The following is a 225,665-nucleotide window of genomic DNA, read 5'->3' as shown; positions in this document are numbered from 1 at the left end:
ACCTCGACCTCGCCGAGCGCGTCTTCATCAACCAGAACTGCACGTTCCTGGACTACGCCGGCATCCGGCTCGGCGAGCGCGTGATGGTCGGACCGAAGGTCACGTTCATCACCAGCGGCCACCCGGTCGATCCCGAGGAACGGCGGCTGTACCTCACCGGCGCACCCATCGACGTGGCGGAGAACGTGTGGATCGGTGCCGGTGCCACCATCCTGCCCGGCGTCAGCATCGGCCGTGATGCCGTGATCGCCGCCGGCGCGGTCGTGGCCGACGACGTTCCGCCGGCGAGCCTGGTGACCGGTGGAAAGGCGACCGTGCACCGGCGGTGGTGACGGACCTCGTCGTGGCGGAGGGCCGGGCGGGCGCATAGGGTCGCCGGCATGTCTGTACGTCTTCGTATGCGTGAAGCACTGCCCGTCGCCATGCGCGCCCGCGACAAGGCCGCCGTGAGCGCCCTGCGCTCGACGCTCGCCGCGCTGGACAACGCCGAGGCCGTCCCCCTGACCGAGGACCAGCTCCGTGGCACCGCCCTTGAAGCCTCGCCGGCAGGTGTCGGTGCCACCGAGGCCGTACGGCAGGAGCTGAGCGAGCACACCGTGGTGGAGGTCGTCCGCGCCGAGGCCGCCGAGCGCCTGGAGGCCGCCGAGCAGTTGACCGCGCCCGCCCACGCCGACCGGGCCGCCCGACTCCGCGCGGAGGCCGACGTGCTGCTCCGTTTCCTCGACGGTCCCGAAACCGCGTAGGGCACCCTCCCGAACCCCCGCGGCCATAGGATCTTGCGCGTTCAGGGGGAACCGAGGGGGAACCGGTATGAAGCCGCTCGACGCGTCGATCCCGACCAAGGCCGGGCCGTACCAGCTGCTCACCGAGTTGGGCAGCGGCGGCATGGGCCGCGTGTTCCTGGGCGCCGCCCCCGACGGCCGCCTCGCCGCGGTGAAGCAGGTGCACCGGCGGTTCGCTGCCGAGGACGGCTTCCGCAGCCGCTTCCGGCGCGAGGTCACCGCCTCCCGCAAGGTCTCGGGCGCCTACACGGCCGCCGTCATGGACGCCGACGCGGACGCCGAGCTGCCGTGGCTCGCCTCGGTGTTCGTTCCCGGCCCCTCGCTCGGCGCGGCCGTGGAGGCCACCGGGCCGCTGCCCACCGAGACCGTACGCCGACTGGCGGTGGGCCTGGTGACGGCGCTTGAGGAGATCCACCGCATGGGCCTCATCCACCGCGACCTCAAACCGGAGAACGTCCTGCTCGCCGAGGACGGCGTCCGCGTCATCGACTTCGGCATCGCCCGCGCCGCCGAGCCTGAAGCGGCGACCGCACTGACCCAGACCGGCTGGGTGATCGGCTCGCCCCCGTTCATGTCGCCCGAGCAGGCCGAGACCAAGGGCCTCACCACGGCGAGCGACGTGTTCTCGCTCGGCTCGGTCCTCGCCTTCGCCGCGACCGGCCGCGCTCCGTTCGCCGCCGACTCGACCCTCATGACTCTTTTCAACGTGGTCCACGCCAAGCCCGACCTCGGCGGAGTACCGAAGGACCTGCGCGGAATCGTCGCCCGCTGCCTCGCCAAGGACCCGTCGGACCGCCCAACCCTGGCCGACCTCAGGAAACTGCTCGGTCCGGTCTCCCCCGCGACCCGGCCCTGGCCGCCCGCCGTCCACGAGCTGATCGCCGAGCAGAAGGGCCGGCTGGAAGCCCTGTTGGGCGGGGACGACGTCGTCGAGGACCCTGCGCCCACCCCGCCGCCCCCACAGGACCCCGAGCCCGACCCGCAGGCCGCGACCGTCACGGCGACCACGGCGGACCCCCCTCCCGCCCGCGCACCCCGCAGGCGTGGCAGGCTCGTGGCCCTGGTGGCAGCGGTCACGGTTCTGGCGGGCGCGGGAGTCGGCACGTACCTCGCGCTCCAGGAGGACGACAGCAAGGGCGGCGCGGCGAAGAGTCCGGCGGACAAGTACACGAAGCTGCCGACCTGCGCGGAGGCGGCCCCGAAACTCCCCCTGCCGCCCCGGCGAGCGGACCAAGACAGCAGCGTCGAGAACAGCCCCCAATACGTGACCCGCTGCTCCTGGTACGCCAAGAAGACGGACCTGCACGCGGGGGACATGCCGGACGCGATCGTCCGCTGGACCCTGGTACGGACGACCAGCGCGGACGGGAACGGTACGGAGCACCAGGACGAGACCTTCGACCAGGAGACGGCCACAGAGGCGGAGAACCTCGACTTCGGCGACGAGGCCTCTTGGGACACAGGCCGCTGGGAAGACTGGAACTGCTCCCTGAACGTGCGCGACGGCAACCTCGTCGTCTGGGTCATGCTGACCGGCGACCGGCACCCGAACTCCACCTGCGAGGCCGAGGCCGTGGGGGTCGCCGGGGCCGCCCTGTCAGCGATGCCCGAGTGACGACCCCTTGACCCCGTCGACGAACGCGGCCCAGGCGGCGGCGGGGAAGAGGAGAGCGGGGCCGGTGGGGTTCTTGTTGTCCCGGACGGGGACGCGGGCGGGACGGGCGGCGTCGCTGACTTCGAGGCACTCACCGCTGCTGCCGCCACTGTAGGAGGACTTCCGCCAGGAGGGCAGGACCGAGGCGTCAGGGATGCTGGTCGGTGCGTGCTGCATGCTCGTACTCCTCCGCGACGGACCTGATCAGAGCCAGCGACTCGCTATGGGAGAGCGCGTCACCCAGGGCATGATCGTAGACCTCCTGACACTCCCGGACCACGGACGGAGTCTCCCAAACACGGCCGGACTTGAGGCCCTCGACGTAGGCGATCGGCGGAAGGTCCGAGAACCACATGAGGGAGACGAAGCCCTCCAACATCGCATGCGCGCCCACTGTGAACGGGAGGACGTGCACACGGATACGGCGGCTCTCCCCCAGTCTCACGATGTGACGCAGCTGTTCGCACATCACTGCCGGACCGCCGATGTGTTGCCTCAGCACGGCCTCATCCATGAGCACCCACACCACCGGGGAGTCGAAATTCTCCAGAATGTGGGCCCGCTCCAGCCTTGTGACAAGGAGCTTGTCACGTGCGACGTCACTCTTCGGCGGGTGTCCCGAACCAAGTACTGCCCGCGCGTACGCCTCTGTCTGGAGAAGCCCCGGCACCAGCTTCGGGGCGTACTCCCGGATCACGATGGCCTGGCCCTCGAACTCCAGCGCCTCCTCGAAGTGCTCCGCCACCTTCTTGCCGTCCAGCATCGGCAGGAACCGTTCGAAGAAGTCGTCCCCCGTGTTCAGCACCTGGTCCAAGCGCCGCGCGTCCGCCACGTCCGGACGGCGGCGGCCCGCTTCCATGTGCGCCAAGTGGGTGCGCGAGATGATGGTCAGTTCGCTCAGGCGCTCCTGGGTGAGCCCCGCCGATTCTCTTCGGCGTTTCAGCTCTTCACCGTATTTTCTACGGGACTCCGGGTTGTCCTCGATCGCCACCGCCAACTCCCCGATGTGCTGGTTGCGTTGTCACATGCGAACCCCTGTCGAGCGTAACGTGATCCACGCCACTGTGTGACCGGAACAACACACAGAGCGAAAGGGCTCGCACGTAATGCAAACCCCCCACGGTCCCGGCGCCTTCGTCGCCCACACCGGAACCGATGTCTACGGCCCCGGAAAGGTCATCGGCGTGGACGGCGTCCACCGGCGCGTGCGGTTCGTGCACTTCGTGGCCACGATCCGCGCCTGCGACCTCCGGCCCGCCACGCCCCGCGAGACGCGGGAGATCCAGGACTGGCTGCGCACGAAGCAGCAGCGGTACGGCGGCGAGTGGTGATGCGGCTGCGCGTCTCGCGCGACGGCGGCCGCACCTGGTCCGCCACCAGGACGTACACGCCCCGGAGAGGAGACGTGCCGGTCGAATCGGTTCTGCGCTTTCCGCCCTGCCGGTGTGACCGCTGCGTCGTCACATCGAGTGATCAGACGACCACGGAGCTTGCGGTACGGTGAGCACAAAAGCGGCCCCCGAGCTGGTTGCAGCCAGCACCGAGGGCCTTCACTTCGAGTGCTTAGAGGAGCACCCGGAATGCTTCGTCATGCTAACGCGCCCACTCGGCGCTTCAGTCAGATCCCCCACGAGATCCTTCGTCACCCCGATCTCAATTCCGACGCCGTACGGCTTCTGTGCTGGCAGCTCTCCCTCCCCGACGGCGTCAACGAGCCGCTCTCCAGAACCGCCGAACGGGCGGGCATCCGCAAGGTCGCGTTTCTGCGCGCCAAGGGGCAGTTGAAGGCCGCCGGCTATCTGCACGAGTGGCGCGAGCAGGGCGCGGGAGGGCGGTGGGCCACCCGGCAGCTCGTCTCCAACGTCCCGCTGAGCCCGGCCGAGGCGTCAGCGGTGCGCTCCGGCTCTCCGACGGACACCCGTCCGGCCGCCGGTGAGCCGACCGGTCGGGCCGTCGGTCGTCATCCAGAAGGAACATCCGGGGAGAACACCTCCACCCCTCCCCCGCCCGAGGCGGCGGAGGTGCCCGCGGCTCCCGACGCCCGGCGCCTCGTCGACGACCTGCCCGCCCTCGACCCCAGGCTGCGCGTTCCCCGCGCCATGCTCCCCGAGTTGACGGGCCTCACCGCCCGCTGGCTGGAGGCGGGGCACATGGCCGACGCCGTACGGGACGCCATCTCCCGCTGCCTGCCGGGCAGGGGCAGTCCCATCCACCGCCCCGGCGGGCTCCTGCGGTACATCCTGCGCGAGGTGCCGCCGGTCGCCCCGCCTCCACCGCCGCCGAGGGTCACGGGCCTCCGCGAGTGCGAGAGCGGGCTTCACGTACAGCCGTACCTGTTCCGGCCGTTGGCCGACGAGGACCATTGCGGAGGCTGCCGTCAGCCTTCCGCGGCCTCCTCCGTCTCCCCCACCACCACCGCACAGACCGGCCCTTCCCTGGCCCGCGCGGCCCTCCGACGGCGCCTGTAGGGCGTACACGTGGGCGACTTCCTGCCTACTCGCCGGCCCACCATTTGCGGGGTGCACCCGTCTCGAAGTGCAGTCCGTCGTGGCCGCGAGGCAGCTCGCAGAAGAAGTTGCCCTGAAGGAAGAGGTCCCAGCTGTCCGGTCCGGGCTCCTTGCAGCGAGGCGTGGGCTCCGCGGCCGCGGCCGCTGCCGATTCGGGATTCTGATCGTCGGTCATACACACATTCTCTCGCGCAGTCGGTATCGGTGCGACAATCACCCCTCCCTACCCGGGAGTTGTCTGTACAACTCTCGGTCGCCGTTCCCCGGTCGGACGTCGAGAGTTCACTCCCGAGTGCTGCGATACACGCGCCATGTGCCCGACGAACAGCGCTTGATCGAGGAGGCTCGAGTGAATCTCGTAGTCAACGGAGACGCGGAGAGCGGGCCCGGCGGGTCCGCCGACCCGGTCACCGGTGTGACCGGCTGGGACGTGCGGGAAGGAGCGCCCGCGCTCATCGCGTACAGCCTGGGCAACGGCTACCCGGGGCCCGCGGACCCCGGGCCCGCCGCCCGTGGCACGCGGTTCTTCTCCGGCGGCAACAGCCCCCGCACCGCTCTGGTCCAGGACATCGCCCTGCCGAGGACGGGCGCCACGGGGTGGCGGCACATCGACGCCGGGCGGGTGCGGTACACGCTCGCCGGCTGGCTGGGCGGCTACGCCACGCAGGAGGACGGCGCGCGGCTCTCCGTGGAGTTCCGGAACGCCCAGGGGACCCCGGTCGCCCTGTCCGTGCTCGGCCCCGTGACGGCCGCCGAGCGGCTGTCCCGTACCGCGCTCCTGCAGCGCACGGCGACCGCGCAGGTGCCGCGTACCGCGCGCTCCGCGCGTGTGCTGCTCGTCTTCACCCGCAGCGGCGGCGGGACGTCCAACGACGGTTACGCCGACTCGATATCGCTCACGCTGCACGCCACGGAGGGACGCAAGTGACCAGGCTCAACCGACGCGATCTGCTCAAGGCCGCCGGAGCCGCCGGTGCCCTGAACATCGCCTGGCCGCTGGCCGCCGGGCTCTCGCCCGCGCAGGCCCTCGAAGCCGCCCAGGCGCTCGGCGCCGACTACGACCCGGCGCCGTTCACCCTCGGCGTCGCGTCCGGCGACCCGCAGCCGGACAGCGTCCTGCTGTGGACCCGGCTCGCCCCCGAGCCGCTGGCCGCCGAGCAGAAGCTGTCCGAGATCGTCGAGGTCCAGTGGGTCGTCGCCACCGACGCCCAGCTGAAGCGCGTCGTCGCGGAGGGCACCGTGCCCGCCTCCGCCACGCTCGGCCACAGCGTGCACGTCCCGGTCTCCGGGCTGCGCCCCGACACCCGCTACTGGTACGCCTTCAAGGCGCTCGGCAAGCGGAGCCGGATCGGCCGTACGAAGACCGCGCCCGTCGGCCGCGTCTCGTCCGTCCGGTTCGCCGCCGCCAACTGCCAGGCGTTCCACGACGGCTTCTACGCGGCCCACCGGGGCATCGCCCGCGAGAACGTCGACTTCGTCGTCCACCTCGGCGACTACATCTACGAGCACGGTCAGGTCGGCGGAGTCCCGGCCGACCACGTCCGCGACCACGAGGGCCCCGGGATCTTCACGGTCGCCGACTACCGCCGTCGCCACGCGCTCTACAAGGGCGACGCCTCCCTGCGCGAGGCGCACGCCGCGCACCCGTGGTTCCTGACGTGGGACGACCACGAGGTCGTCAACGACTACTCCGGTACGGGCGGGGGCGCGGCGTTCATGCAGCGCCGCGCGGCCGCGTACCAGGCCTGGTACGAGAACATGCCGCACCGCGACGGCGGCGCCGGGAGCGCCACCGCGCTGCCCGACCCCGAGATCCACCGGGTGCGCCGCTGGGGCGACCTGCTGGAGCTGACCGTCCTCGACCTGCGCTCGTACCGCTCGGCGCAGAACCTCGCGGACGGCACGATCCTGGGCGCCGGGCAGAAGGGGTGGCTGAAGCGGAACATCGAGCAGGCTCCGGACACCTGGCACGTCTGGGCGAACTCGATCATGCTCAGCCAGCTGCGGAGCCGTCCCGGCGGCTCGTACATGTTCACCGACCAGTGGGACGGTTTCCGCACCGAGCGCAAGGAGATCCTCGGCCATGTGCACAGCACCGGCATGGAGGACCTGGTCGTCATCACGGGCGACTGGCACTCGGCGTTCGTCGACGACATCCGGCCGGACTTCGACGACGTCTCGTCGCCGGTCATCGGTACGGAGTTCACGGCGCACTCGGTGACCTCGGGGGCGTACTCGGCGAGCTGGAACGCCACGAACGGTCCGGTCATGGGCGCGGGCAACCCGCACCTGAAGTACTTCGAGGGCAACCGCTACGGCTACGACGTCTACGAAGTCACGCCGGAGCGTTTCAGCGCCCACATGCGGGTGATCGACGACCGCCGTGACCCGGCCTCGCCCGTCTCCACGCTGACGACGTTCCATGTGGACCGCGGGAAGGCGGGCTCGTACGAGGACCCGGCGACGAAGAACTCGCCGGCGCAGTACCGCAGGGACTGACACAGCGGGAACGCCCGTCCCGCCGGTCGTGACCGGTGGGACGGGCGTCCGTGTGCGCTTCTCGCGCTGTCGCTCTGTGGGTCACGGGGCGGTGATCAGCCCTGGCCCGTCAGGTCGATGGTCTTGGTCCGCTCGGCCGTCGTCTTGCCCATCAGCGCGTCGCGCATGACGAACGCGACGTCGTCGGCGGAGACCTGGTGCTTCTTGCCGTCGGCCTTGGTGATCATGATGCCGTCGAAGACGCCGTCGAGGAGCCGGTCGATCGCCTTCTTGTCGTAGACCTCCACCAGGCGGCCGTTGACGGCCTTCATGGAGAGGATCTGCGGCAGCGACCGCGCCGGTCCGAACTTGATCTCCTTCGGGCCCGCCTTGATCAGGATCACGTCGGACATGGCGGGCTTGGCGAACTCGCGCATGGCCCGGTCCAGCTCCGCCTTGGTGATCGTGGGCTGGCGGGTGACGACCGGGAGCTCGACGGGCTTCGACTGGCCCGTCTCCACCTGGGCGCGGAAGGCGTCCTTGACGAAGATCATCGATCGGCCGACGTCCAGGCCCTTGCCCGGCTTGCCCTCCACGGCGGTGACCTTGCCCGGGGAGAACCTGATCGTGCCCTCGGTGGCCGAGCCGGAGGCACCGGCCACGTCGGTCAGGGCGACGGCCAGCTTCTCCTCGTCGACCGGCAGCTTCGGCTCGGCGACGCGCTCACCGCCGAAGAGGGAACCGATCACGGAGACGGGGTTGTAGTCGCTGCCCGCGGCGGCGCGGACGGTCTCCTGGCTGTCCAGGGAGAGGCCGGCCTTGTCCGGGGCGAGCTCGACGTTCTTGCCGCCGACGTTGAGCTTGAGCGGGGCGTGGGCGCGCTTGCCGAGGGCGGCCTCCAGCTTGTTGACCGCCTCCTCCTTCGTACCGCCGCCGATGTCGACGCCGAGGACGGTCGTGCCCTTGGGGACGTCGGAGTGGTTGAGGAGGAGCCCGGCGCCGTAGGCGACACCGGCCAGGCCGAAGACGCCGACACCGAGGAGGACGAGCTTGGAGCGGCCCTTCTTCGCCGGGGCGGAGCGGCCGCCCGAGGAGGACGACGAGGGCGCGGGGGCGGGGCGGGGCTCGGTCGGGGCCGGGGCGCCGCCGACGAACTCCGGGGCGGAGAAGCCGCGGTCCGGGAGTCGGGGCGTGAGGTCGGGGCCCGACGGGACGACCGGGATGCCGCTGGTGAGAGTGTCCCCGGAGACATGGCCGGCGGGGCCGGGGGGCGGGGTGACCGGGCCGGGCTTCTGCGGCGTCAGGACGGCGGTGTCGTCGGACATCCGCGGGCCGCCCGGGAAGGGGTCGCCGCCCATCGGAGCGCCGCCCAGCGGGCCGCCGTCGAGCGGACCCGCTCCCATCGGGCTGCCGCCGATCGGGCTGCTGCCCGTGACGGGGCCCGAGGTCGGGCCGGTCGGCGCCTGCGGGCCGCCCTGGGCGTAGGGCGCGCCACCGGGGCCGTACGCGGCCTCGTCCTGGGGCGGGGTCGTGAGGAACATCGGCGTACCGGACGCGGGCGTGGCCGAGATCGAGGCGCCGCCGACGCGCGGGATGCCACCGGTCGCGGGACCGGCGAAACCGGAGCCGCGGTTCGGGCCGGTGCCCGGGGCCGGAGGCCGTGTACCCGCGGGAGGCGTACGCCCCGGACCGGACGCACTGGGGCCGGGCGTGCGGGAGCCGGGAGCGCCGGAGCCGGAGCCCCGCTCCGACCGGTCGGCCGGTCCCGACTTCCCGGCAGGAGCGGCCGGGGGCGTCGGAGCGGCGGGCGCGGCGGGAGCCGCGGGCGCCGCCTTGCGCGGGGCGAACCAGTCGCTGGTCTTCTCCTCCGCATGGGGCGCCTCGGCCTGGGCGGGAGCGGGCGCGGGCGCGGGTGCGGGCGCGGGTGCCGGGGCAGGGGCTGCCGGCGCGGGGGCCGGTGCCTTCTCGGCGGCCGGAGCGCTCGCGGTCTCCCGGGACGCGTCCCCGACCGGCTTGCGGACCACCACGGGCGGGATCGGCCGCGAACCCGGGATGTTGATCCGGATCCGCGTGGTCAGCGTGGTCTCGGTCTTCGGCTCTTCCGGCAGCGGAGAGGCGGAAGGCGCGCCGGCGGCACCGGCCGTCTCGTCGGATCCGTCCTGCGTGGGGTGGAGCGACGGATACTGACGGGATCCGTACGGCGGTGTACCCGACGGGTACGCGGCTCCACCGCGCCCCTGGGCGCCGGAGGACGAACTGTCAGTCTCTCGACCAGTTTCACGACTCAAAGCAGGTTCTCCCGGTTGGCTCCACCGCCCGCTCTTGCTGGTGCTCGTGTACCCGGGCGGCTCGGCGGCGCGCACCACCATACTGGCCGACGCCGAATCGCACCCGACGGCAGGGGATCCAGTACAGGGCATTCCGGCCGAAGTCGGGGCACTCCTTCACCGAAGCTCCCCCCAAGTCACCCTGTTCACGGGGTCGGTCGGGGAAGCCGCGCCACCGTGGCACACATCACAGCGACCGCCATGCCTCCGAGAAGATAGATCATCTCCGAGGCTCCGCCGCCGAAGACCCCGTCGCCCTCCGGGCGTCCGACGCTGAGCAGCACCACGGCGACGAGCCAGCCGACGGCGGGGGCCACGATGCCGAGCTGGGTGCCGGTGGCTCGCAGCCCGCCGTAGAAGGCTCCGGCGGTGGCGAGCAGGGCGAGGAGCAACCCGCCGGGGAACCAGGCCGGTTGGGCGATGGAGCCGGCGATGCCGACGAGTGCTCCGAGGACGAGGAACACGACGTACCAGACGATCCGGATGTTCACGCGTCCTCACCCACGCCCGCGAAGAGGTCGGTCTCGCGCACGCCCGCCGGTGCGCCCGGCGTACCCCGCACCAACTGGTAGTACTCCGTGGTGAGGATCGGCTGCCCCAGGTCGTTGGAGAGCGCGAAGAAGGGTCCTTCGACGGCGATTTGGGTGGCGTGGGCCCGCATCGCGGCGGTTTTCCGGGCCGTCCATGCGGTGTCGCCGTCGATCTCGGCGGTGATGAGGCTGTCGTCGACGACACCCGGTACGTCGTCGATGTCCGCGATGCCGGGGAAGCCGGCGCCCTCGGCGTGGAGCCGGGCGAAGGCGGCCTCGGCGACCGGGCGCGGAACCCGGTTCCAGTAGACCTTCGCGATCGCGTGGGCAGGCCCGAGGTCCGGGCGGTAGGCGGCGTCCGCGGCCAGCTCGGCGGCGCGCATGGCGACGCGGTGGGCCTGGATGTGGTCGGGGTGGCCGTAGCCGCCGTCGGGGTCGTAGGTGACGAGAACCTGCGGGCGGGTCTCGCGGACGATCTCGACGAGGTAGGGGGCGGCGGTGTCGACGTCCGTGTTCCAGAAGGCGTTCGCGCGCCGGTTCTGCTCGACGCCCATCATTCCGGAGTCGCGGAAGCGGCCGGGGCCGCCGAGGAAGCGGTGGTCGGTGACGCCCAGCTCCTTCATCGCGTCGGCGAGCTCGCCGACGCGATGGGCTCCGAGCCGGTCCTCCCGGTCGGGTGCGAGGTGGGCGAGCTCGGGCGGGATGACCTCGCCCTCCTCGCCGAGTGTGCAGGTCACAAGCGTGACCTGGGCACCCTCGGCCGCATACCTGGCCATGGTGGCGCCGTTGTTGATCGACTCGTCGTCGGGGTGCGCGTGCACCAGGAGCAGACGACGGGCTGGGAGAACCGTCATGGCCCCACCCTACGAGGCGGGGCCATGGACCGGGGCCCCGGCCGTGATCCGCCGGGCGCCCCAGGGCACGCCCGGGCACCCCCGCGCGCGCAGCTCAGAACTTGAGGCCGCCGATCATGCCCGCCACGTTGGTGGTGAGCGTGCTGATGGACGGGGCGATGGACGAGCTCGCCAGGTAGAACCCCAGGAGCGCGCAGACCGCCGCATGTCCAGCCTTCAGCCCGGATTTCCGGATCAGCAGGAAGACGACGATCGCCAGCAGCACCACCGCCGAAATCGAGAGTGCCACGGCGGTTCACCTCCACACTTCTTCGGTCGGATATTCGGACGGTCAGTTCGGCGAGCATGTGCCAGATGTCAGGTGACCCCTACCCACCTAGCGCTACGGATCATAACTATGTGTGGCACCGCATTGATGGTGTACGGAGGCACAGAGGGGGCGCACAGCGCTAGTTTCGGTCGCATGACCTCCACGCAACTGCCGTCGTTCCCGCTCTCGTTCCCGCGTCAGTACGCCCGCACCCAGCGCTTCACCCTGGGCGTTCCTCGTGCGTTCACGGTCTCCCCGGACGGTGAACGCGTCGTGTTCGTGCGCTCGTCGTCCGGAACCGACCGCTCGCACGCGCTGTGGGTGCTCGATCTCACGGGCGAGGCGCGGGAGCGGCCCGCGGCGGATCCGGAGGCGCTGCTCGCGGGCGCGGCCGAGGAGTTGTCGGCGGAGGAGCGGGCTCGGCGGGAGCGGAGCCGAGAGGGTTCGGGCGGGATCGTGGCGTACGCGGTGGACGCGGCCGTGGAGTTGGCGGCGTTCGCGCTCTCGGGCCGGCTGTTCGCGGCGGAGCTGCGGGCGGGGACGGCCGGGGAACTCCGGGTGCCCGGCCCGGTGGTGGACCCGCGTCCGTCGCCCGACGGGCGGCACATCGCCTATGTGGCGGGCGGCGCGCTGCGGGTGACGGGCGCGGACGGGGAGGGCGACCGGGCGCTCGTGGAGCCGGAGGACGCGCACACGACGTACGGGCTCGCGGAGTTCATCGCCGCGGAGGAGATGGGCCGGTACCGGGGCTACTGGTGGTCGCCGGAGTCGGACCGGCTCCTTGTGGCCCGTGCGGACGACCGGTCGGTGCGGCGGTGGTGGATCGCCGATCCGGCGCACCCCGACCGGGAGCCGCAGGTGGTGCCGTATCCGGCGGCGGGAACGGCGAACGCGGAGGTCCGGCTCTACGTGGTGGACCTGGCCGGGGAGCGTACGGAGGTCGCGTGGGATCGCGAGCGGTATCCGTATCTGGCCCGTGTGCACTGGTCGGCGGACGGGGCCCCGCTGCTGCTCGTCCAGGCGCGCGACCAGCGCACCCAGCTGCACCTGGCGGTGGACGTGACGACCGGGGCGACGCGGACCGTCCACGCGGACGAGGACCCGGTGTGGCTGGAGCTGCTGCCGGGGGTGCCGGCGTGGGCTCCGGGCGGGCGGCTGGTGCGGATCGCCGACGAGGGCGGGGCGAGGGTTCTGGCGGTCGGGGACCGGGCGCTCACCGGTGGGTCGCTCCATCTGCGCGCGGTCCTGGACGTCGGGGAGAACGACGTGCTGGTCTCGGCCTCGGCCGGTGAGGAGCGGGCGGAGCCCGAGACCGGGGAGATCCATGTGTACCGGGTCGGCGAGCGGGGGGTGGAGCGGGTCTCGGAGGGCGTCGGGGTGCACTCGGCGGTGCGCTGCGGCGCGGTGACGGTGCTGGTCTCGGCGCGGCCGGACGCGCCGGGGAGCGTGGCGCGGGTGCTGCGGGACGGAGCGCAGGTGGCGGTGATCGCCTCGCATGCGGAGACTCCGGCGCTCACCGCGGGCGTGCGGCTTGTGGAGGGGGGCGCACGGCGGATTCCGTGCGCCGTGCTGCTCCCCTCCGGTTACGCGGAAGGTGACGGGCCGCTCCCCGTACTGATGGACCCGTACGGCGGTCCGCACGGTCAGCGGGTGGTCGCCGCCCACAATCCGCATCTGACGTCGCAGTGGTTCGCCGACCAGGGCTTCGCCGTGGTCGTGGCGGACGGGCGGGGTGCGCCGGGCCGGTCGCCCGGCTGGGAGAAGGCGATCAAGAACGATCTGACGCCGACTCTGGACGACCAGATCGAGGCGCTGCACGCGCTCGCCGAGGACTTCCCGCTCGACCTGGGGCGGGTGGCGATCCGGGGCTGGTCGTACGGCGGCTATCTCGCCGCGCTCGGGGTGCTGCGGCGGCCCGACGTCTTCCACGCGGCGATCGCGGGGGCACCGGTGACGGACTTCCGGCTGTACGACACCCACTACACCGAGCGCTATCTCGGGACGCCGCAGGAGAGTCCGGAGGTGTACGCGGCGAACTCACTGGTCACCGACGACGGTCTGTCGGCGCCCGAGGAGCCGGCGCGGCCGATGATGATCATCCACGGCCTGGCGGACGACAATGTGGTGATGGCCCATACGCTCCGGCTCTCCTCGGCGCTGCTCGCCGCGGGGCGGCCCCATGAGGTGCTGCCGCTGACGGGCGTGACCCATATGACGCCGCAGGAGCAGGTGGCGGAGAACATGCTGCTCCTTCAGGTGGACTTCCTGAAGCGGGCGCTCGGCCTGGACCGGTAGTTCACCAGCCGGGCGGTCGGGGGTGCGGCGGGGCGGGCGGCAGCGCGGCGACCGGCCGGCGGAGTGCGGGGCGGGGTGCGCCGCGCAGGGAGAGCAGGACGAGGAGGGCGGCTCCGGCGAGGAGCGCGTAGGCCGAGGTGGCGAGGGTGAGCCGGCCGTCGTCGTCCAGTGCGGCGAACCGGTCGGCCCACCCGAGCCGTAACGCGACGGCGATCCCGGAGAGCCCCGAGCCCGTCAGGAGGAGCCCGGCGAGCAGTCCGAGAGGGCGGGCGTGCGGGGAGCGGGCGAAGGCCGCGGCGGCGGCCGCGAGGAACAGGGCGGCGAGCGTCAGGTTCAGCCAGGCCGGGGGGACGGCGAGGGCGGGCAGGAGGAGCGAGCGGCCGCCGGTGAACCGGTCGACCGTCGCCTCGACAGGGAGCGAAGTCGCCCAGTACGTCTCCCAGGCGGCCCAGACCAGCCCGGCCACGGCGCAGAGGACCCCGGCGGCGACGGCCGGGCCCGTGCGGGGGCGGGCCGGCAGCTCGCTGTGGTTCTCGGCGGGGCGGCGGCCGGCGACGGCGGTGACGAGGAGCCCGGCGGCGAGGCCGAGCGTGAGGAGCGTCGTGACGAGGGCGTCGACACCGGTCGCCCAGAGGCCGGGGAGCCGCAGCGCGAGCGTGACGGTCGCGGTGGCGGCGAGCGCGGGCGCGGCGAGGGAGGAGCGCAGGGCGGCGACGGCGGTGGCCGCGTACGCGACGAGCAGCAGGGGGTCGACCAGCGAGGTGGCGGCCCGGCGGCGCAACAGGAAGGCGTGCTCCCCGGCCCAGTACCAGGCGAGCCCGGCGGGCGAGCCGAAGGCGGCGAGGTCCCGCAGGAGCCAGACGACGATGACGAGCGCGAGCGCACCGCACAGCGCGGCGCCGGTGAGACGTGCCGGTCGTGTCACTGTCACGAAGCCGATACTCACCGCTACCACGCACCGAAACAAGCGGTTCCGCATATTCGCTCGGCAAGGCGCCCGCCACGGCCACCGAGATCACCGAGGCGAGCCGCGACGGGAGCGGCCGACCGGGGTGCTTGGTGCGTCCCGGCCGGCCTACGGCACCCGCACGGCCGTACGCTGTCGAGCGTGCCGTGTTCGTATATCGGATCCAAGTCGGCCGCGTTGCCCCGGCGTTAACCCTCGTCAGGCCGCTCGTCCTCCGACGGGACCACGTGCTTCTCCTCCGCGAAGTGGCAGGCGGAGTCGTGCTTCGCCGGGGTGTCCGTCAGCCGGAAGACCGCCGGGACAGCCAGCTCGGGGACCTCCAGTGCGCAGCGCTCCTGCGCCTTCCAGCACCGGGTGCGGAAGCGGCAGCCCGACGGGATGTTCGCCGGCGAGGGCACGTCCCCGGTGAGGATGATGCGCTCGCGGTGCTCCCGCGCGCCCGGGTCCGGCACCGGGACCGCGGAGAGCAGCGCCTGCGTGTACGGGTGGGTGGGGTGGTCGTAGATCTGCGCGTCCGTACCGATCTCGACGATCCGGCCGAGGTACATGACGCCGACCCGGTCGGAGATGTGCCGCACGATCGACAGGTCGTGGGCGATGAAGACGTAACTGAGCGAGAACTCGTCCTGGAGCTTCGCCAGAAGGTTCACCACCTGCGCCTGGACGGAGACGTCGAGCGCCGAGACCGGTTCGTCCGCGACGATGATCTCGGGCTGGAGCGCGAGCCCGCGGGCGATGCCGATGCGCTGGCGCTGACCGCCGGAGAACTGGTGCGGATAGCGGTTGATGTACTCGGGGTTGAGCCCGACCACGTCCAGCAGGTCCTGGACCTTGCGCCGCCGGTCCCCCTTCGGGGCTACCTCGGGATGGATCTCGTACGGCTCTCCGATGATGTCGCCGACCGTCATCCGCGGGTTGAGCGAGGTGTACGGGTCCTGGAAGACCATCTGGATGTTGCGGCGGACCGCGCGCAGGGCCTTGGCGGACAGCTTGGTGATGTCGTCGCCCTTGTAGCGGATCGTCCCCGAGGTCGGGCGCTCCAGGTTGACCAGCATCTTGGCCACGGTGGACTTGCCGCAGCCGGACTCGCCGACGATGCCGAGGGTCTCCCCCGCCGTCAGGTCGAAGTCGACGCCGTCGACGGCCTTGACCGCGCCGACGTGCTTCTTGAAGAGGATGCCCTGGGTCAGCGGGTAGTGCTTGTACAGGTCCCGGACCTCGAGGATCGACTCAGCCACGGAGGGCCTCCTGCCAGAAGTGGCACGCGCTGCGGCGTTCCTCCGACACTTCGTACAACGGCGGCTCGTCCGTGCGGCACACGTCCCTGGCGAGGGGGCAGCGCGGGTTGAAGGCGCAACCGGGTGGGATGGCCAGCAGGTTCGGGGGCAGGCCCTTGATCGCGTAGAGCTCCTGGCCCTTCTGGTCCAGGCGCGGGATCGAGTCGAGCAGGCCCCGGGTGTAGGGGTGGGCGGGTGCTTTGTAGATCTCGTGGACGGGGGCCGTCTCGACGATCCGGCCGGCGTACATGACGGCGATCCGGTCGGCGACGTCGGCGACGACGCCGAGGTCGTGGGTGATGAGGATGAGGCCCATGTCGAGCTCGCGCTGGAGCTCGGCGAGGAGGTCCATGACCTGGGCCTGGACGGTGACGTCGAGGGCGGTGGTGGGCTCGTCCGCGATGATCAGGTCGGGTTCGAGGGAGAGCGCCATCGCGATCATGATGCGCTGGCGCATACCGCCGGAGAACTGGTGCGGATACTGCCCCACCCGCTCCTTGGCGGCCGGGATGCGGACCCGGTCCATCAGCTCGACCGCCTTGGCCCGGGAGTCCTTGCGGGACATCCCCTGGTGGACCTGGAACATCTCGCCGAGCTGGTCGCCGACGCTGATGACGGGGTTGAGCGAGGAGAGCGCGTCCTGGAAGATCATCGCCATCTTCGCGCCGCGCACCTTGCGCCGCTCCTCCTCCTTGAGCTTCAGCAGGTCCTGGCCCTGGAAGAGGATCTCGCCGCCGGTGATCCTGCCCGGCGGGATGTCGAGGATGCCCATGACGGCCTGCGCGGTGACGGACTTTCCGGAGCCGGACTCGCCCAGCACGGCCAGGGTCTCGCCCGCGTCGACCGAGTAGCTGACCCCGTTGACCGCCTTCGCCACTCCGTCCCGGGTGTGGAACTCCACGTGCAGATCGCTCACTTCGAGCAGCATGGGCGGCTACCTCAGCTTCGGGTCGAGGGCGTCGCGCACCGCGTCGCCGAGCATGATGAACGCGAGCACGGTGACGGCGAGCGCGCCCGCCGGCCAGAGCAGCATGTGCGGGGCGTTGCGGATGTACTGCGAGGCCGAGGAGATGTCGATGCCCCAGGAGACGGTCGGCGGCTTCAGCCCGACGCCCAGGTAGGACAGGGTCGCCTCGAGCGAGATGTACGTACCGAGGGCGATGGTCGCCACGACGATGACCGGCGCGACGGCGTTGGGCGCGATGTGGCGCAGCAGCATGCGGGAGTTGGAGGCGCCGAGCGCCCGGGCGGCCTGCACGTAGTCGTTCTGTTTGGCGGTGATGACCGAGCCCCGGGCGATGCGGGAGATCTGTGGCCAGCCGAGCAGCACCATGAAGCCGATGACGGGCCAGATCGTGCTGCTGGTGACGACCGACAGCAGGACGAGTCCGCCGAGGACGACGGGGATGGCGAAGAAGACGTCGGTGATCCGGGAGAGGACGGCGTCCGAGCCGCCGCCGAAGAAGCCGGCGATGCCGCCGAGGACGGAGCCGAGGACCGCGACGCCGAGGGTGGCGAGGACGCCGACACTGACGGACGTGCGCGCACCGTAGACCGTACGGGTGTAGACGTCGCAGCCCTGGCCGTTGAAGCCGAAGGGGTGGCCGGGCTGGGAGCCCTCCTGGGCCTTGGACAGGTCGCACTGGAGGGGGTCTCCGCTGGCGATCAGGGAGGGCCAGATGGAGATGATCACCAGGAAGATGATGACCAGGCCGGAGACGATGAAGACCGGGTTGCGGCGCAGGTCGTGCCAGGCGTCGGACCACAGGGAGCGGGGCTTGCCCGCGGGGCCGGTGCCGAGGGGGCCGCCGGGGGTCTTCTCCAGCGACTCGCCCTCTTCCATGGCGAGGTCCGTGGCGCCACCCGCCCCCGTGTGGTCGATGGCGCGGCCGTCGTCGAACGGCTCGGGGTGCTCAGGCATAGCGGATCCTCGGGTCAAGGACGGCGTACAGGAGGTCGACGAGCAGGTTGGCCACCAGGAAGACGAGGACGAGGACGGTCACGAAGCCGACGACGGTCTGGGTGCTCTGGCGGACGATGCCCTGGTAGAGCTGGTAGCCGACGCCATGGATGTTGAAGATCCGCTCGGTGACGATGGCGCCGCCCATCAGCGCGCCGATGTCGGCGCCGATGAAGGTGACCACCGGGATGAGCGAGTTGCGCAGCAGGTGCCGGGAGATGACCCGGCGGCGCGGGAGGCCCTTGGCGACGGCGGTGCGGACGTAGTCGGCGCGCTTGTTCTCGGCGATCGACGTCCGGGTGAGCCGGGTGACGTAGGCGAGCGAGACGGAGGCGAGGACGAGGCCGGGGACGATCAGCTCGTTGAACGGGGCCTCGGGCGAGACGGCGGGCTTGATCCAGCCCCACTCCACGCCCAGCAGCAGCTGGAGCAGCAGGCCGGTGACGAAGGTCGGGATCGAGATCACGACGAGCGTGAGCAGCAGCACGGTGGTGTCGACGGGGCGGCCGCGGCGCAGGCCGGTCAGCACGCCGAGGGTGATGCCGATGACGATCTCGAAGAGGATCGCGACGATGGTGAGCCTGATGGTGACGGGGAAGGCGCTGGCCATCAGCTCGGTCACCGGCTGGCCGTTGAAGGCCGTACCGAAGTCGCCGGTGAAGAGGTTGCCCATGTAGATCAGGTATTGCTGCCACACCGGCTTGTCGAGGCCGAACTCCTTCTCCAGCTGGGCGGCGGTCGCCGGATCGCAGGCGCGGTCGCCGCAGAGGCCGGCGATGGGGTCGCCCATCACGTTCACCATCAGGAAGATCAGCAGGGTGGCGCCGATGAAGACCGGGATCATCTGCAGCAGACGCCGGATCACATAACGACCCATGAGGGGCTCCGGGGGTGTGAGGACGTCGTACGGCCCGGCGCGCGGAGGGACGCGGGGCCGGGCCGTACGCCGACGAACTGCGTCAGTTGACCTTGATCTGGTCGTAGACGGGGACGCTGAAGGGGTTCAGGGTCACGTTGGAGATGCGCTCGGAGTAGCCCGCGCTGCCGTTCTGGTACCAGAGCGGGATCGCGCCCATGTCGTCGCGGAGGACCTCCTCGGCGCTCTGGAAGGTCTCGACGGCCTTGGCGATGTCGGACTCGGCGTTGGCCTGGTCGACGAGCTTGTCGAACTCCGGGTCGGTGTACTTTCCGTCGTTCGACGAGGCGTTGGTGTAGTAGAGCGGCTGCAGGAAGTTCTGGATGAGCGGGTAGTCCATCTGCCAGCCGGCCCGGAACGGGCCCTTCATCTTCTGCGTGCTGACCTGGCTGCGGAAGTCGGCGAAGGTGCCGATGGGGTTGCCGACGCAGGCCCGGTTGTTGCCGAGGGCGTTGTTGATGGAGTTGCAGACGGCGTCCACCCACTCCTTGTGGGAGCCGGTGTCGGCGTTGTACGTGATCGTCATCGTGCCGCCGGGGATGCCACCGCCCTCGGCGACCAGCTTCTTCGCCTCTTCGGCGTTGTACTGGCAGAAGTCGCCGCAGATGTCCTTGAAGCCGCCCTCCTCGCCGAGGACGGGGGAGGTCCAGTCGACGGCCGGGGTGCGGGTCTTCTGGAAGATCTGGTCGGTGATCTGCTGGCGGTTGATCGCCATGGAGAGGCCCTGGCGGAGCTTCTCCTGCCCCGGCTTGTTCCATGCCGCGTCGTAGAACGGGAAGCCGAGGGTCTGGATGATGCCGGCCGGGACGTTGATGTACCGGTCGCCGAGGTCCGCCTCGACGTTCTTGAGCTGGGAGGCGGGAACGTCGTCGACGAGGTCGAGGTTGCCGGCCGTCAGATCGGTGTAGGCGGTGTTGTTGTCGGTGTAGACCTTGAGGGTCACGCCGCCGTTCTGCGCCTTGTCGTCGCCGGGGTAGCCGTCCCAGCGCTGCAGCTCCATCTGCGAGCCCTTGGAGTACGAGCCGACGGTGTACGGACCGTTGCCGACGGGCTTGTCGAGCCAGGCCGCGTGGTCGTCGAAGAAGGACTTGGGCAGCGGGGCGAAGGCGACGTAGCCGAGGGTGTCCGGCCAGGTGGAGAACTTCTGGGTGAGCTTGACCGTGAACGTCTTGGGGTCGACGACCTTGAGACCGGACATGGTCTCCGCGGTCGGCTCGCCCGACTCGGGGTGGACCTGGTCGTAGCCCTCGATCTGGCCGAAGAAGAAGCTGTTCTTCTGATTGTTCTTCAGCGAGGCGCCGTAGTTCCAGGCGTCCACGAAGGACTGGGCGGTGATCTGCTCGCCGTTGGAGAAGGTCCAGCCGTCCTTGAGGGTGATGGTGAAGTTGGTGGAGTCGGTCGTCTCGATGCTCTCGGCGAGCATGTTCTTGGCCTCGCCGGTCTTCGGGTCGTACTGCTTGAGCCCCCGGAAGATCATGGACAGGACCTTGCCGCCCTGGACCTCGTTGGTGTTCCCGGGTTCCAGCGGGTTCTGCGGATCACCCCACGAGGAGCTCACGATGCCGTCGGCGCCACCGCCTCCGCCGTCGCCTCCGCCGCCGCATGCCGTCACCGTAAGGGCGACGGCGGCGGCCAGTGCGGCCCACTTGGCGTGCGTGGCTCCACGCATCAGGTGCCTCCCGAGGATCTCTGGTCACTAGCGAGAGCCCCAATATCACCCGAGTGCGGGCGGTATGCACCTTTACGACACCCGTAAGAACACACGCGTGAGGCGCCCGGCCGAATCGGCCGGGCGCCTCACGCGTGGAACTCGGTCATCCGGCGTGGACGACGTCCTTCTCCTCGGCGAAGTGACACGCCGACTCGTGCGCGGCCGGGGTGTCCTGGCCCTGGAAGCGCTCGGGGATCGCCAGCAGCGGGACCTCCGTGGCGCACTTCTCCTCCGCCTTCCAGCACCGGGTGCGGAAGCGGCAGCCCGACGGCGGGTTGGCCGGCGAGGGGACGTCACCCGTGAGGATGATCCGCTCGCGGCCCTCACGGGCCTCCGGGTCCGGGACCGGGACCGCCGACAGCAGCGCCTGGGTGTAGGGGTGCGTCGGGTGGTCGTAGATCTGCGTGTCCGTACCGATCTCGGCCATCTTGCCGAGGTACATGACGCCGACCCGGTCGGAGATGTGCCGGACGATCGACAGGTCGTGCGCGATGAAGACGTAGGAGAGGTTGAACTCGTCCTGCAGCTTCTCCATCAGGTTGATGACCTGCGCCTGGACGGAGACGTCCAGGGCCGAGACCGGCTCGTCGCAGATGATGATCTCCGGGTTGAGCGCGAGGCCTCGGGCGATGCCGATGCGCTGGCGCTGACCGCCGGAGAACTGGTGCGGGTAGCGGTTGATGTACTCGGGGTTCAGACCGACCACATCGAGCAGCTCCTGCACCTTGCGGCGCCGGTCACCCTTCGGGGCCACCTCGGGGTGGATGTCGAAGGGCTCACCGATGATGTCGCCGACCGTCATGCGCGGGTTCAGCGAGGTGTACGGGTCCTGGAACACCATCTGGATGTTCCGGCGGACGGCCTTCAGGGCGCGGCCGGACAGCCTGGTGATGTCCTGGCCCTTGTAGAAGACCTCGCCCGCGGTCGCCTTCTCCAGGTTCATCAGCAGCTTGGCGACCGTGGACTTGCCACAGCCGGACTCGCCGACGATGCCGAGGGTCTCGCCCTGGTAGAGGTCGAAGGAGACCCCGTCCACGGCCTTGACCGCGCCGACCTGGCGCTTGAACAGGATGCCCTGGGTCAGCGGGAAGTGCTTGACCAGGTTGCGGACCTGCAGGATCGGCTCACCGCGCTCGACCGGCGCCTCGATGGCGGCTACGGCCTCCGCCTCGCTCACGGCGTCGACCTCGTGGACCTCGGTGACGTTCGGAGTCGCGTCCGCGGCCTCGTCCTTCTTGCTGAGCTCAGCCATGGATCGTCTCCTTCCAGAAGTGGCAGGCGCTGCCGCGGCCCGGCAGATCCGTGCCGTCCTGCTCGGTGACCGGCGTGAGGGCCGGAATCTCCGTACGGCAGACGTCGTCCGCCTTGGGGCAGCGCGGGTTGAAGGCGCAGCCCGACGGGATCTTGAGCAGGTTGGGCGGCAGACCCTTGATCGCGTAGAGCTCCTGGCCCTTCTGGTCCAGGCGCGGGATCGAGTCGAGCAGACCCTTGGTGTACGGGTGGGCCGGGCGCTTGTAGATCTCGTGCACCGGCGACTGCTCGACGATCCGGCCCGCGTACATCACGGCGATCTTGTCCGCGACGTCGGCGACGACGCCGAGGTCGTGGGTGATCAGGATCAGACCCATGTTGAGCTCGCGCTGGAGCTCCGCGAGAAGGTCCATCACCTGGGCCTGCACGGTCACGTCGAGCGCCGTGGTGGGCTCGTCCGCGATGATCAGGTCGGGCTCGAGGGCGAGCGCCATGGCGATCATGATGCGCTGGCGCATACCGCCGGAGAACTGGTGCGGGTAGTCGTTGACCCGCGCTGCGGCGGCCGGGATCTTCACCCGGTCCATCAGCTCGATCGCCTTGGCCTTGGCCTCCTTCTTGGAGAGGCCCTGGTGCACCCGGAACATCTCGCCGAGCTGGTAGCCGACGCTGAGCACGGGGTTGAGCGAGGACAGCGCGTCCTGGAAGATCATCGCGATCTTGCTGCCGCGCAGCTTGCGGTGCTCGTCCTCGGACATCTTGAGCATGTCCTGGCCGCGGAAGAGGATCTCTCCCTTGGTCACGTACCCCGGCGGAGTGTCGAGGATGCCCATGATGGCCTGCGCGGTCACGGACTTGCCGGAACCGGACTCGCCGAGGACGGCGAGGGTCTCGCCGGCGTTGACGGAGTACGAGACACCGTTCACGGCCTTGGCGACACCCTCACGGGTGCGGAACTCCACGTGAAGGTCGCGTACGTCGAGCAGCGGACCGTCGTGGGTCGCGCCGTCGCGCGGCGCGGGGACGCTCGCGGTTTTGTCGATGGTGGTCACTGCGTTCGTCCTTACTCTCAGCGCAGCTTCGGGTCGAAGGCGTCACGGACCGCGTCGCCGAGCATGATGAAGGCGAGCACCGTGATGGTGAGCATTCCGGACGGGAACAGCAGCGGGTGCAGCCCCTGGGAGATGCGCTGCTGCGCCTCGGAGATCATCACGCCCCAGGAGATGGCCGGGGGCCTGATGCCGATACCGAGGAAGCTCAGCGTCGCTTCCGCGCCGATGACGACACCGAGGGAGATCGTGGCGACCACGATCACCGGGGTGACGGAGTTCGGCATGACGTGACGGAACATCAGCCGCCAGGTGGAGGCACCCAGCGAACGGGCCGCGGCGACGTAGTCCGCCTGCTTCACCTGCATGACGGCACCGCGCATGACGCGGGCCATGGACATCCAGCCGACGACGGAGAGCGTGATGACCACGGCCATCACACCGGCGTTGCGCATGCCCTTCTCGTCACGGAAGTTGTTCAGGATGACGATCGCGGCGAGCAGCAGCGGCAGTCCGAAGAAGACGTTGGTGACGAACGAGAGGAGGGCGTCCGTCCACTTGCCGAAGAAGCCGCCGAGGACACCGACGAGTCCGCCGATGAGCAGCGAGAAGACCGTCGTCAGCACACCCACGATCACCGAGTTACGGGTGCCGTAGATGGTCTGCGAATAGACGTCGCAGCCCTGGAAGTTGTAGCCGAACCAGGCGTCGCCGCTGGGGCCGGCCATCGAGTTCTTCAGGTCGCAGTCGAGCGGCTCGACGCTGGTGAAGAGGCCCGGGAAGGCGGCGATGGTCAGGATGGCGAAGATGAGGACCGCGGAGATGAGGAACATCGGCCGGCGGATCAGGTCCCGGAACGCGTCCTGGGCGAGACTGCGCGGCTTGTCCTGCTTGGTGGCGGTCGGGCCCGGCGCGACTGTCCCGGCGATGCTCTCGGTGTAGGCCTCTTCGGGCGCCTTGAACGCGTTACTCATAGCGAATCCTCGGGTCAAGCACGGCGTACAGCAGGTCGACGATCAGCGCGGTGATCAGATAGACGAGCACCAGCAGGCTGACGAATCCGACGACCGCCGGTCCGTCCTCCACGTTGAGCGAGCTGAACAGCTGGAAACCCACACCGGGGATGTTGAAGATGCCCTCGGTGACGATGGCGCCGCCCATGAGGGAGCCGAGGTCGGCGCCCAGGTAGGTGACCACGGGGATCAGCGAGTTGCGCAGCACGTGGATGCCGATCACTCGGCTCTTCGGAAGGCCCTTGGCCTTCGCGGTCCTGATGTAGTCGGCGCGGAGGTTCTCCGCGACCGAGGCCCGTGCGAGTCGCGCGATGTACGCGAGCGAGACGGAACCGAGCACCATGCCCGGAAGCAGGTAGCTGATGAATCCGTCGTCGGTGCCGGCGACGGGGAACAGTCCCCATTCCTGTCCGAGGAAGGTCTGGCCGACGTTGCCGAGCACGAAGATCGGGATGGCGATGACGGTCAGGGTGGAGACGAGCACCAGGTTGTCGATGAAGCTGCCGCGGCGCATGCCCGCGAGCACACCGGCGACGACGCCGATGACGAGCTCGAAGACGAAGGCCACACCGGCGACCTTCAGCGTCTCGGGCCAGGCCTCGGCGAGGAGCTCGACGATGGGCCGGCCCTGCGCGATGGACTCACCGAAGTCGCCCTGGAGCAGACCGCTGAAGTAGTACCAGTACCGAACGAGGAATGGCTCGTTCAGGTGGTACTGCTCCATCAGCGTCGCTCTGATGTTGTCAGGTACTGGCTTCTCGCCGTACAGATTCTGGATGGGGTCGCCACCCATCTGCGTGACGAGAAAATAGACGATCAACGTGGTGCCGATGAAGACGGGCACCATCTGAAGGATTCGTCGGATGACGAACCGGCCCATGGGTCCTCCTCGCGAGAAGCGGCGGGGGCCGGTGTTCCGGCCCCCGCCGCCGTTCTCGACTATTCGTTTGGGTCAGATGCCTGAGGCTGTTAGGCCTTGGAGATCTTCGTGACGTCGACCCGGTTGAAGAGGTCCATCTCGACGTTCGCGACCTTCTTGCTGTGCGCGAACACGTTCTTGCCGAAGCGCAGCGGGATCACCGGCATGTCCTGGACGAGGACGTCCTCGGCCTGCTGCCAGAGCTTGATGGCCTCGGCAGGGGTCTTGGCGGCGCGGCCTTCCTCGACCAGCTTGTCGAACTGCTTGTTGCTGTAGCCGTAGTAGTTCGAGGAACCACCGGTGGTGAACAGCGGGCCGAGGTAGTTCTCCATGGACGGGTAGTCCATGATCCAGCCCATGCGGAACATGCCGGAGAACTTCTTCTGCTCGACCTGGGTCAGCAGCTCGGCGAACTGCGGGACGGCCTGGCCGACGCAGTCGACACCCAGGTTCTTCTTGACCTGGTTGCAGGTGGCGTCCACCCACTCCTTGTGACCGCCATCGCCGTTGTAGCCGATGTTGATCTTGTTGCCCTCGATGCCGCCGGCCTTCGCGAGGAGAGCCTTGGCAGCGGCCGGGTCGAACTTGCAGGACTCACCGCAGGTGTTGTCGCGGTAGCCGCCGACGACCGGGGAGACGAAGGAGCGGGCCGGGGACTGCGAGTCGTTGAAGATCACCTTGGTGATCTCCTCGCGGTCGATGGCCATCGAGATCGCCTTGCGGATCTCCGGCTTCGAGTACTTCTTGTCGTACGTCGGGAACGACACGAACTGGAAGGTCGAGGCCGGGGACGACTTGAAGCGGTCACCGAACTGCTTCGGAGCGTTGGCCAGCTCGGAGGTCGGAACCTGCGGGATGACGTCAAGGGCGCCGGCGACGACGTCCTTATACATCGTCTCCTGCTTCTGGTAGATCTTGTACGTCACCGAGTCCACGTTGGGCTTGTTGGTGCCCGTGTAGTCAGGGTTCTTGACGACCTTGATCGCCTTGTTGTGGTCCCACTTGCCCTCGATCTTGAAGGCACCCTGGCCGATCGGAGCCTCTTCGTACGCCTTGATGTTGGCGATCGCGGCGTCCGGCAGCGGGTAGAAGACCGTGTAGCCGAGGACGGTCTTGTAGTCGGCGAAGGGCTTCGCCAGCTTGACCGTGAAGGTGGTGTCGTCCACGACCTTCAGGCCCGACAGCTCCTTGGCGCTCGGCTCGGGGGCCTTCTTCGGGCCCTCCTCGCCGTCCGGGTCCGCCGGGTTGAGGGCGTCGTAGCCGTCAATGGTGGCGAAGAAGTAGTTGCCGTCGGCCGCGTTCGGGCCGTAGGCACCCCAGTTCCAACCCTGGACATAGCTCTTGGCGGTCACCGGGGTGCCGTCGTGGAACTTCTGCCCCGGCTTGATCTTGATGGTCCAGAGCTGGTTGTCCGTCGTCGTGATCGAGTCCGCAGCGTCCTCGACCGGCTGGTTCTTGTCGTCGTAGCTGACGAGCGGACGGAACAGCGCGTCCAGCACCTGCGAGCCCTCGGACTCGGTCGTCGTCTGCGGGACGAGGCGCTTCGGCTCGGAGATGCCGACGCTCACAGCGCCGCCGGCCTTCGCCTTGCCTTCACCCTCCCCACCCTTGTCATTGCTGCCGCCACAGGCGGTTGCTGCCAGGGCCACGACGATCGCGCCCGCTACCCACTTGGCGCTCTTGGCACCGCGCATGGGTTCCTCCTCATGAGTCCACTTGTCACTACAAGGGGGGCACTTCGAGTTCGCCGACACCCCTGACGGCATTGGACTCAAGTGCCCCTAGTGTGCTCGTGAGTCGACACTCCCCACAGTGCGTGACCCATTGACCCGAGCTCAATGGAGCCAACTATTAAGTACGTCCGGGCTGTAAACCACACTTAAGTGGTCTCGTTTTGGCAACATCACTAAGGGCCTTGAGACCGAAATCCGGACAAACTGATCACAGACAGACACCCCCGAAACGGACCGTTAACACACGTTCCGGAGAGCGACGTCCGGAAACCGGACAGCGTGACGAGAAATCAGTTTGACGAGATCGCGCACGAGGTCCCGGAACAGGGAACGGCCCCCGCGGGGATCCCGCGGGGGCCGTTGCCGGTGTTCCGGTGGTGCTGGTGACGCCTGTGCCGGGCGTACTGACGCCTATGCCGGGCGTACGTGGTGAGGCCTGTGCCGGGCGTACGTGGTGACGCCTGTGCCGGGCGTACGTGGACGGCGGGTGCCGGAGACGTACGTGGACGGCGGGTGCCGGCCTGGCGCCCGGGTCAGCCGTTCTTGGCGCGCGACGCGGTGCGACCGCGCTGGTTCTGGTCCAGGACGACCTTGCGGATGCGCACGGCCTCCGGGGTCACCTCGACGCACTCGTCGTCGCGGCAGAACTCCAGAGACTGCTCCAGGGAGAGCTTGCGCGGCGGCACGATCGCCTCGAAGGAGTCGGCGGAGGCGGAGCGCATGTTGGTGAGCTTCTTCTCCTTGGTGATGTTCACGTCCATGTCGTCGGAGCGCGAGTTCTCGCCGACGATCATGCCCTCGTACACCTCGGTGCCGGGGTCGGTGAACAGCACACCGCGCTCCTGGAGGTTGGTCATCGCGAAGGCGGTGACCGCACCCGCGCGGTCGGCGACCAGCGAGCCGTTGTTACGGGTCGTCAGCGTGCCGAACCACGGCTCGTGGCCCTCGTGGATCGAGTGGGCGATGCCCGTACCGCGGGTGTTGGTCAGGAACTCCGTACGGAAGCCGATGAGGCCACGGGACGGAACGACGAACTCCATGCGGACCCAGCCGGAGCCGTGGTTCGACATGTTGTCCATGCGGCCCTTGCGGACGCCCATGAGCTGCGTGACCGCGCCCATGTGCTCCTCGGGCACGTCGACCGTGAGGCGCTCGACGGGCTCGTGGATCTTGCCGTCGACCTCCTTGGTGACGACCTGCGGCTTGCCGATGGTCAGCTCGAAGCCCTCGCGGCGCATCTGCTCGACCAGGATGGCGAGCGCGAGCTCACCACGGCCCTGGACCTCCCAGGCGTCGGGACGCTCGGTGTCGAGGACACGGAGGGAGACGTTACCGATCAGCTCGCGGTCCAGACGGTCCTTGACCTGGCGGGCGGTGACCTTACGGTTCTTGACCGCGGACTTGGCCTCCGCGCCCTTGCCCGTGCCACCGCGGCCGACGAGCGGCGAGGTGTTGGTGCCGATGGTCATCGAGATGGCCGGCTGGTCGACCGTGATCAGCGGCAGCGCGATCGGGTTCTCCGGGTCGGCCAGGGTCTCGCCGATCATGATGTCCGGGATACCGGCGACGGCGCAGATGTCACCGGGGCCGGCGACCTCCGCCGGCTTGCGGGTGAGCGCCTCGGTCATCATCAGCTCGGTGATGCGGACGTTGGAGATCGTGCCGTCCCGCTTGATCCACGCGACCGTCTGGCCCTTGCGCAGCTCGCCCTGCTCGACACGGAGCAGCGCGATACGGCCGAGGAAGTTGTCGGCGTCGAGGTTGGTGACGTGGGCCTGCAGCGGCGCGTCCTCGTCGTACGACGGGGCCGGCACGTGCTCCAGGATCGTGGAGAAGAACGGCTCCAGGTTCTCGCTGTCGGCGGGAACGGTGCCGTTCTCCGGCTTGGTCAGCGAGGCGATGCCGTCACGGCCACAGGCGTAGACGATCGGGAACTCGATCTGGTCCTCGTCCGCGTCCAGGTCGAGGAAGAGGTCGTAGGTCTCGTTGACGACCTCGTCGATCCGGGAGTCCGGGCGGTCCGTCTTGTTGATGCAGAGGATGACGGGCAGGCGCTGCTGGAGGGCCTTGCGGAGCACGAACCGGGTCTGCGGCAGCGGGCCCTCGGAGGCGTCGACGAGCAGAACGACCGCGTCGACCATCGACAGACCACGCTCGACCTCGCCACCGAAGTCGGCGTGACCGGGGGTGTCGATGATGTTGATCGTGATCGGGGCCCCGCCGTCCTTGGGGTGATACTTCACCGCCGTGTTCTTGGCGAGGATCGTGATGCCCTTCTCACGCTCCAGGTCGTTCGAGTCCATCATGCGGTCGTCGAGGTGCTGGTGGGCGGCGAAGGCACCGGCCTGCTTGAGCATGGCGTCGACGATGGTCGTCTTGCCATGGTCGACGTGGGCGACGATGGCGACGTTACGGATGTCGTGGCGCGTGGGCATGGGTGCTTGCGCTTCTCTCGGATCGTGGGATGCGGCGTCAGTTCCTCTTACGCCCGCCGGGCGGACGCGCCACGGCTATGTCCTATGGTACGGGGCCGCCGCGCAAGGGGCTTCCCCGCCCGGATCCGAGAGGGTCTACTGGAGGCTTTGGGATGCCTCGGTGGTGCGGTGCACTGGGGGTGAGGAGAGCACTGAGCGTGCGGAACCGGCCGGGTCAAGGGGCCGGACGTGATCCTGCCCGCCGGGGGAGCCGGCGGGCAAGGAAATTGAGCTGCATCTGAGGTTGTGACCTGCGGTTTCTCCTACTTCTTGGTGGTGCGCTCCCACTTCGTCCGTGGAGCGCGCTCCCCGTTCGTGGTGTCGCGCTCTAGTGCGTGGCGTTGCGCTCCGCGCCCTTGGCGGATCCGGGCTTCTTGAAACCGATGTCCTGGTAGCGCGGGGCAGCGAAGCCCCAGGCGCCCGCGTTCACGAGCTCGGGCTTGGCCGCCACCAGCTGGGGACGCTGATAGAGAGGAATCGATCCGGCAGCGGCCCAGATCCGGGCGTCCGCCTGGCGGACGAGGTCCCGGGCCTCCTTCTCGTCGAGGGTGGCCACCGCCTGGTCGAAGAGCTGGTCGATGCGGTCGGTGCCGACGCGGGAGTAGTTCTGCTCGACCAGGAGGGAGCCGTCCGAGGCCGGCTCCGGCTTGGCGAAGATCGGCCGCGCGTCGGTCGCCGGGAAGGCGGAGGCGGGCCAGGAGTAGAGGGCCAGGTCGTAGTCGCCGGAGGCGATGTGGTCCTTGAAGAAGCTCTCGTCGGCGACCTTGGTGACCTCGGTACGGATGCCGACCTCGTCGAGCATCCGGACGATCTTGTCGCCGACGGTCCGGAGCGACTCCGAGCCCGGGCCCGAGGGCAGGACGAAGCGCAGGTTCAGCGGCTCGCCGTCCTTGCCGAGGGCCTGGGAGGCGGCGGCGGGGACGGCGGGGGCCGCGGTGCCGCGCGGGGCGTAGGCCCCGGGGGCGCCCTGGTCGGACCGGGCCGGGTTCTGCGCCTTGGCCTCGGTGCTGCCGGAGCCGGCTGTGTCGTCGGCGCGGGCGCCGGAGCCGGTGTCGAGCAGTGCGGCCTGACGCAGGAGTGCCTGGGCGGGGGCGAGGACGGTGGTGCCGTTCTCGGGGCCTCCGGCGCCGATCACGGGCTCGCCCGCCTCGACGCGGGGGGCGGTGTCGCCCGGCTTGCCGTCGCCGACGATGTAGAGCCCCTCGTCGGAGGCGGCGTCGGCGGCCTCGGGCTTCCTGGCCTTCTCCGCCTCGTCCTTCTGGGCCGCCTTCTCCGCCTTGTCGGTGCCGGCCTTGTCGGTGCCGGACTTCTCCGCTTCCGCCTTCTTCTCGGCCTCGGCCTTCTCCGCCTCGGCCTTCTTCTCGGCCTCGCTGCCGGCCTTCGTCCCGGCGGGCTTCTTGTTCGCGCCGCCCGGGACCCAGCCGGCGTCCGCGAGGAGCGCCCGCGCCTCGCTGGTGTCCTGGTCGCCGAGCGCGTCGCTGCTGTCCGCGTACGCCGCCTGCCCCGCCAGCGCCAGGTGGCTGCCCGGCGGCCGGGCCGGCAGCCCGAGCGGCTTGAGGACGGCTTCGGCCAGCTCCTGACGGTCGAGTGCGCGGGCCACCGCCCGGCGTACGCGCTCGTCGGCGAGCGGACCGCTCTCGCCGTTCAGGGAGAGCTGGGTGTACGCGGGCTCCAGCGACTTGCGGACCACGAACTTCCCGAGCGCCCGCTGCTCGGCCGCATACCCGTCGATGGCCTGCTGGTTCTTCTCGCGCGCGGCCTGGACGGCCTCCGCCTTCCGGTCGTCGGAGCCGTTCGCCAGCGCCCAGGACTTCAGGGCCGCCGACGGGGTGATCGCGGCGCCGGGGCCGTGCGCGAGCGGCTGCCCGGCACTCTGGCCGGCGCGGGCGTCCCGTACGGCGAGGGCGATGCGGTCCGCGGCCGACCGGTCGATCTCGGCCAGATCGAGCGTGCCGGCGGCCAGCGCGGCGATGCGCTCGGCGCGGGGCACCGCGCGCAGGACGACCTTGTCGAGCTTGGCGGACTGCCCCCACCAGCGGGGATTGCGGACGAGCGTGACGGTGGCGGCCTTGGTGTCGGTCGCCTTGAGCAGGAACGGTCCTGCGGTCGCCTTCAGGGTGGTGCGCGCGTTGTCGTTGAAGGCGCCCGGGGTGCCCATCACCTCCTTCGGGTAGAGGGGGGTGAAGAGGGACTGCCAGTCGGCGTACGGCCGGGCGAAGGTGACCCGTACCTCCAGGTCGTTCTTGCCGCGCTCGATCTTCTCGATCCGCTCGTAGCCGGAGTTGCGGGCGGTCCAGTACGCGGTGTCCCGGCCGTTCAGGGCCCGCCACTGAGCGACGAAGTCGGGGGCGCCGATCTCGCGGCCGTCGCTCCACACCGCCTGCTGGTTGAGCTTGTAGAGGACGACCTGCTTCGGCTCCGTCTCGACCACCTGCGCGGACTCCAGGTAGTCCGCGTTGCGCCGGGGCCGGCCGCGCTCGTCGAGGGTGTAGAGGGCGGGGAGCACGGCTCCGGTGACGCGCGCGGTGGTGCCGTCGGCGTCGGCCTGGAAGGCGTTGAGCGTGGTCGGCATCGCGTCCACGGCCCAGTTCAGCGTGCCACCGTCGGCGACCTTGTCGCGGGCGGCCGGAGCGTGGTCCGGGGCGGCGGCCGAGGCCTCGTCGGCCTCGTCGCCGGAGCTGCATCCGGCGAGGACGGAGATGGCGAGGACCGCGCTGGTGAGGGTGGCGACGGAGCGGAGCGTGCGGGAGCGGGGGCTCCTGGAACATGTCCTCCCGCGAGGGGCGCCGACCTGGGACATGACTTGTACCCCTTCGTCCAGTTTTATGGCATTTAGAGATGATCACACCTATTGCTCATACACTGAAAACGACGGAACGGATCCGGCCATGTCGACACGGCGGCGGGGCGGACAAACCCCACCCGTGCGGCCCAACCGCCGGGCGGCGCGACTCACCGAACGAGCGGAATCCCGTACACATGGCTTCACAAGCGGGATGTGACGCGCGACACTCTCAGGCGCGTGTTCGCCACCCGCCATCGCGGAAGTGAGGGCAACCCATGTCCGTTCAGGATGATTTGGCGGCCGTCAAGCGCTGCCTCGAAGACCTGGTCCGTACGGTCGGACAGCTGGAACGCAGCATCGCGGCGGAGCGGGGCGCCCCCGCGCCACCGGCGCCCGGCCGGCCCGAGAACCTCGTGACGATCCCCGACACGCCGTACGACAGCGCGCTGTGGGGGTCGGACACCGACGACGAGGGCCTGGGAGCACGCGACCGGCACGCCCCCTAGGGGCCGGTGAGCCTCCGGGAGCGGCAGCCGCTGGAGGACCCCCAGGAGACCGACAGTCGGAACGCGCCCGAGGAGACCGACCTTGGCCACAGGAACCGAACCGCCGTCCACCGGAAGGGGGGTGCGCGCCACCGGCGTGCACTCCCCTTCCCGTGCGGCCATCGCCCCGCGCCATCTGCGCACCGACCGCTGGTGGCTGGCGCCGGCCGCCACCGCCGCGGGACTGCTCGCCTTCGTCGCGTACTCCACCTGGCGAGCCTTCGCCAACAGCGACTACTACGCGGCCCCGTACGTCTCACCGTTCTACTCGCCCTGTCTGGCCGAGAACTGCGTGCCCATGAAGGGCGGGCCCAACTGGGAGATCTTCGGCAGCTGGTGGGGCCTCTCCCCCGCCCTGCTGATCCTGATCTTCCCCCTCGGCTTCCGGCTGACCTGCTACTACTACCGCAAGGCGTACTACCGGGGCTTCTGGGCCTCTCCCCCCGCCTGCGCGGTCGCCGAACCGCACCGCACGTACACCGGCGAGACCCGCTTCCCGCTGATCCTGCAGAACATCCACCGGTACTTCTTCTACACCGCGCTGCCGGTCGCCGCGATCCTCACGTACGACACCGTGCTGACCTTCCGGGACTCCTCGTACGCCTGGGGCCACGCGGGCCTGGGGACCGTGATCTTCCTGGTGAACATCGTGCTGATCTGGGCGTACACCCTCTCCTGCCACTCCTGCCGGCACATCGTCGGCGGACGGCTGCGGCACTTCTCCCGGCATCCCGTGCGCTATCGCATGTGGAACCTGGTCGGGAAGCTCAACGCCCGCCACATGCTCCTCGCGTGGACCTCGTTGATCTCCGTCGCGGTCTGCGATCTGTACGTGTACCTGCTCGCCACCGGCACCTTCGACGACCCGAGGATCTTCTGACATGGCTCAAGTCGAGCGGCAGCAGTGGGACGTGGTCGTGGTCGGTGCGGGCGGCGCCGGACTGCGCGCCGCGATCGAGGCGCGCGAGCGGGGCGCGCGGACGGCCGTCATCTGCAAGTCCCTGTTCGGCAAGGCCCATACGGTGATGGCCGAGGGCGGCATCGCCGCCTCCATGGCCAACGCCAACCCGCACGACACCTGGCAGGTCCACTTCCGCGACACCATGCGCGGCGGGAAGTTCCTCAACCAGTGGCGGATGGCGGAGCTGCACGCGCGCGAGGCGCCCGAGCGGGTGTGGGAACTGGAGACCTGGGGCGCCCTCTTCGACCGCACCCCGGACGGCCGGATCTCCCAGCGCAACTTCGGCGGCCACGAGTACCCCCGCCTCGCCCACGTCGGCGACCGGACGGGCCTCGAGCTGATCCGTACGCTCCAGCAGAAGACCGTCGCCCTCCAGCAGGAGGACTTCCGGGAGACCGGGGAGTACGAATCCCGGCTGAAGGTCTTCCAGGAGTGCACGGTCACGCGCGTGCTGCGGGACGAATCGGGGCGGGTGGCGGGGGTCTTCTGCTACGAGCGGGAGACCGGCCGCTTCTTCGTCCTGGAGGCGCCGGCCGTCGTCCTGGCGACCGGCGGGATCGGGAAGTCCTTCAAGGTGACGTCCAACTCGTGGGAGTACACGGGCGACGGGCACGCGCTGGCGCTGCTCGCGGGCGCGCCGCTGGTGAACATGGAGTTCGTGCAGTTCCATCCGACCGGGATGGTCTGGCCGCCGTCGGTGAAGGGGATCCTCGTCACCGAGTCGGTGCGCGGCGACGGCGGTGTCCTGCGCAACTCCGAGGGCAAGCGGTTCATGTTCGACTACGTCCCCGACGTCTTCAAGGAGAAGTACGCGCAGACGGAGGAAGAGGGCGACCGCTGGTACGAGGACCCGGACAACAACCGTCGCCCGCCCGAACTGCTGCCGCGCGACGAGGTGGCGCGGGCCATCAACGCCGAGGTGAAGGCGGGGCGCGGCTCGCCGCACGGCGGGGTCTTCCTCGATGTGTCGACCCGGATGCCGGCCGAGGTGATCAAGCGGCGACTGCCCTCGATGTACCACCAGTTCAAGGAGCTGGCGGACGTCGACATCACGGCGGAGGCGATGGAGGTCGGGCCGACCTGCCACTACGTCATGGGCGGGGTCGCGGTCGACTCCGACACGGCGGCGACGGTAGGCGTACCGGGGCTCTTCGCGGCGGGCGAGGTCGCGGGCGGGATGCACGGCTCCAACCGGCTCGGCGGCAACTCGCTCTCGGACCTGCTGGTCTTCGGGCGGCGGGCGGGGTGGCACGCGGCGGAGTACGCGGTGTCCGCCGGCGCTTCCTCGGTGACCGAGGCGGGGATCGAGGCGGCGGCCGCGGAGGCGCTCGCGCCGTTCGGGGCGGCGGAGGAGCCGTCGGCGGAGAATCCGTACACCCTCCACAAGGAGCTCCAGCAGACCATGAACGACCTCGTCGGCATCATCCGGCGGGAGGGCGAGATGGCCGAGGCCCTGGAGCGGATCGCCGAGCTGCGCACACGGGCGCGGCGGGCCGGGGTCGAGGGGCACCGGCAGTTCAACCCCGGCTGGCACCTGGCGCTCGACCTGCGGAACATGCTGCTCGTCAGCGAGTGCGTGGCCCGGGCCGCGCTGGAGCGGACCGAGAGCCGGGGCGGGCACACCCGGGAGGACTATCCGTCGATGGACCGGGGGTGGCGTCCGGTGAACCTGCTGTGCCACCCGGCGGAGGACGGAGTCGCCCTCGAACGCACCCGTACGGAACCCATTCGTCCGGACCTCCTCGCGCTGTTCGAGAAGGAGGAGCTGGTCAAGTACCTGGCCGAGGAGGAGCTGTACGAGTGAGTACCTATGACGCGCACTTCCGGGTGTGGCGGGGCGACACCGACGGCGGGGACCTGAGGGACTTCACGGTCGAGGTGAACGACGGCGAGGTGGTCCTCGACATCATCCACCGGTTGCAGGCCACACAGGCCCCGGATCTGGCCGTGCGCTGGAACTGCAAGGCGGGCAAGTGCGGTTCGTGCTCGGCCGAGATCAACGGACGGCCGCGGCTGCTGTGCATGACCCGGATGTCGACCTTCGATCGCGCCGAAACCCTCACGATCACGCCGCTGCGGGCCTTCCCCGTCGTCCGCGACCTGGTGACGGATGTGTCCTTCAACTACACGAAGGCGCGGGAGATTCCGGCCTTCGTGCCGCCGGAAGGGGTCGCTCCGGGCGAGTACCGGATGCGGCAGATGGATGTGGAGCGCTCGCAGGAGTTCCGTAAGTGCATCGAGTGCTTCCTGTGCCAGGACACCTGCCATGTGGTCCGGGACCACGAGGAGAACAAGGCCGCGTTCGCCGGGCCGCGCTTCCTCATGCGGGTGGCGGAGCTGGACATGCACCCGCTGGACGCGGCGGCGGAGAGCGGCCTCGACCGGAGGCGGACGGCACAGGACGAGCACGGGCTCGGGTACTGCAACATCACCAAGTGCTGTACCGAGGTGTGTCCGGAGGACATCAAGATCACGGACAACGCCCTGATCCCGCTGAAGGAGCGGGCCGTGGACCGCAAGTACGACCCGCTGGTGTGGCTGGGCAACAAGATCCGGCGGCGGGAGGGGTAGGGCTGTCGCCGCCGGGCCGGGGCAGGCGTCAGTGCCAGCCCTCGCGGTAGGCCGTCCAGTCCCCTTCCTTCGCGGCGAAGTCGACGTAGAGCGCGACACCGAACCGTTCGCGGTCGCGGTCCGTGCGCCCGAGGCCCAGCCGGGTGCCGCGGATCGCTGCCGCGACGGTCTCCGCCGAGTCGTGGTGGCCGAGGTCGTCCTCGTGGAAGAACGGCAGGCCCATGAGCAGGTCGGTGCCCTCGGGCGTGACCTCCAGGGCGAGGCTGGTCTGCTGGGCGACGTACCCGCCGTACAGGCTCTCCAGGGGCATCCATGTGTCGTACGACATGACGGCTATCTGGTCGACCCTGCGGGCGACCTGCCCGAAGAACTCCTGCGACCACCACTTCTCGCTGCCGCTGACCGCGCCGTTCACCGAGTGCAGGGCGGGCAGCGGGTCGATCTGGTGGGCGGCGACGGAGAGCGGGACCTTGCGCGCCTCGGTCAGCTCGCTGAGGTCGTCGAGGAGGGACAGATAGTTCGCGTCGTCCGAGAGCAGGGGCTCCAGGTCGAAGTGGACCCCGTCGAAGCCGGCGTCGAGGATCTGCCGGGCCGAGCCCACCACGGCGGTCCGCGAGGCCGCGTCGTCCAGGCGCAGCCCCGCGGGCCCCTCGGGACCCTCGTTGGCCAGGATGTCGCCCAGCCAGGCGTGCACCCGTATGCCGGGCATCGTCCGGTGGACGCTCTCGATCAGCCACGCGGCCCGGGGGTACCGCGCGGGGGGCAGGGTGCCGTCGTGCTCCAGCGGCCCGGCGTGGACGTAGAGGTCGCGTATCCCCGTCCCCTTGATACGGGCCGCGAATGCGGCGAGGTCGGCATCCTTCTTCCGGCCGTCCACCCAGGCGTGGCCCAGCCAGATCGCGTCCTTGCCGCGGGTCTTCGTCCCTTCCTGGAGATCGCCCGCGTAATTGACGCGCAGCGCGATCGCGCTGCCGGCCAGGGGAAGGACCAGAAGCAGGACGAGGCCGAGGGCGACCCATCGCCCCCGCCGCCACCAGCCGCGTACGCGTCCGTTCACCCGAGCCCCCAAGATCGTCGACGTGTGATCACCACCCTAGAGGCGGCTACTGACAGTGACGCTCGGGGCCGAGGAACGGTTTCGCGCGGTCGTGGGCGAAGAGCCCGGTCGCGAGTGCATAGATCGGGACATAACCTCCCCATGTGACGCGAACAGCCACCCGAGCCCTCCTCGCGGTGCTGGTGGCGGCGTGGTGGCTGACCGTGCCCGCCGTTCACGGCGCCCGCGCCGACGATCCCGTCGTGCTGTCCCGCGAGGGACAGATCACCGACACGGTGGGAGCGCTCGGCGACCGTCGCAGCGCGGTCGTCCAGGCCCTGGACCAGCTCTACGACGACCAGCGCGTCCAGCTCTTCGTCGTGTACGTACGGGACTTCTCCGGGCGCTCGTCCCAGAGCTGGGCCGACGCCACCGCGGAACGCAACGGCCTGGGCGTCGACGACGTCCTGCTCGCGGTGGCCACGCACGACCGGCAGTACGGCTATTCGGCCGACCCGTACTCCCGCTTCACCCAGGCGCAGCTCGACGACGTCGCCCGGACCGCGATCGAGCCGCCGCTCCGGCAGAACGACTGGGCGGGCGCCGCGATCGGTGCGGCGAACGGCTACGACGCGGTCCTCGCCGGACGGCCCGTGCCCACACCGACGATCACCCCGGGCGCCGCCGATCCCGGCGGCACGGTGGACGACGGCACCTCCGGTACGGACCTCGTCCTGCCGGTCGTCCTCGTCGGCGGGGCCGGGGCGGTCGCCGCGTACGCCTGGACCAAACGCCGTCGGCGGCCCGGGGCGGGCGCGGGGGCTGGTGCGGGGGGCGGTGCGGAAGGCGGCGCGGGGGGCGGTGCGACCCCGTCGGGTGGACAGGGCTGGGGCGCTCCGAAGGAGCCCGCGCAGCCGACACTCGCCGTGTTGGACCGGCAGGCCCGGCAGGTCCTGGTCGCCACGGACGACGCCGTCCGGACCAGCGAGGAGGAACTCGGCTTCGCGACGGCCCAGTTCGGCGAGGAGGCGGTCCAGCCCTTCACGGAGGCGATGGCGTTCGCGAAGGAGGAGCTGACGGCCGCGTTCCGGCTGCGGCAGAAGCTGGACGACGCCTTCCCCGAGGACGACGCGACCCGTCGCTCGATGCTCGACGAGATCGTCCGGCGCTGCGACGGGGCCAACGCGCGCCTCGACGCGGAGTCCGAGGACTTCGACCGGCTACGGGCCCTGGAGCGCAACGCCCCGGAGGCCCTGGCCGCCGCCGAGGCCGCGTTCCGCGAGCAGTCCGGGCGCGTCGGCACGGCGGAGGCGGCGCTGACCGCGATGCGGGAGCGGTACGCCGAGTCGGCGGCCTCCCCTGTGGCGAGCGACGTCGAACAGGCCAAGGACCGGCTGGTGTTCGCGACGACCCATGTGCAGCAGGCGCGGCAGGCCGTCGAGGCGGGCGACAACGGCGTCGCGGCCGTCCACATCCGGGCGGCCGAGGGCGCCGTCGACCAGGCGGCCCGGCTGAGCGAGGCCGTCGACCGGCGCGCGAAGGAGCTGGCGGAGGCCGTGGGCAAGCTGACGACCGCCTTCACCGAGACCGAGGCCGACCTCGCCGACGCCCGCGGGCTGCTCCAGGGCACCGCCGAGGGGGTCTCCACCGCCGACCTCCATGGCCGGATCGCCCGTGCGGAGGCGGTCGTCGCCGATGTGCGGCGGACGGTGGAGGCGGGCCGCTACGACCCGTTGGACGCGCTGCGCCGGATCGAGGAGGCCGACACGGCGCTCGACGAGGCGCTGGCGGGCGCACGGGAGCGCGAGTCGGGCACGCGGCGCGCCCGCGCGCTCCTCGACCAGACGCTGCTGACCGCCCGTTCCGCGATCGGGGCGGCCGCCGACTACATCACCACGCATCGCGCGGCCGTCGGCAGCGAGGCCCGGACGCGCCTTGCCGAGGCCCAGCGCCGGCTGGAGGAGGCCACGGCCCTCGCGGAGGCCGACGACCCGCAGACGGGCCTCGCCGAGGCCCAGCAGGCGGGCGCGCTGGCCCGTCGCGCACAGGACCTCGCCGAGCAGGACGTCCGCACGTACGGGAACCCGAACGGCCTGGGCGGTGTAACAGGGGTGGGAGGTGGCGGCGGCGGGCTCGGCGGAGCGGTGCTCGGCGGCATCATCCTCGGCGGTCTGTTCGGCGGAGGAAGGGGAGGCGGGGGTCATGGCGGGGGTTTCGGCGGGGGTCTCGGTGGGGGCGGGTTCGGTGGGGGCGGGTTCGGTGGCGGGCCCGGACGTTTCGGCGGCGGGGGCACGCGCGGCCGGCTGGGCGGCGGCGGCCGCTTCTGATGCTTCACGACTCATCGCGCCCGTCGCGTTCATCGCGGTCGTCGCGTTCACCGGGCTCATCAGGCTCACCGCGCTCGTCGCGTTCATCGCGTTCATCGCGTTCATCGCGTTCAAGGAGAAGGACCATGACGAAGCAGACCATCCTCGGCCGCGTCACCCAGCTGGCGAAGGCCAACATCAACGCGCTGCTGGACCAGGCGGAGGACCCGCAGAAGATGCTGGACCAGCTGATCCGCGACTACAGCAACAACATCACGGAGGCGGAGGAGGCGGTCGCGGCGACGATCGGCAATCTGCGGCTCATGGAGCAGGACCACCAGGAGGACGTGGGCGCGGCGAAGGAGTGGGGCGAGAAGGCGCTGGCCGCGAGCAGAAAGGGCGACGAGCTGAGGGCCGCCGGGCAGACGGCGGACGCGGACCGGTTCGACAATCTGGCGAAGGTCGCGCTGGGGCGCCAGCTCCAGTCGGAGAAGGAGGCCAGGACGGCCGAGCCGACGATCGCCGCGCAGACCGAGGTCGTGGAGAAGCTCAGGAGCGGCCTGGACCAGATGAAGGCCAAGCTGGGCGAGCTCCAGGCGAAGCGCGACGAGCTGGTGGCCCGGGCCACCTCCGCGCAGGCGCAGAACCGGATGATGGACGCCGTGAAGAACATCGACGTGCTGGACCCCACGAGCGAGCTGAGCCGGTTCGAGGACAAGGTCCGGCGCGAGGAGGCGAGGGCGATGGGCAAGCAGGAGCTGGCCGCCTCCTCGCTGGACGCCCAGTTCGAGCAGCTGGACGCGCTCGGCGACAGCGCGGAGATCGAGGCGCGGCTGGCCGCGCTCAAGGGGTAGCGCTCACCCCGCGGGCCCGAGTGCGCTCACGGCCACGGACCGGGGCGCCGGCGCCGGTGCGCCGGGCCCGCGGGGTGGTGCGGCGGTGGTCAGAACATGCTCAGCAGCTGCTCCACGGTCGGCTCCGCGGCTCCGTCGCCGTCCGGCAGGGGCAGTTCGAACCAGACGGTCTTGCCGCGGGGGGTGCGGCGCGAGCCCCAGGCGGCGCTGAGGAGTCCGACCAGCTGCAGTCCGCGGCCGCCCTCGTCGGTGTCCCGGGCACGTCGGCGACGCGGCTGGACGAGCCCGGCGTCCCAGACCTCGCAGACCAGGGTCCGGTCGCGGAGCAGCCGGAGCCGGATCTCGCCCTCGCCGTAGCGCAGGGCGTTGGTGACCAGTTCGCTGACGAGCAGTTCGACGGTGTCGACGAGCGGTTCGAGGTCCCAGGCGGTGAGCTGGGCGCGCGCCAGTTCGCGGGCCCGGCCGACCGAGCGGGGCTCGCGGGGCAGCCGCCAGTCCCCCACCGCGTCGGACGGCAGTCCCTGGATACGGGCCATCAGGAGGGCGATGTCGTCCTCGCCGTGCTCGGTGTCGAGCGTGGTCAGGACCCGGTCGCAGACGTCCTCGAGGGGCAGGGCCGCGTCCGTGAGCGCGGTGCGGAAGGCGGTGAGCCCCTCGTCGAGGGGATGGTCGCGGGACTCGACGAGTCCGTCGGTGTAGAGGGCGAGCAGGGAGTTCTCGGGCAGCTCGACCTCCACTTCCTCGAAGGGCTCCCCGCCGACGCCGAGCGGCATCCCCGGGGGTACGTCGAGCAGCAGGGCCTTCTCGCCGGGTTCGACGAGGACCGGCGGAAGGTGGCCGGCGTTGGCGAAGGTGCAGCGCCGGGTGACGGGGTCGTAGACGGCGTAGACGCAGGTGGCCAGATAGACCTCGGAGAGCTCCGGGCCGCGGGCCTTGTGGGCGCGGGCGCTCTGCTGGGCTCCCGCGGGGGCGCCGAGACCGCGGGCGATCTCGTCGAGGTGGGAGAGGACCTCCGCGGGTTCCAGGTCGAGCTGGGCGAGGGTGCGGACGGCGGTGCGCAGTTCGCCCATCGCCACGGCGGCGCGCAGGCCGCGGCCCATGACGTCGCCGATGACCAGGGCGGTGCGGTGGCCGGGGAGTTCGATGACGTCGAACCAGTCGCCGCCGACCTCGGTGGCCGTGGTGCCGGGGAGATAGCGGCAGGCGATGTCCAGGCCGGCGGCCTCGGGGTCGCCGGGCGGGAGCAGGCTGCGCTGGAGGATCAGGGCCCGCTCGTGCTCGCGGCGGTAGAGGCGGGCGTTGTCGATGCAGACCGCCGCGCGGGCGGCCAGTTCGACGGCGAGTGCCCTGTCCCGCTCCCCGAAGGACTCGCTGCCCTTGGCCCGGGAGAACTGCACGAGACCGACGACGGTGTCGTGGGCGACCATCGGCACCACGAGGGTGGAGTGGACGAGACTGCCATCGCCGCCGGGGACGGTTCTCACCTGTCCGGTGCGGAGGGCTCCGGCGCAGGGCGAGTTGAAGGGGTAACGGTGGACGGAGCCGACCTCGACGGGGTCGGTGCCGCAACAGCCGCCGGCGTCGGCGCCGACGGTTTCGTGGGGGTTTCTGAGCGGGGTGTCGGACACCGCGCTGGCGAAGGCGACCCGGCGCAGTTCGGCGCTGCCCGCGCCGTAGCCGACGTCGTGGGAGCTTCCCCACCGTCCGGGCGGAGCCTCGTCCCCGGTCAGCAGACCCTGGTAGAGGTCGACGGAGGCGAGGTCGCAGAAGCCGGGGACGGCGACGTCGAGCAGCTCACGGGCGGTGGACTCCAGATCCAGGGAGTTGCCGATCCGGGCGCCGGCCTCGTTGAGGAGGGCGAGGTTGCGGCGGGCGCTGGCCGCCTCGCGGGCAGCGTTGTGGCGGCGGGTCACGTCGATGCCCAGGCCGGCGACGCCGACGGGCCGGCCGGAGCCGCTGTGTACGCGGTAGAGGTTGATCGACCAGTGGCGCCGGTCGGTGGAGCCGGGAGGGGCTCCGACGATCTGCAGCTCGGTGACGGCCTCACCGGTCTCCAGGACGCTCTGGAGCGCGGCCGTCATCCGATCGGCCTCGGGTCGCGAGAGATAGTCGTGGACGGTACGGCCCCGGTGGTCGTCGGCCGAGCCGCCGAAGACGGTGGCGAAGCGCTGGTTGGCGCGCTTCACGGTGAGGTCGGTACCGAAGAGCAGAAACCCAAAAGGGGATTGGCCGAAAATCGCCTGCGAAGCGGCAAGGTCGGTCTCGATGTGCCGAAGCGCCCGCACGTCGACGACGATGCAGAGCGCGGCCCGTTCCCCGGTCGTGGTCTGGCTCGGCATGACGTACATCTCGGCGATGCCGTCGCGGTTCTCGCGGCGGTTCTGCCCAGGGATCCGGAAGGGGACGAGGCCCGTCCACTCCCGTCCGTCGAGGATCTCCGCGACCCTGCGACGCCCGCGTTCGCGCAGGTCGGCGGGCATGAAGGCCTCGACGGGATCCTTGCCCATGGCCTCTTCGGCGGGCACGCCGAAGAGGTCGACGGCCCGGCGGCTCCACTGGTCGACGAGCCCGTCGGGCCCTATCGAGAAGGAGGCGACCCTGATGTAGTCATAGATCGAGCCGGGCGGGCTGCTCTGCCACACGAAGCCGCTCGCCGTCTCAGGTATCTCGCTCACGCGACCGTCCCCTCCAGCTCACCGCACCGGACCGGCCATGCCCGCAGTATTCAGCACTACGGCCCCCGACGGCACGACGTTCACGATCACAGGGTGGTCTCGTTCATTTCCGGCCGAGCCCTCAGTGATCGTTGTCCCTCCCCTCTCTTAACCCGGCAGAGCCAGCTCGAACCACACTGTCTTGCCTGTTCTGCCTTTACGGATCCCCCAGCGCCGAGCGGAACAGGCCACGAGCTGGAGACCGCGACCACCCTCGTCGTCGGGGCCGGCGGCGCGTTCGGTGGGCGGATCCGGAAGCGGATCGGAGACCTCCACGAGCAGGGCGGGGCGGTGGGCGTCGCCGTCCGACTCCGGCTGGAGGAAGACGAGCCGGACGCCGATCGGGCCGGAGGCGTAGCGCAGGGAATTGGTCACCAGCTCGCTCACCAGGAGGACCGTGAGGTCACCCACCGTCGGGTCGATCTGCCAGGCCCGGAGGGTGTCTCGTACCGCGTGGCGCGCGGTGCGCACGGCATTGGCCTCCGCCGGGAAGTTCCACTCGACGCAGTCGCCATCGGTGTCGATCACGCCCGATCACTTCCCCAACCCATCACCAGAAGAAAGGCCCACGTCCTATTTCGGGGGATTAATCAGCACATACCCGATATTGGGGGCAAGGTATCGCAGGGGCGGGACCAATGGGAGCGCGGTGGCTCGATCGGCGTAAGGCATCAGCCTCGCGCCCCGTCGGGGGCGACGGGCGGCAGACGGAGCCCGGCCTCGGCGACGGCGGGCCGGTCCTGGTCGAGCCAGTCGACGGAGTCCAGCTCATGGCGGGCCAGCCAGCGCAGCTCGTCGTGGTCCTCCAGCGGGCGGGGTTCACCGGAGAGCAGCCGGGCGGTCCACACCCGGAGAACGTAGCCGGGCTTCAGCGGCCACTCACCCGGGATGCGCTCCCCGGGCTCCGTCTCGACGCCGAGCTCTTCGCGCAACTCCCGGACCAGCGCGGCTTCGGCGCTCTCACCCGGCTCCACCTTGCCGCCGGGGAGCTCCCAACGACCCGCCAGCTCGGCGGGGGCACTGCGGCGCGCGGCCAGCAGACGCCCCCGGTCGTACACGGCTCCGGCGACCACGACCACGTGGTCGGCCACGTGGTCGGCACTGCGATCTGTCATGGGCCGGAGCGTATCCCGCGTGGGGGTACGCCCAGGCCGAAGGCCCTGAGGGAGGTCAGACCGCGGGCTGACCGATCCGCTCCACCCAGTAGAGCTGCTTGTGCCCCCGGTCGTCGAGGCTGTCGGCGACCTTCTGCGCCTCGTCCCTCGTCGCGTACCGCCCGACCCGATAGCGGTTCCCGTTGTCGTCCTGTCGAATGACCAGCCAGGGCAGGACAGGGCCACTGTCGGTCATCGGACATCTCCCTCCGCCGGTCCGGTCGTCTCTAAGGATCTCCCTGAAATGGCAATCCGCATATGCCTGACCTTACGCCTGACCTTTACACAGCGGATATGAGATTTCACAAAGAGGTACGGATCCGGCCGGGAATTGACGAAGGGAGGCCGAAGATCAGGCCCCGGGGACGCGCGTGGGTATGGTCGGCACGGGCATCAGAACCGGACCCGCGTCCGGGTCCCTGCGGCAGACGTCGCCGCACTCGGCGTCGAGCGAGCAGCACAGCGAGCAGATCGGCCCGGATCGGACAGGGCAGTCGGCGATGTCCGGCAGCTCGTACGCCGTCTCGCAGACCGTGCAGAGATGGGTCGCCGTGACGTCCGGGACCCCGGCCACCGCGGCTCCTCCGGCGCTCCCGGCGCTCCCGGCCTGGGCATGTCCCCAGACGGGGTTCGGGCGGGCGAGGTAGTACCTGCCCTTGGTCGCCCAGGCGATCAGCGGGCAGAGGATCAGCGCGAGCCCGGCGGCGATGAAGGTCGAGAAGGCCTGGGCGTAGACACCGAAGAGCCCGAAGAAGGCGAGGATCGAGACGGTCGAGGCGATCACCATGGCGCCGAAGCCGGCCGGATTCACGGCGTAGAGGTACGCGCGCTTGAACTCGATGTACGGCGGGGACCAACCGGCCCGCTTGTTGATGACGAGGTCGGCGGCGACGGCGACGATCCAGGCGATGCCGACGTTGGAGTAGAAGCCGAGCAGCTTGCCCAGAGCCGCGAACATGTTCATCTCCATCAGCGTCAGCGCGATGGCGAGGTTGAGGAAGATGTACCAGACCCGGCCGGGGTGCTTGTGCGTGACGCGGGAGAAGAAGTTCGACCAGGACAGCGAGCCGCTGTAGGCATTGGTCACATTGATCTTGATCTGCGAAACGACGACGAAGACCGCCGCCGCGGGCAGTGCCAGCGAACCCAGCCAGGGCTTGAGCGCCTCGATCTGCGGGGCGATCGGCTCCAGGGCGTGCGTCTTGCCGACGGCCTCCAGGGCGACGAAGGCGAGGAAGGCGCCGCCGATCTGCTTGGCCGCGCCGATGATCACCCAGCCCGGTCCCGCGGCGAGCACGGCGAGGTTCCAGCGCCGCTTGTTGGCCGCCGTCCTGGCCGGCATGAAGCGCAGATAGTCGGCCTGCTCGCCGATCTGGGCGATGAGCGAGAGCGCGACACCCGTACCGAGCCCGAAGCCGATCCAGGAGAAGCCCGACCCCGCGCCCTCCGTACCGCCGAAGGAGCCGAAGGCGCCCCAGGCGTCCGGGGCCTCGAAGGCGAGCACGACGAAGGGCAGCACCATGCCGATGATCCAGATCGGCTGCGTCCACGCCTGCACCTTGGCGAGCGCGCCCATGCCCCGGAAGACGATGGGGATCACGATCAGGGTCGTGACCAGGTAGCCGATCTCCACCGGCAGCCCGAGGGCCTGGTGCATGGCCTGGGCCATGATCGAGCCCTCGAGCGCGAAGAAGATGAAGGTGAAGGAGGCGTAGATGAGGGACGTGAGGGTCGATCCGAAGTAGCCGAAGCCGGCGCCGCGGGTGATCAGGTCCATGTCCAGGCCGTACCTGGCACAGGCCTTGGCGATGGGGATACCGGTGAGGAAGATGATCACCGCGGCGGTCAGGATGGAGGCCAGGCCGCTCGTGAAGCCGAAGGTGAAGACGATCGAGGCGCCGATGGCGAAGTCGGCGAGGTAGGCGATGCCGCCGAGCGCCGTACCCGCCACCGTCGACGGCGACCAGCGCCGGAAGGAATACGGCGCGTAGCGCAGGGAGTAGTCCTCGCGGCTCTCGTCGGCCGCGAGCCTGGCGTAGCTGCGACGGGGCGGTGGGGCGGCCGCCGGGGGCTCGGTGGTGGTGACCGTATCCGTCATGAAAATTCCTGTCGTCCGACCGATTGCGGGTACGGACGAGCAAGGTAGGAGCGGGACATGACAGCCCGTCACGGCGCGGGATTGCCCCTCGGTTACGACTGCCGACCTGCCGTTAACTCCCGGTCACAGGCCCCGGACGCCCCCGTCCGCCTATCGGTCGACCGGCTCTCGGACAGCCCCGGTCACCGCACCGGAAGGTGGTACGCGATGCGGTAGCGGTCGGCCGGGACGACGACGTCGGCCGTCTCCACCGCCCGGCCCGACGCGTAGTACGTCCGCTCGACGACCATCACCACATGGCCGGGGACGCCACCGAGCGCCAGGAGCTCCTCCGCGAGGCCCGGACGGGCGCCGACCTCCTCCACCACGTTGTCCACGACGACGTCGATCGCCGCCATCCGCTCCACGACCCCGCAGCCGCCGAGCGGCCCCTCCTCGGGCAGCATCACGGGCGTCCGGCCCGTGACCGCGAGCGGCTCCCACGAGGTGGAGAGCATCATCGGCTCCCCCGCGTCCCGGTAGACGTACCGCGTGCGCATCACCCGCTCCCCCGGCTCGATGCCGAGTCGCTCGGCCACGGCGGCGCTCGCGTGCTCCTGCTCGCTGCTGGACTCCCACGTGCCGCGCGCCCCGTCCGCCGCCTGCTCCTGCCGGAACGGGTTGGCGCCGGACGGCGGCCGGTATCCGGAGCGGGCGATCCTGCGCGGCACGGGGCGCTCCCGCACATACGTCCCCGAGCCCGAGCGGCCCTCGACGAGCCCCTCGGCCATCAGCACCTTGCGGGCCTCGAGGGCGACGGTGTCCGAGACCCCGTACTCCTCGCGGATGCGCGCCTGCGAGGGGAGTCGGGTATGCGGCGGAAGCGAGCCGTTGGCGATCTTCTCTCGAAGATCGCTCGCCACGCGAAGATAGGCGGGCTGCTCACCGAACGTCACTGGACACTCCCCTCAGGTTGACGGACAGCTACAGACTGACAACCCTCGGTGGCCACCCGCAAGCATGGGCCAAAGTTTCACCCGAAGTGATGACTTGCCTTTACGCCTGCGCTTACCCCGGGTATAGCAGCGGATTCCCTGCCGGAGTCTTGACCTCAATGGTCCAGACCAATACGTTCCTGTGAGCACAGCTCCCTTCCGGCACGCGCACAGGAAACGAGCCTCATGCGTCGTAGAACCCTTTCCCGGCTGGCGACCGCCGCCCTCTCCCTCGGCCTCGTGGCCGGTCTCGCGCCCGCCGCGGGCGCCGACTCCGCCTCACACAGCACCAGCCGTCCGTCGTACAAGCGCGTCGGCTACTTCACCCAATGGGGCGTCTACGGACGCGACTTCCAGGTCAAGGACCTGGAGACCAGCGGTACGGCGGCCAAACTCACCCACATCAACTACGCCTTCGGCAACGTGAGTTCCGACGGCAAGTGCTTCACCGGCAACATGCCCGGAGAGGCCGACGCGTGGGCCGACTACGTGCGCCCGCTCGACGCGGCCGGCTCCGTGGACGGCGTCGCCGACACCGCCGACCAGCCCCTCGCCGGCAACTTCAACCAGCTGCGCGAACTCAAGGCGAAACACCCGGGCCTCAAGGTCCTGATCTCGCTGGGTGGTTGGAGCTGGTCCACCCACTTCTCCGACGCGGCTCGCACCCCCGCGTCCCGCAAGACCTTCGTCTCCTCCTGCATCGACCTCTACATCAAGGGCAACCTGCCCACCGATGGCACCCGTGGCGGCGCGGGAGCCGCCGCGGGTCTCTTCGACGGCATCGACCTCGACTGGGAGTGGCCGGCCTCCGCCGGTGACGTCGACACCGTCTTCCGCCCGGAGGACAAGCAGAACTTCACCGCGCTCGTGCGGGAGTTCCGCAGCCAACTCGACGCGTACGCCAAGTCCGCACAGCGGCACGGCAAGCGCAAGCACTACGAGCTGACCGCCTTCGTCCCGACCGCGCCCGCCAAGATCGACGCGGGCTTCGAAGTACCGAAGATCATGCGGGACTTCGACTTCGTGAACCTCCAGGGGTACGACTTCCACGGCTCCTGGGAGTCGACGACGGCCCAGCAGTCGGCGCTCTCCGCGGCGAAGGGCGACTTCAGCGTCGACCAGACCGTCAACGACTGGCTGCGGCGCGGCGCGCCCGCCCGCAAGCTCGTGGTGGGCATGCCGTTCTACGGCCAGGGCTGGACGGGCGTCACAGGCGGCGGCGACGGCCTCGGACAGCCCGCCACCGGCCCCGCCCCCGGCACCTGGGCGAACGGCTCCGAGGACTACAAGGCCCTGAAGAAGCTCGCGGACTCGGGGGCGTACACCGTGCACCGCGACTGGCGCAACGGCCACGCCTGGCTCTTCGACGGCACGACCCTGTGGACGTACGACGACCCGCAGGTGCTGCGCACCAAGTCGGCGTACGTACGCGCCAAGGGGCTCGGCGGCGCGATGTTCTGGTCGCTGGACGGGGACACCCCCGACGGCGAGCTGATCACCGCCGTGGACCGCGGCCTCGGCCGCCGCTGACCCACGGCCGGCCCGCACGCGCGCGTGAACGGGGCCGGGTCTCCCGAAGGGGCCGGGTCTCCCGAACGGACCAGGTCCCACCAAGGGGCCGGGGCTCCCGAACGGACCAGGTCCCCGAAGGGGCCGGGGCTCCCGGAGGCGGCCCGGCCCCTGTTCACGCGTGCGGCAACCCGTGCCGGGGTCTCGGCGGCCTCAGGCCGAGGTGTCGGACTCCAGCGAGACCGTCAGCTCCAGGGCCCTGCGCGCGTCGGACTCCGCCTCCCAGTACGTCCCGTCGTACGCGCTGTCGTAGTGCTCCCAGAAGACGTCCGCGTCGGCCGCCTTCGCCAGCTTGTCCCACTCCTTCGCGGACGCGTCCAGCTCCTCGACCAGTTCGGCGACGCGAGGCGCGGCGGCCGACGACCAGGTGTGGCTCTTCAGGTCCCGGCTCGCCCCGGTGAGAGTGTCGTGGACCTTCCCGGCCCACTCCTTGTTGCCGGCCAGATCCTCGTCCGCGTCCTCCTCCGGCTCCTCGTTCAACGCGTCGTCGATCGGGTTCATGGCCGTGAGGAAGTGCAGCTGGTGGGCGTCGAGGGTCGTCTTGTCGCTGCGCAGCGAAGCCTTCATCGGCTCACCCCCGTCGACGATGAACGCGCAGGTCACGGCGCGGTCGCCGGCCCGCCAGCTGGCCCGGCTCGGCATGTAGTAGAAGTCGTAGACGTCCTCGGGGAAGGCCCAGGTGTCCAGCGCGTACGCCTTGCCGATGTCCTCGCAGCGCTTCTCCGCGATGCCCTCGACGGAGCTCTCGCCGGGCCACTTGGTGAAGCCGGTGAGCTTGAAACCGCCGGTGACCTCGCCCTCGTGCGGGCGCTCGCAGTCGACGACCTCGACCGCCGCGGTGTCGGCCTCGATCTCGCCGTCGACGTTGTAGCACTCGCCCGTGCGCAGCGAGAACGCGGAGCTCGAACGCGCCGCCTCGTCCATGCCCTTCTGGAAGCCGCGCCACGCCTCGCCGAAGACGCCGGTGACCAGGCCGACGATCATGATGACGCAGCTGAGCGAGGACAGGACGATGCCCGCGATCGCGAGCCCCTTGCCCGTCTGGTTCCTCTTCCTGATCTGCGGGAGGGCGATCAGGCCGAAGATCAGGCCGAGGGGCGGCAGGCAGCAGACCACGCCGGAGACCAGGGACGCGATGGCCAGGCCGTTGGTGGTCGGCCGCGGGGTGGCGTAGTCGACGGGACCCGCGCCACCGGGCCCGTAGGGGCCGTACGGGGCGAAGGGGTTGGCGTTGTACGGCCCCGGAACCACGGGAGCGCCGTGCGGAGCCCCCGGAGCACCCGGAGGGGCCGTTGGGTTCGACGGCTCAGGGGCGGGCCACGCTCTGTGGGGTGGCTGAGAGTCCTGGGGCGGCTGGGAGGGCTCCACGAGTACGGTGCTCCTGTGCGGGCGGATGATACGAACGTGCGATCAGGCGCGCGCATCGTACGTGGTGCAGGGGCGGGGGCGGTACAGGGATGACTTCTGCGGCGATCAGGACACCGGCGGCAATCAGGACACCGGGCGTGTGGGAGGGTCTCGCGCTCAACCCGGCGGCTCCCCCCGACGTCCTCCTGCGCCTCCTCGAACCGTCCTACGCGGCGGCCTGGTCGGCCCTGTGCCGGCACCGCCGCCAACTGCCGGCGGAGGTCGTGGACGCGATCGTCGCGCATCCGCACCCACGCGTGCGGGGCGCGCTGGCGCGGAACCCCCATGCGCCCGGGGAGGTGCGGGGACGGGTCGTCGACGACGAGGTGTGGCTCGTGCGGGCACATCTGGCCGAGGGGCCGGGGCAGGACGTCTGGCCCCGGCACCTGCCCGACCACGTCATCGAGCGGATGTACACGACCTATGACGGCCAGGAACTCCAGGCGCTGGCCTTCTCGCGCCAAGTCCCCTTCCGCTTCCGGCTCGCGGCCGCGACCCACCCCGTCGCCGCGATCCGCGAGTACGGCGCCGGCGTGTGGCACCACCTGTCCGAGGCACGGAGAGCGGCCCTGCTCGCCGACCCCGACCCGGACGTGCGCGCCTCGGCCGAGCGGATGCTGGCCCATGTGACGGCGGAGGACGACGCGGAGGAGATGGAGCGGCGGCTGCGCACCACGCACAGCGGCGGTCACGCCCGCAGTCACGTCCTCGTCAACTGCCGCCTCTCCCGGGCCGTCGTCGACGAGCTGCTCCAGGAACGCGAGGAGGGCGATCTGTGGTGTCTCGCGCACAACTACAGCACCCCGCCGGACGTCGTCGCACATGTGGCCCGCGTCGGCGACGCCAAGAGCCGGCGGGAGGTCGCGCGGCGGGATGACCTCCCGCGCGACCTGGTGGACCTGCTCGCGCGCGATCCCGACCCGGAGGTCCGTACGGCCGTCTCCGTGCGCCCCGAGCTGACCGAGGACGAGCGGGCGGCCATCGACTACGTCGTCGAGCCGCACGAGGTCGTCCAGGTGGGTGCGGACCCGTACGGGGCGCCCCTCTCCCAGGCCCGGTCGGCGCACCCCCTGCTGCGCCGCCGTGTCGCGTACAACCCGGAGCTGCCGGCCGAGCTCGTCGAACTGCTCGCCGCCGACGAGGACCCGGGCGTACGGATCATCCTCGCCCAGCACCACCCCGAGGCCCCCGCCGAGCTGCTCCTGCGCTGCTATCTGGAGTACGAAGGGAGGAACCGCGACCGGCTGCTCGGCCTGCCGCGCTTCCCGGTCGCCGGGCTCGCGGCGCGCTTCGGGACCGCCGAGGACCCTGCCGTACGCCTGCTGGCCACGCTGGACCCGGAGGCGGACCCGGCCCTCGTGGACGCGCTGACGCGGGATCCGGACGCACGCGTGCGTGCCGCGGCGGTCCGCAACCCCGCTCTCCCTCCGCAACGGCTCCTCCAACTCCTCGAGGACGAGGAACTGTCCACGGAGGCGGCCGCGAATCCGAAGCTCCCCAGGGAGACGATGTACGCCCTCCTCGACTCCCCCTGACGCGTCGGACGACGGAGGGGCGGCCGCCGGAACCGGCGACCGCCCCTCGTTCGGTCAGTCAGTCACTCACACGCGTACGCGCTCAGAACTGCAGCGCCCAGGAGTCGATCTTCCCGGTGTCGTAGCGCGCGTTGTCGCTGACCCGCAGCTTCCACGTGCCGTTCGCGACCTCGGAGGAGGCGTTGACCGTGTACGTGGTGTTGATGTTGTCGGAGCTGCCGCCGGTGCCGTACCCCTTCAGCGTGTACGCCGTGCCGTCGGGGGCGATCAGCTGGACCTGAAGGTCACCGATGTAGGTGTGAACGATGTTCACGGGCACCTGGAGGGTGGAGGGAGCGTTGCCCGCCACACCGCTGACGGTGACCGGGGACTCGACGGTCGCGTTGTCGGCGATGGCGTAGTCCGCGGTGTTCTCGAACTTCTTGCCGGGCGGCGGGGTGGTGCCGCCGCCACCGACGAAGAGCAGACGGTTCGGGGAGCCGGAGCCGGGGTTGCCGACCACGTTCGGGGTGGCCGCGCTCGTCAGCGCCGTCGACACCTGGGCCGGGGTGGCCGACGGGTTGTCCGCGAGGTAGACCGCGGCCGCGCCCGCGACGTGCGGGGTCGCCATCGACGTGCCGGAGATGGTGTTGGTGGCGCTGTCGCTGCTGTTCCAGGCCGAGGTGATGGACGAGCCCGGGGCGAAGATGTCCAGCACGCTGCCGTAGTTGGAGAAGCTGGAGCGGGCGTCGGTGTTGGTCGTGGAGCCGACCGTGATGGCCTCGGAGACCCGCGCCGGCGAGTAGTTGGAGGCGTTGGAGTTGTCGTTGCCCGCCGCCACGGCGTACGTGACGCCCGACGCGATCGAGTTGCGCACGGCCGTGTCGAGGGCCGAGTCGATGCCGCCGCCGAGGCTCATGTTGGCGACGGCCGGCTTGACGGCGTTCTGCGTGACCCAGTCGATGCCCGCGACGACCTGCGCGGTCGTGCCCGAGCCCTGGTTGTTGAGGACACGGACGCCGACGATCTTGGCCTTCTTCGCGACACCGTAGGCGGTTCCCGCGACCGTGCCGGCGACGTGCGTGCCGTGGCCGTGGCCGTCCTGGGCGACGTTGTCGTTGTCGATGGCGTCGTAGCCGTTGAAGGCCCGGCCGCCGAAGTCGCTGTGGGAGATCCGTACACCGGTGTCGATGATGTACGCCGTGACGCCCTGGCCCGCGCTGTCCGGGTAGGTGTAGCTCTGGTTCAGCGGGAGGGCCCGCTGGTCGATCCGGTCCAGGCCCCAGGACGGCGGGGAGGGCTGCGTGCCGTCGACCGTGAAGACGCGGTTCTGCACGACCGAGGCGACCGACGGGTCGGCGGCGAGCTTCTTCGCCTGCGCCTCGCTCAGCTCGACGTTGTAGCCGTTCAGCGCCGCCGTGTACGTCTTCTTGATCTTCGCGCCGTGCTTGGCCGCGACCGCCCGGCCCTTCGAGGTCTCCGCCGGGGCGGAGTCCTTCAGGGTGACGATGTAGCTGTCCGCGATCGTCCCCGGGGCACCGGCGTTCTGGATGACGCCTTCGGGGGCGGCCTCGGCCGCGGTGGCCGGGAAGGTGGCGGCGGTGCCGAGAGCCAGGGCGGCGACGGCTATGGCGCTGGCGGCGGCAAGTCTGCGCCGCGAGTCACGCATCACTGACATGTGAGGGATCCTCCTCATTGGTGGTGCGCTGCTGTGGGGGTACGGCAGGGACATGACAAGAAGACGTGAAGTGTCCACGCCGTTTCGCACATCCGGCTGCCGAGCGAAAGATTGACGGATCCATAGGAATCTCACAAGGGTCCTGAGCGCCCCGACACACGTGCGTCACACAGCTGCCATGCTGGCGCTCATGACCGCCTACGTGTGCCCCCGTTGCCGGGTCCGGTCCCCCGCCGACGCCCTCACCTGGTGTTGTCCGCAGTGCCACGGCCCGTGGGACCTCGAGTTCACGAGCGGCCCCGTTTCACTCACGTCCCTTGCGTCACGTGTGAATTCATTGTGGCGTTACGAGGAGGCGCTGCCGCTGGCGACCGGCGCCCCGCGGGTGACGCTCGGGGAGGGGCGTACTCCGCTTGTCCCGCTCACCGACGGAGTCTCGGCCAAACTCGATTTCCTCATGCCGACGTTGTCCTTCAAGGACCGGGGCGCCGTCATGCTCGCGGAACTCGCCCGCCGGCTCTCCCCGCGCCGCGTCCTCGCCGACAGCAGCGGCAACGCGGGCTCGGCGATCGCCGCGTACTGCGCGCGGGCGGGCCTCGACTGCGTCGTGTACGTACCCGAGGGCACGTCCGCCAAGAAGCTGGAGCAGATGCGGGCGCACGGAGCGCATGTGACCGTCGTCCCCGGCGACCGCGAGGCCACGGCACAGGCGGCGCGGGCGGCCGCCGACGAGCCGGACACGTTCTACGCGTCGCACGTGTACAACCCGCACTTCCTGCACGGCACGAAGACGTACGTGTACGAGCTCTGGGAGGACCTGGGCGGCCGGCTGCCGGACACGCTCGTCGTCCCGGTCGGCAACGGCACGCTCCTCCTCGGCGCCGCCCTGGCCGTCGAGGAGCTGTACGGCCACGGTCTCGTCGCCACGCGCCCCGCCCTCGTCGCCGTACAGGCGGAAGCGGTGTCCCCGCTGGCCGCGGCGTTCGCGGCGGGCGCGGACGACCTGCTGGAGCCGGCGGCTGTCCGCCCCACCCTGGCGGAGGGCATCGCGATCCCGAACCCACCCCGGGCGGCCCAGATCCTGCGCGCGGTACGGAAGACGGGCGGCACATTCCTGACGGTGACGGAGGACCAGCTCCTCACCGCCCAGACGGACCTGGCCCGGCGCGGGCTCTTCGTCGAGTCGACGGGCGTGGCGTGCTGGGCGGCGACGCGCGCGACGCCTCCCCGCCCGGGTCTGACGGTGCTTCCGCTGTGCGGGGCGGGGGCGAAGACGGGGCTGGGCCAGCGGGGGTGAGGGCGGGGTCTCACGCGCTTGTCCTCGTGTTTTCCCCGTGCGGGGTCTTCCCCTCCTGACCAGGTACGGTCAAACACGCCACGGACGAGGGATGTGAAGATGCCGACGGAGACGACCGGCCGGACGCCGCAGGACCTTGCGGCCGAACTGGCGAGCATGCGGGCCGTCGACGACTGGCCGTCGGTCTGGTCGGGACCGCCGCAGGGCGGCGTCCCCGGACGTCGAGCGATGGCCCCCAACCACCTCATGAAGGACAGCCAGTGAGCACGAGCCCCGAAGACGGTCCGGTGAACGGCGAGGATGCGGAGTTCTACTTCGCCGACGTCTTCGCCTTCGTCTCCGAGTACCTCTCCCCCACGATCCGCCGCCGGGTGAACGGATCCTCCGCCACCTGGTGCCCCCGATGGTGGGAACACCCCGAGGCCGGGGCGCGGCTCACCGCGCTGTGGCTGGCCTGGGAGCATCTGCGGCACGATCCGGCCCTGGGCATGTCGACGTGGTGGCTGCACCACGCCGATCCGCACCTGCGGGTGCTCATGGACACGGATCTGGGCCCGTTCGCGGCCTGCTCGCCCAAGGTCGGCGGGCACACGGCCTATCCCTTCGACCCGCTGCCTCTGGAGACGTACGACCCCCAGTCGCCGCCCGTGTGAGGCCGCGCTGCGCCTGGTACACCACAGGCGGCCGCCGGGCGCCGGTGCCACACCGCAGCGGCAGCGGCAGCGAAGCCGGGCCTCAGTCCGTCCAGTACGTGTCGTGCTTGAGGAAGAACTCGGTCCGCTCCTCGGCGGTCATCGTGGCCACCGTCCCGACCTTCTCGAAGTACTCCTCACGGGGCGCGCCGGGCGCGAAGAGGATCAGGAACGAGGCGGGATCGTCGGACTCGTTGCGGAAGGCGTGCAGCCCGCCGGTCGGCACGTAGAGGAAGTCGCCCTTCTTCGCGTCGACCCACTGATTGCCGTCGAAGAGCCGCACGGTCCCGTCGAGGATGAAAAAGCTCTCGGAGATCGTCTTGTGAAAGTGCGTGGCGGGCCCGCCGGCCCGCGGGGGCATGTCCATCTGGTAGAGCCCGAACTCACCGCCGGTGGAGGCGGTGGTGGCCAGATAGCGCGTCCGCGTCCCACTGGCGCCGGTGAGTTCGGCGGGGGTGTCTGCGGGGCGGAAGGAGGCGCTGACCTCGCCCTTCTCGCCGTGAAAGCGGTCTGACGGATACGACACGAGGTTCTCCGTTCGTCGTCGTCGGCGGCGTCGTAGGGCAGGCGGGAAGGACCTTAGTCCAGTGCCTCCGTGGTGCCGTCCGGGTGGATGAGCAGACGGATGGCGCCGCCGTACCGGTCGTCGGTGATGGAGGCCGGGGCCGGGGCGCCGAACTGCTGGGCGCGCTGCTGGAGGATCGAGATGACGACCTCCTGGATGTCACCGTACGGCGGCGCCGTGACGGGTACGCCGTCGATCAGGCCGGCGTTGGGCGAGAAGATGCGGACTTCGGCGGCCGGGGGCGTGGGCTGCACGACTCGGGTCCTTTCAGGAGTGCTCGGCGACGTCGTCACCGGCGTACGGAGCGACGGGGGATGCCGTGGGGTCAAGGGTGTACGTGCCACGGGACACGCGCCGGAGCCGTGCGGACTTGACCATGGCGGACAGGATGTTACTGATCGACTTCGCCGACTCCTGGAACACCTCCGGAGGCAGCGCGAGCAGGACGTCGCGGGCGGTGAACGGCCCGGGGAAGGACGCGACGGCCTCGTCCACGGCCCGGCGCAGGCTGGTGGTGCTCGGGATGGCGCGCACCACCGCGACCCCGCTGTCCACGGCGCGCAGACGCGGGGCGGCGGCCGGGGCCACGCTCTCGTACGCCTCTATGCGCACGGCGAGCTCCCGCAGGGCGGCCCGGAGATCGGCGAGGGTGGTGGGCGTGCGGCCCGTGATGTCGTCGTCCGTGCTCCGACCGGTGTCCAGAACCGACATGACCTGCTCGATCCGTGCGATCGAGTCCGAGACCCGCCGCAGCAGAGGCTCGAAGAGGTCCTGGCGCAGGGCGGTGATCGGGTCGCTGGTGGCCAGCTCGACGCTGACCGAGCCGACCAGCCCGGTGTCCACCGGAAGGCTCGGGGCGTCCTCGGCCAGCTCGGCCCGCCAGGCCTCCATGCCGAGTCGCGCCCGCCGGCACGACTCGGTCAGCTCCGGCGCGAGGCCGACGGACGGCGCGTGCGCCAGCATGCCGGCGAGCCGCTCGCAGGCTTCAAGCGCGGGAAGCGTGGCGAGCAGCAGCGGAGTGAGGACGGCCTTCTGCACGGCGAGAACCGGGTCGTCGAGAGGGAAGGTGATCCGTTCACCTGCCGGCGCCGCCATTGATACCTCTGCTACGTGATGTGTCGTCTGGGGTGGGACCACGGACCGCGGTCCCGGCCGGACCGGTGTACGCGGGCGGGGGCGCCGGGGCGTGTGCCCCGGCGCGAACGCGTCCAGTACGGCGCCGAGTTCGGCGTTGAAGTCGGCGGACCGCTGCCTCGGGTCCACCGGAGTCGTCAGGTCCCCTTGCGAGGTGCCGATGCCGAGCCGGCGGCGGATGAGCCGCCGGTCCTGCTCGGTGGTCCCGGCGAGGTACCCGCCCGGATCCGGGCGGAGGACGGAGTCCCGCAGGCACTCCCGCTTGAGCGGGCAGGAGGCGCAGAGCTGCCGGGCCGCGTGGGCCAGCGCCTGGATGCGCCTTCCCTGGATGGGAAGTTCGGCGGAGCTGACGGGCGGATTCTCAAGAAGCGGATGCCGGAAGACGTCCGGCCGGCGGTGGCAGGGCAGCGAAGCGGCGGCCGCGCCTGACGTTGCCGAAATCGGCGCAGCGTGCGTCCTGCGCATGGTTGTGACCATGAAAGTGCCCCCCGTGGCATTTTTTGATACCTGGGGACTCTAGAGCAGTGCAATTGGCGACAGCAAAGCCGTTCTGAACTGTAACCAAGTTGCTCAGAAGTTTTCTGATGTGACATCAGGCTCCCTTGGCGCGTCTTGAGACGCGCCGCGTGGCCCGCCGCGCCACGCGCCGGAGCGCGGCGGCGCCCCCACCCCGGACCATGAGCACGGCGACCACACCCGCGAACCCGAGCGGCACGGCGGCCGGGGGCGCGACCGTCCCCACGCCGGCCGCCGCGAGGAGCACGACGTCGGCGAGCACGACGGTGAGCCCGCGCCGCCCCGGATGGTCCTTGACCATCCACGCGCCGAGCAGCGCCATCCCGGCGATCGCCCAGTACCCGAACACGGCCTGCCCGCTCGCCCAACCGGCCGGAATGCCCCGGGTGATGTCCGCCACGGCCGCGAGGTAACCCGCGAACGCGGCGGTCAGGACCGTCGAACCGACCGCCAGCAAGAACTGGCCGCGCCGGCGCAGCAGGAACGCCAGCAGGCCGAGCACCAGCAGCGCGCAGATCGTGATGAACGAGCTCATGCTGGAGGAGGCGAGGATGAAGAGCGTGTACGCCCCGGCGAGACCGAGGACGAGCCTGGGCAGCAGCCGAACGGCCCAGGCGTCACTCTTCTCCTGCCGGACGAGCCGCCGTACTGCCCCGACGACCGAGTCGGTTCGTGACATGAACGATCCTCCTATCGGGGCAGGCGGTTGCCGTCACCCGGCGGCCGCTGCGGGGGCAGCTGCGGCGGGTTCGGCTGCGTGGGCTGCTGAGCCACGGGCTGCTGCGGCGGCTGAGCCCTCGGCGGCCTGGGCTGCGCGGGCTGAGGCGCCGGCTGAGGCGCCGGCTGCTGCTGCGCAGGCGCCGGGGTCGGGTTGGCAGCCGGGGGCGGAGTGGTGCCCGCCTGACTGACACGGCCGGTATGGCGGCGGGCCTCCTGAGAGGTGGGCGACTGCTCCGAACCGTTCGCCTCGTCCTTGCGCCTCTTGATATTGGCCTCCGCCGACTGGAACGAGTCGTTGTGAATCACCCTGGCCTCGCGAGCAGTCTTGCGCTGCTGTCGCCCGGAGTTGTTCTGCGGGATCCAACCGCCCTTCCGCAGGCGTCCCTTGAGCACAGCGTTGTCCATGCCACGGGCGACGCTTCCGGCGACGCGCCCCGTCCCCTTGGCGGCTGCCTGTCCGACCGACCCGGCCATCGGAACAGCCTTGGCGGCGACGGCACCCGGCATGTCGCCTACGCCGAGCCCATCCTCAGCTCCGGCGATCTTCGGGCTGTACGCGCCTCCGATGAGCTTCTTGAGCATCATCACGACGGCGACGGTGACGAGGAGGAGCATGAGGAGCTGCATGCCCAGAGGGATCCGGGCGGGCAGGATCATCTGGTACAGCACGAGCAGGACGGTCAGGATGACACCGAAGCCCGCCCGTAGCACGAAGCTGTGAATGAACGTCTGCAGCCAGCCCTTCAGCAGCTTCTGCTGGGAGGGGTGGATGCCGAGCGTGGCGACCAGCGGAAGCAGGATGATGAGGATCAGGGTCACGGAGTGCCAGAGCAGCGTGAGGGCGCTGAGCACGATGACCATGACGCCGACGATGAGGGCGGCGATCAGGGAGTAGAAGGCGAGCCCGACTCGGCCGCCGGCGTTGTGGCCGGCCCAGTCTCCGAAGGGGACCGGGTAAATGTTCTGGTCCGGGGGGAGGTCCTTTTCCTTCTTGATCTCGTTCTGCTCACCACCCGCGATGTCCATCCGGATGGGCATCCATTTTTCTCGTTCCTTGTCGATCGCCTTCGGCTTCCCCTTGCCGTCGGGGGGGTAGTCGAAGTTGGTCATGGACTGCGACGCGGCCTGTACGACCCGGAGGTCCTCACAGCGCACACCCAGGCCGTACTCGCATTTGGTGCTGGTGCTGGCCGGTACGCAAGCACCGTTCGAGAGCTTGCCGCCGTCGTTCCGGAAGATGCAGTTCGCACCCTTCTCACCGAACTGCCCCAGGGCCCATGGGCGGAAGGCGAGGGTGTCGTACATCGCGCAACTCGAGGCACGAAGACCTCTGTTGGTCTTCTCGTCCTTGTTCATGTCGCAGGGCGCCTGCATCTCTCCGGACACACCCGCAAGGGCCGCCTCGGCCAGCAACGAGTTGAAGTTCGCGATACCTGCGTCGGCCTGGTCGATGACCTTGTGGTAATTGCTGTTCTGGCCGCCGCCGGCGAGCAGGGCGACAACGGCGATGGTCGTGAGACAGGCCCAACCGACACCGGACCAGACCTCGCGCATCTCCTGTCGCCGCCACTTGGTGAACACCCAGATGCCGGTGAGGAGAATCATCGCGGGCACAGCCGGCCTGAAGACATTGTTCTGCAGCGTCGTCACAGCGGCGTTGCGTCCCTCGTACAGACCCCTGAGAGGACTCGGATTCGACGCCAGTTCCTTGATGGAGATGGCGCCGCGCGAGAGGATCTTCGTTCCGTTGAAGACCATGTTGGCCACGCCGTTGTTGACGAAGTCCATGACCGAGCAGTTGTCGGCGCCGCTGCCGTCCTTACCGGTGGGGACTGCGGCGTCGGGCCGGCTCTTGAAGGTCCCCGTCCAGATCAGCCCCCGCATGCCGTTGATCTCGTAGAACGTGTACCTGTCAGGGCTCTTGGACATCGGAACCGCACCGGTGACCATCCCCCGCGTGTCGTTGATGTCCTCACCGGTCTGGCCCGTCTTCTCCCACTGGTTGACCGCGGGAATGATGGACTCACCGTTCGCGCCCGGGTTGTCACGGCTGTAGTTGTCGTCCCCGGTGATCTTGCAACTCAGGTTGAGGTCCGGGCCGAAGGCCTGCGCCGTGTCCGGGACGGAGAGCGTCAGCGCGACCAGCGCGAGAACCAGGAACAGACCTGCTCTGACGATCCGCCCGGCACCGCGCACCAGGTTGCCCGGCGAGCGGGGAACGATACGGGTTCCGCGTGACATGGCCCTACGGCGCACGGGTATTGGTTTCCTTCCAGGGTCCAAGGTTCCGGGGCAGGGAACGGCTACAGGTCGTAGTTCGTGAGGAAGCAGCCCTTGACCAGACCGTCGTGGATCTCGAAGCCGCTGGGTACTTCCTTACGGTTCTCCGGGTCGCAGGACACCGTGAACAGACCGTTCTGCATCAGGCTCTGTCCGGCGTAGTCACTCTCGGCGGCGACCCCGAAGTTCTGGCCGATCGTGAAGGAAGAGCGCTTCTTGGCCAGCGTTCCTTGGAACTTGGCCATGTCCCCGATGAGCAGCAGCGTGACAGACCGGCCCGATTCGTCCGCGCACACAGCGCGCTCCTGAATGCCCCAGGCGGGGTCGCTGGCCTCCTCCTCCATGTAGCCTGCGTCCTCGCTCTTCCCGAGCTGGTTGCACGCCACACCGCGGTCGACGACGGCCTTCTGGACGTCGGCCATGGTCTCCGCCTTCGGCAGGCCGCCCAGCGGACCGGCGGCGGCATCTCCGCCATCGTCCCCGCAGCCCGTCAGTGTCACGAGCGCGGCAAGCGTGACGGCTCCGGTGGCGAGGGTCTTGGTCAGGCGCATGGGGTTCTCCCTTGGGTTGAAGGTGCCGATGAGGGCTGGACCGCACTCCAGGTACCCGTGACGGCTCGGGCGCGCGCCACGGGGCGTCGGCTACTCGGGCAGGTAGTCCGTGGTGAAGCAGGGCTTGACCAGGGCGTCCTTGGCCGTGAAACCGCTGGGCAGGCTGTCCCGGTCCTCCTGCCTGCACGACAGGTGCGTGAGACCGTTCTGCATCAACTGCGGGCCGGACCCGCCGAGGTTGGTGAGCGCGAAGTTCTCGCCGATCAGGATCCTGCCCACGCTGCCCTTGGCCTTCGCCAAGGCCTCCTGGAACTTGACCATGTCGTCAATCAGCAGAAGAACCATGGTCTCGTCGCAGACACTGCGCTCCTTGATGCTCCAGGCAGGGTCCCTGGATTCCTCAAGCATTCGTACTTCGTTGGACGGTCCAAGCTCCTCACACTGGGCACCCGTCCCGACGATGAACTTCTGGAGTTCGGCCATCGTGCTCGCCCTCGGCAGGCCCGAGTCCGCCGACGAACCGTTGTCGCCACCGCTGACGCCACCGCCGCTGTCGCCACCCCCGCACGCCGTCAGGGTCAGCGCGGCCGTCAGCGCCACGGCTCCGGCAGTGAGGGTCTTGGACAGGCGCATGAGGTTCTCCTTGGGTCGGTTCGGTGGGGCCGGGCAGGTCAGACCGCGGCCGTGGCTTCCGGGGAAGGCGTCGGGTCCAGGTCGTTCGTCTCCTGGAGGAACGTCCAGTCCCAGACGCTCAGCGGAGGGTTCACGCCCTGCCTCGACGGGCGGGTCGTGCCGTTGGTGTCCGTGGCCGCGAGGATCTCCTTGAAGACCAGGTCCACCGCCACCGTCCCCACCCGCTTGTCCGCGTCCCGCTGGAGGCAGACACCGGTCCGCAGCTCCTGGAGAGCGGAGACCACCTTCGCGTCCGACTCCGGGCGGCCCAGCAACGGTGCCACGAGCGACGCTTCCTGCGCGGACTTCTGCTTGAACGCGAACACCGTGTGGATCTGGTTCGCGCCACCGCTGCGCGCCTCGGAGTCCTCGATCTGGACCAGGTCGATCGCCTGCTGGGTGATCAGTACCGTCACCGCCAGATACGAACGGCCCTGCTTGAGCGCCCGCCGCATCAGGTCCCGGCCGCTCTCCGTCGCGGTGACGACGTACGCCTCGTCGACGAACAGCGCCTTCGGACGCAGCCCGATCTCGCCCGTCACCGGGTTCTTCTCGTAACCGACGTCGAGCATCTGGCTGCCCAGCTCCACGACCGCCATCAGCGCCGTCGCCGCGAGCCGCTCGGCCGGGTTCCAGTTGCGCGGGTCGGAGGCCGCCGGCGACTGGAAGCCGCGGAGGGTGATGACCGTACGGCGCTTCCGCATCGCGGACAGCGTCTGCGGCTTCTCCGCGAACGCCAGTCGCGCGTACGGCAGCGTCCGCAGCTCCGTCAGCAGCATCTGCGCCAGCTTCAGGTCCTTCGCCGCCTCGCGGTCGTTCGTCGCGAGCGCGTGCTCGTACGCCCGTACCACCTCGTCGACGACGTTCCACAGCGTCGGCCTCGGCACCTGCGCCTCGGCGTCCCGGGCGCTCAGGCCCTGCTCCGTCGCCTGCCGGATCGCCGAGTTGTACCAGCCGACGACCGTCGCCATCGCCTCGATGACGGGCAGCCGCACCCGCTGGTAGTCCTCGTCGCCCAGGAAGCCCCGCAGCATCGACTCGGCGAGCAGCCGGCCCGACGGCACGTCGCGGGCGATCACCCACGGATCGAGTACGCCCGCCTGGCCCTTGAGAAGGTCGACGACCTCCGTCTCCGCCCAGAACTCCGGGTTCACCGGCTGGAACCGGCTCTCCGGCGTCCCCAGCACCCCCCGCTCCGCGTCCGACGCGAACTCCGGGTCGTTCACCTGCGCTCCGAAGCCCAGGTAGTAGCAGAGCTGAGCGAAGTCCGTCTTGGGGTCGATGACCAGGCAACGGACGCCGGACTCCGACTCCTCGTAGAACTTCTGCAGCGCCAGCGACGACTTTCCACCACCGGACGCGCCGACGATGGCCAGGCCACCGCCGTCGTTACGGGCCGGGCCGACGTGCAGCGAGTAGTGGACCGGCATCTTGCCCGCCCAGCCGACCAGGTTGCCCACCCAGCCGAGCTTCTTGCCGGACCGCTGCTCGGGGTTGTCGCCCAGCTCCGTACCGGCCGTCGGCAACCCGGCACCGAGCTGCTCCACCTCCTGCAGCCGCAGGTACGGCGCGATCGGCAGCTTCGGGGCGTTGCCCGGCAGCTGCGACTGGAGCAGCCGCCACTGCTGGCGCGTCGGACGCAGCAGGGTGACCTTCAGGTCCTGCTTGAACTGCATCTCCAGGATGCGGCGCCGGCGCTCCAGCTCCGCCGGGTCGGACGCAGAGACCGTGAAACGGATCTGCGCCTCCATGCCCGGCATCTTGTGCTCCTCGATGTCGTCGACGAGGTGCTTGGCGCGGGTGACCTGGTTCGCGAGCCTGGTGTCCGGCGAACGGCCCGAGTTGGCCATGTCGTTCATCTCGTCCACGAGGTTGCCGCTGATCTTTCCAGCGCGGTCCTTGAACTTCAGGTACGGGATGAGGGTGAAGCGCATGTCGATCTCGACCGGGAACTCCACGTTCTGCGCCGCGTACCGCGCCCACGCGGTCGACTGGCGGAACCGGGTCTCCGTCGGCCAGTTGGCTGCGACCAGCGTCGTCGTGTAGCTGGTGTGCTGCTCGCCGGTGACCTCGTCGTACTGGTGCAGAACGATGTGCGTCTTGCGGTTCTCGCCGGAGAAGTCGACCACCAGGTCGAACTGGTCCGGGCCCCACGACCGCGAGCCGAGCACCGGCTCGGGCGGCACCGGCAGGTCGCCGTGGAGGGGCTTGCGGATCAGCCAGACCAGTTCCTCGCGGGCCAGCGGCGCACCGCCGAGGCTCTCCAGGCTCTCGTGCACCTCGCGCGCGACCTGCGTCCACTGGGCCAGGAGGGCCGGGGACAGGTACTCGCCGTGGACGCCGGTGGCGCCCGCTGCCAGCTTGTCCGCCGGGCCCGTCAGGGCGCGGGACAGGGCCAGCTCCTCGACCGGGTCGTCCCCGCCGGGCAGCACACCGCTGCCATCACCGGAGCCGCGCTTGAGCGAACCAAGCTTGACGAGCAGGATGTTCCGCTCGCGCATCGCCCCGATGCGCTCCTGGTACTCCGCCTTGCGGAAGTTGTACGCCTTGTAGTTCTCGGTCGGGTCCCAGGCAACGGCGTTGAGCTCCTCGGCCCAGCCCACGGCGGTGATCGGCCGGTACACCTTGCGGTAGTGGCACTCGACGTTACGGTCGCCCCGCGCCAGGTTGAGGAGCGCGCGGGCCGGCGCCTCGGCCATGGCCTGGAGCTCGGTGGCGTTGAGGTACTCGTCGATCGACGTGGGCAGGACGATGCCCGTCCAGACCGAGTCGCCGTGCACGAAGATCATGTCGTCGGCGTACCGGTACGGCAGCCGCATCTCCTCGCGCCGGGCCTGCGCCCGGTCGCCCTGGGAGCGGCCGCGGTTGCCGGAGCCTCCGCCGGAACCGGACTTTCCGTCGCCACCCTGGTTGCCGTTGGCGGTCTTGGCCTTGGAGGAGGAGGCGGCCATGATCATGGCGATCGCGAAGAAGGCGACCGCCCCGCCCAGAAGGATCATCATGAACATGGAGAAGTCATCCTGCGGTCTTGGAGGGGGAGGGAGCGGCGGTGTGAGCCGGGGGTACGGCCGCTGCGGTTGATCCCGCGTGGCCGGCCGGCGCGGCCGATCCCACGGGTTCGCCAGGCGCCTTGGGTGTGGGGGGCACGGCAGGCGCGGGGATCGGGGGTTCCGTACCGCCGTACGACGAACCGTGTCGCGCGGCCTCGTTCAGCGCCCGCTCGTAACTCTGCTGCCAGCGCTGCGAACCCGGCTGCCAGAGGATGACCTGCCAGTGCAGTTCCCCCGGCTCACGGTCGGCGGCCAGCCCCTGGAGCCGCTTCGGCTGCCACCAGTAGTCGGCCCACACCACCAGCTGCTGGCTGAGCGTGAGCGCGGAGGGGAGCGGCCGGCCCCAGACGAAGTACACGCCGACGGGCGGCCCGAAGTACAGCACCGCCGTCAGGATCGACATACCCAGGGCGGGCACGAAGGCGGAGAGGGAGAGCAGCGTCACCATCCACACCACACCGAAGCCGAACGCCGCGCCGAGCGCGGGCAGCAGCAGTCCGGGAAGCGGGATGTTGCCCCAGTTCCAGATGCGCTTGGGCCGGTTGAGCAGATCCGTGTGGTCGTACGCGACCATCGGCTCCGGCTCGCCCGTCACGTCCTGCGCCATCGGTCACTCCCCCTCTCTCTCGACCTCTCTCGACCGCCGTCGACGGCGGCCAGGGCCCGGCTGGGGCCCCTCCGGGCGGGGACGGCTCGGTCCCCCGGCCGGGTGGCTCAGCTACCGCCACCGATCTGGCCACCGAGGCCGATCAGCACACCGGCGAGGCCGGTCGCGCCACCGATGATCAGGGCGGCCAGCGCGATCATGCCGAAGCCCTGGAAGGCCTCGCGCATACCGTCGCCGCGCTTCATGGACATCAGCATCCGGATGCCGAGGATGAGCAGGGCGATCACCGCGACCATCGTTCCTGCGTCGCGCAGGATCTTCTGGATCTGCGTGAACATTTCCGTCATCGAGGTCGCCGCCAGGTACATGAGGTGTCCTTTCGTTCTGCGGAGTGCTGCGGTCCGCTCAAGGGGGTAGTGAGGAGGGAACGGCTGGAGAGGCGGGGAGCGGCAGTGGACCGCTGGTTCCCCGTCAGGGCTTCCGGCCGGCCGGCTTCGTGCTGGGCTTGTTCGCGGGCTTCGTGGCCTGCGGCTTCGCGGGCGGGGTGGCGGCACCGGTGGCGGGCGGCGTGCTGGTCCCGGCCGACGGGGTCGCCTGCCCCGGGGACGGGGAGGCGCTCGGCTCGTCGCCGTCGCCGCTCCCGCCCGCCGGATCGAGGACCGCTCCCCGTACGTCCTTGATGAACCAGCCCTGGGCGGTGTTCACGACGGTCACTCGGTACGAACGCTTCACCTGCGGCGCGGTGGCCTCTCCGGTGGCACCTTCGTCACCGGCCTCGCCCCAGACGACCGTCACCCGGACGCGTACGGACTGCCCGTACTTGTACGTGATCGTGTCGCCGTCCTCCGTACCGGCCGGGGCCAGCGCCTCGACCGTCGTGACCTCGGGCGCGGAGAGCGCCCCCGCGAGGCCGGAGGTGGCGGCGGCGGTGGCGTCGGGGGTCGTGAAGCGGGACATCGCGGTGGAGTCGGAGGCTCCCCAGGCGGTGAAGTAGCCCGGCAGCACCTGCGCCTTGAGCTGGTCCGAGAGCGTGTCGTCGACGATCTCGTCGTCCCGGTCCACCTCGGGAGCGGTGCCGCGGCCTGGCAGCGGCATCTCGCCGATGTCGCCGACGACCCGCAGCCCCGACCCGGCGGCCGGATTCGCCACGAACACGGGGACGGAGACGGTGGTGACCCGCCCGGTCGACAGGGTGACCTGAACGCCCAGGTACCGGCCGTTCTTTCCGTACTCGGGAAGCTCTTCGACGCTGCCGTCCCAGGTGGCGGCCGTGACGCTCTGCTCGCCCTGGCCGTTCCAGCCGCAGTCGCGGTCCACGCCCGACGTCGCGTAACGGGCCAGCTCCTCGCGGCGCTGGTCGGCCGTCTTCGGGTCGTACGTGAGACAGAGCGTCGCGTACTTCTCGGCGAACGTGCCCGCTGCCTGGGTCGGGTACTCGGTGAGCCGGTACCGCTGCACGTCCTTCTTGTCGAGAGAGGCGGTCGGTGCGGAGGAGGAGCTGCCGATCGCGAGCCCGACGACGCCGCACGAGCCGAGGGCGAAGACGCAGGTCGTGATGAGGAGCGTGGCTCGCAGGGCGACGTGGGTTCCACGGCCGGTCGCGGGCAGGCGGCCGCCGGGGCGGGGTACGGCGAACGCCGCACCCGCGGAGGAGGACGAGGCGGACCCGGCGGGCGCGGGCGTTTGACCGGAGACACCGCCGGGGGCGGACGCGGAGGCGGTGGTTCCGACAGGCGCGGAGGCGGCAACGGGTGCGGCGGGCGCAGGGGTTCCACCGCGCTTACGGCTCTCCCGTTCCGCCTTCTTCGCCTCGTACGCGGCCTTCCGCTCGGCCCTGGCCTGCTCGCGGCGGTCCTTCTTGTCCTGCTTCGCACCGTCCGAGAAGGAGTTCCGGCGCGGCGGAAGCGCCGGTACGGCGGCTTCCGCGGGCGGTACGGCGGCCTGCGGGGCGCGTCGCGTCCATGCGGCGGCGACCTGGGCGCGCGCGGCCTCGGACGCCATCGGCGGCTGGGGCGCCGCGGGGGCCGGAGCGGCCTGTGTGTGGGCCGGCGGGTAGCCGTATGGCGCCGGAGCCTGGGGCGGTATCTGCTGCTGGGCCTGGTGGGGCTGCTGCGACTGCTGGCCCTGGTGCGGCTGCTGCGCCTGCTGCGGAGCGGGCGGCTGCTGCCCGGCGGCCATGTGCGGTTGCCCGAACTGGCCCGGCTGCGCGGGCGGTTGGTTCCCGCCGGCACCACCGGCGGGACTGCTGTGGTCCGTCATCGGCTCGGTCTCCCCCCGCGTGTGATCCCCTGATCCCCGGCCGGCCGGATTCGGACGCGGCGGGCCCTGGTGAGGCCAGGTGCGGAGGGCAGTGTGGCAAACGGACCGGACGGGAACACCGCCATTTCCTCGCCGAGGAAAGAGCGAGGAAAGCCGAGGAGGAGCGAGGAAAGCGGACGTGTCACGTGACCGCCTCCTCGGGGCCCCGTGCCCGACGGCTCGGCACAATGCGGGGGTTGTGCCCGCGCGCCGGGCGCGCCGTACCGTCCCCGACCCTGCCAAGGACGAGAGTTGAGCGACCAGACACCCGCAGCACCGGCCGATCCCGCCGTCGCCGCCGCGCCCGCCCCGCCCGTACCCACGTACAACGCCCAGCACGCCTGGATCGACGGCTACGAACCAGGCAACCCCTGGCAGTCACGCCTCTGCTTCCAGACCGAGTTCGGCACCGTCGCGTACCCCCTCACTCCGAACACGATGCCCGAACTCCTCGAGGGCCTGGTGCTGGTGGCCCAGGAGCAGCAGGGCATCACGGGCGACCTCGCCCCCGACGCCCCCGAGACGCCGGACCCGGCCGACTCGCCCCCGACCACCGGCTCAGGCCTCCACGAGGGCCGCGCCGCCCGGCTGACGGGCTGGGCCCTGGTCCACGAGCTCTGGGAACGCGAGGACCCGAAGGCCCGCCTCATCATGGGCGCGGTCGTCGTTGTTCTCCTGCTCCTCGGGATCTTCATCGCCTGACCGGCATCCGGTCGGGCCGGCGTATCGAGCGAGTGGGGAAAGGCCGGGCCCCCGCCCGCATCCGCGAGTGCTGATGGACACGGATCCGGAACCGTTCGCCGCCTGTTCACCGCAGGACGGACACACGGCCCACCCACCTGTCCCTTCCCTCGCTTTCCTCCCCCTCCCCCTCGCTTTCCCCGGCGAGGAAAACAACTGATCGACCGGCCGCCTCTCCCCCTACCGTGTCCCGGCAACCTGACTGAGGGAGGCCCGGGACGGTGGAGTCACCTGCCGACAACAAGCGAACTGCGGCACTCGCCCTGGCGATACTGGGGCTCCTGATGGTCGGCGCCCTCGTCGTGCTGACCCTCTTCGACGGGGACGACGAGTCCCCGGACGCCGGGGAGCCGGCCGTCACGAGCGCGCCCGCGGACGGGAACACCGGGGGATCCGGATCCTCCGACGGCAAGCCCTCTGGCGACGCCGCCGGCGAGGTCAAGCCCATCCTCACCCAGGCCGAGGCCGCCGCGGCGCACCAGCGGATGACCGACTACATGGTCGGCATCAACACCTACGCCCACACCGACGAGAACGCCGCCTGGGCCGAGCCACTGCTCGCGCTGACCAACGGCGACCGGCAGTTGAAGCAGGACACAGCTCTGCCCACGGGCAAGACGTGGGCGACCTGCGTGGCCGCCAAGTGCACCTCGCGCGGTACGGCCACCGTGGTCCGCGACGCGATGGTCGCCGACGATCTCGTACGCGGCGGTGGCAAGTCGGTCTCCAGCCTCGTCGAGGTGAAGGCCTTCCGGAGCGAGAACGGCAAGGAGAGCGGCACGGAGAGCAACTCCTGGCTCGTGACGGTCCGCGAAAGCGGTAGCGGCACGTGGCAGGTGTCCTCCGTCTCCCTTTTCGGGCTGGGCAACGTGGGCGCCTCCGACCAGGCGGGAGGGTAGGCACCGATGGTGGCTCCTGCCGTTCTCGCGGCCGCTGCCAAGGCCGCCAAGGTCGCCAAGGCGGCGAAGGCCGCCAAGGACGCCGCCCAGTCCGCACGCGGGGGCGGCGGACAGGGCCCCGGCGGCGAGAAGAAGAGCAACCTCAAGCTGTGGCTGCTCCTCGGCGGCGGCGGGCTGCTGCCGATCGGCGGCATCGGCTTCGTCATCCTCGTCATGATCGGCGGCCTGATGGGCGCCATGGGCGGCGGTGCCGCGGCCGCGGCCTGCGGTGACTACGGCGAGAACACCGAGGCCGGCAACACCGGTGACGCGGCCGCCACTTCGCCGATCATGCCGGCGGGCAAGGTGTACATGCCCAGCGAGACCGCCCGGAACGAGATACCCCCGAAGATGATCCTCGCCGCCATGCGCGCGGCCGCCCGCTACGACGGGCTCGACTGGACGCTCATCGCCGGACAGATGTACCAGGAGACCAAGTACGGGCAGGACCCGTCGGCGGCGCCCGGAGGCAAGAACAGCGCCGGGTACATGGGCATCCTCCAGTTCGGCACGCCGGCCTGGACCGACTACGGCGCCGACGGCAACGGCGACAACAAGAAGGACCTGTACAACATCGACGACGCGGCCTTCGCCGCCGCCAACTTCCTGCACGCGATGAAGGCGGAGACCAACGCCTGGAACGCGCTGATGCGGTACTCGGGCTCCCGCCCGAGCAACACGATCTACATGCGGGTCGTCCTCACGCAGGCCGCCCGCTACCGGGGCAACCTGACCGGCGACAAGGACCTGATCCAGGACTGGTACGCGCATCTGAAGGCCACCGTCGAGAAGAACCCCACCTTCCCCACGCTCGGCAAGCAGTCGGACATCCCGGAGCCCGTCGGCAACAACGCGAACCCGACCACGGCGCTGAGCATCGCGAGTTCCCCGGCCCGCTCCTGGTCCACGCCGCCGCTGAACGGCGACGGCGGGACGACCACGCAGGCGATGGCCGCCTCGTACCGCCTCCAGGACGCCCAGGGAACGTCCGAGACGGTGCCGCTCTCCCTCGCAGCCCTGCCCCTTGAGCCCGGCGCGCCCTCGTCCGGCAAGGACTGGCAGTGGCCGCTGAAGGAGGGGACGTACAAGGTCGGCACCAAGTACCGCAAGAGCGGCAGCATGTGGAGCCTCGGCTACCACACCGGGCTCGACCTGGAAGCCCGCGTCGGCACGGCCATCTACGCCCCGGCCGACGGCAAGATCGTGAAGACCGGCAGCGGCGGCGCGTACGGCAACGAGACCCTCATCGAGCACGCGAACGGTGTCATCACCCAGTACGCCCACCAGTCCCGGTTCGACGTCAAGGCCGGCGCCCAGGTCAAGCGCGGCGACCAGATCGGCGCCGTCGGCATGACCGGCAACACCAGCGGACCGCACCTGCACTGGGAGGTCCGTGTCCCCGGCGTCGACAACCCGTTCGTCGGCGGCCAGGACAACGGCCCCGGCATGGTCGACCCCGAGGCCTGGCTGGACGGCAAGATCTCCGCCAGCCCCGACTACGGCAGCGTGCCGGGCGGCGACGGCGGCGGGCGGGACGCCGAGTTCGCCGAGTGCGCCAAGGGCGGCGGCGGAGCCCCGGTCGCTCCCGACGGCGCCGGAGTGACAGGCGTCATGCCCGACTCCGACGACCCGGTGGTCCGCGCGGCGCTCGGCTGGGCGCAGCGGGGCATCGGCTTGCCGTACGTGTGGGGCGCGCCGCGCCTCCAGGGCGACAGCCCCGTGTCGTTCGACTGCTCCAGCTTCACGCAGTGGGCGTACTACCAGGCGAGTGGCGGCAAGATCAACATCGGGGCGACGACGTACGTCCAGGAGGACAAGCTCGCCGCGTCCGAGGTCGACCTGTCGAAGTCGCAGCCGGGCGACCTGATCTTCTTCCGGCCCGGCCGCAACGGCTCGGAGCACGTCGGGATCATCTGGGACCCGAAGACGAAGAAGATCCTGCACGCCCCGCGCAAGGACAAGAACGTCGAGTTCAGCACCTGGGACGTACAGGGCAAGATCACCGGCGTGTTCCGGGTGCCGATCCCGGCCGGCACCAACCCGGCCGAGGCGGGCGATCACGCAGATGCATGACGTGAGGAAGGTCTGGAAGAACGATGGCCGCTGAGCAGAAGAAGAAGCCACGCGCCGAGGACGACTGGACGTACGAGATCGTCGGTCTCGTCGCCGTCGTTCTGGTCGTGCTGTGCGGAGCCTGGGGCGCCGCCCACCTCGGCGCGTCCTTCGACGACGCGCCGGCCCCGCCGGGAAACCCCCTCTCCTTCGCCGTGGCCCTCGCACAGGGTGACTACGAGTGGCCGGGCAGCGCGGCGAGCGCCGTCGCCGCCGGCGAGGCGGTGCTGCTCGGCATCCTCGTCCTGTGGGGCTACCGGCTGCGTCAGCGCGCGAAGAGGAAGCCGGACGTCGACACGGCCGCCCAGCACCTGGCGAAGGGCGAGCAGCTCGGCAAGCTCACGATGAAGGGCGCGGCGGCCATCGCCGAGCGCCTCGGCGTGACGAGCCGGGTCCCGGGCGTCTTCATCGGCCGTTCGGTGAAGGGGAAGCAGCCGCTCTTCGGCTCCTTCGAGGACATGCACGTCGACATCTGGGGTCCGCGTACGGGTAAGACCACGCGGCGCGCCATCCCGGCGATCCTCGACGGCCCGGGCGCGGTCCTCGTGACCTCCAACAAGCGGGACATCGTGGACGCCACGCGCGGTCCGCGCCAGGCCCTCGGCCCGGTCTGGGTGTTCGACCCGCAGCAGGTGGCGACGGAGCCGCCGCAATGGTGGTGGAACCCGCTGTCGTACGTCACCGACGTCGCCAAGGCCCGCAAGCTCGCCGACCACTTCGCATCCGGCTCGCGCGACCCGAACGCCTCCACCGACGCGTTCTTCGACCCCGCCGGCCAGGACCTCCTGGCGAACCTCCTCCTTGCGGCGGCCACCGGAAAGGCCTCGATCACCCAGGTCTACACCTGGCTGTCGAACCCCAAGGACGACACCCCGGAGCGCATCCTGCGCGGCGCCGGGCACACCATGCCGGCCGACGCGCTGAACGGCGTGATCACCGCCCCCGACAAGCAGCGCAGCGGCATCTACGGCGTGGCCCAGCAGATGGCGTCGTGCCTGATCAACCCCGAGATCAACAAGTGGGTCACGCCGAACGGCCCGGACGACACGCGCCCGCAGTTCAACCCGCACGAGTTCGTCCGTACCCCGGGCACGCTCTACTCCCTCTCCCGCGAGGGCACGGACTCGGCCGGCCCGCTGGTGACGGCCCTGACGGTGGCGACGGTCGAGGCCGCCGAGGAGTACGCCACCACCCAGCGCGGCGGCCGGCTCCCCCTGCCTCTGGTCGGCGTCCTGGACGAGGCGGCGAACGTCTGCCGCTGGCGGGCCCTGCCCGACCTGTACTCGCACTACGGCTCGCGCGGCATCATCCTCATGACGATCCTCCAGTCCTGGGCGCAGGGCGTCGAGGTGTGGGGCGACCGCGGCATGGAGAAGCTGTGGTCGGCCGCCAACGTCCGCGTGTACGGCGGCGGCGTCTCGGACACCCGCTTCCTGGGCGACCTGTCGGACCTGGCGGGCGAGTACGAGCTGCGCGAGTACTCCACGACCCGTGAATCGGAGCACGGCCACTGGTCGGGCAACCGCACGGTCAACGAGTCGGTCCGCCGCGAACGCGTCCTCCACGTCTCGGACCTGGGCTCGATGCCCCCGGGCCGCGCCCTGGTCCTGGCCTCGGGCACGAAGCCGGTCCTGGTGGAGACGATCCCCTGGTGGGAGGGCCCGTACGCGCAGTCGGTCCAGGCCTCGCTGGCGAAGTTCGACCCGGGCGCGAGGCGCTGACCTGTCATATCGCCTGACCTGAGCGGCGAGGCCGAACGGCCTCGCCGCTCTTCGGCTACTGGGGGGTGTGCGGGGGACTGACCTCGTCAATGTCGGCGAGGATGGCTCGCGCGTTCTTGACATTCATTTCGAGCAGGTCGCGGGCGAACTTGCCCGGGTCGCGTCGGTAAAGAGCCGTGCCCGCCTCAGAGGTGAAGGCATCGGCAGGGACCGCGTCCTGGCCCGGGGGAATGAATTTGAGGACTTCCTCGTACGCCGCGACGCAGTAGGCCACCGCATCACGCAGGTCGCGGTGCTCGGACTCGGGTGTGTTGAGGAGTCGGAGCCCGGTGGACTCTGCAATCCGAAAGGCGACCTCGAGGAATTCCCCAGGGTCGATGATCTGCGACGGTTGAGAACCACCGAACGCAGGCGGGGGCGGCGGAATTTCCTCCGCCATGCGGAAATCGAACCGACGGGTCGTCCCGCACTGGCGGCACGCGCCCTCGTACACGGCCACCATGTCGTCGCCGCGCTGTTCCAGACGGTGACGGCGATCGAAGTCCCCGGAACCGCACGCACAGGGGTGGAGGTCCATGTACAGGTGTGCTTCGAACGATGAGCGCGCTGTCAACATGCCATGATCTTAGGGTCTGTTCGATGAATGCGAAGAGAAGGGTACGGGGGAGCATCACATGAACGGGTCGGCTGATCCCCGCATGCAGGCGGACGTGCTCGCATCGGCCACCGACGCGGACTTTCGCGCCCAGCAGGCAGCACTGACAGCAGCAGCCCACAGCGAATTGAACGGCGTCGCCCGGTCCGTGATGGGAGAGCGGTTCGGGTCGATCCGAATGGGGCGTACCGAACGGGGCAACCGCGAGTTCGCCGTGCTCACCGACTCGCGGGGCAAGGAGGCGACCCTCTGGCTGGACGCCATCCCTATGCCGGCCGGGATGATCGCCAATTCGGTGACGAACACGACGACGGACCAGTACATAGTCCATGTCTCGGACCGGCTGCCTCGCGAGTATCTGACGCGAGTCCTCGCCCATGAGGTAGGGGAACTCATCGCCGTACGTGATCGGTCCGCCCAGGGACTGGCGCCAGTACGCGAGAGCCTCCTGGAGCAAGGGGCCGACGTCCGCGATCGGCACGAGCTGTCGAGCCAGGACCACGGTCGTATCGGTGAACTGAACTGGCTCGCCGACCGTGCCACGGCCGCGGACCGCCCCGAGCACCAGCGGATCCAGGCACGAGCCGAGCTGTCCGCCCTCCTCGACCAGTCCGGGCTCCGCCCTGTTGCGGCCATGGCCGACCAGGAAGCGTTCGCCGCCCAGGACAGGGCTGCCCGACAGCGCTTCTTCCTGTCGAACCCGTCCCTCTCCAACGACGCTCAGCGCCTCATCGGCCAACTCGCGCGCCCCATCGAGCAGCTCCACCCCACCGACGCCGCCGCCCTCCAGGCATCCCGCGACGCCGCTCTCGTCGCCCAGCGCCAGGTCGAGGCGTTCATCGGGCGTCGAGAAGTGACCATGCCCATGCCGGGCTACGACCAGAACGGGATCCCGCTTCCCCGCGAGCAGTTGAAGCCGGCCGCCGAGCAGTGGGCGACCTACCGCGAGCAGGTCAGTGAGCGCACCGTCCAAAGCCTGGCGGCTCAGCTCGCGGCCCAGCACATGCCGTTGCGGAAGGTCGTGATCGGCGGCGGCGCGAGCCTCGCCGGGCGGGATCCCGAGGCCCTGGTCATCGACGCGGTGGGCCGGTGGCACCTGGACCCTGGTGCCGGGATCGTGCAGTCGGCGGATCAGGACCGCGATCTGGCGCAGTGGATGGGCGTCGATCCGTATCAGGCAGCCGAGGAGCCCGGCCAGCGCATCTCGATCCAGGCAGTACGGCTCTGGGAGGACCAACTCGCCACCCAGGGCGATGTGGTGAACGGTCACGCCAGGCTGTGGCTGGCGCCCAATGGCCAGTTGCTCGCCCATGTGCAGCCGCTCGAACAGGGCGGCAAGGAGAGCGCCGGTCCCCTCTGGGTGGCCTGCGACGGCACACCCAGCGTCGCGACCGGCCTGCCACCGGAGGTCGTCCCGGGCGTGGCACGCGGCGCCTCCCGTGTGGAGAGCCGCAGCGAGGCGCTGCGGCTGATCGACGAGCGCCTCCAGGCACTGGAGGGTCAGGGCGTCGAAGGCGCTGCTGATCTGCGCACGAAACTGACCACGGCCGATCGCGCCGGCAAGAACACCCAGACCCTGCTGGAGACCTTGGCGTCCTCACCCCTGCGCGACGAGTTGTCGGCGGGTCTGGAGGGCGGGGCCGCCGCTCGCATGACGAACTGCTTCGGCATCCTCGATGCGACCCAGAAGTGGGAGTCCGCTCGCGAGGCGGCGCCGGGCCGGGTGCTGATGGGGGACGAGGTCGCCGAGAACCGCTTCACGCCGGGAGAAGCCAAGCACTGGATCATCGCCGGCTCGGGCGGAACAGGCGTCGCCAACGCGGAGATCATCCTGCGGGAAGATCTCGATGCGAAGGTCACCATCGTCGGCTCGGCCCCGCCTGCCGCATTGGAGCATCAGGTTCAGTACCCGAAGATGATCGAGGACTACACGAACGGCGAGAACCCCCGTCTGGTGATCCTTCCTGCCGAGGTCGGCGCCATCGAGGCCGTCCAGGACAAGAACGGCCGGACCACCTTCCAGGTGTTGTCCGTGAACGGTGCCACCAAGGAGCAGCGCTTGGTCGAGGGCGACGGCTACGTCGCCAGCCTCGGCCGGACCAACCCCCTCCCGGCCGCCGTGCAGGACCTCGCGAACAACGTGCGGGACAACGGTGGAGAGGTCAGCGGTGACCTGCTCTTCGACAAGGACGACCAGTACATCGGCTACGGCCTGACCTTCCGTACGAAGGACGGCCAGGAGCACCGCGTCGACGTGGACGGAGCCGCGTCCTGGCAGCTTCCGCGCGAGGTCTTCCCGCCGGAGGAGGGCCTCCAGGGGCGACTGAACGAGATGGGCGGCCGCGCGCTGCCCGCCGAGACCGGCAACGCCGCGCCCGGCTTCTCCCCCATCGCCCGGCAGAGCGCGCTCAAGGCGCGCGCTGTGGCTGCGGCAGAGGCCGGTGACGAGAACGCCGTACAGCGAAGGACGGACATCCCGGACCGATGGAAGCGTCCGGGGCCGGCGGCGGAGGCGGAGTCCACGACCAACCCCGCACCCTCGCCGGGGCCCGGACCCGCGCCCACCCTCGCGCCCGCGGGGCCCCAGCGGGAGCCCGCGGCCGAGATCCCGAAACAGCCGGCACCTCCGGCCCCCAAGCCGGCCCCCGGCCGAGGGGCCCCGAACGCGCACCTGTGGCAGATGGGCGTGCCCCAGACCCGCAGGAGCAAAAGCACCGCCCCGACCCAGCCCCAGCAGCTGCCCCCGGACCAGCAACGTCCAGGCCCAAGCCGCGCTCCCGGTCTGGGCGACTGAGGCGCACCGGCCGGTGGCGCTTGTTTCTCGTTGGCCGTGGCGTCGCCATGCTCGCCAACATCGTCACCGCCGCCCTCCGGGCCAAGGCCGAGGGCGGCGGGATCGTCGTCTGGTAGCGCCCCGCACCGCTCGTGCACCGAACGGGAGAGCGCGGAAGGGGCCGGACTCGACAGAGTCCGGCCCCCTCCGACCAGCGGCTTCAGCCGATCAAGGAATCACGCGTCACACGTTGAAGCGGAACTCCACCACGTCGCCGTCCTGCATCACGTACTCCTTGCCCTCCATGCGGGCCTTGCCCGCCGCGCGGGCCTCGGCCACCGAGCCCGTCTCCACGAGGTCGGAGAAGGAGATGACCTCCGCCTTGATGAAGCCCTTCTGGAAGTCCGTGTGGATCACGCCGGCCGCCTCCGGGGCCGTCGCGCCCTTCTTGATCGTCCAGGCGCGGGATTCCTTCGGGCCGGCCGTCAGGTAGGTCTGGAGACCCAGGGTGTCGAAGCCCACGCGGGCCAGGATCGCCAGGCCCGGCTCCTCGGCGCCGACGGACTGGAGGAGCTCCATGGCGTCCTCCTCGTCCAGCTCGGCGAGGTCCTGCTCCAGCTTGGCGTTGAGGAAGATCGCCTCGGCCGGGGCGACCAGCGCGCGCTGCTCGTCCTTGAAGGCGTCGTCCGTCAGCTCGTCCTCGTCGACGTTGAAGACGTAGAGGAACGGCTTCGTCGTGAGCAGGTGCAGGTCGTGCAGGAGCTCCGCCTTGTCCGAGCCCTGCAGGATGCCCTGCGAGAACAGGGTGTCGCCGCGCTCCAGGATCTCCTTGGCCGCCTCGACCGCCGCGACCTTGGGGGCCACGTCCTTCTTGATGCGGGCCTCCTTCGCCAGACGCGGCAGGACCTTCTCGATCGTCTGCAGGTCGGCGAGGATCAGCTCGGTGTTGATCGTCTCGATGTCGTCCTTCGGCGAGACCTTGCCGTCGACGTGTACGACGTTCTCGTCCTTGAAGGCGCGGATGACCTGGCAGATCGCGTCCGACTCACGGATGTTCGCCAGGAACTTGTTGCCCAGGCCCTCGCCCTCGCTCGCGCCGCGGACGATGCCCGCGATGTCCACGAAGTCGACCGTCGCCGGGAGGATCCGCTGCGAGCTGAAGATCTCCGCCAGCTTCGTCAGACGGGCGTCGGGGACACCGACGACGCCGACGTTCGGCTCGATCGTGGCGAACGGGTAGTTGGCCGCCAGGACGTCGTTCTTGGTCAGGGCGTTGAACAGGGTCGACTTGCCGACATTCGGCAGACCGACGATTCCGATCGTGAGCGACACAGTGGCGACTTCCTGGAGTACGGATGGGGGTGCGGTGGGTGGGCCGATCCCCCAGTTTACGGGCGGCGCGAACCGGCCCGCGACGCCGACCTTCGGCCGTTCTCGACGGCAACGTCACCCAAAGGGCGTGTCCTGTGCCGCTCCCCCGGGCCTTCCCGACCTACGTTGGTGTAGTGGAGCAGCAACGGACAAGTCAGCCTCAAGGCCGCCGACGGCCGCAAACGCCTCTCACGCCGCCCGGCGCGCTCGTGGAAGGCGCCGCCGTCTATCGCGTCGCCGCCCGCCCGGGCCGCCCGGGCCGGGGCCGCGTCGAGCGGGCCACCGCGCCCGTACGACGGCCCGCACCGCCTGTACCGCCCGTCGTCCTCGCCCTGCGCCGACTGCCCAACCCGCGGCTGACCGGCCTCGGCGCCGGGCTCTTCGCCTCCGCCACCATGCTGGTGCTCGGCTTCCTCGACTGGCTGATCCTCGACGGCTCACCGCTCGTCTACGGCCTGCTGTTCCTGCCGGTCAGCGCCCTGACCGCGCTCTGGGTCCGTACCGCCGACCTGGTCACCGCCCCGATCAGCGTCCCCATCGCCTTCGCCGTCGGCGTCGTGCCCATCTCGGGCGGCACCGGAGGCTTCGGCGGGCAGGCCATGGCCCTCGTCACCGCCCTCGCCGTGCAGGCCGGGTGGCTGTACGGCGGCACCCTCGTCGCCGGACTGATCACCTGCGTCCGGAAGGTACGCGACATGGGGCGCCGCCAGCGCGCCGCCACGAGGCCCGCCGCCCCTCAGCGGCGGCCCGCCCCGTAGGCGAGCGCCAGGACAACAGGCGAGCCGCCCGACGCCGAGGCGAGCGGCCCGCACCGCAGGCGGAGGCCGCCCGACCCCGAAGGCGAGCCGCCCGACGCCGAGGCGAGCGACCCGCCCCGTAGGCGAGGCCGCCCGACCCCGTAGGCGAACGGCCCGCACCGTAGGCGAGCCGCCCGACCCCGGGCGAGCGGCAGGACCGCGCGGGCGACCCGCGCCCCTACCTCGCCGCCGCCATCGCCGCGCCCACGATCCCCGCGTTGTTCTGCAGCTCCGCCGGCACGATCTCCGCCCTGATGCCCTCGATCAGCGGCAGGAACTTGTCCGCCTTACGGCTCACCCCGCCGCCGATGATGAACAGCTCCGGCGAGAACAGCATCTCCACATGCGCCAGGTACTTCTGCACGCGCCGCGTCGCCCAGTGCTCCCAGCTGAGGTCCTCGTCCTCCTTGGCCTTCGTCGACGCCCGCTTCTCCGCGTCGTGGCCCTTCAGCTCCAGATGGCCCAGCTCCGTGTTCGGGACGAGCCGGCCGTCGACGAAGAGCGCCGAACCGATGCCCGTACCGAGCGTCAGCAGGATCACCGTGCCCTTACGGCCCCGGCCCGCGCCGAAGGTCATCTCGGCGACCCCGGCCGCGTCCGCGTCGTTCAGGACCGTCACCGGGAGCCCGCCGAGCCGGTCGCTCACCAGCTTGCCCGCGTCGACCCCGATCCAGCCCTTGTCGACATTGGCCGCCGTGCGGATCGTCGAGCCGGTGACCACGCCCGGGAAGGTGAGGCCCACCGGGCCCGTCCAGCCGAAGTTCTCCACCACCTCGACGACACATCCCGCCACATCGTCAGGTGTGGCGGGATGCGGGGTCAGTACCTTGTGGCGGGGCTCGACCAGCTCTCCGCGCTCCAGGTCGACGGGAGCGCCCTTGATGCCCGAGCCGCCGATGTCCACTCCGAAGACGTTCATGGCCCCCACGGTAAGGGCTGCGCCCGGCAGTTACTCCTTGGACGCCACCCCTGCCACCCCCGAAGAGGGGACGCCGAGGGGACTACTCCTTGACGAGCTTCGCCGCCTCGGCGCGCAGGTCCTTGTTCCGGAGCTCCTTCGGCAGCGAGAACGTCAGCGACTCGTCGGCCGTCTTGACGATCTCCACGTCCGCGTAGCCACGCTCGGAGAGCCACTCCAGAACCTCCTGGACGAGGACGTCCGGCACCGAGGCGCCCGACGACAGGCCGACCGAGGTGACACCCTCCAGCCAGGCCTCGTCGATCTCGCTCGCGAAGTCGACGAGGTACGCGGCCGGTACGCCGGCCTGCTTGGCGACCTCGACCATACGGATCGAGTTCGAGGAGTTCTTCGAGCCGACGACGATCACCAGCTCGGCCTGGCCGGCGAGCTCCTTGATGGCCAGCTGGCGGTTCTGCGTCGCGTAACAGATGTCGTCGGACGGCGGGGAGATCAGCTGCGGGAACTTCTCCTTCAGCGCGTCCACCGTCTCCATCGTCTCGTCGACCGAGAGCGTGGTCTGGGAGAGCCAGACGACCCTGGACGGGTCGCGGACCTCGACCTTGGCCACGTCCTCCGGGCCGTCGACGAGCTGGATGTGGTCGGGGGCCTCGCCGGAGGTGCCGATGACCTCCTCGTGGCCCTCGTGGCCGATCAGGAGGATGTCGAAGTCCTCGTTGGCGAACCGCACGGCCTCCTTGTGCACCTTTGTGACCAGCGGGCAGGTCGCGTCGATGGTCTTCAGACGGCCCTCACGGGCCTCCTCGTGCACGGTCGGGGCGACACCGTGCGCGGAGAACATCACGATGTTGCCCGGCGGCACCTCGGTCGCCTGGTCGACGAAGACGGCGCCCTTCCGCTCCAGGGTCTGGACGACGTACTTGTTGTGCACGATCTCGTGGCGGACGTAGATCGGCGCGCCGTACTGCTCCAGCGCCTTCTCCACCGCGATCACGGCACGGTCCACGCCCGCGCAGTAGCCGCGGGGAGCGGCGAGCAGGACACGCTTCGGGCGGTTCGTCGTGGTCGCGTTCTCGGGCGTCGACGCGGGCGTAGCAGTCATGCGTCCCATCGTAAGGCCGCGTGATACCACGGCCGGCTACGGCCGCGTCGGTGCGGCGGGTGATCGAGAACGTGGCCGAGACTGGGGCGCATGGCCGAGGAAGCTCAGGTGGCAGCGCACACCGGACTGCGGCGGACCCTGGGGTTCCGCGACCTTGTCGTCTACGGGCTGCTCTTCATCGCGCCCATGGCCCCCGTCGGCGTCTTCGGCACGCTGGACGCGAAGTCGCACGGCGCGGTGGCGCTCGTGTACGTCGTCGCCACGGTCGCGATGGCGTTCACCGCTTTCAGCTACGCGCAGATGGTGCGGGTCGCCCCGTTCGCGGGCTCCGTCTTCACGTACGCGCGCAAGGGCCTGGGCGAGGGGCCGGGGTTCATCGCCGGGTGGATGGCGATGCTCGACTACCTGCTGATCCCGGCCGTGGCCTATCTCTTCGCGGGCATCGCGATGGAGGCGCTGGTCCCGGAGGTGGACCGGTGGGTGTGGACGGCGATCGCGGTGGTCGTCACCACGGCGCTCAACCTGTGGGGGGTGCGGGCGGCGGCGCGGGTCGGCTTCGCGGTGCTCGCCATGGAGATCGTGGTGCTGCTGGTCTTCGTGGTGTCGGCGGTGGTCGTACTCGTACGGGACGGCGCGCGGCGCGACTGGTGGTCGCCGCTGGCCGGTGACGAGACGTTCTCGACGGCTGCCGTCCTGGGCGCGGTGTCGGTGGCCGTGCTCTCGTACCTCGGCTTCGACGCGATCGCCTCGTTCGCGGAGGAGGTGACCGGGGGCTCGGAGAAGGTGGCGCGGGCTGTCCTTTTCTGCCTGGTGCTCGCCGGCGTGCTCTTCGTCGCGCAGACGTATCTGGTGGCGCTCCTGGAACCGCTGTCGTCGGCGGAGCTCGCGGCGGATCCGGCGAAGCAGGGTTCGGCCTTCTACGACGCGGTGGACGTGTCCGTGGGGACGTGGCTGCACGACCTGGTGGCGGTGTCGAAGGCGATCGGCGCGGCGTTCGCCGCGCTGGCGGGGCAGGCGGCGGCGGGCCGGCTGCTCTTCGCCATGGGCCGTGAGCGGCGGCTGCCGCGGCTGCTCGGCCGTACGGACGGGGGCGTGCCGCGGGTGGCTCTGCTGCTGGCGGCGGTGGTGACGATGGTGGCGGCGGTCTGGGCGGCCCAGCGGGACGACGGCCTCGACCACCTGGTGTCGGTGGTCGACATCGGGGCGCTGACGGCGTTCGTGCTGCTGCACGCGAGCGTGGTGGGCTGGTTCGCGGTCCGGCGGATGGAAGGGCCGCCGCACTGGCTGTGGCACGTCGCGATGCCGGTGGTGGGGGCGGCGATCCTGATCGCGGTGATCGTGGAGGCGTCGGCCACGGCCCAGGTGGTCGGCGTGATCTGGCTGGGCGTGGGCCTGGTGGTCCTGGCGGTCCAGGGCACGGCGCGAGGCGAGTCAGCCGGGCGACGGGACGAGTGAGCCGCGAGCGGCAGGAGACTTGAGCGGGGCTTGAGGGGGCCGGGGGGCGTTAGGGGGCAGGGGGGCTTGAGCGCGCCGGGGGCCTCGCAGGCTGCCTGACCGGCGCCCGCGATGTCCGTGGTCGCCACTACGCTCGGCGCATGGCTCTCAACACGTCCGCCGAAGCGCCGCTGCCCGTCGGAGAGGTCTCCCGGCTGATCGGGGGGTGGATCGACCGGCTCGGTGCCGTCTGGGTCGAGGGGCAGATCACGCAGTTGTCGCGGCGGCCCGGTGCCGGGGTCGTGTTCCTGACGCTGCGGGATCCGTCGTACGACATCTCCATCGGCGTGACCTGCTACCGCCAGGTCTTCGACGCCGTCGCCGACATCGTCTCGGAGGGCGCCCGCGTCGTCGTGCACGCCAAGCCCGAGTGGTACGCGCCGCGCGGCCAGCTGTCGCTGCGCGCGGTGGAGATCAAGCCGGTCGGCATCGGTGAGCTCCTGGCCCGCCTGGAGCAGCTCAAGCGGAGCCTCGGCGCCGAGGGCCTCTTCGCGCTCGACCGCAAGAAGCCGCTGCCCTTCCTCCCCCAGCTCGTCGGCCTCGTCGTCGGCCGCGCCTCCGCCGCCGAGCGGGACGTCCTGGAGAACGCGCGGCGCCGCTGGCCCGCCGTCCGCTTCGAGGTGCGGAACGTGGCGGTGCAGGGCGTGAAGGCCGTGCCCCAGGTCGTCCAGGCCGTGAAGGAGCTGGACGCGCACGAAGGGGTGGACGTGATCATCGTGGCCCGGGGCGGCGGCAGCGTCGAGGACCTGCTGCCGTTCTCGGACGAGCAGCTGATCCGTACCGTCGCCGACTGCCGTACGCCGGTGGTCTCGGCGATCGGCCACGAGCCGGACTCGCCTCTGCTCGACCTCGTCGCCGACCTGCGCGCCTCCACGCCGACCGACGCCGCCAAGAAGGTCGTACCGGACGTCGGCGAGGAGCTCGACCGGGTGCAGGGCCTGCGGGACCGGGCCCTGCGGACCGTGCGGGGGCTGCTCGACCGGGAGGAGCGCGGGCTCGCGCACGCGCTCGGGCGGCCCGTCATGGAGCATCCGCAGCGGATGGTGGAGCTGCGCGAGGACGAGCTCGACGCGCTGCTGGCCCGGAGCCGCCGGACGCTCGGGCATCTGCTCGACCGGGCCGACTCGGAGCTCTCGCACACCCGGGCCCGCGTCCGCGCACTGTCACCCGCCGCGACGATGGAGCGCGGGTACGCCGTGCTCCAGAAGGCGGACGGGACGGTCGTGCGGTCGCCGGATGAGGTCGCGGTGGACGAGGAGCTGCGGGCGCGGGTCGCGGCGGGCGAGTTCACGGTGCGGCGCGCTGTCGGACCCGACGCATAGGGTGGTTCCCATGGCAGCCACCACGGAAGAGGCGCTCGGATACGAGCAGGCACGCGACGAGTTGATCGAGGTCGTTCGCCGTCTGGAGACGGGCGGAACGACCCTGGAGGAGTCGCTCGCGCTCTGGGAGCGTGGGGAGGAATTGGCGAAGGTGTGCCGGCGTTGGCTGGAAGGCGCTCGAGCCCGCCTCGACGCCGCGATGTCCGCTCCCGACGACGGCGACGAGGCCGAACCTGCCGAGTCCGGCTGAGGCCCGAAGGAGACCGGGCGGCGACGAGCGTGATGTGAACCGGATCACTATCCGGTTCATTTGGTTGAAAGTTAACCAATCGCCGCCGTACGGTGAGGGCATCGCTTGAACCCCCTTGTCCGGAAGGTACGCAGCATGTCCCTCGCCCTTGACCCCGCCGCCCAGGACCTCCTTTTCCGTGAGGCCCGCACCGCCAACACCTTCACCGACGAGCCGGTGACCGACGAGCAGGTCCAGGCGATCTACGACCTCGTCAAGTACGGGCCGACCGCCTTCAACCAGACCCCGCTGCGTATCACCCTGGTCCGCTCCCCCGAGGCCCGCGAGCGCCTGGTCAAGCACATGGCCGAGGGCAACCAGGCGAAGACCGCCGCCGCCCCGCTGGTCGCGATCCTCTCCGCCGACAACGAGTTCCACGAGGAGCTCCCGGCCCTGCTGCCGCACTTCCCGCAGGCCAAGGACATGTTCTTCGCCGAGCGCCCGGCCCGCGAGAGCGCCGCGCTCCTGAACGCCGCCCTGCAGGCCGCGTACTTCATCGTCGGCGTCCGCGCCGCCGGCCTGGCCGCCGGCCCGATGACCGGTCTGGACTTCGCCGGGCTCCAGAAGGAGTTCCTGGACGCCGACCACACCCCGCTGATGGTCGTCAACATCGGCAAGCCGGGCGAGGACGCCTGGTTCCCGCGCTCCCCGCGCCTCGCCTACGACGAGGTCGTCACCACGGTCTGACCCCCGTCGGCAGCCACGCGAAAGCCCCCGGACTCCTGGAGTCCGGGGGCTTTCGCGTACAGCCACGTCATGTGTCACATGCGCCGCGACGCTCACACCTTCTTCGACTGCAGCGCGCCCGCCATCTCGGCCAGCCGCTCGAACGAGGCCGTCCCCGTCACGACCGTCGTCGCGCCACCGTCCGTGCGGACCAGGGCGTCGTACTTCGGGCCCTCCCAGCGCTGCCAGACCTGACCGGCGACCGTCTGGGTCTTCCCGGAGTCCTTGGCCTTCTGGGTGACGTCGGGAACGTACTTGTCGGGCTCCTCCGTCGACTGGTGGATCGCCACGTACTGCGTGTCCGGGTCGAGGAAGCCCAGCTGCCAGGCATCGTGCTGCTCGCGCTTGTACGAGACCACGGTCGCCTTCCACCCCTCCCCGAGACCCTCGGGGGCCAGCACCGCGTACGGCGCCGCCCGCTGTGCCGTCACCAGCTCGACCCGGTAGTCCTTCGCCTTGACCGGATCCGCGTCCTCGTCGTGCGGGATGAAGAGATACATCACGCCCGCCGCGGCCATGATCACCGCCAGGGACTGGACCATCCCGCGTACCGTCTGCCTGCCTCGCATACCTGCCACGCCCACCATGGTCGCATCATGGTGTTGTGCTCATCCGTGGGCCCCTCTGCTCAATTTGTCGACGTACCGATAGAGTCGCAGCACCCTCTTTATTTCCGGCCGTCGCCGTACAGAAAGGTGCGCTCCGATGACCGAGCACTCCCTGCCGTCCGAGCTGGAGGTCTCTCCCGAGGCCCCCGACCGCAACCTCGCCCTGGAGCTGGTCCGCGTCACGGAGGCCGCCGCCATGGCCGCCGGCCGCTGGGTCGGCCGCGGCGACAAGATCGGTGCGGACGGCGCCGCGGTGAACGCCATGCGGACGCTGATCTCCACCGTCTCGATGAACGGCGTCGTCGTCATCGGCGAGGGCGAGAAGGACGAAGCCCCGATGCTGTTCAACGGCGAGCGGGTCGGCGACGGCACCGGCGCCGAGGTGGACATCGCCGTGGACCCGATCGACGGCACGACGCTCAACGCCAAGGGCATGCCCAACGCGATCGCCGTCCTGGCCGCCGCCGACCGCGGCACCATGTTCGACCCGTCCGCGGTCTTCTACATGGACAAGCTGGTCACCGGCCCCGAGGCCGCCGACTTCGTCGACATCAACGCGCCCGTCTCGGTCAACATCCGCCGCGTCGCCAAGGCCAAGGGCATGGCCCCCGAGGACGTCACCGTCGTCATCCTGGACCGCCCCCGCCACGAGGGCATCGTCAAGGAGATCCGCGAGACCGGCGCCCGGATCAAGTTCATCACCGACGGCGACGTCGCCGGCTCGATCATGGCCGTCCGCGAGGGCACCGGCGTGGACCTGCTCCTCGGCATCGGCGGCACGCCCGAGGGCATCATCTCGGCCTGCGCCATAAAGTGCCTGGGCGGTGTCATCCAGGGCAAGCTGTGGCCCAAGGACGAGGCCGAGCGCCAGAAGGCGATCGACGCCGGGCACGACCTGGACCGGGTGCTCTCCACCAACGACCTGGTCAGCGGCGAGAACGTGTTCTTCGTCGCCACCGGCATCACGGACGGCGAGCTGCTGCGCGGTGTCCGCTACCGCTCGGAGACCGCGACCACGTCCTCGCTGGTGATGCGCTCGAAGTCCGGCACGATCCGCCAGATCGACTCCACGCACCGGCTCTCGAAGCTCCGCGCGTACAGCAAGATCGACTTCGACCGCGCCAAGTAGCAGGGACTGCGGTACGGGAAGGGGCGCCCCCATGTGCGGTGGGGGCGCCCCTTCCTGTACGTACGGCCGACGTCGACGGAGCCGCTCGGCCCCGTCAGCCGGCCGCGGCGATGGGATCGGCGGACGCCGCCTTCTTGAGCTCCACCTCGCGCCGCCTGCGCCGGGCGAGCACGACGCGGCGCTCGGCGGCGGTGAGCCCGCCCCACACTCCGTACGGCTCGGGCTGGAGCAGCGCGTGCTCCCGGCACTCGACCATCACGGGACAGCGGGCACAGACGCGCTTGGCGGCCTCCTCACGGGAGAGCCGCGAGGCGGTCGGCTCCTTGGACGGGGCGAAGAACAGTCCGGCTTCGTCCCGACGGCACACCGCCTCCGTGTGCCAGGGACCGGCCTCGTCCTCCCGAGCGGGGGCACGCTGGGGCGGGACGGCGGCGACCTGGAGGGGCTGATGCGGCAGTTGCAGCACGGTCTACTCCTGACGACGGCTTCGCGAGCGAGAGACGATGCAGCAAGCCCTACCCGCTGTACGCGCGCCTATGCACTGCGTGCCGCCGAGTTCCGGAGTGCGGAATCCCATGGGCGGAATCCGGTCACTCCGTCCCGCCTGGTCAGAGGCGTGGATCAGGACCCGGGGAGCCACGGCCTGGAACCAGGGCCGGGGGTCAGGGCCCGGGGAGCACGGCCTGGAACCAGGGCCGGGGGTCAGGGCCCGGGGATCAGGCCTAGAGCCAGGGGCCGGGAGGCCAGGGGCCCGGGGATCAGGCCGGAGGGCCGGGGGCCCGGGCCCTCAGTGGCCGAGGTGCTTGCGCAGCTTGTCCTGCACGTGGTTCTGCAGGTCCGTGATCCACTTGCCGCGCTTGGGCTTGGCCTCGACGTTGCCGAAGACCGAGAAGCCGTTGATCACGACCACCGGAGCCTGCGGGTCGGCGGCCTCCAGGTTCACGACCTCGAAGTTGCCGAAGATCCCGGTGCCGTTGCCCCGCAGGCTGATGTTCTCCGGGACGCGCACCTCGACGTTGCCGAAGATCGACGTGGCGTTGATCGTGGTCAGCCGCTGGGCGAAGAGCGCCTCGGTCAGGTCGATCTCGATGTTGCCGAAGAGCGCGAACGCGTTGGTCCTGCGGCCCACGCGCCAGCGGCCCTTGCGGGTGGTACTGGAGAAGACAGCGACCAGGCTGTCGGCGGGCCCCGAGGCGTCGTCGGGGCCGTAGGCGTACGACACGTCGGGCTGCTGGCGGGTGCGGTTCCCCGCGGGCAGATCGCGGACGATCGGCTCCAGCTCGCCCACGGTCTTGGCGCGGTAGACGGCGTCGATCCGCTCGGAGTGCTCCTCGGCGTCGATCCGGCCCTCGGCCATGGCGTCCCTGAGGATGTCCGCGATCCGGTCCCGGTCGGCGTCCGACGCGCGCAGGGAATCCCCCGGAGCGGCGGCGGGAGCGGCCGGAGCGGGGGCGGGCTCGGCGGGGGCGACCGGCTTCTGAGGCTGCTTTTCGAGGTCCACGACCCCAGCCTAGCGAAACGCGATAGATCGCGACTAGGGGGCACGACCGGACGCCCCGAACGGGACTTCCCACCCGCCGCGAGTTTCTGGACAGCTGTCCAGCTATCCTGGACACATGTCCATCACTGCGAACGTCGCCGTCGGCCTTGTCGCCGCCCTGCACGCCTACATCCTCGTTCTGGAGATGTTCCTCTGGGAGCGCCGCCCGGGGCGCGAACTCTCCGGCTTCGACGCCCCCATGGCCCGCGCCACCGCGCCCCTGGCCGCCAACCAGGGCCTGTACAACGGCTTCCTCGCGGCCGGTCTTGTCTGGGGCCTGATCGCCGACGACCCCACCGGGTACCGGGTCCAGGTCTTCTTCCTCTCCTGCGTGGTGATCGCCGGCGTGTACGGCGGCCTCACCGCCAACCGCCGGATCCTGTTCGCGCAGGCACTGCCCGGGGCGCTCGCCCTCGCCGCCGTACTGTGGGCGGGATGACCGCCTCAGCCCCCGACCCCAGCGCCACCGACCCCAGCGCCACCGGCTCCCGCGCCACCGGCCCCGCGGACGCGGGCCCCGCCGAGCCCGGCCCCGCCGACCCTCGCGCGGCCGACCCCCGCGCCGCCCGCACGCGCGCGCGGCTGCGCGCCGCGCTGTGGGAGGAGTGCGCCGAGCGCCCCCTCGACGAGGTCGGGGTCGCCGCGCTCGTCCGCCGGGCGGGCGTCGGCCGGGCCACGTTCTACCTGCACTACCCCGACCTCCAGGCCCTCGCCGTCGACGCCTGCGCCGATGTCGTACGGGACGCGGTCGAGGCCCTCCACGCCTGGCGCGGTACGCCCGACCCGGCCGCCCCGCCGCCCGCCCTCGCCGCCTTCTTCGCCGAGGTCGGGCCCCGGGCGCCGCTCTACCGCGGCCTGCTGCGACCGGGCGGCGGCGGGCCACTCGGCGAGCTGCTCCACCGTGAGCTGCGCGCGTACAGCCGGCGCGAGCGGGAACTGGCCGGGGGCCCCGAGCCGGCCCTCGTCGCCTCCGCGGTCGCGGCGGCCTTCGGGGGGCTGCTCGCGGACTGGGTGCACGGCCTGATCGACGCCTCCCCCGAGCAGCTCGCCGACCGCACCTGGCGGCTGCTGATCTCCCTCCACCGCACACCGCTGCCGCACACCCCCTAAGTGAGCCTTACCTCACAGGATCGGTCGCCCGGCCGCGCTCTACGCTGGAGGAGGCGCCGCCAATGGAGGTGGCGCCGCTGTCTGCCGAGTGAGGAATGGCTGCCGTCATGCCAGAGTTTTCGTACTCCGATCTGCTCCCCCTGGGAGAGGACACCACGCCCTACCGCCTGGTGACCGCCGAAGGTGTCTCCACCTTCGAGGCCGACGGCCGTACGTTCCTCAAGGTCGAGCCGGAGGCGCTGCGCACCCTCGCCGCCGAGGCGATCCACGACATCCAGCACTACCTGCGCCCGGCCCACCTCGCCCAGCTGCGGCGGATCATCGACGACCCGGAGGCGTCGAGCAACGACAAGTTCGTCGCGCTCGACCTCCTCAAGAACGCGAACATCGCCGCCGCGGGTGTCCTCCCCATGTGCCAGGACACCGGCACGGCGATCGTCATGGGCAAGCGCGGCCAGAACGTGCTGACCCCCGGACGCGACGAGGAGGCCCTGTCCAAGGGCATCTACGACGCGTACACCAAGCTCAACCTGCGGTACTCGCAGATGGCCCCCGTCACCATGTGGGAGGAGAAGAACACCGGCTCGAACCTGCCCGCGCAGATCGAGCTGTACGCGACCGACGGCGGCGCGTACAAGTTCCTCTTCATGGCCAAGGGCGGCGGCTCGGCCAACAAGTCCTTCCTCTACCAGGAGACGAAGGCCGTGCTCAACGAGGCGAGCATGATGAAGTTCCTGGAGGAGAAGATCCGTTCGCTCGGTACGGCCGCCTGCCCGCCGTACCACCTGGCGATCGTCGTCGGCGGTACCTCCGCCGAGTTCGCGCTGAAGACCGCGAAGTACGCCTCCGCGCACTACCTGGACGAGCTGCCCACCGAGGGCTCGGCCGAGACCGGCCACGGCTTCCGGGACAAGGAGCTGGAGGAGAAGGTCTTCGAGCTCACGCAGAAGATCGGCATCGGCGCGCAGTTCGGCGGAAAGTACTTCTGCCACGACGTCCGTGTCGTCCGGCTGCCGCGCCACGGCGCCTCGCTGCCCGTCGCGATCGCCGTGTCCTGCTCGGCGGACCGCCAGGCCGTCGCCAAGATCACCGCCGAGGGCGTCTTCCTGGAGCAGCTGGAGACCGACCCGGCGCGCTTCCTGCCGGAGACGACGGACGAGCACCTCTCCACGGAGAGCGACGTCGTGAAGATCGACCTCAACCAGCCGATGGACGAGATCCTCGCCGAGCTGACCAAGTACCCGGTCAAGACGCGGCTCTCGCTCACCGGCCCGCTGGTCGTGGCCCGCGACATCGCGCACGCCAAGATCAAGGAGCGGCTCGACGCGGGCGAGGAGATGCCCCAGTACCTGAAGGACCACCCGGTCTACTACGCGGGCCCGGCGAAGACCCCCGAGGGCTACGCCTCCGGCTCCTTCGGCCCGACGACGGCCGGCCGGATGGACTCCTACGTCGAGCAGTTCCAGGCGGCGGGCGGCTCCAAGGTCATGCTGGCCAAGGGCAACCGCTCGAAGCAGGTCACGGACGCGTGCGGCAGCCACGGCGGCTTCTACCTGGGCTCCATCGGCGGCCCGGCGGCGCGCCTCGCGCAGGACTGCATCAAGAAGGTCGAGGTCGTCGAGTACGAGGAGCTCGGCATGGAGGCGGTCTGGAAGATCGAGGTCGAGGACTTCCCGGCGTTCATCGTCGTGGACGACAAGGGCAACGACTTCTTCCAGAACCCGGCCCCGGAGCCGACGTTCACCCACATCCCGGTCCGCGGCCCGGGCCTCGCCTGACCCGTACGCCGGCCGGAGGGGCCCCGACAGGGGCCCTGGGCGCGGGACCGACCGCCTGCGCCCTGGCCATCGTCGGCGGCACCCGGCTGATCGCCCGCCGGCGGGCTCCCCTCTCCCCCCCAGGGCCAACTAGGTCGGTTTCCGACCTAGTCGGCTCCTACGATCCCGGCATCGGACAAGGAGAGGGGAACATCCATGTTGCGAGGTCTCACCACCGTCAGCTTCTGGGCCGACGATCTGGCGGCCGCGAAGGCCTGGTACACGGAACTGCTGGGTCTTGAGCCGTACTTCGAGCGGCCCGGGTACGCGGAGTTCCGCATCGGCGACCACCAGCACGAGCTCGGGCTGATCGACCGCGCCTACGCGCCCGCCGCCTTGGCCACGGACGGGCCGGGCGGCGCGATCGTGTACTGGCACGTGGACGACGTGCGCGCGACGTTCGACCGGCTGCTCTCCCTGGGCGCGAAGGAGTACGAGCCGCTCACGCCCCGCGGGCCGGGATTCGTCACCGCCTCGGTGACCGACCCGTTCGGGAACGTCCTGGGTGTCATGGAGAACCAGCACTACCTGGACGTCCTGGCCGCGCTCCGGTAGCGCCCTGCCGCCGGGGGGAAACCCGGAGGTGGGGGCCGGGGCGGCCCGGATAACCTGCGCGCATGAGACATCCGATACGGGTCGTGGTCCCGGCCCTCGCCGTCCTGGCGGCCGCCGGGGCGCTGACCGGCTGCGGGGCCGACGCGAAGCCCGCCCCCGACGCGGCGCCCGACAAGGCGCCCCACGCCGCCGCGACCACCGCGGCGGCCGGCTCCGGCACGGACGCCGGGGCGGCCAAGGCCGCGGCGTCCGTCGGGGCTCCGGGTACCGCCTGTGCGCTGCCGGTCTCCTTCGGCCTGGCGGCGGACTGGAAGCCGCAGGCCGTCAAGGCCACCGACGACGAGGTCTTCGCCGCCCTCGGCAAGCAGGGCCCCGCGACGATGACCTGCGAGATCGACGCGAAGCCGGCCGGCAACATCGGCTATCTGCGCGTCTGGACCGCGGACAAGGGCCCGGCCCGCGCCGCCCTCGAAGGGTTCGTGAAGGCGGAGGAGAACACCTCCGAGGTCTCCTACAAGGAGACGAAGGCCGGTGCGCTGCCGGCCGTGGAGGTGACGTACACCGTCTACAACAAGCTGATGGAGGAGTCGAAGGAGGAGCGCGCCTTCGCCGTCGCCACCCCGAAGGGGACGGTCATCGTCCACCTCGGCGGACTCGACACCGAGGAGCACCGGGAGATGCTCCCTGCCTACGAGCTGGCCCGCACCACCCTCAAGGCCCTCTAGAGGTCACGGCCCGTGGAGGGCGTGCGTCTCCAGGACCCGACGGGCCTTCCGGGCATGGCCGTGGCCCCCGTCCCGCACCGGACGGGGGCCACGGCGTCGTGGGGACGGTCAGGCGAAGCGCTGGTTCGCCGAGCCGTCGCAGGTCTGGAGCCGCAGCGGCTGCTTCGCCGCCGCCTGCGTCAGGCAGAGCCCGGTCGCGGCCGCGGGCTTGATCGTGGCCCCGTCGCGTACGAACTGCTGGTTGGCGGAGCCCGAGCAGTTCCAGATGACCAGCGCCTCGCCCGCCCGGTAGCGGGCGCCCGGGACGTCCAGGCAGCGGTCCTGGGTCAGCTCCGTGTGGACGGTCCGGCGGGCGGAGTCGTACCACCAGCCCTGGTTGCGGCCGCCGTGGCAGTCCCAGCCGAGGACGGCGGTGCCGTTCCTCGACGTGGCCGCCTCGATGTCCACGCAGTTGCCGGTGGCCTGGTTCCTCAGCGGCCGGTAGACGTCGTCCCAGGCGTACGGGAAGAGGGTCGGCGTCCCGCTGGAGTTGACGTCCGCGCAACTGGCTTCGCGCAGGCCCGAGTTGTAGATCTGCGTGAGGCAGGACGCGAAGGCGCGGTGGCCGCTCGCGTTCGGGTGGAAGGACTGCCGGACCGAGTTCTCGTCCGGGGTGCCGGGCTTGGAGAGGTCGATGTACAGACCGCGGGCCCAGGTGTCCTCCATGCAGACCTCGTGGCCGTGGAAGAGCCGCGAGTTGTCGAGGTAGGTCGCGCCGCTGTTCGCGGCCGCCCTGCGCATGCCGCGCTCGAAGGCGGGGACGGCGGTGTTGCGGCCCCAGACCGTGTCGGAGTCGTAGCCAAGCCCGCCGCAGGCGAGCTTGCCGGGGAAGTTCGGGTTGTCGGGGAAGTCCGGGCCGATGGGGCTCGGGTAGCCCATGACGACGAGCTTGTAGTCGCCGTCGGCATACCCGGCGTCGCGCATCACGGTCCTCAGGTCCCGGACGGTCTGCTCGACCTTGGGCACGAGGGCGTCGACCCGGGCCTGCCAGCCGCCGGCGTACTTCGTCTCGCACGGGCCCTGCAGGGTCAGGTAGCGCGTGACGCAGTCCGTCATCACGGGTCCGAACTGGAGATCGTCGTTGGCTCCGGCGACCAGGACGACCATCTTGATCCGGGTGTTGCGGGCCTTGACGGCCAGGTTGTCGCTCTGGACCAGTTCGTCGGCGTACTGCCTGGAGCCGCCGATCCTGATGTTGCCGCTGTACGCACCGGAGCAGGACACGTTGAAGGTGAGGTCCGCGGGGATCCCGGTGCGGTGGATGGCGGCCTCGGGCGAGCGGTGGCACCAGTTGCTCGGGCCGTTGGTGGGCGGCTCGTACGTACCGACGCCCTCGCCGGAGATCTCGCTGTCACCGAGCGAGATCAGGCCGCTCTTGCGCTGCGTGAGCGGGCGTTCCTCGGGGCTGCCGTAGATCCTGGTCGCCTCGGCTGCCCGGACGGCCTCGAGCTCGGGCGGCAGCGGTACGGCGGCGACGGTACGGGGTGTGCTCGGGGCCGCGCCGGCGGGGGCGGCGGCGGCCGTCGTTCCGAGGGCCGCGACGGCCGCGGCCGTGACCGCGATCGCCCAACGGAGTCTGTACCTGGTGCGCCTCATTGCGCCTCCTGGAAGTGGGGTTACCCACGGTTTTTACTGGCCGGTAAGCGCAATGGGAATAGCCAGAACAAGACAAGTGCTCACCTTTGCATGGAGGTTGACGTCATGAACGACGACACGAGCGAGTACCGGATCGAGCACGACTCGATGGGCGAGGTGCGGGTTCCCGCGCACGCCAAGTGGCGGGCCCAGACCCAGCGGGCCCTGGAGAACTTCCCCGTCTCGGGGCAGCGGCTGGAGCGCGCCCACATCGAGGCCCTGGCCCGGATCAAGGCCGCCGCCGCCAAGGTCAACGCCTCGCTCGGGGTGATCGACCAGGACCGCGCGGACGCCATCGCGGCAGCCGCCGCCGAGGTCGCCGAGGGCCGCTGGGACGAGCACTTCCCGGTGGACGTCTTCCAGACCGGCTCGGGCACCTCCTCCAACATGAACACCAACGAGGTCCTCGCCACGCTCGCCACCGAGCGGCTCCCCGAGGGCCGCGAGGTCCACCCCAACGACCACGTGAACGCCTCGCAGTCGTCCAACGACGTCTTCCCGTCCTCGATCCACATCGCCGCCACGGCCGCTGTGACCCACGACCTCATCCCCGCCCTCGATCATCTGGCCGCCTCGCTGGAGCGGAAATCGGCCGAATTCGCGACGGTCGTGAAGTCCGGCCGGACCCACCTCATGGACGCCACGCCGGTGACCCTCGGCCAGGAGTTCGGTGGCTACGCGGCACAGGTCAGGTACGGGATCGAGCGGCTGCGCGCCTCGCTCCCCCGGCTCGCCGAACTCCCCCTCGGCGGTACGGCGGTGGGCACCGGCATCAACACGCCACCCGGCTTCTCCGCCGCGGTCGTCGCCGAACTCGCCGACACGACCGGCCTGCCCCTCACCGAGGCCCGCGACCACTTCGAGGCGCAGGGCGCCCGGGACGGCCTGGTGGAGACGTCGGGCCAGCTCAGGACCATCGCCGTCGGACTGACGAAGATCTCCAACGATCTGCGCTGGATGGCGAGCGGCCCGCGCACCGGACTGGCCGAGATCAACCTCCCCGACCTCCAGCCCGGCTCGTCGATCATGCCGGGCAAGGTGAATCCGGTCATTCCCGAAGCCGTCCTGATGGTCGCCGCACAGGTGACCGGAAACGACACCACGGTGGCGGTGGCGGGCGCGTCCGGGAACTTCGAGCTCAACGTGATGCTCCCGGTGATGGCCAAGAACCTGCTGGAGTCCGTACGACTTCTGGCCAATGCCGCGCGCCTGCTGGCCGACCGTACCGTCGACGGGATCACCGCCAACGTCGAACGGGCCCGGGAGTACGCCGAGTCCTCGCCGTCCGTCGTCACCCCGCTGAACAGGTACATCGGCTACGAGGAGGCGGCGAAGGTGGTCAAGAGGTCCCTGGCCGAACGGAAGACGATCCGCCAGGTGGTCCTGGAGGGCGGGTACGTCGACCGGGGAGACCTGACGGTCGAACAGCTGGACGAGGCTCTCGACGTGCTGCGTATGACTCATCCGTGACCTGCGTCGCAGCGGCCGAGGGGGTGCGCCCCTAATATCTGCGCATGACAGGATCGGGCGGCTCTCAGCACTGGGCGCCGGGGGATCACATCCTCTGGCGCTACCGCGACAACGCATCCGGCGATGTGCACATCTGCCGGCCCGTGACGGTCGTGCGCGACACCGCCGACCTGCTCGCCGTCTGGATGGCGCCGGGCACCGAGTGCGTCAAGCCGGTACTCGCCGACGGCACGCCCGTCCACCAGGAACCGCTCGCCACCCGCTACACCGCCCCGCGGACCACGGTCCGCTCGCGCTGGTTCGGTACGGGTGTGCTGAAGCTGGCCCGGCCGGGCGACCCCTGGTCGGTCTGGCTGTTCTGGGAGCGCGGCTGGAGCTTCCGCAGCTGGTACGTGAACCTGGAGGAGCCGCGCACCCGGTGGTCCGGCGGCATCGACTCCGTGGACCACTTCCTCGACATCTCCGTCTACCCCGACCGCAGTTGGCTGTGGCGGGACGAGGACGAGTTCGCGCAGGCCCAGCGGGCCGGCCTGATGGACCCGGCGCAGGCCGCGCGGGTCCGTGCGGCGGGCGAAGCCGCCGTCGAGGTGATCCGGGCCTGGGGGACGCCGTTCCGCGACGGGTGGGAGGACTGGCGGCCCGATCCCGGCTGGACCGTGCCCGAACTGCCGTCGGACTGGGATCGCACCCCGGCGCACACCGCACCGTGAGACCCTTGATGCGCCCCCGGGGTGCAAACGTAGGATCGTCCTCCGCACGACGATGATCCACCGAACACGGTGTCAACCACAGAGCACAGCGCAGGACCTGACCGTAAGTCATTCTTGAGGGGGAGAGCAGTGCCGGACGTCTGCCCGGGTGTGCCGACCCCTGTCGTAGCCGCTGCTCGCGGGGCATTCAGATCCACCGCGCGCCAGGGGTTTATCCCCCGTGAAGGCGCGGCATCGGCGAGAAGAGCGAGTGCATCGCACCACCGGCCCGGACGGACGGAATCCCACGCGTGACGGAGCATCCCACCTCCCACGAAGGCCGGCAGCCGCTGGCTGCCCGGCCGCACGAGCGCACCCGCCCCCGGCAGCAAGCGGCCGAGGCGCCGGTGCCGGCGCAGCCCGGCTCGGCAGGTCCCCGGTCCGCCGCCGCAGGCAGACGCCCCGACGGCACGCCGGGCGCCGACCGTGAGCACACCGCGGACGGTTCGGGCGACGGCACCGGCCGCCCCGTGCCCGGACAGGTGGCGCCGCACACGGCGGGCAGCGCCGGAGGCGGCACGCCCGCGCAGACGGCCGCCCCGGCGGCCGCGATGGCCGTGAACGCCACCCCCGCCACCCCGAGCGCCCCGGAATCCCCGGGAACCCCCGGCGCCCCGCCGGCGCAGGACGGGGCCGCGGCCCGGCGCGAGGGCGACCGGCTGCGGTTCGTGGGCGCGGCGACCCGGCGGATCGCGCGCGGGATAGACCTCGACGAGATCGTGCTCGGGCTCTGCCGGGCGACCGTGCCGACGTTCTCCGACGCGATCCTGGTCTATCTGCGCGACCCTCTCCCGGTGGGCGACGAACGGCCGGTCGCGCCGTTCGTGCTGCGGCTGCGCCGCACCGACCGGCTCCGTTTAACGGACGTGGAGGGCGAGGAGCTGACCCTCGTCCCCGACCCGGACCCGACGCCCGCGGCCGAACTCTGCGAGGTGCGCTCCGGTGGGGCCCTGGCCGAGGTGCTGCGCGGGGTGCGGCCGGTCTTCGGCGACTCCGCGGCCGCCCGCGCCGCCCTGTCCGAGCTGCTCGGGCGGGAGCACGTCCTGCCCGGCGGCCACCGCGCGATACTCGCCCCGCTGCGCGGCCGCCGCCGGGTCATCGGCGCCGCCGTCTTCCTGCGCCGTCCCGAACGGCCCGCCTTCGAGCCCAACGACCTGCTCGTCGCGGCCCAGCTCGCCACCCACACCGCGCTCGGTATCGACAAGGCCGTGCTGTACGGCCGTGAGGCGTACATCGCCGACGAGCTCCAGCGCACGATGCTCCCCGACTCGCTGCCGCAGCCGACCGGCGTCCGGCTCGCCTCCCGCTATCTCCCGGCCGCCGAGACGGCCCGGGTGGGCGGCGACTGGTACGACGCGATCCCGCTGCCCGGCAGCCGGGTGGCGCTGGTCGTCGGCGACGTCATGGGCCACTCCATGACCTCCGCGGCGATCATGGGCCAGCTGCGGACCACGGCGCAGACCCTGGCCGGCCTCGACCTGCCGCCCCAGGAGGTCCTGCACCACCTCGACGAGCAGGCCCAGCGGCTCGGCCAGGACCGGATGGCGACCTGCATGTACGCGGTGTACGACCCGGTCTCCCACCGGATCACGATCGCCAACGCGGGGCATCCGCCGCCGATACTGCTCCACCTCGGCGGCCGGGCGGAGGTCCTGCGCGTGCCGCCGGGCGCGCCGATCGGCGTGGGCGGGGTCGACTTCGAGGCGGTCGAGCTGGACGCCCCCGCGGGCGCCACGCTGCTGCTGTACACGGACGGCCTGGTCGAGTCGCGGCTGCGGGACGTGTGGACCGGGATAGAGCAGCTCCGCGAGCGCCTGGCGGCGACCGCCCAGCTGACCGGCCCGGACCACTCGCCGCCGCTCGAGGCCCTCTGCGACGACGTCCTCGACATGCTCGGCCCGGGCGACCGGGACGACGACATCGCGCTGCTCGCGGCCCGCTTCGACGGGATCGCGCCGAGCGATGTGGCGTACTGGTTCCTGGAGCCGGAGGACGCGGCGCCGGGCCGGGCGCGGCGGCTCGCCCGGCGGGCGCTGGCGCGCTGGGACCTGGAGGAGCTCTCGGACTCGGTCGAGCTGCTGATCAGCGAGGTCGTGACGAACGCCGTGCGGTACGCGGAGCGGCCGGTGACCCTGCGGCTGCTCAAGACCGACGTCCTGCGCTGCGAGGTCGGCGACGACTCCCCGCAGCTGCCGCGCCAGCGGCGGGCGCGGGACACGGACGAGGGCGGCCGCGGGCTGTTCCTGGTGAACCGGCTGGCCAGACGGTGGGGGGCGACACGGCTCTCGGGCGGCAAGGTGGTCTGGTTCGAACTGGCCACGCGCACCTGAGCGTTCGGCCGTGGGCGGGCCGGGGCACGCGTGCGGCCCTGAGCGGACCCGCGTGCGGCCCTGAGCGGTCACGCCCGCCTGAGCGTTCCGACGTACGACGAAGGCCGGACCCCTCTCGGGTCCGGCCTTCGTCGTGTCATCGCTCGCTGCGTGCGTCGTCGTTCTCGGTGTCGCCGTCGACCGGCGGTTCGATCGTCGGCGGCACCGGGTCCGTCGTCTGCGTGGGCGGCGGCGGGACCGTGATCGTGTCCGTCGGCTGCGGCGGCGTGGTCGCCGTCGAGGTCGGCGGCGGCGTCGGGTCCGGGGACTGGGTGACGGGCGGCGGGGTCGACGTCGGGGCGTCGCCGGTCCGCGTCGGGGTCGGGTCCGGTTCCACGACGTCACCGGAGCCGTCGGTCTCCAGGTCGAACCGGGCGTCGGAGCCTCCGTCGAGCGCCGCGGTGGTGTAGTCGCCCCAGATCTGGGCGGGGGTACGGCCACCGTTGGCGCGGCCCGGGTTGATCGTGTCGGTGAGGGTGACCTGGTTGCCCTTGGGGTCCTCGCCGAAGAGGCCGACGGCGGTGACCAGTTCGGGGGTGTAGCCGACGAACCAGGCGGAGCGGTTGTTCTCCGAGGTGCCGGTCTTGCCGGCCGCCGCGTAGTCGCCGGCGGCCCGGAAGCCGGAGCCGCTGCGGACGACGCCGGTCATCCCCTTGGTGACGGTGTCGGCGGCCTCGCGGCTGATGACCTGACCGCCGATCGACTTCACCGGGTCGGCCTTGCGGTCCTTGTGCTCGGCGGACTTCACGATCGTCGGGGTGACCTTGACGCCGTGGTTGTTCAGCGTGGCGTAGACGCCGGCCATGTCCCAGGTGGAGGCGCCCATGGTGCCGAGCGACATCGCGGGGGTCTCGCCGAAGTCCGCCCCGTCCTTCATGCCGAGGTCGAGCGCGGTCTTCTTGGTGGGGCCCGGGCCGACGTCGACGATCATCTGCGCGAAGACGGAGTTGATCGAGCTGTTGGTGGCCTTCTGGACGGTGACCGGGCCGTAGCTGCGGTTGTCCTCGTTCTCCGGCTTGAAGGGGATGGAGCTGCCCACGACGGGGCGCTTGCTGGTGCCGTCGTAGATCGTGCCGAGGCCGATCTTCCGGCCGTCCTGGGTCAGGGCGCGGTTGTCGAGGGCGGAGGCGAGGACGATCGGCTTGAACGTCGAGGCGGGCTGGTAGTCGCGGCGGGTGGCGTTCGACGTCCAGTGCTCGGTGGCGCCGATGCCGCCGTACATCGCGACGACCTTGCCGGTCTTCGGGTCGACGGAGGTGGCGCCGGCCTGGACGGTGGCGTCCTTCTTGTCACCCTTGCGGTCGAGCTTCTTCTCGAGCTGCCGCTCGACCGCCTTGACCAGGTCCTTCTGCTTCTGCTCGTCGATGTTGAGCGTGATCGTCCAGCCGCCGGCCTTGATGTCCTCGGCGCTGATGCCCTGCCGCATCAGCTCCTGGTTGGCGGCCTCGACGAGGTAGCCGCGCTGCCCCTCCATGCCGGGGGCGGCCTTCTCCTTGAGCGGTGCGGGGAACTTCAGCGTGGCCCGCTCCGTCGGGTCGAGCCAGCCCTCCTCGACCATGTTGTCGAGGGTGTAGTTCCAGCGCTCCTCGACCAGCTTGCGGCCGGTCGGCGAGGCGGCGGTCCAGTCGTACTGGTTGGGGGCCTGGAGCAGGGAGGCGAGGTAGGCGCCCTGGGCGACGTTCAGCTTGGCGGCGTCGACGCCGTAGTACGACTGGGCGGCGGCCTGGATGCCGTACGCGCTGCGGCCGTAGAAGCTCGTGTTCATGTACCCGGCGAGGATGTCCGACTTCGAACTCTGCTGGTCGACCTTGAGCGCGATCACCATTTCCCTGAGCTTGCGGGTGACCGTCTGGTCCTGGTCCAGGTAGTAGTTCTTCACGTACTGCTGGGTGATGGTCGAACCACCCTGCTTGCCCTTGCCGGAGATCGTGTTGAGGGCGCCGCGGACGGTGCCCTTGATGTCGATGCCGTTGTCCTTGTAGAAGGTCTTGTTCTCGGCGGCGACGAAGGCGTACTGCACCTCGCGCGGGATCTTCTCCAGGCCCACGATCTCGCGGTTGATCTCACCGGTGCGGGCGAGGATCTTGCCGTTCTCGTACTTGTAGACGTTGCTCTGCATGGTCGCCTGGGCGTTGGCCGTCGGCACCGGGACCATCACGTAGATCGTGTAGAACGCGCCCATCAGGAGCAGGCAGCCGACGAAGAACGTGCCCAGGATCTTCTTCCAGGTGAAGAGACGGCGTATGCGCCCGCCCTTCTTCCCCTGGCCCTTGTCCGCTCGGCCCATGTTCTCCGTCGCTCCGCTCGTCGTGGTCTCGGGCAGGTGTCCGCTCCGAATCAGCTCAGCAAGCTAACACCGCCGATGCTGACAAAGTGCACTCGATCCGGTCTTTTCCGGACGTGAGAATCAGCACCTGTCTCGCTGGAACCGACGCTCCTGGGGCACGGATGGTTGTGCGGCGCGGGTCACATCTCGCGTCCCTCCTGGTCAGCGCAGCTATAAACTGTGCGTATACACAGGGTGTAGAGTGACGCCATGTCAATCGGACACACCCTTCTCGGGCTCCTGGAGTCCGGTCCGCGCCACGGCTACGACCTCAAGCGCGCCTTCGACGAGAAGTTCGGCCACGACCGTCCGCTGCACTACGGGCAGGTCTACTCGACGATGTCCCGGCTGCTGAAGAACGGCCTGGTCGAGGTCGACAGCATCGAGGCCGGCGAAGGCCCCGAGCGGAAGCGGTACGCCATCACCGAGGCCGGCGTCACCGACGTCGAGCAGTGGCTGAGCCGGCCCGAGAAGCCGGAGCCGTATCTGCAGTCCACGCTCTACACCAAGGTCGTCCTCGCGCTCCTCACCGGACGCGGCGCCGCCGAACTGCTCGACGTCCAGCGCGCGGAGCACCTTCGGCTGATGCGCGACCTGACCCGGCGCAAGAAGGGCGGCGACCTCGCCGACCAGCTGATCTGCGACCACGCGCTCTTCCACCTCGAAGCCGATCTGCGCTGGCTGGAGCTGACCGCCGCCCGGCTCGACCGCCTCGCCGAGGAGATCCGCCGATGACCGCCACCCCCCTGCTCCGGGCGACCGGCCTGGACAAGGCGTACGGGCCGACCCCGGCGCTCTCCGGCGCCGACTTCGCCATCCGGGCCGGCGAGGTCGTCGCCGTGATGGGCCCCTCGGGCTCCGGGAAGTCCACGCTCCTGCACTGCCTCGCCGGGATCGTCCGGCCCGACGCCGGAACCATCACCTACGACGGGCGCGAGCTGACCGCCCTGTCGGACGGCGAACGCAGCGCCCTGCGCCGCACCGACTTCGGCTTCGTCTTCCAGTTCGGACAACTCGTGCCGGAGCTGACCTGCGTCGAGAACGTCGCCCTTCCGCTGCGTCTGAACGGCGAACGGCGCAGGAGCGCCGAAACCCGCGCCCGGGAGTGGCTGGACCGCCTGGAGGTCGGCGACATCGCCGGCAAGCGGCCCGGCGAGATATCCGGCGGCCAGGGCCAGCGGGTCGCCGTCGCCCGCTCGCTCGTCACCGCGCCCCGGGTCCTCTTCGCCGACGAGCCGACCGGCGCGCTCGACTCCCTCAACGGCGAACGCGTGATGGAGCTGCTCACGGACGCCGCCCGCGACACCGGCGCCGCCGTCGTCCTCGTCACCCACGAGGCCCGCGTCGCCGCCTACTCCGACCGCGAGGTCGTCGTCCGCGACGGCGCCGTGCGCGACACGGAGTGGGCGGTATGAGGCTCCGTACCTGGTCCCGCGATCTGACGCTCGGCGCCCGGTTCGCGGTCACCGGAGGACGGTCCGGCCTGCTCCGCACCCTCCTGACCGCGCTCGGCGTCGGCTTCGGCGTCGCCCTGCTGCTCGCCGCCGCCTCCCTGCCCGGCATGCTCCACCAGCGGGAGGTCCGCGAGGCGACCCGCTCCGTCGACGGCAGCGAGCAGGAGACCGGCCCCCGAGCCGACACGTTCCTCCACCTCGGACAGACCACGACCTACCGCGACCGATCCGTCACCGGGCTCCTTCTGCAACCCGAGGGCACGCAGACCCCTCTCCCGCCCGGCACCTCGAAGCTGCCCCCGACCGGCGAGATGCTCGTCTCGCCCGCGCTCCGCGACCTGCTCGACTCCCCCGAAGGCGCCCTCCTCAAGGAACGGCTCCCCTACAAGGCCGTCGGCACGATCGGCGACGCGGGACTCATCGGCCCGGCCGAACTGCGCTACGTCGCCCACGTCGACTTCCTCACCACCGACAACTACGACGGGCGCGGATCACGCTACGGCTGGTCGGTGCCCGCCGAACCGTTCAACGCATTCCTGATCCTCCTCGTCCTCGTCGCCTCCGTCGTCCTGCTGCTCCCGGTCCTCGTCTTCATCGCGACCGCCGTCCGCTTCGGCGGCGAACAGCGCGACCGGCGGCTCGCGGCGCTCCGCCTCGTCGGCGCGGACACCGCGACGACCCGGCGGATCGCGGCCGGCGAGTCCCTGGCGGGCGCGCTCCTCGGCCTCGCGGTCGGCGTCGGACTCTTCGCCGTGGCCCGGCAGTTCGCCGGTACGGTCACCATCTGGGACGTCAACGCGTTCCCGTCCGACGTCGTACCGATGCCCGCCCTCGCCGCGCTCGTCCTCGTCGTGGTCCCGGTCGCCTCGGTCGTCGTCACCCTCTTCGCCCTGCGCGGCGTGGCGATCGAGCCGCTCGGCGTCGTCCGCTCCGCCGCGCCGCGACGCCGCCGGCTGTGGTGGCGGCTGCTGCTCCTGGCAGCCGGCGTGGCCCTGCTCGTGCCGCTGTTCGGGACGGTGGAGGTGAACCAGACCGCCATCGACACCGTGGGCATCGGAGCCGGCGTCACGCTCGCCCTGATCGGCCTCACCACCCTGCTGCCATGGCTCGTGGAAGCCGGTGTGAAGCGGCTGCACCGGGGGCCGGTGTCCTGGCAACTGGCCGTCCGCAGGCTCCAGCTGAGCAGCGGTACGGCGGCCCGCGCCGTCAGCGGCATCGTCGTCGCGGCCGCCGGCGCGATCGCGCTCCAGATGCTCTTCCAGGCGATGGAGCAGGGGTTCACGCAGGCCACCGGCGAGGACTCCACACGGGCCCAGCTCGTCGCCGAGACCGAGGCGACGACCGGCGACGAGGCCCGGGAGATGATCACCCGCTTCACGCAGACCCCGGGCGTCGGCGGAGTGTCCGGCACGATCACGTCCTACGCGTACCGGCCCGGTGCCCTCGAGGAGGGCGAGGACTTCAGCCCGCTCACCTCGATCAAGGTCGGCGACTGCGCCTCCCTCCGCGAGTTCGCGACGCTGCCCTCCTGCACGGACGGTGACGTCTTCATCGCCCTGGCGCACGGCGCCCAGGGAGGGCCGCCCGACAGCTGGGTCATGGAGACCGCGAAGCCGGGCCGGGCGGTCGCCCTGCGGGACCCGGAGGAGCACAAGGGCACGGTCCCCCAGTGGCGTCTGCCCACCACCACCCGGATCGTGGACTCCCGCCCCGACCCGACGGGCATGTACGAGTTCGGGATCCTCGCCACCCCGTCGTCGATCGACGCGGCCCGGCTCGACGATCCCGCCGCGCTCGCGATGGTCCGGCTCGACCCGGCCGTACCGGACGCCGCCGAGCACGTACGGAACACGGCCGTGGCCCTCGACCCGACCTCGTGGGTGCGCACGCTCAAGAACACCGAGCGGAACGCGCAGTTCGCCAGCGTCCGCACCGGCATCCTCGTGGGCTCCACCCTCACGATGCTCCTGGTGGCGGCCTCGCTCCTGGTGACCACGCTCGAACAGCTCAGGGACCGCAAGCGGCTGCTCTCCTCGCTGGTCGCCTTCGGCACCCGGCGCACCACCCTGAGCTGGTCGGTGCTGTGGCAGACGGCGGTGCCGATCGCGCTCGGCCTCGCCCTCGCCGTGGCGGGCGGACTCGGCCTCGGCGTCGTCCTGCTGAAGATGACGGGGCAACAGGTCCTGGACTGGTGGGTCTTCCTGCCCGTCACCGGGATCGGGATCGCACTGATCGCGGCCGTGACGCTGCTGAGCATGCCGGTGCTGTGGCGCCTGATGCGAGCGGACGGGCTGAGGACCGAATAACCCGTCGAGCGCGTGTACGGCGCATGGGCGCCGGTTCCCGAAACCGGGGGGTTTCAGGAACCGGCGCCGACCACCCGTACCGGAAGACGCCTCATCGCGCCCCGCAGCGCCTCCGCCAGCTCCTCGAACTCCGCCTGCCGGGCCGCGCCCGTGCGCATGGCGAGAGCGACCTGGCGCGAGGGCGCGGGGTCGGTGAAGCAGCCGGTGAACAGGGCCGCGTTGCGCGCCGTCTCGACCCTGACCGCCGTGCGCGGGAGCAGCGTCACCCCCAGCCCGCCCGCCACCAGCTGGACCAGCGTGGAGAGGCCCGCGGCGGTCGTGGTGACCGGCGTCCCCTCCGTACGCCCGGCCTCCCGGCAGATGTCGAGGGCCTGGTCGCGCAGGCAGTGCCCCTCGTCGAGGAGCAGCAGGTTGAGCTCCTTCAGGGCCTCTCGCGGTATGTCGTCCCGGTCGGCCAGCGCGTGGCCGCGCGGGGTGACGAGCACGAAGTCCTCGTCGAAGAGCGGGAGTTCGGTGACGCCGGGCACTCCCAGCGGCACGGCGAGCAGCAGCAGGTCGAGCCGCCCGGCCGCGAGCCCCTCCAGAAGCGAGGAGGTCTGCTCCTCATGGACCTGGAGGTCGAGCTCCGGATACCGCTCATGGACCAGACCCAGCACGGTGGGCAGCAGATACGGCGCGACGGTCGGGATCACCCCCAGCCGCAGCACCCCCGTGAACGGGGCCTGCGCCGCCTCCGCCTCCTCCATCAGCTCCGACACGGCGTCCAGCACACCCCGGGCCCGCACCGCGAGCCGCTCACCCGCTGGCGAGAGCAGCACCTTGCGCGTCGTACGCTCGAGGAGCTGGACACCGAGTGCCTCTTCGAGAGCCGAAACCGCGCCCGAAAGCGCCGGCTGGCTCATACCGATCGCCGCCGCCGCGTCCCGGAAGTGCAGATGCTCCGCGACCGCCGCGAAGGCTCTGAGCTGGGACAGGCTGGGCTGCTTCATACGTCGTGCAGGGATCACTGATAACCACCTTCGATCAACCCGACGCAGTCTAGCTATTTCACTGATCAATGCACTCCGTGCCAGGATGAAGCACGTCCAACCCCTCACGGAAGACCTCAAAAGGGACCTTCCAACTTGCAAGGAGAGCGCGTGCTCACTGTCGGTGACCAGTTCCCCACCTACGACCTGACCGCCTGCGTGTCGCTGGAGAGCGGCAAGGAGTTCGAGCAGATCAACCACAAGTCCTACGAGGGCAAGTGGCGCGTGGTGTTCTTCTGGCCCAAGGACTTCACCTTCGTCTGCCCGACCGAGATCGCCGCCTTCGGCAAGCTGAACGACGAGTTCGCGGACCGCGACGCCCAGATCCTCGGCGCCTCCGGCGACTCGGAGTTCGTGCACCACGCCTGGCGCAAGGACCACGCCGACCTGCGTGACCTGCCCTTCCCGATGCTCGCCGACTCCAAGCACGAGCTGATGCGCGACTGCGGCGTCGAGGGCGAGGACGGCTTCGCCCAGCGCGCCGTCTTCATCGTGGACCCGAACAACGAGATCCAGTTCACCATGGTGACCGCCGGCTCCGTGGGCCGTAACCCCAAGGAGGTCCTGCGGGTCCTGGACGCCCTGCAGACCGACGAGCTGTGCCCGTGCAACTGGACCAAGGGCGAGAACACCCTCGACCCGGTCGCGCTCCTGTCGGGCGAGTGATCCGCCATGGCTCTCGATGAACTCAAGTCCGCCATACCGGACTTCGCCAAGGACCTGAAGCTGAACCTCGGTTCGGTCATCGGCAACAGCGAGCTCCCGCAGCAGCAGCTCTGGGGCACCGTCCTCGCCTGCGCGATCGCCTCGCGCTCGCCGAAGGTCCTCGCGGAGCTGGAGCCGGAGGCCAAGGCCAACCTCAAGCCCGAGGCGTACACGGCGGCCAAGTCCGCCGCCGCGATCATGGCGATGAACAACGTCTTCTACCGGACCCGGCACCTGCTGTCCGACCCGGAGTACGGGACGATGCGCGCCGGTCTGCGGATGAACGTCATCGGCAACCCGGGCGTCGAGAAGGTCGACTTCGAGCTGTGGTCGCTGGCCGTCTCCGCGATCAACGGCTGCGGCCAGTGCCTGGACTCGCACGAGCAGGTCCTGCGCAAGGCCGGTGTCGACCGCGAGACGATCCAGGAGGCGGTCAAGATCGCCTCGGTGATCCAGGCGGTCGGCGTGACGCTGGACGCGGAAGCGCTCATCGCCGAGTAGGGCGAACACGCTCGGCAGGAAGGGCCCCGGGGATTCCCCGGGGCCCTTCCGTCATGTCCTGAGCACCGCCGTCAGGGCTTCTTGAGCGCCGCCATCAGCGTGTTGACGTCCTGGGCGAGCACGGTCTCGATACCGGAGAGGTCGACCTTCTCGGTCTGGACGACCCCCTCGCCCGCGTCCTCGTCCCAGACGACGTTCGCGCTGAGGGAGATCATCAGCTCGACCTGCCCGTCCAGCACGCTCATCTCGGCACCCTCGTCGTCCGGGTGCCGGACGGCGTAGGCGCTCTCCCCCACGCCCTCGATCCGCTCGTAGTCCGACATGGCGGGACTCTCGTGCATCGCCGCGAACTCCGGCCCCGGGTCGGTCACCTTGTGCAGCCGGTACGTGAGGGAGACGCTGTAGCCGGTGTCCGGCGGGCCGAGCGTCACCGAGCAGTGCGCCGTGAGGAGCGCCGCGTGATCCTCCGCCGAGTCCCCGGCGTCCGCGGACTTCGCGCCGAGGACCCCGGTCAGCGCCTTCAGCTCCGCCTTCTCGCAGAGGTTCGCGACGGTGCGGTACCCCCCGAGGTCCGGCCCCTCGTCCCGGCTCCGCTCGTACGCGTAGAGTCCCGCGCCCCACACCGCCGAAGCCACCACCGCGCCGCCGAGCGCCCACAGCCAGGGGCGGCGGGGGCGAGGCGCCCGGGGCTCCGGCGGCTCGGACGGCTCCGGTGTGAGGACCTGGCCGGCCGGGAAGTCGGCCCCGCCCACCAGCTCCGGCTCGGAGATCACGCGTCGCCCCGGTCCTTGGAGCCGGGCGCCGGGGTCGGCGCGACGGCGAACGCGGTCGCGCCGCGCGGCTCCGGGGTACTGAGCAGGGCCTGTTCATGGCTGTACGCGCGCAGGTAGCCGACCACGGTGTTGGTGACGGCGACCAGCGGCACCGCGACCACCGCGCCGCCGATACCGGCGGTCAGTCCGCCGGCCGCGACCGCGAGGACGACGGCGAGCGGATGGACCCGCACCGCGCGGCCCAGGATGAACGGCTGGAGCACATGGCCCTCGATCTGCTGCACGGCCAGCACCACGACGAGGACCATCAGGGCGGTGAACACCCCGTTGGTGACCAGCGCGACCACGACCGCGAGGGCGCCGGAGATGACGGCGCCGACGAGCGGGATGAAGGCGAACAGGAAGATGAAGACGGCGAGCGGGACGGCCATCGGCACGTCGAGGAAGTACAGCCCGAGGCCGATGAAGACCGCGTCGATCAGGGCGACGATCACCGTTCCCCGCACATACGCGGTCAGCGTCCGCCAGGCCCGCGGCCCCGCGCCCGCGACACCGGGACGGGCCTGGGCGGGCACCAGCTTCAGCGTCCACTGCCAGACCTTCTTCCCGTCGTAGAGAAGGAAGAGGGTCGAGAACATCGCGAGCAGTATCCCGGTGATCGCCTCGATGACGACGGTCACGCCCTGGAGCCCCGCGGAGGTGATCTGCTCGGTGTTCGCGCCGATCGTGTCGCTGAGGTTCTTGGCGATGTCGTTGATCTGCTTCTCGGTCACATGGAACGGGCTGTCCAGCAGCCAGCGCTTCAGCTCCTCGATACCGTCCCGGACACGGTCCGAGAGGTTGTCGATGTTGTCCATGACCTGCCAGACCACGAACCAGCCGACAAGCCCCATGATCACGAAGCCGGAGACGGCGGTGACCGCCGTGGCCACCCCGCGCGGCAGACCCATCTTGCGCAGCCGCGCGACGGTCGGTTGGAGCAGGGCGGTGATGAGGAGAGCGGCGACGAAGGCGAGGACGACCAGCTGCACCGAGCTGATCACCTTCATCAGCACCCAGAGGGTGCCGGCGAGCACGAGCAGCCGCCAGCCCGCCTCGGCGGCGACCCGCATGCCCCACGGGATCGCGGCGACCGGGTCCGGACGGGCGGCGACGGCGGGGGCGTAGTCGGGGGGCGCCGGTACGGAGACGGCCGCGGCGCTCCGCTGCGGCGCCCGCCGCTTCCCGGGCCACCGCTCGGCACCCCGGCCGGCCTCGCGCCCGGGTTCGCCGCCGGGTTCGCGACCGGCACCGGACGCGGGTCCGGACGAGGACGCGCCCTTGGCGAACCGGTCACCGCCGGACGCCGACTCGGGTGCTTCCTCCGGGCCGTGGCCCGTGGCCGCTTCGTCGCCACGCTCCGGCCCGTCGCCGTGCCTGCCATCTGCGCCGGAGCCGCCGCCGGGCGTGGCCGCGTCGCCCGCGCCCAGGTCGTGCGCGCGCTCGGCGCGGGCACGGCGCTCGTCCAGGCGTTCGCCCATGCGGCTGAGCTCGTCGCCCAGCCGACTCAGCCATCCTGGCAGTCTCGACATCTCTTCTTCCCTCTTCCCCCGCTCACTCCCCCCGGGAGCACGTGGGCCCGAACCTACACGCATGCAGCCCCCCACCGTAGGACGGTGAGGGGCTCAGCAGGGTTGAGAGCGCCGGTACTAGTACCAGCGGTTGGCCTGCCAGAAGTTCCACGCGCCGCAAGGGCTGTCGTAGCGGTTGTTCATGTAGTTCAGGCCCCACTTGATCTGGGTGGCCGGGTTCGTCTGCCAGTCGGCGCCGGCCGACGACATCTTCGAACCGGGCAGGGCCTGGACGAGACCGTAGGCGCCCGAGGACGGGTTGGTCGCGCGGTAGTTCCAGCCGGACTCGTGGTCCACGATGTTGCTGAAGCACTGGAACTGCGAGGCCGGGATCATCTGGCGAGCGATCGCCTTGACCTCGGAGATGGAGTAGGAGCCCTGGGCCGAGAAGCTCGACGCGTCACGGACGGAAGAACGCTCGGCGCGCTCCGCGGCCTCCTTGCGCTCCTTCTCCGCCTTGTCGGCAGCCTTCTTCTTCGCCTCTGCGTCCTTGGCGGCCTGAACACGGGCCGCTTCCTCCGCGGACTTCTTCATGGCCGAGTCGGCCGCGGCGGCCTGGACGTCCGCCTGCTCCGAGAGCGAGGAGACCTGTACCTGGGCCTGCTCGCCCACGGGAATGTCCGCGAGCAGCGTGGTGTCGGCCGCGGTGGCCTCGAAGTTGTCGCCCGAGGGCTGGGTGTTGCCCGAGGCAACGCCCACGACGGCGCCGACGGTGGTGACCGCAGTGGCCGAAGCCACCGCGAATCCCCGGACCGAGATCCGGCTCACACGGTTTCCTTCCAGCATCGCCCACAGAGGTGACCACGTGGGCGAAATCGTGCCCCTGGCGCTGGTCTCCGAATACTGGGTCACAGAAGACACGGGCCCGTGGTGCTGTGGGCGGCATACGGCGAACGGCTGTTGAGTTGTGTGGTGCAGCACCTCTGGAGGTGCACGTGTGCCGTATGCGGGGCCTGACGGAAGCAAGACTCTGCCGGACGCCGATACCGCAAGGCAATTCTGCGTTGCGTGTGAAAGCTCACACCTCGTAAGTCACAGGAGATTTGGCCGATTCCCCGGACAGCACGACGCCGCCCGGCTAAGCTCCTGCGCTCGGCCGGGCGGCGCCAACTCCCGTACCCGTACGGGATCGTGCGAAACGGGTCAGATCTGAACGTCCTCCAGCATTTCGGTCACCAGGGCGGCGATCTGCGAACGCTCCGAGCGGGTCAGCGTGACATGCGCGAAGAGCGGATGCCCCTTCAGCTTCTCGACCACGGCGACGACTCCGTCGTACCGGCCGACCCGGAGGTTGTCGCGCTGCGCGACGTCATGCGTCAGCACCACCCGCGAATTCGCCCCGATCCGGGACAGAACGGTCAACAGAACGTTCCGCTCCAACGACTGGGCCTCGTCCACGATGACGAACGCGTCATGGAGGGACCGGCCCCGGATGTGCGTGAGCGGCAGGACCTCCAGCATCCCGCGCCCGAGCACCTCCTCGATGACCTCACGGCCCGCCACGGCCGAGAGCGTGTCGAAGACCGCCTGCGCCCAGGGGCTCATCTTCTCGGCCTCGCTGCCCGGCAGATAGCCGAGCTCCTGGCCGCCGACCGCGTACAGCGGACGGAACACCATCACCTTCTGGTGCTGCCGGCGCTCCAGGACCGCTTCCAGACCCGCGCACAGGGCGAGCGCCGACTTGCCCGTACCGGCCCGGCCGCCCATCGAGATGATGCCGACGTCCGGGTCGAGGAGCAGATCCAGCGCGATCCGCTGCTCGGCGCTGCGGCCACGGATACCGAAGGCCTCCCGGTCGCCGCGCACCAGCCGGACGTTGCCCTCCGCCGTGATCCGGCCGAGCGCCTTGCCCCGCTCGGACTGCAGGACCAGGCCCGTGTGCACCGGAAGCTCGGCGGCCTCCGGCACGTACAGCGTCTCCTGGTCGTAGAGGATGTCCACCTGATCGGCCGAAAGGGCCAGTTCGGACATTCCGGTCCAGCCGGAGTCCGTGATGGCGAGCTCCGCGCGGTACTCCTCCGCGAGAAGACCGACCGAGGACGCCTTGATGCGCAGCGGCAGGTCCTTGGAGACGACCGTGACGTCGTACCCCTCGGCCTGGAGATTGCGCGCGACGGCCAGGATCCGGGAGTCGTTGTCCCCCAGCCGGTAGCCGGCCGGGAGCACACCGGGGTCCGAATGGTTCAGCTCGACACGCAGGGTGCCGCCCAGCTCCCCGATGGGGAGCGGCGAGTCCAGGCGCCCGTACCGGACCCGGAAGTCGTCCAGGAGGCGCAGGGCCGCCCGGGCGAAGTAGCCGAGCTCGGGATGGTGCCGCTTGGCCTCCAACTCGGTGACCACGACGATCGGGAGCACGACCTCGTGCTCGTCGAACCGTGACACGGCGTTGGGGTCGGCCAGCAGGACGCTGGTGTCGAGTACATAGGTGCGCCTGTCGGACAAGCGGCGCTTAGTGCTGGTCACCACGGAAGGACAGACCCCCTTTGACGACCCCTGAGAGGTCGGGGCGCGACGGAAGCGGTGTCGCTGCGGGATGGGACCGGGCTCTGGCCACGATGCGCGGGCCGAGCTCCGGCCCTCCGCTCCGTCCGTACATGTCCTGCACGGTCGTCCTGGTGCAACGGGCCTCCCGGGTGGCGGTCTCCGTGCCGCTCACTCTGGAAGGGGTATTCCCTCGAAGACCCTCAGCCATGCCATGGCATATGACGACGTGTTCGTGAACAGAGTCGAACGTCCGGTGATCGTCCCGCGACGGAACCCGCTCTTCCGGGCTTTCCCGGTCTTCCCGGGCTGCCGCCGTACTGCGGGCGTACCGCATCCGTACTGCGTGCGTACCGCATCCGCATTGCGTCCGTACAGCGTCCCGTACTGCTTGCGTACCGCTTCCGGGCGTACGGGCCCGCTTCCTGGCGTACGGGGCCGCTTCCGCTTCCGTACCGCCGCGCTCGCGTCAGGTGCCGTAGCGGCGGTGACGGGCGGCGTAGTCGCGCAGCGCCCGCAGGAAGTCGACCTTACGGAAGGCCGGCCAGTGGACCTCGCAGAAGTAGTACTCGGAGTGCGCGCTCTGCCACAGCATGAAGCCCGACAGACGCTGCTCACCACTCGTACGGATCACCAGGTCCGGGTCCGGCTGGCCGCGCGTGTAGAGGTGCTCCGAGATGTGTTCGACGTCGACGATCTCGGCGAGCTCCTCGAAGCTCGTCCCCTTCTCCGCGTGCTCCAGGAGCAGCGAGCGGACCGCGTCCGCGATCTCCTGACGGCCTCCGTAGCCCACGGCGACGTTCACGAGTATCCCCGTGTTGCCGTGCGTGGACTGCTCGGCCTCCTTCAGCACGGACTGGGTACGGGCCGGCAGCAGGTCCAGCGTGCCCACGTGGTGCACACGCCACCGGCCGTCGGAGGCCAGGGAGCGCACCGCACCCTCGATGATGGAGAGCAGCGGGACGAGCTGGTCCTCGGGCCTGTTCAGGTTGTCCGTCGAGAGCATCCAGAGCGTGACGACCTCGACGTCGGTCTCGGCGCACCAGCCGAGCAGCTCCTGGATCTTGTCCGCGCCGGCCTTGTGGCCCTGCTCGGGGGTCCCACCGGAGGCCTTGGCCCAGCGCCGGTTGCCGTCGAGGATGACACCGATGTGCTTGGGCACCTGGCTGTGGTCGAGGCGGCCTTCCACCCGGCGTGCGTAGAGCCCGTACACCAGGTCGCGCAGGTTCACTGTTCTTAACCCCTCCATGCTGCGGCGGTCCCCGAAGCCGACACATTACTGCGGACGGGTAACAGGCTCCCAGCCCGGGACTGTCACAAGTCCGTGATAAGCAGAGATACGTGACTGATTCCCCGATCTACCGCGCCTCGGCGGACCGCTACGAGCACATGGAGTACCGCCGCACGGGCCGCAGCGGACTCAAGCTCCCCGCCGTCTCCCTCGGCCTCTGGCACAACTTCGGCGACGACCGCGCGCTCGACACGCAGCGCGCGATCCTGCGCCGCGCCTTCGACCTCGGCGTCACCCACTTCGACCTGGCGAACAACTACGGGCCGCCGCCCGGCTCCGCCGAGCTTAACTTCGGCAAGATCTTCGCCCAGGACTTCGCCCGGTACCGCGACGAGCTCATCGTCTCGACCAAGGCGGGGTACGAGATGCACCCCGGCCCGTACGGCGAGTGGGGCTCCCGCAAGTACCTGATGTCCTCGCTCGACGCCTCCCTGAAGCGGATGGGCCTCGACTACGTCGACATCTTCTACTCGCACCGCTTCGACCCGCACACCCCGCTGGAGGAGACGATGGGGGCGCTCGCCTCCGCCGTCCAGCAGGGCAAGGCGCTGTACGTCGGCGTCTCGTCCTACAACAGCGAGCAGACGGCCGAGGCCGCGCGGATCCTCAAGGACATGGGCGTCCCGGCGCTCATCCACCAGCCGTCGTACTCGATGATCAACCGCTGGACCGAGGAGGACGCCCTCCTCGACACGCTGGAGGCGGCCGGCATGGGCTGCATCTCCTTCGTGCCGCTGGCCCAGGGTCTGCTCACGAACAAGTATCTGAAGGGCATCCCGGAAGGGTCGCGGGCCACGCAGGGCAAGTCCCTCGACCCGAACCTGCTCTCCGACGAGGTGATGCGCCGGCTGCACGGCCTGGCCGGCATCGCCGAGCGGCGCGGGCAGTCACTGGCACAGCTGGCGCTCTGCTGGGTGCTGCGCGACGAGCGGATGACCTCGGCGCTGATCGGCGCGTCCAGCGTCGCGCAGCTGGAGGAGAACGTGGCCGCGCTGGCCGGGCCTCCGCTGACGGAGGCCGAGCTGACGGAGATCGACTCCTTCGCCGTGGACACCGAGGGCACCAACATCTGGGCCGGACGGGGCTGAGGCGCCCCCGCAGGGCGGCCAAGGCGACCGCTGAGGCCATATGAGGCCATACCGGGCTGAGCGACCGGGCTGAGTGGGCCCCGGGCTGTGGGGCCTCGGGCTGAGGCGACCGGGCTGGGGCGGTACCGGGCGGGTGCTACCGGGCCGAGAGGCCGGGAAGCGGGCTGAGAGGCCGGGAAGCGGGCCGAGAGGCCGGGACGGCGGGCCGGGGGAAAGAAAAACGGGCCGGTCCGTGGGGGGGATACGGACCGGCCCGAGGGGGGGTTTCCACCATAACCCTTCAGAAGCCGTGCTGCGTGCCAAGCGGTACCGACGGCCTGTTCCGGATGGCGTCGAGCCCAGTGGGGACAAGGCCAATGGGGCCCGGCGGCGGGTTTACGCCCCGGCGTGGCGGCGGGTTCCGTACCTCCCAAGAGGGACCCTCGACGAAGGGCCCCCGGTTGACGCCGCGGCGGGTCAGACGGCCTCCACGGACCTCTGGGCCTCCTTGGCGGCGAGGATCTCGGCCATGAAGCGCTCGCCCCACTCCCCCAGCGGCAGCAGCGCGGTGTTCAACGCCTCGCCGAGCCCCGTGAGGGAGTACTCCACCCGGGGCGGAACCTCCGGGTAGACCTCCCGGTGGACGACTCCGTCGGCCTCCAGCTCCCGCAGCTGCTGGATCAGCACCTTCTCGCTGACGCCCGTGATCTGCCGCCTCAGCTCCCCGAACCGGGTAGGGCCGTGCGCGTGCAGAGCCCACAGAATCAGCGGCTTCCACTTCCCGCCGACCACGTCGACGGCCGCATCCAGCCCACAGCCGTACGTCAACCGCCCCTTGGCCATGCCAACTCCCCGTCCGTCCCAGCTCTTCGACGCGCCGACCCTTCGGCATCCCGACGTCACGGCCAAGGCGGACAGACCCTGACCTATTCCCGCCCTACCGTCGGACCATGACGACCTCCACCCCACCACAGGTCACCTGGGCGCAGGCCGACGCCCGCAGAATCCATCGGCAGTTCCTGGACGACCCGACGGACGCCCCGCCGGCGGCGGTGGCCGCCGCGATGCTCGGCGCACACGCCCAGGTCCTGTCCGCGGCCGAACTGTCCGTCGCCCTGCGCACCGCCGACGCCACACGGGCCGACGTACGGACCGCCCTCTGGGAGGACGGCACGCTGGTCAAGACGTTCGGCCCGCGCGGCACGGTCCATCTGCTGCCGGCCGCCGATCTGCCGATGTGGACCGGCGCCCTGTCGGCGATCCCCGCCGGAGCGAATCCGATGCCACCGGACGCACGGATGACGGCGGCGCAGACGGACCAGGTCCTGGCCGCCATCGCGGACGCCCTGGCGGACACCGAGCTGACCGTCGACGAACTGACGGACGCGATCGTGGCGCGCACCGGGCCCTGGGCGGGCGACCGGGTGATGGAAGCGTTCCAGGACAAGTGGCCCCGCTGGCGGCAGATCACCCACCTGGCAGGACACCGCGGCGTGCTCTGCTTCGGCCGGGACCGGGGCCGGAAGGTCACGTACACCAACCCCGGCGTGCGCCCGGCGGAGGGAACGAAGGCGCTCGGCGATCTGGTGGAGCGCTATCTGTACGGCTACGGGCCGGCGTCCCCGCAGCACTTCGCGAAGTGGCTGGCGGCGCCGGCCGGCTGGGCGACCGGGCTCTTCACCTCGCTGGCCGAGGCCGGCCGGATCGAGAAGGTGTCCTTCGACGGCGCGACCGGCTGGGTCGTCGCGGGGGACACCGACTTCCCGGACGAGCACCCTGCGCGCGGGGTGCGGCTGCTGCCGTACTTCGACGCGTTCACCATCGCCTCGCAACCACGCGAACGGCTCTTCCCGGGCGCCGCCCGCGACCGGGCGCTGGCGGGCGGCCAGGCCGGGAACTACCCGGTGCTCCTGGTGGACGGCGTCGTGGCGGGCGTCTGGCACCAGCGGCGTTCGGGAAAGCGGATCACGGTGACGGTCGAACCGCTGAAGCGGCTGGGCGCGGCGCGCCTGCGGGAGGTGGAGGCCCAGGCCGAGCGGGTGGCGACGATCCTGGAAGGCCGGCCGGAGCTGGTGGTGGGCACGGTGGCGGTCGGCCCGCACGCCTAGGCCCGCACGCCTAGCGGGCGCGGCGCAGGAGCGTCACACCGTCACGGGCCGCCACGACCTCGTACGCGTGCGACTCCTGCGCCGCCCTCAGCTCCCTCTCCTGCTGCTCCTGCGGGTACGGCCAGGGGCCGCTCTGCTGGGGCCAGGCCTCCGGCGGTACGGCGTCGTAGACGATCCAGTCGGCAGTCGGGGCGGGCAGCGGGCCGGTCTCCCGAAGGTCGAGGCGGGTGTCCACCGGGAAGGTCGGAAAGATCACCACCTTGCAGCGCGAAGTGAGCTGCGGGGCCAGCCGGTTGGACGCGGCGACGGTGGCGCCGTCCGGGATGCGGGCGAGCAGCGCGCGGGCGGCCTCGATGTGCGGCGTGGTCCGCCAGGTGGGCCGCTGGACGAGCTGGGCCAGCGGGAACGACGGGATCATCACGACGGTCACGGCGAGAACGACGGCGAGCGAGCCGCGGACGTTCCGGGCGGATACCGCAGGGGCGGATACCGCGTGCGCGGACGACGCTGGGGTGGGCGGGGGGTTGGCGGACGGGGGGTCGGAGGACTCGGGGTTGGCGGACGGAGTCCCCGCCGCCTGTCGCTCACGGCCGAGGACGTCGATCAGGCCGGCGAAGACGACCGGCATGAGGATCGCGCTGTAGTGGTACGCCGTGCCCCAGTGGAAGGAGTTCTCCGAGAACATCCGCCAGGCGAGCGTGGGCACCGCGATCAGCGACAGCGGGGAGCGCAGGGCGAGCAGCGCGGACGGGGCGAAGACCAGGACCAGGGTCATCGCCTTGATGTCGGGGCGCAGGGCGTCGAGCGGGGCGTGGGCGAGGGTGGAGAGCAGCGAACCGTGCCCGTCGGAGAGGTGCCCGCCGTGGGCGTACGCGCCTCCGGGGTTGAACGCGGGCAGCAGCAGCTTGATCTCGACCAGCGAGCCGAGGACGCCGACGGCCGCCGTGGCGATCCCGAGCCGCTTGGGCCCCTTGACGGCGATGTAGATACCGACGGCCGCCAGGGTGAGCCCGAGGTCCTCCTTGACGAGCAGGAGGGGCGCGGCCCAGGCGACGGCGGCGCCCCAGCGCCGGCGGCCGAGCGCCTCGAGCGCGAACGCGAGCAGCGGAACGGCGAGGGCGACCTCGTGGAAGTCGAAGGCGGCGGCGGAGGCGATGCCCCAGCTGAGCCCGTACCCGGCGGCGACCACGTGCGCGGCCCGGGCGCCGAGCACGCGCCTGGCCCAGCGCGCGAGGGGGACGACGGCGAGGGCGAGGAGGGCGGACTGGGCGACGAGCAGACAGAGGGGCGAGGGCCAGAGACGGTACAGAGGGGCGAGGGCCGCGAGGAGGGGATGGAAGTGGTCGCCGAGGAGATGGAAGCCCGGGCCGCGCAAGGGGACGACGGGGGCGCGGAGTTCGGCATAGGCGCGGACGGCCTGCTCGAAGATGCCCAGGTCGTAGCCGGTGGTCCGCAGGAGCTGGTGGCGGCGTACGGCGACGGTCGCGTACAGGAGACACAGGGCTGCGGCCCACGCCCAGGGGAGGACGGCGGGCCGCCGGTACCAGGGGGCGGGGGCCGGAGTGGCCTCCCGCTGCGACACCACGGGCAGTTCGTCAGTCATTGTCCGCATGTGTCTGGATGCTAGGCCGCGGACCTCAGGGGGAGGCGGAGAGCGCGCCGAGGACCAGCCCGACCAGGGCGCCGCCGATCATGAAGGGCCCGAAGGGGATCGCGGACTTCCGGCTCCCGCGCCGCGCGAGGACGAGACCGAGCCCGTACAGCGACCCGGCGAGGAAGGCCGCGAACGTACCCACGAAGAGGATGCCCCAGCCGTACCAGCCGAGGGCCGCGCCGAGGGAGAGAGCGAGCTTGACGTCACCGAGGCCCATACCGCTCGGCCGGATCAGGAACAGCACGAAATACCCGGCACCCAGGGAGAGTCCGCCGAGCAGCGCGTGGAGCCAGGAGCCGGCGTCGTACGGCAGGAGCTCGGCGCCGAGCAGCAGCAGCGGAGTGGCGGCGGCGAGCGGGAGCGTGAGCGGGTCCGGCAGCCGGTGCACGCGCACGTCGACGGTGGCGAGGAGCACGGCGAACGGCGCGAGGAGCAGCCAGACGCCGAGCTCGGGGCGGGGCCCGGTGACGGCGGCGAGCGCGGCACAGGCAAGGGCGGTGAGGACCGGCGCGACGACGCACCGCCCCCCGACCGGAACGGGGTCCGCGGCTGGAGCGGGCGCGGTGGCTGGAACGAGGTTCGTAGCTGGAGCGAGGTTCGTGGCAGGGACGGGGTCCGTGGCTGGAACGGAGTCCATGGCCGGAGCGGAGTCCATGGCCGGAGCGGAGTCCGTGGCTGGAGCGGGGCCCGTAGCCGGAGCGGAGTCCGTGGCTGGAGCAGGGCCCGTAGCCGGAGCGGAGTCCGCGGCTGGAGCAGGGCCCGTAGCCGGAGCGGAGTCCGTGGCTGGAGCGGCGACCGGCCTGCGGGCGGTCGCGCAGGCCGCGCACGCCGGGGCGCCGAGCCAGCCGCGCGCCGGGCCGGCCAGTTCGTGGCCCGCCTCGCAGCGGTCACGCCACGGCTCCCCCGGCTCGACCGAGAGCCGGTACGCGGCGCGCGGCACGAGCAGCCCGGTGGCGGCACCCCACAACGCGGCGACGGCGATCAGCGTGACGAACACCCGCCGCACCCTACCCAGACCCACCGCTACCGTCTCCCCCATGGGGAGATGGCATGACGGGGCGGGAACACTGACCGTGCCCAGCGGACACGTGGGGCTGGAGATCGCCACCACCTACCGCGCGCGGCGGCGCGGCCTGCTCGGCCGGGACGGGGTCGATGGCGCGATGCTCATCACCCCGACCAACAGCATCCACACCTTCGGTATGCGCTTCACCATCGACGTGGCCTACCTGGACCGGAACCTCACGGTCCTCGCCGTGGTCACCATGAGGCCGGGGCGGCTCGGCATGGTGCGCCCGCGCGCCCGGCACGTCCTCGAGGCGGAGGGCGGGGCGATGGCCGGCTGGGGGCTGCGGAAAGGCGTACGGGTCACGGTGGTCCCGACCCGAGCAGGGTGAACGCGCCGTACGCGCCCGACGCGAGTGCGAGGCCGGTGAGCACCAGGACCCGGTTGCGTACACGGAGCCGTACGAGCGCCGCCGCGGCCGGCAGCAGAAGGCCGAACGCCGGCATCATCAGACGCGGCCTGGAGCCGAAGTACGCGGCGCCGATGAGCGAGACGACCACGACCCCGATCGTGTACACGAGCAGCGGCAGCGGCTGCTTCTGCCGTACACACAGGACGACGAGCCAGCCGAGCAGGGCGAGCACGGCGCACAGACCGAGCGCGGCGAGCGGTGGCAGACCCCAGATGAAGCGGGCGAGGGCGACACCGCCGTCGACGGAGTTGCCCCAGGCGGCCTGGACGTCGAAGTAGGCGGTGACGCTGCCCTCGCGCACACCGACGTAGACGATGTACGCGAGCCAGCCCAGGGGCGCGAGGAGGACACCGGCCACCATCCGGGCGGGCAGCTTCCGTTCGCGGACGACGCAGACGACGGCGGTGATCCCGATGGCGGCGATCAGGGCGGCGGCCGTCGGCCGGGTGAGCCCGGCGAGCGCGCACAGCGCTCCGGCCAGGATCCAGCGGTCGCGCAGCACGGCCAGGACCGACCAGGCGGCGAGGGCGGTGAAGAGCGTCTCGGTGTACGCCATCGACTGCACGAACGCGGTCGGGTACACCCCCCAGAGGACGGCGAGCACGACACCGACCGACCGCCCGGCGATGTGGGAGCCGACCGCGTAGATGCCCCAGGCGGCGGCGAGCGAGGCGGTCCAGGAGACGAGGAGTCCCGCGGTGGCCGCGTCGACGGGGAGGACGGTGGACAGGGCCCGTTCGAGGGCCGGGAAGAGAGGGAAGAAGGCCAGGTCGGAGTGGACGCTGCCGTTGGGGAGCGTGACCTCGTACCCGTAACCGTTCTCGGCGATACGGACGTACCAGACGGAGTCCCAGCGGCCCGACAGCCGGTGCAGCCCGTCCTTGCCGGTCGCGACGGCGGCGAGGGCGAGGATCGCGAGGCCGATGACTCGGGTGGCGGCGTAGCCGCAGAGGGCGAGGGCGGGCGAATCGCGAGAGTCGACGGAATCACGCGAATCGGGTGACTCCCGTGAATCCGGTAAATCCGGTGAATCCGTGGTGCGGGGCCGGTCTGGGGACATGCGCTCGATTATGTCCGCCGACCGGAACCGCTCGACGACCCGCCCGGGGGCGGGAGGCGTCCGGCGACGGGCCCAGGCGCCTGGCGGCCGGCCGGGGGCACAGGAGGCGGGCGGCGGTCGGCGGGCGGCCGGGAATCAGGCCGTCATGGGACCGCGGGGAAGTCTGGAGCCGTCATGGGGCCGGCCGGGGGGGCGGGGGCCGCTCACCCCGTCGGGCGGATACGGCCGAACCGCGCGGCCATGACCGGGCCGAGCTCCTGCACGATGGCGTATCCGGGCTCATGGGGATACGGCAGGTCGTTGAGGAACGACGTGACGATGACCTCGTCGACGCCGAGTTCCCCGCGGGCGCTCTGCTCCTCCAGGAAGTCGAGCGTACGGCGCCAGTCGGCGGCCGACGGGTCCTCGCCAAGGAAGGACCGCACGGTGTTCTGGACGACGTCCCAGAAGAACACGTGCGGGTGCACGCCGCCCTGACTGAAGACGTGGTCGTCGTACGCGCCCCGGAACTCGGGGATGTGCGTCACAAGGTCGCTCACCAGTCGCACGCTGGGGGATGTCGTTTCCATCGGCAGTCCACTTCGGAGCAGCAGTCCCGGCGCCCGTTCCGCCCGTTCCGACCAGGATGCGGCATAGAGGCGCAAGTTATCCACAGGGGATGCGAACGTTCCCCCGTCCGTGGATCGTTGAGTCATGGCGGGAGAGACGGAGGAGCTGGTGAGGATCGCCCGGGGCGGGGTGCTTCTCACCGTGTGGGCGTACGGGGCCGGCTGGCCGCAGGGCCGTGTGGCGGGGCGGCTCCGCGCGGAGGGCTGGCAGCGGATCTGCCGGGGCGCATGGGCGGCCCCGGGCAAGGACGTCGACTGGCGTGTCCGAGCCCGGGCCCACCAGCTGCTCCGCCCGGAGCTGGTGTGCAGCCATGGCACGGCGGCGGCACTGCACCGGATCGAAGTACTCGGGGGGAGGGGGGTGGGGGCGGGGGTGGGGCCCCCGGTGGGGCGGGAGGAACGGGAGGAGCTGGACTTCACGGTGCCGCGGCCGGGCGCCTCTTCCCGTACCGCCGAAGGAGTGCGCGTCCACTCCACGGAGTTCCTGGCCGAGGGTGACTGCGTCATGCGCGGGGGCCTTCGGGCGACAAGCCCCGCGCGGACGGTCGGCGACCTGATACGGAGCTGCGGCACGCGTGAGCGGGCGGTCGTGGTGGCGGACTCGGCCCTGTCGCGCCGCACGGTCAAAGGCGTCCGCCGTGAGCCGGTCGTCCACCACGAGGAGCTGGCGGTCGAGCTGTCCGCGCCCCGGCCGGGCGCGGCCCGGGCCCGCCGCTGGCTGCCGCTCGCCGATCCGGCGTGTGGCTCCCCCGCGGAGACGGTCGCCCGCCTCCGTATGCGGGACGCGGGCCTCCGCCCCGAGTCCCAGCCGCTCCTCCACACCCGGGCCGGCCGCTCCCTGCGCCCCGACTTCCTCTTCCGGGTGGAGGGCCTGGCGGTCGAGATCGAGGGCTACACCTTCCATGGCAGCCGCCAGGCCCACGACCGCGACATCCGCCGCTACAACGAGCTCGCGGACTGCCCGGAGGTCTGCCGGGTCCTGCGCTTCACGGCGCGGGACGTCTTCCACCGCCCGGACTCGGTGATCGCGACGATCCGGGGGGTGTTGGGGCAGCTGAGCTCGTGAGCGGGGCGTGGGCGGGTCGGTTGCGTGCGGTGCCGGGTGCGGTGGAGGGTGCCTGGCATGGCGTGCGGTGCGGGGGCCCTGGCGGGTGCAAGGCCTGACGCCTGATGCCGGGTGGCGGGCGGCGGGCGGCGGGCGGCGGGCGGCGCGGGGGAACCTCAGCGCCGCGCGTGGCGGATCTTCAGCCGTCCGTATCCCATGGCCCCGGAGATCCGGATCCTCGGCCCGCCCGGGCGGGAGCCCTGCGGGGGCTTGTAGCGCACGTCCTTCCACCCGGTGGTCAGATCCTCCATCTCGACGATCGCGTCGCGAGGCACCGTGATCTTCGCCCGGCCCGTACCGAGCTGAAGCTCGATGTCGACCGCCGAATGTTCGATGACCGCCTGGGACAGGTCCAGATGCAACCGGCCGAACGCGGATTCGACCTTCAGGCTCCGAGGGACCCGCCACGCACCGCGCCGCTTGATCCGTCCGCTCGCGGCGCCGATCGTGGACGTCGTGATGGCCTTCTCCTCCGGGAGCGAGGCCAGAGCGGACGCGAGCTCGCCGCGCGTCTTGACGGTGAGTACCTGGTGGAGGCGCTCGTCCAGGTCCTCGTGCGAGACGCGCCCTTCGGCGTACGCCTCCTGCAGGCGCCGCACAGCCGTGTCGCGGTCGTCGTCGCCGATCGGTCGCGATCGGTCTTCCGGAAGAGCGGTCACCTTGTCACTCTACTTCCGTACCGGCGACGCGAATACGCCAAAGTCCTTAGCTGGCAGGCAGTTTGAAAGCGCCACACGCGAGTCTTGCGGGCCAGCGCAGCGCTAGGGCGTGGTTCGGGGGAACGAGATCTCGACGCGACGGTTCTTGGTGCGGCCTTCCTCGGTGGCGTTGTCGGCGATCGGGTAGTCCTCGCTGTATCCGCGGATGTCGAAGGTCTTCCCCGGATCGAGGGTCTTGGACAGCTCCTGCTGCACGGCGTCGGCGCGCTGCTTGGAGAGCTTGAGACCGTGCTCGTACGTCCCGAGGTTGTCGGTGAATCCGAAGACGCGGACGCGGCTGGAGTTCTGCTTGTTGATCTCCACGGCGATGGCGGCGATACGGGCGGTGGCGGCGGGGCTGAGCTTGGCACTGTCCTTGCCGAAGAGCACCTCGGCCTGGAGCGCGAAGGTCACGTCGACGTTGGTGTCCTCCCGCCTCTGCTCCCCGCCCTCTTCCTCGACGACCTGCTTGATGTCGAGAACCTTGGGCGCGTCGAGGGTAGCCCCGTCGGGAAGCATGAGTTCGGGCGAGTTGGCGTCGATCGCGGGGGGCGGGGAGGCGCTGGAGGTGGAGTTGGAGGGATCGTCGGCGAGGGCGGGGGTGGCTCCGCCGACGTAGAGGACGAGAGTGAAGGCGGCGAGGGCGGCGAGGCGGTGGGGAGTCATGGCGGCGTCCGTCAGGAGAGTTTGATGGTGCCGGGTTCGAAGGTGGGGAGCTGGAAGGTCACTTCGGTAGTTCCTTCCGCGGGGGCGGGGAACTGCATGAAGACTTCGGCCGATTCCTGGGCGCCGACCAAGGCGAGGCCAGTCGTGGTCAAGGGCCGTCCGTCCGTGTCACGGAGGACGTAGTAGCGCTTCTTCGCCACTCCGTCCACCAGAGTCGCGCCGCCTAGGGAATCGCCGTGCTTCAGTACTTCAGTCTCGTCACCCCTCATCTCGGGGACTGCCTGTCCCTTGTCTCCCGTGTTCTTCAATCGGCCTTTGATCGTGAGGAAGCCGCCCGGGTCGCGCTTGGCCGAGGTGATCGTCAGTTCGAAGCCGTTCGGCCCTTTGAGTACGGCCAGCACCTCTTCCGGCGCTTCCGACTGGGGCTTCTCGTTGCCTTCGCTCTTGCTCGGAGCCGCAGAGCTCACGGGCGGCTGACTCTTCGGAGGCTCGTCCTCGCTGCCGCAGCCGGCTACGCCGAGGACCAGGCCGGCCGCGGTGACCGCCACGGCCCACCTCCTGAGGGCCGTCGTTGCGTACCGAACACTCATGAACGGGAATCCTTCGTTTGTCAGTCGGCCAGTCGAACGATGAAGAGGTCGGCGACGGTGGGGAGCTCCGGCCGGTCGGGGTCGATCGTCCAGGGGACACCGTCGCATGTGAGACCGAGAATCGGGTCGGGTTCTGTCGGCGTGGGGCTCGGATCCGGCTCGGGTTCTTCGGGCGGATCAGGCGGTGCGGGCGGTTCGGGCTCCACGGTCGGTTCAGGAGCGTCGAAGGTGCAGAGCGGCTCGATCACGGCCGTGGCTGTCGCCGTGGCGTGCTGACTTTCCGTACCGGGGATCACCGATCGTCCGACGCTGTCGAGGGCGCGCACTTCCACCCGGAAGCCGTGCTCGCCGAAGGTGAGCGGGACGCACCCCTCGCCCGAGAGATTCGCGTCGTTCTTCGCAGCGAACGATGCCGCGCGCTGACAGGCGGCGTACTCGTCGTACTCCCCGCCCGAGAGGAAATCACTCCATTGCGCGGGGTCCAGGATGACCCCCAGCCAGCCGTCCCGCAGTTGGTCGCGAGCGTCTTGGGCCGCCGCCAGCGCTGCGGCGTCGGCAGCCGTTTGGGCGCCGCTTCGGTTCGCTGCGGCCTGGCCGACGGCGAAGTACGCGAACGCGAGAAAGAGCAGGCCCGCCATCACGGTGATGTAGATGGGGAACGCCTGCCCTGAGTCCTTGTCTCTGCCGAACAGCACTAGTCCATGAGTTCGGCGATCTTGTTTGTGATCGCACCCTTGATGGAGCTGCCGATACTCGTGCCGCTGATCGCCACCACGATCGCCACCACCACCACGATGATCCCCAGGTACTCGACCGCCGTCTGCCCGCGGTCGTTCGCCGCCCTGGTGCGGAGCCAGCCGCCGAAGTGCACCTTCGCCCTCGTCGCAGCCTTCAGCATGAGGTCGCTCATGGTCGTCCCCTCCGGATTCGTACGTCCCCGTGCCGATGCCGAGCTCGGCAGGCGCACGGTACGCCCCCAACCCCTCCTCCCCACAGGGCCCGTAGGCCCAAACCCGGGCCCATCTCGTGCCGGTGGTCATGACGCCGCCCGCGTGCCCAGCCAGGCCGCTATGGCTTCGCTGCGGGAGGTGGCGTGGAGTTTCGCGAAGATGCGGTTGATGTGGTTCTTGACCGTTTTCTCGCTGATGAAGCACGTGTCGGCGATCTGCCGGTTGTTGAGGCCCGACGCGATCAGGTCCATCACCTCCCCCTCCCTCACGCTCAGCCCAAAGCGTGCCACATTTGATTGCACCTGCGAAGGCATTCCACCAAATCGCAGTGAATCCGAGACGATTGGCCTTGCGCGACCATGTGCAGTCGCACCTCGCACCACCCCCACCAACGCGTTCGCCGCCGTCGGTGTGAACCGTGCCCGGCCCGCCCGTACGTCGCAGACCGCCGTGACCAGTTCCTCGGCCGTGAACTCGCCGTGGACCAGGTAGCCTCCCGCGCCCAGCCGCAGCGCCTCCTGGACCACTTCGCTCTCGCCGCTGTACGTCAGCATCAGCACGGGTGCCACCCGCACCAGGTGCGGCAGGGCCGTCAGGCCGTCGACCACCGGCATGCGGACGTCGAGGAGGACCACGTCCGGGCGGTGGCGGCGCGTCTCGTCCATCGCCGTGCGGCCGTCGGGGGCCTCCGCGACCACGCGGATGCCCGTACCGGCGGCGTCGAGCAGGGCCCGCACGCCCGCCCGTACGACGGGGTTGTCGTCGGCGACGACCACGGTCAGGGTCATCGCGCGCCCACCCCCTCGGCGCCGTGCAGGGTCGTCGTCACCGCGTCACTCCCCTGTGATCGATCCGAGGTTCGTCCCCGTACCCAGGAACAGACCCGCGCCCAGCAGGATCATCGTCGCCGGGACCATCAGCGTCGTGATCACCATCGTCGCCTTGGGGACCGCCTTCGCGGCCTTCCGGCGGGCGTTCTGCGCGTCCGTCCTCCGCATGTCGTTGGCGATCTGTATCAGCGTCTCCACGATCGGCGCGCCCAGTTCCTCGCCCTGCTGGAGCGCCGTGACGAACTGGGCGACCTGCTCGCTGTCGTTCCGTCGGCGCAGTTCGTCGAAGGCCTCCCGCCGGCTCACGCCCATGTCCATCTGGCGCAGCGTGATGCGGAGTTCGTCCGACCAGGGCCCTTCGTACTGGTCCGCCACCCGGTCGAGCGCCTGCCGGAAGCCGAGACCGGCCGACACGACGACCGCGAGGACGTCGAGGAAGTCCGGCAGCGTCCGCTCGATCTGGTCCTTGCGGATGCGGATCGCCGACCAGATGCCGACCTCGGTCCAGAAGGCGCCGAAGGCGAAGAGCAGCAGCGCGACGAGTACGTCACCCTCGGAGAGCATGATCAGGCCGCCGAGGCCGCCTAGGAAGCCGTAGACGGCGCGCCGGGCTCCGTACCGGTCTATGGTCAGCCCGCCGGGGTTGCCCGCCAGGTCGATGCGGCGGCGGACGGCGTTGACCCGCTTGGGTCCCATCGCGCGCAGGACGGCGGCGGAGTAGCGCATGCCGAGCCGGTCCACGACGGAGTCGACGGCGCCGGTGCGCGTGGAGCCGACCTCCAGGGCGAGTTGCAGGTCGTCGGGGAGTTTGGCGTCGGCCCGGTAGAGGCGGATGCCGTAGCAGATCCCGGCCACGGAGACGGCGGCGGTCAGGGCGAGGAGAAGCTCCATGTCCAGCCTCCTCACACATCGATCTTCGAGAAGCGGCGGATGATGACGAAGCCGACGACGTACAGCGCGAAGGCGGTGACGACGGCGAACTGGCCGAGGCCCGAGCCGGTCATCCGGTCGAGCGCTCCCGGCTGCATGTTGTCGATGAGGAGCAGCGAGCCGATGCCGATGACCGGGACCGCGTACGCCGTCATGCTCACCTGGGACAGCTGTGTACGGACTTCCCTGCGGGTCTCCTTGCGTTCCTCCAGGGTCTCCGTGAGGTTGCGCAGCGAGGAGACGACGGTGCCGCCCGCCTTGTTGGCGAGGACGAGGGTGGTGACGAGGACGACCAGTTCGCGGGAGGGGAGGCGTTCGGCGAGTTCGCCCAGGGCGTCGTCGATGGAGGTGCCGACGGCGAGCTGCTGGGCGACCTTCTCCAGTTCGTCGCCGGCCGGTGCCTCCATCTCGTCGGCGGCCATGCTGAGCGCCATGCGCAGGGCGAGTCCGGCCTGGGTGGCGTTGGCGAGGATCCGTGACAGCTCGGGCAGCTGGTTGATGAACTTCTCGATGCGTTTCTGGCGCTGCCAGTTGAGGAAGCCGATGGCCACCCACAGGCCGAGGAGTCCGCAGATCGGACCGAAGAACGGGGAGAGCGCGGCCTGACCGGCGGTCCACAGCGCGATCACGAGCATCGCCATCGCGACGACGAACTCGCCGGGCGTCACGTCGAGGCCGGTGGCGGAGATCCGCAGCTCCAGTTTCCGTCCGAACGTGGTGCGCCGTACGCGCCGGTCGATGCCGCGAAAGCTTCGTCTGCGGCGGCCGGTGTTCTCCGGGCCGCCGCTCTGGGTCAGCCGTGCGACGAGGGCGGCCCGGTCGGCGGCCCCACGCGCGTACAGGCGGACGCCGAGCACTCCGAGGACGCAGGCGAGCAGCGCGACGCCGGTCACCAGCCAGGTGAGTGAGTTCATCTCCGCCTCATCTCCGCCTCACTCCTCATGTCCGCCTGCCTCCGCTCACGCCGCTTCACTCCGCATGCCTCCGCCTGCCTCCGCCTCACTCCGCATGCCTCCGTCTCATCTCCGCCCCCGCTACTTCGCTTCTCGGGTGGCGAGCTGGTCGTCGGACGCGGCGACGCCGCAGGCCTGTGGGATCGGCTGGCCCGCCAGGTAGAGCCGGTCGGCGACCCGGCGGGGCAGCGGGTGGTACTCGTACACGCCGTAGACGCGTCCGTCGGCCGCGAGCGGCCGGGCGCGGAAGGCGCAGACGGTGGCGAGGGTGAAGCGCTCGCGTCCGTTCGACGCGAGGACGGCGATCTCGGTGACGCGGCGGGTGCCGTCGGCGTGCCGGGTGAGCTGGACGAGGACGTCGACGGCGCTGTTGATCTGGTCCCTGAGCGCTTCGAAGGGGACCTTGACCTCGGACATCGACGCCAGGGTCTGGAGCCGCATGAGGGCGTCCTCGGCCGAGTTGGCGTGGACGGTGGCGAGTGAGCCGTCGTGTCCGGTGGACATCGCCTGGAGCATGTCGAGGGTCTCGCCTCCGCGGACCTCGCCGACGATGATGCGGTCGGGGCGCATGCGCAGGGAGTTGCGGACGAGGTCGCGGATGGTGACCTGGCCGCGGCCTTCGATGTTCGGTGGGCGGCTCTCCAGGCGGATGACGTGGGACTGCTGGAGCTGGAGTTCGGCCGAGTCCTCGATGGTGATGACTCGTTCGCCCTCGGGGATCAGTTCGGAGAGCGCGTTGAGGAGGGTGGTCTTCCCGGTGCCGGTGGCGCCGGAGACGATCACGTTGAACTTGGCCTGGACGAGTCCGGCGAGCAGCAGGACCATCTGTTCGTCGAGCGAGCCGAGGCCGACCATCTCGCGCAGGGTGTACGCGCGGGGGAAGCGGCGGATCGTGAGGGTCGCCCCGGTCAGGGAGAGCGGCGGGATGATCACGTTGACGCGCTCGCCGGACGGCAGCCGGGCGTCGACCATCGGATTGGATTCGTCGACGCGCCGGTTGACGGTGGAGACGATCCGCTCGATGGTCTGCATCAACTGTTCGTGGGAGGCGAAGCGGAGGGGGAGGAGTTCGACCCGGCCCGCCCGCTCGATGTAGATCTGGTCGGGGCCGTTGACCATGATCTCGGTGATGGAGGCGTCTTCGAGGAGCGGTTCGAGGACGCCGAGGCCGAGCGCCTCGTCGACGACGCGGCGGATCAGCTGGGCCCGTTCGGCGGTGGAGAGGACCGGGCCCTCGCGGCTGATGATGTGCCCGAGGACGCGTTCGAGGCGCGCACGGCGCTCGGCGGCGGCGAGGGCCGACATCTCGGTGAGGTCGATCTCCTCGAGGAGCTTGGCGCGGAAGGTGGCGACGAGGTGACCGTCCTCCCTGGCTCCTCCGGCACCGGTCTCGTCGGGGGTGCTGATACGGGCCCGCAGACTCATGGCTACTCGTCCTCCTCGGGCAGGGGCAGGGTGGCGCTCCTCGTCACGGACCCGAATCCGTCCCAGAAGGGGACGACGGACGGGATCCGTACGGTCACGGTCGCCGTGAACTCACCGGATCCCTCCGAAGGGGAGATGCGGCTGCGTTCGGCGACCCAGTCGCTCATCGCGGCGCGGCCCGCCCTCTGCGGGTCGAGTGTCGCCTCGTCGAGCGTGCCGGCCCGCGCGGCTGCCCGTGCGCCGGTGCCCGCCTGCTGTGCGGCGTACGCGACGATGCCGAGCTGGATGCCGGCGAGGGCGACGAGGAGCAGGATGGGCAGGAAGCCGAGGTACTCGACGGCGACCTGACCCCGGTCGCGTGGCTTCCTCATGGCCGGGGCTCCTCTTCCTTCACGGCTCCGGCCTCGGCGGGCACGGTGAAGGGGAAGTCGATCGCACCGGGGAAGAGGACCGGGACCTTCAGCTCCACCGTCGCCTGGGCCAGGTCTCCTGCCGTCGTGCAGCCCACCTGCGCCGACCACGACTCGCCCACGTGCCGCTTCCCCGCCGCCTCGTAGTCGCCGTCCACCGCGCAGACCCGGGCCGCTTCGTCCGCCGCGTTCCCGGCCAGCGTGAAGGTGTAGCCGACCAGGACGCACTGCCAGAGCAGGACGAGCGTGAGCAGGATCAGCGGGACCATGCCGAGGAACTCGACGGCCACCTGCCCTCGGTCGTCCCGCGGTGTACGCCCGGAAGCCGGCATGGCTCAGCGCCCGCCCTTGCCGCGGGTCAGCCGCGCGAGCTGCTTCCCCGTCCCGCCCGCGACCGCGGCCTGCCCGCCGCGACCGCCCTGCCCGCCGCGACCGCCCTGCCCGGCCCGGCCGCCCTGACCGCTCTGCCCGGGGGCGCCGACGAGTCCCAGTTCGCCGGCCAGCGACCAGAGGGCCTGCTTGACGCTGGACCTGGCGTCGAGTTCGTGCATGCGGCCGGCGTCGACGGCGCCTTGCAGCTCCTTGAAGTTGGCGGGGACCACGACGCCCGCGATCCGGGTCCCGGTGATCTTCTGGATGAGGGCGGGCTGGATCTCGGTGGCCCGTGTGTACCGGTTCACCAGGAGGGTGGTCTCCTCCGCCTTGCGGATCTGGAGGCGGTCCCACATCCGTACCGTCCGCTTCGCCGCCCGCACCGCGACGACGTCGGGTGTGGTGACCAGGAGCGCCGTGTCGGCCATTTCGACGGCTGCCGCGTTGGCGCCGTTGAGGTACGTGCCGCAGTCGACGACCACGACGTCGTAGCGGGAGCGCAGCGCGCTGACGATCTGGCGGGCGGAGCGGTCGGCGACGTCCTCGGCGCGTTCGCCCTCCGCGGGGGCGAGGAGCAGGGCGATGCCGGTCTCGTGGACGTACAGGGCGTCCTGGAGGACGCGGGGCGCGATGTCGTCGACGGCCGCGAGGTCGGCGACCGAGCGGCGGAACTGGACGTCGAGGTACGAGGCGATGTCGCCGCCCTGGAGGTCCATGTCGACGAGGGCGACGTTGCGGCCGGAGGCCCGGGCGGCGAGGGCGAGCTGGACGGCGGTGAGGGTGGTGCCGACGCCGCCCTTGGCGCCGCTGACGGTGACCACGGTGCCGCCGGGGCCGGTGAGGACGTCGGCGCCGCCGCCGAGGTGGCGGCGGACCCCGACGGACCACTGGGCGGCGGCCTGGACGCGGCTGGCCAGCTCCTCGTATCCGAGCGGGAGGGTGACGAGGCCTCGGGCGCCGGAGTCCATGGCGGCGGAGAAGAGCACGGGGCTCGCGTCGGCGGTGATGAGGACGACGCCGACGGCGGGGAAGCGGAGGGCGACCTCGCGGACCAGTTCGAGGGCGGGGACCGGGCCGATCCGTTCGTGGACCAGGACGACTTCGGGGAGTTCGGCGACGGACTCGGCGGCCAGCCGGGCGAGGGTGTCGACGAGCTGGGTGGAGTCGGCGACGGGCGGGGCGGGTTCGGCGTCGGGGAGCTGGCTGAGCAGGCTGGTGACGGTCCGGGCCGCGTCGGGGTCGGCGACGGCCGGCAGGATCCTGGTGGTCATACCGGCCTCACTTGTCCTTGTCGAGCGTGTAGGTGCGGTCGCCGGGGGCGAGGGTGGGCTCGCTGCCGGGCGCGACGAGGGCGAGCCGTACGTGTTCGGCGAAGGACTCGGCGTAGGCGACGCGCTGGGTGTCGATCGTGGAGAGCGCGAAGGTGATCGGGACGGCCTCGGTGGGGCGGCTGCTCCGGTCGGTGCGGTCGGAGATGGGGGTGAGTTCGCCGACGTCGAGGACGCGGGCGTTGCTCACGATGACTTTGGACTGGGCGGCCTGGCCGCCCTTCTCGCCGGCGAACGTGGCGTAGATGTTGACCGTGGCACCGGGGGTGATCTTGCCGGCGACCCCCGTGGCGGCGTCGATCATGATGGCGATCTCCTGCTGGCCGGGCTGGAGCGCGGGGCGCGGGACGATCATGTCGGACTGGAGGATCGAGCCGGATTCGAGGGTGGTGACGGCGATCTTCCCTTTGATCTGGTCGAGATCGGTGACGGCGGTGTCCGAAAGCCAGCGCTGCGGCATCGAGATCTTCTCGAACTGCCCGGCGTTCAGCGGGGTGTAGGGCTTCACCTTGCCCTTGATCCGGTACGCCGTCACCTCGGGTCCGACCTTGGAGTTCACGTCGTCGATCACCGAGAGGACTCCGGCGAAGGCAGCGAGGGCGCACAGGACGGACAGCAGCAGGAGGATGACGCCGCGACGCTGGCGGGAGTTCATTGCCGGACAACCTCGATCGGGGGTACGTGTGGCTCAGCGGACGGGGGACGTGAGCGCCCGGGGCACTCGGGACGACCGGAGCGCCCGTGGCTGGGCCGCGGCGGAGGGCGGTCCGGAGGCATGGGATCCGGCGGCGTGCGATCCTCCCGGCAGGGGGGCGGTGAGCGGGGCGCAGCAGAAGGCGCAGCGGTCGCCGATGAGTTCCATCCCGCACCAGTGGCAGGTCTCCCGCCGTACGGAGGCGACCAGTCGGTGGAGGACGGCGATGTCCGGCAGGTACGCGGTGAACTCCACGAGCCGTCCCGTCCCCCACCAGCCGGGCGACTCGGCGGGCAGCGGCGCCTCCTGCACGGCCTGGACCTGCCAGCGCGGGGCGAGGGTGCCGGTGGGCCAGTCGGTCTGCAACTGGCCTCTGGCCAGGAGGAGCTGGGTGCCGAACTCGGGTCCCGCGGGTGGTTCGACGCCCGGTCCGACGCGGACGAGCTGCGGTACGGGTCCGGCCAGGACGGCGAACTGGGAGCCGGGGAGCCAGCCCTTGAGGTGGGACTTCAGGCCGACGGGTACGCGGTCGAGTTTGGCGACCGAGCCGAGGACGGCCCCGGCGTAGATGTAGTGGGCGAGCAGCCTGGCCGCCGAGGCGACGACACCGGGGCCGAAGTCGCAGACGGAGAGCTGGCGCAGCTGCCGGGCGAGGACGGCGACGCCGAGGGGTGGCAGGTCCGTCTTGACCAGGGCGATCCGGTCGCTCTCCAGGAGGGCGCGGCCGGCGTGCAGCCGCTGTTCGGCCGCTTTCGGCAGGGAGGTCGGGCAGAGCACGATCACATGGCCGTAGCGGTCGAGGAGGAGTTGGAGGTCGGCGACGGCGTGGGCGAGCGGTCGGGTCTCGAGTGCGGGCAGGACGGCGGCGGTGGGTGTCTGCTGGTCGGTCGGTGGCAGCACCAGATCGGCGCTGGTGACCGCGATCGCTGTCGGCACGTCGGGCTCCCCGTCCCCATGTCCCCATGACTCACTGCGTTCACCGCGTCACTGCACGGCGGTGCCTCTGCACTTTATCCACGTCCCGCGGGGTGGTGAACACACAATCCGCCAAGCACAACGAGAAATCTGGGCCCGAACGGGTCCTGTGGGGGACTTGACACTGGGCCCTGCATGGGCCCTGCGTGGGCCCCGCCTGGGCCCCCCCGCATGGGTCCGCACCCCAGCCCCGCGCAGGCCCGTGTGTCCGAGCCCCGGCACAGGTCCGCGCCCGCAGCCGCACGCGGCCCCGGCCCCGGCCCCGAGTCCGCCTCCGCCAACGCCCCTGGCCCGCCAGAGGTCTTGACAAGTCGATTGGTCTGGACCAGCTTGTTCCCCCAAGCGGTGGCCACCGTTCCCGACCCCTCCCCACACTCCCCCACCGGAGGCAGCAAAGTGGACCGCACCACCACACGCTCGCGCAGATGGATCGGCAGCGCCCTCGCGCTCGCCGTCGGCTCCGGGCTCGTTCTCGTCGGCGGCGCGGGCACCGCCCAGGCCGCGGACGTCAACGTGGCCAAGAACGCGGGCTTCGAGTCCGGCACCGCCAACTGGACCTGTACCGCGGGCAGCGGCGCCGCGGTCTCCTCGCCGGTACGGACCGGGGCGGGCGCCCTCAAGGCGACCCCGGCCGGCCAGGACAACGCCCGCTGCAGCCAGGTCGTCACGGTCAAGCCCAACTCGACGTACACGCTGAGCGCCTGGGTCCAGGGCGGGTACGCCTACCTCGGCGCGAGCGGGACCGGGACCACGGACGTCTCCACCTGGACCCCCGACAGCTCCTCCTGGAAGCAGCTGACCACCAGCTTCACCACGGGCGCGAGCACCACCTCGGTGACCGTCTACACCCACGGCTGGTACGGCCAGGCGGCCTACCACGTCGACGACGTCTCCGTCTTCGGCCCCGACGGGGGCGGCGGCACGGACCCCGACCCGGTCGTCCCGTCGACCCCGGCCGGCCTCGCCGCGGGCACGGTGACCTCGTCCTCGGTCGCGCTGAGCTGGAACGCGGTCTCCGGCGCCACCGGCTACAAGGTCTACCGCGACGGCGCGCTCGCGCAGACCGTCTCCGGCACCTCGGCCACCGTGACGGGCCTCGCCGCCAACACCTCGTACCAGTTCCAGGTCTCCGCCACCAACGCGGCGGGCGAGTCGGCCCGGTCGACCGCCGTCTCCGCCCGCACCGGCACCACCAACCCGGGCCCGGGCCCGTCCGTCCCCAAGCACGCGCTGACGGGCTACTGGCAGAACTTCAACAACGGCGCGACCGTCCAGAAGCTGCGGGACGTGCAGGCGCAGTACGACATCATCGCCGTCTCCTTCGCCGACTCGACGGCCACGCCCGGCCAGATCGTCTTCAACCTCGACCCGGCCGTCGGCTACGCCTCCGTCGCCGACTTCAAGGCCGACGTCGCGGCCAAGAAGGCGGCCGGCAAGTCGGTCATCATCTCGGTCGGCGGCGAGAAGGGGAACGTCACGATCAACAGTGACGCCTCCGCCACCGCCTTCGCGAACAGCGCGTACGCCCTGATGCAGGAGTACGGCTTCAACGGGGTCGACATCGACCTGGAGCACGGCATCAACTCCACGTACCTGACGAAGGCGCTGCGCCAGCTCTCCGCCAAGGCCGGTTCGTCGATGGTGCTGACGATGGCCCCGCAGACCATCGACATGCAGAACACGGGCACCGAGTACTTCAAGACCGCGCTGGCCGTGAAGGACATCCTCACGGTCGTCAACATGCAGTACTACAACAGTGGCTCGATGCTCGGCTGCGACGGCAAGGTGTACAGCCAGGGCTCGGTGGACTTCCTCACCGCGCTCGCCTGCATCCAGCTCCAGGGCGGCCTCGACGCCTCCCAGGTCGGACTCGGTGTGCCGGCCTCGACCCGCGGCGCGGGCAGCGGCTACGTCGACCCGTCGATCGTGCGGAACGCGCTCGACTGCCTGGCCCGCGGCACCAACTGCGGCTCGTTCAAGCCCTCGCAGACCTGGCCGAACCTGCGCGGTGCGATGACCTGGTCGACCAACTGGGACGCGACGGCCGGCAACGCCTGGTCCAACGCGGTCGGACCGCACGTGCACAACCTCCCGTAGCGGGGACATCGCGTACGAGCAGCGCCGCCGCTCCCCCGGCGGCGCTGCTCGCGCGCGTACACCCCACTCGGCAGAGCACCTCGCTCACCAGGGCGCACCCCACTTGCCAGGGCGCGCCCCGCTCACCAGGGCAGTTCGCGCACCTGCTGGACGCAGAGGACGACGAAGAGCAGCCCGGCCCCCGCGAGCATCGTGTTGCTCAGCGGCCCGTTGCGCCATTCGGCCGGTGTACGGGTGGAGTTGAGGAGCCGGATCAGCGTCAGCGCCAGGAACGGCATGAAGAAGGCGCCGATCACGCCGTACACGATGACGAGGCCGAACGGCTGGTCGAGGAAGAGCAGCGCGATCGGCGGGAAGGTCAGCCAGAGGAGGTACGCGCGGAACGGCAGCGACTTGTCGCGTTCCGTGCCGGCGGGGACGAGGGCGGGCCGGTAGTGCGCCACGAAGTCGGCGAACATCAGGCTGACGCCGTGCCAGACCCCGATGAGCGAGGTGAACGAGGTGGCGAAGAAGCCGACCAGGAAGAGCTTCGCGGTGGCGCTCCCGTACCGCTCGGACAGGACGCCGCTGAGGTCGAGGAGCCCCTTGTCGCCCTTGGCGATCGCGATGCCGGAGGAGTGCAGCAGCTCGGCGCCGACGAAGAGCATCGCGACGACGAAGATGCCGGTGGTGACGTAGGCGACGCGGTTGTCGAGCCGCATCACCTTCATCCAGCCACTGTCCCGCCAGCCCTTGGCGTTGATCCAGTAGCCGTACGCCGCCAGGGTGATGGTGCCGCCGACGCCGCCGACCAGGCCGAGGGTGTAGACGAGGGAGCCGGCGGGGAGGACGGGGACCAGGCCGGCGACGGCGTCGCCGAGGTGGGGCGTGACCCGGACGGCCAGATAGACGGTGACCACGAACATCACGCCGACCAGGACGGTCATGACCTTCTCGAAGACGGCGTACCGGTTGAACCAGACGAAGACCAGGCCGACCAGACCGCACAGCACCGCCCAGGCCTTGAGGTCCATCAGGCCGGGGAAGAGCGCGCTGAGCGGCAGGGCGCTGGAGGACATCGCGGCCGCTCCGTAGACGAAGCCCCAGACGACGACGTAGCCGACGAAGTACACGGTGGTCCACGAGCCGAGGCTGCGCCAGCCGTCGAAGAGGGTGCGTCCGGTGGCGAGATGCCAGCGGCCCGCGGCCTCGGCGAGGGAGATCTTGACGAGGCAGCCGATGACGGCGGCCCAGAGCAGGGTGTAGCCGAACTTCGAGCCCGCGACCAGGGTCGCGACCAGGTCTCCGGCGCCGACGCCGGTGGCCGCGACCACGATGCCGGGGCCTATGGAGCGCCACGCGGCCTTGCGCGGGCGGGCGACCGTGTCACCGGTGCCCTCCTCCCGAGCGATCTCCGCCATGTCCCGACCGCCTTTCACCCGTCGTGTGTGATCTGCTGGTTGGCCCAGGTCACCAAAGCGGGTGCGACGCGACAGCACAAGAGGGCATGGCCGAACTTCCTCTTGACCAGTTCATGTCAGCCGCCGGAGGATGTGCCCGGACACCCGCACAGCCTGTCGCACACCCCCACACTCCCCACCCAGGAGACAGCATGCGACTTCGAACCCGCGGAAGAAGGTCCGCCACCCTCGCGGCCCTTCTGGCGCTCGCCCTCGCGGCGCCTCTCTCCGCCGGCGCGTACCAGGCCGGAGCCGACTCGGAACCGACCGCCGCCACCGAGGAAGTGATCCGCCAGTACGAGATCCACGGCCCGTCCACGGTCGCCGAACGCACCGCGCTCGCCGCGACCGGCGTCTCGATCGACGAGGCGGACGACCACAGCGTCGTCGTCAGCGCCAACTCCGCCCAGCTGCGCAAGCTCCGCGCGCTCGGCCACCGCCCGGAGGCGCTGCCCGCGCCGCCGGACCGGTCGGTCAAGGGCATGGCCGTCGAGCCCTTCGACTTCCCCTCCGCCGACTCGAAGTACCACAACTTCGCGGAGATGAACGCGGAGATCGACCAGCGCCTCACCCAGTACCCGAACATCATGAACAAGCGGGTCATCGGAAAGACGTACCAGGGCCGGGACATCGTCGCCATCAAGATCAGCGACAACGTCGGCACGGACGAGGCCGAGCCCGAGGTCCTCTTCACCCACCACCAGCACGCCCGCGAGCACCTGACGGTCGAGATGGCGCTGTACCTGCTGCGCGAGCTCGGCGCGGGCTACGGCTCCGACAGCCGTGTCACGAACATGGTGAACAACCGCGAGATCTGGATCGTGCCGGACCTCAACCCGGACGGCGGCGAGTACGACATCGCCTCCGGCTCCTACCGCAGCTGGCGCAAGAACCGGCAGCCCAACTCCGGCTCGTCCTACGTCGGTACGGACATGAACCGGAACTGGGACTACAAGTGGGGCTGCTGCGGCGGCTCCTCCGGCTCCAAGAGCTCCGAGACCTACCGGGGCACGGCCCCCGAGTCGGCTCCCGAGGTGAAGGTCGTCGCCGACTTCGTCCGCTCGCGCGTGGTGGGCGGCAAGCAGCAGATCAGGGCGGCGATCGACTTCCACACGTACAGCGAGCTGGTGCTCTGGCCCTACGGCTGGACCACCGCGAACACCGCGCCGGGCCTGACCCAGGACGACCGCGACGCGTTCGCGACCGTCGGCCAGAAGATGGCGGCCAGCAACGGCTACACCCCCGAGCAGTCGAGCGACCTCTACATCACGGACGGGTCGATCGACGACTACCTCTGGGGCGCGCACAAGATCTTCGGCTACACCTTCGAGATGTATCCGGCCTCGTCCTGGAACGGCGGGTTCTACCCGCCCGACGAGGTGATCGAGCGCGAGACGAGCCGCAACAGGGACGCCGTCCTCCAGCTCCTGGAGAACGCGGACTGCATGTACCGCTCGATCGGCAAGCAGGCGCAGTACTGCACAAGCTGACGGTACGAGCCGTCGGCGCGGGCTGACGGCTCGGGCTGACGGCTCGGGCCGACGGCCTGGGCTGACGGCTCGGGCTGACGGTACGAGAAGGGCGCCCCGGGTCTGCGGGGCGCCCTTCTCCCGTCTCCGTACGGAGCGCTAGACCGCCAGGCTCAGGGCGGCCGCGACCGCGAAACCGGCGAGGGAGAGGACCGACTCCAGGACGGTCCAGGACTTCAGGGTGTCGCGCTCCGAGATGCCGAAGTACTTGGACACGATCCAGAAGCCGCCGTCGTTGACGTGCGAGGCGAAGATCGAGCCCGCCGAGATGGCCATGATGACCAGGGCCAGGAAGGCCTGCGAGTGGTCGCCGCCCTCGACCAGGGGCAGGACGATGCCGGCGGTCGTGACGATGGCGACCGTCGCCGAGCCCTGTGCGACGCGCAGGACGAGCGAGATCAGGTAGGCGAGGACGATCACCGGCAGACCGACGTCGTTGAAGGTGTCGGAGAGCGCCTGAGCGACACCGCTCGCCTTGAGCACCGCGCCGAAGACACCGCCGGCACCGACCACGAGCAGGATGTTGCCGACCGGCTTCAGGGAGGACGTGGACACCTGCTCCAGGGACTTGCGGGACCAGCCGCGCCGGATGCCGAGCAGGTAGTACGCGAGGAGGAGCGCGATCGTCAGGGCGACGAACGGGTTGCCGAAGAACTCGATCACGGAGCGGACGGTCGACTCGTCCAGGGCGATGGAGGAGAAGGTCGCGGCGAGGATGAGGACCAGCGGCGTACCGATGATGAGGAGCACGGTGGCGAGGGAGACGGGCGCCTCGGACGCCCCGTCCCTGCGCTCGGCGGCGACCTGGGCCTTGGCGTCCTCCGCGGCCTCGACCATGTCCTGCGGGACCTCGACGAAGACGCGCCTGCCGATCCAGGCGGCGTAGGCCCAGGCGGCGAGGACGGCGGGGATGCCGACGACGACGCCCATCAGGATGACCCAGCCGAGCGAGACGTGGAGCAGTCCCGCGGCGGCGACGGGACCGGGGTGCGGCGGCAGGAAGGCGTGGGTCATGGAGAGCCCCGCGAGGAGCGGCATGCAGTAGAGCAGAATCGATTTTCCGGACCGCTTGGCGGCCGCGTAGACGATCGGCGCGAGGACGAAGATGCCGACGTCGAAGAAGACCGGGATGCCGAAGATCAGTCCGGTGAGACCCATCGCCAGCGGCGCCCGCTTCTCGCCGAAGAGGCCGAGGAGGCGGGAGGACAGCACCTCGGCGCCGCCGGAGACCTCGAGGATCGCGCCCAGCATGGTGCCGAGGCCGATGATGATCGCGACATGGCCGAGGATGCCGCCCATGCCGGTCTCGATGACGGAGGTGGCGGCGGACCTCTGGACCGTGCCGAAGAGTTCGGTGACGGAGAGTCCCGCGGCGAGGCCGACGCTGATGGAGACGGCGAGCAGCGCGACGAACGGCTGCAGTCTGACCTTGATGATCAGGACGAGGAGGAGGGCGATACCGAGGGCGGCGACGGTGAGCAGTCCGGCGGTACCCGGTATCAGCATCAGCAGACCACCCGTGTGGGGTGGGGTCTCGGCGGCGGGAGGTGCGGCGGCGAGCAGCAAGGGGGGCCTCGTTTTTGGGTAGGGGGGAGCGCGGCACGGCGTCCCGGGGCGGACGCCGTGCCGTGGAGCGGCGGTTTCAGGAAGATCAGTCCTGGTCAGCCGAGGACCGCGAGGGCGTCGATCTCGATGAGGAGGCCCTTGGGGAGGCCGACGTAGACCGTCGTACGGGCCGAGGCGGGCGCCTTGAGGCCCTGCTCCTCGAAGTACGCGTTGTAGATCTCGTTCATCTCGGCGAAGTGGTCGACGTCGGTGAGGTAGACGCGCATCATCATCACGTCGTCCCAGCTCGCGCCGCCCTCCTCCAGGATCGCCTTGACGTTGGCGAAGGTCTGGAGGGTCTGCTCGCGCAGGGTGGGGCCGGCGGGGGTGGGTGCCTTGCCCTCCTCGGCGGGCAGGAAGCCGACCTGGCCGGCGACCTGGAGGATGTTGCCCTTCTTGACGCCGTGCGAGAACTTCGCGGGCGGGGCGGTGTGGGTGGCGGGGGTCAGGGCGATCTTCTCGGTCATGTCCGGTCCTTGGTAGGGGTGTTGCCTGAGTAGTCCCGGCTGATGGCGTCGGCGGTGCGGCGCACCAGCGGGAGCAGGGTGAGGAGTTCCTCGGCCGTCACGACCACATTGGGCGCCGAGACCGACATGGCGGCGGCGACGCGGCCGTCGGCGCCGCGGATGGGGGCGCCGATGCAGTTGATGGACTCCTCGTGGCCACCGAGGTCGGTGGCCCAGCCCTGTTCGCGTACGGTCGCCAGCTCCTTGAGGAAGGCGGCCGCGTTGGGGGTCGAACGGGGCGTGTACATGGGGTAGTCGAGCTTGCCGGCGACGGCGCGGCGCTCGGGCTCGGGGAGGTCGGCGAGCAGCAGCTTGGCGACGGCGGCGACGGTGATCGCGACGGGCTTGCCGATGCGGGAGTACATCCGGACGGGGTAGCGGCTCTCGACCTTGTCGATGTAGAGGACCTCGCTCTCCTCGTACACGGCGAGGTGGACGGTGTGTCCGATCTGCTCGTTGAGCGCGGTGAGGTGGGGGTGCGCGATCTCCCGGATGTCGAGGTTCTCGACGGCCTCCTGGGCGAGGGCGAAGAGGCGGGCGCCGAGGCGGTAGCGCTGGTCCTGCTGGCGGTAGACGAGGCCGTGCTCGTGCAGGGTGCGGAGCAGCCGGAGTGCGGTGGACTTGTGCACCCCGAGCCGGTCGGCGACCTGTCCGAGGTCGGCGGGCCCCTGGGCGAGCAGCGGCAGGATGCTGAGCGCGCGGTCGACGGTCTGGCTCATGGCGTACGTACCTCCTGGTCCTCCCCGGTCCAGCCGGGGCCGAGGTGCAGTCTCCCCCAGCCCTCGTCGTCGAGAGCGACGAGCCGGTCGGCGTGTGCGGTACGGGCAGGGGCGCCCAGGTCCCCGGGGACGGTGAGCGCGGCGGCGGCCATCAGGTGTCCGTGCCTGATCCGGGCCGTGGCGCCGAGCCCGCGGAGGGTGGCGGAGAGGAACCCGGCGGCGAAGGCGTCACCGGCACCGACGGGGGCGACGACGTCGACACGGGGGGCGGGGACGGTGGTGACGGTGTCGGAAACTCCAGCCCCGGATTCGGCCCCGCCGGGGGTCCCCCCACGCCCCTGGGCGTGGGGGGAGTTTGAGGCGCGGGGGGCAAATCCAGCCCCGCCGGCGATTGAGGCGCGGGGGTCTGGGGGCGGAGCCCCCAGTTCGGGAAGGGGCGGGGTGGGGAACGGCCCAGCGCAGCGCTCGAAGACCACCGCGCCCGCCGCACCCCGCTTCACGACCAGCACGCCCGGCTCAGGCAGCGCACCCCGTACGGCCTCCGGCCCCACAAGCCCCCACGCCTCCTCCGCCTCGTCCTCCCCCACGAACACCACGTCCGCACCCCGAGCGAGCTCCAGGAGCACCCTGGGTCCCGAGCCGTCGCGCCACAGCCCGGCGCGGAAGTTCACGTCGAAGGAGACGACCGGCCGCCCCTCCCGCGGTGCGGTCAGCGTCCGCATCAGCGCCAGGCTGTCCTCCGACAGCGCGGCGGTGATGCCCGACAGGTGCAGGATCCGCCCGTCCGAGACGTCGCCCCACGCCACCGTCGCCGGCGACATCGCCGACGCCGCGGACCCCGCCCGGTAGTAGGCGACCTCGTGCCCGGCCGTCGCGCGGTCCGTAGCGGTACGGAAGTAGATCCCGGTGGGCCGCACGGCGTCCCGCCCCACCGCCGACACATCGACCCCGTACGCCCCGATCGCCTCCACCAGGTGGTCGCCGAAGCCGTCCGCGCCCACCCGGCTCACCCACTTCACGCGGTGTCCGGCCGCGGCCAGCGCGCAGGCGACGTTGGATTCGGCGCCGCCTATGGTGCGGGCGAAGGAGGGGGCGTCGGCGAGGCGGCCCGGCCGGGAGGGCAGAAAGGTGACCATGGACTCGCCGAGGCAGACGACGTCCACGGGCGGCGCGTCCACGGGCGGGGCTCCGGTCACGTGCGGACTCCTCGTCGGTCATGCGGGTCCATTGACCCGGCGTTGGCCCGGATGTTAGACAGCCTTAAGCGATATGCGCAATGACCGTTGCACATCGTGCAACATTCGACGAGGAGGCTCCATGCCCGCCGACCGGCCCACCCCCCAGCTGGCCAACGAGCGTGTCGACCACCGCTTCAAGGCCCTGCCCCCGGACGCCGAAGGCATGACCGTCGGTGAGCTGGCCGCCCAGCGCCGCAACCTCTTCACGGGCGGCTTCACCACCCCCGTCCTCGCGCTCTCCGCCGAGTCCCTCGAGCACAACCTGCGCCTCCTGGAGACGTACGCCGAACGCCACGGTCTCGCCTTCGCCCCGCACGGCAAGACCTCGATGGCTCCGCAGCTCTTCGACCGCCAGCTGGAGCACGGCGCCTGGGGCATCACCGCCGCCGTCCCGCACCAGGCCCGCGTCTACCGCGCCCACGGCATCGCCCGGATCTTCCTCGCCAACGAGCTCGTCGACGCCCCCGCCCTCCGCTGGCTGGCCGCCGAGCTCGACGCGGATCCCGGCTTCCGCTTCGTCTGCTACGTCGACTCCGTGCGCGGGGTGGAGCTGATGGACGCGGCGCTCACCGAGGCGGGCGCCCGCCGCCCCGTGGACGTCGTCGTCGAGCTCGGCGGCGGCGAGGGAGCCCGTACCGGAGCGCGTACGGAGGCGGACTGCGCCGCCGTCGCCGACGCCGTGGCCGCGACCACGACCCTGCGCCTGGTCGGCGTGGCGGGCTACGAGGGCGAGGTCCCGCGGGCGGACACCGACCGCGTCCACGCCTGGCTGCGACGGCTGACCGCCATCGCCGCGGAGTTCGACAAGGCCGGCCGCTTCTCCCCGGAGATCGAGGAGATCGTGATCAGCGCGGGCGGCAGCGCCTGGTTCGACGCGGTCGCCGACGTCTTCGCGGAGATCCCCGAACTCTCTCTCCCCGTACTGAAGTTGCTTCGCTCGGGCGCCTACGTCTCGCACGACTCCGGCCACTACCGCGAGCTCACCCCGTTCAACCGGGTCCCCGACGAGGGCGCGCTCCAGCCCGCGTTCCGGCTCTGGGCACAGGTCGTCTCCCGCCCGACGCCCGAGCAGGCGTTCACCAACGCGGGCAAGCGCGACGCCGCGTACGACCTCCACCTCCCCGAGGCGCAGGTCGTCCGCGACGCCCGCACGGGCGCGGTCCGCCCCGCCGACGGCATCGCGGTCACCGGCCTCTCCGACCAGCACGGCTGGGTACGGACGGAGCCGGGCGCCGAGATCGAGGTGGGCGACTGGCTGGGCATGGGCCTGTCCCACCCCTGTACGTCCTTCGACAAGTGGCAGCTGATCCCGCTGGTCGAGGCGGACGGCACGGTCGTCGACTACATCCGTACCTTCTTCTAGAGGAGCCGGCCACCATGGACCTCGTCATCCGCGACGTGGACGTCATCGACGGCTCGGGCGGGGACTCGTACCGCGCCGACGTCGCCGTCGACGGCGGCCGGATCGCCGCCATCGTCAAGGAGGCCGCGGCGGCGGGCTGCCAGCGCCCCACCGCCCGGCGTGTCCTGGACGCCGAGGGCCTCGCGCTGTCCCCCGGCTTCATCGACATGCACGCCCACAGCGACCTCGCGCTGCTCCGCGACCCGGAGCACACCGCGAAGGCCGGGCAGGGCGTGACCCTCGAAGTCCTGGGCCAGGACGGGCTGTCGTACGCGCCGGTCGACGACCGCACGCTCGCGGAGGTCCGCCGGGCGATCACGGGCTGGAACGGCGACGGGTCCGACATCGACTTCGACTGGCGCACGGTCGGCGAGTACCTGGACCGTCTCGACCGCGGGATCGCGGTGAACGCGGCGTATCTGATCCCCCAGGGGACGGTACGCATGTACGCGGTCGGCTGGGACGACCGCCCGGCGACCGAGGCCGAGACGGACCGGATGCGGCAGCTCGTCGCGGAGGGCATGGAGCAGGGCGCGGTGGGCATGTCCTCCGGCCTGACCTACACCCCCGGCATGTACGCGCCTGATTCCGAACTCGCCGAACTCTGCAAGGTCGTGGCCGGGTACGGGGGCTACTACTGCCCGCACCACCGCTCGTACGGCGCCGGTGCGCTCCAGGCGTACGCGGAGATGGTCGCCCTCACCCGGGACGCGGGCTGCGCGCTGCACCTGGCGCACGCGACGATGAACTTCGGTGTGAACAAGGGCCGGGCGCCGGACCTCCTGGCCCTCCTCGACGAGGCGCTGGAGCAGGGCGCCGACATCACCCTCGACACCTACCCGTACACGCCCGGCTGCACGACCCTCGTGGCGATGCTGCCGAGCTGGGCGAGCGAGGGCGGTCCGGAGGCGGTCCTGGCGCGGCTCCAGGACGCGGAGACCTCGGAACGCATCCGCCACCACCTGGAGGAGGTCGGCTCGGACGGCTGCCACGGGGTGCCGATCGAGTGGGACACGATCGAGATCTCCGGGGTGAGCGACCCGGCTCTGGCGTCCTTCGTGGGCAGGACGATCGCGCGGTCCGCCGAGATACGCGGCGAGGCGCCGTGGGTCACGGCCCGCCGGCTGCTGATCGAGGACCGGCTCGGCTCGACGATCCTCCAGCACGTCGGGCACGAGGAGAACGTCCGCACGATCATGCGCCATCGGGTCCACACGGGCGGCTCGGACGGCATCCTCCAGGGCCTCAAGCCGCATCCGCGGGCTTACGGGACGTTCCCGGAGTACCTGGGGAAGTACGCACGGGACGAGGGCGTCCTCTCGCTGGAGGAGTGCGTGGCGCACCTGACCTCCCGCCCGGCTGCCCGGCTCCGCCTCCCGGACCGGGGCCTGGTCCGGGAGGGCTACGTCGCGGACCTGGTCCTCTTCGACCCGGCGACGGTCGCGGCCGGCTCGACGTACGCCGCCCCGCGCACCCTCCCGGTGGGCATCCCGCACGTCCTGATCGACGGAAAGTTCGTGATCGAGGACGGCAGGCGGACGGATGTCCTGGCCGGCCGGGCCGTCAGGAGGCAACCGTGACGTGACGGGCGTCCGGTGCGCGGCCGCGTCACCGGCCGATTCCGGTGAGCCCGTCGCCGAGCACGTCGGCGCCCAGGAGGAGCAGCACGATCACCATGATCACGGTGCTGTTGGCGACCATGAACCGCCGGACACCGTCCAAAAGGGCCTCCGCTCGCCGGTCGCCGGCGAACTCGACGGCGACGGCCCCGAGGACGGTGCAGGAACCGAGGAGCACGAAGACGGCGACGGCCACCACGAGATCGACATCGTGGGGCCCGCTTCGACGACCGCCGTGGCGGCCGACGCCGTCAGGACGACGTTCTTCGGGTTGGCGCCCGCCAGAAGCGCACCGAGCCTCAACGACCGCCATGGCGTCACGCCGTCCAGCCGGGCCATCCACCGCGGCTCCTCGACCACGTCACCCGGCCGTGGCCGCAGCCGCCACTTGCGCACCCCGACAACGATCAGCGCGGCTCCGGCGACCACCCGGCCCCAGTCCGCGACCGACGACGAGGTGCTGTCGGGGTCGTCGGCCGCGCCGAACAGCACCACGACGACAGTGGCCACGACCGCGAGTCCGGCGACCCAGCCGAGAGCGAACAGGGTGCCGTTGCGGCGTCCGTGCCGCCCGGTCAGGATCAGCACGACGGCGATCAGCGGGAAGGGGCTGCGCGCGACGGCGAGTGCGGCGGGCAGCAGAGCCCCGATCGCCTGAAGCAGCACGGTACGGCCTCCCTCCTGCACGTCGGCCGCTCCGAGGTGCCCTGCCGGGAACGCTATCGAGCAGCCACCGGTCGCGCGCCCGTCCCTTCGGCGTCCGAACGGGTCATGGCCTGGTGCCCCGCGCGCCGCCGGCGGCCTCCCGCACGCCCTCTACGACGGTCTGGCGGCCCGGTCGGCATGGGCCGTCCGGGGTGCCGGGACCGACGGCGCGATCCCTTCGGCGGGCCGTGCCCACGATTCCCGCCGCGCCCACACGAGTCCCAGGGCGAGCACCACGCCGGCCGCGACGAACCCGAACCACGGTGTGCGTCCCGACGGCGCCGTCTCGTACACGAGCGCCGCCGAGAGGACGGCGAGCAGCTGACCCGCCCGTGTGTGCCACGCCACCGCCGCGACGACGACCGTCCCCCACAGCAGGTACCAGGGCTGCACCATCGGCGAGAGCGCCACCAGGGCGACCAATGACAGCCCGAGCGCCGGCACCGGATCGATCCGACCCTTCCACGCACGCCGGGCGAGCACCAGAATGATCGCCGCGGCCGCGAGAAGTCCGAGCTTCTGGACCACGCCCTTCACCGGATCGGGGTCGTCCGCGAAGAGCAGCCCGAGGCCGAGACCCACGTCGCTGGTCAGCGACAGCGCGGTGTGGATCGCCCCGGCGACGCTCTGTGTGCGCAGCCAGCCGAACCCGGTCCCGACCGCCACCGTCGCGCCCACGGCGACCGCGCCCGCGACGAGGCCCGGCAGTACGAGCCCCTTCGCCACGCCCCGTACGCCACCGTCGCGCCGCGCGATCATCACGCCGACGAAGAGCAGCGCGACCGCCGCCGGCGACTTGATCATCATGGCGAGTCCGACGAGTACGCAGCCGAGCATCCACCGCCCCCGCTGCGCCAGCAGCACCCCGCCGAGCATGAGCCCGATCATCAGGCCGTCGTTGTGCATCCCGCCGACGACGTGGATGAGGAGCAGCGGGTTGAGCGCGGCGAGCCAGAGCGCCCCGCCGCCGCCTCCCATCCCCCGAACGGCCCAGACGACGAGCGCGAGCGCGCCGAGCGCGATCAGCCGCATGCCGAGCACGGCCGGCACGATCTCGCCGCCGGTCAGCATGACGACCGCCTGGGCGAGGACGAGGAAGACGGGTCCGTACGGCGCGGGGGTGTCCGTCCAGTTCCCGCCGACGCTCGCCGCCGCGTCCGCTCCGAGGTCGCCGGGGCCGAGGACCGACGGCCCCGCCCCGTACACGTCGTACCCCTCCAGGACCATGGCGCCCTGCGCGATGTAGCTGTAGACGTCGGCGCTGTACAGCGGCGGCGCGAGCACCAGCGGCGCGGTCCACCACAGGAGCGTGGAGAGGACCCGCTCCTTGGCGTCCCGTACGCCACGGGCCAGCAGCACCCCGTACCGCCACCAGGCCACGACGAGCAGCGTCAGGCCGAGGTACGCGAGGAGGGCGCCGGCCAGGGCCGGTGCGGACCCCCGGGCCGTCCACACCGCCCATGGCTCGCGCGCCGGGAGCGTCCCGGCCGCGTAGCCGCCCACGGTGACGGCGAGCGCGCCGAACGCCCCCAGCCACCGGCAGCCGGCGGCACTCCCCAGGCGGCTCCCGGCACGGCTCCACCACGCCACGGCGTCCGGCCTCACTTCGGCCGCTTCGACTGCCCGGGGGCCGAGCCCGACTTCCCGGGCCTGTCGCTCGTGGCACCGTCGGCCGAGCCGTCCGAGGACGCGTCGTCCGTCGCGGTGGGCAGCGTGGTCGCCGTCGCGGAGGCATGCGCCGCAGCGGACGCCGACGCGGATGCGGATACGGGTGCGGACCGAGGCGCGGAGGCCGAGGACGGCGCCGGCGTGCCGCTCGCACCCGGCCCGTCGTCGCCCGAGGGGTCGGCCTGGATCAGCGACGGCATCCCCGGCCGCCCGTCGTCACCCGCCGGAGCCCCGCCGGTCTGCCCCGACCGGAACGCTCCGGAGAGGACCGCGACCAGGAGCCCGAGACCGGCGACACCGGCACCTGCCAGCAGTCGCCGCCCGCCCCGGGCCCGCCGCTTCGTGGCATGACGGCGGCGGCTCCCGGGGGCGGCGGCGGCGCGGTCGTCCTGGTGGCTCATGGCCGCGCATTCTACGGAGCGCGCGCCGCGAGCCACCGCGCGAGGTCACCTTGCGGCGCCGCGCGACGTGACCGTGGGCCACCGCGCGAAGCCGCCTCGCGCCACCGCGGGAGGTCGCCCAGGCCCTGCCGCGACGACCCTCCGTTCTGCCCGACGTGTCCCAAAACACGAGGCGTCCCGCGCCACACCCCCGTAAGCTCTCGACATGCAGGTGATCCAGTCCACGAAGCTCGCCAACGTCTGTTACGAAATCCGGGGTCCGGTGCTCGAAGAGGCGATGCGGCTTGAGGCCGCGGGTCATCGCATCCTCAAGCTCAACACCGGAAACCCGGCCGCCTTCGGGTTCGAGTGCCCGCCGGCGATCCTCGAGGACGTGCTGCGCAACCTCGCCGACGCCCACGGTTACGGCGACGCGAAGGGCCTGCTGGCCGCCCGCCGCGCGGTGATGAGCCACTACGAGACCAAGGGCATCCCGCTCTCCGTCGAGGACATCTACCTCGGCAACGGTGTCTCCGAGCTGATCCAGATGTCGATGCAGGCGCTGCTCGACGACGGCGACGAGGTGCTCGTCCCCGCCCCGGACTATCCGCTGTGGACCGCCTCGGTCTCCCTGGCCGGCGGTACGGCCGTGCACTACCGCTGCGACGAGCAGGCGGACTGGATGCCGGACCTCGCCGACATCGAGCGGAAGATCACCGACCGCACCAAGGCGATCGTGATCATCAACCCGAACAACCCGACGGGCGCCGTCTACGACGACGAGATGCTCCGCTCCCTCACGGAGATCGCCCGCCGCCACAACCTGGTCGTGTGTTCGGACGAGATCTACGACAAGATCCTCTACGACGGCACCACGCACACCCCCACCGCCGCGATCGCCCCCGATCTCCTCGTCCTGACGTTCAACGGGATGAGCAAGAACTACCGGGTGGCCGGTTTCCGCTCCGGCTGGCTCGCGGTCTGCGGCCCCAAGGCCCACGCCACCTCGTACATCGAGGGCCTCACGATCCTCGCCAACATGCGGCTGTGCGCCAACATGCCGGCGCAGCACGCGGTGGCCGCCGCCCTGCAGGGCCGGCAGTCGATCGAGGACCTGGTCCTGCCGGGCGGGCGGCTCCTGGAGCAGCGGGACGTGGCGTACGACCTGCTGACGCAGATCCCGGGCGTGACCTGTGTGAAGCCGAAGGGCGCGCTGTACCTCTTCCCGCGGCTCGACCCGAGCGTCTACAAGGTCAAGGACGACCGTCAGATGGTCCTCGACCTGCTGCGGGCCGAGAAGATCATGGTGGTCCACGGGACCGGCTTCAACTGGCACGAGCCGGACCACTTCCGGATCGTGACCCTGCCGAACGCGAGCGACCTGGCGGACGCGGTGACCCGGATCGGCACCTTCCTGGACGGCTACAGCCAGCACTGACCCGGCGCACCTCGGCTGCGGCGGGTACCTGCCGGCAGCCCCACCCTCGGACCACACTCAACTTTAGATTGAATCTAAGCTAGGATGGATCCAGAGATACCTCAGGAGGCCGTCCCATGTACGAACCGATCCGCACGAAGTCGGTCCACCGGATGGCCGACGACCAGGATGCGTACCCGCACCGCTCCCGCGAGGAGGAGCTGGACATCCAGCTCGCCGGACACCTCGCCGCCCTCCTCGCCGTCACGGACGAGCTGGGCGACACGGAGGCCGGTGACCTCATCGCCCGGCAGGTCGCGCGGCTGCGCGGCGCGCCACCGGCCCGGCACGCGGGACTGAGCGGCTCGAACACCCCGTCGCTGCACCGGCGCGCCCACGCCCTCGCGGGCCGTGCCCTGGTCGTCGCCGCCTCCCGGGCCGACACGGCCGCCGCGATCCTCGCCGCCGAGCGCATGGACGCGCACACCGCGGCGCTGACCTCGCCCGAACTGGTCAGCGCCCCCTGACGGCCCCGGGCCGCGTGCCGGGGAGGCGCGCGGCCCGGGTGCCACACTCAGCAGCCGAGCTCCTGCATTCGAAGGCCCCTCGACCACGAGGGGCCTTTCCGTGCGTGAGGGGGCGTCCGTGCTCCACTCCGGCGCTGTCGCGAAGGCCATCGGGTGAAGTGGCCGCCGCACCCGTCATCACACCGCCGACCTGTGCGTTCCCGCCGTGCGGGCCTGTCGGACCGGCGCGGGCGACGGGGCGGCGCGGGCGACGGGGCGGCGCGGGCGACGCACCGGCGCGGGGGCGAGCCCGGTGGCCGGGCTAGGACGCCGTGAACACCGCGTCCGCCACGACGCACTCGACGGCGCCGTCGACCGGAGCCCCGCCGACCGACGCCGCCGTCGCCGTACCGCCCGGCGCCAGGTCGTCGACGAACGCCGCCCCGCTCGCCTCGACCGTCCCGTCCTCACCCAGGAACTCGACGGTCACCAGGTAGCTGCCCTTCGCCTCCGCCCGGCTCGTCACCAGCAGCTCCGCCACCGGCTTGCGGGTCCCCGGGTCCGTCCGGCAGAGCGAGACCGCCACGTCGTCGGCGGGGAACCGCATGTCACGGTGGTTCTCCCCGTACGCATGGATGAAGAGCCCCAGCATCCCCAGCGGGACCAGCACCACGGCCGCCCCCACGGTCACCAGCAGCACGATCGCCCAGCGCGGCATCCCGCCACCCCCTCCCCAGAGGCGATCACCGTACATGGGGGCCGCCGCATCCGGTTCTGTACCGGGATCACCACTTCACCCACCGTCCACCCAACTCCCCCTGGAATGAGGGCTTCCGCGAGCAACCTGCCCCCGTGAGACGCATCCTGGGAATCGTCCTCGCCGTCCTGCTCCTGGGCGGCGTGGCCGCCGTCCTCGTGGCGGGCGGCGACAAGGACAAGGGCACGGCAACGAAGACCGTGCGAGGAGTGATCGGGTCGGAGAAGGCGGAGTTCTTCGCCGACCCGAAGGTCGTGAAGGCCCTGGCCGACAAGGGCTTCACCGTACGGACGGAGACCTCAGGGTCCTGGGACATGGAGGAGCTGCCCCTCACGGGCTACGACTTCGCGTTCCCGTCCTCCAAGGCGCCCGCCGACGAGCTGCGTTCCCGGCAGAACGTGAAGGGCGCCGCGCTGCGGCCCTTCTACTCGCCGCTGGTCGTCGTCGCCCATCGCGCCGCCGCCGAGGTCCTCGCCGACAACGGCCTGGCCGAGCTCGGCTCCGGGGGCCAGACGGGCACCCTGCTCATGGACCCCTACCTGAAGGCCGCGAAGGCGGACAGGACCTGGCAGCAGCTCAAGGGCGCGAGCGGCCACCCGGAGCTGAGCGGCACGGTCTTCATCACCTCGACCGACCCCGTCGCCTCCAACTCCGGCGCCCTCTACCTCGCCGCGGCGAGCTATGTCGCCGACGGCGGCAAGGTCGCCGGCGACGAGGCGGCCGTGGACCGCACGGCGCCGCTGCTGCGGAAGCTGATCGGGGTCCAGGGCGCCCAGCAGTCGAGCTCCGACGCACCCTTCCGGGACTTCGTCAGCGGCGTCGGCAATCCGCTGGTGCTCGTGTACGAGTCCCAGGTGGCCTCCCCGCTCCTGGCGAAGCAGCAGATGGGCGATCTCGTGGTGCTCTACCCGGACACCACGGTGATCAGCGACCACACGCTGGTACCACTCACCGACAACGGCCGGACCCTCGGCGAACTCCTCACCTCCGACCCGGAGTTGCGCAAGCTCGCGGTGCGTCACGGCTTCCGCCCGCAGGGCGCGGCCGCCGAGTTCACGGCCGCGACCGCGGACCTCAGGGACCGCCTCAACCAGACACTGACCGGGGTCCGCCAGGCGCCCGTGCCCACCAGCGAGGTGCTGCACGAGATGGCACAGCGGGCCCGCAACCAGGGGGACTCCGCATGACCACGCCCAACGACCCTGCCACCGCGCAACTGATCCTCACCCCGCCGGAGCCGGTGCCCCCGGTCCGTACCGAGCAGGCCTCCGGCCTGGTCCCGCTGGACGAGTCCGTCGTCACGGAGATGAGCCGGCGCGCGGTCGAGTACGTCGGCTCGCTCGCCGGGCTCGACACCCGCTCGCCCGAGTTCGCGGGCCGTATCGGGGAGATCGCGGCGCTCGGGGCGGGCGAGATGCGCAGCGCCGCCGCCCAGTCGAACCGCATGCTCGACCGGACGGTCCGTTCGCTCGGCGAGGGCGGCGGGGACGCCCGGTCCCGGGTCGGTACCTCGCTCGTCGAGCTGCGCCGCACCGTCGAGGACCTCGACCCGCGTGACACCTCCGGGAAGGGGGCGCGCCGGTTCCTGTCCAAGCTGCCGGGCGGCAACAAGCTGCGCGACCACGTCGCCAGGTACGCCTCGTCCCAAGGGACGCTGACCAAGATCGTGGGCGCGCTGCGCGGTGGCCAGGACGAGTTGCGCCGCGACAACGCGGCTCTGCAGACGGAGCGGGCCCGGCTCTGGGAGACCATGGGCAAGCTCCAGGAGTACGCGGTGCTCACCGAGGCCCTCGACGGGGCCGTCGAGGAGCGCATCGCCCTGACCACGGACCCGGCCGCGGCGGACGCGCTCCGCTCGGACGTGCTCTTCCCGGTCCGCCAGAAGCACCAGGACCTGCTGACCCAGCTTGCCGTCTGCGCCCAGGGGTATCTGGCCATGGACGTGGTCCGGCGCAACAACGACGAGCTGATCAAGGGCGTCGAGCGGGCGGCGACGACCACGGTCTCGGCGCTGCGGATCGCGGTCATGCTCTCCTCCGCGCTGGAGAACCAGCGCAAGGTGGCCGAGCAGGTCGATGTGCTCCGCTCGACGACCGAGGACCTGATCCGCGGGAACGCGGAGATGCTGGCGACGCAGAGCGGTGAGATCCAGCGCATCGCGGCGGACCCGGCGGTGGGCGCGGAGACGCTGCGCGCGGCGTTCCAGCAGATCTACCGGACGCTCGACGCGATCGACACGTACAAGGTCCAGGCGACCGAGTCCATGGCGGCGACGGTCGAGTCCCTGACCGCCGAACTCCGGTCGGCAGGCTCGTATCTGGACCGTACCCGCCGCACGAGCGCCCTGGAAGGCGGCCTCGGATGAGATCCCTCCGCCGCCGTGCCACGGCCGCCCTCGCCCTTCTGGCCACCCTGACGATGGCCGCCTGCACCGCCGACGGCACGGCCCCCGGCGGTACGGGGGACGACGGCGCCGCCTCCCCCCGTACGCTGCGCGTCCTGGCCTCCTCCGAGCTCGCCGACATGGAGCCGGTCCTCGAAGAGGCCCGGAAGGCGACCGGGGTCACCGTCGAGCCGACCTACGTCGGCACGCTCGACGCCGTCGAGCAGATCGCGTCCGGGGACGCCGAGAAGGCGTACGACGCGGTCTGGCTCTCCTCCAACGACTATCTGCGGCTGCGCCCCGACACCGCGAAGAAGATCACCGGCGAGACGCCGGTCATGACCTCGCCGGTCGCGCTGGGCATCCGCCCGGCGGCCGTGACCCGCCTCGGCTGGGATCCGCGAAGGTCACCTGGTCGCAGATCCACCAGGCCGTCGCCGAGAAGAGGCTCGGGTACGGCATGACGGACCCGGCACGGTCCAACTCGGGCTTCTCCGCCCTGGTCTCCATCGCCTCCGGTCTCTCCGGCGCGCAGTCCGCGCTCACCGAGAAGGACGTCGCCGCGGCCACGCCGAAGCTCAAGGAGTTCTTCGGCGGCCAGAAGCTGACCTCGGGCTCCTCCGGGTGGCTGGCGACCGCCTGGTCCCGCCGCACCGACGTCGACGCGCTGATCAACTACGAGTCGGTGCTGCTCAATTCGCCCGAGAAGCTCACGGTCGTCCGCCCCGCCGACGGTGTGGTCACCGCCGACTACCCCTTCACCCTCCTCACCTCCGCGAGCGCCGACGCGAAGCAGGCGGCCGCGCGCCTGACCGCGCATCTGCGCACACCCACCGCCCAGCGCATGATCACCAACCGGACTCTGCGCCGTCCGGTGGTCCCCGGTGTGGAGCTCGCCGAGCCGCTCACCGCCGACCAGCGCCGCGAGCTGCCCTTCCCCGGCAGCCGCGCCGTCGCCGACGGCCTCCTCGACGCGTACGAGAACAAGCTCCGCCGCCCTTCGCGCACGGTCTACGTCCTCGACACCTCGGGCTCGATGGCGGGCGACCGGCTCCCCCGGCTGAGGTCGGCGCTCGCCGAGCTGACGGGCGACTTCCGGGACCGCGAGACGGTCACCCTGATGCCCTTCGGCTCCTCGGTGAAGCGGAACGAGGTCCGTACGTACACGGTGGACCCGGCCGCCCCGGACAAGGCCATCGAAGCCATGCGGGCGCAGGCGAGCGGGCTCACGGCCTCGGGCGGCACGGCGATCTACTCCAGCCTGAAGGAGGCGTACTCCCAGCTCGGCAGCGGCACCGGCGACGACACGTTCACATCGATCGTGCTGATGACGGACGGCGAGAACACCGACGGCGACCCGGCCGGCGCGTTCGACGCCTTCTTCAGGAGCCAGTCGCCCGCCCAGCAGCGTACGCCGGTCTTCCCGATCCTCTTCGGGGACTCCGACCGCGCCGAACTCGACCACATCGCGACCCTCACCGGCGGCCGGCTCTTCGACGCGAACAAGGGCTCGCTGGACGGAGCGTTCGAGGAGATCCGTGGCTACCAGTAATCCGGTCCTGCGGTTCCTGGAGTCCCGCAAGAACCTCACCGGCAGCGCCTGCGGCATCGTGGGGCTCGCCCTCTCCCTCACCGGTGCGGCCGGGTCGCTGTGGCCGCTGGTCGTCGTCGGCCTGTACGCCGCAGGCGCGCTGATCGCCCCGCCCGAACGGCCGCCCGCCCCGGCGTTCCCGGACGCGGCGGAGCAGCTCGACGCCCTGCGGACGGACTTCGCGACCCTGCGGGAGTACCTCACCGAGGTGGAGCTGCCGCCGGCGGCGGCCGACCGTCTCGCCGGGCTGGACGAGCTGGTCGAGGCGCTCCTCGCGCCGGGCTGGGTCAGCGACCCGGAGCACCTGCACGTCCTGGCGCGCGCGGTGCGCCAGGACATTCCGGAGGCGGTGGACACGTTCGTACGGACCCGCTGGTGGCACCGGGTCACGCCGGGTTCCGAGGCTCCCGAGACCCATCTGGAACGCCAGCTGGCCGCGCTCCACGAGGAGGCATCGGTGATCGCCGCCGCCCTTCAGGACGCGGAGGCGATCCGGCAGCAGACGCACACGCGCTATCTGGAGGAACGCGGAAAGTCCTGACCTGACACGTCTCCGTGGCATGACCGGGGAAAGATCCACATCAGCCCGTCACGATCGGTTATGTTCCGGCCATGACCATGGCTCATGCTTCCTCCCCCCGTTCCGCCTCCCGCCGCACGGTCCTCACGGCCCTGGCCGCGGCGGCGACGGCGGGCTCCCCGCTGCTCGCCCAACTGGCCACCGCCACCGGCGAACGCGGTGGAGACCGAGTACCCCTCGAACACCGCGCTCTACCGCGAGCTGGCCGGCCAGGAGGGCACCACCTTCAGCCGCCGTTTCCGGCGCCACGAGCAGTTCGACACCTCGACGACCACCGTCGCCCCGTTCCGGCGCACCGCGATCCTCGCGCTGCACGGCGGCGGCATCGAGGTCGGCACCAGCGAACTCTGCCTGGGCATCGCCGGCTACAGCCCGGCCGACGCCGCGGGCGCCCCGGTCCTGCCGACCACGCACGACTACTGGATGTTCGAGGGCCTGCTCTCCGCCGGCAACAGGGACCTGCACGTCACCTCGAAGAACTGCGACGACCATGTCGCCCTGGCGACGGCGGCGGGCCATCTCAACGTACTCAGCCTGCACGGCTGCACGTTCGACCAGCTGCAGCTGCCCACAGCCACGTACCCCCCGGCCGGCGACCGCCGGATGGCCGTCGTCGGCGGCCGCAACAAGGCCTTCCGTACGGCACTGGTGACGGAGCTGAACGCGGCCGGCTTCCCGGCGATCGACTCCCTCGCGCCCGCCTGGGCCACGCTGCTCACGGAGTACAACGGAGACCACGCGGCGAACCCGTGCAACCGGACCATGCTCGGCATGGGCGCGCAGCTGGAGCTCACCACCGAACTGCGCAAGAGCCTCTTCGACGACCCGGACAGCCGGGGCGGCCGGGCGAGCAGCTGGAACGGCGACTTCGTGAAGTTCCGTGACGCGTGCCGCCGGGCGATCGCGACGGTCGAGGCCGGTCAGCCGCTGCTCTGAGGCGGACCCCGCGGACATGCACCGGCCCCCGGAGCCGTGAGGGGGCTCCGGGGGCCGGTGTGCGTCGCGGCGAGCCGTTCGTGACCCCACTGGTCAGGGCGGTGTTCGGGGCGACTCGCCACGAGTCTTCGGTGGTACCTCAGGGGTGGTACCTACTGGGGGTACGGGCTCAGCCCAGGCGCTCGACCAGCGCGCGGTACTCGTCCCACAGCTCCTTCGGCGTGTGGTCGCCGAAGGTGTTGAGGTGCTCGGGGACCAGGGCGGCCTCCTCGCGCCAGACGTCGCGGTCGACCTTGAGCAGGAACTCCAGGTCCTCCGCCGGCAGGTCCAGGCCCTCGGTGTCGAGCGCGTCGGCGGTCGGGAGGATGCCGATCGGGGTCTCGACGCCCTCGGCCTTGCCCTCCAGGCGCTCGACGATCCACTTCAGGACGCGGCTGTTCTCGCCGAAACCGGGCCAGACGAACTTGCCGGCCTCGTTCTTGCGGAACCAGTTGACGTAGTAGATCTTCGGGAGCTTGGACTGGTCCGCGTTCGCGCCGACCTTGATCCAGTGCGCCATGTAGTCGCCCATGTTGTAGCCGCAGAACGGCAGCATGGCGAACGGGTCGCGGCGCAGCTCGCCGACCTTGCCCTCGGCGGCGGCGGTCTTCTCGGAGGCGACGTTCGCGCCGAGGAAGACACCGTGCTGCCAGGTGAAGGACTCGGTGACCAGCGGCACGGCGGAGGCGCGGCGGCCACCGAAGAGGATCGCCGAGATCGGCACGCCCTTCGGGTCCTCCCACTCCGGGGCGATGGTCGGGCACTGGCCGGCCGGGACGGTGAAGCGGGCGTTCGGGTGGGCGGCCGGGGTCTCGGACTCCGGCGTCCAGTCGTTGCCCTTCCAGTCGGTGAGGTGCTTGGGCAGCTCCTCGGTCATGCCCTCCCACCAGACGTCGCCGTCGTCGGTGAGCGCGACGTTGGTGAAGACCGAGTTGCCCCAGAGGGTCTTCATGGCGTTGGCGTTGGTGTGCTCACCGGTGCCGGGGGCCACGCCGAAGAAGCCGGCCTCGGGGTTGATCGCGTAGAGGCGGCCGTCCTCGCCGAAACGCATCCAGGCGATGTCGTCGCCGATGGTCTCGACCGTCCAGCCGGAGATCGTGGGCTCCAGCATGGCGAGGTTGGTCTTGCCACAGGCGGACGGGAAGGCGGCGGCGACGTACTTCGCCTCGCCCTGCGGCGGGGTGAGCTTCAGGACCAGCATGTGCTCGGCGAGCCAGCCCTCGTCACGCGCCATGACGGAGGCGATGCGCAGCGCGTAGCACTTCTTGCCGAGCAGGGCGTTGCCGCCGTAGCCGGAGCCGTACGACCAGATTTCGCGGGTCTCGGGGAAGTGCGAGATGTACTTGGTGGAGTTGCAGGGCCACGGCACGTCCTCCTGGCCCTCGGCCAGGGGAGCGCCCAGGGTGTGGACGGCCTTCACGAAGAAGCCGTCGGTGCCGAGCTCGTCGAGGACGGCCTGTCCCATGCGGGTCATGGTGCGCATCGAGGCGGCGACGTACGCGGAATCGGTGATCTCGACGCCGATGGCGGAGAGCGGGGAGCCGACCGGGCCCATGCAGAAGGGCACGACGTACATGGTGCGGCCCTTCATCGCACCGCGGAAGATGCCCTGCTCACCGGCGAAGATCTCCTTCATCTCCGCGGGGGCCTTCCAGTGGTTGGTCGGGCCCGCGTCCTCCTCCTTCTCGGAGCAGATGAAGGTCCGGTCCTCGACGCGCGCGACGTCGGACGGGTCGGAGGCGGCGTAGTAGGAGTTCGGGCGCAGCGTCGGGTCGAGCTTCTTGAACGTGCCCTTGGCGACGAGCTCCTCGCACAGGCGCTCGTACTCGGCCTCGGATCCGTCGCACCAGACGATGCTGTCCGGCTGCGTGATCCCGGCGATCTCGTTCACCCAGGCGACCAGTTCCTGGTGCTGGGTGGGGACGGCGGTGGTGGGAGCCGCGTTCTCGCGCGCCACGATTGCTCCTTGATGAGGGGTTTTTAGATGTCTGCCCCGTGGGGGCTGCGACCCGGATGCGTCGTAGCTGCTCATCCGGTGCCGACCACACTCATTTGATCATCCGACGCAAGTGCCCATATGTCCAGAGGGCCGCCCACGTGAGCATCGCCACTCCCGTTGGGGACCTACGGGTGCGTAGGTAGCATTCGTCTCATGACTTCAGCCATGCCCTCGGTGAACGAGATCGAGCAGTTCGTGAAGCCACGGCTCAGAGGCTGGCTGCACGCCGGGATGTTCCCCGCCGTGATCGTCGCGGGGGTGATCCTGGTCGCCCTCGCCGACTCGCCACGGGCCCGGATCGCGTGTGGCGTGTACGTCCTCACCGCCTGCCTGCTCTTCGGCATCAGCGCGCTCTACCACCGCGGCACCTGGGGACCGCGCGGCGAGGCGATCCTGCGGCGCCTGGATCACGCCAACATCTTCCTGATCATCGCGGGCACCTACACCCCCCTGACCCTGCTGCTCCTGCCCGACTCGACCGGGCGCCCGCTCATGTGGGCGGTCTGGATCGCCGCGGCGGCGGGCATCGCCTTCCGGGTCTTCTGGGTCGGCGCCCCTCGCTGGCTGTACACGCCCTGTTACATCGCGATGGGCTGGGCGGCGGTCTTCTTCCTGCCCGACTTCATGCGAGCCGGTGGTATCGCCGTCCTCGTCCTGGTGATCGTCGGCGGCCTGCTCTACAGCGCGGGCGGGGTCATCTACGGCCTGAAGCGCCCGAACCCGTCCCCCCGCTGGTTCGGCTTCCACGAGGTCTTCCACTCCCTGACGCTCGCGGCCTTCATCGTCCACTACGTGGGCATCTCGCTGGTCGCCTACGACGCCTGAGCCGACGGGCCGCAAGCACCCTCAGGGTGCTCCCGGCGCGCCGAGCGCACCCCTGACGACCTGGCCCGATTCCGGATTGTCCGCGCACCCGTACACCCCGTGCGGGCAGTAGTCCGTGAACGTCTGGTAGACCGGCCGGTGCCGCGCGAACCAGTCGAGCATCCCCCGTACGTAGCCCGGATTGTCTCCGTTGCGGAAGAGCCCCCACTCCGGGTACGAGACGGGCTTGCCGTGCGCCGCCGCGAACCGCACATGGTGCGCGAGCCCGAACTCCTCGGTCACCTGCTCCTCGAACCCGATCCCCTCGGGCTGGTCGTACGCGTCGAGCCCGATGATGTCGACGTACGCGTCACCCGGGTAGCACCGCGGCCACTCGACGGCGTCCCGCCCCCGGCTCGCGGTGAAGTCGAAGCGGAACCGCTGCCCCGGCACATCCCGCAGCACGCCCACGACCCGCCTCCAGTACGCCTTCCAGGCCTCCGGGTCGGGCCCGCAGCGATGGCTGTAGGTGGTGCCGTTCATCTCCCAGCCCAGGACGAGGACGGCGTCGGAGAGCCGGTGCGCGACGAGCCGCTCCCCCAGGGTGCGGAAGTGCCCGTCGTACGCGCCCGCCGCCCCGCTCCTGAGACCCGCCCTGACCTCCTCGTCCGGCAGCCCTTCCTCGCTGCGGTCGAGCAGCGGCACGTTCAGGACGAAGAGCCGCCCGGGCCGTTCCTCCTTCCACCGCGCCCAGGGCTCGAAGAGCGCGGGATGCCCCTCGATGTTCGACCAGCGGTCGCCCGGCAGATAGGTGTGCCCGACGGTCAGCGACGTCCCGCCGAGCCAGCGCTGCACCTCGGCGATGCGCCGCACCCCGGCCGCGTCGGAGCCGGTGAAGAACCCGGACGGCACGTCCGGCCGCTCCGGCACGGGAGCGGGCGCGCGGCCCCCGGGCGCGAGCCGGTCGGTGGGCAGGAGGACGAGCGCGAGAACGGCCGCGAGCAGCACCGTCAGTGCGGCCCGCGGCCAGGAGGGAAGGGTCACGTCAGCTGGTCCAGAAGTCCCACCACCGGGTCAGGATCAGCATCCCGATGATCCCGATGTGCAGCACCGGCAGCGCGAAGGTGAAGTCCTCGAAGAACCCCTTCACCGCGGCGGGCGCCGGCAGCACGCCCGTACGGACGTTGTGCGACGTCACGTACCAGAACATGACGAGCGTGGCGGTCCAGGCCAGGCAGCACCACAGACAGAGCGCGTTGATCTCGTACAGCGACTGCTGCATCAGCCAGGTGCAGAACCCGACGCCGAAGAGCATCCCGGCGTTGAGCCCGAGCCAGAACCAGCCGCGGTAGCGGGCCCCGGCGAGCAGCCCGGCCCCGATCGCGACGACCATCCCGTACGTCACGAGACCGAGCATCGGGTTCGGGAACCCGAACACCGCCGCCTGCTCGCTCTTCATGATGTTGCCGCAGGACACGACCGGGTTGAGGCTGCAGCCCGGCTGGAAGTCCGGGTCCTCCAGGAGCTTGAACTTGTCGATCGTGATGACCCAGCCGGCCAGCACCCCGGCCGCCCCGGTGATCACGAGCAGCAGGCCGAGGGCCCGGCTCGCGCCGACCGCCCCGGCGCTCTCCGGGGAATCCTCCTGCCGCTGGCCGGGAACCCCGCCGCGTACGTTCACCGTCGCCATGCCGCCACCCCCTCTCCGCCGCTCTCCGCTCAGCCCTGCAGACGCCGCACCGGCAGCAGGACGTGCGCCGCGGCGCCGACGACCTGGTCGTCGGTGACGAAGCTCTTCAGCCGCTCCTCGGTGACCGCCTCGCCGGGCACGGCGTCGGGCCAGGGGCGCACCGAGCAGATCAGATAGACGTGCCCGTTCTCCTTGGCGGCCGTCTCCCACTCCACGGGCACCGGGCACTGCGCCTTCATGAACGGCAGCGTGAGCACGGCCCGCTGGGCCTCGACGAGCAGATGGGCACCGGTCGAGCGCTCCAGCGAGGCGTCGACGACCCGGTCCCCGAGCGGCAGCCCCATGCCTTCGAGGGCGGCCCGCATGGCTTCCTCACCGGCCTCGGGGCCGTCACGGCCGTCCCCGAGGGAATACACCATCAGAAAAGGAGTGACGGGGGTGTCGTCGGTGGGACCGATGGTCCACGGAACGACGGTGAGCGTTCCCAGCGGATTGTCGCTGCGCGCCGCGGAAACGGCGGAGGGAGAAGTCATGGACCCGGATGCTAGTCGTCGAACAGCCGCCTTCCCGCGCTGAATTCACTCGATCGGCCGACATTCCACCCGCTGGCATTTCCCTCGCAACGAAGTCGGGTTTCCATCGTTGTGCCCTGAGGGCATTCTCCGACCACTTGGAGATCACTCATGATCGTCCCGCGCCGCGTCGCACTGCGGTCCCTCTTCACCCTGGCCGTCGCCGCCTTCACCGGCGGCGCCCTGGCCCGCATCGCCGCCACACCACGCGAGGGCCGGCCCCCCGCCTCGGGCGACACGGCCGAGCAGCCGTTCGGGGCGCCCTTCGACGAGATGTACCGCGGGCGCCACATCCGGAGCCTATCCGGCCCTTCGGGCGAGCCCCTGGTCCTCGTCGACGGCCGGCCGCTCCATCTGATGCGCCGCGCCGACGGCGGCTTTCTCACCCCCATCGACCACTACGAGTCCCATGCGACACCACTGGCGGCCGCCCGGGCGGCGGTGGACGGACTGGGGTCCGAACCGCTGACCCGCTACGCCGCCGCCCACGGCGTCCACCAGGGAGGGAGCCCGCGTGGCGTACACACGTAAGAACCAGCGCGATCTGACGAGCGCCGAGCGGAAGAAGTTCGTCGCGGCCGTCCTGGAGCTCAAGCGCGCCGGCACGTACGACGACTTCGTCCGTACGCACATCGACTACTACGTCGCCGACGGGGACAACCGCCTGCGCGTGGCCCATATGACGCCCAGCTTCCTGCCCTGGCACCGCAAGTTCCTGCTGGAGTTCGAGCGGGCGCTGCGCCGGATCGACCCGACCGTCACCGTGCCGTACTGGGACTGGACCCGGGACAACACCCCCGCCGCCTCCCTCTGGAGCGAGGACTTCCTGGGTGGCAACGGGCGCCGCGAGGACCTCCAGGTGATGACGGGCCCCTTCGCCTACGGGGGCGGGCGGTGGACGGTCAAGCACGGCATGACCGAAGGCCGCTTCCTGACCAGGGACTTCGGCCGCCCCCGGGACCCGATCACGCTGCCCACGAAGGCGCAGCTGGACGAGGTGATGCGGGAGACCGTGTACGACGTCGCGCCCTGGAACTCCACGAGCGGGGCGGGGTTCCGCAACGCGCTGGAGGGCTGGGCCCCGGGCCGGGGCAACGAGCGCTTCCGCATCCACAACCGCGTCCACCGCTGGGTCGGCGGCCTGATGCTCGGCGGCGCCTCCGTCAACGACCCGGTCTTCTGGCTCCACCACTCCTTCGTGGACCTCCTCTGGTCCCGCTGGCAGCAGCGCAACCCGCGGGCCGGCTACCTCCCCACCCACCCGCCGCAGCTGGGCGAGTCCCAGTACCGCCGGATCGCGGCCCGCGACGAGAAGATGGGGCCCTGGCAGGTCACCCCGGCCGAGATGCTCGACCACAGCGCGATCTACCGGTACGCGTGACAGAAACGTCCCCCCGGCCACTGGGCCGGGGGGACGTCGTTGACGCGCGAGGGGGTTCAGCCGCCGTAGCCGCCGTCGCGGTGGTCACCGTGACCGTCGACGTTCGCGCACTGGTTGCCGAACGCCGGGTTGATCAGACCGATGACCGTGACGGTGTTGCCGCACAGGTTGACCGGCACGTGAACCGGGACCTGGACGGCGTTGCCCGAGCCGACGCCGGGCGAGTGGGCGGCGACACCGTGGGCGCCCGAGTCGGCGACGGCCATGCCGGCTCCGCTGAGGGCAACGGCACCCGTGCCGGCGAGAACAGCGGCAGCCTTCGCGATGCGAGACATCAAGAACTCCTTGGACGTGGAAAGGCGACCGCGAGAATGACGGCCGACATTCCCGTTCAACGCCGAAATGGCGCACGGGTCACGGCCTTTACGCCGGACGGGACTGAAAGTGAGGGAAGGCCCGCAGACCCGGTGGGTCCGCCCGCCGTCGGATACGACGGAACGGGCCCCGGATCTGCGGGCCACGGCCATGCGACCAGCCTTCCGTTGTAACGAGCAACGACCCCTCGGGTGGCGGGGAAGAATCGTGTCTTCACCCGCCGGGCCATTGGTCGTACGAAAGAACGCCGTCAGGCCGTCGGCTGCGCCAGACCCAGCTGGGAGTCCAGCGCTCCGCGCAGCATCGGAGCGACGACACCGACCTCCGGCACCGCGAGGTCCGGCAGCCCGAGCCGGTCGCCGCGCGGCGCGACGACCGGGTTGCCGACCGTGGCGCCGGGGGTGGACGCCGCCATCTCCGAGCGCGGGGTGGTGAAGAGGGCCTTGCCGGGCTCGCTGCCCTCGACGACCTCGGGCAGCGGGGCGGCGAGGACGGTCTGCGGGAGCGTGCTCGTGAACGGCACCCGGGGCAGGCTGACGTCCGGCAGCAGGCCGGCCTGTCCCTCCTGGAAGCCGGTGGGGCCTCCCGGCACGGGCAGGGGCACCCCGCTGGCGACCGTGGGGGCGTCCATCGGGATCACCGGCTCCAGTCCCTGGAGCGGAACGACGACCGGCGCGTCGGCGGCGACGGCGGGGGAGGCCATGGCCGCGGAGGCGAGAGCGGTCATGAGGATTCCCATGCCGGCGTGAGAGCGCAGATTCATGACTGCGTAGGCCCTTCAGAGCAAGTGTCGACGGTACTGAGGTACTGCGCCCTGAGAACGAGCACGACGGAGAGAACGTCGCGAAATTCCCCTGAGTGCAGCAACGTCGAAGACCCCCACCGGTGACAGTGGGGGTCTTGGTTGACGTGTCGTCAGTACGGGACGTCAGTGCCGGCGCTCACGCCGTCCGGCGCGCCCGGTGCCGACGATGTGCCCGGCGCGGAGGTAGACGATGGCACCGCCGATGATCAGAGCGGCGCTGACCGCCGCCGCACCCATCGTCACCGAGTCACTGCCGGTGTCGGGGAGGTGGGGCTTGTCGGGACCGTGCGACTCCCCCGGCCCACCGGGCCCACCGGGCCCACCGGGGTGGCTGGGCGACGTGGTCGGCGGCGTGGTCGGCGGCTTCGTGGGCGGAGTGGTCGGCGGCTTCGTCGGAGGCGTCGTCGGCGGCTTCGTGGGCGGAGTCGTCGGCGGCTTCGTCGGAGGCGTCGTCGGCGGCTTCGTGGGCGGAGTCGTCGGCGGCTTGGTCGGAGGCGTCGTCGGCGGCTTCGTCGGAGGCGTCGTCGGCGGCTTCGTGGGCGGAGTGGTCGGCGGCTTCGTCGGAGGCGTCGTCGGCGGCTTCGTAGGCGGAGTGGTCGGCGGCTTCGTCGGAGGCGTCGTCGGCGGCTTCGTAGGCGGAGTGGTCGGAGGCTTCGTCGGAGGCGTCGTCGGCGGCTTCGTAGGCGGCTTCGTAGGCGGAGTCGTCGGAGGCTTGGTCGGAGGCGTCGTCGGCGGCTCGGTGCCACCGTCGTCGTCCCCGTAACCGCCGGGCTCGTCCTCGGCCGGCTGCGCGCACAGGTCGCCGAGCTGCACGGAATGGCCGCACAGGTCCTCGGGGAGGGGGATCTCAAGGTGGTGGCCCGAGTCGGGTTCGGGCGAATCACCCGCACTGCTCAGGGAGCTCGCCGCCAGGGCGAGGCCTCCCGTCAGTGACAGGATGCCCGTCGTCGCCACCGCGGTGATCAGCTTCCGGCTGATGATGGATCGCATACCGATCTTCCTCTGGAGAAGGGAGAGACCGGCGGGGACCCCCCTCGCTCCGACCGGCCTGTCCACGCACTCAGTGCGTCAGTGACTGACGGACTGGTTACGGAACGTCAGGCTCAGGGACACCAGGCAACGGCGCCGCGGACAGCGGCGCGAGGTCGAGCGCAGCCGCCCTCGGTCTCTCCATGGGCCGACCTTCCGTGAGGGGTCGGCGAGAGCCTAGGGAGCGGCACACCGAGGAAGCCTTGACCACACGGCAGCCGATCTGAAAATCATTCGATCAGCCGATCACTGTGGGTAGCGGCATGCGCCTGGCGAGAGCGTCCGCCCGGGCCAGGCGGAGCGAGGGTTCCATCCAGGAGGGTCGGGACCGCGTACGCGATCCGCCGCGCCGGAGAACGGCGCGGGTCAAGCAGTCCTGCCGAGGGCTGGTCAGCCGACCGGGAGGCCACCGAGCAGCGGGGCGTTCTGGGTCGTCTTGTTCAGCTGGTTGGCGGTGTCCCCCACAGTCTTGACCACGGAGCCGTCGGTGGTGCTGCTCAGCGCGTCCGTCTTCAGACCCTCGCTGGCGAGGGTACCGAGACCACCGTTCAGGCTGGTGGGCATCATCGCCTCGGTGGCCATGGCGGGCGCGGCGGCACCCAGAGCCATCACAGAACCGGCGACGATCGCGGCGACCTTGGTGGGCTTCATGAATCGAGTCCTTCCTCTTTGGCGTCACTGTGCAAGCAAGTCGCTTGCTGTACAGGCCTCTTGGCTGATTCCTGTACGCCGTTCTGCCTTCTGTAACGAGAGGTGCGCTCGCCGGAAACTCCGAGAGGAGGGATTTCTCTTCACTGCACTCGAATGACTGGACCCGGTGCTATTTCCGGATCGGATACCCGGACGCCGTGCCGTCCGGGGGAAACCGGGCGGCACGGCGACGGGTGGTGAGGCGGGACTACCAGAGGACGGGCAGGGCCACCTCGGGCAGGGCCACCTCCGGCGGTGCGACCTCGGGCAGCTCGACCTCCGGCACCTCCAGCTCCGGCAGCTCGGCCGGCAGCGCCGGCAGCTCGACGGGGAGCGCCGGGAGCGTCGGCAGCGCCGGCAGCCCGCCGAGCACCCCGGAGAGGACCGAGTTGATCAGCGAGGTGAGGGTCGCGGTGACCTGCGGCACGAGGCCGCCGACACCGCCGGTGACCGCCGCGAGCAGACCGGAGACCGCCTGCTGGACGGTGGCGAGGGCGTCGGAGATGACATCGGCGGGCGCCGCTTTCGCGGACGTCGTTCCGACGTCGGCCGAGGCCTTGGGGCGCGATGCCGGCGTGATGCCCTTGGCGGCGTCGACCGCCGTCGCGACCTTCGCCTTGAGCGCCTCGATCTCGGAGTGAGGCGTCTCGGCTGTCACGGCGGAGACGCGGGACGGGTGGTGTTCGTCGGCGACGGCGGTTCCGGCCGCGCCGAGGGTGAGGGCGGCGGTTATCGCCAGGACGGTGAGGCGGCTGCAAGCGAGGGGACGCATATGTGTTCCTTTTCCTTATGCGTCGGACAACATCTCCGCCACCGTGCGCTGCACACATAGCGCTCCGCAACACGAAGACTACGGAGCGCCACCCCCTCCGTTCGGGTGAATCCGCTGCCCTGACCTGGTCCTCCGAGGGGCGTGCGCCGTTGCACCGGGCGGCGCACGAGGGTGCGTCCGAATGATGCAGAAGGCCGGCGCGCCGCCCCGGGAAATGGGGCGGCGCGCCGGCCTCGGAAGGACCACGATCCGGCGTGCGAGATCAGAAGTTGGCGCAGGTGTTGCCGAAGGCCGGGTTCAGGGCGCCGATGACGCTGACGGTGTTGCCGCACAGGTTGAGCGGGATGTGGATCGGGACCTGGACGACGTTGCCGGACAGGACGCCCGGGGACTTCACGGCCGCGCCCTCGGCCAGGGAGTCGGCAGCGGCGACACCGGTGGCACCCGCGACGGACGCGGCGACACCCACGGACAGGACTACAGCCTTCGCGATACGGGACATGGAGAAGCGCTCCTCGATTGTTGACAGACCACAGAGACGGCGCGGACGGATTCGCCCGACTCCTTCAACAACGCTGCCGCAATTCATCGGTTGCTCTCCCGAACGGGTGACGTTCAACCGATCTTTGGGCCATAAGAGGGCCATTCGAGCGAGTGGCCGAACAATGGCGCAACACGCACAACGAGGAAACTGCCGAACAGGTACGGGAGTTAGCGTTTGTGAGCATCTAATGCTTACTATCGCCCGACGTCGGGGTTATAACGTTCCCGAGCGTCGCTTACGGTCCAGCCGCGCGGACACCCTTTTCGCACGGTCGACATCTTCTTCTCCCCCGGTCTTCACGGGTGTTCCCTTGCTTCTCTCATCAAAGCGGAGAACCTGTATGCGGAATTCAGCGGTTCGTGCTGTGCGCCGCGGCCTGTTGTGCGCCCTGTCGTGTGCGGCCCTGTCCGCCGCGCTGCCGGCCGCCTCCGCCGCGCCCCAGCCCAAGGAAGCCCCCCGCGTTGCCTTCGCCCCGCGGTACCAGGCGGTGCAGCACGGGGGGATCGTCCGCGCCGCCAACACCTCGGCCACGGCCGCCAGGAACGCCACCGACACGGGCACGCGCAACGACGGCTTCCCCATCGGGTACGTCGACGTCGACAGCGACCCCAACACCTACAACTCCAGCAGCGCCGAGGTCCGTGTTCCCGAGGGCTCCCGGGTCAGCTACGCCCGTCTCTACTGGGGCGGGAACCTGAAGGTCGGCGAGCAGAAGCCGCACAAGGACAACGGCCGGGTCCTGGTCGCCGAGCCGGGAGGCCGGTACAAGGCGGTCCTCGCGGACTCCACGATCGGCCACCGGACGGCGGACGGCGCCGACGCCTTCCAGGCCTCCGCGGACGTGACCGACCTCGTCCGCTCGGCCGGGGACGGGATGTGGACGGTGGCCCAGGTCAATGTGGCGATGGGCCGTTCGGCAGTGGGCGGCTGGGGCGGCTGGACGCTGGTCGTCGCGTACGAGAACGCCGACGAGCCGCTGCGCCGGCTGGCGCTCTGGGACGGCTTCGAAACGGTCGGTCCGAACAGCGGTGAGCTGCGGGTCGCGATGGGTGAGACGGACGTTCCGCAGGGTGCTTCCGGACAACTGGGAGTCGTCGCCTATGACGGCGACCGGGGTACTTCCGGGGATTACCTCGCGGTGGAGACGAGCCGCTCGAAGAGCGTCGCGCTCTCGGATTCCGCCAATTCCGCGGACGACGTGATGAACTCCAGCATCACCGATTTCGGCGCCGGTCGGATCGAACGACTTCCCGCTCATCAGAACACCCTGGGGTACGACTCCGACGTCTTCGATCTGGGGGGTGCGCTGCGCCATGGAGCCGACCGTTTCCACGTCCGCATCGGCGCCCGGCAGGACACCGTCTGGCTCGGGGCGCTCTTCCTCCAGGCGGACGTCCGGCTCTGACGTGCTGTCCTTCTCCGTTCTTCACGCGGTCCAGCCCGGTGACGGCGGGGTCGCGCGGGTCGTCGTCGACCTCGTGCGCGCCCAGCTCGACGCCGGCCTGCGGGTCGCCGTCGCGTGTCCGCCGGGCACGCCGCTGGCCGCGGCCGTCCGGGCCGAGGGAGCGGACCTGTTCGAGTGGCGGGCCGGGCGCGACCCGGGTCCCCGCCTCGTCCGGGAGACCCGCGACCTCGGGCGGGTGATCCGTACGGCCCGTCCCGCCCTGGTCCACGCGCACAGCGCCAAGGCCGGGCTGTGTGCCCGACTGGCTGTGCGCGGGCGGATCCCGACGGTGTATCAGCCGCACGCCTGGTCCTTCGAGGCGGTCGACGGCGCGGTCGCCGCGGCGGCCCGGCGCTGGGAGGGGTGGGCGGCGCGCTGGACGCACCGGATCATCTGCGTCAGCGAGGCGGAACGCCGTACCGGCGAGGCCGCCGGCATCCGCGCGCCCTGGTCGGTCATCCACAACGGTGTGGACGTGGCGCGGTTCGGGGCGCCGGCGCTCGCCGAGACGGACCTCGTCGCGGACGGCTCGGCCGACGGGCCCACCGTCGTCTGTGTCGGGCGGCTCTGCCGGCAGAAGGGGCAGGACGTCCTGCTCGCAGCCTGGCCCGCCGTCCTGGAGCAGGTGCCCGCCGCCCGGCTCGTGCTGGTCGGCGACGGGCCCGACGGGGAGCGGCTGCGGGCCGCGGCTCCGCCGTCGGTGCGGTTCACCGGAAACGTCGACGACACCGCGCCCTGGTACCAAGCGGCCGATCTCGTCGTCCTGCCGTCCCGCTGGGAGGGCATGGCGCTCGCGCCCCTGGAGGCGATGGCGAGCGGACGCCCGGTGGTCGTCAGTGATGTGGACGGGGCGCGCGAGAGCCTGCCGCCCGGCCACGAGCCCCTGTGCCTGGTCCCGCCCGAGGACCCGGCCGCCCTCGCCGCCGCCGTCGGCCGCCTGCTCGGCGGGCCGGAGCTGCGGCGAACCCTGGGCCGCGAGGCCCACGAGCACGTACTCAGCAGATTCGATGTGCGGCGCACCGGCGCGGCCGTCGCGGGCGTGTACCGCGAGCTGGCCGGAGTGCGGTGCACCGAGCACAGAGAGCCGATTTCGCCGTGACTACGGAAAGCACCAGCGTTCCTCCTTCACCGGGCCCCTGGCCCTCGGCGGTCCAGGGCCCGGCCCCCGGACTCGCCTCCCTCGCACCGCAGCGCGGCAGGCCGGACCGGCTGGCGCTGCCGCCGCGCCGGCCCGCGCCGCCACGGCTCACCGCCGTACCGCTGATCGCGGCCGACGGTCTCGCCGTGCTGCTCGCGGCCGCGCTGCTGCCCGAGCCGCAGCGCGGGCTCCGGCTGTTCCTGCTGGTCGCCGCGTGCGTGCTCGTCCTCAACGCCCACGCGGGCCTGCACCGGCCGTCCGGCGGCCTCACCTCCGTACTGGACGAACTGCCCGCACTCGCCTGGCGCGCCGGGGTGGCCTGGTGCGTGACCGCGGCGGCCGTCGCCGCGTACGCCCCGGCCCTGGCCCTCGGTCCGGGCGCGCTCTGCTCCGCGTACGCGGCACAGCTCGCCGCCGTCTGCCTGGCCCGTGCCGTGGTGCACGCCTTCAGGCGGCGCAGGGCCCGGACGCATCCGCGCTCGGCGCTGGTCGTCGGCGGTCCCGCCGCCGCGCGCAGGTTCGCGGCGGCGCTCGCGCAGCATCCGGAGTACGGCATCAGGCCGGTCGGGATCGTCGGGTCGCGGCCGGACGGGGAGCCCGGGCTTCCGGTGCTCTCGTCGGCCGAGGAGATCCATCGGGCGGTCATCCAGAACACGGTCCGCGACGCGGTCTTCCTGACGGACGACAGCAGTCTGGTGACGCTCTTCCAGCACTACGGCTGCGCCACCTGGCGGGTGGGCGGCCGGGACCAGGACGGGCCGATGGGCGACCATCTCTGGGGGTACGCCTGCCGTCGTCTGGTCCCGCTGGCCGAGCGGCCGGGGCAGGGGGCGAAGCGCGCGCTGGACGTGGTCCTGGCCGGCCCGGCGCTCGCCCTCGCGCTGCCCGTCCTGCTGCTGTGCGCGCTGGCGGTACGGCTCTCCGACGGGCCCGGGGTGCTCTTCCGGCAGGAGCGGGTGGGGCAGAACGGGCGGCTGTTCACGCTGCTGAAGTTCCGCACGATCCGCCCGGCCGACGAGACCGAGTCGGCGACCCGGTGGAGCGTCGCCGACGACCGGCGGATGGGCGCGGTCGGCAGCTTCCTGCGGAAGTCCTCGCTCGACGAGCTGCCGCAGTTGTGGAACGTGCTGCGCGGGGACATGAGCCTCGTCGGGCCGCGGCCCGAACGGCCGTACTTCGTCACACAGTTCAGCCGGATCCACGCCGGTTACGCGGACCGCCACCGGATGCCGGTCGGGCTGACGGGCCTGGCGCAGGTGCACGGGCTGCGCGGCGACACGTCCATCGAGGACCGCTGCCGCTTCGACAACCACTACATCGACCACTGGTCGCTCTGGCAGGACGTCCGGATCCTGCTGCGCACCGCGGCCGGCCTGGTCCGACCGGCGGGGAGCTGATGATGGCGACGGCGGCCTGGGTGCTGCCCGGGGCGGCCGGGACCGACGTACGGGACTGGGCGCGCCGGGCCGGGGCGCTGTCCCCGGTCCTGGCGGTGATCGCGCTGCTGCTCGTACCGGGCGGCGGCGGCGCCGAGGGCGGCACCGGCGGTACGGGGACGATCGCGGACGCGGCCTCGGGGCTGCTCGTGCTGATCTGCCTGGTGCGCGTGGTGCGCAGCGGGGCGCGGCCGTTGAGCCGCGCGGCGGCGGTCGTGATCGGGCTGCCGGTTCTCGGGATCTGTCTGGCGGCGATCACCTCGAACGATCCGGCGGCGAGCCTGCCGGGTGTCGCGCGGTACGTCCAGGTCTTCGTGCTCGTCCCGGCGGCCGTGCTGCTGATGATCCGCGACCGGCGGGACTTCGCGGTCGTCGCGTGGGCGCTGGTCGGTCTGGCGCTGCTCCAGGGCGCGGTCGGGGTCACGCAGTATCTGACCGGGACGGGCGCGTCGTACCAGGGCGAGGACATCCGGGCGGTGGGGACGTTCGGGCCGACGGACGTGATGGGGATGGCGACGGTCGTCTCGTACGGCCTGGTCATCGTCACCGGGATCGCGCTGGGGAGCGGACGGGGCCGGGCGCGGACGGCGGCGCTGGTCTGCGCCGGGCTGCTGTTCCTCCCTCTGGTGCTCTCCTTCAGCCGGGGCGCGTGGATCGCGACGGTGCTGGCGATCGCCATCCAGCTGGTGCTGTCGGGGCTGCGGCGGGCAGGGCGGGTGGCGCTCGTGGTGGGCGCCCTCGCGGTGGTCCTGGTCGGCGGTCTCGGGGTCGGTTCGGCCATGGTGAAGGAGCGGGTCGCCAGCATCACGCAGGTGGCGGGGGCTCCGGACCAGTCGGTGACGGACCGGTACACGATGTGGGCGGCGGCCGGTGAGATGTGGCGGTCGGATCCGCTGACCGGGGTGGGGCTCAAGGGATTTCCCGCGTACCGCGACTCGCACGCCTCGGTGGCGCTGTCGTCCGGCAGCGACACGGCGGGCGCGGGCGCCGCGTTCCGCCGGCAGCCGCTGCTCTCCCCGCACAACATGTATCTGCTGGTCCTCAGCGAGCAGGGCCTGCTGGGTCTGCTGGCCCTCGCGGGCAGCTGGGCGGCGCTGCTGGTGGGGGCGGTGCGGCGGCTGGGGCTCGTCGCGATCGGGCTGCTGTCGTGGCAGCTCATCGACTTCTTCTACGCGGACATCGGGGGGCCTTCGACGGTCCTGATGTCGGTCGTCCTCGGTCTCGCGGCCTGGTGGTCGCTGGCGGAGGTGAAACGTGCGTGACCCGTGGGGCGGGGAGCCCGAGTCCACGGACCGGGTGCCGCCTCCGGAGAGCTCCGGGGCCACCGGTACGCCCGTGTGGGCGGACCCCTGGTCCACGCCCGACCTCGCGCCGGGCGGCCGGCGCTGGGCGGGCACGACGTCCCCGGTCCCGGACGGCCTCGCGGCCCGGACCGGCCCGGGCCCTGCCCCCACCGCGGGCGAGGGCCCGGGGGCCGTGGCCGGCCGTTCGCCCGGTGGCCCGGTGGCCCGGTCCGCCGAGGGCCCTACGGGCCGAGCCGGTACCGACCGGAGCCACCCCGCGGGCGGGCCCGCGGCGGCTCCGCGGCTCGGGTCCGTGTCCGGCCACCGCGCCGGCCCGGCCCCGTCGGCCCCGCCGCCCTACGGCGGAGCCGCCGTACCCGGCACGACGGGTGCCGGCGGGCAACTCCCTCCGTCCGTCCCCCCGGTGCCGCCGCACCCGCCGTACGGCGGAGCCGACGACTCGGCGTCGAGCACCCTGCGGACCGGACCGGCGGACGCGCACGAGCGGTTCGTCCGGCACCAGCCGCAGACCGACGCGCGGGCCCGTCGGCCCCACGGCGGGGCCGCGGGCCCGGCAGCGGTACGTCCCGTCGGTCGCCCGGCGGCCACGAGCCCCGTCGGCACCCGCCCCGGTGCGGCCGCGACGGCCCTCCAGCCGCCGGCTCACCGGGCGGCGGACGCTCCGGCGGTGGTGGAGTATCCCGAGGACTGGCGGCCCCGTCCCCCACGTGACACGGGCGGCCGCGCCCCGGGCCGGGCGCGGCACAAGGCGCCGAAGTCCGCCGGTTCCCGCGGGTTCCTCGCTCGGGCCGCGGCCGTGACGGCCGGGCTCACCGCGGCGGGGGCCGTGCTCGGTCTCGTACGGGACCAGAGCCTGGCGCGCTACTTCGGTGCCGGGGCCGAGACCGACGCGTTCCTCGTCGCCTGGACCGTGCCCGAGTTCGCGTCGACGCTGCTCATCGAGGACGCGATGGCCCTCATCCTCGTGCCCGCGTTCAGCCGCGCCCTCACCCGCCGGGGCGCCGTCCGCGCCCTCGTACGCTCCACGCTGCCCCGGCTCGCGCTCGTCATGTCCGCCCTCGCCGGGGTGCTGATCCTCGCCGCGCCGCTCCTCGTCGCCGCCCTCGCGCCCGGTCTCCCCGACCCGCGGCTCGCCGTCGACTGCACCCGGCTGACCGCGACCTGCGTCCTGACCTTCGCACTCGCCGGCTACTGCTCCGCAGCGCTCCGCGCGCACGGCTCCTTCCTCCCGCCGGCCGCCATCTACGTCGCGTACAACGTCGGCATCATCGGCACGATCGTGGCGCTGCGCGAGCCCTTCGGCGTACGGGCGGCGGCGGCCGGGGTCGCCGTCGGGGGCGTACTGATGGTCGCGGTACAGGCGCCCTACCTCGTACGGGAGTTGCGCGGCAGGCAGCGGGGGCCACACGGCGAGCCGACCGGCGACGGGCGGCTCCTCGTGCTCGGCCTCATCGCCCCGGTCATCGCCTTCACGGTCTCCCGCCAGTCCCAGATCCTCATCGAACGGTTCCTCGCCTCGCCCCTGCCCTCCGGCGCGATCTCGCATCTGAACTACGCGCAGAAGGTGGCGCAGATGCCGATGATCCTCTCGCTGATGCTGTGCACGGTCAGCTTCCCCGTCGTCGCCCGCGCCATGGCGGCGGGCGACGCGGACGGTGCGCGCCGCCGAGTGGAGCGGGACCTGCTGCTCGCCGCCGTCGTCGTGCTCGTCGGCACCTCGATCGTCATCGCCGCCGCCCCCCAGATCGTCGAAGTCCTCTTCCAGCGCGGCGCCTTCGACCACTCCGACACCGCCGCGACCGCCGCCGTGATGCGCGTCTACGCCCTCGGCCTGCTGGGCCAGACGACGGTCGGCACGCTGGTCCGCTGCTACTTCTCCGCCTCCCGCCCGCTCTGGTACCCGGCCGCCGCCATGGCCGCCGGTCTCGCGGTGACGGCCGTCGCCGGGGTCTTCGGTGCCGGACTGTGGGGCGCCGTCGGCATCGCCGCCGCCAACGCCCTCGGGATCACGCTCACCGCCGTGATGATGCTGCTCGGCGCCCGCCGCCAGGCCATCCCGGTCCGGATCCGCTACCTCGGCGAGGGGCTGCTGCGGCTGGCCACCGCCGCCGCGTGGGCCACCGCCGCCGGCTGGCTGTGCTCGGTCCTGATCGAGCCCGCGGTGCTCTCCCTCGCCGTCGCGAGCGTGGTCTCGGTCGCCGTCTTCCTGCTCTTCCTCGCCTGCGCCGCCCGTGCGCCGGACATCCCTCCCCTCACCCGTACCGCGTCACGAAGGCTCGCCCATGCCCGCTGCCACGGCGCCCCGCACCGCCGCGATCCGTCGACTGCTGCCGAAGCCGCCCCCGTGGGTGGTGATGTACCACTCGATCGCCGACACCACGGATGATCCGTACCGGGTGACCGTCTCGCCGGTGCGCTTCGCCCGGCAGCTGCACTGGCTGAACGACCGGGGGCTGCGCGGTGTCTCCGTGCGCGAGCTGCTCGCCGCGAGAGCCGCGGGCCGCGCGAAGGGGCTCGTCGGTCTCACCTTCGACGACGGGTACGCCGACTTCGCCGACTCGGCCCTGCCCCTGCTGCGCCGCCACGGTTTCACGGCCACCGTCTACGTCCTGCCCGGCCGTATCGGCGGCGAGAACGCCTGGGACGACGACGGCCCGCGCAAGCCCCTGCTGACGGAGGACGGCATCGTGGCCGTCGCCGAGGCGGGCATGGAGATCGGTTCGCACGGACTGCGGCACGTCTCGCTGCCCACGGTCGACGCCGGGACGCTCGCCGAGGAGACCCGGCGCAGCCGTGAGCTCCTGGAGGAGATCACCGGCGGCCCGGTGGACGGCTTCTGCTACCCGTACGGGGACATCGACGCCCGCGCGGTGCGGTCCGTGCGGGAGGCGGGGTACCGGTACGGCTGCGCCATCGACCCGGGCCCGCTGACCTGCGCGCACGCGCTGCCCCGGGTCCACATCGACGAGCAGGACACCTCCTGGCGCCTCACCGCGAAGCGTCTTCTGCACCCGCTGCGCCGCCGCCACCCCCGCGACCTCGATGCCGGTTTCGCCGGTGCGTCCGGCCGCGACGCCGTCCGGGAGATGACATGAAGGTCCTCCACATCATCACCGGTCTCGGGATCGGCGGCGCCGAGCAGCAGCTCCGGCTGATGCTGCGTCATCTTCCCGTCCGCAGCGAGGTCGTCACGCTCACCAACCCGGGCCCGGTCGCCCGTGGCCTCGAGGCCGACGGGGTCCCCGTCACGGATCTCGGCATGACCGGCAACCGGGACATCGGCGCGCTCCCCCGCCTCGCGGGGCTCGTCCGCCGGGGCGGGTACGACCTCGTCCACACCCACCTGTACCGGGCCTGCGTGTACGGCAGGATCGCCGCCCGCCTCGGCGGTGTCCGTACCGTCGTGGCGACCGAACACTCCCTCGGGGACACGCAGATCGAGGGCAGGCCGCTGTCGGCGGGCACCCGCGCGCTCTATCTGGCCACGGAGCGGCTGGGCTCGGCGACGGTCGCCGTCTCGCCCAGCGTCGCCCGCCGGCTGGAGACATGGGGGGTGGCGCCGTCCCGTATCCAGGTCGTCCCCAACGGCATCGAGCGGGCCCGATTCGGCTTCGACGAGGACGCGCGCCGGATGACCAGGAAGCTGCTCGACCTGCCGGAGGACGCGTTCGTCGTCGGCGGGGTGGGCCGGCTCGCGCCGGGCAAACGCTTCGACCGGCTCGTACGGGCGGTGGCGTCGGTGCCCGGGGCCCGGCTGCTGCTGGTCGGGGAGGGCGAGGAGCGTGCTCGGCTCCTCGCCGTGGCGCGCGAGTGCGGGGCGGCGGACCGGGTGCTCCTCACGGGCGCCTGCGAGGACCCGCCGTCCGCGGACTCGGCCGACCCCGGTCTTCCGTCGCTGCTCGCGGCGATGGACGTCTTCGTCTCCACCTCCCCCGACGAGACCTTCGGGCTCGCGGTCGTCGAGGCGCTGGCCGCCGGGCTGCCGGCGCTGTACGTGGCGTGCCCGGCGGTCGACGACCTGCCGCCGGACGCGGCCCCAGGGGCCCGGCGGGTCGGCGAGTCCGTACCCGAGCTGGTCTCGGCGCTGCGCGGCATCCGCGACGCCCGGCTCGCCCGGCTGCCGCAGCCCGCCGCGGCACGCCGCTACGACATCGCGCACAGCGCCCGGCAGTTGATGTCCCTCTACGAACAGGCCGTCCACGGCACCCCTCTCCTCGCGAAGTGAGTCACCGATGAGCTCCCTGAGTCCCCAACGCTCCCGTCTCGTGACGGTCCTGCGCACCCCCCGCCGCTGGTGGGTGCTGCCCTCGTCCGTGCTGATCGGCGCGGTGCTCGGCGGCGGATACGGGGCCGTGAAGACCCCGCAGTACGCGGCCACGAGCTACGTCATCGTCGTCCCGGGCGAGAAGTCCGACCCGGCCGCCGCGCTCGGCTTCGCCCAGGCGTACGGAAGAGTCGCCACCGACATCGCGGTGACCGGCGACGCACAGGTGTGGGCGGGCGTGCCCGCCGCGACCCTGCGCGACAGCGTGCAGGCCGAGACCTCCCCCGACGCCCCGATGATCTCCCTCACCGCGCGGTCCGCCACGCCGGGCAAGGCCGTCGCCATGGCGGACGGTGTCGCCCGCGCCCTGATCCTCAACAGCACGCACGTCTCGGGGAGCACGGGCGTGAAGGTCGTGCAGTTCTCCCGGGCGACCAAGCCCGTGAAGCCCGTCTCTCCCTCGGCCCCGCTCTCGGCGCTGGTCGGAGGCTGCGCGGGCGGTCTGCTCGGCGGTCTGGCACTGCTCGTACGCCCGCAGCGCGCGGCGCGCACCGAGGCCCGGCATTCCCGGCCCGCCTCGGCCTCCGTCCCCGGCCCGGCGGTCGGCAAGACCCAGCCGGAACCGGCGCCGGAGACGGCGGGACGGGGGGCGGTGTGACGGGGGACGGCTGGAGAAGCGAGGTCTGCCGGGACGGTGCGGAGTTCGGCAGGCTCGGCGAGCGGTGGGCGTCGCTGTACGCCCGCTGCTCGACGGCCACGCCTTTCCAGTCCCACTCCTGGCTGCACTCCTGGTGGGTGTCGTACGGGACGCACGGCGCGCTGCGGGTGGTGCTCGTACGGCGGGAGGACGGCGAACTGGTCGCGGCGGCGCCCCTGATGCGCGCCCCGGGCCCGCTGCCCGTCCTCACCCAGCTCGGTGGTGCGATCACCGACTTCACGGACGTCCTGCTCGACGACGCCTGCCCCGAGGCCGCTACCGCGCTGGCCAGGGCGATGGCCGCAGCGGCGCGTGGCGCGGTGGTCGATCTCCGCGAGGTCCGGCCGGGGGCGTCGGCCGAGCGGGTGTTCGCCCGTTGGCGGGGGCCGCGCCGACGGCTCCCGGACTCGCTCTGCCTGGAGCTGCCCGCCCTGCCGATCGACGCCCTTCTCGCACGGATCCCCACGGGCAAGGCCCAGCAGCGGGTGCGGGCGAAGCTGCGCAAGCTGGACGCGCTCGGGATCGACGAGCGGATCGTGCCCGGGGACGAGGTGCCGGCCGCGCTCGGCCGACTTCTGAGGCTGCATCAGCTCCAGTGGCAGGGGCGTGGCGTGACCGCCGAGCACACCAGCGACCGGTTCGCCCAGCATCTCGCGCGGGCCGTGCGGCCGATGGTCGAGCGCGGGGACGCGCGGGTCACGGAGTTCCGGCTGGGTGGTGACGTCGTCGCGGCCGACCTGACCCTGATGTCGCCCCGGCTCGCGGGCGGATACCTCTACGGCGCGGATCCCGTGCTGCGCGCGCGGAAGATCGACGTGGCGACGATGCTGCTGCGCCACGGGGCCCGGGAGACCAGCGCGAGCGGGCGGGCCACGCTGAGCATGCTGCGGGGCAACGAGCCGTACAAGCAGCACTGGCGGCCGGAGTCGGTCCCCAATCAGCGGCTGATGCTGACGGGCCCGGGTACGGCTCCGCTGCTGTGGCTGCGCGCGGGCGCGGCGGACGGCAGGCGCTGGGCGGCGCGGCAGGCGCGGGAGCGGGCGTGGGTGGGGCGGGTGCTCGAACGGCTGCCGGTACGGCCGCGCGGCGGCGGAGGATGATCTCCTCCGCCGCCGCGCGGGGTTGTCGTCAGAAGGGCCAGGAGTCGCTGTCCAGGACGTTCTCCCAGGCGTCGTTGACCTCGGCCTCGACCTCGTCCTTCCAGTTCATGTCGACCTTGGGGACGCAGACCTGGTCACCGATCCAGCTCTGGACCCACGGACCGAGATTCACGGTCCAGCAGTTCTGCGCCGGGACGGGCAGGGGCTCGGGCTTCGGCTCGGGCTTGGGCTCGGGCTTCGGTTCCGGCTTCGGCTCAGGCTTGGGCTCGGGCTTGGGCTCGGGCTTCGGTTCCGGCTTCGGCTCAGGCTTGGGCTCGGGCTTCGGTTCCGGCTTCGGCGGGACCTCCGGCTTCGGCTCGGGCTTGGGCTCGGGCTTCGGCTCGGGCTTCGGTTCCGGCTTGGGCTCGGGCTTCGGTTCCGGCTTCGGTTCCGGCTTGGGCTCGGGGACCGCCGGGTCCTCGGGCTCCGACGGCAGCTCGGGAAGCTCGGGCTCGTCAGGGAGTTCAGGAATCTCCGGGAACTCCGGGAACTCCGGAATCTCCGGGAACTCGGGTACGTCCGGAATCTCCGGGAACCAGGGCTCCTCCGGAAGCTCCGGCAGCTCGGGCTCGGCCGGGATCTCGGGTACCTCAGGAACCTCAGGAACCTCAGGAAGCTCGGGCTCCGTCGGGACCTCCGGCACCTCCGGGACCTCCGGGACCTCCGGGACCTCCGGCTCGACACCCATCAGCATCTGCCGGAACACCTGCGAGGACTTCGGGTTGTTGTCGCACTGCCAGACGCCGTGCGGGCAGTAGTCCGTGATCGTGTGGTACAGCGGCTGGTGCTCGTCGATCCATTCGAGCATCCGCCGCATGTACTCGGGATTGTCCCCGTTCCGGAAGAGACCCCATTCCGGGTAGGAGATCTCCTTGCCGTGCTCGGCCGCGAAGTCCACCTGCTTCTGCAGCCCGTACGGCTCGTCGATGTGCCGGTCGAAGTCCGACCCCGCAGGCTGGTCGTACGAATCCATGCCGATGATGTCGACCACGTCGTCACCCGGATAGCATTCCGTCCACGGAATGGCGTCCCTGCCCCGGCTCGGATTGAAGTCGAAGCGGAACTCCTGACCGGGAACGGACCGCATGGCGGTGACGATCCGCGTCCAGTACTTCTTCCACGACGTCGGGTCGGGCGCGCACCGGTGGGTGTAGGTCGTTCCGTTCATCTCCCAGCCGAGGACGATGACGGTGTCCGTGGCCTTCAGTGCGACGAGCCGCTCGGCCAGCTTCTTGAAGTGGTGGTCGTAGTACCCCGCCGCGCCGAGCTGGAGCTGGCGGCGGACCTCGCGGTCGGAGACCCCGGCCTCGTTCCGCTCCAGCATCGGCACGTTCAGGACGAACAGCCGGTCGGCCCGCTGGTTGCGCCAGGCCGCCCAGGCGTCCAGGAAGCCGGGAGGGCTCTCGATGTTGGACCACAGGTCGCCCGGGAGGTAGGTGTGGCCGACGCGGAGCTCCCGACCGCCGAGCCACCGCTCCAGCTGACCGATCCGGCCGACGCCGGGCGGCCCCGATTCGAGAAACGCGCCCAGTGCGGTGGAGAGAGTCGGTTCGGGGTCTCGTGTCGTTACGGATTCGGCGGCGTGAACGGGAGAGGACAGCACGACGGAACCTGAGGCAAGGAGACCTGCGGTGAACACCCCCAGCCACATTCTCGATGCTTTCCGCTTCCTGTTGGTCATGGCCACTCCTTCACGATCTGCGCCGCGTGATGCACCGTCAGTCCGATACTCAGAAAGTATTCCTAATAAGCCGACCGTGAACGCTGCTCCGACCTGATCAGTAGTCCATTGGTGTATTTCATCGCCCAGTTGGGGCACCGAGATGAAGGAAAGCCGTGCCGACTTTTGACACCCGCGTCCCCGCCGTCCTCGTACGGCTCGACCGGAACCCCTTTCATCACGGCACCCTGGGCGCCGCCCGCTCCCTGGGCCGGGCGGGCATCCCGGTCCACGCGGTACTGGAGTCGCCCACGAGCCCCGCCGCCCGCTCCCGCTACGTCCGCTCCGTCCACACCCGCCCCGCGCCCGCCTCCCCCACCGCTCTCCCCGCCGCCCTCGCCGACCTCCTGCTGCGGCTCCCGGCCGAGCACACGACGCCCGCGCTCCTCGTTCCCCTCGACGACCTCGGCGCCCTCGCCCTGGCCGAGCACCGCGCCGAACTGACGGACCGCTACCTCCTGCCCGACCAGTCGGCCGAGCAGCTCGCCAGAGTGGCCGACAAGGCCGCCCTCGCCGAGACCTGCCGCGCCCTGTGCCTCCCTCACCCCCCGACCGAGCTCCCGGAGAGCGCCGACCAGGCCGCGGCCATGGCCCGGGCGCTCGGGCTTCCGGTCGTCGCCAAGTGGAGCCGTCCGTGGCTGCTCCCGCCCGGCGCGGGGCTGCGCAGTACGTCGATCGTCCGGTCGCCCGCCGAGGTCCGCGCCCTGTACTCCCGTACACCGGAGGCCGGCAGCCGGCTGCTGCTCCAGCGGCTGCTGCCCCCGGGCCGCGACCTGGACTGGTTCGTCCACGGCTACGCGGACGCCGCCGGGCGCTGCGCCACGATGGCCGCCGGGCGGAAGGAGCGGGCGTGGCCGGACGGGGCAGGACTCACGGCCGTCGGCCGCTGGACCGCGAACCCGGCGATCGAACGGATGACGGGCGAGCTGCTCCGCGCGCTGGGCTACCGGGGCGTGTTCGACCTCGACTTCCGGCTCGACCGCGCCAACGGGGCGTACCACCTGCTCGACTTCAACCCGCGGCCCGGCGCCCAGTTCCGGCTCTTCGCGGACCCGGCGGGGATCGACGTCGTCCGCGCCATGCACCTGGACCTGACCGGCCGTCGGATCCCGGCGCACTCCCCCTCGTACGGGCGCCGGTTCGTGGTCGAGAACTACGCCACGCTCTCCGTGCTCACCTCGCCCCGCCGACGGCACGGCGCCGAACCCGGCGGCGCCCCGCGCGGGCGGACGGAGACGGCCTGGTTCGCCGCCGACGACCTCGCGCCCGCGTTCGCGATGGCCGGCGCCTGGCTTCTCCACGCCCTGCGCAAGGGCCTGATGACGCTCCGTCGACCGTTCCGGTCCGGCCGTGCCAGGAAGACGGCGACCGTGTCGTCGCCGCCGATGGCCCCGGCCCGTACCGCCTCCGCCCGTACGACCCGACGATGAAGACGGAAGGCACGATGTACGACCTGGTGATTGTGGGAGCCGGACCCTACGGCCTCTCCGTGGCCGCCCACGCCGCGGCCCGCGGACTGAACCTGCGGACCTTCGGCCGCTCGATGGCCTCCTGGCACGCCATGCCCTCGGGCATGTTCCTGAAGTCCGAACCGTGGGCCTCCCACCTCTCCGACCCGCGCGGCGCGTTCGGGCTCGACGCCTACGCCGCGACGCGCGGCGCCCGCGCCGAGCACGGCGTCCCGCTCCCGGTCGGCTTCTTCGCCGAGTACGGCGACTGGTTCGCCCGCCGGACGGTCCCCGCCCTCGACGAGCGCCTGATCACCTCGGTCGCCCCGTGCGCGGACGGCTTCGAGGTCGTCACGGAGGACGGCGAGCGATTCCGTACGCGCACGGTCGCCCTGGCCGTCGGCGTCCTGCCCTTCATGGAGATCCCCGCCCCCCTGCGCGGGCTCCCCCGTGAGTACGTCACCCACAGCAGCCACCACGGCGAACTGGACGGCTTCGCCGGGCGGGACGTCACCGTCGTCGGCGCCGGACAGGCCGCCCTGGAGACGGCGGCGATCCTCACCGAACAGGGCGCGCGCACCCGCATCCTGGCCCGCTCGGACCGGCTGAACTGGAACACCCTCCCGCCGGCCCTCGACCGCGGCCTGTGGCAGTCGCTGCGCGCCCCGCACACGGGCCTGGGCTGCGGCTGGCACAACCGGCTGTACGCGGACACCCCCGGGCTCTTCCGGCGGCTGCCCGCGCCCACCCGGGAGCGGATCTTCGACTCGGCGCTCGGCCCGGCGGGCGCGTGGTGGCTGCGCGAGCGGTTCGCGGCCGTCACGGACGTACGCCTCGGCCGGCGGGTCGTCACGGCGGCGCCGACCGCCGACGGACGGCTGCGGCTCGACGTGACCGGACCGGACGGTCCGTCCGTCGTGGAGACCGACCACGTCATCGCGGCGACCGGGTTCACCCCGAGCCTGGACCGGGCCGAGGTCCTCTCCCCCGTGCTCCGCGAGTCGCTGCGTACGGTCGGCGCGGGCGGGCGCGCGGGCGGGGCGCCGGAGGTGGGGGCGCTGTTCGAGTCGTCCTGGCCGGGCCTGTTCCTCGCGGGGCTGCTCACCGCACCGTCGTACGGCCCCTCGATGCGGTTCGTGTTCGGCGCGGGCTACACGGCGGGGCGGCTGGTGCGCGGGGTCCGGCAGCACCTGCGGGCCACGTCGTCCCGTGGCGCGGTGGGCCGACCTCGTACGGGTGCGGCGCGGACGCCGGCCGGGCGGGCATGACGAAGGGCCGGCCCCCGGGGCGTCGAAGGACACTCCGGGGGCCGGCCCTGAGCGTGCGTCAGGCGTTGACGCAGGTGTTGAAGGCGGCCGGGTTCAGGACCCCGATCACGTTCACCGAGTTGCCGCAGACGTTGATCGGGATGTGGATCGGAGCCTGGACGACGTTGCCCGAGAGGACACCCGGCGAACCGATGGCCGCGCCGTACGCCTCGGAGTCCGCCATCGCGGGGGCGGCCGCACCCAGGGCCATGAACAGTCCGGCGACGACGACCGCGGCCTTCTTGCACTTCATTTCTCTTACGTCCCTTCCGCGGCGGACGGAATTTCACGGATTTCGCGAATCGCCGGTGGACATAGAAGCCTTCCGACCTCCGCCGCACACATCACAACGACCATGCCCCGAAAAGGAAACCGGCTTATCGCCGACCGGCCGGTATTCACTCCATTGAGCCCCGGCTCCATCGCGTCCGCACGTCGTCGGGCCAGACCGGCATCGAGACCAGCCGTTCCCACTCGCGGTCCGGCATCCCCGGCACGGTGCGCCCGGCCTGGGCCCACTGCTGGACCAACGAGGAATAGACGGGGAAGGGTCCCCGGTCGACAGGTGGCGGGTCCGCCACATAACGGCTCTTCGGAATGAAGGCCATCCGTTCCCATTTCCCGGGATCGGGCGCCATCTTCCCTCCCATCCACAGCGGTTCTCGCATCATTACACACACCCCGCAGCCGGGTGATTCGTCCGCGCCATGTCGCGTCGCGAACCTGTGTGCGAGGCATATCGGCCTACTGTGCGCTCATCCCATTTTCGCAGTCAGGTGGTGTGCCCCGTGACCGTCAGGAAATTCCGCCGCCCCGGTCGGCTCGTGCTCGCCTCCGCGGCGCTCGTCACCCTCGCGTCCGGGGCGATCGCCGGCGCACCCGCCCTGCCGGCCCCCCGGCACGGGCTCACCGTCCTGGTGGCGGGGGTGGACAGCCGGGAGGGCCTCACGGCCGCCGAGCTGAAGCGGTACCACGCGGGCGGCAAGGGGTGCGACTGCACCGACGTGCTGATGTTGGTGCACATCTCGGCCGCCAACGACCGGGTCAGTGTGGTGAGCCTGCCCCGCGACTCGCTCACCGAGTTCCCCGCGAACCACGTCGACCAGCGGACGGGCAAGACGCACAAGGCGCATCCGGCGAAGATCAACGCGGCGCACACCGAGGGCGGACCCGCGTTCACCGTCGACGCCGTCGAGCGGATGACGGGCACGCCCGTCCACCGCTATCTGGAGATCGACTTCCGGCGCTTCGTCGACGGCGTGAACCGCGTCCGGGGCGGCGTGCCGATCTGCACCGACGCACCGCTCAAGGACCCGGTCACCGGGCTCGACCTGCCGGCGGGCACGACCCGCCACGTCGGGGGCGGCGAGGCACTCCAGTACGTACGGTCGCGGCGCGCCGACGGGAAGATGGACTTCGGGCGGATCCAGAAGCAGCAGCGGTTCGTCGCCAACATGCTGCGGACGATCCGGACGGATCTGGCCGCCCCCACCCGGCTGCGACTGCTCGCGTCGACCCTGCGCGGCACGGCACCGGACGAGCGCTCCCTGACCGTCACCGAGATGCTGATCCTCGGAGCCCGGCTGCGGCACATCACCCCGGACCGTACGGAGTTCGCGATGGTGCCGATCCGCCGATTCAACCCCCTCATCACGGGCGTGGGGTCCTCCGTCGCGGTGGACCACGAGCGTGCGGAGGAGGTCTTCGAGGCGCTGCGCTCCGACCGGCCGCTGCCAAAGGCCCGCCCCGACTCCACGAGCGAGATCCCGCGGGGTCTGGGCGAGTACCGGCCGGCCGGAGGCGCCTCCCTCATCTGTCCGTGACGGCTGTCGGCAGTCCGCAGTCGGCGGCTCTCAGCGCGAGAGCGCGTGGGCCAGGTCGGCCGGGTCCGTCGTCGGCGCGTCGCAGGTGAAGTGGCGGCAGACGTACGCGGCGGCTCCGCCGGCCACCAGCGGGCGGTCCTTGAGCAGCGGGAACTCCTCGCTGTCCGGGGCGCCGACGGCGACCACGGCGCCGGGCGCCGGACCGAGCAGCGCGGTGCGGTGCAGTGCGCGCGTCAGCGCGTCGTCACCACCGGGGCCGACCACCGCGATCTCGCGGGGCCCGTCGAGCAGGGCCTCGGCCGTGGCCAGGCCCCATCCGATGAACCGCGGCGCGCGCGGGCCGAGCGCCTTGACCACGCCGAGCGCGCCTTCGGCGGCGGTGCGGTGCGCCTCGGAACCGGTGTGGGCGGCGTACGAGAGAAGCGCGCCCGCGGCGGCCGTCCAGCCGGAGGGCGTCGCGTTGTCGGTGGGGTCCTGGGGCCGGCGGATCAGCGTCTCCGCGTCGTGGGCCGTGTCGTACAGCGCCCCGCCCTCGGCGACGAACTGGTCGAGGACGATGTCGAGCAGGAAGCCCGCGAACTCCAGCCAGACGCCCTCGCCGGTCACCCCGGCGAGCGTGAGGAAACCCTCGGCGACATCGGCGTAGTCCTCAAGGACCCCGGCGTTGGCTCCGGCCTTGCCGTCCTTGGAGGTACGGAAGAGCCGCGCGCCCTCGCCCATGTGGAGCCGTACGAGCAGGTCGGCGGCCTCCGTGGCGCGCTCGACCAGGTCGGGCCGGTCGAAGAAGGCGCCGGTCTCGGCGAGGGCCGCGATCGCGAGACCGTTCCAGGCGGCGACGATCTTGTCGTCACGCCCGGGGCGCTCGCGCCGGTCACGGGCGGCGAGCAGGCGCTCCTTGACGGAGGCGGTCAGCTCGGCGTCGGCGACTCCGGCGTCCTGGGGAAGCTGGAGGACGGACGCGCCCTCCTCGAAGGTGCCTTCCTCGGTGACACCGAAGTAGCGCGCGGCGTAGACGGCGTCCTCCTCCCCGAGCACCTCGGCGAGCTGCGCCGGGGTCCACACGTAGTACGCGCCCTCGATGTGCCGGCCCGTGCCGTCATCACTGTCCGCGTCGAGCGCGGAGGCGAATCCACCCTCCGGGGTGCGCAGTTCCCGGACGAGGAAGTCGGCCGTCTCCAGGGCGACCCGGCGGGCCAGGTCGCTGCCCGTGGCCCGCCACAGGTGCGCGTACAGCCGGCACAGCAGAGCGTTGTCGTAGAGCATCTTCTCGAAGTGCGGGACGACCCACTCACGATCCACGGAGTAGCGGGCGAAGCCGCCGCCGAGCTGGTCGTAGATCCCGCCGCGGGCCATCGCCTCGCAGGTGTCGACGGCCATCTGGAGGGCGCCCTCGGCGCCGGTACGGGCGTGGTGGCGCAGCAGGAACTCCAGCGCCATCGACGGCGGGAACTTGGGCGCCCCGCCGAAACCGCCACTGCGGCTGTCGTACTCACGGGTCAGGCCGAGCAGCGCCTGGGACAGCTCCTGCTCGCCGGGCACGCCGTCGCCGCCGAAGGCGAGCGAGCGGGCGGAGAGATCCTCGACGATCTTCGCCGCGACATCACCGACCTCCTCACGGCGGTCGGCCCAGGCGCGGGCCACGCCGTCGAGGACGTCACCGAAGGAGGGCATGCCGTGCCGGGACTCGGGCGGGAAATACGTACCGAAGTAGAAGGGCTCGGCGTCGGGGGTGAGGAAGACGGTCATGGGCCAACCGCCCTGACCGGTCGCCGCCTGCACGGCCTCCATGTAGACGGCGTCGACGTCGGGGCGCTCCTCACGGTCGACCTTGACGGCGACGAAGCGCTCGTTGACCTGGGCGGCGGTGGCCTCGTCCTCGAAGGACTCGTGGGCCATCACATGGCACCAGTGACAACTGCTGTAGCCGACGCTGAGCAGCACGGGAACGTCGCGGCGGCGCGCCTCCTCGAACGCCTCGGCCGACCACGGCCACCAGTCGACCGGGTTGTCGGCGTGCTGCAGGAGATAGGGGGACGTCTCATGGGCCAGTCTGTTCGGCATGTCTCCATCCTCGCGCACACGACAAGGCCCCGGTCGTACGCCACGGGTGGCGGCGCGCGAACGGGGCAGCTATACCCCTACGGAAAGCGGCCCCGTTCCTCGCAGGTCGAATGCGAGGAACGGGGCCGTTCTCAGCGGTACGGTCGGAGTCAGCCGCCGACGTTCCCGTTCTGGGACAGAACCTCGCCCAGGATGTGCGACAGGGCGTTGTCGCCGTTCTGCTGCACCGCGTTCTGGTTGCAGGTCTGGTTGGCAACCGGGTTGCCAAGGACGTCCTGAACCGCGACCGGGACGGCGATGACGCCGATCGGGACCTGCGCCTGGACCTTCTGGACGTCGAAGCAGTGCAGGACGCCACCGTTGATGAGGCCGAAGTTCGGGCTCATGTAGCCACCGGTCGAGTTGCTGCCGATCGACTGCTTCGACGTGTTGCCGATGATGTTGGCGCTGCCGCCGTCGTTGCCGGCCGCCGACGCAGCCGTCGCCGTAACGCCGACGACCGAGGCCGCAACTGCCGCCGTAGCAAGAACCTTCTTGATCACGAGTCTTCCTTCTTGAGCTCGAGGGCCCTGGAATGCTCCGTTAGCCGAAGCACGCTGATCAACTGCCCTCAGAACGATTGGTTCCGGGGCATCACTCGGACGCGCTATTACGCAGATGAACGCCATCGGACGCCGTGTCGAGGGGCAGGCGTTCGGGACTCCGGTCGCACCCGCTCCCTCGCGCCGACGCGCGTCCCGCAGGACACTTGGGGCCGGAAGCGGACGCTCTCGGAGGGGGACGTACATGCGGGACAGCCACCGGGCCGAAGCCGAACGGCTGTTGGCACGCGTCGTGGAGGAAGAGGTGCGGCGCTCCGGCGGCCGCCTCGACGCCACGGCCCTGCTGGCACGCGGCCGGACCGCGCTGGACACCATGGCGGCGAGTGCGGGCGAGGAGTATTCGGCCTATCTACGGGCCCTGGAGGAGGCGGAGGCGAGCCACCGGTCCCTGCGGGATCGATTCAGCGGAGCCGCCGTCGGAGCACCGTCGCTGGTCACCGCCGTCGCCGCGGTCGCGGCCTTCGGTGCGGACCTGGCGCTGGGCACGGCGGCCGGGACGGCGCTGGCCGCCGGGGCCGTGGTGGCGGTTGCGGGCGCGGCGGCGACCGTCCTGAAGGTGACCGCGGGGCACTGGCCAGCAGCGCACCGCCGGGCGGGCGCCCTCGGCCAGCCGGGCGGCCCCGAGCAGCTGCGGCTGCAGTGGCTGACGGCGCTCGACGTACGGGGCGTGAGGCCGTTCATCGATCAGCAGCGGGTGCTGCTCGCCACCACGCAGCAGCCCGCGCAGAAGGTCGTGTCCCAGCTGCGGGGCGCCGACCGCAGCGCGGCGGCCCGCCGGCGGACCGTCCTGGAGCAGTCCTTCGGCCATCTCCCCGACACGGGAGGGCCGTTCACGGGCCGGCGGGCCGAGCTGGCCCAGATCACCCAGTGGGTGCAGGCCGGGCGGGCGTCGACCCGGACGCGGCCGACGGTGGTCATGCTCCACGGGGAGCAGGGCGCGGGCCGCACGGCGCTCGCCGTACGGGCGGCGCACGCGCTGCGGGACCAGTTCCGCGGGGCGTGCGTGGTGGACCTGCGGGGCGGGACACCCGGCGAGAAGCCGCTGACGACCCGGGAGGCGCTGCTGCATCTGCTGAACCGGCTGGGCGCGCCGCGCGAGCAGCTGCTGTTCCGCGAGCGGTCCTCGGCGGAGCAACAGGTGCGCAGACTGGCCGAGTTGTACCACCAGCATCTGACGGGACTGCCGGTGACGGTGATCCTGGACGACGCGGTGGAGGCGGAGCAGATCCGCACGCTGCTGCCCGAGCGCTCGGACAGCCTGGTCCTGGTGACCTGCCGGGAGCCGCTTGAGCTGGGGGAGGACGTACCGGCGTCGGTGCACCGGCTGCCGGTGGCCGCTCTGGACACGGCGGGGGCGGAGGAGCTGTTGCGGGAGGCCGCCGGGGCGACGGACCCGGGGCCGTACGACGCCGAGGCCTGCGAGGAGATCCGGGAGCGGTGCGGCGGGCTGCCGCTGGCGCTGCGGGTCGCCGGGTCCTCGCTGGGCCACCGCTCGATGAGCGATCTGGCGCGGCTGCTCGCCCGGCCCGACTGGGGCTCGACACCGCTCGAACGGGCGCTTTCCGTACGGTACTTCACCGATCTCGACGAGGACGGCCGACGGCTGCTGCGGCGCCTCGCGCTCGCCGGGCGGGCCTCGCTGGGAGCGGCGGCGGCCGGGGCGCTGCTCGGCGCGAGCGGGCAGGAGGGGGCGCGGCTGCTCGCGGAGCTGGCCCGGGCCGGGCTCCTGGACCATGTCCGGGGAGAGCGGTACCGGCTGCACGACGCGGTGCGCGGCTTCGCGGCGGCCCGGCTCCAGGACGAGGAGGACGCGGCGGCGATCGCGGCGGCGCAGGAGCGCCTGATCCAGAACTACGCGGAGCTCGCGGACGCGGTGATCCGGATGGTCGACGGCAAGATGTCGACCCGCGCGGACCGGTTCGACGGGCATGGCTTCGCCTCGCTGGAAGCGGCACTGCGCTGGCTGGACGACGAGTCGAGCTTCATCACGGCAGCGCTGCGGCACGCCGAGGGCGTCGACCAGCAGGCCGTACTGAATCTGCTCGGCGCGCTCTGCGACTACTGCCTGCTGCGCGGCGACCTCTACCGGCTCGGCGAGATCAACGAGCTGACCGACGCGGTCGGGCAGGGGCTGCTGTCCCGGTCGGTGCAGTGGCGGACCGGTATCGCGGCCCGGCAGCTCGGCGAGCTCGACAAGGCGCGCACCACGCTGACCTCGGTGGTCTCCCTCTACCAGGAGGCGCACCAGGACGCGGGGGCCGCGCTCGCGCTCTGCTCGCTCGGGATCACGCTGCACCACCAGGGCAATCTGTCCGAGGCGTCGGCGAGACTGCGGGAGGCCCTGGTGCTCCAGGAGGCGGAGTCGCTCGCGGCCGACCGGGGGTGGACCCTGCATGCCCTGGCGGCCGTCGAGCGGGACCGGGCGAACCTGGCCGAGGCGCTGACCCTGCTGCACGCGGCCCTGGAGCTGCACCGGGAGAACGAGTCCGTGCACGGCGAGGCGTGGGCGCACTTCCAGCTGGGGCAGGTCTGCCTGCGCATGGGCGACGTGGAGCGGGCCGACGCCGAGCTGGGGAGGGCGCTGGAGCTGTACGGGCGGACCCGCGACGGGCGGGGCGAGGCGTGGGCGCTGACTCAGCTCGCCCGCGCCCGGCTCGTCGAGGGCGAGGTGGGGCCGGCGGTCGAGGGCCTGCGCCAGGCGCTCTCCCGCCACCGCGACCAGGAGGACGCCCGGGGCGAGGCCTGGACGCTGTACTACCTGGGACACGCGCTGGAGGAGCGGGGCGACCTGGATCAGGCGGTACGGGAGCTGGAGCGGGCCCGCACGATGTTCTCCCGGATGCGGGACGTGTACGGGCTCGCCTGCGCCCGGCACCACTCGGGGCGGGTCACCCGCGACCAGCGGGCGGCCCAGACCGGCAACCTGCGCAACTCCGGCTTCGCCCGGCAGCTCCTGGTGGACGCACGCGCGGACTTCCACCGCATCGGCGTGGCCCACGGCGAGGCCTGGACCTGCCTGGAGCTGGCCATCGTGGACGCGGGGAACGGGAAGGCGGCGCAGGCCCTGGAGCTGTGCGGGGAGTCGGAGCGGCTCTTCCTGTCGTACGACGACCGCAGGGGCGCCGACTGGGCCCGTTTCCTGCGCTGCACGCTGCTCCCGTACGCCTCCCCCGGCGGCGTGGAGGTGGGCACGGCGGTGGCGCGGGAGGAGCTGGCCCTGCTGCGCCAGGACCGCCATCCGACGCGGGACGGCAAGGTCGAGGACTGCGCCGAGGCGTACGCCCTGGTCCTGGAGCGGGGCGTCCATCTGGACGCCGGCTGGCAGGCCTGGGACCTGGGCATGGTGCCGAACCGCCACGCCCGGGAGGTGATGGGCGTTCCGGTGGAGGTGGCCTAGACGTCGAGGCGGCCCAGACGCCGGGGCGCCTCAGCCGCCGGGCCGCCGTGGCCGCCGGGCCGGCGCGGCGTGAGCACGGGGACGCCGGTGTGCGGGCCCTCCGCTGAGGGCCCGCACACCGGCGTGTGCCGCCGCTACTCCTGCGCTGCCGCCTTGGTGCTCTGGGCGGCGGCGGGCGCCTTCGGGTCCGGGGCCTCCTCGAAGGAGACCTTGCCCATGTGGCGGTTCATCGACTTCATCAGCATCCAGACGGCCACGGCCATCACCGCGAAGACGACGAAGCCGAGGACGCCGGGGGTCACCTTGTTCTTGTCCAGCTCTTCGGCGGCGAAGGGGACAAGCTGGGTCAGTGCCAGGTGTGCGCTCATGTCAGGCATTGTCGCGGATGCCCGCGAAGAGGTCGTCCTCGGGGAGGGAGGTGGGCACCAGCGACTTGCTGAGCTCGTACTCCTCCGTCGGCCAGACCTCCTTCTGGATCTCCATCGGCACCCGGAACCAGCCACCGTCCGGGTCGATCTGCGTACGGTGCGCGATCAGCGCCTTGTCGCGGATCTCGAAGAAGTCCGCGCAGGGCACGAACGACGTGATCGTCCGCTCCGTACGCTCGAACTCCTTCCAGCGCTCCAGCCACTCCCCGTACGGCGACTCCAGGCCCCGGTCGAGGAGCGCCTGGTGCAGGGCCTCGGTCCGGGGGCGGTTGAAGCCCTGGTTGTAGTAGAGCTTCTGGGGCTGGAACGCCGGGCCGAACTCGGCCTCCGGGTACTTCTCGGTGTCCGTCGCGCCGTCGAAGGCCACCATCGTGATCTTGTGGGTCATGATGTGGTCGGGGTGCGGGTATCCGCCGTTCTCGTCGTAGGTCGTGATGACCTGCGGACGGAACTCCCGGATCTTGCGGACCAGGGCGCCGGCGGCCGTGTCGACGTCCTCCAGGGCGAAACAGCCCTGGGGCAGCGGCGGCAGCGGGTCACCCTCCGGCAGGCCGGAGTCGACGAAGCCCAGCCACTCCTGCCCGACGCCCAGGATCTCCCGGGCCTCGTCCATCTCCTTGCGGCGCACCTCGTGGATGTTCGCCTCGATGTAGGCGTCCCCCTGGAGCTTGGGGTTGAGGATGGAGCCGCGCTCGCCGCCCGTGCACGTGACCACGAGCACGTCCACCCCCTCGGACACGTACTTGGCCATGGTCGCCGCGCCCTTGCTCGACTCGTCGTCGGGGTGGGCGTGAACGGCCATCAGTCGCAGCTGCTCAGTCAAGGCTCGATCCTCTGTGATGTGGCGTGGAGGGAGGTCTCTATAGTGACGGAACCGGGGGGCGGAAAATTCCCACCCCCGCGGCGAGAGGAACGATCATGAGCGCGGTGCGAGAGCAGCTGCCCGAGGGGCGCTACGGGCGTTCCGCGGACGAGCGCGCCGACCGCAAGCTCAAGATCGTCGGCGCCGTGCTCGGCGTGCTGTTCCTCGGGCTGCTCGGCTGGTTCGGCTGGTTCCACGTGGTCGACAGCAAGATCAGCGCGGAGACGATCAAGTTCGACGTGGTGAGCGACACCGAGGTGCAGGTGCACCTGGAGGTGCGCAAGGACGCCGACGTCCAGGGTGTCTGCACCCTGCGCTCGCGCTCCGAGGACGGGGCGGAGGTCGGCCGGAAGGACGTCCGCTTCGACGAGGCGGCCGGGAGGATCGACAGCGTCGTGTCCATCCGCACGACCGCGCGGGCGACCAGCGCCGAGCTCATCGGGTGTACCGCCCGTTAGCCGTGGGTAGGCACCGTGTGGCGCGCCACAGGATCACGCGCTGACCAGGAGTGACGCCATCTTGATGGTTTATGTCCTCCCCCTTTTCTCCACTCGTTGTTAGGCTCGTGGTTTCGCCCACTCAGGGAGGACAATCCTTCTGGGTAGGGCGATGCTTTGTATTCCCAGTACCTACGAGGAGCACCTGTGACCCAGACCAGCGACAACGTCACCTGGCTCACCCAGGAGGCGTACAACCAGCTCAGGGCCGAGCTGGAGTACCTGTCTGGTCCCGCGCGAACCGAGATCGCCGCGAAGATCGCCGCGGCGCGCGAGGAGGGCGACCTGCGCGAGAACGGCGGGTACCACGCGGCCAAGGAAGAGCAGGGCAAGCAGGAGCTCCGGGTCCGCCAGCTGACCCAGCTCCTCGAACACGCCAAGGTGGGCGAGGCCCCGGCCGACGAGGGCGTCGTCGCCCCCGGCATGGTCGTCACGATCGCGTTCGACGGCGACGAGGACGACACGATGACCTTCCTGCTGGCCTCGCGCGAGTACGCGAGCAGCGACATCGAGACGTACTCGCCGCAGTCGCCGCTCGGCGTGGGCGTGAACGGCAAGAAGGCGGGCGAGGACGCCGAGTACGAACTGCCGAACGGCAACAAGGCCACGGTGAAGATCCTCAGCGCCAAGCCGTACACCGGCTGAGCCGTAGCGACGATCAAGGGCCGGACCCCCTCGGGGGTCCGGCCCTTCGTTCTGCGCGCACATGTCATGATGCGGGCTGACGTCGCGTCACACGGGGGAGAAGCACGTGCTGGGACCGCTGCGCGCAGGCGCGCCACGGCAGATCGGACCGTACGAGGTGCTGGCGCGGCTGGGGGCCGGCGGCATGGGAGAGGTCTTCCTCGGCCGGTCGAACGGGCCCGCCGCGGGGGTCTACGTGGCGGTGAAGACGGTACGGCGGGATGTCGCGAACGAGCCCGCCTTCCGCGACCGCTTCCGCCGCGAGATCAAGGTCGCGGGCCTGGTGCGGAGCACGTACGCCGCCGCTCCGGAGGGCGGGGACGCGGATGCCGAGGTGCCCTGGCTGGCCACCGCGTACGTTCCCGGGCCGAGTCTGTCGCAGGCCGTGCGGCGCGGCGGCGCGCTGCCGGTGGCGACCGTACGGGAGCTGGGCGCCGGGATCGCCCGCGCGCTCGCCGATCTGCACGCGGCGGGGGTGCTGCACCGGGACCTCAAGCCCGGCAACGTCATGCTGTCCGTCGACGGGCCGCGCCTGATCGACTTCGGCATCGCCCGCAGCAACGGCGCCACGACCATGACCGCGACCGGGGTGATGGTCGGCACCCCGGCGTTCATGTCACCCGAACACGTCGCGGGCGCCCGTCATGTCACGGGGGCCTCGGACGTCTTCTGCCTGGGCTCGCTGCTCTGCTACGCGGCGACCGGCGAGGACCCCTTCGGGGACGGCCCCCTGGCCGCCGTCCTCTACCGCGTCTCCCAGGCCGAGGCGGATCTCGGCCGCGTGCCGGAGGAGCTGCGGGAGGTGATCGCCGCGTGTCTGCACGCGGACCCGGCGGAGCGGCCCTCACCGGCGGAGCTGGTGGAGCTCCTGGGCGGCGAACGGCGGCCCGCGTGGCCGGAGAGCGTGCGGGAGCACATCGGGGAGTACGGGCGGGAGCTCGCGCAGCTGGTCGCGTCGGGCGGTCCGCTCGTCGAAGTCCCGGCGGCCGCGCCCGCCCCGGCCCCGGGGATGGACCAGCTGCCGACGATGCCGCCGGTGGCACCGACCGCTCCGGCGGAGCCCCCGCGCGGGAAGCGGCGCCGGGCGCTGATCGCGGGTGCGGTGGCGCTCGCGGTCGTGGCCTGTGGCGTAGGTGCCTACCTGCTCCGGCCAGAGGACGAGAAGAAGCCCCCGGTCGCGGCGGCGCCGCCGGTGTCGCAGGCCGGACCGGAGATCGCCGGAGTCGACTTCAAGGGCCTCGCGGACTCCTCCGGGATCGTGCCGCAGAACCCCGCCCAGCGCCCCGCCGGCTGGAAGAGCTGGACGACGAAGCTCTCCGCGCCCGCCTTCGGCTGTGCGGCGGGCACGACGGTGCTGGTCTGCCGGATGACGAACGGGCGGTACGAGGCGCTGGACCCGGCGAACGGCAAGAAGCTGTGGTCGGCGACGCTCGGCGTCACGAACTCGGACGACAGCTGGACCAGCCCTTCCGGTGGGGTGTTCGTCGCGGACAGCGCGACCCGGCCGACCGTCCACGACGACGCCGTCGTCCTCTCCGCCCCCGATCGGCTCCAGGTGCGCGACGCCCGGACCGGAAGGGTCCGCTGGGAGAAGCCGGCCTGGGGCGCGCAGGGCACGAGCTCCCGCCCGATCGTCGGTGACGGCGTCGTCTTCGCCGCCACGGAGACCACCACGGAACTCACCATGGACCGGGTCGGCATGGCCGCCTACTCCCTCGCCGACGGCACCGAACTGTGGAAGAAGGAGCTGACCAACGCCACGACCCCGAGGTCCGAGACGCGCCCCTACGAGCCGGTGGCCTTCGCCGGGGGCCGGGTGTACGCGCTGAGCGACGGCGGACTCGTCGCGTACGACGCGAAGACCGGGGAGGTGCGCGGCCAGGCCGACAAGGACGCCGAGAACTGCTGGTCGGTGAATGTCGTCGGGGCGACCGCGTACTGCGTGGACAGCCCTCTCGGCCGGGGTGCGGAATCGCGGCTGCGGGTCCTGGACTCCGCCACCCTCGCCCTCAAGGGCAGCCTGCCCGGACCGGTCGAGAAGCTGCGTCCGGCCGTGATCGGCCCGACGGCCGCCGTCACGTTCGACGGCGGGCTCAAGGTCCTCGATCTGCGCGACGGGAAGCCGCTGGGGACGTACGCGGCCAAGGCCGCCCCGAAGGGCCTCCGGCAGAACTGGTCCACCCCGCTGATCGCCGGTGACCAGGTCGTCTACGCCGACTACAGCGCGCTGTACACCGTGCGCCTCGGCAAGGACGGCAAGCCGGCCGGACTCACGACCACGACCGTGCCGGGCGCGCCCGGTCCGCGCGTCCCGGAGGAGACGTACGACCCCGACTGGGGTCACAGCTTCGCGAAGGCGACCCGGGAGCCTGAGGTCCTGCCGATCGGCGGGATCGCCCATGTCGTCTTCGACAAGGGCGTCGTCGCCTCCGTAGAGCTGCCGAAGTGACGGCCGAGACCGAAGTGACCGGCCGAGAACCGAGAGGAACCCCCTTCCGTGCTGGTAGCACTGCCCGCGGGGCAGCCCCCGCGCTTCGTCGGCCCCTACCGGCTGCTCGCCCGGCTGGGGGCGGGCGGCATGGGCGAGGTCCATCTGGCGTGCCGGGCGGACGCGCCGACGGCCGATCCGTACCGGATGGTCGCCGTGAAGACCGTGCGGGAGGACCTGGAGGTCGACGGGGACTTCCGGACCCGGTTCCGGCGCGAGATCACGGCGGCGCGGGCCGTGAACAGCCCGTACGCGGCACTGCTCGTCGACGCCGACGCGGACGCGGCCGTTCCGTGGCTGGCGACCGAGTACGTGCCCGGGCCCTCGCTCGCCGAGGCCGTCACACGGGCGGGCGCGCTGCCGGTCGACGCCGTACGGGCGCTGGGCGCGGCGCTCGCGCGTGCCCTGGCGTCCGTGCACGGGGCGAAGGTGCTGCACCGGGACCTGAAGCCCGCGAACGTGCTGCTCGGGGCTTCGGGGCCGAAGCTCATCGACTTCGGCATCGCGCAGGCCTTCGAGGCGACGGCGCTCACCTCGACCGGTCTGGTCGTGGGCTCGCCGGGGTTCATGTCTCCGGAGCATCTGATCGGCAGCCGGGCTGTCGTGCCGGCCTCGGACGTGTTCTGTCTCGGCGCGGTGCTCGCCTTCGCGGCGAGCGGGCGCGGACCGTTCCACGACGAGGAGATGGCGTCGGTCGTCTTCCGGATCAGCCGGGCGGACGCCGAACTCGACGGTGTGCCGCTGGAGTTGCGGCCCGCGGTGGAGAGGTGCCTGCGACTCGACCCCGCGGAACGCCCGTCGCCCGCTGAGCTCGTGGAGTTGCTGGGGGCCGAGGTCCCGGCGGCCTTCCCGTGGCCGGGCGGGGTGCTCTCGCTGCTTGCCGAGTACGGGGATTCGGCGCGGCGGATCGGTGAGGCGGCGGCCTCGGGCGCGGGCGTGGCCGACCTGCCGACGCTCGGCCCGCAGGTTCCGTACTCCCCGACGGCGATGACGGCCCGGCCCGACGCGGCCCCCGCCCCGGGCGCGGCGAAGCGCCGTCGTCCCTGGGCGGCGGTCGCGGCGGGTGCGGTGGCCATCGCCGTGCTGGGGGCCGTGGGCATGAGCCTGCTCGACAACGGGGAGCGAGAGGGCGGTTCGGCCGGCGGGGGTGCGGCAGGGGGCGGCTCCGGCTCGGGCGGGTCCACTCCGAGCGGAGGAGACAAGCCGACGACCGGGAGCAAGCCCGCCACGCTCGATCACGTCGTCCAGCCGTACGGCGGCGAGGGGCACGTCAACGACTACGGCAAGGAGGGCGTGGACCGCGCCGCGCGCCCGGCGGGGTGGTCGCCCTGGTCGGTGAAGGCGGACGAGGGCGTGGGTCCGTGTGCCCTCTCCCCCGAGGTCCTGGTCTGCTCGGGGGACGGCGGCGCGGTCGTCGCGCTCAAGGCGGCCGACGGCACGAAGCTGTGGTCACGGCCGGGGAGCGGCGAGCTGCCACGGCCGCCGGCGCAGCATCCGGCGGTCGTCGGGGACCGCGTGTACGTCACGGGAGCGGACGGTGTGACGGTGTACGGCCTGAAGGACGGCAAGGAGCACCGCCGGACGGCCGGGCCCGAGGGCGGCTGGGCGGTGAAGGGCACCGACCTGCTGGACGACGTGCTCTACACGACGTACCTGAACGTGGCCGACGAGACCTCCGGTCTGGTCACGGCGGTGCGGCTGGGCGAGGCCGACAAGGAGCTGTGGCGCACTTCGCTGGCGTCGATCCCGGAGGTGCCGGTCGCCGCCGGCGGGCGGGTGTACGTACCGGCGGGAGGCATGCCCGTCGCGCTGGACGCCCGTACCGGCAAGGAGACCGCGCGGGGTGCGGGGGCGACGGGCTGCTTCTCCCTGGTCGTGCACGAGGAGTCCGTGCTCTGTCAGGCCGGTGAGGGCCGCGGGATCGCCGTCTTCGACGGGAAGACGCTGAAGAGCGTCCGGACGTTCGCCATGGACACCCAGGGCTGGGGCGGCTTCGCGGTGAACCGGCAGGGGGTCGTGGCGCTCAGCGACCGGGAGACCTTCCGTCTGTACGACCTGGCGACCGGCAAGGAGCGCTGGAAGGACACCGAGCACGCGGGCGCGGAGGAGCTGGCCTTCGCCGGCGACCGGCTCCTGGTGACCGAGGGGACGCAGATCGAGTCGATGCCGCTGGACGACCCCGGGGCGTCGGACGACCGAGGCAACACGATCGACCTCGAGACGGCGGAGGGCAGCTTCGCGACACAAGGCGCGAGCAGCGTTCTGGCCGCCGGAGGGGCGCTCTTCGTCACCACCTTCGACGGCCAGATCGTGTCGGGCTACGCGCCCTAGGCGCCGGTCCGCAGGGCCGTCAGCCGTCCGCGCGGCGGTACTTGCGGACGGACAGCGTCCGGAAGATGGCGATGATCAGGACCGAGTAGATCAGCGACGCCCACACCGGGTACTGCATCGGCCATGCGTCGGACGGGGACAGACCCGGGTCGCCGAAGAGCTTGCGGCACGCCTGCACCGTGGCGCTGAAAGGGTTCCACTCCGCGATCGGCTGGAGCCAGGACGGCATCTGGCTGGAGTCCACGAACGCGTTCGAGATGAACGTGACCGGGAAGAGCCAGATCAGTCCTCCGGACGTCGCCGCCTCCGGCGTGCGCACGGACAGGCCGATGAGCGCACCGATCCATGTGAAGGCGTAGCCGAGGAGGAGGAGCAGGGCGAAGCCTGCCAGGACCTTCCCGAAGGTCGTCGGCTCCGCGTAGCCGGGCCGCCAGCCGATGATCAGCGCGACGACCGCGAGGACCAGCAGAGTCAGCGCGGTCTGCACGAGGTCGGCGAGGGTGCGGCCGGTGAGGACCGCGCCTCTGGCCATCGGCAGGGAGCGGAAGCGGTCGATGAGGCCCTTGTGCATGTCGTCGGCGATGCCCGCGCCCGCGCCGGCCGTGGCGAACGTGACCGTCTGGGCGAAGATGCCGGCCATCAGGAAGTTCTTGTAGACGTCCGGGTCGGTGGTGCCGCCGATGCTCATCGAGCCGCCGAAGACGTAAGTGAAGAGGATCACGAACATCACTGGCTGGATGAGTCCGAAGAGGATCATCTCGGGAATCCTGGTCATGCGAATCAGGTTCCGCCGGGCGATGACCAGGGAGTCGTTCATGGTGCTCAATTCGCCACCTCCTTCCGGTCGCGCTTCGGGCCCTTGGCGTCCTGCGGCTCCCCGCCGTTCTCCTCTTCCTCCCGCCGCTCGGCGGCGTGGCCGGTGAGCGAGATGAAGACGTCGTCGAGTGTGGGCCGGCGCAGACCGATGTCGTCGATCTCGACGCCGACGGTGTCCAGGTCGCGGATGACCTCGGCGAGCAGCTTGGCGCCGCCGGTGACCGGGACGGTGAGCTTGCGGGTGTGGTTCTCGACGGAGACCTCACCGTGGCCGATGCCCGCCACGCCGTAGCGGGCGAGGACGGTGCGGGCCGGGTCGATCATCTCCGGTTCGTGGACGACGACCTCGACGCGCTCGCCGCCCGTCTGGGCCTTGAGCTCGTCCGCGGTGCCGCGGGCGATGACCTTGCCGTGGTCGATGACGCAGATGTCGTGCGCCAGGTGGTCGGCCTCCTCCAGGTACTGAGTCGTCAGGAGCAGGGTCGTACCCCCCGCGACGAGTTCCTGGATGACCTCCCAGAGGGCCTGGCGGTTGCGCGGGTCGAGGCCGGTCGTCGGCTCGTCCATGAACATCACCGGCGGGGAGACGACGAGCGCCGCGGCGAGGTCGAGGCGGCGGCGCATGCCGCCGGAGTACGTCTTCGCTGTGCGGTCGGCCGCGTCGGCGAGGTTGAAACGCTCGAGAAGCTCTCCCGCCCGGGCCTTCGCCCGCTTGGCGCTCAGCTGGTAGAGCTGGCCGACCATCTGGAGGTTCTCGCGGCCGGTCAGATACTCGTCGACAGCCGCGAACTGCCCGGACAGGCCGATCGAGCGCCGGACTTCGTTGGGGTGCTTCAGCACGTCGATTCCGGCGACGAGCGCCCTTCCGCTGTCCGGCTGGAGCAGCGTCGTCAGCACGCGCACCGCCGTCGTCTTCCCCGCGCCGTTCGGGCCGAGCAGGCCCAGGACCGTGCCCTCGGGTACGTCGAGGTCGACGCCGTCCAGAGCTCGTACGTCGCCGAAGGTCTTCACCAGACCTTCGGCGTAGATCGCGCCTGGCATGTGGGTTCTCCCAGGGATTTGGGCGTTTTCCACCCAAGTTTAGGTTTGAACGGCATCCGCCGCCCACCGAATGTGTGATCTGACCCACAAAACTAACGCGACATATCGCGATACACAAGCCCTGCGCGCACATCGGAAGAAGCACAGGCCCGCGCAGGACGAAAAAAGCGGCGCCGGGGATCGAAGACCGATCCCCGGCGCCGCCGTCGGCGAGCCTCGCCACCCGCTACGTCAGCACCACGTACCCCGCGTCCCGCAGCGCCGCCTCGACCTCCCGGCAGTGCTCGGGACCCTTCGTCTCCAGGTGCAGCTCCACGTCCGCCTCCGTCAGACCCAGCCGGGGATCGGTACGCACATGACTCACGTCCAGGACGTTCGCGTCCACCACCGTCAGCACCGCGAGCAGCGTCGCCAGCGCGCCCGGCCGGTCCGTCACCCGCAGCCGCAGGCTCAGATAGCGGCCCCCGGCCGCCATGCCGTGGCGCAGGACCCGCTGCATCAGCACCGGATCGACGTTCCCGCCCGACAGGATCGCGACCACCGGGCCCTGGAACGCCGTCGGGTCGCTCAGCAGCGCCGCGACCGGGCTCGCGCCGGCCGGCTCGACCACCAGCTTCGCCCGCTCCAGACAGAGCAGCAGCGCCGAGGAGAGCGCGTCCTCGGAGACGGTACGGATCTCGTCCACGTACTCCCGCACGATCGCGAACGGCACATCGCCCGGCCGGCCGACCTTGATCCCGTCCGCCATCGTCACCGGCGACTCGATCGCCACCGGATGCCCGGCGGCCAGCGACGGGGGATAGGCCGCGGCGCCCTCCGCCTGCACACCGATCACCTTCACATCGGGGCGTACGGACTTCACGGCGAGACCGACACCGGCCACAAGACCGCCCCCGCCGACGCCCACCAGGATCGTGCGGACCTCCGGGCACTGCTCCAGGATCTCCAGGCCGACCGTGCCCTGCCCCGCGATGATGTCCGGGTGGTCGAAGGGGTGGATGAAGACCGCGCCGGTCTCCGCCGCGTACTCCTCCGCCGCCGCCAGCGTCTCGTCCACGACATGGCCGTGCAGCCGCACCTCGGCGCCGTACTCGCGGGTCGCCGCGACCTTCGGCAGCGGGGCGCCGACCGGCATGAAGACCGTGGAGTGCACCCCGAGGAGCGCGGAGGCGAGAGCGACCCCCTGCGCGTGGTTGCCCGCCGAGGCGGCGACCACTCCGGCCGCCCGCTGCTCGGGCCGCAGCCCCGCGATCCGTACGTACGCGCCGCGCAGCTTGAACGAACCCGTTCGTTGAAGGTTCTCGCACTTGAGGTGGACCGGGGCTCCCACCAGCGACGACAGATGGCGGCTGCCCTCCATCGCGGTCACTCGGGCCACCCCGGACAGCATCTTCTGCGCCCCGCGCACATCGTCGAGGATCAGCGGGTGCAAGGGGTCTGGCCTACGGAAGCTCATGACAGCAAGTCTCGCAGCTCAAGGGGCTGGTGGCCGCCCGGGGAACGCCCGTCGCAGCCGGTTTGCGCAGCGCAGGTACGGACTCTCGCGGGTCCGCGTACTCTGTCCCCCACCAACCGACCACCGCACGAGAGAGCCCCCACAGCCATGCCCACATCTCAGGACATGACGACTGAGCTTGACCCCGGTCTCCTCGATGCCCTCCAGCACCAGGTGGCCGTCTTCGCCCGCCGGGCCGAACAGACCCGTCTCGGCGGCACCGGACAGCTCCGCAACTCGATGGACCGGGCGGCGTATCTGCTCCTGAACCGGCTCGACCAGGAAGGTCCGATGGGCGTCAAGGCGCTCGCGGCGGGCATGGGCATCGACTCGTCCACGGTCACCCGCCAGGTCGCCCCGCTCGTCGACACCGGCCTGGTCAAGCGCACCTCGCACCCCGAGGACGGGCGCGCGGTCGTGCTCCAGCTCTCCCCGCGCGGCCTGGCCCGCCTGGAGGAGGTCCGCGCCTCGCGCCGCGAGCTGATGGCGCAGGTGACCGACGGCTGGACGCCGGCGGAGCGCGAATCGTTCTGCACCCTGCTCACCCGCTTCAACTCCGCGCTCTCCGCCCGGCAGTCGGGCCTGCCGCCCGCCACCGACACGGAGTCCGCCGCGACCTCTTGACCCCGGCCGTCCCCTGTCCTCATATGAGGACGTGCGAGATCGACAGGACGGCCCGTCGGGCGAGAACCGCTTCCGCGCCCGGCAGTTCGAGGCGTTCGTGGCGGGGGCGGCGGGACGGCTGCTGCATGCCGCGACGCTGCTCACCGCCGAGACGCGGGACGCCAACCCGCGCGCCCAGGGGCTGTTGACCGCCTCCCTCGCCCACACCTACGCCCACTGGGACCGTCTGCGCGGGGAGGACCCGTACGACCGCACCCGCGCCGACCTCGCCACCCGCTTCGCGCGCACCGCCTGGCGGCACCACCGCGGCCGGGGCGGCCTCCTCTCCGCGCTCACCCCGCAGGAACGTCTCGTCGTGGTGCTGCGGCTGTACGAGGGGGTGGCCGAGGAGCAGACCGCGGCCCTGCTCGGACTGGCCGAGGAGCGCGTACGGGCCATCTGCGCCCGGTCCGTGTCGGCGCTGCGGGACCGGCGCGGCGGGAGACTCGCCTCGTGAGCCGGCACGAGGACAAGGAGGACGAGGTCCGGCGGATGCTGGAATCCCCGCACCCGCAGGTCCCCGCCGAGCTGGTCGCGCGGGCCGTGGCGCGCGGTGCCCGGCTGCTCCACCGCGACCGTGCCGTACGCCGGGCCCTGTGGGTGCTGCTGGTCGCGGCCGTGCTCGCGTTCGCGGTCTGGGCGACGGTGGCCGAGCCCTGGAGCGTGCCGCCCGCGGAGACGACGCCACCGCTCGAAGGCTGGTGACGGCGGCCTTAGCCTGGAAGGAGCGGGCGAGTCGAGGAGGACCCATGACCAGGAAAGTCGCCGACTGCCGCAAGACCCCGAGCGTGATGGGCTGCACCCTCACCATCACCGGTGAGGAGGAGGAAGTCGTCCGGGCCGCCTCCGAACACGCGATCTCCGTGCACGGGCACGACGACAGCCCCGAGCTGCGCGCGATGGTCCGGGAATCGCTGGAGGACGAGAAGGTACCGGCCTGACCGAGCGGTGACAGCGGCCGGGCGCCCCTCGGAGGGCCGCCCGGCCGGGTACGTCGAGGACGCGGGCACCCGGCCGTACGGCTCGGGCCCGCCCCCGGCGGTACTAGCCCAGGGCCTGGCGCAGGTCCGCCAGCAGGTCGTCCACGTTCTCGATGCCCACGGAGATCCGGACCAGGTCCGCCGGGACCTCCAGGGCGGAGCCCGCCACGCTCGCGTGCGTCATCCGGCCCGGGTGCTCGATCAGCGACTCGACGCCGCCCAGGGACTCGCCCAGCGTGAAGAGCTTGGCGCGGTTGCAGACCTCGACCGCCGCCTCCTCCCCGCCGACCACCCGGAAGGAGATCATTCCGCCGAAGGACTTCATCTGCTTGGCGGCGATCTCGTGACCGGGGTGCTCCGGCAGACCCGGGTACAGGACCTGGGTGACCTTCGGGTGCTGGGTCAGCATCTCCGCGATCTTCTCCGCGTTCTCGCTGTGCCGGTCCATCCGGACGGCGAGCGTCTTGATGCCGCGCAGCACGATCCACGAGTCGAACGGACCGGCCACCGCGCCCATCGCGTTCTGGTGGTACGCCAGCTCCTCGCCGAGCGCCTCGTCGGCCGTCACCAGGGCGCCGCCCACGACGTCCGAGTGGCCGCCCATGTACTTCGTCAGCGAGTGCACGACGATGTCCGCGCCCAGCGACAGCGGCTGCTGGAGGTAGGGCGAGGCGAAGGTGTTGTCGACGACCAGCTTCGCGCCGGCCGACCGGGCCACGGCCGCGACCGCCGCGATGTCGGTGATGCCGAGCAGCGGGTTCGACGGGGTCTCGACCCAGATCACCTTCGTACGGTCGTTGACCGCGCCGCGCACCGACTCGACGTCGGAGGTGTCGGCCACGGAGAAGTCCACGCCCCAGCGCTGGACGACCTTGGCGAAGAGGCGGAAGGTGCCGCCGTAGGCGTCGTTGGGGATCACCACGTGGTCGCCGGGGGCGAGCAGGGTCCGCAGCAGGCAGTCCTCCGCGGCCAGACCGGACGCGAAGGCCAGTCCGCGGCGGCCGCCTTCGAGGGCCGCGAGGTTCTCCTCGAGCGCGGTGCGCGTGGGGTTGGCGCTCCGGCTGTACTCGTAACCTCCGCGCAGCCCGCCGACGCCGTCCTGCTTGTAGGTGGAGACCTGGTAGATCGGCGGGACGACCGCGCCGGTCAGCGGGTCGGCGGTGTTGCCCGCGTGGATCGCGCGGGTCTCGAAGCTCTGGTGGATGTGCTCATCGCTCATGGGTCAGGAGCGTAGTCCCGAGCGCCGGGGACCGCCGCCTCATGTCTCAGGGAGTGTCCTGGACAATGGACACATGGAGATTCTCTGGTTCCTGATGGCGATGGCGCTGCTGATCGCGATCGTGACCCCGTATGTGAGGCGCCGGCGGTCCGGCGTCGGTATCCGGCAGGTCGCGCCCGGCTCGCCGGACGCCGCCGATCCCGAGGCGTACGGCTTCCTGCGCCAGGAGGAGCAGGACGTACGGATGCCGGGGCCGGACCGGGATCTGCTCGACGTGCTCGACGTGGTCCAGGCGACCCAGGACTGGCGGGCCGCCTCGCAGCTGCTCGCCGGCACGGAGAAGGAGGGCGAGGTCCGCTGGCAGCGCGTCCAGGCGTTCGCGGGCGCGGCCTCGCTGGAGCTCCAGCAGAAGCCCGGCGCGGGCGGCGCGTGGCTGCGCGCGTGGCGGGCAGACTCGCCGAAGGACCCGGGCGGGGCGGCCGTGCACGCCGAGTTCCTGGTGCAGCAGGCGTGGCGCTCGTCCTCGGCCGGCAGCGACGACTTCCGGATCATCCTCGAAGAGGCGAAGAAGGTGAGCGAGGAGGCGGCGCTGCTCGCCCCCGGCGACCCCGTCCCGTACATCGTGCAGCTCGCGGTCGCGCGGGGACTCGGCTACAGCCACGAGGAGTTCGACCAGGTCTGGGCGAAGATCATCGACCGCGCGCCCCAGCACATGGGCGCGCACCTGGCCGCGCTGCACTTCTGGTGCGAGAAGTGGCACGGCTCGCGCGAGGACGCCGACCGCTTCGCGACGGCGGCCGCGGCCCGCGCCCCGCAGGGCTCGCTGCTCGCCGCGCTGCCGCTCTTCGCGGTCTACGAGCACCTGCCCGAGATCGTGCTCGTCCAGGACTTCTTCCGGACCGAGGTGGTGCGGAAGGCGATGGAGGGCGCGCTGTACGCCGTCCACTCGGCGCGCGCCGACGACCCGATGCTGGCGCACGTCCGGCACCTGCTGGTCCTCTTCCTGGTCCGCGGGGAGCGCTGGTCGGAGGCCATGAACCAACTGGTCCACGTCGACGGTCATGTGGGCGCCCTGCCGTGGACGCTGAGCGGGGACCCGGCGGCGGAGTACACGGTGTACCGGAACCTGGCGGTGGCGGGCTACGAGGCCAACGGCGGAAGCCCGGCGACCCTGCCGCACTGACGCGGCGGGGCACGGGCCTCTGCGCTGCGGCCCGTGGCGGCACTCCCTGGCGGCACGCGCGCGTGACCGGACGCCCGGGGCCCGGGGGAATCCCTCCCGGAGTTCGGGCGTTGTGCGTAACGCCCACCGTCGAGGAGATGCCGCATGTTCCTGTCACGCACCCCCGTCCTCCCCACGCCCGACCAGGCGCTCAAGGGTCGGTCCGAGTCCGAGTTCGCGGTCCCCGAGCGCCACACCGTGCTGGGCACCCCGCTGCTCGGCCCGTACCCCGAGGGCCTTGAGGTGGCCGACTTCGCCCTGGGCTGTTTCTGGGGCGCCGAGCGCAAGTTCTGGCAGACCGAGGGCGTCTGGACGACCCTGGTCGGCTACCAGGGCGGCCTCACGCCGCACCCGGTCTACGAGGAGGTCTGCTCGGGCCTCACGGGCCACACCGAGGTCGTCCGGGTCGTCTTCGACCCGTCGAAGGTCTCGTACGAGCAGCTGCTCAAGCTCTTCTGGGAGTCCCACGACCCGACCCAGGGCTTCCGCCAGGGCAACGACGTCGGCACGCAGTACCGATCCGCGGTCTACACCCACTCCGACGCCCAGGCCGCGGCCGCCGACACCTCCCGCGTCGCGTACCAGAAGGTCCTGACGGGCTCCGGCTACGGCACGATCAGCACGGAGATCCTCCCGGCCGAGGGCCGCACCTTCTACCCGGCCGAGGGCTACCACCAGCAGTACCTGGACAAGAACCCGGCCGGGTACTGCGGCATCGGCGGTACGGGAGTCTCCTGCCCGATCGGCGTCGCGAAGGCCGAGTAGGCCGCGGCGCCCCGCAGGCCGCGTAGGCCGGCGGCGCGCAGCGCAGGCCGCGTAGGCCGGGCGGCGCGCCACACGGGCCGCGCATGCGGCGGGGCGCCGCGCAGGCCGCGCACGCGTCGGCGCACCGCGCGGGCCGCGTAGGAGAGCCTGATCCCCCGGGGGCAGCCGGCGTGCCCGGACGTTGCCCCCGGGGGACTTCCGGGACTGCCCGGCTCCGGTCATCGTGGGTCGCGGACGGAGCTTCGCTGTCGGAATCGCCGGAGATGCCATGCGCGTTCAGGAGCCGGGCGGCCGGGATCACCACGAACCCGAGCGGTCGACACGTCAGTCCGCACCCACCACCGGCGGCTCCGGGCGCGCCCCGGGCGTGTTCTCCCCGCAGCACCTCCACGCGCTCCAGCGCAGTGTCGGCAACCGGGCCGTCACCGCGATGCTCGGCGGCGGTCAGGAGCGGGAACAGGCACCCCCCGTGCAGCGCGCCGCCGCCCACACCGTGCTGCGCTCGCGGGGCTCGGCCCTGGACGCGCCGCTGCGCAGCGAGATGGAGGCCCGTCTCGGCGCGGACTTCTCCACCGTACGGCTGCACACCGGCGCCGCCGCCCAGCGTTCGGCATCGGAGCTCGGTGCCCGCGCGTACACCTCGGGAGAGCACGTCGTCATCGGCTCCGGGGGCGCCGACAAGCACACCCTCGCCCACGAGTTGACGCATGTCATCCAGCAGCGGCAGGGCCCCGTCTCCGGGACCGACAGTGGTGACGGGCTGCGGGTGAGCGACCCGTCCGACCGCTTCGAGCGGGCCGCCGAGGCGAACGCGGCGCGGGTGATGGCAGGACCGGCGCCGACCGCGCACGAGCACCCCCACCAGCACGGGGAAGAGTCCGAGGGGCACACCGCGGGACCCCGTGCACAGGCGGGGGAAGGAGCCGTGCAGCGCGCCGTCGGCTTCGAGTTCGAGGCGCAGTGGAACGTCCGCAGGATGGAGGCCGATTCCGAAGCGGTCCGCGACCGGCGCGCGGCGGAGCGACTGCGGCTGATCGACGCCAGGATCCTGGGCATCTTCCTCTCCCCGTACTCGCCGTACCACGCCCGCCTCGACGAGAGCGAGCGGAAGGAGATCGCCGCGGGCGGTCAGGACGCCCTGCGCGCACGGTGGTTCGGCGCCGACGGCATGCTGAACGAAGCCGGCGCGCAGCGCCTCGCCGCCCTCGACGTGAAGGACAGCGAGCGCACGGGCCTGATCACGACCCTGCTGAACAGGGGCGAGGTGTCCGAGGCGCCCCTCGCGGGCGAGAACCTCGGCAAGGGGCGCGTCCACGGTCTCGTCGTGAAGGGCGCGAAGTTCGACCTGACGGCGGACGCCAGCCCCACCGGCGGCTCCAACCTGGAGTGGATCACCGATCCGCTCACCTCGGTCGCGGAGGTCGGGACGGTCATGGACAACGTGACCGCCATGGCCCGCTATCTCGACGGCCGAAGGAGCGACGAGTACATCCCCTCCGAGGACGTCCGGGCGGGCGGCGGGGAGCCCAGGACCGGGCTGCGGATCTATCCGGACGGCAACGCGCTCAGCTTCGCCCCGCAGGCGACGCTCGGGGCGCGTCTGGAGCGGCTGCCGAAGCTGATCGACTACCTCGAGAACCGCAAGCCGATGAGTGCCCTGGAGCGCGTCCCCCTGCTGGGCGCGGGCCGGGTCAAGGGCCGCCGGCAGGCGTCCGCCGACCTGTCGGCGGGCGGGCTCGGCGACCTTCCGGTGGCACGCGCCGGTGCCGGCGCCGCGGTCGCCGCCCTGATTCCGACGCTCGGCTTCGAGGTGCCGGGGACCGACAGGAAGGCGCTCACGGGTCTCGTCATGCACCTCGCCGCCTACCTGCTCCAAGGGCAGAAGCTCCAGCCGGGATCCAACGCCAAGTCGATCGCCGGGGCCCTGATGGCCCGCACGGACTTCGCCCGCTCCTTCGGCCTGCTGTCGCAGGACCTGAGGAACCACTTCCAGGCGGCCCCGCCCGCGTTCACCGCTCTCGTCCTGGAGGCCGCCGGAATGACCGGAACCGACGGCGATCGGGTCTTCGGCAGCGAGGTCGAGCGTGGGCTGGCCAACGACCGTACCCGGACCACCGTCACCCTGACCCGCGGCCAATGGCTGGACGCGCTGCCGGCCGGGAACGACCTGCTCAAGAACTGGGAGCACCTGACCCAGCCCGAGCGGTCCATGGTCGACCAGGACAGCGCCGAGGCCGTCCACAAGTCGCTCGGCGCCCTCGGAGGCGAGCAGAACCTCGTCGGCCCGCAGGGCGACCAGGAGGCGATCGTCGCCGAGCTGCGGCGCATGCAGGACAACGTACGGACGGGTCAGCTGAAGCCGCTGGCCGTCGCCGTCTTCAAGCTGGTCGAACAGCTCAACGCGGACCGGACGCCGAAGTACGAGAAGAAGACGTGAAGCGGGGCGGCCCGGAAAAGGCCGCGCCGGCCACAAGCCGTCTGATTACACTCGATCGCATGATGGGTTGTTCGTTCTACTTCTTTCTCTGATTCCGGCCGCGGACACGGTCTGACCCGCTGATCCGGCGCCCCAGGGGCGCGGCGGCGGTGGCCCCGGTGTCCCCTCTCCGGCCCGAACGCACCCCAGCTCTCAGGGAAAGATCCCATGCGCGACCGCGCCCAGTTGACCTTGAAAGACGTCTCCAAGTCCTATGGGGACCGCTCTGTCCTCGAACAGCTCACGCTCACCGTCCGCCCCGGTGAGAAGGCCGCCGTCATCGGCGAGAACGGCTCCGGGAAGTCCACGCTGCTCCGGCTGCTCGCCGGGGCGGAGGCTGCCGACGGCGGGGAGGTGACGGTCCGCTTCCCCGGGGGCGTCGCGCATCTCGCGCAGACCCTCGCCGAGACCTTCGGCCTCGGGCCCGAGCACACCGTGCGCGACGCCGTCGACGCGGCGCTCGCCGAACTCCGCGCCATGGAGCGCGAGATGAGGGCCGCCGAGGAGACACTCGGCTCGGCGACCCCCGAAGAGCTCGCCGCGTACGGCGAGCTGGCCGCCCGGTACGAGGAGCGGGGCGGCTACCAGGCCGACGCCCGGGTCGACGCCGCGCTGCACGGGCTGGGCCTCGGCCACGTCCCGTACGGGCGCCGCGTCGGCACGCTCTCCGGCGGGGAGCAGTCGCGGCTCGCGCTGGCCTGCGTCCTGGCCTCGGGCGCCGAGCTGCTGCTGCTCGACGAACCGACGAACCATCTCGACCGGGCCGCCGCCGGATGGCTGGAGGAACGGCTGCGTGCCCACCGCGGCACGGTCGTGGCGGTCACCCATGACCGCGGGTTCCTGGAGGGGATGGCGACCACGATCCTGGAGGTCGACCGCGACACCCGCGCGGTGACCCGGTACGGCGACGGCTGGGCGGGCTACCGCGCGGCGAAGGCGGCGGCCCGCCGCCGCTGGGCGCAGGAGCACGAGGAGTGGCGGGAGGAACTGGCCCGTACGGAAGAGCTGGTGGCCGCGGCCGGGCAGCGGCTCGCGGGGGCGGGGAAGGACCCCCGGCAGGGTTTCGGCAAGCACCGCCGCTCGCACGAGAACAAGCTGTCCGGGCAGGTCAGGGCGGCCCGTGTACGGCTCGAACAACTGCGGAGGACGCCGGTCCCGCCCCCACCGGAGCCGCTGCGCTTCACGGCCCGACTGACGACAGCCGCCCCCCACCCCACGGCACCGGAGGCCTCCGGTGCGGGGCCGGAAGGCGGCCTCGGGCCGGATGGCGGCCTCGCGTCGGGAGGCGGCCTCGGGCCGGAAGGCGGCCTCGCGTCGGGAGGCTGCACCCGCCCGGATGGCGGCCCCGGACCGGGAAGCGGACCCCGACCGGGAGGCGGCATCCGACCGGCAGGCGGCCTCGCGCGGGATGGCGGCCTCCGGCGGCGTGACGGCTTGGTCGCCGAGCTCGCCGGCGTCGTCGTCGGCGAGCGGCTGCGGATCGACAAGCTGCGGATCTCGCCCGGCGACCGGCTGCTCGTCTCCGGGCCCAACGGCGCGGGCAAGACGACCCTGCTGCGGGTTCTCGCCGGGGATCTGCGGCCCGACAGCGGCACGGTCGTCCGGTCGGGCCGGGTCGGGTACCTGGCCCAGGAGCTGCCCGCCGTTCCCTCCCCGAAGCCGCTGCTCACGGCGTACGCGGCGGGCCTCCCCGGCCTGCCCGAGGAGCACGCGGAGCAACTGCTCGCCCTCGGGCTCTTCCGGGAGGAGGACCTGACGGTGCCCGTGGCCCGGCTCTCGGTGGGGCAGCAGCGCCGACTGGAGCTGGCCCGGCTGGTGACCCGGCCGGCCGAGCTGCTCGTCCTGGACGAGCCGACCAACCATGTGGCGCTCTCCCTGGTCGAGGAGCTGGAGGCGGCTCTCGCCGCCTTCGAGGGCGCGGTGGTCGCGGTCTCCCACGACCACCGTTTCCGCTCGGGCTTCGGCGGCACGCGGCTGGAGCTGCGCTCAGGCCGTGCCGCCTGACGCGGCGCGCAGGGTCGCGGCCGTCGCCGCCGGGTCGTAGCCGGGGGCGACGCCGTCGACGAGGAGCACGTCGCCCGGAATGTGGCGGGCACGCAGAGGGATCAGCTCCTGGTAGGCGGCGGAGTCGTACCAGGCACGGGCGTCGTCCATCGAGGGGAAGGCGATCATGACGAGGTCACCGGGCCATTCGCCCTCCCGGACCTCCCGCTCGGGAGCGCCGTGCACGAGGAAGCGGCCGCCGAAGGGGTCGAGCGTGGACTGGATGCGCTCGATGTACACGAAGACCTCCTCGTGGAGGACGGTCTGCGGGCTGAGGTTCGCGAGTGCGTAAGCGGTCATGACGCAAGCGTGCCGGGGCATGCCGTACGGGTCGATTACCCCGCACGTCATGCCCCGGCACCCGCCCCGGGCGACCCCGGGCCGCCCCGGGCCCACCCGGAGCGCCGACTCCCAGCGCCTCAGATCGTCGACGCGTCGATCACGAAGCGGTACCGCACATCGCTCGCGAGCACCCGCTCGTACGCCTCGTTGATCTGGTCGGCGCGGATCAGCTCGATCTCCGCGCCCAGGCCGTGCTCCGCGCAGAAGTCGAGCATCTCCTGCGTCTCGGCGATACCGCCGATCATCGAGCCGGCGAGCGTCTTGCGGCCGCCGATCAGCGAGAACAGGTTGAGCGCGATCGGCTCCTCGGGGGCGCCGACGTTCACCAGGGCGCCGTCCGTCCTGACCAGGCTCAGATAGGCGCCGAAGTCGATCGGGGCCGAGACGGTGGAGATGATCAGGTCGAAGGAGCCGGCGAGCTCGGTGAAGGTCGCCGGGTCGCTGGTGGCGTAGTAGTGGTCGGCCCCCAGCTTGAGGCCGTCCTCCCGCTTCTTCAGCGACTGGCTGAGCACGGTCACCTCGGCGCCGAGCGCGTGGGCGATCTTGACGCCCATGTGGCCGAGGCCGCCGAGACCGACGATCGCGACCTTCTTGCCGGGACCGGCCTTCCAGTGGGCGAGCGGCGAGTAGAGCGTGATGCCGGCGCAGAGCAGCGGGGCTGCCTCGTCGAGGGCGATGCCCTCGGGGATGCGCAGGGTGTAGTTCTCGTCGACGACGACGTGGGTGGAGTAGCCGCCGTACGTGGGCTCGCCCTTCTTGTCGAGGGCGTTGTACGTGGCCGTCGAGCCGCCCGTGCAGTACTGCTCCAGGCCCTGGAGGCAGTACTCGCACTCCCGGCAGGAGTCGACGAAGCAGCCGACGCCGACACGGTCGCCGACCTTGTGCCTGGTGACGCCCGGGCCGACCTCGGCGACGACGCCGGCGATCTCGTGGCCGGGCACCATCGGGAAGATGCCCTCACCCCAGCCGTCACGGGCCTGGTGGATGTCGGAGTGGCAGATTCCGGCGTACTTGATCTCGATGAGGACGTCGTGCTCGCCGACCGGGCGGCGCGGCACGGTGGTGCGCTCCAGCGGGGCGTTGGCGGCGGGGGCGGCGTAGGCGGGGACGAGGGAGACGTTCGTGGTCATGGCGACCAGCCTGCCGGAGAGTCCGCGGCTCACCCAGACCTCTGTTCTGCCTACGTCCAGCGTGCCTACCACTGGCAGGGTCAGGAACATCTGTCCGTCCGGGCGTACGACCTGGGATAATCGGGACGCATGGATCGCCGCATGGATCTCAGTGCCGAACTCAGTGAATTCCTGCGCTCGCGCCGGGCCCGGCTGAAGCCGGAGGACGTGGGCCTGCCGGAGTTCGGGCGCCATCGTCGCGTACCGGGGCTGCGCCGGGAGGAGCTCGCGCAGCTGGCGGGCGTCTCCGTCGCGTACTACACCCGGCTCGAGCAGGGCAACGGGCGCAATGTGTCGATGGAGGTCCTGGACTCGATCGCGCGGGCGCTGCGGCTGAGCGACTCCGAGCGGGCGCATCTGACGCATCTGGCCAAGCCGACGGCGAAGAAGAAGCAGCACCGGGCGGCGATCGTGCGGCCCCAGCACGTGCGGCCCGGCCTGCAGCATCTGCTGGACTCGATGGACTCGGTTCCGGCCGTCCTCCTCGGCCGACGCCTCGACATCCTCGCCTGGAACCGGCTGTCGCGGGCGCTGCTCGGCGACTTCGCGGCGATGGAGCCGGAGGAGCGCAACATGGCCCGGCTGGTCTTCCTCGGGCCCAACACGCGTGATCTGTACCTGGATTGGGAGTGCAAGGCGACCGAGGTGGTGAGTGTGCTGCGGCTGTACGCGGGCTGCTACCCGGACGATCCCGCGCTGCTCGCGCTGGTCGGCGAACTGTCGGTGAAGAGCGAGGAGTTCCGCTCGCTGTGGGCGGCGCACACGGTCGCGGACAAGGGGCACGGCAGCAAGCGGCTGCGGCATCCGCTGGTGGGCGAGATGACGCTGCAGTACGAGTCGCTGAGGGTCTCCGGGACGGACCCGGACCTGGTGCTCGTGACGTACCAGGCGGAGCCGGGGACGGCCTCGGCGGACGCGCTGCGGCTGCTCGCGCAGTGGGGCGTGGAGGAGGAGGTCGTCCGGTAGCTCCTGCTCGGACGCGTACGAGACGAGAGCGGCGGCCCCCCTCCCATGCCGGGAGGGGGGCCGCCGCTGTCGTACGTACGGGGCGCAGTCCGACCGTCAGGCAGTCGGTTCGTCAGGCCGTCAGGCAGTCGGTTCGTCAGGCCGTCCGACCGTCATGCAGTCCGACCGTCAGGCGGTCGGACCGGCAGGCCGTCAGACCGCCGAGCCGGCCTTCCACGCCGACCAGCTCATGTTCCAGCCGTTGAGGCCGTTGTCGGGGGCGATCGTCTTGTCCTTGGAGTTCTTGACGATCACGACGTCACCGACGATCGAGTGGTCGTAGAGCCAGGCGGCCTGCTGCTTCGGGTCGCCCGCGCCCTTGACGTCGTTCAGGCCCACGCAGCCGTGGCTGGTGTTGGCCGAGCCGAAGATCGAGTCCGGGCCCCAGTAGTTGCCGTGGATGAACGTGCCCGAGGTGGACAGGCGCATGGCGTGCGGGACGTCCTTGATGTCGTACTCGCCCTTGCCGTCGTCGTCCGTGAAGCCGACGGTGGCGCCGTTCATCCGGGTCTCCTTGAACTTCTCGGAGATCACCATCTGACCGTTGTAGGTCGGGTTCTCCGGGGAGCCGGCGGAGATCGGGATGGTCTTGACCGTCTTGCCGTCCTGCTTGACCGTCATGGTCTTGGTGGCGACGTCGACGGTGGAGACCTGGTTGCGGCCGATCTTGAAGGTGACGGTCTTCTGCTGGACGCCGTAGACACCCTGGGCGCCCTCGACGCCGTCGAGGTCCAGCTTCAGCGTGACGGTCGAGCCCTCGGTCCAGTAGCTCTCGGGACGGAAGTCCAGGCGCTGGGAGTTGAACCAGTGCCCGACGACCTCCTGGCCGCTGCTGGAGGTCACCTTGACGCCGCCCTGGACGGCGGCCTTGTCGGTGATGGCCTTGTTGAAGTTGAGCGAGACCGGCATGCCGACGCCGACGGTGGAGCCGTCCTCGGGCGTGAAGTTGCCGATGAAGCTGTTGGCCTGGGAGACGGTGGTGAAGGAGGAGTTCTCGTGCGCCTCCAGCCCGTCCGCGTCCTTGGCGGTCGCGGCGATCTTGTAGACCGTGGCGCGCTTGAGCTGCTCGGTGGGCTGCCAGCTCAGCTTGTCGGCCGACATCTCACCCTTGACGGTCGCGCCGTCCTGGGTGGTCATCGTGACCTCGGTCAGCGTGCCGTCGGTCACGGTGACCTTGGCGTCCTTGTTGATCGAGGCGTTGTCGGCGCCGTTCTTGGGCGCGATGGATATCTGGGCCTTCGACGTCTTCTGCGCAGCGGCCTCGTCGACCTGAGCCTGTGACTGCGGCGACTTGGAGCTGTCGGCCGCGCCGCTCTTGTCCCCGTCGCTGCACGCCGAGAGCACCAATACGCCACCGAGCACCGCGGCAGCGGCCGCCAGGCTCTTGCGACGCTTGCTGTCCGTCATCACTCGCTTCTCCATCGTCGCCGAATCCCTGCCAACACTTGCCTGAACATCCATGACACCCCGCCCGGTTCCGGAAGCGGGGGCTTTGTGGGGAACACCACTGATCGACACGCGCGTACGGCCCGTCCGGTTCCGCACACGGCTCCGTACCCGGGTCCGCACGGGGATCCGTACCCGGGATCCGCGCACGGATTCCCCACGGGAAAGCCCCGGGGCGTGCGATGTCTCACGACATCGCCCCGGGGCTCCGAGCAGGGCGTCAGCGCTGCTAGGCCGATTCTTCGTCGTCTTCCTCGTCCCCATCTTCCTCGTCGAGGTCCCACTCCTGGGCATCGGGGTCGTAGTCGATCTCCTCGCTGGTCCAGGAGGCCTGGACCAGGTCGACGCCGGGGACGTCCCGGACGAGGTCGAAGGGCTCGATGAGGTACGCCAGCGCCTCGGCGCTGTCCTCGTGGACGGCGGAGCGGGCGTGCACGCGCTCCTCCTCGGGCATGAACTCGTCGGTCTCGATCCGTCCGACGGCCGCCCCTGTCAGCTCCTCGGGTCCGGCGATCTCCAGGACGACCTCCACCCGAAGCCGTACATAGCGTGATGTCTCAGAAGTGCTCATAGGTCGGAGAGTAGGCCGCCCGAGCTCCCGACTTTCCTGCGACCCGCTGTTTTCATTAGCATCGGCGCACCTACCAATTCGCGGTTTCCGCAAGGGGGATCGAATCTCTGTGTCCGTCGCTCGACGCCCGCTGCTGACCGCCACGGCGGCCGGGGCGCTGCTCTTCGCTCTCTGGTTCGTGCCGTCCGCGAACGCCACCGACGAAGGTCGGGTCACCGCCTCCGAACAGGAGCACGCGGCGAGCGGGGCGCGGCTCGCGGAGACGGGCGGCCCGGACACGACGCCGTATGTGATCGGCGGGACGGGCTTCCTCGCGGTGGGGGCCGGGTTCGTGGCGCTGGCGATGAGACGCGGCGGCCGGGCCTACTGAGACGTACGACGGAAAGGGCCGCAGCTCCCCGACCCGGGGGCTGCGGCCCTTTCCGCTGTCGCGCGCGTCCGTTACGCCAGGGGGCCGGTGACCGGCTCGACGGCGGCGACGAGCTTCCCTTCGCGGACGAAGGCGTCGGCCGCCGCCAGGTCGGGGGCGAGGAAGCGGTCCGGGCCAGGGCCCTCGACGCCCGCGGCGCGCAGGGCCTCGATGGCGGCCTGCGAGGCGGGGGCGGGGGTGAGGCCGCGGCGGAGCTCGATGCCGCGGGTGGCGGCGTAGAGCTCGACGGCGATGATCCGGTTGAGGTTGCCGATCGCCGTGCGCAGCTTGCGTGCGGCGGACCAGCCCATGGAGACGTGGTCCTCCTGCATCGCGGAGGACGGGATGGAGTCGGCGGAGGCCGGGACGGCCAGCCGCTTCATCTCGCTGACCAGGGCGGCCTGGGTGTACTGGGCGATCATCAGGCCCGAGTCGACGCCGGCGTCGTCGGCGAGGAACGGCGGCAGGCCGTGGGACCGGTTCTTGTCGAGGAGCCGGTCGGTGCGGCGCTCGGCGATGGAGCCGAGGTCGGCGGCGGCGATCGCGAGGAAGTCGAGGACGTACGCGACGGGGGCGCCGTGGAAGTTGCCGTTGGAGCGGACCTGACCGTCGGCGAGGATCACGGGGTTGTCGACGGCGGAGGCGAGCTCGCGCTCGGCGACCGTACGGGCGTGGGCCATGGTGTCGCGGCCGGCGCCGGCGACCTGCGGGGCGCAGCGCACGGAGTACGCGTCCTGGACGCGCGGTGCCTCTTCCTCCTGGAAGTGGCCGGTGAGCCCGGAGCCCTTGAGCACGGCGAGCATGTTGGCGGCCGAGGCGCCCTGGCCCGGGTGGGGGCGGATCGCGTGCAGCTCGGGTTCGAGGACCTTCTCGGTGCCGAGGAGGGCTTCGAGGGAGAGGGCCGCGGTGATGTCCGCGGACTTGTAGAGGGTGTCGAGGTCGGCGAGGGCCATGATCAGCATGCCGAGCATGCCGTCGGTGCCGTTCAGGAGGGCGAGGCCCTCCTTCTCGCGAAGCTCGACGGGCTGGATCCCGGCGGCGGCGAGCAGCTCGCCCGCGGGCTTCACGGCGCCGTCGGGGCCCTCGGCGTCACCCTCGCCCATGAGGGTGAGGGCGCAGTGCGAGAGCGGTGCGAGGTCGCCGGAGCAGCCGAGGGAGCCGTACTCGTGCACGACCGGCGTGATGCCCGCGTTCAGCACGTCCGCCATGGTCTGCGCGACCTCGGGGCGGACCCCGGTGTGACCGGAGGCGACGGTCTTGAGCCGCAGGAACATGAGCGCCCGCACGACCTCCCGCTCGACACGCGGCCCCATGCCGGCGGCGTGCGAGCGGACGATGTTGCGCTGGAGCTGCGCCCGCAGCTCGGGGCTGATGTGCCGGGTGGCGAGGGCCCCGAACCCGGTCGAGACGCCGTAGACGGGCTCGGGCTTGGCGGCGAGCGCGTCGACGACGGCACGGGAGTCGGCAAGTGCCTGCACGGCCTCGGGGGACAGCTCGATGCGGGCGCCGTGGCGGGCGACGTCGATGACGTCCTGGAAGGTGGTTCCGGACGTGCCAAGGACGACTGAGTGCATATCCATATTCAGCACCCTACGGACTGAAGACCGGCATGTCACTAGTCGACCGGCGGACGGGTCCTTACCGGGGCCCGCACGAGGTCCTTACGGGTCCGCACGGGTTCGGTGGCCCGTCCGGGCCCGCACGGGTTCGGGGTCCGTACAGTCCGCACGGGGTACGGGCCCGCACGGGTCCGCACGGCGTCCGTAACGGGGCCCCCGCGAGCGAGGCCCCGCCGCGTGACGGACCCGCGCCGCCCCGGTGCTACACCGGCGGGGCGTCGCGGAAGCGCCTGCGGTCGCGCGCTCCGGGCGGGGCGTCGGCGAGGCGGATGACCGTGCCGTCACGCCCCGCCACCACCGGCTTCCGCGAGCGCGCCGCCTTGGCCTGGTACTGGGCCGCGTCCGCCAGGCGGAAGAGACGCCGTGCGGACTTGACCGGACCGATGGGGTCGCCCGTGGAGGCGACCCCGCAGGCGACGCCTTCGCCGAGCTCCAGCTCCCCGGCCCGTACGCAGAGTTCGTCAGCGACCGCCACCACCTCGTCCGCCGTCGGGCCGACCGACAGCAGGCAGAACTCGTCACCGCCGAGGCGCGCCGACAGGGCTCCCGTGAGCATCGCCCCGCACCGGGAGAGCACCGAGCCGAACCGTTCGAGCAGCCGGTCGCCGACCGCGTGCCCGTGGGTGTCGTTGACCCGCTTCAGACCGTTCAGGTCGCAGACCACCAGGCTCACCACGGACCCGTCCGCCCGGTAGCGCTCGATCGCCTCGTCGAGCCGGGTGTCGACCGCGCGCCGGTTCGCGAGACCGGTCAGCGGGTCGGTGAAAGCCAGCTTCCGGACCTCCTCCAGGCGCTCCGCCTGGGCGATCCCCGCGGCGACCACGGCCGCGAGCACCGCCGCGAAGTCCGCGTCGTCACGGTCGAAGACCGGCACCCCGGCCGGGCGTGCCACGTACAGCTCGCCCCAGGCCCGTCCGTGCAGCACGACGGGGGCGACCACGCAGCAGCCGCGCCCGCGCCGGCGCAGCCCGGTGACGCGGCCGGTCGAGACACGGTCACCCGCGGTCTCCACCCAGGCGTCCGGCTCACCGCCGCCCGCCCACCGCGCGTGGAGGAACTCGGTGATCTCGGGGAACTGGTGCACCGGATACGTCTCGGCGTCGGGGAACTCCTCCTCCCCCACCGCCCGCTCCCCGGCGTTGACCAGGACCTTCAGCCGGCCGTGGTCGCGTTCCCAGACCGACAGTGCGGCGAAGCTCCCGCCGAGCGCGTCGCGGGCGCCCAGCGCCGCGGCTCGCCAGAACTCGCGCGGGGTGTGCGCCGCCGCCATCGCCTGCGCCAGCGCCACTACGGCCCGCAGCCGCACGTCCTCTCCCATTCCTCCAGCTTAGGGACGTTTCGTCCGTTTTTACGTGTGGAGCATCACGGAAAGTGACAATCCAGGAGGAATCCGAGGATTCTCAGACGCCCGGCCACTCCGGCTTCCGCTTCTCGTTGAAGGCCGCCACACCCTCCGCCCGGTCCCCCGAGAACGCCACAGCCCGCCACGCAGCGTCCTCGACCTCCAGGCCCGCCTTCAGGTCCAGGCCCTGGCCGAGCCGCAGCGCGCGCTTGGAGGAACGCAGGCCGACCGGGGAGTTCGCCGCCATCCGGCCCGCGAGCTCGAGCGCCGCCGTACGGGCGTCCTCGGCCAGCACGTCGACGAGTCCCAGCTCGCGCGCCTCCGGCGCCTCCACCCGTCGCGCCGTGAAGATCAGCTCGGCCGCCCGCGCCGCGCCCACCCGGCGCGGGAGCAGCTGCGTACCGCCGCCGCCCGGGATCACGCCGACCGACACCTCGGGAAGCCCGACGACGGCCGTCGCGTCGGCCACGATCACGTCGCAGGCGAGCGCCAGCTCGTAGCCGCCGCCCAGCGCGAAGCCGTGGATCGCGGCGACGGTCGGCATCGGCAGGTCGAGCACGCCGCCGTAGGCACCGCGCGAGACGGGCCGCTGACGGACCATGTCGGCGTCCGTGAAGGAGTTCCGCTCCTTGAGGTCGGCGCCGACGCAGAAGGCCTTGTCGTTGGAGGACGTCAGCACCGTCACGCGCACCGTGTCGTCCGCGCCGAGCGCCGCGCAGGCCGCGCTGATCGAGCGCGCCATCTCCAGGGAGACCGCGTTCATCGCCTTGGGCCGGTCGAGGACCAGCTCGGCGACGTGCTCGTGCCTCCGGACCGCGACGAACTCACCAAAACGCTGCTCGGACTGCTCGGACATGACCGCACCCTCCCGGTTAACGCCTGTTAACGACTGTTCACCGGGATCCTAGGTGGGGCGGCGGGTCAGGTGCCAGGGCTCCACGACGCCGAGACCACGCACGGGCCGCTGCCACATCGGCTGGAGCGCGAAGCGGTACGTCGGCGCCTGCTCGCCCTCCTTCTCGGCGCGGGCGGCCTCCTCGGCGGCCTGCGTCTCGGAGACGGGCGCGTCGCCGGTGCGGGTCAGCTCCTCGGCGAGCGCCCCGTCGACCAGGACGGTGTCCTTGGGCGCTATCGAGGTGAGCCGGCTCGCCAGGTTCACCGTCGTACCGAAGACGTCGCCCATCCGGGTCGTCACCGTGCCGAACGCGATGCCGACGCGCAGGGCGGGCATCGTCTCGTCGTGACTGAGCGTCTCGATCAGCCGCAGCGCGATCTCGGCGGCGGTGCCGGCGTCGTCGGCGGCGTACAGCACCTCGTCACCGAGGGTCTTGATGAGCCGGCCGCCGTGGGCGGCGACGAGGTCGGCGCAGGTGGTCTCGAAGGCCTCGACGAGCTCGCCGAGTTCCTCCTCCTCCAGGCGGCGGGTCAGCCGGGTGAACCCGACGAGGTCGGCGAAGCCGACGGCGAGCCGCCGGTCGACCATCTCCTCGTCGTCCGCGGCCTGCACGACGCGGCCGGTGGCGGCGGCGAGCTGGCGGCGCCAGACGTAGATCAGGAACTCCTCCAGCTCGGGCAGGAGCAGCTCGACCAGGGGGTACGTGACCTCGGTACGGGTCATCCCGGGCTCGGGCGGCTCGGTGAGGCCCTCCAGGAACGAGTCGATCTGCCACTCGGCGAGCCGGGCGGTGGTCTGACCGGTGGACCGGGCGACCTGGACGGCCATCGGCTCGCTGAGCAGCCCGGCCTCGACCAGACCGGCGAGGCGGCGCAGGGCGAGGACGTCGGCCTCGGTCAGCGCCTTGGCCTGACCGATGTCGGCGAAGCCCATGGCGCGCCAGAAGCGGGAGGCCAGCTCCATGGAGACGCCGGCGGTGCGGGCGGCCTGGAACGGGGTGTAGCGGCGGTCCGCGCCGAGGATGAGCTGTTCGAGGCGGATCGCGAGGGGATCGTCGGTCGGCTCCGCCGTATGGTCGACGTGGTGGTGCGGGGTGGGGTACGCCGGTGGCTCGGCCTCGCCGCCGTTGTGCTCGTCGTCGACGGTCACCGGCCGCCTCCTGCCCGTTCCCTGCCCACTGCCCTGCCGATCTGTCGCCATGGATCGCGCTCCACGATACGACAGGTGTGTGCCAGCTCACGCCCACCGCGCACATCCACCCGCCGTGCGGCGCCCGCCCCGAGGCCCCGGCGGGGCGGACGTCCGCAACCGTGCGTCAGGGTGTGGCTCGGACGTGGACGATGTCGCCCGCCGCCACCGCTTCCGTACCGCCGCCCTCCGTCTCCACCACCAGGCGGCCGTCGCCGTCCACGGCCACCGCCTCGCCCTCCAGCATCCGTTCGCCCGGGAGGTCGGCCCGGATGTGGCGGCCCAGGGTCGAGCAGCCGGTCGTGTAGGCCGCCTGCAGGCCGGACGCCTCGGGGTCGCCGTCCGCCCGCACCCACTCCCCGTACCACTGCTCCAGCGACCGCAGGACCGCCCGCAGCAGCGTGTCCCGGTCCGTCGAGATCGCGTTCGCCAGGAGCAGGGAGCCCGCCCCCGGCACCGGCAGCTCGTCCTCCTTCAGCGTCACGTTGACCCCGATGCCGACGACGATGCCGTCCGCGCCGGCCCGCTCGGCGAGGATCCCGCCGGTCTTCCGCTCCTCGCCCCCGACCGAAACCAGGAGGTCGTTCGGCCACTTGAGGGAGAGGTCCACGCCGGCGGCCTTCGCTAGCCCGCTGGACGCGGCGACGCCGGCGAGCAGCGGGAGCCAGCCCCAGCGGTGCACCGGCACGTCCGGCTTGAACAGGACGGAGAAGAAGAGCCCGGCCCGCGGCGGCGACACCCAGTCGCGGTCGAGGCGGCCGCGCCCCGAGGTCTGCTCCTCGGCGACGAGCACCGCGCCCTCGGGCAGCTCGTCCGCGCGCGCGGCCAGGTCGGTGTTGGTGGATCCGGTCGTGGTGACGAGGTCGAGCGAGGTCCACAGACCGTCGGGGTGGACGAGCGCGCGGCGCATCGCGGCGGCGTTGAGCGGGGGCCGGTCCAGGTCGGACCACCGCGCTCCTGAGGCATCGGAGGACGTCATGCAAGCCAGACTAGGTGTGGCAAACACCGCAGTGCCGAACCGTATCGGCGTCGATACCCTACGGATCAGTAGCCGGGCAGTAGCCCATTCGTACCCAACGAACCCCCGTGACCAGGCAGGGAGCCGCATCCCGATGTCCGAGTCGGTAGAGCCGCAAGAGATCGACATTCACACGACCGCGGGCAAGATCGCGGATCTGCAGCGCCGCATTGACGAGGCGACCCACGCCGGCTCCGAACGGGCGGTGGAGAAGCAGCACGCGAAGGGCAAGCTGACCGCGCGCGAGCGGATCGCGCTCCTCCTCGACGAGGGCTCGTTCGTGGAGCTCGACGAGCTGGCCCGGCACCGGTCCACCAACTTCGGTCTGGACAAGACCCGCCCGTACGGCGACGGCGTGGTGACCGGCTACGGCACGGTCGACGGCCGTCCCGTCGCCGTCTTCTCCCAGGACTTCACCGTCTTCGGCGGCGCGCTCGGCGAGGTCTTCGGCCAGAAGATCATGAAGGTGATGGACTTCGCGCTGAAGACCGGCTGCCCGGTGGTCGGGATCAACGACTCGGGCGGCGCGCGGATCCAGGAGGGCGTGATGGCCCTCGGCATGTACGGCGAGATCTTCCGCCGCAACACCCACGCCTCCGGTGTGATCCCTCAGATCTCCCTGGTCGTCGGCCCGTGCGCGGGCGGCGCGGTCTACTCGCCCGCGATCACCGACTTCACGGTGATGGTGGACCAGACCTCGCACATGTTCATCACCGGCCCGGACGTCATCAAGACGGTCACCGGCGAGGACGTCGGCTTCGAGGAGCTGGGCGGCGCGCGGACGCACAACACCACCTCCGGTGTCGCGCACCACATGGCGGGTGACGAGAAGGACGCGATCGAGTACGTCAAGTCCCTGCTGTCGTACCTCCCGTCGAACAACCTTTCCGAGCCGCCGGCCTTCCCCGAGGTCGCCGAGACGGAGGTGAACGACGAGGACCGCGAGCTGGACGTCCTCATCCCGGACTCCGCGAACCAGCCGTACGACATGCACACCGTCATCGAACACGTCGTCGACGACGGTGAGTTCCTGGAGACCCAGGCCCTGTTCGCGCCGAACATCCTGACCGGCTTCGGCCGCGTCGAGGGCTTCCCGGTCGGCATCGTCGCCAACCAGCCGATGCAGTTCGCCGGCTGCCTGGACATCAACGCGAGCGAGAAGGCCGCACGCTTCGTCCGCACCTGCGACGCCTTCAACATCCCGGTCATCACCTTCGTCGACGTCCCGGGCTTCCTGCCCGGTGTCGACCAGGAGTACGGCGGCATCATCCGCCGCGGCGCCAAGCTGATCTACGCCTACGCCGAGGCGACGGTCCCGCTGATCACCGTCATCACCCGCAAGGCGTTCGGCGGCGCGTACGACGTCATGGGTTCCAAGCACCTGGGCGCCGACCTCAACCTCGCCTGGCCCACCGCGCAGATCGCGGTCATGGGCGCGCAGGGCGCGGTCAACATCCTGCACCGCCGCACCATCGCGGCGGCCGAGGACCAGGAGGCCGAGCGCGCCCGGCTGATCCAGGAGTACGAGGACACGCTGCTCAACCCGTACACGGCGGCCGAGCGCGGCTACATCGACGGCGTGATCCTGCCCTCGGACACCCGCCCGCAGATCGTCAAGGCCCTGCGTCAGCTGCGTACGAAGCGGGAATCCCTGCCCCCGAAGAAGCACGGCAACATCCCCCTCTAGGCCTCTGGGAGTCGACATGATCAAGGTCGTACGAGGTAACCCGACCCCGGAGGAGCTGGCCGCCGCACTGGCGGTGGTCCAGGCCCGGGCCGCGGCGACGGCGGCGGCGTCCGCGTCCGGCGGCGGCCCGGTCGCCCCCGAGGGCTGGTCGGACCCGGCCCGTATCGCGCGTTCGGTACGTCCTCGGCCGGGGCCGCGCTCGTGGGCGCGCTCCTACTGGCCCGCGTAGCGAGACCCGTACAGCAGGACCCGTACAGCAGGACCTGTACAGCAGGACCTGTACTGCGAGACCAGTACACCGAAGGCCGGACCCCGTGTGCGGGGGGTCCGGCCTTTCGCGTACCCGCGTACCCCGCGTACCCGCAGGGCGTCGGGCGTCGTCACGCCCGGCGCAGGAAGATCCCCGCCAGGACCGCGCCCGCGAGCACGATCGCGGCGTTGACGAGGACCGCGAGGCCGATGCCGTCGAGGACCGTGGTGGAGGTGACCACGACGGCGCTCATGATCGGCGTGCCCATCGTGATGCCGATCTGCTGGGTCATGGTGGCGAGGCCCGTCGCCATGCCCTGCTCGGAGTCGGGCAGTCCGGAGGTGGCGGTGACCATGAAGCCGACGATGGCGAGCATGTTGCCGACACCGCCCGCGAACGTGGCGACGAGCAGCAGCCAGAGCCAGCTCCGGTCGTCGCCGAGGGCGTAGAGGGAGACCGTGGCGGTCGCCTGGAGGAGTCCGCCGGCGACGAGTGCGGCCCGGGATCCGTACCGGCCGATGAAGCGCGACGCGAGGACTCCGCCGAGGACGGTGCCCGCGCCGAGCACGCCGAAGGAGAGACCGGCGGCGAGCGGCGAGAAGCCGAGGACGTCCTGGAGGTAGAGCGTCATCAGGAAGACCAGCGAGGTCTCGGTGACGAAGGCGACGAGCCCGGCGAGGTTGCCCCAGACGACCGTGCGGCGGGTGAGGATCCGTACGGGGACGAGGGGTGAGGCGGCGCGTCGCTCCACGAACCAGAAGGCGACGAGGAGGGCGACGCCGACGGGGAGCGCCAGGGGCTCGGTCGTGAGGCCGTAGACGAGGGCGAGCAGGCCGCCGGTGACCGTGATCGCGCCCGGGATGTCGAGACGCGGGCGGACCTCGGGGCGGCTCTCCTTGAGCACGGCGGGCGCGACGAGGAGGACGGCGAGGGCGACGGGCACGTTGATGAAGAACGCCCAGCGCCAGGAGAGCAGATCGGTCAGGACTCCGCCGAGGATCGCGCCGGTGGTGAATCCGGCCGACATCAGCGCGCCGTTGAGCCCGAGCGCCTTGGCCCGCAGGGGGCCCTCCGGGAAGGAGGAGGTGAGCAGGGAGAGCCCGGCAGGGGTGACGGCGGCGGTGGCGAGGCCCTGGGCGACACGCGCGGCCATCAGCACCGTGGGGTCGGTGGCGAGGCCTCCGGCGAGGGAGGAGATCCCGAGGAGCGCCATGCCGGCAAGGAAGAGCCGGCGGCGGCCGACGAGGTCGGCGACGCGCCCGAAGAGGAGGGTGAATCCGGCCGCGGCGAGGGCGAAGGCGGTGGCGATCCACTGGAGGCCGGCCAGCGAGAAGCCGAGTCCTTCGCCCATGACGGGCAGCGCGACGTTCAGGATCGAGAAGTCGACGGCCAGCATGAACTGGGCGACGAGAAGGATAAGGAGGACGAGCCGCATCCGTCCGTCCATCCGGGCGGCGGACGGGGTGTCGGCCTGAGGCCGGACATCGGTGGCAACCATGAGCGGACCCCTTAATGGGCTTCTGGTTCCGTTAAGATGTCCCGTACCGTAGCAGACTCGGAAGCGTTAATGGAACAGGAGACCCGTTTGAGCGAGAGCCAGCCGGCTGTGCCCGGCACCGTGCGTCCCGGGGGCCGTACCGCGAAGGTGCGCCGGGCCGTCCTCGAAGCGACCGAGGACGCCCTGGCCGCCACGGGCTTCCACGGGCTGAACATGGACCACGTCGCCGCGAGCGCGGGCGTCGGCAAGACGACCGTCTACCGGCGCTGGGGCTCCCCTGTCGGCCTCGTCGCCGACCTCCTGCGCGACATGGCGGAGCAGTCCCTGCCGGCCTCCGACACCGGCAGCCTGGCCGGGGACCTCCGGGCCAACGCCGCGCTCGTCACCAGGACCCTCACCGACCCCCGGATGGGCGGCGTCTTCCGCGCGGTCATCGCGGCAGCGGCCTGCGACGAGGAGTGTGCCGAGGCCCTGAACGGTTTCTACCGGGCCCGCCTGGAGGAGTGGGCCCCGGTGGTCAAGCGGGGCGCCTCGCGCGGCGAGATCCCGCCGGAGACGGACGCGCTGGAGCTGCTGCGCGCGGTCTCGGCGCCGCTCTACTACCGCTTCATGATCACGCGCGAGCCGCTGGGCCCGGAGGACGCAGAGCGAGCGGTCCGGGCGGCGCTGACGGCGGCAGGCGCGGGGGTGTTCACCGCGACGTGACTAGTTCGTCGGCACGGGTCGCTTGAGTACGGGTACTCAGGCGCCCCGGCCCTCGCGCGAGCAGGATCGGAGGCATGCTGTGGTCCGACCCCGAGAACGAGCCGCCGAAGGAGATGCGCGACATGCAGGCGATGCTGCGTCGCGCGTCGATCCTGCTGGCCCTGGCGATGGTGGTGGCGATGTTCGTGGTCGGCGTCCACTGACCGGCGGGCGCGCGTCGGGGGGGGACGCCGCGTCACGGGTACGGGTGGCGGGCACACCGGCCCTCTTCGGGGCGACGGCCGCCGGGGAGCGTCCGTACTGGCTACGCTTCCCCC

207 protein-coding genes and 2 pseudogenes (1 of these 209 cut by a window edge) are annotated in these 225,665 nt (G+C 71.3%); 94 read left to right on the top strand and 115 right to left on the bottom strand.

Translation table 11 applies throughout. The annotated features are described in order from the left end of the window. The 3 genes from ACFY8U_RS13545 to ACFY8U_RS13535 form a co-directional block, all read left to right on the top strand. Positions 1-332 carry the 3' portion of a DapH/DapD/GlmU-related protein gene (locus ACFY8U_RS13545; protein ID WP_389569446.1) on the top strand. Its footprint begins 211 nt before the window's first position, so 332 of the gene's 543 nt are visible here — the last part of the coding sequence; its start codon lies beyond the left edge, outside the window; its stop codon occupies positions 330-332. 90 nt (positions 333-422) lie between these two features. Then, positions 423-743 (top strand): hypothetical protein, encoded by a 321-nt coding sequence (locus ACFY8U_RS13540; RefSeq protein ID WP_389569733.1) that lies wholly within the window; start codon positions 423-425, stop codon positions 741-743. Between the two features lie 67 nt (positions 744-810). Next, positions 811-2,397 (top strand): serine/threonine-protein kinase, encoded by a 1,587-nt coding sequence (locus tag ACFY8U_RS13535; protein WP_389569443.1) that lies wholly within the window; start codon positions 811-813, stop codon positions 2,395-2,397. On the opposite strand, the gene ACFY8U_RS13530 is transcribed toward ACFY8U_RS13535, so the two are convergent. Beyond that, entirely contained in the window at positions 2,380-2,613 is a 234-nt protein-coding gene (locus tag ACFY8U_RS13530) for a DUF397 domain-containing protein (protein ID WP_389569441.1), read from the bottom strand. The two genes, ACFY8U_RS13535 and ACFY8U_RS13530, sit on opposite strands and share 18 nt — an antisense overlap. Further along, positions 2,585-3,427 (bottom strand): helix-turn-helix domain-containing protein, encoded by an 843-nt coding sequence (locus ACFY8U_RS13525; RefSeq protein ID WP_389569438.1) that lies wholly within the window; start codon positions 3,425-3,427, stop codon positions 2,585-2,587. The genes ACFY8U_RS13530 and ACFY8U_RS13525 overlap by 29 nt, the downstream gene beginning before the upstream one ends. Positions 3,428-3,542: 115 nt before the next feature. On the opposite strand from ACFY8U_RS13525, the gene ACFY8U_RS13520 reads away from it, so the two are divergent. Together ACFY8U_RS13520 and ACFY8U_RS13515 are read left to right on the top strand one after the other, a co-directional pair. After that, the gene (locus ACFY8U_RS13520; RefSeq protein ID WP_361436268.1) at positions 3,543-3,767 is read left to right on the top strand and encodes a hypothetical protein; all 225 of its coding nucleotides are present in this window, start codon (positions 3,543-3,545) and stop codon (positions 3,765-3,767) included. Between the two features lie 249 nt (positions 3,768-4,016). Beyond that, positions 4,017-4,904 carry a hypothetical protein gene (locus ACFY8U_RS13515; protein ID WP_389569435.1) on the top strand — a complete coding sequence of 296 codons (888 nt, stop codon included), beginning with the start codon at positions 4,017-4,019 and terminating at the stop codon, positions 4,902-4,904. A gap of 25 nt (positions 4,905-4,929) precedes the next feature. On the opposite strand, the gene ACFY8U_RS13510 is transcribed toward ACFY8U_RS13515, so the two are convergent. Next, entirely contained in the window at positions 4,930-5,118 is a 189-nt protein-coding gene (locus tag ACFY8U_RS13510) for a hypothetical protein (RefSeq protein WP_361668448.1), read from the bottom strand. Between the two features lie 174 nt (positions 5,119-5,292). Between ACFY8U_RS13510 and ACFY8U_RS13505 the strand changes: the two genes are divergently transcribed. Then, positions 5,293-5,871, top strand: a complete 579-nt coding sequence (locus tag ACFY8U_RS13505) for a phosphoesterase (protein ID WP_389569432.1) — start codon at positions 5,293-5,295, stop codon at positions 5,869-5,871. Then, positions 5,868-7,442 carry an alkaline phosphatase D family protein gene (locus ACFY8U_RS13500; protein ID WP_389569430.1) on the top strand — a complete coding sequence of 525 codons (1,575 nt, stop codon included), beginning with the start codon at positions 5,868-5,870 and terminating at the stop codon, positions 7,440-7,442. Before ACFY8U_RS13505 ends, ACFY8U_RS13500 begins: the two co-directional genes overlap by 4 nt. Before the next feature lie 95 nt (positions 7,443-7,537). Here ACFY8U_RS13500 and ACFY8U_RS13495 read toward each other — a convergent pair whose 3' ends face one another. Further along, positions 7,538-9,016 carry a hypothetical protein gene (locus ACFY8U_RS13495; RefSeq protein WP_389569731.1) on the bottom strand — a complete coding sequence of 493 codons (1,479 nt, stop codon included), beginning with the start codon at positions 9,014-9,016 and terminating at the stop codon, positions 7,538-7,540. Between ACFY8U_RS13495 and ACFY8U_RS13490 the strand changes: the two genes are divergently transcribed. After that, complete coding sequence (locus tag ACFY8U_RS13490) at positions 8,952-9,608, top strand: hypothetical protein (RefSeq protein WP_389569745.1); 657 nt, start codon at positions 8,952-8,954, stop codon at positions 9,606-9,608. The two genes, ACFY8U_RS13495 and ACFY8U_RS13490, sit on opposite strands and share 65 nt — an antisense overlap. A gap of 286 nt (positions 9,609-9,894) precedes the next feature. Here the strand turns inward: ACFY8U_RS13490 and ACFY8U_RS13485 are convergent, their stop codons facing one another. From ACFY8U_RS13485 to ACFY8U_RS13475, 3 genes are all read right to left on the bottom strand, one after another. Beyond that, positions 9,895-10,239, bottom strand: a complete 345-nt coding sequence (locus ACFY8U_RS13485; RefSeq protein ID WP_389569427.1) for a DUF6113 family protein — start codon at positions 10,237-10,239, stop codon at positions 9,895-9,897. Further along, on the bottom strand, positions 10,236-11,132 hold the full coding sequence (gene mshB, locus ACFY8U_RS13480) for an N-acetyl-1-D-myo-inositol-2-amino-2-deoxy-alpha-D-glucopyranoside deacetylase (RefSeq protein ID WP_361597166.1): 897 nt from the start codon (positions 11,130-11,132) through the stop codon (positions 10,236-10,238). The genes ACFY8U_RS13485 and mshB overlap by 4 nt, the downstream gene beginning before the upstream one ends. A 94-nt stretch (positions 11,133-11,226) precedes the next feature. Then, entirely contained in the window at positions 11,227-11,421 is a 195-nt protein-coding gene (locus ACFY8U_RS13475) for a hypothetical protein (protein WP_137993529.1), read from the bottom strand. Positions 11,422-11,595: 174 nt separating this feature from the next. Between ACFY8U_RS13475 and ACFY8U_RS13470 the strand changes: the two genes are divergently transcribed. Continuing rightward, positions 11,596-13,737 carry a prolyl oligopeptidase family serine peptidase gene (locus ACFY8U_RS13470; RefSeq protein WP_389569424.1) on the top strand — a complete coding sequence of 714 codons (2,142 nt, stop codon included), beginning with the start codon at positions 11,596-11,598 and terminating at the stop codon, positions 13,735-13,737. Between the two features lies 1 nt (position 13,738). Here the strand turns inward: ACFY8U_RS13470 and ACFY8U_RS13465 are convergent, their stop codons facing one another. The 13 genes from ACFY8U_RS13465 to ACFY8U_RS13405 all read right to left on the bottom strand — a co-directional run bounded on the left by ACFY8U_RS13465 (position 13,739) and on the right by ACFY8U_RS13405 (position 31,807). Continuing rightward, the gene (locus tag ACFY8U_RS13465; protein ID WP_389569421.1) at positions 13,739-14,668 is read right to left on the bottom strand and encodes a hypothetical protein; all 930 of its coding nucleotides are present in this window, start codon (positions 14,666-14,668) and stop codon (positions 13,739-13,741) included. A gap of 224 nt (positions 14,669-14,892) precedes the next feature. Continuing rightward, positions 14,893-15,942 carry a dipeptide ABC transporter ATP-binding protein gene (locus tag ACFY8U_RS13460; RefSeq protein WP_361597157.1) on the bottom strand — a complete coding sequence of 350 codons (1,050 nt, stop codon included), beginning with the start codon at positions 15,940-15,942 and terminating at the stop codon, positions 14,893-14,895. Beyond that, positions 15,935-16,909 (bottom strand): ABC transporter ATP-binding protein, encoded by a 975-nt coding sequence (locus ACFY8U_RS13455; protein ID WP_361436245.1) that lies wholly within the window; start codon positions 16,907-16,909, stop codon positions 15,935-15,937. Before ACFY8U_RS13455 ends, ACFY8U_RS13460 begins: the two co-directional genes overlap by 8 nt. A 6-nt stretch (positions 16,910-16,915) precedes the next feature. Next, positions 16,916-17,902 (bottom strand): ABC transporter permease, encoded by a 987-nt coding sequence (locus ACFY8U_RS13450; RefSeq protein ID WP_389569418.1) that lies wholly within the window; start codon positions 17,900-17,902, stop codon positions 16,916-16,918. Beyond that, positions 17,895-18,818 carry an ABC transporter permease gene (locus ACFY8U_RS13445; protein WP_361597148.1) on the bottom strand — a complete coding sequence of 308 codons (924 nt, stop codon included), beginning with the start codon at positions 18,816-18,818 and terminating at the stop codon, positions 17,895-17,897. The genes ACFY8U_RS13450 and ACFY8U_RS13445 overlap by 8 nt, the downstream gene beginning before the upstream one ends. Before the next feature lie 82 nt (positions 18,819-18,900). Beyond that, positions 18,901-20,526, bottom strand: coding sequence for an ABC transporter substrate-binding protein (locus ACFY8U_RS13440; protein ID WP_389569415.1), 1,626 nt, complete (start codon positions 20,524-20,526; stop codon positions 18,901-18,903). Between the two features lie 145 nt (positions 20,527-20,671). Then, positions 20,672-21,820 (bottom strand): dipeptide ABC transporter ATP-binding protein, encoded by a 1,149-nt coding sequence (locus ACFY8U_RS13435; protein WP_361759361.1) that lies wholly within the window; start codon positions 21,818-21,820, stop codon positions 20,672-20,674. Then, positions 21,813-22,871: an ABC transporter ATP-binding protein gene (locus tag ACFY8U_RS13430; RefSeq protein ID WP_361597139.1), complete on the bottom strand. Its 1,059-nt coding sequence runs from the start codon at positions 22,869-22,871 to the stop codon at positions 21,813-21,815. The genes ACFY8U_RS13435 and ACFY8U_RS13430 overlap by 8 nt, the downstream gene beginning before the upstream one ends. Before the next feature lie 17 nt (positions 22,872-22,888). Then, positions 22,889-23,842 carry an ABC transporter permease gene (locus ACFY8U_RS13425; protein WP_389569412.1) on the bottom strand — a complete coding sequence of 318 codons (954 nt, stop codon included), beginning with the start codon at positions 23,840-23,842 and terminating at the stop codon, positions 22,889-22,891. After that, complete coding sequence (locus tag ACFY8U_RS13420) at positions 23,835-24,761, bottom strand: ABC transporter permease (RefSeq protein WP_389569410.1); 927 nt, start codon at positions 24,759-24,761, stop codon at positions 23,835-23,837. The genes ACFY8U_RS13425 and ACFY8U_RS13420 overlap by 8 nt, the downstream gene beginning before the upstream one ends. Positions 24,762-24,850: 89 nt before the next feature. Further along, positions 24,851-26,494 carry an ABC transporter substrate-binding protein gene (locus ACFY8U_RS13415; protein WP_361597134.1) on the bottom strand — a complete coding sequence of 548 codons (1,644 nt, stop codon included), beginning with the start codon at positions 26,492-26,494 and terminating at the stop codon, positions 24,851-24,853. Between the two features lie 572 nt (positions 26,495-27,066). Beyond that, positions 27,067-28,968 (bottom strand): translational GTPase TypA, encoded by a 1,902-nt coding sequence (gene typA / locus ACFY8U_RS13410; RefSeq protein WP_389569407.1) that lies wholly within the window; start codon positions 28,966-28,968, stop codon positions 27,067-27,069. Positions 28,969-29,335: 367 nt separating this feature from the next. Beyond that, positions 29,336-31,807: an ABC transporter family substrate-binding protein gene (locus ACFY8U_RS13405; protein ID WP_389569405.1), complete on the bottom strand. Its 2,472-nt coding sequence runs from the start codon at positions 31,805-31,807 to the stop codon at positions 29,336-29,338. Positions 31,808-32,067: 260 nt separating this feature from the next. On the opposite strand from ACFY8U_RS13405, the gene ACFY8U_RS13400 reads away from it, so the two are divergent. From ACFY8U_RS13400 to ACFY8U_RS13385, 4 genes are all read left to right on the top strand, one after another. Further along, positions 32,068-32,298: a hypothetical protein gene (locus ACFY8U_RS13400; protein ID WP_361436221.1), complete on the top strand. Its 231-nt coding sequence runs from the start codon at positions 32,068-32,070 to the stop codon at positions 32,296-32,298. An 82-nt stretch (positions 32,299-32,380) separates the two neighbouring features. Continuing rightward, the gene (locus ACFY8U_RS13395; RefSeq protein WP_361597127.1) at positions 32,381-33,217 is read left to right on the top strand and encodes a hypothetical protein; all 837 of its coding nucleotides are present in this window, start codon (positions 32,381-32,383) and stop codon (positions 33,215-33,217) included. A gap of 1 nt (position 33,218) precedes the next feature. After that, positions 33,219-35,102 carry a fumarate reductase/succinate dehydrogenase flavoprotein subunit gene (locus ACFY8U_RS13390; protein ID WP_389569401.1) on the top strand — a complete coding sequence of 628 codons (1,884 nt, stop codon included), beginning with the start codon at positions 33,219-33,221 and terminating at the stop codon, positions 35,100-35,102. Then, on the top strand, positions 35,099-35,869 hold the full coding sequence (locus ACFY8U_RS13385) for a succinate dehydrogenase/fumarate reductase iron-sulfur subunit (protein ID WP_361436214.1): 771 nt from the start codon (positions 35,099-35,101) through the stop codon (positions 35,867-35,869). Before ACFY8U_RS13390 ends, ACFY8U_RS13385 begins: the two co-directional genes overlap by 4 nt. 28 nt (positions 35,870-35,897) lie before the next feature. Here the strand turns inward: ACFY8U_RS13385 and ACFY8U_RS13380 are convergent, their stop codons facing one another. Next, positions 35,898-36,926 carry a hypothetical protein gene (locus tag ACFY8U_RS13380; protein WP_389569398.1) on the bottom strand — a complete coding sequence of 343 codons (1,029 nt, stop codon included), beginning with the start codon at positions 36,924-36,926 and terminating at the stop codon, positions 35,898-35,900. Between the two features lie 143 nt (positions 36,927-37,069). On the opposite strand from ACFY8U_RS13380, the gene ACFY8U_RS13375 reads away from it, so the two are divergent. Then, complete coding sequence (locus tag ACFY8U_RS13375; protein ID WP_389569395.1) at positions 37,070-39,232, top strand: TPM domain-containing protein; 2,163 nt, start codon at positions 37,070-37,072, stop codon at positions 39,230-39,232. A gap of 4 nt (positions 39,233-39,236) precedes the next feature. Here ACFY8U_RS13375 and ACFY8U_RS13370 read toward each other — a convergent pair whose 3' ends face one another. Beyond that, entirely contained in the window at positions 39,237-39,359 is a 123-nt protein-coding gene (locus tag ACFY8U_RS13370) for a hypothetical protein (RefSeq protein ID WP_389569392.1), read from the bottom strand. Between ACFY8U_RS13370 and ACFY8U_RS13365 the strand changes: the two genes are divergently transcribed. After that, a complete protein-coding gene (locus tag ACFY8U_RS13365) occupies positions 39,358-40,065 on the top strand; it encodes a PspA/IM30 family protein (protein ID WP_389569389.1) in 708 nt (235 codons plus the stop codon). The two genes, ACFY8U_RS13370 and ACFY8U_RS13365, sit on opposite strands and share 2 nt — an antisense overlap. Positions 40,066-40,154: 89 nt before the next feature. Here the strand turns inward: ACFY8U_RS13365 and ACFY8U_RS13360 are convergent, their stop codons facing one another. The 6 genes from ACFY8U_RS13360 to ACFY8U_RS13335 form a co-directional block, all read right to left on the bottom strand. After that, positions 40,155-42,740 (bottom strand): SpoIIE family protein phosphatase, encoded by a 2,586-nt coding sequence (locus ACFY8U_RS13360; RefSeq protein ID WP_389569386.1) that lies wholly within the window; start codon positions 42,738-42,740, stop codon positions 40,155-40,157. A 147-nt stretch (positions 42,741-42,887) separates the two neighbouring features. After that, positions 42,888-43,307: an ATP-binding protein gene (locus ACFY8U_RS13355; protein ID WP_389569383.1), complete on the bottom strand. Its 420-nt coding sequence runs from the start codon at positions 43,305-43,307 to the stop codon at positions 42,888-42,890. A 143-nt stretch (positions 43,308-43,450) separates the two neighbouring features. Next, a complete protein-coding gene (locus tag ACFY8U_RS13350; protein ID WP_389569381.1) occupies positions 43,451-43,894 on the bottom strand; it encodes a (deoxy)nucleoside triphosphate pyrophosphohydrolase in 444 nt (147 codons plus the stop codon). A gap of 55 nt (positions 43,895-43,949) precedes the next feature. Further along, a complete protein-coding gene (locus tag ACFY8U_RS13345; RefSeq protein ID WP_352192255.1) occupies positions 43,950-44,129 on the bottom strand; it encodes an SPOR domain-containing protein in 180 nt (59 codons plus the stop codon). A 156-nt stretch (positions 44,130-44,285) separates the two neighbouring features. Next, on the bottom strand, positions 44,286-46,031 hold the full coding sequence (locus tag ACFY8U_RS13340; RefSeq protein WP_389569378.1) for a purine-cytosine permease family protein: 1,746 nt from the start codon (positions 46,029-46,031) through the stop codon (positions 44,286-44,288). A 182-nt stretch (positions 46,032-46,213) separates the two neighbouring features. Further along, the gene (locus ACFY8U_RS13335) at positions 46,214-46,966 is read right to left on the bottom strand and encodes a GntR family transcriptional regulator (protein ID WP_389569375.1); all 753 of its coding nucleotides are present in this window, start codon (positions 46,964-46,966) and stop codon (positions 46,214-46,216) included. 225 nt (positions 46,967-47,191) lie between these two features. On the opposite strand from ACFY8U_RS13335, the gene ACFY8U_RS13330 reads away from it, so the two are divergent. After that, positions 47,192-48,535 carry a glycoside hydrolase family 18 protein gene (locus ACFY8U_RS13330; RefSeq protein ID WP_389569372.1) on the top strand — a complete coding sequence of 448 codons (1,344 nt, stop codon included), beginning with the start codon at positions 47,192-47,194 and terminating at the stop codon, positions 48,533-48,535. Positions 48,536-48,727: 192 nt separating this feature from the next. Here ACFY8U_RS13330 and ACFY8U_RS13325 read toward each other — a convergent pair whose 3' ends face one another. Continuing rightward, positions 48,728-49,825: a DUF4190 domain-containing protein gene (locus ACFY8U_RS13325; protein WP_389569369.1), complete on the bottom strand. Its 1,098-nt coding sequence runs from the start codon at positions 49,823-49,825 to the stop codon at positions 48,728-48,730. Between the two features lie 254 nt (positions 49,826-50,079). Here ACFY8U_RS13325 and ACFY8U_RS13320 point away from each other — a divergent pair, with 254 nt between their 5' ends. Continuing rightward, positions 50,080-51,516 carry a translation initiation factor 2 gene (locus tag ACFY8U_RS13320; RefSeq protein WP_389569367.1) on the top strand — a complete coding sequence of 479 codons (1,437 nt, stop codon included), beginning with the start codon at positions 50,080-50,082 and terminating at the stop codon, positions 51,514-51,516. Positions 51,517-51,598: 82 nt separating this feature from the next. Here ACFY8U_RS13320 and ACFY8U_RS13315 read toward each other — a convergent pair whose 3' ends face one another. Continuing rightward, positions 51,599-53,173, bottom strand: a complete 1,575-nt coding sequence (locus ACFY8U_RS13315) for a S8 family peptidase (protein WP_389569366.1) — start codon at positions 53,171-53,173, stop codon at positions 51,599-51,601. Between the two features lie 178 nt (positions 53,174-53,351). Between ACFY8U_RS13315 and ACFY8U_RS13310 the strand changes: the two genes are divergently transcribed. The 3 genes from ACFY8U_RS13310 to ACFY8U_RS13300 all read left to right on the top strand — a co-directional run bounded on the left by ACFY8U_RS13310 (position 53,352) and on the right by ACFY8U_RS13300 (position 55,123). Beyond that, positions 53,352-54,470, top strand: a complete 1,119-nt coding sequence (locus ACFY8U_RS13310) for a threonine synthase (RefSeq protein WP_389569363.1) — start codon at positions 53,352-53,354, stop codon at positions 54,468-54,470. 99 nt (positions 54,471-54,569) lie between these two features. Further along, positions 54,570-54,734 (top strand): hypothetical protein, encoded by a 165-nt coding sequence (locus ACFY8U_RS13305; protein ID WP_389569362.1) that lies wholly within the window; start codon positions 54,570-54,572, stop codon positions 54,732-54,734. Beyond that, entirely contained in the window at positions 54,731-55,123 is a 393-nt protein-coding gene (locus ACFY8U_RS13300) for a DUF4913 domain-containing protein (RefSeq protein WP_389569360.1), read from the top strand. The genes ACFY8U_RS13305 and ACFY8U_RS13300 overlap by 4 nt, the downstream gene beginning before the upstream one ends. Before the next feature lie 82 nt (positions 55,124-55,205). Here the strand turns inward: ACFY8U_RS13300 and ACFY8U_RS13295 are convergent, their stop codons facing one another. The 11 genes from ACFY8U_RS13295 to ACFY8U_RS13245 all read right to left on the bottom strand — a co-directional run bounded on the left by ACFY8U_RS13295 (position 55,206) and on the right by ACFY8U_RS13245 (position 67,258). Continuing rightward, complete coding sequence (locus ACFY8U_RS13295) at positions 55,206-55,688, bottom strand: cupin domain-containing protein (RefSeq protein ID WP_389569357.1); 483 nt, start codon at positions 55,686-55,688, stop codon at positions 55,206-55,208. Positions 55,689-55,741: 53 nt separating this feature from the next. Further along, complete coding sequence (locus ACFY8U_RS13290; protein ID WP_315891379.1) at positions 55,742-55,981, bottom strand: hypothetical protein; 240 nt, start codon at positions 55,979-55,981, stop codon at positions 55,742-55,744. Between the two features lie 13 nt (positions 55,982-55,994). Then, positions 55,995-57,326, bottom strand: coding sequence for a WhiB family transcriptional regulator (locus ACFY8U_RS13285; protein ID WP_389569355.1), 1,332 nt, complete (start codon positions 57,324-57,326; stop codon positions 55,995-55,997). A gap of 127 nt (positions 57,327-57,453) precedes the next feature. Beyond that, positions 57,454-58,056 (bottom strand): hypothetical protein, encoded by a 603-nt coding sequence (locus ACFY8U_RS13280; protein ID WP_389569352.1) that lies wholly within the window; start codon positions 58,054-58,056, stop codon positions 57,454-57,456. 11 nt (positions 58,057-58,067) lie between these two features. Beyond that, complete coding sequence (locus ACFY8U_RS13275) at positions 58,068-60,338, bottom strand: hypothetical protein (RefSeq protein ID WP_389569349.1); 2,271 nt, start codon at positions 60,336-60,338, stop codon at positions 58,068-58,070. Between the two features lie 62 nt (positions 60,339-60,400). Continuing rightward, the gene (locus ACFY8U_RS13270; protein ID WP_389569346.1) at positions 60,401-60,928 is read right to left on the bottom strand and encodes a hypothetical protein; all 528 of its coding nucleotides are present in this window, start codon (positions 60,926-60,928) and stop codon (positions 60,401-60,403) included. A gap of 90 nt (positions 60,929-61,018) precedes the next feature. Next, on the bottom strand, positions 61,019-61,561 hold the full coding sequence (locus ACFY8U_RS13265; protein ID WP_389569344.1) for a hypothetical protein: 543 nt from the start codon (positions 61,559-61,561) through the stop codon (positions 61,019-61,021). A gap of 38 nt (positions 61,562-61,599) precedes the next feature. Further along, a complete protein-coding gene (locus ACFY8U_RS13260; RefSeq protein WP_389569341.1) occupies positions 61,600-64,608 on the bottom strand; it encodes an ATP-binding protein in 3,009 nt (1,002 codons plus the stop codon). 7 nt (positions 64,609-64,615) lie between these two features. Next, positions 64,616-65,257, bottom strand: a complete 642-nt coding sequence (locus tag ACFY8U_RS13255) for a hypothetical protein (protein WP_389569340.1) — start codon at positions 65,255-65,257, stop codon at positions 64,616-64,618. A 107-nt stretch (positions 65,258-65,364) separates the two neighbouring features. Beyond that, a complete protein-coding gene (locus tag ACFY8U_RS13250) occupies positions 65,365-65,625 on the bottom strand; it encodes a TrbC/VirB2 family protein (RefSeq protein ID WP_361436166.1) in 261 nt (86 codons plus the stop codon). Positions 65,626-65,728: 103 nt separating this feature from the next. Next, the gene (locus ACFY8U_RS13245; RefSeq protein WP_389569338.1) at positions 65,729-67,258 is read right to left on the bottom strand and encodes a conjugal transfer protein; all 1,530 of its coding nucleotides are present in this window, start codon (positions 67,256-67,258) and stop codon (positions 65,729-65,731) included. 39 nt (positions 67,259-67,297) lie between these two features. Here ACFY8U_RS13245 and ACFY8U_RS13240 point away from each other — a divergent pair, with 39 nt between their 5' ends. The 5 genes from ACFY8U_RS13240 to ACFY8U_RS13220 all read left to right on the top strand — a co-directional run bounded on the left by ACFY8U_RS13240 (position 67,298) and on the right by ACFY8U_RS13220 (position 73,067). Then, the gene (locus tag ACFY8U_RS13240; protein WP_389569336.1) at positions 67,298-67,549 is read left to right on the top strand and encodes a hypothetical protein; all 252 of its coding nucleotides are present in this window, start codon (positions 67,298-67,300) and stop codon (positions 67,547-67,549) included. A 258-nt stretch (positions 67,550-67,807) separates the two neighbouring features. Next, on the top strand, positions 67,808-68,257 hold the full coding sequence (locus ACFY8U_RS13235; protein ID WP_389569334.1) for a hypothetical protein: 450 nt from the start codon (positions 67,808-67,810) through the stop codon (positions 68,255-68,257). A gap of 260 nt (positions 68,258-68,517) precedes the next feature. Beyond that, positions 68,518-69,195, top strand: a complete 678-nt coding sequence (locus ACFY8U_RS13230) for a hypothetical protein (protein WP_389569332.1) — start codon at positions 68,518-68,520, stop codon at positions 69,193-69,195. Between the two features lie 6 nt (positions 69,196-69,201). Next, positions 69,202-71,307: a peptidoglycan DD-metalloendopeptidase family protein gene (locus ACFY8U_RS13225; protein WP_389569331.1), complete on the top strand. Its 2,106-nt coding sequence runs from the start codon at positions 69,202-69,204 to the stop codon at positions 71,305-71,307. A 23-nt stretch (positions 71,308-71,330) separates the two neighbouring features. Continuing rightward, positions 71,331-73,067, top strand: a complete 1,737-nt coding sequence (locus ACFY8U_RS13220; protein ID WP_389569328.1) for a type IV secretory system conjugative DNA transfer family protein — start codon at positions 71,331-71,333, stop codon at positions 73,065-73,067. A 55-nt stretch (positions 73,068-73,122) separates the two neighbouring features. Here the strand turns inward: ACFY8U_RS13220 and ACFY8U_RS13215 are convergent, their stop codons facing one another. Then, positions 73,123-73,683, bottom strand: a complete 561-nt coding sequence (locus ACFY8U_RS13215) for a hypothetical protein (protein WP_389569326.1) — start codon at positions 73,681-73,683, stop codon at positions 73,123-73,125. A 58-nt stretch (positions 73,684-73,741) separates the two neighbouring features. Between ACFY8U_RS13215 and ACFY8U_RS13210 the strand changes: the two genes are divergently transcribed. Next, a complete protein-coding gene (locus ACFY8U_RS13210; protein ID WP_389569323.1) occupies positions 73,742-76,516 on the top strand; it encodes a hypothetical protein in 2,775 nt (924 codons plus the stop codon). A 222-nt stretch (positions 76,517-76,738) separates the two neighbouring features. Here ACFY8U_RS13210 and ychF read toward each other — a convergent pair whose 3' ends face one another. Then, positions 76,739-77,827 (bottom strand): redox-regulated ATPase YchF, encoded by a 1,089-nt coding sequence (gene ychF, locus ACFY8U_RS13205; RefSeq protein WP_361597033.1) that lies wholly within the window; start codon positions 77,825-77,827, stop codon positions 76,739-76,741. A gap of 173 nt (positions 77,828-78,000) precedes the next feature. Between ychF and ACFY8U_RS13200 the strand changes: the two genes are divergently transcribed. Continuing rightward, the gene (locus ACFY8U_RS13200) at positions 78,001-78,624 is read left to right on the top strand and encodes a DUF6542 domain-containing protein (RefSeq protein ID WP_389569321.1); all 624 of its coding nucleotides are present in this window, start codon (positions 78,001-78,003) and stop codon (positions 78,622-78,624) included. Between the two features lie 217 nt (positions 78,625-78,841). On the opposite strand, the gene ppgK is transcribed toward ACFY8U_RS13200, so the two are convergent. Beyond that, positions 78,842-79,582: a polyphosphate--glucose phosphotransferase gene (gene ppgK / locus ACFY8U_RS13195; protein ID WP_361597030.1), complete on the bottom strand. Its 741-nt coding sequence runs from the start codon at positions 79,580-79,582 to the stop codon at positions 78,842-78,844. An 82-nt stretch (positions 79,583-79,664) separates the two neighbouring features. Beyond that, a complete protein-coding gene (locus ACFY8U_RS13190; RefSeq protein ID WP_389569318.1) occupies positions 79,665-80,693 on the bottom strand; it encodes a 4-hydroxy-3-methylbut-2-enyl diphosphate reductase in 1,029 nt (342 codons plus the stop codon). Between the two features lie 81 nt (positions 80,694-80,774). Here ACFY8U_RS13190 and ACFY8U_RS13185 point away from each other — a divergent pair, with 81 nt between their 5' ends. From ACFY8U_RS13185 to ACFY8U_RS13170, 4 genes are all read left to right on the top strand, one after another. Further along, the gene (locus tag ACFY8U_RS13185; RefSeq protein WP_389569315.1) at positions 80,775-82,139 is read left to right on the top strand and encodes an APC family permease; all 1,365 of its coding nucleotides are present in this window, start codon (positions 80,775-80,777) and stop codon (positions 82,137-82,139) included. Between the two features lie 140 nt (positions 82,140-82,279). Further along, positions 82,280-83,500 carry an exodeoxyribonuclease VII large subunit gene (xseA, locus tag ACFY8U_RS13180; RefSeq protein ID WP_389569312.1) on the top strand — a complete coding sequence of 407 codons (1,221 nt, stop codon included), beginning with the start codon at positions 82,280-82,282 and terminating at the stop codon, positions 83,498-83,500. 10 nt (positions 83,501-83,510) lie between these two features. Further along, on the top strand, positions 83,511-83,750 hold the full coding sequence (locus tag ACFY8U_RS13175) for an exodeoxyribonuclease VII small subunit (protein ID WP_361597021.1): 240 nt from the start codon (positions 83,511-83,513) through the stop codon (positions 83,748-83,750). A gap of 135 nt (positions 83,751-83,885) precedes the next feature. Next, entirely contained in the window at positions 83,886-84,476 is a 591-nt protein-coding gene (locus ACFY8U_RS13170) for a malonic semialdehyde reductase (protein ID WP_389569309.1), read from the top strand. A gap of 92 nt (positions 84,477-84,568) precedes the next feature. Here the strand turns inward: ACFY8U_RS13170 and ACFY8U_RS13165 are convergent, their stop codons facing one another. Further along, positions 84,569-85,102, bottom strand: a complete 534-nt coding sequence (locus ACFY8U_RS13165) for a DUF4245 domain-containing protein (RefSeq protein ID WP_389569306.1) — start codon at positions 85,100-85,102, stop codon at positions 84,569-84,571. Between the two features lie 118 nt (positions 85,103-85,220). On the opposite strand from ACFY8U_RS13165, the gene glpX reads away from it, so the two are divergent. Beyond that, the gene (gene glpX / locus ACFY8U_RS13160; protein WP_361597015.1) at positions 85,221-86,252 is read left to right on the top strand and encodes a class II fructose-bisphosphatase; all 1,032 of its coding nucleotides are present in this window, start codon (positions 85,221-85,223) and stop codon (positions 86,250-86,252) included. 94 nt (positions 86,253-86,346) lie between these two features. On the opposite strand, the gene ACFY8U_RS13155 is transcribed toward glpX, so the two are convergent. Together ACFY8U_RS13155 and ACFY8U_RS13150 are read right to left on the bottom strand one after the other, a co-directional pair. Beyond that, complete coding sequence (locus tag ACFY8U_RS13155) at positions 86,347-86,718, bottom strand: WhiB family transcriptional regulator (RefSeq protein WP_361668220.1); 372 nt, start codon at positions 86,716-86,718, stop codon at positions 86,347-86,349. A 321-nt stretch (positions 86,719-87,039) separates the two neighbouring features. After that, entirely contained in the window at positions 87,040-87,753 is a 714-nt protein-coding gene (locus ACFY8U_RS13150) for a DUF1707 domain-containing protein (RefSeq protein ID WP_389569301.1), read from the bottom strand. 115 nt (positions 87,754-87,868) lie between these two features. Here ACFY8U_RS13150 and ACFY8U_RS13145 point away from each other — a divergent pair, with 115 nt between their 5' ends. From ACFY8U_RS13145 to ACFY8U_RS13125, 5 genes are all read left to right on the top strand, one after another. Beyond that, entirely contained in the window at positions 87,869-88,231 is a 363-nt protein-coding gene (locus ACFY8U_RS13145; protein WP_361643414.1) for a DUF1304 domain-containing protein, read from the top strand. Beyond that, positions 88,228-88,902: a TetR/AcrR family transcriptional regulator gene (locus ACFY8U_RS13140; protein WP_389569299.1), complete on the top strand. Its 675-nt coding sequence runs from the start codon at positions 88,228-88,230 to the stop codon at positions 88,900-88,902. Before ACFY8U_RS13145 ends, ACFY8U_RS13140 begins: the two co-directional genes overlap by 4 nt. 107 nt (positions 88,903-89,009) lie before the next feature. Further along, positions 89,010-90,680, top strand: a complete 1,671-nt coding sequence (locus ACFY8U_RS13135) for a fumarate hydratase (RefSeq protein ID WP_361668212.1) — start codon at positions 89,010-89,012, stop codon at positions 90,678-90,680. A gap of 195 nt (positions 90,681-90,875) precedes the next feature. Further along, a complete protein-coding gene (locus ACFY8U_RS13130) occupies positions 90,876-91,274 on the top strand; it encodes a VOC family protein (protein WP_389569296.1) in 399 nt (132 codons plus the stop codon). A gap of 62 nt (positions 91,275-91,336) precedes the next feature. Continuing rightward, positions 91,337-91,999, top strand: a complete 663-nt coding sequence (locus tag ACFY8U_RS13125; protein ID WP_389569293.1) for a lipoprotein — start codon at positions 91,337-91,339, stop codon at positions 91,997-91,999. Positions 92,000-92,107: 108 nt separating this feature from the next. Here ACFY8U_RS13125 and ACFY8U_RS13120 read toward each other — a convergent pair whose 3' ends face one another. Next, complete coding sequence (locus tag ACFY8U_RS13120; protein ID WP_389569291.1) at positions 92,108-93,634, bottom strand: ricin-type beta-trefoil lectin domain protein; 1,527 nt, start codon at positions 93,632-93,634, stop codon at positions 92,108-92,110. 105 nt (positions 93,635-93,739) lie between these two features. Here ACFY8U_RS13120 and ACFY8U_RS13115 point away from each other — a divergent pair, with 105 nt between their 5' ends. The 3 genes from ACFY8U_RS13115 (at position 93,740) to ACFY8U_RS13105 (ending at position 98,222) form a co-directional block, all read left to right on the top strand. Next, positions 93,740-95,143, top strand: coding sequence for a class II fumarate hydratase (locus tag ACFY8U_RS13115; RefSeq protein WP_389569289.1), 1,404 nt, complete (start codon positions 93,740-93,742; stop codon positions 95,141-95,143). A gap of 44 nt (positions 95,144-95,187) precedes the next feature. After that, positions 95,188-95,853: a DUF402 domain-containing protein gene (locus ACFY8U_RS13110; RefSeq protein WP_389569286.1), complete on the top strand. Its 666-nt coding sequence runs from the start codon at positions 95,188-95,190 to the stop codon at positions 95,851-95,853. A gap of 290 nt (positions 95,854-96,143) precedes the next feature. After that, positions 96,144-98,222, top strand: coding sequence for a SpoIIE family protein phosphatase (locus ACFY8U_RS13105; RefSeq protein WP_389569283.1), 2,079 nt, complete (start codon positions 96,144-96,146; stop codon positions 98,220-98,222). Between the two features lie 136 nt (positions 98,223-98,358). Here ACFY8U_RS13105 and ACFY8U_RS13100 read toward each other — a convergent pair whose 3' ends face one another. Continuing rightward, entirely contained in the window at positions 98,359-100,548 is a 2,190-nt protein-coding gene (locus ACFY8U_RS13100; RefSeq protein ID WP_389569280.1) for a transglycosylase domain-containing protein, read from the bottom strand. 249 nt (positions 100,549-100,797) lie between these two features. Between ACFY8U_RS13100 and ACFY8U_RS13095 the strand changes: the two genes are divergently transcribed. From ACFY8U_RS13095 to ACFY8U_RS13085, 3 genes are read left to right on the top strand one after another with little or no spacing between them, the layout of a single operon-like run. Next, on the top strand, positions 100,798-101,322 hold the full coding sequence (locus tag ACFY8U_RS13095; RefSeq protein ID WP_361436095.1) for a PadR family transcriptional regulator: 525 nt from the start codon (positions 100,798-100,800) through the stop codon (positions 101,320-101,322). Continuing rightward, positions 101,319-102,002 (top strand): ABC transporter ATP-binding protein, encoded by a 684-nt coding sequence (locus ACFY8U_RS13090; RefSeq protein ID WP_389569278.1) that lies wholly within the window; start codon positions 101,319-101,321, stop codon positions 102,000-102,002. The genes ACFY8U_RS13095 and ACFY8U_RS13090 overlap by 4 nt, the downstream gene beginning before the upstream one ends. Next, entirely contained in the window at positions 101,999-104,347 is a 2,349-nt protein-coding gene (locus ACFY8U_RS13085) for an ABC transporter permease (RefSeq protein WP_389569275.1), read from the top strand. Before ACFY8U_RS13090 ends, ACFY8U_RS13085 begins: the two co-directional genes overlap by 4 nt. 53 nt (positions 104,348-104,400) lie before the next feature. Here the strand turns inward: ACFY8U_RS13085 and ACFY8U_RS13080 are convergent, their stop codons facing one another. Then, a complete protein-coding gene (locus ACFY8U_RS13080) occupies positions 104,401-105,336 on the bottom strand; it encodes a LysR substrate-binding domain-containing protein (RefSeq protein WP_389569729.1) in 936 nt (311 codons plus the stop codon). 150 nt (positions 105,337-105,486) lie between these two features. On the opposite strand from ACFY8U_RS13080, the gene ACFY8U_RS13075 reads away from it, so the two are divergent. Both ACFY8U_RS13075 and ACFY8U_RS13070 read left to right on the top strand, forming a co-directional pair. Beyond that, positions 105,487-106,041, top strand: a complete 555-nt coding sequence (locus ACFY8U_RS13075) for a peroxiredoxin (protein WP_260229113.1) — start codon at positions 105,487-105,489, stop codon at positions 106,039-106,041. A gap of 6 nt (positions 106,042-106,047) precedes the next feature. Further along, the gene (locus tag ACFY8U_RS13070; RefSeq protein ID WP_137993612.1) at positions 106,048-106,581 is read left to right on the top strand and encodes an alkyl hydroperoxide reductase; all 534 of its coding nucleotides are present in this window, start codon (positions 106,048-106,050) and stop codon (positions 106,579-106,581) included. A 71-nt stretch (positions 106,582-106,652) separates the two neighbouring features. Here the strand turns inward: ACFY8U_RS13070 and ACFY8U_RS13065 are convergent, their stop codons facing one another. From ACFY8U_RS13065 to ACFY8U_RS13045, 5 genes are all read right to left on the bottom strand, one after another. Then, complete coding sequence (locus ACFY8U_RS13065) at positions 106,653-107,354, bottom strand: hypothetical protein (protein WP_389569273.1); 702 nt, start codon at positions 107,352-107,354, stop codon at positions 106,653-106,655. After that, positions 107,351-108,925, bottom strand: a complete 1,575-nt coding sequence (locus tag ACFY8U_RS13060) for an AI-2E family transporter (RefSeq protein WP_389569270.1) — start codon at positions 108,923-108,925, stop codon at positions 107,351-107,353. The genes ACFY8U_RS13065 and ACFY8U_RS13060 overlap by 4 nt, the downstream gene beginning before the upstream one ends. 117 nt (positions 108,926-109,042) lie before the next feature. After that, positions 109,043-109,732 carry a transglycosylase SLT domain-containing protein gene (locus ACFY8U_RS13055; RefSeq protein WP_361668182.1) on the bottom strand — a complete coding sequence of 230 codons (690 nt, stop codon included), beginning with the start codon at positions 109,730-109,732 and terminating at the stop codon, positions 109,043-109,045. Between the two features lie 375 nt (positions 109,733-110,107). After that, the gene (locus ACFY8U_RS13050; protein WP_361436079.1) at positions 110,108-111,430 is read right to left on the bottom strand and encodes a PhoH family protein; all 1,323 of its coding nucleotides are present in this window, start codon (positions 111,428-111,430) and stop codon (positions 110,108-110,110) included. A gap of 484 nt (positions 111,431-111,914) precedes the next feature. Beyond that, positions 111,915-112,676 carry an isoprenyl transferase gene (locus tag ACFY8U_RS13045; RefSeq protein ID WP_389569267.1) on the bottom strand — a complete coding sequence of 254 codons (762 nt, stop codon included), beginning with the start codon at positions 112,674-112,676 and terminating at the stop codon, positions 111,915-111,917. 110 nt (positions 112,677-112,786) lie between these two features. Between ACFY8U_RS13045 and mgrA the strand changes: the two genes are divergently transcribed. Beyond that, positions 112,787-113,824: an L-glyceraldehyde 3-phosphate reductase gene (gene mgrA, locus ACFY8U_RS13040; RefSeq protein ID WP_361596956.1), complete on the top strand. Its 1,038-nt coding sequence runs from the start codon at positions 112,787-112,789 to the stop codon at positions 113,822-113,824. 456 nt (positions 113,825-114,280) lie between these two features. Here mgrA and ACFY8U_RS13035 read toward each other — a convergent pair whose 3' ends face one another. Beyond that, the gene (locus tag ACFY8U_RS13035; RefSeq protein ID WP_361668174.1) at positions 114,281-114,646 is read right to left on the bottom strand and encodes a helix-turn-helix domain-containing protein; all 366 of its coding nucleotides are present in this window, start codon (positions 114,644-114,646) and stop codon (positions 114,281-114,283) included. A gap of 107 nt (positions 114,647-114,753) precedes the next feature. Between ACFY8U_RS13035 and ACFY8U_RS13030 the strand changes: the two genes are divergently transcribed. Then, positions 114,754-115,911: a winged helix DNA-binding domain-containing protein gene (locus ACFY8U_RS13030; protein WP_389569263.1), complete on the top strand. Its 1,158-nt coding sequence runs from the start codon at positions 114,754-114,756 to the stop codon at positions 115,909-115,911. A gap of 10 nt (positions 115,912-115,921) precedes the next feature. Here the strand turns inward: ACFY8U_RS13030 and ACFY8U_RS13025 are convergent, their stop codons facing one another. Together ACFY8U_RS13025 and ACFY8U_RS13020 are read right to left on the bottom strand one after the other, a co-directional pair. Next, entirely contained in the window at positions 115,922-117,523 is a 1,602-nt protein-coding gene (locus ACFY8U_RS13025) for a DUF2079 domain-containing protein (RefSeq protein ID WP_389569261.1), read from the bottom strand. A gap of 25 nt (positions 117,524-117,548) precedes the next feature. Further along, on the bottom strand, positions 117,549-118,562 hold the full coding sequence (locus ACFY8U_RS13020; RefSeq protein ID WP_389569259.1) for a prepilin peptidase: 1,014 nt from the start codon (positions 118,560-118,562) through the stop codon (positions 117,549-117,551). A 40-nt stretch (positions 118,563-118,602) separates the two neighbouring features. On the opposite strand from ACFY8U_RS13020, the gene ACFY8U_RS13015 reads away from it, so the two are divergent. Next, positions 118,603-118,962: a DUF192 domain-containing protein gene (locus ACFY8U_RS13015; RefSeq protein WP_389569257.1), complete on the top strand. Its 360-nt coding sequence runs from the start codon at positions 118,603-118,605 to the stop codon at positions 118,960-118,962. Here the strand turns inward: ACFY8U_RS13015 and ACFY8U_RS13010 are convergent. Together ACFY8U_RS13010 and ACFY8U_RS13005 are read right to left on the bottom strand one after the other, a co-directional pair. After that, complete coding sequence (locus tag ACFY8U_RS13010) at positions 118,934-120,103, bottom strand: hypothetical protein (protein ID WP_389569255.1); 1,170 nt, start codon at positions 120,101-120,103, stop codon at positions 118,934-118,936. The genes ACFY8U_RS13015 and ACFY8U_RS13010 overlap by 29 nt on opposite strands. A 203-nt stretch (positions 120,104-120,306) precedes the next feature. Continuing rightward, positions 120,307-120,642: a hypothetical protein gene (locus ACFY8U_RS13005; RefSeq protein ID WP_361596938.1), complete on the bottom strand. Its 336-nt coding sequence runs from the start codon at positions 120,640-120,642 to the stop codon at positions 120,307-120,309. A 154-nt stretch (positions 120,643-120,796) separates the two neighbouring features. Between ACFY8U_RS13005 and ACFY8U_RS13000 the strand changes: the two genes are divergently transcribed. Further along, entirely contained in the window at positions 120,797-121,777 is a 981-nt protein-coding gene (locus ACFY8U_RS13000; RefSeq protein WP_389569252.1) for an endonuclease domain-containing protein, read from the top strand. Positions 121,778-121,932: 155 nt separating this feature from the next. Here the strand turns inward: ACFY8U_RS13000 and ACFY8U_RS12995 are convergent, their stop codons facing one another. The 14 genes from ACFY8U_RS12995 to ACFY8U_RS12930 all read right to left on the bottom strand — a co-directional run bounded on the left by ACFY8U_RS12995 (position 121,933) and on the right by ACFY8U_RS12930 (position 132,598). Then, the gene (locus tag ACFY8U_RS12995) at positions 121,933-122,475 is read right to left on the bottom strand and encodes a DUF1707 domain-containing protein (protein ID WP_389569250.1); all 543 of its coding nucleotides are present in this window, start codon (positions 122,473-122,475) and stop codon (positions 121,933-121,935) included. Positions 122,476-122,577: 102 nt separating this feature from the next. Beyond that, on the bottom strand, positions 122,578-123,180 hold the full coding sequence (locus tag ACFY8U_RS12990; RefSeq protein WP_389569247.1) for an OmpA family protein: 603 nt from the start codon (positions 123,178-123,180) through the stop codon (positions 122,578-122,580). A gap of 11 nt (positions 123,181-123,191) precedes the next feature. Then, the gene (locus ACFY8U_RS12985; RefSeq protein ID WP_389569244.1) at positions 123,192-123,728 is read right to left on the bottom strand and encodes a hypothetical protein; all 537 of its coding nucleotides are present in this window, start codon (positions 123,726-123,728) and stop codon (positions 123,192-123,194) included. Between the two features lie 62 nt (positions 123,729-123,790). Beyond that, positions 123,791-124,465, bottom strand: coding sequence for a pilus assembly protein TadG-related protein (locus tag ACFY8U_RS12980; protein WP_389569242.1), 675 nt, complete (start codon positions 124,463-124,465; stop codon positions 123,791-123,793). Next, positions 124,465-124,680, bottom strand: a complete 216-nt coding sequence (locus ACFY8U_RS12975) for a Flp family type IVb pilin (RefSeq protein ID WP_389569239.1) — start codon at positions 124,678-124,680, stop codon at positions 124,465-124,467. Before ACFY8U_RS12975 ends, ACFY8U_RS12980 begins: the two co-directional genes overlap by 1 nt. A 126-nt stretch (positions 124,681-124,806) precedes the next feature. Beyond that, positions 124,807-125,508 carry a response regulator gene (locus tag ACFY8U_RS12970; RefSeq protein WP_389569236.1) on the bottom strand — a complete coding sequence of 234 codons (702 nt, stop codon included), beginning with the start codon at positions 125,506-125,508 and terminating at the stop codon, positions 124,807-124,809. Positions 125,509-125,553: 45 nt separating this feature from the next. After that, positions 125,554-126,441, bottom strand: coding sequence for a DUF5936 domain-containing protein (locus tag ACFY8U_RS12965; RefSeq protein WP_361436046.1), 888 nt, complete (start codon positions 126,439-126,441; stop codon positions 125,554-125,556). 11 nt (positions 126,442-126,452) lie between these two features. Continuing rightward, a complete protein-coding gene (locus ACFY8U_RS12960; protein WP_389569233.1) occupies positions 126,453-127,394 on the bottom strand; it encodes a type II secretion system F family protein in 942 nt (313 codons plus the stop codon). A 120-nt stretch (positions 127,395-127,514) separates the two neighbouring features. Next, positions 127,515-128,858 (bottom strand): CpaF family protein, encoded by a 1,344-nt coding sequence (locus tag ACFY8U_RS12955; RefSeq protein WP_389569230.1) that lies wholly within the window; start codon positions 128,856-128,858, stop codon positions 127,515-127,517. Positions 128,859-128,860: 2 nt separating this feature from the next. Then, complete coding sequence (locus ACFY8U_RS12950) at positions 128,861-129,229, bottom strand: TadE family protein (RefSeq protein WP_389569227.1); 369 nt, start codon at positions 129,227-129,229, stop codon at positions 128,861-128,863. After that, complete coding sequence (locus tag ACFY8U_RS12945) at positions 129,226-129,558, bottom strand: TadE/TadG family type IV pilus assembly protein (RefSeq protein WP_389569225.1); 333 nt, start codon at positions 129,556-129,558, stop codon at positions 129,226-129,228. Before ACFY8U_RS12945 ends, ACFY8U_RS12950 begins: the two co-directional genes overlap by 4 nt. Before the next feature lie 45 nt (positions 129,559-129,603). Next, positions 129,604-130,911: a CpaE family protein gene (locus tag ACFY8U_RS12940; protein ID WP_389569222.1), complete on the bottom strand. Its 1,308-nt coding sequence runs from the start codon at positions 130,909-130,911 to the stop codon at positions 129,604-129,606. 7 nt (positions 130,912-130,918) lie between these two features. Next, positions 130,919-131,623 carry a Flp pilus assembly protein CpaB gene (gene cpaB / locus ACFY8U_RS12935; RefSeq protein WP_389569219.1) on the bottom strand — a complete coding sequence of 235 codons (705 nt, stop codon included), beginning with the start codon at positions 131,621-131,623 and terminating at the stop codon, positions 130,919-130,921. A gap of 33 nt (positions 131,624-131,656) precedes the next feature. Further along, entirely contained in the window at positions 131,657-132,598 is a 942-nt protein-coding gene (locus ACFY8U_RS12930) for a hypothetical protein (RefSeq protein ID WP_389569216.1), read from the bottom strand. Between the two features lie 435 nt (positions 132,599-133,033). Here ACFY8U_RS12930 and ACFY8U_RS12925 point away from each other — a divergent pair, with 435 nt between their 5' ends. After that, positions 133,034-134,734 (top strand): chitinase, encoded by a 1,701-nt coding sequence (locus tag ACFY8U_RS12925; protein ID WP_389569213.1) that lies wholly within the window; start codon positions 133,034-133,036, stop codon positions 134,732-134,734. 122 nt (positions 134,735-134,856) lie between these two features. On the opposite strand, the gene ACFY8U_RS12920 is transcribed toward ACFY8U_RS12925, so the two are convergent. After that, positions 134,857-136,134, bottom strand: coding sequence for an Nramp family divalent metal transporter (locus ACFY8U_RS12920; RefSeq protein WP_389569210.1), 1,278 nt, complete (start codon positions 136,132-136,134; stop codon positions 134,857-134,859). Between the two features lie 191 nt (positions 136,135-136,325). Between ACFY8U_RS12920 and ACFY8U_RS12915 the strand changes: the two genes are divergently transcribed. Then, positions 136,326-137,663: a M14 family metallopeptidase gene (locus tag ACFY8U_RS12915; RefSeq protein ID WP_361668120.1), complete on the top strand. Its 1,338-nt coding sequence runs from the start codon at positions 136,326-136,328 to the stop codon at positions 137,661-137,663. A 138-nt stretch (positions 137,664-137,801) separates the two neighbouring features. Here the strand turns inward: ACFY8U_RS12915 and ACFY8U_RS12910 are convergent, their stop codons facing one another. From ACFY8U_RS12910 to ACFY8U_RS12895, 4 genes are all read right to left on the bottom strand, one after another. Then, entirely contained in the window at positions 137,802-139,268 is a 1,467-nt protein-coding gene (locus ACFY8U_RS12910) for a GntP family permease (RefSeq protein WP_389569207.1), read from the bottom strand. Between the two features lie 95 nt (positions 139,269-139,363). Beyond that, on the bottom strand, positions 139,364-139,774 hold the full coding sequence (locus ACFY8U_RS12905; RefSeq protein WP_361436022.1) for a RidA family protein: 411 nt from the start codon (positions 139,772-139,774) through the stop codon (positions 139,364-139,366). After that, positions 139,771-140,532, bottom strand: a complete 762-nt coding sequence (locus ACFY8U_RS12900) for an IclR family transcriptional regulator (protein ID WP_361596878.1) — start codon at positions 140,530-140,532, stop codon at positions 139,771-139,773. The genes ACFY8U_RS12905 and ACFY8U_RS12900 overlap by 4 nt, the downstream gene beginning before the upstream one ends. After that, complete coding sequence (locus ACFY8U_RS12895) at positions 140,529-141,668, bottom strand: sugar kinase (RefSeq protein ID WP_389569726.1); 1,140 nt, start codon at positions 141,666-141,668, stop codon at positions 140,529-140,531. The genes ACFY8U_RS12900 and ACFY8U_RS12895 overlap by 4 nt, the downstream gene beginning before the upstream one ends. A gap of 181 nt (positions 141,669-141,849) precedes the next feature. Here ACFY8U_RS12895 and ACFY8U_RS12890 point away from each other — a divergent pair, with 181 nt between their 5' ends. Both ACFY8U_RS12890 and ACFY8U_RS12885 read left to right on the top strand, forming a co-directional pair. Then, on the top strand, positions 141,850-143,133 hold the full coding sequence (locus tag ACFY8U_RS12890) for an amino acid deaminase (protein WP_389569205.1): 1,284 nt from the start codon (positions 141,850-141,852) through the stop codon (positions 143,131-143,133). 14 nt (positions 143,134-143,147) lie between these two features. Continuing rightward, the gene (locus ACFY8U_RS12885) at positions 143,148-144,752 is read left to right on the top strand and encodes an amidohydrolase family protein (protein ID WP_389569202.1); all 1,605 of its coding nucleotides are present in this window, start codon (positions 143,148-143,150) and stop codon (positions 144,750-144,752) included. A 99-nt stretch (positions 144,753-144,851) separates the two neighbouring features. On the opposite strand, the gene ACFY8U_RS12880 is transcribed toward ACFY8U_RS12885, so the two are convergent. The 3 genes from ACFY8U_RS12880 to ACFY8U_RS12870 all read right to left on the bottom strand — a co-directional run bounded on the left by ACFY8U_RS12880 (position 144,852) and on the right by ACFY8U_RS12870 (position 147,565). Next, entirely contained in the window at positions 144,852-145,457 is a 606-nt protein-coding gene (locus tag ACFY8U_RS12880) for a GAP family protein (RefSeq protein ID WP_389569200.1), read from the bottom strand. Positions 145,458-145,607: 150 nt separating this feature from the next. After that, positions 145,608-147,086, bottom strand: coding sequence for a polyprenol phosphomannose-dependent alpha 1,6 mannosyltransferase MptB (gene mptB, locus ACFY8U_RS12875; protein ID WP_389569198.1), 1,479 nt, complete (start codon positions 147,084-147,086; stop codon positions 145,608-145,610). Between the two features lie 11 nt (positions 147,087-147,097). Further along, positions 147,098-147,565, bottom strand: coding sequence for a hypothetical protein (locus ACFY8U_RS12870; protein WP_389569195.1), 468 nt, complete (start codon positions 147,563-147,565; stop codon positions 147,098-147,100). Between the two features lie 205 nt (positions 147,566-147,770). Between ACFY8U_RS12870 and ACFY8U_RS12865 the strand changes: the two genes are divergently transcribed. Next, positions 147,771-148,982 (top strand): pyridoxal phosphate-dependent aminotransferase, encoded by a 1,212-nt coding sequence (locus ACFY8U_RS12865; RefSeq protein WP_361596857.1) that lies wholly within the window; start codon positions 147,771-147,773, stop codon positions 148,980-148,982. A gap of 116 nt (positions 148,983-149,098) precedes the next feature. After that, positions 149,099-149,488: a hypothetical protein gene (locus ACFY8U_RS12860; RefSeq protein ID WP_389569192.1), complete on the top strand. Its 390-nt coding sequence runs from the start codon at positions 149,099-149,101 to the stop codon at positions 149,486-149,488. A gap of 301 nt (positions 149,489-149,789) precedes the next feature. Here ACFY8U_RS12860 and ACFY8U_RS12855 read toward each other — a convergent pair whose 3' ends face one another. After that, on the bottom strand, positions 149,790-150,185 hold the full coding sequence (locus ACFY8U_RS12855) for a hypothetical protein (RefSeq protein ID WP_389569189.1): 396 nt from the start codon (positions 150,183-150,185) through the stop codon (positions 149,790-149,792). A gap of 146 nt (positions 150,186-150,331) precedes the next feature. Here ACFY8U_RS12855 and ACFY8U_RS12850 point away from each other — a divergent pair, with 146 nt between their 5' ends. The 5 genes and pseudogenes from ACFY8U_RS12850 to ACFY8U_RS12830 all read left to right on the top strand — a co-directional run bounded on the left by ACFY8U_RS12850 (position 150,332) and on the right by ACFY8U_RS12830 (position 155,714). Continuing rightward, entirely contained in the window at positions 150,332-151,411 is a 1,080-nt protein-coding gene (locus tag ACFY8U_RS12850; RefSeq protein ID WP_389569724.1) for a hypothetical protein, read from the top strand. Next, positions 151,408-152,589: a toxic anion resistance protein gene (locus ACFY8U_RS12845; RefSeq protein ID WP_389569186.1), complete on the top strand. Its 1,182-nt coding sequence runs from the start codon at positions 151,408-151,410 to the stop codon at positions 152,587-152,589. Before ACFY8U_RS12850 ends, ACFY8U_RS12845 begins: the two co-directional genes overlap by 4 nt. Then, positions 152,586-154,159 (top strand): annotated as a pseudogene (locus ACFY8U_RS12840) (substrate-binding domain-containing protein). The gene ACFY8U_RS12845 and the pseudogene ACFY8U_RS12840 overlap by 4 nt, the downstream one beginning before the upstream one ends. Continuing rightward, entirely contained in the window at positions 154,146-154,739 is a 594-nt protein-coding gene (locus tag ACFY8U_RS12835) for a hypothetical protein (protein WP_389569184.1), read from the top strand. Before ACFY8U_RS12840 ends, ACFY8U_RS12835 begins: the two are co-directional and overlap by 14 nt. A 198-nt stretch (positions 154,740-154,937) precedes the next feature. Then, a complete protein-coding gene (locus tag ACFY8U_RS12830) occupies positions 154,938-155,714 on the top strand; it encodes a poly-gamma-glutamate hydrolase family protein (protein ID WP_389569181.1) in 777 nt (258 codons plus the stop codon). A gap of 169 nt (positions 155,715-155,883) precedes the next feature. Here ACFY8U_RS12830 and ACFY8U_RS12825 read toward each other — a convergent pair whose 3' ends face one another. Then, the gene (locus ACFY8U_RS12825; RefSeq protein WP_389569178.1) at positions 155,884-157,710 is read right to left on the bottom strand and encodes a phosphoenolpyruvate carboxykinase (GTP); all 1,827 of its coding nucleotides are present in this window, start codon (positions 157,708-157,710) and stop codon (positions 155,884-155,886) included. 195 nt (positions 157,711-157,905) lie between these two features. Between ACFY8U_RS12825 and ACFY8U_RS12820 the strand changes: the two genes are divergently transcribed. Continuing rightward, positions 157,906-158,577 carry a hemolysin III family protein gene (locus ACFY8U_RS12820; RefSeq protein ID WP_389569175.1) on the top strand — a complete coding sequence of 224 codons (672 nt, stop codon included), beginning with the start codon at positions 157,906-157,908 and terminating at the stop codon, positions 158,575-158,577. Between the two features lie 21 nt (positions 158,578-158,598). Here the strand turns inward: ACFY8U_RS12820 and ACFY8U_RS12815 are convergent, their stop codons facing one another. The 3 genes from ACFY8U_RS12815 to ACFY8U_RS12805 are packed head-to-tail and all read right to left on the bottom strand — an operon-like array spanning position 158,599 to position 160,779. After that, on the bottom strand, positions 158,599-159,600 hold the full coding sequence (locus tag ACFY8U_RS12815) for a glycoside hydrolase family 26 protein (RefSeq protein WP_389569173.1): 1,002 nt from the start codon (positions 159,598-159,600) through the stop codon (positions 158,599-158,601). A gap of 1 nt (position 159,601) precedes the next feature. Then, positions 159,602-160,246, bottom strand: a complete 645-nt coding sequence (locus tag ACFY8U_RS12810; protein ID WP_361767863.1) for a vitamin K epoxide reductase family protein — start codon at positions 160,244-160,246, stop codon at positions 159,602-159,604. A gap of 29 nt (positions 160,247-160,275) precedes the next feature. Beyond that, positions 160,276-160,779 carry a DUF5949 family protein gene (locus tag ACFY8U_RS12805; RefSeq protein ID WP_361596828.1) on the bottom strand — a complete coding sequence of 168 codons (504 nt, stop codon included), beginning with the start codon at positions 160,777-160,779 and terminating at the stop codon, positions 160,276-160,278. A gap of 150 nt (positions 160,780-160,929) precedes the next feature. Here ACFY8U_RS12805 and ACFY8U_RS12800 point away from each other — a divergent pair, with 150 nt between their 5' ends. Together ACFY8U_RS12800 and ACFY8U_RS12795 are read left to right on the top strand one after the other, a co-directional pair. After that, complete coding sequence (locus tag ACFY8U_RS12800) at positions 160,930-161,349, top strand: tyrosinase family oxidase copper chaperone (RefSeq protein WP_389569170.1); 420 nt, start codon at positions 160,930-160,932, stop codon at positions 161,347-161,349. Beyond that, positions 161,333-162,199: a tyrosinase family protein gene (locus ACFY8U_RS12795; RefSeq protein ID WP_389569168.1), complete on the top strand. Its 867-nt coding sequence runs from the start codon at positions 161,333-161,335 to the stop codon at positions 162,197-162,199. The genes ACFY8U_RS12800 and ACFY8U_RS12795 overlap by 17 nt, the downstream gene beginning before the upstream one ends. A 56-nt stretch (positions 162,200-162,255) precedes the next feature. Here ACFY8U_RS12795 and ACFY8U_RS12790 read toward each other — a convergent pair whose 3' ends face one another. The 6 genes from ACFY8U_RS12790 to ACFY8U_RS12765 all read right to left on the bottom strand — a co-directional run bounded on the left by ACFY8U_RS12790 (position 162,256) and on the right by ACFY8U_RS12765 (position 166,372). Next, entirely contained in the window at positions 162,256-162,534 is a 279-nt protein-coding gene (locus tag ACFY8U_RS12790) for a chaplin (RefSeq protein ID WP_361435976.1), read from the bottom strand. Between the two features lie 290 nt (positions 162,535-162,824). After that, positions 162,825-163,337 (bottom strand): hypothetical protein, encoded by a 513-nt coding sequence (locus ACFY8U_RS12785; protein WP_361435974.1) that lies wholly within the window; start codon positions 163,335-163,337, stop codon positions 162,825-162,827. A 289-nt stretch (positions 163,338-163,626) separates the two neighbouring features. Then, the gene (locus ACFY8U_RS12780; RefSeq protein ID WP_389569164.1) at positions 163,627-164,175 is read right to left on the bottom strand and encodes a hypothetical protein; all 549 of its coding nucleotides are present in this window, start codon (positions 164,173-164,175) and stop codon (positions 163,627-163,629) included. A gap of 623 nt (positions 164,176-164,798) precedes the next feature. Beyond that, positions 164,799-165,059 carry a hypothetical protein gene (locus ACFY8U_RS12775; protein ID WP_361435970.1) on the bottom strand — a complete coding sequence of 87 codons (261 nt, stop codon included), beginning with the start codon at positions 165,057-165,059 and terminating at the stop codon, positions 164,799-164,801. 247 nt (positions 165,060-165,306) lie between these two features. After that, entirely contained in the window at positions 165,307-165,870 is a 564-nt protein-coding gene (locus tag ACFY8U_RS12770) for a hypothetical protein (RefSeq protein ID WP_389569161.1), read from the bottom strand. A gap of 262 nt (positions 165,871-166,132) precedes the next feature. After that, a complete protein-coding gene (locus ACFY8U_RS12765; protein ID WP_389569158.1) occupies positions 166,133-166,372 on the bottom strand; it encodes a chaplin in 240 nt (79 codons plus the stop codon). A gap of 382 nt (positions 166,373-166,754) precedes the next feature. Between ACFY8U_RS12765 and ACFY8U_RS12760 the strand changes: the two genes are divergently transcribed. The 9 genes from ACFY8U_RS12760 (at position 166,755) to ACFY8U_RS12720 (ending at position 177,797) form a co-directional block, all read left to right on the top strand. After that, positions 166,755-167,819: a DUF3344 domain-containing protein gene (locus ACFY8U_RS12760; RefSeq protein WP_389569155.1), complete on the top strand. Its 1,065-nt coding sequence runs from the start codon at positions 166,755-166,757 to the stop codon at positions 167,817-167,819. Further along, positions 167,728-168,957 carry a glycosyltransferase gene (locus ACFY8U_RS12755; RefSeq protein ID WP_389569152.1) on the top strand — a complete coding sequence of 410 codons (1,230 nt, stop codon included), beginning with the start codon at positions 167,728-167,730 and terminating at the stop codon, positions 168,955-168,957. Before ACFY8U_RS12760 ends, ACFY8U_RS12755 begins: the two co-directional genes overlap by 92 nt. After that, complete coding sequence (locus ACFY8U_RS12750; RefSeq protein WP_389569150.1) at positions 168,954-170,393, top strand: sugar transferase; 1,440 nt, start codon at positions 168,954-168,956, stop codon at positions 170,391-170,393. Before ACFY8U_RS12755 ends, ACFY8U_RS12750 begins: the two co-directional genes overlap by 4 nt. A 2-nt stretch (positions 170,394-170,395) precedes the next feature. Then, positions 170,396-171,694: an O-antigen ligase family protein gene (locus ACFY8U_RS12745; protein ID WP_389569147.1), complete on the top strand. Its 1,299-nt coding sequence runs from the start codon at positions 170,396-170,398 to the stop codon at positions 171,692-171,694. Between the two features lie 709 nt (positions 171,695-172,403). Then, positions 172,404-174,122, top strand: a complete 1,719-nt coding sequence (locus tag ACFY8U_RS12740) for a lipid II flippase MurJ (RefSeq protein ID WP_389569721.1) — start codon at positions 172,404-172,406, stop codon at positions 174,120-174,122. Then, positions 174,019-174,831: a polysaccharide deacetylase family protein gene (locus ACFY8U_RS12735; RefSeq protein WP_389569144.1), complete on the top strand. Its 813-nt coding sequence runs from the start codon at positions 174,019-174,021 to the stop codon at positions 174,829-174,831. Before ACFY8U_RS12740 ends, ACFY8U_RS12735 begins: the two co-directional genes overlap by 104 nt. Then, the gene (locus tag ACFY8U_RS12730) at positions 174,828-175,961 is read left to right on the top strand and encodes a glycosyltransferase (protein ID WP_389569141.1); all 1,134 of its coding nucleotides are present in this window, start codon (positions 174,828-174,830) and stop codon (positions 175,959-175,961) included. The genes ACFY8U_RS12735 and ACFY8U_RS12730 overlap by 4 nt, the downstream gene beginning before the upstream one ends. A 7-nt stretch (positions 175,962-175,968) precedes the next feature. Beyond that, positions 175,969-176,658 carry a lipopolysaccharide biosynthesis protein gene (locus ACFY8U_RS12725; protein WP_389569139.1) on the top strand — a complete coding sequence of 230 codons (690 nt, stop codon included), beginning with the start codon at positions 175,969-175,971 and terminating at the stop codon, positions 176,656-176,658. Beyond that, positions 176,655-177,797: a GNAT family N-acetyltransferase gene (locus ACFY8U_RS12720; RefSeq protein WP_389569136.1), complete on the top strand. Its 1,143-nt coding sequence runs from the start codon at positions 176,655-176,657 to the stop codon at positions 177,795-177,797. The genes ACFY8U_RS12725 and ACFY8U_RS12720 overlap by 4 nt, the downstream gene beginning before the upstream one ends. 721 nt (positions 177,798-178,518) lie before the next feature. Here the strand turns inward: ACFY8U_RS12720 and ACFY8U_RS12715 are convergent. After that, positions 178,519-179,487 (bottom strand): annotated as a pseudogene (locus ACFY8U_RS12715) (glycoside hydrolase family 26 protein); the annotation flags it as partial. A gap of 185 nt (positions 179,488-179,672) precedes the next feature. Here ACFY8U_RS12715 and ACFY8U_RS12710 point away from each other — a divergent pair. Both ACFY8U_RS12710 and ACFY8U_RS12705 read left to right on the top strand, forming a co-directional pair. After that, positions 179,673-180,986, top strand: a complete 1,314-nt coding sequence (locus tag ACFY8U_RS12710; RefSeq protein WP_389569133.1) for an ATP-grasp domain-containing protein — start codon at positions 179,673-179,675, stop codon at positions 180,984-180,986. A gap of 14 nt (positions 180,987-181,000) precedes the next feature. Next, the gene (locus ACFY8U_RS12705; protein WP_389569718.1) at positions 181,001-182,272 is read left to right on the top strand and encodes an NAD(P)-binding domain-containing protein; all 1,272 of its coding nucleotides are present in this window, start codon (positions 181,001-181,003) and stop codon (positions 182,270-182,272) included. A gap of 58 nt (positions 182,273-182,330) precedes the next feature. Here the strand turns inward: ACFY8U_RS12705 and ACFY8U_RS12700 are convergent, their stop codons facing one another. After that, positions 182,331-182,564: a chaplin gene (locus ACFY8U_RS12700; RefSeq protein ID WP_389569130.1), complete on the bottom strand. Its 234-nt coding sequence runs from the start codon at positions 182,562-182,564 to the stop codon at positions 182,331-182,333. A 145-nt stretch (positions 182,565-182,709) separates the two neighbouring features. Beyond that, positions 182,710-182,919 carry a hypothetical protein gene (locus tag ACFY8U_RS12695; RefSeq protein ID WP_361435941.1) on the bottom strand — a complete coding sequence of 70 codons (210 nt, stop codon included), beginning with the start codon at positions 182,917-182,919 and terminating at the stop codon, positions 182,710-182,712. A 180-nt stretch (positions 182,920-183,099) separates the two neighbouring features. Between ACFY8U_RS12695 and ACFY8U_RS12690 the strand changes: the two genes are divergently transcribed. After that, complete coding sequence (locus ACFY8U_RS12690) at positions 183,100-184,134, top strand: LCP family protein (protein ID WP_389569127.1); 1,035 nt, start codon at positions 183,100-183,102, stop codon at positions 184,132-184,134. 30 nt (positions 184,135-184,164) lie between these two features. Here ACFY8U_RS12690 and ACFY8U_RS12685 read toward each other — a convergent pair whose 3' ends face one another. Together ACFY8U_RS12685 and ACFY8U_RS12680 are read right to left on the bottom strand one after the other, a co-directional pair. After that, positions 184,165-186,195, bottom strand: a complete 2,031-nt coding sequence (locus tag ACFY8U_RS12685) for a thioredoxin domain-containing protein (protein ID WP_389569125.1) — start codon at positions 186,193-186,195, stop codon at positions 184,165-184,167. Positions 186,196-186,344: 149 nt separating this feature from the next. Further along, a complete protein-coding gene (locus ACFY8U_RS12680) occupies positions 186,345-186,737 on the bottom strand; it encodes a rodlin (RefSeq protein ID WP_361768731.1) in 393 nt (130 codons plus the stop codon). Positions 186,738-186,981: 244 nt separating this feature from the next. On the opposite strand from ACFY8U_RS12680, the gene ACFY8U_RS12675 reads away from it, so the two are divergent. After that, a complete protein-coding gene (locus tag ACFY8U_RS12675; protein ID WP_389569122.1) occupies positions 186,982-190,194 on the top strand; it encodes a tetratricopeptide repeat protein in 3,213 nt (1,070 codons plus the stop codon). A 134-nt stretch (positions 190,195-190,328) separates the two neighbouring features. Here the strand turns inward: ACFY8U_RS12675 and ACFY8U_RS12670 are convergent, their stop codons facing one another. Both ACFY8U_RS12670 and mca read right to left on the bottom strand, forming a co-directional pair. Then, complete coding sequence (locus tag ACFY8U_RS12670; RefSeq protein ID WP_361435931.1) at positions 190,329-190,571, bottom strand: hypothetical protein; 243 nt, start codon at positions 190,569-190,571, stop codon at positions 190,329-190,331. Further along, positions 190,564-191,445, bottom strand: coding sequence for a mycothiol conjugate amidase Mca (gene mca, locus ACFY8U_RS12665; RefSeq protein WP_361596768.1), 882 nt, complete (start codon positions 191,443-191,445; stop codon positions 190,564-190,566). Before mca ends, ACFY8U_RS12670 begins: the two co-directional genes overlap by 8 nt. A 95-nt stretch (positions 191,446-191,540) precedes the next feature. Between mca and ACFY8U_RS12660 the strand changes: the two genes are divergently transcribed. The 4 genes from ACFY8U_RS12660 to ACFY8U_RS12645 all read left to right on the top strand — a co-directional run bounded on the left by ACFY8U_RS12660 (position 191,541) and on the right by ACFY8U_RS12645 (position 197,484). Next, positions 191,541-191,942, top strand: a complete 402-nt coding sequence (locus tag ACFY8U_RS12660) for a DUF4307 domain-containing protein (protein ID WP_389569119.1) — start codon at positions 191,541-191,543, stop codon at positions 191,940-191,942. A 186-nt stretch (positions 191,943-192,128) separates the two neighbouring features. Then, positions 192,129-192,626: a transcription elongation factor GreA gene (gene greA / locus ACFY8U_RS12655; protein ID WP_361435924.1), complete on the top strand. Its 498-nt coding sequence runs from the start codon at positions 192,129-192,131 to the stop codon at positions 192,624-192,626. 106 nt (positions 192,627-192,732) lie between these two features. Next, positions 192,733-195,114: a PQQ-binding-like beta-propeller repeat protein gene (locus ACFY8U_RS12650; RefSeq protein WP_389569116.1), complete on the top strand. Its 2,382-nt coding sequence runs from the start codon at positions 192,733-192,735 to the stop codon at positions 195,112-195,114. Between the two features lie 48 nt (positions 195,115-195,162). After that, positions 195,163-197,484, top strand: coding sequence for a protein kinase (locus tag ACFY8U_RS12645; protein ID WP_389569113.1), 2,322 nt, complete (start codon positions 195,163-195,165; stop codon positions 197,482-197,484). A gap of 19 nt (positions 197,485-197,503) precedes the next feature. Here ACFY8U_RS12645 and ACFY8U_RS12640 read toward each other — a convergent pair whose 3' ends face one another. From ACFY8U_RS12640 to ilvA, 3 genes are all read right to left on the bottom strand, one after another. Next, positions 197,504-198,301: an ABC transporter permease gene (locus ACFY8U_RS12640; protein WP_361597293.1), complete on the bottom strand. Its 798-nt coding sequence runs from the start codon at positions 198,299-198,301 to the stop codon at positions 197,504-197,506. Positions 198,302-198,306: 5 nt separating this feature from the next. Then, positions 198,307-199,341 (bottom strand): ATP-binding cassette domain-containing protein, encoded by a 1,035-nt coding sequence (locus tag ACFY8U_RS12635; RefSeq protein ID WP_389569110.1) that lies wholly within the window; start codon positions 199,339-199,341, stop codon positions 198,307-198,309. 226 nt (positions 199,342-199,567) lie between these two features. Further along, positions 199,568-200,797 (bottom strand): threonine ammonia-lyase, encoded by a 1,230-nt coding sequence (ilvA, locus tag ACFY8U_RS12630; protein ID WP_361435912.1) that lies wholly within the window; start codon positions 200,795-200,797, stop codon positions 199,568-199,570. Between the two features lie 147 nt (positions 200,798-200,944). Between ilvA and ACFY8U_RS12625 the strand changes: the two genes are divergently transcribed. The 4 genes from ACFY8U_RS12625 to ACFY8U_RS12610 are packed head-to-tail and all read left to right on the top strand — an operon-like array spanning position 200,945 to position 202,440. Continuing rightward, on the top strand, positions 200,945-201,460 hold the full coding sequence (locus tag ACFY8U_RS12625; RefSeq protein ID WP_361435909.1) for a MarR family transcriptional regulator: 516 nt from the start codon (positions 200,945-200,947) through the stop codon (positions 201,458-201,460). A gap of 31 nt (positions 201,461-201,491) precedes the next feature. Then, positions 201,492-201,956 (top strand): sigma factor-like helix-turn-helix DNA-binding protein, encoded by a 465-nt coding sequence (locus ACFY8U_RS12620; protein WP_389569107.1) that lies wholly within the window; start codon positions 201,492-201,494, stop codon positions 201,954-201,956. Further along, positions 201,953-202,204, top strand: a complete 252-nt coding sequence (locus ACFY8U_RS12615) for a hypothetical protein (protein WP_361768747.1) — start codon at positions 201,953-201,955, stop codon at positions 202,202-202,204. The genes ACFY8U_RS12620 and ACFY8U_RS12615 overlap by 4 nt, the downstream gene beginning before the upstream one ends. Before the next feature lie 44 nt (positions 202,205-202,248). Beyond that, entirely contained in the window at positions 202,249-202,440 is a 192-nt protein-coding gene (locus ACFY8U_RS12610) for a DUF1059 domain-containing protein (RefSeq protein WP_361596744.1), read from the top strand. A gap of 103 nt (positions 202,441-202,543) precedes the next feature. Here the strand turns inward: ACFY8U_RS12610 and ACFY8U_RS12605 are convergent, their stop codons facing one another. After that, complete coding sequence (locus tag ACFY8U_RS12605) at positions 202,544-203,698, bottom strand: cystathionine gamma-synthase (protein ID WP_361435899.1); 1,155 nt, start codon at positions 203,696-203,698, stop codon at positions 202,544-202,546. Positions 203,699-203,771: 73 nt separating this feature from the next. On the opposite strand from ACFY8U_RS12605, the gene ACFY8U_RS12600 reads away from it, so the two are divergent. The 4 genes from ACFY8U_RS12600 to ACFY8U_RS12585 all read left to right on the top strand — a co-directional run bounded on the left by ACFY8U_RS12600 (position 203,772) and on the right by ACFY8U_RS12585 (position 210,165). Continuing rightward, entirely contained in the window at positions 203,772-204,881 is a 1,110-nt protein-coding gene (locus tag ACFY8U_RS12600) for a hypothetical protein (RefSeq protein ID WP_361435897.1), read from the top strand. Positions 204,882-205,025: 144 nt separating this feature from the next. Continuing rightward, positions 205,026-205,685 (top strand): peptide-methionine (S)-S-oxide reductase MsrA, encoded by a 660-nt coding sequence (msrA, locus tag ACFY8U_RS12595; protein WP_361435895.1) that lies wholly within the window; start codon positions 205,026-205,028, stop codon positions 205,683-205,685. A gap of 268 nt (positions 205,686-205,953) precedes the next feature. Continuing rightward, positions 205,954-208,122, top strand: a complete 2,169-nt coding sequence (locus tag ACFY8U_RS12590) for a DUF4157 domain-containing protein (protein WP_389569103.1) — start codon at positions 205,954-205,956, stop codon at positions 208,120-208,122. Between the two features lie 207 nt (positions 208,123-208,329). Beyond that, on the top strand, positions 208,330-210,165 hold the full coding sequence (locus ACFY8U_RS12585) for an ABC-F family ATP-binding cassette domain-containing protein (protein WP_389569101.1): 1,836 nt from the start codon (positions 208,330-208,332) through the stop codon (positions 210,163-210,165). Here the strand turns inward: ACFY8U_RS12585 and ACFY8U_RS12580 are convergent. Then, a complete protein-coding gene (locus ACFY8U_RS12580) occupies positions 210,148-210,504 on the bottom strand; it encodes a DUF1330 domain-containing protein (protein ID WP_389569098.1) in 357 nt (118 codons plus the stop codon). The two genes, ACFY8U_RS12585 and ACFY8U_RS12580, sit on opposite strands and share 18 nt — an antisense overlap. 119 nt (positions 210,505-210,623) lie before the next feature. Beyond that, positions 210,624-211,676, bottom strand: coding sequence for an NAD(P)-dependent alcohol dehydrogenase (locus ACFY8U_RS12575; protein ID WP_389569095.1), 1,053 nt, complete (start codon positions 211,674-211,676; stop codon positions 210,624-210,626). Between the two features lie 141 nt (positions 211,677-211,817). On the opposite strand from ACFY8U_RS12575, the gene ACFY8U_RS12570 reads away from it, so the two are divergent. After that, complete coding sequence (locus ACFY8U_RS12570; RefSeq protein ID WP_389569092.1) at positions 211,818-212,681, top strand: helix-turn-helix domain-containing protein; 864 nt, start codon at positions 211,818-211,820, stop codon at positions 212,679-212,681. A 192-nt stretch (positions 212,682-212,873) separates the two neighbouring features. Here ACFY8U_RS12570 and ACFY8U_RS12565 read toward each other — a convergent pair whose 3' ends face one another. Together ACFY8U_RS12565 and ACFY8U_RS12560 are read right to left on the bottom strand one after the other, a co-directional pair. Further along, positions 212,874-214,142, bottom strand: coding sequence for an Ig-like domain-containing protein (locus ACFY8U_RS12565; RefSeq protein WP_389569089.1), 1,269 nt, complete (start codon positions 214,140-214,142; stop codon positions 212,874-212,876). 253 nt (positions 214,143-214,395) lie between these two features. Next, entirely contained in the window at positions 214,396-214,737 is a 342-nt protein-coding gene (locus tag ACFY8U_RS12560; RefSeq protein WP_361442971.1) for a hypothetical protein, read from the bottom strand. Positions 214,738-214,846: 109 nt separating this feature from the next. Here ACFY8U_RS12560 and ACFY8U_RS12555 point away from each other — a divergent pair, with 109 nt between their 5' ends. Beyond that, positions 214,847-215,107 (top strand): LAETG motif-containing sortase-dependent surface protein, encoded by a 261-nt coding sequence (locus ACFY8U_RS12555; protein WP_389569086.1) that lies wholly within the window; start codon positions 214,847-214,849, stop codon positions 215,105-215,107. 71 nt (positions 215,108-215,178) lie between these two features. Here ACFY8U_RS12555 and hutH read toward each other — a convergent pair whose 3' ends face one another. The 5 genes from hutH to ACFY8U_RS12530 all read right to left on the bottom strand — a co-directional run bounded on the left by hutH (position 215,179) and on the right by ACFY8U_RS12530 (position 221,169). Next, positions 215,179-216,720, bottom strand: coding sequence for a histidine ammonia-lyase (gene hutH / locus ACFY8U_RS12550; RefSeq protein WP_361762072.1), 1,542 nt, complete (start codon positions 216,718-216,720; stop codon positions 215,179-215,181). A 247-nt stretch (positions 216,721-216,967) separates the two neighbouring features. After that, positions 216,968-218,083 (bottom strand): diguanylate cyclase domain-containing protein, encoded by a 1,116-nt coding sequence (locus ACFY8U_RS12545; protein ID WP_389569083.1) that lies wholly within the window; start codon positions 218,081-218,083, stop codon positions 216,968-216,970. 82 nt (positions 218,084-218,165) lie between these two features. Beyond that, positions 218,166-218,963 carry an enoyl-CoA hydratase-related protein gene (locus ACFY8U_RS12540; protein ID WP_361442962.1) on the bottom strand — a complete coding sequence of 266 codons (798 nt, stop codon included), beginning with the start codon at positions 218,961-218,963 and terminating at the stop codon, positions 218,166-218,168. Positions 218,964-219,011: 48 nt separating this feature from the next. Next, positions 219,012-220,151, bottom strand: coding sequence for an adenylate/guanylate cyclase domain-containing protein (locus tag ACFY8U_RS12535; protein ID WP_389569080.1), 1,140 nt, complete (start codon positions 220,149-220,151; stop codon positions 219,012-219,014). A gap of 166 nt (positions 220,152-220,317) precedes the next feature. Beyond that, a complete protein-coding gene (locus ACFY8U_RS12530; protein WP_389569077.1) occupies positions 220,318-221,169 on the bottom strand; it encodes a biotin--[acetyl-CoA-carboxylase] ligase in 852 nt (283 codons plus the stop codon). A 133-nt stretch (positions 221,170-221,302) separates the two neighbouring features. Between ACFY8U_RS12530 and ACFY8U_RS12525 the strand changes: the two genes are divergently transcribed. Next, positions 221,303-222,895 carry an acyl-CoA carboxylase subunit beta gene (locus tag ACFY8U_RS12525; protein WP_389569074.1) on the top strand — a complete coding sequence of 531 codons (1,593 nt, stop codon included), beginning with the start codon at positions 221,303-221,305 and terminating at the stop codon, positions 222,893-222,895. Between the two features lie 16 nt (positions 222,896-222,911). Then, positions 222,912-223,124 carry an acyl-CoA carboxylase epsilon subunit gene (locus tag ACFY8U_RS12520; RefSeq protein ID WP_361442952.1) on the top strand — a complete coding sequence of 71 codons (213 nt, stop codon included), beginning with the start codon at positions 222,912-222,914 and terminating at the stop codon, positions 223,122-223,124. A gap of 151 nt (positions 223,125-223,275) precedes the next feature. Here ACFY8U_RS12520 and ACFY8U_RS12515 read toward each other — a convergent pair whose 3' ends face one another. Then, the gene (locus tag ACFY8U_RS12515) at positions 223,276-224,643 is read right to left on the bottom strand and encodes an MFS transporter (RefSeq protein WP_389569071.1); all 1,368 of its coding nucleotides are present in this window, start codon (positions 224,641-224,643) and stop codon (positions 223,276-223,278) included. 36 nt (positions 224,644-224,679) lie between these two features. Between ACFY8U_RS12515 and ACFY8U_RS12510 the strand changes: the two genes are divergently transcribed. Together ACFY8U_RS12510 and mmpB are read left to right on the top strand one after the other, a co-directional pair. Beyond that, positions 224,680-225,348, top strand: coding sequence for a TetR/AcrR family transcriptional regulator (locus ACFY8U_RS12510; protein ID WP_389569069.1), 669 nt, complete (start codon positions 224,680-224,682; stop codon positions 225,346-225,348). A 74-nt stretch (positions 225,349-225,422) separates the two neighbouring features. Next, positions 225,423-225,551, top strand: coding sequence for a morphogenic membrane protein MmpB (mmpB, locus tag ACFY8U_RS12505; RefSeq protein WP_361442946.1), 129 nt, complete (start codon positions 225,423-225,425; stop codon positions 225,549-225,551). Positions 225,552-225,665: the final 114 nt, after the last annotated feature.

The organism is Streptomyces sp. NPDC012508 (assembly GCF_042902595.1).
In the GTDB taxonomy this organism is placed as follows: Bacteria; Actinomycetota; Actinomycetes; order Streptomycetales; family Streptomycetaceae; genus Streptomyces.
Note: the sequence above shows the minus strand (reverse complement) of the source record. Positions and strands in the feature narration are given on the sequence as shown.

Bases quoted from the DNA above. Each gene is read 5' to 3' on its own strand.
- ACFY8U_RS13330 (WP_389569372.1), top strand. From the start codon at position 47,192: ATGCGTCGTAGAACCCTTTCCCGGCTGGCGACCGCCGCCCTCTCCCTC.
- glpX (WP_361597015.1), top strand. From the start codon at position 85,221: ATGACCGAGCACTCCCTGCCGTCCGAGCTGGAGGTCTCTCCCGAGGCC.
- ACFY8U_RS12600 (WP_361435897.1), top strand. From the start codon at position 203,772: ATGGAGATTCTCTGGTTCCTGATGGCGATGGCGCTGCTGATCGCGATC.
- ACFY8U_RS13345 (WP_352192255.1), bottom strand. From the start codon at position 44,129: ATGACCGACAGTGGCCCTGTCCTGCCCTGGCTGGTCATTCGACAGGAC.
- ACFY8U_RS13425 (WP_389569412.1), bottom strand. From the start codon at position 23,842: ATGAGTAACGCGTTCAAGGCGCCCGAAGAGGCCTACACCGAGAGCATC.
- ACFY8U_RS13265 (WP_389569344.1), bottom strand. From the start codon at position 61,561: ATGCGCCTGTCCAAGACCCTCACTGCCGGAGCCGTGGCGCTGACGGCC.
- ACFY8U_RS13405 (WP_389569405.1), bottom strand. From the start codon at position 31,807: ATGTCCCAGGTCGGCGCCCCTCGCGGGAGGACATGTTCCAGGAGCCCC.
- ACFY8U_RS12675 (WP_389569122.1), top strand. From the start codon at position 186,982: ATGCGGGACAGCCACCGGGCCGAAGCCGAACGGCTGTTGGCACGCGTC.
- ACFY8U_RS12660 (WP_389569119.1), top strand. From the start codon at position 191,541: ATGAGCGCGGTGCGAGAGCAGCTGCCCGAGGGGCGCTACGGGCGTTCC.
- ACFY8U_RS12735 (WP_389569144.1), top strand. From the start codon at position 174,019: ATGCCCGCTGCCACGGCGCCCCGCACCGCCGCGATCCGTCGACTGCTG.
- ACFY8U_RS12525 (WP_389569074.1), top strand. From the start codon at position 221,303: ATGTCCGAGTCGGTAGAGCCGCAAGAGATCGACATTCACACGACCGCG.
- ACFY8U_RS13175 (WP_361597021.1), top strand. From the start codon at position 83,511: ATGGCAGCCACCACGGAAGAGGCGCTCGGATACGAGCAGGCACGCGAC.
- ACFY8U_RS12845 (WP_389569186.1), top strand. From the start codon at position 151,408: ATGACCACGCCCAACGACCCTGCCACCGCGCAACTGATCCTCACCCCG.
- ACFY8U_RS13145 (WP_361643414.1), top strand. From the start codon at position 87,869: ATGTCCATCACTGCGAACGTCGCCGTCGGCCTTGTCGCCGCCCTGCAC.
- ACFY8U_RS13415 (WP_361597134.1), bottom strand. From the start codon at position 26,494: ATGCGCGGTGCCAAGAGCGCCAAGTGGGTAGCGGGCGCGATCGTCGTG.
- ACFY8U_RS12950 (WP_389569227.1), bottom strand. From the start codon at position 129,229: ATGAGGAAGCCACGCGACCGGGGTCAGGTCGCCGTCGAGTACCTCGGC.
- ACFY8U_RS12960 (WP_389569233.1), bottom strand. From the start codon at position 127,394: ATGAACTCACTCACCTGGCTGGTGACCGGCGTCGCGCTGCTCGCCTGC.
- ACFY8U_RS13225 (WP_389569331.1), top strand. From the start codon at position 69,202: ATGGTGGCTCCTGCCGTTCTCGCGGCCGCTGCCAAGGCCGCCAAGGTC.
- ACFY8U_RS12800 (WP_389569170.1), top strand. From the start codon at position 160,930: ATGATCGTCCCGCGCCGCGTCGCACTGCGGTCCCTCTTCACCCTGGCC.
- ACFY8U_RS13455 (WP_361436245.1), bottom strand. From the start codon at position 16,909: ATGCTGCTCGAAGTGAGCGATCTGCACGTGGAGTTCCACACCCGGGAC.
- ACFY8U_RS13390 (WP_389569401.1), top strand. From the start codon at position 33,219: ATGGCTCAAGTCGAGCGGCAGCAGTGGGACGTGGTCGTGGTCGGTGCG.
- ACFY8U_RS13010 (WP_389569255.1), bottom strand. From the start codon at position 120,103: ATGTCCCCAGACCGGCCCCGCACCACGGATTCACCGGATTTACCGGAT.
- ACFY8U_RS12940 (WP_389569222.1), bottom strand. From the start codon at position 130,911: ATGACCACCAGGATCCTGCCGGCCGTCGCCGACCCCGACGCGGCCCGG.
- ACFY8U_RS13080 (WP_389569729.1), bottom strand. From the start codon at position 105,336: ATGAAGCAGCCCAGCCTGTCCCAGCTCAGAGCCTTCGCGGCGGTCGCG.
- mmpB (WP_361442946.1), top strand. From the start codon at position 225,423: ATGCTGTGGTCCGACCCCGAGAACGAGCCGCCGAAGGAGATGCGCGAC.
- ACFY8U_RS13095 (WP_361436095.1), top strand. From the start codon at position 100,798: ATGTCAATCGGACACACCCTTCTCGGGCTCCTGGAGTCCGGTCCGCGC.
- ACFY8U_RS12565 (WP_389569089.1), bottom strand. From the start codon at position 214,142: ATGGAGAAGCGAGTGATGACGGACAGCAAGCGTCGCAAGAGCCTGGCG.
- ACFY8U_RS13135 (WP_361668212.1), top strand. From the start codon at position 89,010: ATGCCAGAGTTTTCGTACTCCGATCTGCTCCCCCTGGGAGAGGACACC.
- msrA (WP_361435895.1), top strand. From the start codon at position 205,026: ATGTTCCTGTCACGCACCCCCGTCCTCCCCACGCCCGACCAGGCGCTC.
- ACFY8U_RS13120 (WP_389569291.1), bottom strand. From the start codon at position 93,634: ATGAGGCGCACCAGGTACAGACTCCGTTGGGCGATCGCGGTCACGGCC.
- ACFY8U_RS12610 (WP_361596744.1), top strand. From the start codon at position 202,249: ATGACCAGGAAAGTCGCCGACTGCCGCAAGACCCCGAGCGTGATGGGC.
- typA (WP_389569407.1), bottom strand. From the start codon at position 28,968: ATGCCCACGCGCCACGACATCCGTAACGTCGCCATCGTCGCCCACGTC.
- ACFY8U_RS12865 (WP_361596857.1), top strand. From the start codon at position 147,771: ATGCAGGTGATCCAGTCCACGAAGCTCGCCAACGTCTGTTACGAAATC.
- ACFY8U_RS12545 (WP_389569083.1), bottom strand. From the start codon at position 218,083: ATGGGAGAGGACGTGCGGCTGCGGGCCGTAGTGGCGCTGGCGCAGGCG.
- ACFY8U_RS13245 (WP_389569338.1), bottom strand. From the start codon at position 67,258: ATGGCGTCCGAGGCCGCGCGCGCCCAGGTCGCCGCCGCATGGACGCGA.
- cpaB (WP_389569219.1), bottom strand. From the start codon at position 131,623: ATGAACTCCCGCCAGCGTCGCGGCGTCATCCTCCTGCTGCTGTCCGTC.
- ACFY8U_RS12905 (WP_361436022.1), bottom strand. From the start codon at position 139,774: ATGACCGAGAAGATCGCCCTGACCCCCGCCACCCACACCGCCCCGCCC.
- ACFY8U_RS13015 (WP_389569257.1), top strand. From the start codon at position 118,603: ATGGGGAGATGGCATGACGGGGCGGGAACACTGACCGTGCCCAGCGGA.
- ACFY8U_RS12915 (WP_361668120.1), top strand. From the start codon at position 136,326: ATGCGACTTCGAACCCGCGGAAGAAGGTCCGCCACCCTCGCGGCCCTT.
- ACFY8U_RS13110 (WP_389569286.1), top strand. From the start codon at position 95,188: ATGACAGGATCGGGCGGCTCTCAGCACTGGGCGCCGGGGGATCACATC.
- ACFY8U_RS13370 (WP_389569392.1), bottom strand. From the start codon at position 39,359: ATGGTCCTTCTCCTTGAACGCGATGAACGCGATGAACGCGATGAACGC.
- ppgK (WP_361597030.1), bottom strand. From the start codon at position 79,582: ATGAACGTCTTCGGAGTGGACATCGGCGGCTCGGGCATCAAGGGCGCT.
- ACFY8U_RS13310 (WP_389569363.1), top strand. From the start codon at position 53,352: ATGCTGGCGCTCATGACCGCCTACGTGTGCCCCCGTTGCCGGGTCCGG.
- ACFY8U_RS12585 (WP_389569101.1), top strand. From the start codon at position 208,330: ATGCGCGACCGCGCCCAGTTGACCTTGAAAGACGTCTCCAAGTCCTAT.
- ACFY8U_RS13170 (WP_389569309.1), top strand. From the start codon at position 83,886: ATGTCCCTCGCCCTTGACCCCGCCGCCCAGGACCTCCTTTTCCGTGAG.
- ACFY8U_RS12760 (WP_389569155.1), top strand. From the start codon at position 166,755: ATGCGGAATTCAGCGGTTCGTGCTGTGCGCCGCGGCCTGTTGTGCGCC.
- ACFY8U_RS13520 (WP_361436268.1), top strand. From the start codon at position 3,543: ATGCAAACCCCCCACGGTCCCGGCGCCTTCGTCGCCCACACCGGAACC.
- ACFY8U_RS13400 (WP_361436221.1), top strand. From the start codon at position 32,068: ATGTCCGTTCAGGATGATTTGGCGGCCGTCAAGCGCTGCCTCGAAGAC.
- ACFY8U_RS12805 (WP_361596828.1), bottom strand. From the start codon at position 160,779: ATGACTTCTCCCTCCGCCGTTTCCGCGGCGCGCAGCGACAATCCGCTG.
- ACFY8U_RS13125 (WP_389569293.1), top strand. From the start codon at position 91,337: ATGAGACATCCGATACGGGTCGTGGTCCCGGCCCTCGCCGTCCTGGCG.
- hutH (WP_361762072.1), bottom strand. From the start codon at position 216,720: ATGCACTCAGTCGTCCTTGGCACGTCCGGAACCACCTTCCAGGACGTC.
- ACFY8U_RS12635 (WP_389569110.1), bottom strand. From the start codon at position 199,341: ATGCCAGGCGCGATCTACGCCGAAGGTCTGGTGAAGACCTTCGGCGAC.
- ACFY8U_RS12745 (WP_389569147.1), top strand. From the start codon at position 170,396: ATGGCGACGGCGGCCTGGGTGCTGCCCGGGGCGGCCGGGACCGACGTA.
- ACFY8U_RS13365 (WP_389569389.1), top strand. From the start codon at position 39,358: ATGACGAAGCAGACCATCCTCGGCCGCGTCACCCAGCTGGCGAAGGCC.
- ACFY8U_RS13535 (WP_389569443.1), top strand. From the start codon at position 811: ATGAAGCCGCTCGACGCGTCGATCCCGACCAAGGCCGGGCCGTACCAG.
- ACFY8U_RS12730 (WP_389569141.1), top strand. From the start codon at position 174,828: ATGAAGGTCCTCCACATCATCACCGGTCTCGGGATCGGCGGCGCCGAG.
- ACFY8U_RS12810 (WP_361767863.1), bottom strand. From the start codon at position 160,246: ATGGCGACGGTGAACGTACGCGGCGGGGTTCCCGGCCAGCGGCAGGAG.
- ACFY8U_RS12860 (WP_389569192.1), top strand. From the start codon at position 149,099: ATGTACGAACCGATCCGCACGAAGTCGGTCCACCGGATGGCCGACGAC.
- ACFY8U_RS12725 (WP_389569139.1), top strand. From the start codon at position 175,969: ATGAGCTCCCTGAGTCCCCAACGCTCCCGTCTCGTGACGGTCCTGCGC.
- ACFY8U_RS12790 (WP_361435976.1), bottom strand. From the start codon at position 162,534: ATGTCTCGCATCGCGAAGGCTGCCGCTGTTCTCGCCGGCACGGGTGCC.
- ACFY8U_RS13220 (WP_389569328.1), top strand. From the start codon at position 71,331: ATGGCCGCTGAGCAGAAGAAGAAGCCACGCGCCGAGGACGACTGGACG.
- ACFY8U_RS13215 (WP_389569326.1), bottom strand. From the start codon at position 73,683: ATGTTGACAGCGCGCTCATCGTTCGAAGCACACCTGTACATGGACCTC.
- ACFY8U_RS13060 (WP_389569270.1), bottom strand. From the start codon at position 108,925: ATGTCGAGACTGCCAGGATGGCTGAGTCGGCTGGGCGACGAGCTCAGC.
- ACFY8U_RS12575 (WP_389569095.1), bottom strand. From the start codon at position 211,676: ATGACCACGAACGTCTCCCTCGTCCCCGCCTACGCCGCCCCCGCCGCC.
- ACFY8U_RS12590 (WP_389569103.1), top strand. From the start codon at position 205,954: ATGCGCGTTCAGGAGCCGGGCGGCCGGGATCACCACGAACCCGAGCGG.
- ACFY8U_RS13440 (WP_389569415.1), bottom strand. From the start codon at position 20,526: ATGCGTGGAGCCACGCACGCCAAGTGGGCCGCACTGGCCGCCGCCGTC.
- ACFY8U_RS13165 (WP_389569306.1), bottom strand. From the start codon at position 85,102: ATGGTGGGCGTGGCAGGTATGCGAGGCAGGCAGACGGTACGCGGGATG.
- ACFY8U_RS13270 (WP_389569346.1), bottom strand. From the start codon at position 60,928: ATGCGCCTGACCAAGACCCTCGCCACCGGAGCCGTCACGCTTGCCGCG.
- ACFY8U_RS13340 (WP_389569378.1), bottom strand. From the start codon at position 46,031: ATGACGGATACGGTCACCACCACCGAGCCCCCGGCGGCCGCCCCACCG.
- ACFY8U_RS13305 (WP_389569362.1), top strand. From the start codon at position 54,570: ATGCCGACGGAGACGACCGGCCGGACGCCGCAGGACCTTGCGGCCGAA.
- ACFY8U_RS13275 (WP_389569349.1), bottom strand. From the start codon at position 60,338: ATGTCACGCGGAACCCGTATCGTTCCCCGCTCGCCGGGCAACCTGGTG.
- ilvA (WP_361435912.1), bottom strand. From the start codon at position 200,797: ATGAGCTTCCGTAGGCCAGACCCCTTGCACCCGCTGATCCTCGACGAT.
- ACFY8U_RS12870 (WP_389569195.1), bottom strand. From the start codon at position 147,565: ATGAGCCACCAGGACGACCGCGCCGCCGCCGCCCCCGGGAGCCGCCGC.
- ACFY8U_RS13260 (WP_389569341.1), bottom strand. From the start codon at position 64,608: ATGTTCATGATGATCCTTCTGGGCGGGGCGGTCGCCTTCTTCGCGATC.
- ACFY8U_RS13540 (WP_389569733.1), top strand. From the start codon at position 423: ATGCGCGCCCGCGACAAGGCCGCCGTGAGCGCCCTGCGCTCGACGCTC.
- ACFY8U_RS13510 (WP_361668448.1), bottom strand. From the start codon at position 5,118: ATGACCGACGATCAGAATCCCGAATCGGCAGCGGCCGCGGCCGCGGAG.
- ACFY8U_RS13100 (WP_389569280.1), bottom strand. From the start codon at position 100,548: ATGGGCCGAGCGGACAAGGGCCAGGGGAAGAAGGGCGGGCGCATACGC.
- ACFY8U_RS13450 (WP_389569418.1), bottom strand. From the start codon at position 17,902: ATGCCTGAGCACCCCGAGCCGTTCGACGACGGCCGCGCCATCGACCAC.
- ACFY8U_RS12975 (WP_389569239.1), bottom strand. From the start codon at position 124,680: ATGAGCGACCTCATGCTGAAGGCTGCGACGAGGGCGAAGGTGCACTTC.
- ACFY8U_RS13025 (WP_389569261.1), bottom strand. From the start codon at position 117,523: ATGCGGACAATGACTGACGAACTGCCCGTGGTGTCGCAGCGGGAGGCC.
- ACFY8U_RS13470 (WP_389569424.1), top strand. From the start codon at position 11,596: ATGACCTCCACGCAACTGCCGTCGTTCCCGCTCTCGTTCCCGCGTCAG.
- ACFY8U_RS13115 (WP_389569289.1), top strand. From the start codon at position 93,740: ATGAACGACGACACGAGCGAGTACCGGATCGAGCACGACTCGATGGGC.
- ACFY8U_RS12855 (WP_389569189.1), bottom strand. From the start codon at position 150,185: ATGCCGCGCTGGGCGATCGTGCTGCTGGTGACCGTGGGGGCGGCCGTG.
- ACFY8U_RS13445 (WP_361597148.1), bottom strand. From the start codon at position 18,818: ATGGGTCGTTATGTGATCCGGCGTCTGCTGCAGATGATCCCGGTCTTC.
- mshB (WP_361597166.1), bottom strand. From the start codon at position 11,132: ATGACGGTTCTCCCAGCCCGTCGTCTGCTCCTGGTGCACGCGCACCCC.
- ACFY8U_RS12570 (WP_389569092.1), top strand. From the start codon at position 211,818: ATGGATCTCAGTGCCGAACTCAGTGAATTCCTGCGCTCGCGCCGGGCC.
- ACFY8U_RS13210 (WP_389569323.1), top strand. From the start codon at position 73,742: ATGAACGGGTCGGCTGATCCCCGCATGCAGGCGGACGTGCTCGCATCG.
- ACFY8U_RS13090 (WP_389569278.1), top strand. From the start codon at position 101,319: ATGACCGCCACCCCCCTGCTCCGGGCGACCGGCCTGGACAAGGCGTAC.
- ACFY8U_RS12520 (WP_361442952.1), top strand. From the start codon at position 222,912: ATGATCAAGGTCGTACGAGGTAACCCGACCCCGGAGGAGCTGGCCGCC.
- ACFY8U_RS12540 (WP_361442962.1), bottom strand. From the start codon at position 218,963: ATGTCCGAGCAGTCCGAGCAGCGTTTTGGTGAGTTCGTCGCGGTCCGG.
- ACFY8U_RS13250 (WP_361436166.1), bottom strand. From the start codon at position 65,625: ATGTACCTGGCGGCGACCTCGATGACGGAAATGTTCACGCAGATCCAG.
- ACFY8U_RS12895 (WP_389569726.1), bottom strand. From the start codon at position 141,668: ATGGTCACCTTTCTGCCCTCCCGGCCGGGCCGCCTCGCCGACGCCCCC.
- ACFY8U_RS13285 (WP_389569355.1), bottom strand. From the start codon at position 57,326: ATGCGCAGGACGCACGCTGCGCCGATTTCGGCAACGTCAGGCGCGGCC.
- ACFY8U_RS13185 (WP_389569315.1), top strand. From the start codon at position 80,775: ATGGCCGAGGAAGCTCAGGTGGCAGCGCACACCGGACTGCGGCGGACC.
- ACFY8U_RS12770 (WP_389569161.1), bottom strand. From the start codon at position 165,870: ATGCGTCCCCTCGCTTGCAGCCGCCTCACCGTCCTGGCGATAACCGCC.
- ACFY8U_RS12785 (WP_361435974.1), bottom strand. From the start codon at position 163,337: ATGAATCTGCGCTCTCACGCCGGCATGGGAATCCTCATGACCGCTCTC.
- ACFY8U_RS12530 (WP_389569077.1), bottom strand. From the start codon at position 221,169: ATGACGTCCTCCGATGCCTCAGGAGCGCGGTGGTCCGACCTGGACCGG.
- ACFY8U_RS13035 (WP_361668174.1), bottom strand. From the start codon at position 114,646: ATGGCCAAGGGGCGGTTGACGTACGGCTGTGGGCTGGATGCGGCCGTC.
- ACFY8U_RS13190 (WP_389569318.1), bottom strand. From the start codon at position 80,693: ATGGGACGCATGACTGCTACGCCCGCGTCGACGCCCGAGAACGCGACC.
- ACFY8U_RS12920 (WP_389569210.1), bottom strand. From the start codon at position 136,134: ATGGCGGAGATCGCTCGGGAGGAGGGCACCGGTGACACGGTCGCCCGC.
- ACFY8U_RS13420 (WP_389569410.1), bottom strand. From the start codon at position 24,761: ATGGGCCGGTTCGTCATCCGACGAATCCTTCAGATGGTGCCCGTCTTC.
- ACFY8U_RS12580 (WP_389569098.1), bottom strand. From the start codon at position 210,504: ATGACCGCTTACGCACTCGCGAACCTCAGCCCGCAGACCGTCCTCCAC.
- ACFY8U_RS13515 (WP_389569435.1), top strand. From the start codon at position 4,017: ATGCTTCGTCATGCTAACGCGCCCACTCGGCGCTTCAGTCAGATCCCC.
- ACFY8U_RS12625 (WP_361435909.1), top strand. From the start codon at position 200,945: ATGCCCACATCTCAGGACATGACGACTGAGCTTGACCCCGGTCTCCTC.
- ACFY8U_RS12755 (WP_389569152.1), top strand. From the start codon at position 167,728: ATGGAGCCGACCGTTTCCACGTCCGCATCGGCGCCCGGCAGGACACCG.
- ACFY8U_RS13070 (WP_137993612.1), top strand. From the start codon at position 106,048: ATGGCTCTCGATGAACTCAAGTCCGCCATACCGGACTTCGCCAAGGAC.
- ACFY8U_RS13140 (WP_389569299.1), top strand. From the start codon at position 88,228: ATGACCGCCTCAGCCCCCGACCCCAGCGCCACCGACCCCAGCGCCACC.
- ACFY8U_RS12560 (WP_361442971.1), bottom strand. From the start codon at position 214,737: ATGAGCACTTCTGAGACATCACGCTATGTACGGCTTCGGGTGGAGGTC.
- ACFY8U_RS12670 (WP_361435931.1), bottom strand. From the start codon at position 190,571: ATGCCTGACATGAGCGCACACCTGGCACTGACCCAGCTTGTCCCCTTC.
- ACFY8U_RS12970 (WP_389569236.1), bottom strand. From the start codon at position 125,508: ATGACCCTGACCGTGGTCGTCGCCGACGACAACCCCGTCGTACGGGCG.
- ACFY8U_RS12820 (WP_389569175.1), top strand. From the start codon at position 157,906: ATGACTTCAGCCATGCCCTCGGTGAACGAGATCGAGCAGTTCGTGAAG.
- ACFY8U_RS12765 (WP_389569158.1), bottom strand. From the start codon at position 166,372: ATGTCCCGTATCGCGAAGGCTGTAGTCCTGTCCGTGGGTGTCGCCGCG.
- ACFY8U_RS12705 (WP_389569718.1), top strand. From the start codon at position 181,001: ATGTACGACCTGGTGATTGTGGGAGCCGGACCCTACGGCCTCTCCGTG.
- ACFY8U_RS12695 (WP_361435941.1), bottom strand. From the start codon at position 182,919: ATGGCCTTCATTCCGAAGAGCCGTTATGTGGCGGACCCGCCACCTGTC.
- ACFY8U_RS13030 (WP_389569263.1), top strand. From the start codon at position 114,754: ATGACGACCTCCACCCCACCACAGGTCACCTGGGCGCAGGCCGACGCC.
- ACFY8U_RS12900 (WP_361596878.1), bottom strand. From the start codon at position 140,532: ATGAGCCAGACCGTCGACCGCGCGCTCAGCATCCTGCCGCTGCTCGCC.
- xseA (WP_389569312.1), top strand. From the start codon at position 82,280: ATGGCTCTCAACACGTCCGCCGAAGCGCCGCTGCCCGTCGGAGAGGTC.
- ACFY8U_RS13530 (WP_389569441.1), bottom strand. From the start codon at position 2,613: ATGCAGCACGCACCGACCAGCATCCCTGACGCCTCGGTCCTGCCCTCC.
- ACFY8U_RS12700 (WP_389569130.1), bottom strand. From the start codon at position 182,564: ATGAAGTGCAAGAAGGCCGCGGTCGTCGTCGCCGGACTGTTCATGGCC.
- ACFY8U_RS12775 (WP_361435970.1), bottom strand. From the start codon at position 165,059: ATGAAGCCCACCAAGGTCGCCGCGATCGTCGCCGGTTCTGTGATGGCT.
- ACFY8U_RS13255 (WP_389569340.1), bottom strand. From the start codon at position 65,257: ATGGCGCAGGACGTGACGGGCGAGCCGGAGCCGATGGTCGCGTACGAC.
- ACFY8U_RS12955 (WP_389569230.1), bottom strand. From the start codon at position 128,858: ATGAGTCTGCGGGCCCGTATCAGCACCCCCGACGAGACCGGTGCCGGA.
- ACFY8U_RS13280 (WP_389569352.1), bottom strand. From the start codon at position 58,056: ATGTCACGAACCGACTCGGTCGTCGGGGCAGTACGGCGGCTCGTCCGG.
- ACFY8U_RS13435 (WP_361759361.1), bottom strand. From the start codon at position 21,820: ATGGCTGAGCTCAGCAAGAAGGACGAGGCCGCGGACGCGACTCCGAAC.
- ACFY8U_RS12965 (WP_361436046.1), bottom strand. From the start codon at position 126,441: ATGGAGCTTCTCCTCGCCCTGACCGCCGCCGTCTCCGTGGCCGGGATC.
- ACFY8U_RS13130 (WP_389569296.1), top strand. From the start codon at position 90,876: ATGTTGCGAGGTCTCACCACCGTCAGCTTCTGGGCCGACGATCTGGCG.
- ACFY8U_RS13315 (WP_389569366.1), bottom strand. From the start codon at position 53,173: ATGTCAGTGATGCGTGACTCGCGGCGCAGACTTGCCGCCGCCAGCGCC.
- ACFY8U_RS13085 (WP_389569275.1), top strand. From the start codon at position 101,999: ATGAGGCTCCGTACCTGGTCCCGCGATCTGACGCTCGGCGCCCGGTTC.
- ACFY8U_RS12885 (WP_389569202.1), top strand. From the start codon at position 143,148: ATGGACCTCGTCATCCGCGACGTGGACGTCATCGACGGCTCGGGCGGG.
- ACFY8U_RS12890 (WP_389569205.1), top strand. From the start codon at position 141,850: ATGCCCGCCGACCGGCCCACCCCCCAGCTGGCCAACGAGCGTGTCGAC.
- ACFY8U_RS12605 (WP_361435899.1), bottom strand. From the start codon at position 203,698: ATGAGCGATGAGCACATCCACCAGAGCTTCGAGACCCGCGCGATCCAC.
- ACFY8U_RS13000 (WP_389569252.1), top strand. From the start codon at position 120,797: ATGGCGGGAGAGACGGAGGAGCTGGTGAGGATCGCCCGGGGCGGGGTG.
- ACFY8U_RS12685 (WP_389569125.1), bottom strand. From the start codon at position 186,195: ATGCCGAACAGACTGGCCCATGAGACGTCCCCCTATCTCCTGCAGCAC.
- ACFY8U_RS12515 (WP_389569071.1), bottom strand. From the start codon at position 224,643: ATGGTTGCCACCGATGTCCGGCCTCAGGCCGACACCCCGTCCGCCGCC.
- ACFY8U_RS12990 (WP_389569247.1), bottom strand. From the start codon at position 123,180: ATGACTCCCCACCGCCTCGCCGCCCTCGCCGCCTTCACTCTCGTCCTC.
- ACFY8U_RS12640 (WP_361597293.1), bottom strand. From the start codon at position 198,301: ATGAACGACTCCCTGGTCATCGCCCGGCGGAACCTGATTCGCATGACC.
- ACFY8U_RS13350 (WP_389569381.1), bottom strand. From the start codon at position 43,894: ATGACAGATCGCAGTGCCGACCACGTGGCCGACCACGTGGTCGTGGTC.
- ACFY8U_RS12510 (WP_389569069.1), top strand. From the start codon at position 224,680: ATGTCCCGTACCGTAGCAGACTCGGAAGCGTTAATGGAACAGGAGACC.